Below are 223,881 nucleotides of genomic sequence, written 5' to 3' on the forward strand. Positions count from 1 at the left end.
CTCAGTCGCGTGATCAGCTCGTTCATGTCGCCCCCGGCGCTTCTCGTTTCGGGTCGGGCACCGCGCGCGATACGCGCGGAATCCGGCCCCGGGATCCTTTGCTCTAGGCAAGAATTTCCCGGTTTCTGCTGAAGAAGTTCTTAACGGGAGACGGATATTTGCCGGTGCCGTGTGGGGCGCGGGCGTTGCTCACGGGCTCGCGCCAACCCCTGAAAATGATAAGCCGGCTCAAAAAACGATAATTTCCGGGGGATGGAGTCCAAAAACGATAACTCTTTCCCGCCGGCACCGGCCAGGAAGGACGAAAAAGGCCGGGGCGTCGCCGCCCCGGCCTCGGTCTTGGATGCCTGCGTGATCAGGCGGCCAGGAGGCCGCGCAGGACGTAGTGCAGGATGCCGCCGTTCTTGAAGTATTCGACCTCGTCCACCGTGTCGATGCGGAGCAGGAGGGGGATTTCCTTCACGGTGCCGTCCGCCTTGGTGATGCGGCAGGTGACGTCCATGCCCGGCGTCAGCTTGTCGGCGAAGCCCACCAGATCGATGGTGTCGGTGCCCTCGAAGCCGATCGACTTGCGATCCGCGCCGTCCTTGAACATCAGGGGCAGCACGCCCATGCCGACCAGATTCGAGCGGTGGATGCGCTCGAAGCTCTCGGCGATGACGGCCTTGACGCCGAGGAGGTTGGTGCCCTTCGCCGCCCAGTCGCGCGACGAGCCGGTGCCATATTCCTTGCCGGCGACGACCACCAGCGGCACGCCCGCCTTCTGGTACTTCATCGAGGCGTCGTAGATGGATTCCGGCTTGGTCGACTTCGGCGTCTCGCCCGGCTTGCCGTAATACATGGTCACGCCGCCCTCGGTCCCCGGCACCAGTTCGTTCTTGATGCGGATGTTGGCGAAGGTGCCGCGCATCATGACCTCGTGGTTGCCGCGACGGGCGCCGTACTGGTTGAAGTCGGCGACGTCGACCTTGTTCTTGGTCAGGTACTTACCGGCCGGGCTGTCCTTCTTGATGTTGCCGGCGGGCGAGATGTGGTCGGTCGTGATCGAGTCGGCGAACATCGCCAGGATGCGCGCGCCAACGACTTCCGACACCGCCTTCGGCTGGGCCGGCATCTTGTCGAAATAGGGCGGGTTCTGGATATAGGTCGACGTGTTGTCCCACGAGTAGGTCTGGGACGGGGTGGTCTTCACCTTCCTCCAGTTGGTGTCGCCGCCGAACACGTCCTTGTACTGGGTGCGGAACTGCGAGGCGGTCACGCATTTACGGACGGTGTCGGTGATCTCCTGGTTCGAGGGCCAGATGTCCTTCAGGTAGACCGGCTTGCCGCCCTTGCCCGTGCCGATCGGCTCCTTGGTAAGGTCGATCTTCAGCGAACCGGCGATGGCATAGGCGACCACCAGCATGGGCGAGGCGAGATAGTTCGCCTTCACGAGCGGATTGACGCGGCCCTCGAAGTTGCGGTTGCCGGAGATGACGGCGCCCGCGACCAGGTCACCCTTGGTCACCGCCTCGGCCACTTCCTCCGGCAGCGGGCCGGAGTTGCCGATGCAGGTGGTGCAGCCATAGCCGACCAGATTGAAGCCCAGCTTGTTCAGCGCCTTGTCGACGCCCGCCTTCGCCAGATAGTCGGTCACGACCTTGGAGCCCGGCGCCAGGGACGTCTTCACCCAGGGCTTCACCTTCAGGCCCATCTCCACCGCCTTGGCGGCGAGCAGGCCGGCGCCCAGCATCACGCTGGGGTTCGAGGTGTTGGTGCACGAGGTGATGGCGGCGATGGTGACATGGCCGTGGTCGACCTCGTATTTCCCGCTCTTCACCTTCACCGGCTCGCTCTCCTTGCCGGCCTTGTCGAAGCCGGGCTTCGGCTTCACCAGTTCCGACATGAAGTTCTCGGCCACGCCCGACAGGGGCACGCGGTCCTGCGGACGGCGCGGGCCGGCCAGCGAGGGCTCGACCGTGGAGATGTCGAGTTCGAGGGTCGCGGTGAACACCGGGTCCTTCGAGCGCGCGGTGCGCCACATGCCGTTCGCCTTGGCATAGGCTTCGACCAGGGCGACGCGGCTGGCCTTGCGGCCCGTCGACTTCAGGTAGTTGATGGTCTCCTGGTCGATCGGGAAGAAGCCGCAGGTGGCGCCATATTCGGGCGCCATGTTGGCGATGGTCGCGCGGTCGGCGAGGGAGAGTTGGTCGAGGCCCGGGCCGTAGAATTCGACGAACTTGCCGACCACGCCCTGCTTCCTGAGCATCTGGGTGACGGTCAGCACGAGGTCGGTCGCGGTGGTGCCTTCCTTCAGCTTGCCCTTCAGCTTGAAGCCGACGACCTCCGGAATCAGCATGGAGATCGGCTGGCCCAGCATGGCCGCCTCGGCCTCGATGCCGCCGACGCCCCAGCCGAGCACGGCGAGACCGTTCACCATGGTGGTGTGGCTGTCGGTGCCGACCAGCGTGTCGGGATAGGCGACGGTGGCGCGGCCTTCCTTGGCGGTCCAGACGGTCTGGGCCAGATATTCCAGGTTCACCTGGTGGCAGATGCCGGTGCCCGGCGGCACGACGCGGAAATTGTCGAAGGCCTGCTGGCCCCAGCGCAGGAAGCCGTAACGCTCCGCGTTGCGCTCGTATTCGAACTTCACGTTGTCCTTGAAGGCGGCCCGGCTGCCGAACTCGTCGACGATGACCGAATGGTCGATGACGAGATCGACGGGCGACAGCGGATTGATCTTGTTCGGGTCGCCGCCCATGTTGGCCATGGCGTCGCGCATCGCGGCCAGATCGACCACGGCGGGCACGCCGGTGAAGTCCTGCATCAGCACGCGGGCGGGGCGGAAGGCGATCTCACGATCCGACTTCTTGTTCTTCAGCCATTTGGCGACGGCCTTGATGTCGTCGACGGTGACCGTGGTGCCGTTCTCGTTGCGCAGCAGGTTCTCGAGCAGAACCTTGAGCGAGACCGGGAGGAGCGACAGGTCCCCCAATTCCTTCTCGGCGGCCTTCAGGCTGAAGTAGTCGTAGGACGACTTGCCGACGGTCAGTTTCTTGCGGGTCTTCAAACTGTCGAGAGAGGGCACGGAGCGACTCCATGAATGAGCAAATCTCGGGGCGAGCGGCTCGCCGGCGGTTCGATGAAAACCTGGGCCGGCGAACGTTACGGGCGACGACACGAAGGGACGTCACGGATGGGCGCGGCGATCAGCCTCGTGGATCGGTTGCGAGCATAGTGAGCCGCGCCCCGCTCGTGAAGTCCCGACGATGGTCGCGGTCCGCGCTTTCGCGCGATTTTTCTGGTTCGCGCGCCGTGCTTGCCTATGATGCGGCCAAAATTCGGAGCCAAGGAGGTGCGTCGTGGCGGTGCATGTCGAGACCAAGGGGCCGGTGACCACCATCATTCTGTCGCGGCCGCACGCCCGCAACGCGGTCGACCGGCCGACGGCGGAAGCCCTCGCCGACGCCTTCCGCGCCTTCGACGCCGACGACGACGCGCATGTCGCCGTGCTCTGGGGCGACCACGGAAATTTCTGCGCCGGCGCCGACCTGAAGGCCATCGCGTCGGGCGAGAACGTCAATCGGACAGAGCCCGACGGCGACGGCCCCATGGGCCCGACGCGCCTCGAACTCTCCAAGCCGGTGATCGCCGCGATCGCCGGCCATGCCGTTGCCGGCGGTCTCGAACTCGCGATCTGGGCCGACATGCGCGTCGCCGAGGAAGACGCGATCCTCGGCGTCTTCTGCCGGCGCTTCGGCGTGCCGCTGATCGACGGCGGCACCGTGCGCCTGCCGCGCATCATCGGCCAGGGCCGTGCCCTCGACCTGATCATCACCGGGCGCGCCGTCTCCGCCGCCGAGGCGCTTTCCATGGGTCTCGTCAATCGCGTCGTGCCCAAGGGCGAGGCGCGGGCGGCGGCCGAGGCGTTGGCGGCGGAGATCGCGGCCCTGCCGCAGGCGTGCCTGCGCTTCGATCGCCGCTCCGCCTACGAGCAATGGAACCTCTCCCTCGACAGCGCCCTGCAGAACGAATTCTACCTCGGCATCCAGTCGCTCGAAGTGGCGGCCGAAGGCGTCGGGCGTTTCATCGAGGGCGCGGGCCGGGGCGGCGCCAAGGTCGAATGATCCCTCCATGCTGGCGGCATCCGGTCTCGGCATCATCCGTGGCGAGCGGCCCGTCTTCACCGATCTCGACCTGACGGTCGGGCTCGGCGAGGCGGTGGTGCTGCGCGGCCCGAACGGCGCCGGCAAATCGACCCTGCTGCGGCTCTTCGCCGGACTGCTCGCGCCCAGCATCGGCCGCGTCACCTGGGACGGCGCCGCCATTGCCGACGACCGCGAGGCACATGGCCGGCGCCTGCGCTATGCCGGTCATGGCGACGCCCTGAAATTCGCCCTGACCGCCCGTCAGAATCTCGCCTTCTGGGCCCGCTTCGAGGGCACGCCCGTCGGTGCCGTCGACGGCGCGCTCGATCGTTTCGGCCTCGGCGCGCTCGCCGACCTGCCGGCCGGCATTCTCTCCGCCGGGCAGAAGCGCCGTCTCGGGCTGGCCCGGCTGGCGCTCGCGCCGCGCGCGCTCTGGCTTCTCGACGAGCCGACGGTCAGTCTCGATGCCGCCTCGATCGAGATCCTGGGAGGGCTGATCTGGGATCATCGCGCCGCCGGCGGCATGGTCGTGCTCGCCACCCACGACGGCCTCGATCTGCCCGGCGCCCGGGTGTTCACGCTGGAGCCGGCGGCATGATCGCGCGCGGCATCGACACTCTCCTCACCCCAACCCTCTCCCCCCTGGCGGGGGGCGAGGGGGGGTGGGGCACCATCCCATCCACGATCGTCATCCCGGCCTTCGCCGGGATGACGCGTATGGGTGAGGGGCAGGGGGCGTCGTCATGAACGCCTTTCTCGCCGTGCTGCGCCGGGACCTTCGCCTCGCCTTCGCGCAGGGCGGATCGGTCGGGCTCGTGGTCGGCTTCTTCGTCATTGCCGCGACCCTCTTCCCTCTCGCCTCGGGGCCGGAGCGGGCGGAACTGGCGCGCGTGGCGCCGGCGGTGATCTGGATCGGGGCGCTGCTGGCGACCCTGCTCTCCCTCGACCGGATGTTCCAGGCGGATCTCGAGGACGGCAGCCTCGACCTGCTGCTGGCCGGGGGGGCGCCGTCCTCCCTCGTGGTGCTGGCGAAATGTCTGGCGCATTGGCTGTCGACCGGCCTGCCGCTGGTCATCGTGTCGCCGCTTTTGTCGCTTCTCCTCGGGCTCGACGGGGCGGGCACGATCATGCTGGGCAAGACCCTGCTGCTCGGCACGCCCACCCTATCGCTGATCGGCGCGGTGGGCGCCGGGCTCACGGTCGGGGTGCGGCGCGCGGGCATCCTGATCGCGGTCCTGGTGCTGCCGCTCTATGTGCCGGTGCTGATCTTCGGGGCAGGCGCCGTCGATCTCGCCATGCTGGGGCTCGATACCGGGCCCAGTCTGGCGCTGCTCGGGGCCGTGCTGCTGGTCAGCCTGCCGGTCGGAACCCTCGGCGCGGCTGCGGCACTTCGCCTTGCGGCACTCTAGAATGATTTCGATCATATTGTTCCGCGCGATGCTGAGCGATAAACCTTCATGATGCTGACGCGCCTCGCGAACCCGACCCGCTTCATGCGCCTTGCCGACCGGCTTCTGCCGTGGCTCGCGGCGGCGACCGTGCTCGCCTTTGCCGCCGGCCTCGTCTGGGGGCTGGGCTTCGCGCCGCCCGACTATCAGCAGGGCGATACGGTGCGCATCATGTTCGTCCATGTGCCGGCCGCCTGGCTCGCCATGTTCGGCTATTCCTTCATGGCGGTGGCGAGTTTCGTCGCATTGGTCTGGAAACATCCGCTGGCCGATGTCGCGGCCAAGGCGGCGGCGCCGCTGGGCGCCGGCTTCTGCCTGATCGCGCTGATCACCGGCTCCCTCTGGGGCGAACCGATGTGGGGGACCTGGTGGGTGTGGGACGCACGGCTCACCTCCATGCTCGTCCTGTTCTTCCTCTATGTCGGCTATATCGCGCTCTGGTCCGCGATCGACGAGCCGGAGCGCGCGGCCCGGGCCGCCGCCATCCTCGCCCTGGTCGGCGCGGTCAATGTGCCGATCGTGAAATTCTCGGTCGACTGGTGGTCCACCCTGCATCAGCCGGCCTCGGTGATCCGCATGGACGGGCCGACCATCGATGCCTCTATCCTGTGGCCGCTGGCGATCAACGCGCTCGCCTTCCAGCTCTATTTCGTCACCGTGCTGCTGTGGCGCATGAAGGCGGAATTGATCGGCCGGCGCATCCGGGCGCTGACGCTCGGCATCGCCGCGCGGGAAGCCTGAGCCATGGACGACCTCGCGCAGTTCCTCGCCATGGGCGGTTATGCCGCATACGTCTGGCCCGCCTTCGGCACCACCTTCCTCGTCGTGATCGGGCTTGCCGTCGCATCCTGGCGCCGTCTGAAGAGCGCGGAAGCGCGGCTCGCCCTTCTGGAACATTCGCGGCCGGCGCGCCGCGCCCGGCCGAGGACCGCCGCATGACACCCAGAAAGCGCCGCCGCCTGATGATCGGCATCGCCGGGCTCGCCTGCCTCGGGGCCGCCGCCGGGCTCGTGCTGTCGTCGCTCGGCGATCAGCTCGTGTTCTTCCTGTCGCCGACCGAGATCGTCGAAAAGGCGCCGCCGCCGACCCAGCGCATCAGGATCGGCGGTCTGGTGGAGCAGGGCTCCGTCGTGCGCAGCGACGACGGCACCACCGTCGCCTTCAACATCACCGACCTCGCGACCAGCGTCCATGTCACCTATCGCGGCATATTGCCGGCGCTGTTCCGCGAAGGTCAGGGCGTGGTCGCCGAAGGCCACCGCCAGCCCGACGGCACGGTGAAGGCCGCCGAAGTGCTGGCCAAGCACGACGAGACCTATATGCCGAAGGAAGTGGTCGAGTCCCTGAAGGCATCCGGCCGCTGGCAGGAGGGCGATCCCCTGCCGAGCGCGCCGCATCCCGGCACCGAAGCCGCGGTCACCCGATGAGCGGCAGCCCCGGCATCGCCGAATTCGGCCATTTCGCCCTGATCCTCGCCTTCTGCGTGGCGCTGGTGCAGGGCATCGTGCCGCTGGCCGGCGCGGCCCGGGGCCATGTCCCGTCGATCCGCCTGGGCGATCATGCCGCCGTCCTCCAGTTCCTTCTGGTGGCGGCCGCCTTCGCCGCCCTGGTCCATGCCTATGTGACCTCGGACTTCTCGGTCCTCAACGTCTTCGAGAATTCCCATTCGAAGAAGCCGATGCTCTACAAGGTGACCGGCGTCTGGGGCAATCACGAGGGATCGCTCCTGCTCTGGGCCCTGATGCTGACGATGTTCGGCGCCATGGTCGCCGTCTTCGGGCGCAATCTGCCCGAGACGTTCCGCGCCCGCGTGCTGTCGGTGCAGGGGCTGGTCGGCGTCGGCTTCATCGCCTTCATGCTCTTCACCTCCAATCCCTTCGCGCGCATCGATCCGGCACCGCTGGAAGGCAACGGCCTGAACCCGATCCTCCAGGATCCCGGCCTCGCCTTTCATCCGCCCTTCCTCTATGCCGGTTATGTCGGCATTTCGATCGCCTTCTCCTTCGCCGTCGCCGCCCTGATCGAGGGGCGCGTGCCGCCCTCCTGGGCGCGCTGGGTGCGGCCCTGGACGCTCGCCGCCTGGGCCATGCTGACCATCGGCATCACCGGCGGTTCCTATTGGGCCTATTACGAACTCGGCTGGGGCGGCTTCTGGTTCTGGGACCCGGTCGAGAATGCCTCGCTCATGCCCTGGCTGGCGGCGACCGCGCTGCTCCATTCCGCCATCGTGGTCGAGAAGCGCGACACCTTGAAGAGCTGGACCATCCTGCTCGCCATCATCGCCTTCTCGCTCTCGCTGCTCGGCACCTTCCTGGTCCGTTCCGGCGTGCTGACCTCGGTCCATGCCTTCGCTTCCGATCCGACGCGGGGCTTCTTCATCCTGATCTTCCTGCTGGCGGTGACCGGCGGCGCCCTGGCGCTCTATGCCGTCCGCGCGCCCGCCCTGAAGCCCGGCGGCATGTTCCAGACCGTCAGCCGCGAAGGCGCGCTGGTCCTGAACAATCTCCTCCTGGCCACCGCGACGGCGACCGTGCTCCTCGGCACGCTCTATCCCCTGATCCTCGATGCCCTCGGCGGGGCCAAGGTCTCGGTCGGGCCGCCCTATTACAATTCGACCTTCATGCCCCTGATGGTGCCGCTGATGGTGGCGCTCGCCATCGGGCCGCTGCTGCCGTGGAAGCGGGGCGACCTGTTGGGCGTGCTCGGCCGGCTGAAATTCATCGCGCTCGCCTCGGCCGTCGGGGGCCTGCTCGTCTTCTGGCTGACCGTCGATGCCCCGCTGCTGCCGGTGCTCGCCTTCATCGTCGCCTTCTTCCTGGCGGGTTCGGTGGTGGTCGAGGTGCTGGAACGCGTGCAGTTCAGAAAGCGCGGCGTCCCGGGCGCGTTGCGCCGTCTGGTCGCGCTGCCGCGCGGCGCCGTCGGCATGTCGCTGGCCCATATGGGGCTTGCCGTCTCGATCTTCGGCATCGCGGCGGCGAGCGGCTTCGCCGAGGAACATCTCGGCATCATGAAAGAGGGCGACACGGTCGAGATCGCGGGCTGGTCCCTGACCTTCGAGGGGGTCGAGGACGTGCCGGGTCCCAACTATACGGCGACGCGCGGGCGCTTCGAGGTCGCGGGCCTTGGCCCCATGTTCCCCGAGACGCGGCGTTTCGAGAGCCCGCCAATGGAGACGACGGAGGCGGCGATCCACCCCACGATCCTCGGCGATCTCTATGTCGTCGTCGGCGAGAAGACGGGGCCGGGCCATGCCGTCCGCATCTATTGGAAGCCCTTCGTCATGTGGATCTGGGCCGGCGGCCTGATGATGGCGGCGGGCGGCTTCTTCTCCCTCTCCGACCGGCGGCTGCGGGTCGGCGCGCCGGTGCGCCGCGCGGCGCCACGCCCCCAGGCGGCCGAATAGGGACGTCATGCGCAACTATCGCTTCCTCATCGCGGCCCTGCCGCTGGCGGTCATGATCGGTCTCGGCAGCATGTTCTACGAGCGGCTGGGCAAGGATCCGTCCGAACTGCCCTCCGCCCTGATCGGCAAGCCGGTGCCCGCGTTCGAACTGCCGGGTCTCGACGACGGCAAGGGGCTGTCCGCCGACGATCTGCGCAACGGCCCGGTGACGGTGGTCAATGTCTTCGCCTCCTGGTGCGCGCCCTGCCGGATCGAGCATCCGCTGCTGACGGCGCTGACCAAGGTGCCGGGCATCCGCATCGTCGGCATGGCCTATAAGGACGAGCCGGCGGCCACGCGTGGCTTTCTCGAGCAATTGGGTAACCCTTATGAGCGCATCGGCGTCGATCAGGCGGGCCGGGTGGCGATCGACTGGGGCGTCTACGGCGTGCCCGAGACCTATCTCGTCTCCACCGACGGCCAGATCATGTGGAAGCACGTCGGCCCCCTGACCGAGGACGTGATCCGCAACGACATGCTGCCGCTGGCCGAGAGGCTGATGAAATGATGCGCCTGGCGGGCTTCCTCCTCGCGCTCATGCTCGGCATGGGCCCGGCGCTGGCGATCGGTGTCGACGAGCCCATGGCCGATCCGGCGATGGAAGCGAAGGCGCGGGAGATTTCGCGCGGGCTTCGCTGTCTCGTCTGCCAGAACCAGTCGATCGAGGATTCCAACGCGCCCTTGGCCGCCGATCTTCGCCGCATCGTGCGCGAACGCCTGGCGGCCGGCGACGACGAGGCGGCGATCCAGGCCTATCTGGTCGATCGCTACGGCGAATGGGTATTGCTGCGCCCGCCGTTCGAGCCGTCGACCTGGGCGCTCTGGCTCGGGCCCTTCGTGGTGCTGGGCGCGGGCCTCGCCATCGTCCTGTGGCGCCGCCGCGGGCCGGCCCCGGCGGAAGCCGTGGCACGACCCCTCGACGCCGACGAGAAGAAACGCCTCGACGAATTGCTGCGGGAGGACCGGGGGTGACCTTTGCCCTCTTCGCCCTGCTCGCGGCCGCCGTCGCGATCGTCCTGCTGCGCCCCCTGCTCAAGGCGGGTCCGGCGCGGGATCAGGCCGCCGCCGAACGCGCCGTCTATCGCGCGCAGTTGCAGGAACTGGCGGCTGAACAGGAAAGCGGCGCCATCGCCCCCGCCGAGGCCGAGGGCGCGCGCCTGGAGATTCAGCGCCGTCTCCTGAAGGTGGGGGAGGGGGCGGCAACCCGTGCCAAGCCGTCCCTGGTGCTGGCGCTCGCGGTCGCGCTGGGCGTGCCCGCCGCCGCCGCGCTGATCTATGACCGCATGGGTGCCGGCGGCCTGCCGGACCAGCCCCTGGCCGAGCGGGTGACCGATGCCGGCAGTGCCGCCGAGACCGACAAGCTGGTCGATGCCCTCGAAAAGCGCCTGGCCGAGGCGCCGGACGATCCGCGCGGCTGGGCCCTCATGGCGCGCGTCCGCGCCTCGGAAGGCCGCCTGATCGACGCGGCCGAGGCTTACGAGAAAGTGGCGGCCCTGGTGCCCCAATCGGTCGAGGCCCGCCTGGGCGCCGCCGAACTGCGCATCGCGGCGGCCCAGGGGCAGGTCACGCCCGAAGTGCGAAAACTGGTGACCGAGGCCCAGGGCCTTCAGCCCGACGATCCGGGGGTTCGCCATTTCGCCGCCTATGTCCGCTTCGCCGATGGCGACAAGGCGGGGGCGGCGGCGGCGTGGCGCGCCGTCCTGGCCGACCTGAAAACCGACGATCCCTTGCGCCCGGCGGTCGAGGCCGGCTTGAAGGCGGCGGGCGAACCCGTGCCCGAAGCGCCCGGCCCCAGCGCCGCCGACATCGAGGCGGCGGGCGAGATGAGCGCCGACGACCGGAAAGCCATGATCGAGGGCATGGTGGCGCGTCTCGCGGAGCGGCTGGAACGCGAGCCGGGGGATGTCGATGGCTGGTTGCGTCTCGCCCGCGCTTATGAGGTGATGGGGCGCGGGCCGGACGCGGTCGCGGCCTGGGAGAAGGCCGCCGCGCTCCGCCCCGACGATGCCGCCATCGCCGAAGGCCTGGCGGCCGCCCGTGCCCGCTTTCCCGCGCCGTGATTCTGCCTGTTAAGCGATCCTTAAGGGAGGGGGCGTAAAGCTCCACCACCATGGACATCAAGCCGAGCCCCGCCATCCTCTCCGCGCTCGCCTCCCTCCAGCAGGGCGGCACGGGGCCGCGTCCGCCCGTCGGCGCACAGCAGGGCACGGCTGTCCAGACGGTGGAGGCGGTGCCGCCGGTCACGCGCGGCGGCGTCGATATCCGCATCGGCGGCGACAGCGGCGCCCAGGCCGCGCCCCGGCGCGAGGCGCCGGGCACGGCACCCCGCCCGCTCCAGCCCGGTCTCGGCCGCCTGATCGACCTCTCGGTCTGACGGGCGCGCCCGACAGGGCTTGCCACGGCGCCCAACCGGCGCCGACAATCCCCGCCATGAACGACAGCGCGAAGCCGCCGCCGGCGGACGATCCCCATCATTTCCACCGTCATTTCCAAATGGCGGTGCCGGACGGCGACGACCGCGAACGCCGCGTGTGCCGCACCTGCGGCTTCGTCGACTATGTGAATCCCAAGATCGTCGTCGGCTCGGTCATCAGCCACGAGGGGCGCATCCTGCTGGCCCGGCGTGCCATCCCGCCGCGCCTCGGCTTCTGGACCATTCCCGCCGGCTTCATGGAGGAAGGCGAATCCGTCGCCGAGGGGGCGGCCCGTGAAGCGCGGGAGGAAGCCTGCGTCGAAATCACCATCGACGCCCTGCTGGCGGTCTATTCGATCCCGCGCATCTCCCAGGTGCAGTTGATCCATCGCGCCACCCTGGCGCGTCCCGGCTTCGCCGCCGGGCCCGAGAGCCTCGAGGTACGGCTGTTCGATTGGGACGAAATCCCCTGGGCCGATCTCGCCTTTCCCTCGGTCCATTGGGCGCTGAAGGACTGGCTACGGGTTCGTGGCCAGCACGGTTTCGCGCCCTTCCTGAATCCGCCCGGGGAAGACGGCCGCAGCCCGCCGCCGCTCTGACGGCGCAGGCTCGATCCCCGACATTTCGATGATCAGCTTGTCGAGAAGGGCACGGGTGAAATCGTCCCGCCCCTCGGCCGCCATGACGAAGGCACCGGCGCCGCCGATCACATTCGCCTCGTAGTCGCGCACCAGCCAATGGGCCATGCCTTCGGGCGGCGGCGAATTCAGGATCGCGAGTCCGTTCACCGTGATCCCGGCGGCGACGGCGGCATCCCGCGCCAGGGGCGCCGCGACATGGCTGCGGTTGTCCGGATTGTCGCCCGAAATGTCGATCACCCGGCGCAGCGGCGAACAGGGACAGGCGGCAAGCAGCGCGGTGCCATGGGTGATGGCGTCGCCGATGGCGTTATAGCTCTGGGCCGAGCGCGGCGCCGCCAGCACGGCAGCGGCGAAGGCCTCCGCCCCCGCGGCATCGACCACCACCATCCAGTCGACCATGGTGGCGGCCATGCCCGGCCCGCCCCATTCGACATAGGCGAAGGCGACCCGCCCGATCGGACCATTGGCGATGACGTCGATCACGCGAGGGTGGGTGACGGCGCTGGCGATGCCCTGGCGCTGCAAGGCGAATTCCGCCGCGTCGATACTGCCCGAGGCATCGACCGCCAGCACCAGCGCGACATCGACCGCCGGACCATCGACCAGGGGCCCATCGGCGGCTTTCGCCACGGGCGCCAGCATCAGGAGGACGAACAGGAGACGCAACATCACGATCCCTCCCTTCAAAGGACCATGGTAACGCGGAATTCCACCGTCCAGGGCCGGTTTTTGCCGCCCGACGTGTCATCCAACCGTCACCGAAGCGTCGCGGGACGGACGCCCGGCGGGCGCATAAACCGTCACGAGTTTTCTCGACGGGGGATTCCCATGCGCCACTTCCTGTCGCGCGGTGCCTATGCCGCCATCGCCCTTCTCGCCGGCCTGCCGCCGGCCTTCGGCGCTTCCGCCGAATACGGCAGCGCCCATGTCGCGACCGCCACCGGCCCGGTCACCCTGGAGATGGGCGGCGTGGCCTATGTCGACCAGGGCCTGCTGGGCGTCGGCCGGGTACCGGCCTCGAGCCTCGATTTCATGGGCACGACGCTCGGTTCCTTCTCGGGCATGGCGATCGATCCGGCGAGCTGGCGGAAGGACGGCGATGCCTATGTCGCCACCCTCTATTCCCTGCCGGACCGGGGTTACAACACGGCCGACCGCTATTCCGACTATCCGGGCCGCCTGGTGCAGTTCGACCTGCGCTTCACGCCCTATGCCGGCGCGGACCTGCCCGCCGAGGTCGCATCCCAGAGCCAGATCGTGCTGACGCCGACGGGCAAGGGCGTGACCCTGGTCGATTTCGCCGGCACGGCCACCACCGGCTTCGATCCCGATGCCGGCATCACCGTGCAGGACGGCCACAGCCTGCCGAGCCCCGAAGGCGAAGGCCCGCGCCAGGTCGCCCTCGACGCCGAGGCCGTGGCCTTCACCGCCGATGGCGGCTTCTACGTCGGTGACGAATATACCGCCGGCATCTATCTGTTCGATGCGGACGGCAAGATGGCGGGCTTCATCCCGCCGGTGCCGGCGCTGGCGCCCATGACCGGGGGCAAGCTGAACTATAATTCGAAGAAGGCGCCCGATACCGGCCGGCGCAACAATCAGGGCATGGAAGCGGCGGCGCTGACCCCCGACGGCAAGACCCTGATCGCCGTGCTGCAGAGCGCCACCATGCAGGACAGCGCCGGCAAGGGCGGCGAGCGCGGCAATACCCGCGTCCTCGTCTACGACGTGTCGAGCGATCCGACGCCCCAGGCGCCGGTCGGCCACTACGTCCTGCAACTGCCCCTGGTCGACACCAAGGGCGACGGCAAGATGGACAAGACGGCGGCGCAGAGCGAAGTGGTCGCCCTGAACGATCACCAGTTCCTGGTGCTGGCGCGCGACAGTGCCGGTTACGGCACCGAGAAGGCCACGCCGATCATGTACAAGTCGATCCTGCTGGCCGATACCACGGGCGCCACCAATCTCGCCGGCACCGAATACGAGACCGGGACCAAGCCGATCTCGGAGGGCCGCAAGCTCGATCCCGCCATCACCCCGGTCGCCACGGGCGAGTTGATCAATCTGCTGAACAGCGCCCAATTGGCGCGCTTCGGCATGAATCTCGACACGGCGGCGCCGAAGGGCGGCACCACCCTGACCCTGTCGGAGAAATGGGAGGCGATGTCCCTGATGCCGGCTCTCGATCCCGCGCATCCGGACGACTACATCCTCTTCGTCGCCAACGACAACGACTTCCTGGCCACGAAGGGCGTGATGCCCGGCTATACCTATGACGCCGGTCTCGACAACGACACCACGATCCTCGCCTTCCGGGTCACCATTCCGGGCGTGCAGAAGCCGTAAACCTCGGTTCCCGTCGTCCCGGCGAAGGCCGGGACCTCGTGGGGCAGGGGCGCCACTTCCGGTGAAAGGTCCCGGCCTTCGCCGGGATGACGGGAAAAAAATACGGGGGCGTTACTCCGCCGCCTGTTCCTCGGCCTGTTCCTCGGGAAGCTGGTGCTTCAGGATCAGGGGCATCTGGGCGAGGGTGAAGAGGATGGTGATCGGCATGATGCCGAAGACCTTGAAGTCCACCCAGGTGTCGGTCGAGAAATTGCGCCACACCACTTCGTTCAGGACCGCGAGCACGACGAAGAACGAGGCCCAGCGCACGGTCAGCACGCGCCAGCCCGCCTCGGTCAGCTGGAAGGCGGCGCCGAACATCGGTTTCAGCAGGGCGCGCCCGAAGGCGAGGCCGCCGAACAGCGCGATCGCGAACAGGCTGTTCACGATGGTCGGCTTCATCTTGATGAAGAGTTCGTCCTGAAGGATCAGGGTCAGGCCGCCGAAGACGAGCACGAAACCGCCCGAGACCAGGGGCATGATCGGCAGGCGCCGCTCCAGCGTCCAGTCGACCGCCAGCGCCACCACGGTCGCGACCATGAAGACGCCGGTCGCGGTGAAGAGACCGAATTTGGTGTTGCAATAGAAGAAGACGGCGAGCGGCCCCGCCTCGAGGACGAAGCGGAGCAGGGGGTGGACCTTGGGCCTGCCGCTCTTTTCAGCACTCACGAGACCACTCCCTCGGCGACGCCGGCGAGAGCCTTGGCGAAGGCTTCGGCGTTGAAGTCCTGGAAATCCTCGATCCCCTCGCCGACGCCGATGGCGTGGATCGGCATCCAGTATTTCTTGGCGACGGCGACCAGCACGCCGCCGCGCGCGGTGCCGTCCAGCTTGGTCATGATGACGCCGGTGATCTTGGCCACGCGCTCGAAGACGTCGACCTGATTGACCGCGTTCTGACCCGTCGTGGCGTCGAGCACGATCACCGTGTCGTGCGGCGCCTCCGGATCCAGCTTCTTCATGACGCGGATGATCTTGGTCAGTTCCGACATCAGCCCCTCCTTGTTCTGGAGGCGGCCGGCGGTGTCGATCAGGAGGACGTCATAGCCTTCGCGCTTCGCCTGATCGAGGGCGTCGAAGGCGAGGCCGGCGGCGTCCGAGCCTTGCGGCCGCGTGATCACGGGCACGCCCGAGCGTTCGCCCCAGACCGCGAGCTGTTCGATCGCGGCGGCGCGGAAGGTATCGCCCGCCGCCAGCATGACCTTCAGGCCCTGCGCCTTGAAGCGGCTGGCCAGCTTGCCGATGGTGGTGGTCTTGCCGGTGCCGTTCACGCCCACCATCAGGATCACATGGGGCTTGCGGCTGGCATCGACCACCAGGGGCTTTTCGGAATATTTCAGGATCTTGGCGACTTCCTCCGCCAGGACCGATTTCACTTCCTCGTCGGTCACTTCCTTGCCGAAGCGGCCCTTGGTCAGGGCTTCGCGCACATGGACCGCGACGTCGACGCCGAGGTCGGCCCGGATCAGCGCCTCTTCCAGCTCGTCCAGGGTCTCGTCGTCCAGCTTGCGCTTCTTGAACAGGCCCGAGATCGACTGGCCGAGGGAGGAGGAAGAGCGCGACAGGCCCTTCTTCAGGCGGCCGAGCCAGCCCGACTTCTTCTCGCCGGTCTCGTCGGTCGGGGCCTCGAGGGCGGGATCGAAATCACTCATGCGGCAATCAACTCCCCGCCCTCGCGGGCGGCAATGGTCACGGGCACGATCTCGCCCGCCACCGCCGGCCGGGCCAGCCGCACGGGGGCGAAATGTTCGGTGCGGGCCACATCCGCCGTCTCGGCGATGGCGCTTTCGGTCCGGCCGATGCGGCCGTCGAGGAAGCGGGCGAGGGCCTCCGCCCCCTTGGCGCGCAGCCGCTCCGCGCGCGCCTTGGCGGTGGCGCGGCCGACCTGCGGCATCTTCGCGGCCGGCGTGTCCGGGCGGGGCGAGAAGGGAAAGACGTGGAGATAGGTGAGCCCGGCCTCGTCCACGAGGCGCATCGTATCCTCGAACGCCTCTTCGCTCTCGGTCGGGAAGCCGGCGATGAAATCGGCCCCCAGCACGATGTCGGGCCGGGCCTGGCGCAGGCGCGCGGCGAAGCGGATGGCATCGTCGCGCAGGTGGCGGCGCTTCATCCGCTTCAGGATCAGATCGTTGCCGGCCTGGAGCGAGAGATGCAGATGGGGCATCAGGCGCTCTTCCTCGGCCAGGGCCGCGATCAGGTCGTCGTCCGCCTCCGCCGCGTCGATCGAGGAAATGCGCAGGCGCGGCAGTTCGGGCACGGCCTTGAGGAGGCGCCGGGTGAGCTGGCCGAGGCTGGGCCGGCCCGGCAGATCCTCGCCATAGGACGTCAGATCGACCCCGGTCAGCACCACCTCGTTGTGGCCGGCGGCGGCGAGGCGGCGCACCTCATCGACGATGGCGCCCATGGGGACGGAGCGGGACGGGCCACGGCCATAGGGAATGATGCAGAAGGTGCAGCGGTGATCGCAGCCGTTCTGGACCTGGACGAAAGCCCGCGCGCGGCCCTCGAAACCCTCCACCAGATGGCCGGCGGTCTCGGTCACCGCCATGATGTCGGCGACGCGGATCTTCTCGGCGGCATCGATGCCGAAGTCGGGCCCGAATGCGGGGCGGAAACCTTCCGCCACCATCTTCTCCATATTGCCGATGACCTGATCGACCTCGTCCATCTCGGCGAAGCGTTCGGGCTCGATCTGGGCGGCGCAGCCGGTGACGATGAGGCGGGCACCGGGATTGTCGCGCCTTGCCTTCCGGATCGCCTGGCGCGCCTGGCGCACCGCCTCGCCGGTGACGGCGCAGGTGTTGACGATCACCGCATGGTCCAGGCCGGCATCCTCGGCGTTCCGCTTCATCACCTCGGATTCATAGGCGTTGAGGCGGCAGCCGAAGGTGATGACCTCGATCCCTGATGCGGGGGGCGGGGCGGACATCGGATCTCAGGCCGCCTGCACGCGCGGCGGCAGGGCAATGACACCCGAAAAGGCGACGGCGACGGGGCCGGTCATGATCACGTGATCGTCCTCGGCCCGCCATTCCATGTCGAGCCGGCCGCCGTCCATCCAGATCGCGGCCTTGCGCTCGATCAGGCCCCGGCGGGTGGCCGCGACGACGACGGCGCAGGCGGCGGACCCGCAGGCGGGCGTGCGCCCGGCGCCGCGCTCCCAGACGACGACGCGCAAGGAGCCGTCGGCATTCTTCGAGACGAAGGAGACATTGGCCCGCTCGGGGAACAGGGAATCCTTCTCGACCACCGGGCCCAGCGCCTCCACCTTCACGCTTTCGGCATCATCGACGAAGAAGATCACATGGGGATTGCCCATGGAGACGGCGCCGGGGCTGGCGATGCCCGGTGCCACGGCATAGTCGAGGCGGGCGGTATCCATTGCGCGCGCCAGCGGGATCTGGTCCCAGCCCAGGCGCGGCGGGCCCATGTCGACGGTGATATAGCCGTCGGGTGCGGAGGATGCCTTGAGGATGCCGGCGACGGTCTCGATGCTGACGTCGTTCCGCCGCGCGCCCGCGATCATCAGCGCGCCCACGCAGCGCGTGGCATTGCCACAGGCGCCCGCCTGGCTGCCGTCCGCGTTCCAGATGCGCATGAAGACGTCGGCGTCGGCCGAGGGTTCCAGCACGATCAACTGGTCGCAGCCGACCCCCGTGCGCCGGTCGGCGATCGCCTGCGCCAGCGTCTCGTTGATCTCCACGGGGGAGTTGCGGCTGTCGACGATGACGAAGTCATTGCCGAGGCCATGCATCTTGAGGAATTGAATGCCGTCCATGGCCCGCTATATAGGCGTTTCCGGGCCATTTCGAAAGCCTGTCCTTCCCCGCCGACCATGCGCCGACGGGGAAGCGCCTTGCGTCAGGCGGCCAGCTTGTCGAGGGCGCGGACGATCGACTCGCCCATGACGCCGGTCGAAACCTTGGCCATGCCGGGCTGCATGATGTCGCCGGTGCGCAAGCCCCCGCCCAGCACGTTCTCGACCGCCTTCTCCAGAAGATCGGCCTCGGCGCCGAGATCGAAGGAATAGCGCAGCGCCATGGCGAAGGAGAGCAGGGTGGCGATCGGGTTCGCCAGGTCCTTGCCGGCGATGTCGGGCGCCGAACCGTGGACCGGCTCGTACATCGCCTTCCGCTTGCCGTTGGCATCCGCCGCGCCCAGCGAGGCGGAGGGCAGCATGCCGAGCGAGCCGGTGAGCATGGCGGCGGCATCGGAGAGCAGGTCGCCGAACAGGTTGTCGGTCACTATGACGTCGAACTGCTTCGGATTGCGGACGAGTTGCATGGCGCAATTGTCGGCGTACATATGCGACAGCTCGACGCCGGGGAATTCCTTGTCGTGGACGAAGGTCACTTCCTCGCGCCACAGAATGCCGGATTCCATGACGTTGGCCTTCTCGGACGAGGTAACCTTGTTGTTGCGCTTGGTCGCGATGTCGAAGGCGACGCGGGCGACGCGGCGGATCTCCTCGGTCGTATAGACCTGAGTGTTTACGCCCCGGCGGCTGCCGTCGGGCAGGGTCTCGATACCGCGCGGGGTGCCGAAATAGACGCCGCCGGTGAGTTCCCGCACGATCATGATGTCGAGGCCGCGCACGATCTCGGGCTTCAGGGTCGAGGCATCGACCAGGGCGTCGAAGCACATGGCGGGGCGCAGGTTGGCGAACAGGCCGAGGTCCTTGCGCAGGCGCAGCAGGCCGCGCTCCGGCTTCACCTCGAAGGGCAGATCGTCCCACTTGGGACCGCCCACGGCGCCCAGCAGCACGGCATCGGCGGCCAGGGCGATGTCCATGGTCTCGTCGGTGACGGGCTTGCCGTAGGCGTCGATCGAGGCGCCGCCGACCAGGGCTTCCTCGACCTCGAAGGTGATGCCGCGCTTCTTCGCCATCCAGTCGATGACGCGGCGAACCTCGCGCATCACTTCGGGACCGATGCCGTCGCCCGGCAGGATCAGGAGCTTGCCCTTGTTGGCCATTATTTTTTCCTCAAATCTATTTCAGGCGTCATCCCGGCGAAGGCCGGGATCTTCATCCGCGTAGGGCCCGTGCCCCTTCCGTCGAAAGGTCCCGGCCTGCGCCGGGACGACGAGTTTTTGGACGACGAGCGTGTGGCCTCAGGCGTAGAGCCAGGGCTGGGACAGCTTCTGCCGGTCCTCGAAGGTGTCGATCGACGGCTTCTTCACCAGCGTCAGGCCGATGTCGTCCAGGCCGTTGATCAGGCAATGCTTGCGGAAGGGATCGACGTCGAACTTGATCTTGCCGCCGTCCGGCCCCGTGATTTCCTGGCTTTCCAGGTCGACGGTGACGATGGCATTGGCGCCGCGCTTGGCGTCGTCCATCAGGAGGTCGACCTGTTCCTGCGGCAGGATGATCGGCAGGATGCCGTTCTTGAAGCAATTGTTGTAGAAGATGTCGGCGAAGCTCGGCGCGATGACGCAGCGGATGCCGAAGTCGAGGATCGCCCAGGGCGCATGCTCGCGGCTGGAGCCGCAGCCGAAATTGGCGCCGGCGACCAGGATCTGCGCCTTCCGCCAGGCCGGCTGGTTCAGCACGAAATCCGGGTTTTCCTTGCCGTCGTCGTCATAGCGCATCTCGGCGAAGAGGTTCACGCCGAGACCGGTGCGCTTGATCGTCTTCAGGAATTGCTTCGGGATGATCATATCGGTGTCGATATTGATCAGGTCCAGGGGGGCGGCGACGCCGGTCAGTTTCTTGAAGGGTTCCATCGTAACCTCCCGGGATCAAATCTTGCGGATGTCGGCCAGATGGCCGGTGACCGCCGCCGCGACCGCCATGGCCGGGCTGACCAGATGGGTGCGGCCGCCACGGCCCTGACGGCCCTCGAAATTGCGGTTCGAGGTCGAGGCGCAGCGCTCGCCCGGCTCCAGCCGGTCGGCGTTCATGGCAAGGCACATGGAACAGCCCGGCTCGCGCCATTCGAAACCGGCCTCGAGGAAGATCTTGTCCAGCCCCTCGGCTTCCGCCTGCTCCTTCACCAGACCCGAGCCCGGCACGACCATGGCGCCGACATGGGCGGCGACCTTGCGGCCCTTGGCGACGGCGGCGGCGGCGCGCAGATCCTCGATCCGACCATTGGTGCAGGAACCGATGAAGACCCGGTCGATCTTCACCTCTTCCAGCGGCGTGCCCGGCGTCAGGCCCATATAGGCGAGCGCACGGGTGATCGCGGTGCGCTTGCCCTCGTCCGCCACGTCGGCCGGGTCCGGCACCTTGGCGGTGATGGGCAGGACGTCCTCGGGGCTGGTGCCCCAGGTCACCTGGGGCACGATCTCGGCGGCGTCGAGGAAGATCTCCTTGTCGAACACCGCGCCCTCGTCGGTCGTCAGCGTCTTCCAGTAGGAAACCGCCTGCTCGAAACCGCCGGCCTTCGGCGCGCGCGGCTTGCCGGCGACATAGGCGAAGGTGGTCTCGTCCGGCGCGATCAGGCCGGCGCGGCCACCCGCCTCGATCGTCATGTTGCAGACGGTCATGCGCCCTTCCATCGAAAGGCCGCGGATCGCCGAGCCGGCGAATTCGACCACGTAACCCGTGGCGCCCGCCGTGCCGATCTTGCCGATGATGGCCAGCACGATGTCCTTCGCGGTCACCGCCGGGCTCAGCTCGCCGTCGACCGTGATGCGCATGTTCTTGGAGCGCTTCTGGATCAGGGTCTGGGTGGCCAGCACATGCTCGACCTCGGAGGTGCCGATGCCGAAGGCCAGCGAGCCGAAGGCGCCATGGGTCGCCGTGTGGCTGTCGCCGCAGACGATGGTCATGCCCGGCAGGGTCAGGCCCTGTTCCGGGCCGACGATGTGCACGATGCCCTGGCGGATGTCTTCCATGCCCAGATATTCGACGCCGAACTCCTTGCAGTTCGCCTCGAGGGTCGAGACCTGCAGGGCGGATTCGGGATCGGAAATCCCTTTCGAACGATCCGTCGTCGGTACGTTATGATCGGGCACGGCCAGAGTCGCCTCGGGGCGGTGGACCCTGCGGCCGGTCATGCGCAGGCCCTCGAACGCCTGGGGGCTCGTCACTTCATGGACGAGGTGCCGGTCGATGTAGAGGAGGCCGGTGCCGTCCTCGGCCATGTCGACCAAATGGCTGTCCCAGATCTTGTCGTAGAGCGTGCGCGGACCTGACATCTTCTTCTTTTCCCTGACAAAGCACTCGTCGCCCCGGCGCGGGCCGGGGCCTTTCGACGCCAATCCCCACGAGATCCCGGCCTGCGCCGGGATGACGCGGGAAGATGGACGTTACGCGCCCTTGGACGCGCCCTTGGCGCCTTCGCGGCGGTCGACCTTCTCGACGATGCGGGCCGCCTTGCCGCGCAGCGCGCGCAGGTAATAGAGCTTCGCGCGACGCACCTTGCCGCGACGGATCACCTGGATCGAGTCGAGACGCGGGGAGTACAGCGGGAACACGCGCTCCACGCCCTCGCCGTAGGAGATCTTGCGCACGGTGAAGGAAGCGTTGGCGCCCTTGTTGTTGCGGGCGATCACCAGGCCTTCGAAAGCCTGGATACGCTCGCGGGTGCCTTCGACGACCTTCACGTTCACCTTCACGGTGTCGCCCGGGCGGAAGGCCGGAATGGTCTTGCCTTCGGTGACCGCGGCGATCTGCTCGGCTTCGAGCTGGTCGATGATGTTGGTCATGGGTTCAGTCCTTTCGAGAAACGGCAATGGGTTGCATGTCGGTCGGTCGCGGCCCCCGGCCGTCGCGGGCCAGATAGCGCGACCAGAGGTCGGGACGGCGTTCGCGCGTCAGGCTTTCGGCCTGCTCGCGGCGCCAGGAAGAGATGCGGCCGTGGTGTCCGGACAGGAGGACGTCGGGCACGCGCCGTCCCTCCCATTCCTGCGGCCTGGTGTAATGCGGATATTCGAGGAGATCGCCGGTGAAGCTCTCCTCCGCCAGGGTCTCGGCGGCACCCATCACCCCGGGGATCAGGCGCACGACGGCGTCGATCAGGCAGATCGCCGCCGGCTCCCCGCCGGAGAGGACGAAGTCGCCGATCGAAACCTCTTCCAGGGCGCGGCCGTCGATCACCCGCTGGTCGACGCCCTCGAAGCGACCGCACAGGAGGACGACGCCCGGCCCCTCGGACAGGGCGCGCACCCGATCCTGATGGAGCGGCTTGCCGCGCGGCGAGAGATAGAGCACCGGCGCCGCCGCGAAATCCGCGCGCGCCGCGTCGATGGCGCGGGCCACCACGTCCGGCTTCATCACCATGCCCGGGCCGCCGCCGGCCGGGGTGTCGTCCACCATGTGGTGGCGGTCGGTGGCGTAGGCCCGGATGTCGCTGGCCTCCAGGCGCCAGAGATCGTCCGCCAGGGCGCGGCCGGCCAGGGAATGGCCGAGCGTGCCGGGGAACATCTCCGGATAGAGGGTCAGCACTTTCGCGGTCCAGGGGGCGTTCAGGGGGGCGTTCATCGGTCGTCCCCTTCCTTGGCCTCGGGCACCGCCAGCCAGCCTTCGGGCGGCACGGCGGTCAGACGCCCGGCCTTCAGGTCGACGGTCGGCACGGTCTCGCGCGTGAAGGGCAGGAAGGCGGTGCCGCCCGCCGCCAGCGCGATTTCCAGCATGTCGCCGGCGCCGAAATCCTGGATCGTGCGCACCGTGCCGATGGTCTCGCCCGCCGCGTCGACGACGGGCAGGCCGAGGAGGTCGGCATGGTAGAATTCGTCCTCGTCGTCCGTCTCGGGCAGGGCGTCGCGCGGGACGTAGAGGCGCAGGCCCTTCAGGGCCTCGGCCGCGTTACGGTCCGCGATGCCTTCGATCCGTGCGACCACCACCTGGCCCTGGACCCGCAGGGGTTCGAGGTCGAGGCTGGTGCCGCGCGCCGTGAGCACCGGGCCATAGGATCCGACATCCAGGGGATCGGCGGTGAAGGGCTTCACCTTCACCTCGCCCCTGATGCCATGGGCCCCCGCGATGGCGCCGACGCAGACAAAGCCGGGCCCGTCCACCGCGACCTGGGTCGCGGTGCCGGCGGGCGGCGATGTCTTCGTCGAGACGGCCATGACGATGGAACCCTGTCAGATACGGCGTGCGGCTCAGGCCTCGGCGGCGGCGGCCGCAGCGGCTTCGGCAGCCTCGGCGGCGGCCTTCGCGCGCTCCTGGGCCTTGGCCTTCGGGGCGGACTTCTTCGGCTGCTCGGAGATCGCCGGGGCGGCGGCAATGCCCTTGTAGCCGAGGAACTTGGCGACGCGGTCGGTGGGCTGGGCGCCTTGCGACAGCCAGTACTTCACGCGTTCCTCGTTCAGGGTCAGGCGCTGCTCGTGGTCCTGCGGCAGCAGGGGATTATAGGTGCCGAGGCGCTCGATGAAGCGGCCGTCACGCGGCGAACGGCTGTTGGCCACCACGATGCGGTAGTAGGGGCGCTTCTTGGCACCGCCGCGCGACAGGCGAATGGAAACGGACATCTAAGGTTCCTTCTCTCGTCAATTCCGTATTGGGTTGGGTTCGAATGGATGGGATGGGGTTGATCACTTGAGGCCGCCGGGCGGGAAACCGCCACCGGGACCGCCGAGGCCACCGGGCGGAAATCCGCCGCCGGGGCCGCCGAAACCGCCGGGGGGCATGCCGCCGCCACCGCCGAAGAGGGCGCCGAGACCGCCGCGCATCATGCCCTTCTTCCCGAGCTTGGCCATGCGCTTCATCATGTCGGCCATCTGCTGATGCTGTTTCAGCAACTTGTTCACGTCCTGCACCGTGGTGCCGGAGCCCTTGGCGATGCGGATCTTGCGCTTCGCCTGGATGATCTGGGGGTTCTTGCGCTCCTTCGGCGTCATCGAGGAGATGATCGCCTCCTGGCGCTTGATCGCCTTGTCGTCGATATTGGCCTTGGCCAACTGGTCCTTCATCTTGGCGACGCCGGGCAGCATGGCCAGCATGCCCTGCATGCCGCCCATCTTGCGCATCTGCTTCAGCTGCTGGGACAGGTCGTCCAGGTCGAACTTCCCCTTCGCCAGCTTGGCCGCCATCTTCTCGGCTTCCTGCTGGTCGATGGTCTCCGCCGCCTTTTCGACCAGGGAGACGATGTCGCCCATGCCGAGGATGCGGTTGGCGATACGGTCGGCGTGGAAGACTTCGAGGGCTTCCAGCTTCTCGCCGAGACCCATCAGCTTCAGGGGCACGCCGGTGACCGCGCGCATCGAGAGCGCGGCGCCGCCGCGGCCGTCGCCGTCGACACGGGTCAGCGCGATGCCGGTCAGGCCGATGCGCTCGTGGAACTGCTGCGCCACCGTGACCGCGTCCTGGCCGGTCAGGCTGTCGGCGACCAGCATTACTTCATGCGGGTTCGCCTCGCGCTTGACCGCCTCGATCTCCTGCATCAGGGCTTCGTCGACGTGCAGGCGGCCGGCGGTGTCGAGGATGACGACGTCATAACCCTGGAGCTTCGCCGCGGTCATGGCGCGGCGGGCGATGTCGACCGGGCCCTGGCCGGCGATGATCGGCAGGGTCGGCACGTTCGCCTGCTCGCCCAGCACCTTCAGCTGCTCCTGGGCGGCCGGACGGCGGGTGTCGAGCGACGCCATCAGGACCTTCTTCTTGTCCCGATGGGTCAGGCGATAGGCGATCTTGCCGGTGGTGGTGGTCTTGCCCGAGCCCTGCAGGCCGACCATCATGATCGGCACGGGCGCCGGCGCGTTCAGGTCGATGTCGGTATTGCCGCCCCCGCCCAGCACCTCGACCAGATGGTCGTGGACGATCTTGACCACCATCTGGCCCGGGGTGACCGAGCGCACGACGTCCTGGCCGATCGCCTTCTCCTTGACGGCGGCGACGAACTCCTTGACCACGGGCAGGGCGACATCGGCCTCGAGAAGGGCGAGGCGGACTTCGCGCATCGCCTCCGCGACGTCGGAATCCGTCAGCGCGCCCTTCTTGGTCAGGCGGCCGAAGACGTCGGACAGACGATCGGAAAGACTCTCGAACATCAGCTCTAACCGGTTCCCCCTAGGCCCGAAGGCGATCAGGTTTGCACAAACACCAAGGGCGCCGGTGGGCGAAACCTCGCTGACCGGCGGACGCCCGTAGGCGCGGCGGATACACAAATCCGTCGAAGATGCGGGAACATGATCGAAACGCCGTGGTTTGTCAATTCACATGGGGGCAGGGCTGCTGTCTGCCCCCCGCCGCCACGCGTGCCAAGTCACCTCCCGAAGTGATAGCGTAAAATCGCCCATTCGGCCCGCCGAATTCCCGATGAAATTTCCTGGAATTTTTCTCGGAACAAATCCAACGGGGTGTCGTTGGTTCAGCGTGATCGACGTGTGATCACGTATCGTCATCAAACCTGGTCACGATTTCACCGCATTTCGCCAAGTTTCGAACACGAATACATCGATATTCGGACTGGCTTCATTGTCTTGCGGAAGATGACCTAGAGAGGAGACGAAGATGAACAAGACCATGACCGCCGCCGTGCTGACCACCCTTCTGGCCGGCGCCACCGTTCCCGCCATTGCCGCCGAGACCATGTCGCCGGCCACCGCGCCCGAGGCCACCGTGCCGCCCGCCGGTGCCGAAGCCTCGGTGACGGCCGATCCGGTGCATATCGGCGCGGCGCTCCGCGCCGGCGACCTGATCGGCACCGAAGTAACCAATGTCGCGGGCGACGAGGTGGGTGAAGTCACCGATCTCGTGATCGGCGAGAACAATACCTTCAGCGCCGCCATCGTCTCGGTCGGCGGTTTTCTGGGCGTCGGCGACAAGGAAGTCGCGATCGCCCTGGCCGATCTGACCGTCACTCCGGTCGAGGACGGCGAATATCGCGTCGTCGTCGCGGCGACCCGCGATCAGCTCGAAGCGATGCCCGAGGTGGAACTGAACTGAGGAGCCCCGCCATGAACTGGGACATCGTGAAAGGCAATTGGAAGCAGATCCGCGGCCAGGTGAAGGAGCGGTGGGGCGATCTCACCGACGACGACCTGAAGTCCCTCGAGGGCCAGCAGGAACGCCTGATCGGCCGGATCCAGGAACGCTACGGCAAGACCATGCGGGAAGCCGAGCACGAAGTCGCCGAGTGGATGGGCAAGCTCCACTGACGGCGATAGCCACCGCCGGGGGACCATACCCGGCGGTGGCGCCCCGTTTCGACGGGGGTGTCAGGCAGCCCGGCTCTTCCCCTCGAGCGGGCTGCCTTCGCCCGTCTCGAACGGCGGTTTGCGGTCGCGGAACGCCTTGCGGATCTGGGCCTGCAGCATGACGAGGCGCAGACGGGCCGCGCCGGCCCGGACCATGGGCACCCGCCGCGCGCCGTTGAAGGCCGCGATCGCCGGGCGCGCCGCCCGGGGCAACAGCCGCCAACCACTGTCCGGAATACCCAGCGTGTCGGCCGCCGCCTTGCCGATGATATGGCGCGAGAAACCGGCGTAGGACGCGGCATCAAGATCGGCCAGGGCCCGCCCCAACCGGCCGGGCACATCCTTCAAGGCCTCCCGACCCGCCCCCAGGAGGGCATTGGAAAGCGCCCGGCTGTCGTCGTCGGCATCCGGCTGCGAGCGGACGAGCAGGCTGAACAGGCTCGAGGCCTGGGCGAAACTGTCCGGCAGCAGGGCTTCCTCCACCCCCATGATGTAACCGACATAGCGCCACAGGTGGACCACCCCCTCCTTCTCCGAAGGGGACAGGGTCAGGCCGATGTCGATCAGAGGCCCGATCATGCCCAGCGAGAAGGCGAGCGCCGTGGCCGACATGTCGGCCTGGTTGATGGGCGTGCCCCAGTCGGCGGCGCGCCAGCGCGGATCGCCGGTCAGGGCGCGGCGCACCATGGCATGCATCACCCGCACCCGGACGGCGGCGGCGAAACCGTCCGAGAAGCGCCCGACGGTGCCGGAGGCGAAAATGTCGACGGCGAATTTTCCTGTCTCTTCCAGGCGCTTGTAGGTGCGCCCGCTGAGTGCCCCGGTCATCACCAGGACGCGGGCGATCGCGCTCGAGCAATAGCCGACCATCAGGGTGCCGGAGCCGAGCGCATAGCGAAGCAGGGGCCCGGTCGACAGCGCCACCTGACAGCCGAGACGCAGGAGATCGTCCCGCACCCAGTCGGGCCGCCGGTCGATCTGGGCGAAGAAGGCGGCGAGCGCCGGGGCCGGGGCGTCGATCGCCCCGATCCCTTCGCGCAGCGCCTTGTCGAACAGGCGCCAGCCCTTGCCCTTGGCCCCATCGTCGCCCTTGCCCGCCATCCATGCGACCAGAGCGTCCGCCAGGGGATCGCCCTTCGCGAGGCCGGCGCGCACCGCCGCGCGGCGCGCGGGATCGGCCGAGGGTGGGCCGAAATGCCGGGTCAGATGCAGGGTCCAGGGCGCCGGGTCATGGTCCGGATCGCGCCAGCGCGCCGGCACCGTCCGGGAATCCGCCAATCCGTCGATCGTCACCGTGTCCTCCGCTTTCCTGTTGTTTCCCGAATTGTATATGAGCAATTATTCACATCTACTTACATGGCTCCGCGTTGGCAGAAGAGGGCGCCGCCTATGACCCAAGCCTTTGATCTGAACATGAAAAAGCGTCCCGGCCAGGGCCGCTCCCGGGCCACGGTGGAAGCGGTTCTCGAAGCCACCGCTCAACTTCTCGCCGAGACCGGCTATGGCGCGCTGACCACCAATCACATCGCCGAGCGGGCAGGGGTCAGCATCGGTTCGGTCTACCAATATTTCCCGGGCAAGGAGGCGGTGGTGGCCCAGGTGGTGGAGCGGGTGGTCGACGACGTGCTGGCGGATTTCAGCACGGGCCTGCTGGCGGGACCCACCGACAACCGGCGCATCGCGGCCGTGGTCTACGACGCCATCGACCGCCGCGCCGCCCTGGTGCGCGCCCTGACCTACGAGATCCCCTTCCTGCGCGACCTGCCGGCGATCGCCAATCTGCGCGGGCGCCTGCTGCTGCTCGCCAGCCAGATCTACATGCGCACCCTGGCGGAGAAGCCGTTCACCCACCCCCATGTCGCCAGTTTCATACTGACCGCCATGGTCCGCTCGGCGGTGCTGGACAGCATCCTGAATCCCCTGCCCGGCATGACCCGCGAACAGGCGATCGACACCCTGGCGGAAATCATCGCGCGCATCGCCGGGCCCGGCTGATCTGGGGGGCTGACCGCCGGTCGCGTCGGCGGATTGTGTCGATTCAATCCGCTGGCACGTTGCGGCGCCCTGCGATGGAGGCTAACGTTTTCGCGAAACGCGGCCCGGCGAGTCCTTCGGGCCAGCGAATCCATCGGGCTGGGGGTTGGAATTTGAGGTCTTGCAAGACGTCGGGCCGGCGACGGCCCCCCATTCGCTCCCATGGTCCCGACTGTATCCGGGGTCGCGGGGCCCGCATCGTGTCAGTGGCGGAGGGCTGAGCCTTGGAATACCTGGTTCAGCAGGTGATCAACGGCGTCACCCTCGGATCCGTCTATGCCCTCATCGCCATCGGCTACACGATGGTCTACGGCATCATCGGCATGATCAACTTCGCCCATGGCGAGGTCTATATGATCGGTGCCTTCACCTCGCTCATCGGCATCATCGTCATGGGGCTGCTCGGCGTCACCTGGGTGCCGCTGGCGCTGTTCATGGTGCTGCTGGCGTCGATGGCGATCACCGCGCTCTACGGCTGGTCGGTGGAACGCGTCGCCTATCGCCCGCTGCGCGGCTCGTTCCGGCTGGCGCCGCTGATCTCGGCCATCGGCGTCTCGATCTTCCTGCAGAACTACGTGCAGATTTCGCAAGGCGCGCGCCCGAAGCCGATCCCGCCGGTGATCCGCGGCGGCTTCGAACTGATGACCAGTTCCTCGGGCTTCACGGTCACCCTGTCCTATCTCCAGCTCTTCATCATCGTGCTGACCATCGTCCTGATGGTGGGCTTCACCTATCTCATCACCCAGACCAGCCTCGGCCGGGCCCAGCGCGCCTGCGAACAGGACCGCACCATGGCCTCGCTCATCGGGATCGACGTCGACCGCACCATCTCCATGACCTTCGTCATGGGCGCCGCGCTCGCCGCCGTCGCGGGCATGATGGTCACTCTCTATTACGGCGTGATCGACTTCTACATCGGCTTCCTCGCCGGCATCAAAGCCTTCACGGCGGCGGTGCTGGGCGGCATCGGCTCCCTGCCCGGGGCGGTGCTCGGGGGCTTGCTGATCGGCCTGATCGAAGCGCTGTGGTCGGCCTATTTCTCCGTCGAATACAAGGACGTGGCGGCCTTCACCATTCTCGTCCTGGTGCTCCTGTTCCGGCCCAGCGGCCTTCTCGGCCGCCCCGAGATCGAGAAGGTGTGACCATGGCCGTTGCGAATAGCGTCGTCGCGCCGGCCGCCCCGCTGCCGCCGGTCCTCGCCGCGCTCAAGGACGCGGTGCTCGTCGCCCTGGTCGCCATGGCGCTGACCGGGCCCATCGTCGGCCTGCAGACGGTCGATGCCGGCGGCCGGCTGACGGTCGACATGCGTTTCACCGAAGTGGCGCTGGGCATCGTCATCGTCTTCTTCGGGCGCTTCGGCCTCGCGCTCGGCGAACGGGGCCTGGCGCTGCCCGCCTATGGCGTCGGCGCGCTTCTCATGGTCGCCGGCTTCCTGCTGCCCTGGCCGGCGGAACTCCTGAAGGTACTGGCGGTCGCGGCCGGCATCGCCCTGGTCGTCCGGGGTATCGCCGGCCAGTTGAAGGAGCGCCGGACCCAGGCCGTCCTCCGCGCCCCGGACGAGGAGGACGCCAAGGCGGAACGCCTGCGCCGCCTCGTCACCCGGGGCCTCGGCTTCGCCATGCTGGCGGCCGCCGTGCTGCTGCCCATGATGCCCTTCGCCAATTCCTACATCATGGATACGGCGATCCGGGTCATGACCTACATGATGCTGGCCTGGGGGCTCAACATCGTGGTCGGCCTCGCCGGGCTGCTCGATCTCGGCTACGTCGCCTTCTACGCGGTCGGCGCCTATACCTATTCGATCCTGTCCAAGGATTTCGGCTTCGGCTTCTGGGGCGCGCTGCCCATCGCCGGCGCGCTGGCGGCGAGTTTCGGCATCCTGCTGGGCTTTCCGGTGCTGCGCTTGCGCGGCGACTATCTCGCCATCGTGACCCTCGGCTTCGGCGAGATCATTCGCATCGTATTGCTGAACTGGACCAGTTTCTCGGGGGGGCCGAACGGCATCGGCTCGATCCCGCGGCTCACCTTCTTCGGCTATCCCTTCGCGCGCCGCGCGCCGGAGGGCGAGGTGACGTTCCACCAGCTCTTCGGGCTCGACTTCTCGCCGCTGCACCGGGCGGTGTTCTTCTTCTATCTGATCCTGGTGCTGGCGCTGGTCGTGAACTTCTTCACCATCCGCATCCGCCGCCTGCCGGTCGGACGGGCCTGGGAGGCGCTGCGCGAGGACGAGATCGCGTGCCGCGCGCTCGGCATCAATCCGACCAACACCAAGCTGACGGCCTTCGCCATCGGCGCCATGTTCGCGGGCTTCGCCGGCTCCTTCTTCGCGACGACCCAGAGCTTCGTCTCGCCCGAGAGCTTCACCTTCCTCGAGTCCGCGATGATCCTGGCGATCGTCGTGCTCGGCGGCATGGGCAGCCAATTGGGCGTGGCGCTGGCCGCGATCCTGATCATCGGCCTGACCGAGGCCTTCCGGGGCCTGGCGGAATACCGCATGCTGGTCTTCGGTCTCGGCATGGTCATGATCATGGTCTGGCGCCCGCGCGGGCTCCTGGCCCATCGCGACCCGACGGTGCTGCTCCACGGTCGCAAGAGCGTGCTGAAGAAGGGGGCCGCCGCATGACCGCGCCGCTCCTCAAGGTCGAACATCTGACCATGCGCTTCGGCGGCCTCGTCGCCATCAACGACGTCTCCTTCGAGGCGGAGGCGGGCCGCATCACGGCGGTGATCGGACCGAATGGCGCCGGCAAGACCACGGTCTTCAACTGCCTGACCGGCTTCTACAAGCCAACCGTCGGCCGCCTGACCCTGACCGACGCCAAATCCGGCCACAGCTACCTCCTCGAACGGCTCGACGATTTCCGCATCACCAAATCGGCCGGCGTCGCGCGCACCTTCCAGAACATCCGGCTGTTCGCCGGCATGTCGGTGCTGGAGAACCTGCTGGTCGCCCAGCACAACAAGCTGATGCTGGCCAGCGGCTACAGCCTGCTCGGCCTCGTCGGCTGGCCGTCCTATCGCGCGGCGGAACGCGACGCGGTCGAAAAGGCGCGCTTCTGGCTGGACCGCACCGGCCTCCTGCCCCGGTCGGACGAGCCGGCGGGCTCGCTGCCCTATGGCGATCAGCGCCGGCTGGAGATCGCGCGCGCCATGTGCACCGACCCGGCGCTGCTCTGCCTCGACGAGCCGGCGGCGGGCCTGAACCCGCGTGAATCGGCGGAGCTGAACACCCTGCTGCTGATGATCCGCAACGACTACGGCGCCGGCATCCTGCTGATCGAGCACGACATGAGCGTGGTCATGGGCATCTCCGACCACATCGTCGTGCTCGACTACGGCAAGAAGATCGCCGAAGGCTCGCCGGCGGAGATCAAGGCGAACCCGGACGTCATCCGCGCCTACCTGGGCGAGGACGACACGACCGAGGCCCTGGCCGAAGGAGTCGTCGAATGACCGCCCCCATGCTGAAGATCGAGGGGCTGCGCGCGTCCTATGGCGCGATCGAGGCCCTGAAGGGCGTCGACGTCGAGATCCACGAGGGCGAGATCGTCACCCTGATCGGCGCCAACGGCGCCGGCAAGTCGACACTCTTGATGTCCATGTGCGGCAAGCCGAAGCCGAGCGCGGGGCGCGTGATCTTCGAGGGCCGCGACATCACCGGCATGACCACGCACCACATCATGCGTCTCGGCATCGCGCAAAGCCCGGAGGGGCGGCGCATCTTCCCGCGCATGACCGTGCTCGAAAACCTGCGCATGGGCGCGGTGGTCACCGACCCCGCCCACTTCGACCAGGATCTGGAGCGCGCCTTCACCATGTTCCCGCGCCTGAAGGAGCGCCAGAACCAGCGCGGCGGCACGCTGTCGGGCGGCGAACAGCAGATGCTGGCGATCGCCCGCGCCCTGATGAGCCGGCCCCGGCTGCTGCTTCTCGACGAGCCGTCGCTCGGCCTCGCCCCGATCATCGTGCGCCAGATCTTCCAGGTGATCCGCGAGATCAACGCCGAACAGGGCATGACCGTGTTCCTGGTCGAACAGAACGCCTTCCACGCCCTGAAGCTCGCCCACCGGGCCTATGTGCTGGCCGGCGGCAAGGTGCAGATGAGCGGAACCTCGGCCGAACTCCTTGGCAACGAGGAAGTGCGCGCCGCCTATCTCGAAGGGGGGCATTGAGCGATGGAAGCGGTCTTCGACACCACCCTCGGCCCCTTCATCGGCCTGACCCTGGTCATCTTCGGCGGCTGCAGCTTCCTTGCCGGTCAGGCCGTCGCCGAGGGCTGGCGTCCGGCCTGGATGGCGGTCGCGGCCGGCTTCGGCGTCGCCCTGTTCGACCGTTTCCTGCATTGGGGTCTGTTCTCGGGGCACCTCTGGTCACTCCAGGGTTACGTGCTCGACGGGCTGATCCTGTCCGCCTATGCGCTGCTCGGCCACCGGCTGACCCTGGCGGCCAAGATGGTGCGGCAATATCCCTGGCTCTACGAAGCGGCGGGCCCCCTCGCCTGGCGCGAGAGGGCCCCGGAATAGCGTTCGAATCCGGCATCGGCCCGTTGCCGGGCCGTGCCGTTGTGTCTAGGCTCTTGCCCTGCCACACGTCACTTGGCCGCCATTCCGGCGGCGGGACCGTGGGGGGAGAATATCGGAGGATCGCATGAAGCAGCTGAAATCCGGGCTCGCCGCCGTTGCCCTGCTTGCCGGCCTCGGCGTCGCGGGTGCCGCGCACGCCGACATCACCATCGCGACCGCGGGTCCGATGACCGGCCAATACGCGGCTTTCGGCGAACAGATGAAGCGTGGCGCCGAACAGGCGATCAAGGACATCAACGCCGCCGGCGGCGTGAACGGCGAAATGCTGAAGCTCGAGGTGGGTGACGATGCCTGCGACCCGAAGCAGGCGGTCGCGGTCGCCAATGACCTCGTCAACAAGGGCGTCGTATTCGTCGCCGGCCACTTCTGCTCGTCGTCGTCGATCCCGGCCTCGGCGGTCTATGCCGACAGCGACGTGCTGATGATGTCGCCGGCCTCGACCAATCCGGCGCTGACCGACGAAGCGGCGGAAAAGGGCTGGATCAACGTCTTCCGCACCTGCGGCCGCGACGATTACCAGGGCGCCACCGCGTCCAAGTACATCATGGACAAGTTCCCCGGCAAGAAGGTCGCGATCCTTCACGACAAGTCGGCCTACGGCAAGGGCCTGGCCGACGAGACCATGAAGGGCCTCGAGGCCGGCGGCGCCGCGCCCGCCATGTATGAAGCCTATACCCAGGGCGACAAGGACTTCTCGGCCCTCGTCTCCAAGATGAAGTCGGAAGGCATCGAAGTCGTCTATATCGGCGGCTATCACACCGAGGCCGGCCTGATCATCCGCCAGGCGGCGGAACAGGGCCTCGAGGCGACCTTCATCTCGGGCGATGCCCAGAACACCGCCGAACTGTGGTCGATCACCGGCGAGGCCGGCGAAGGCTTCCTCTTCACCTTCGCCCCCGATCCGCGCAACAAGGCGGAAGCAGCCAGCGTGGTCGAGGAATTCAAGGCCGGCGGCTATGACCCCGAGGGCTACACCCTCTACACCTATGCCGCGATCCAGGTCTGGGCCGAGGCGGTGAAGACGGCCGGCGGCACCGACACCGAAAAGGTGGCCGAAGCGGTTCGCGCCGGTTCCTTCCCGACCGTGCTCGGCACCCTCGGCTTCGACGCCAAGGGCGACGTGAAGGATCCGGAATACGTCATGTACGAATGGTCGAACGGCAATTACGCCGAACAGAAGTAATCCCTGCCATCCGCGCGATCGGAGGCCCGGCCGGTAACGGCCGGGCCTCTTTCGTTTCGGCGCCGGTGTTTCGGCCCTTGCCCCATCCCCGCGCTCGCGGGAAGAAGGGCGAAAGGGCCGCCGTCGCGTCCGGTAAACCAGGTTCGCCGCGCTCTTGGGGGCAGTGGCGGTTGCGCCGAATCGTGACGCCCCTTAGCGTCGGCGGGTGGAATGCTCGGGAAGGGGCAGGGGTATGCGCAAGCTGTTGCTGGGACTGGTGGCCATCATCGCGTTCGGTGCCGCCGTCGCCTGGTTCTGGACCCGGGGCGACCGGGCCCCGGATCCGACCGCGGCCGGCGAGACGGCCAGTGCCCTGCCCGAAATCGTGCTCGGCCTCGCCGCCCCCCTGACCGGGTCGCAGGCGGCCTTCGGCCAGCAGATGAAGACCGGCACGGAATTCGCCATCAAGGTGATCAACACCAACGGCGGCATCGAAGGCCGTCCGGTCAGGCTGGTCACCGCCGACGATGGCTGCACGGCCGGCGGTGCGGCCAAGGCGGCGGCGGATCTGGTCGACGCGGGCGTCACCGCCGTGATCGGCCATTTCTGTTCCGCCGCCAGCCGCGCGGCCGCCGCCGTCTATGGCCCGGCCGATGTCGTCATGATCACGCCCGGCTCCACCGATCCGCGCCTGACAGCCGATGCGCCGCCCGGCGGCGGCATGGTGTTCCGCACGGTCTGGCGCGACGACTATCAGGGCATCATCACCGCCGCCCTCGTGAAGCAGAGCATGGCGGGCAAGAAGGTCGCGGTGGTGCGCGACGCCTCGGTCTACGGCCAGCAATTGGTCCATGCCTTCACCGCCGCCCTCGCCAAGCTCGAACTGCCGGCACCGGCGGTCGACCTCACGCTCGGCTCGGACCTCTCGGCCAAGTCGGCGGCGGCCAAGGTGAAGGCCTCGGGCGCCGGCGTGGTCTTCGTCGTCGCGGCCCCCGCCGCCGCCGGTCAGGTGGTGAAGGCGCTCCGCCAGGGCGGGGTCACGGCTTCGATCGTCGGTCCGGACGCGCTCGCCAGCGCCGATTTCGCCGAGGCCGCGGGCAAGGCGGCGGATGGCGCCATCATCACCTTCGCGCGCAATCCCCTGACCTATCCGGGCGCCGCCAAGGCGGTCGAGAAGATGACCGCTCTCGGCCTGGACCCGTCGGGTTACGCCATGAACGCCTTCGCGGCGGCCGAGGTCCTGTCGGCGGCGCTGCGCCCCGTGGTGAAGCCCAACCCGACGGCCGCGATCGACGGCAAGCGCCTTGCCGCCACCATCCGCGTCAACCGCTTCACCACGGTGCTCGGCGAAATCGCCTTCGACGCCAACGGCGACCTCGCCCGTCCGGGCGTCGTCTACTACGTCTGGAAGGGCGGCGAACTCACGGCGATGTGAGGGGGAATCAATGCTGGCTGGCCTCGAGAACGGAGACCGCTGCTGGCAGAATCCAAAGCGCGGCGATGGTTTCGCCCATCCTCTGCGCCATGATCAATTCCGGGGGATCCGCGCTATCCGCAAGACGAAAAGCCGCGACCACCTCGATTGACCAGCCTCCAACCATTGTCGTTGATAGGATCGTCTTTATATCGCCGTCGTCGCGCGGCAATATGAAGGCCGCTACCTCGACGGGGCCTAGGCGATTATTGTTCAAAGATTGATATTCGACAGGCTTGATGCCTGTGTAGCTTTCCAGGATATCCTTTTTCATGTCCGCGATTATTTTTGCCGAATCTTGCCCCGGTTTCCGGCTGACTTCGATGGCCAGATTCACGATGTCCAAAATCTTGTAATAGCAGCTGACGCCGTCGCCGATTGGCATATCCCGTGAAATTTCCAGTCGTGTCAGAGCCGATCTCGGTGGTGCCTTAGCAAAAGAACAGATCATGCCGCTTTGAATATGCCGCACCGAGTCTTTGCCGCTGATTTCGAAAACGAGATTCCCATTCTCGATCTTGTCGATCATGGCTTGGGCGAATGCGGCCGCGGAGGTTTCATTCTTCGAATTGTTGGTTGGCGCGCCAGATGTCGACTGACCATTGGCGGCGCAGGAGGCCAGCGCCATTGCGGCGGCGATCGCGACCATACGGCCTCGGAGAATCTTCATTTGCCCCACTCCATGCGTAGTTATTCAGCGAGTATCATGAGCGCGAAACAGCCATGCTAGGCACCGTCACCGGCGGCTGAGTCCGGCCAGCGGCGATCAATCTTGCGCGGCTTTCTGGATCGAAAATGCAGGCTGCACGATCCACATCGCAGCAATGACGTCCGCACGGATCGCCATTGCCGGGTTGTCGGCGCTGTCTATCAGCGGATAGGTCGCACGGATTTTCACCAGCCAATCGCCGACGACCGTGACCCAGACACCGCTTTTCATGCGCTGGCCATTCATGGCGATGACAAAGCCCTGGCCCTCGATCGGACCCAGGCCCTTGACCGTGAGAACCGGGACCTTGCTCGATTGCGCGGTACCGTGGAACGCGACGATCTGTCCGACCGAGGCTGCCAGATAGTCGGCCGCAGACATGCCTCGGTTTCGAGTGGCGTAAAGGGAGACCCGGCCACCCGGCAAGTCCTCGGTCGGTGCCATCACATAGTCGCAACCGACGTCATCACCGGGCGGGCTGTTCGGGAAGATGAAGAGCCTTTCCAGCGCGACGTTGCCTGCGGCATTCGTCGGTGGGCACGTCATGCCGCTCTGGATATGGACGACGTTGCCATTCTCGTCGCTGCGGAATGCCGCCGTGCCGCCGGCGGTGGCGGCGATCAGATTGTCGGCGAGGGGCGCGCTGGCCGGTGCCTTGTTGGTGGCTGTGTCGCCCGGGGGAGCCGCCGATGGCGAGGTTTCCGTGGCGCAGGAGGCAAGGCCGAGGACGGCCAGCATCAAGACCACGAACCGATTGCAGTTACGCATCCCATCACCATTGCCTTCATCCAATGGGTGAAGGGTGGTATTTCGTGCAACTTAGTCAAGCGCGAACTGGCCGATCAAGCCTTGCTGCCGTCGCCCACAGCATCCGCCACGCTGGCGAAACCGTCCCTGGCCAGCAGATCGGCCAATTCGCGCTTGATGGCGCGGGCGATGGCGGGGCCTCGAAACACCATGCCGGTATAGAGCTGGATCAGATTGGCGCCGGCGCGGATCTTGGCGTAGGCGTCCGCCCCGGTGAAGACGCCGCCGACCCCGACGAGCACCGCCTCCGGCCCCGATTCGCGGCGGATCGCGGCCAGCAGCGCGGTCGAGGCGGGAAAGACCGGCCGGCCCGACAGGCCGCCGCGTTCGATCTGCTTCAGGTCGGTCAGGCTGGTCGGGCGCGCCGCGCTCGTGTTGGCGACGACGAGGCCGGCGAGACCGTGGCGCAGCGTCACCGCCGCGATCGCCAGCGCCTCCGCCTCCGTCAGGTCGGAGGCCAGCTTGACCAGCATCGGCGTCCTGCAGCCGCCCCGCACGTCGAGCAGGCGGCGCAGCAGATCGTCGAGCCGCCCGGGATCCTGGAACATGCGCCCGTTCTTCGTGTTCGGACAGGAGACATCCACGGTGAGGTAGTCGGCGATGGGCGCGAAAGTCTGCACGAGGCGCACGAAATCCTCGGCCGGGGCGTCGGACGACGTATTGCTGGCGAGGTTGACCCCCAGCGGAAAGCCCGGCCGCCGCGCCGCGCGCACCCGCGCGGCGACCGCGATTTCGCCTTCGTTGTTGAAGCCCATGCGGTTGATCGCCGCGAAATCGCCATCAAGCCGAAACAGCCTTGGGCGAGGATTGCCCGGCTGGGGCTTGGGCGTGACGCCGCCCACTTCCGCGAAGCCGAAGCCGAGGCGGCGGAGATGGCGCGCGGCGACGGCGTTCTTGTCGAAGCCCGCGGCCAGACCGATCGGATTGGCGAAGGCGATCCCCATGGCCGCGACCGCGAGGGATTGAGGATCTTTTTCGCCGCATGAGGGAAAAAGACCGCGCCGGAGCATGCCGAGGGCGAGACCATGGGCGGTTTCCGGGTCAAGATGGCGAAGGAACGGCCACGCCAGCCGGTAGAGGCCGATGGGGGTCGGGGAGTCCGGGGCGCGGGGCTCCGAATGGGTGTCTGAATTCATGATGGTGGGACGCTAGCGGAATGCGGGTCGGCTTTGAAGTGCGGGAACGGCGGAACTTGCGGTCAGGGGGGAATGTGCGGGGTCGATGGAATTGGGGAATGCTCGTCGGGCTGGTGCTTCTGCTGCTCGGCCAGCCCGGCATCGCGCTGGCGCGGACGCCCTATGCCTTCTCCCTGACCGGCATGCCGGACGAGACCACCCGCAACCTGTTCGAGGAGACGAGCGAGCTGATCGCCCGCAAGGACGAGCCGCCGCCCAGCCGCACGGCGCTGCGCAACCGCATCCGGGGCGATCTCGAACGGATCCGCCAGGTCCTGAACGCCTATGGCTATTTCGATGCCAGGATCGAGGTCGAGACCGACGAGGAGGCGGAGCCCGTGCCCGTCGCCGTCAAGGTGACGGCCGGTCCGCGCTATGACGTCGGCACCATCCGCATGACCGATCCGGGCGGCGTCGCCCTCGGCCCCGGGCTGTCGCCGCCGCCCCTCCTCATGGCGCTGAAGGAAGGCCAGCCCTACGAGGCGCAGCCCGTGCTGGACAGCGAAGGCACGATCCTCTCCTATCTCGGCCGCCAGGGCCGGCCCTTCGCCCGGGTCGATCACCGCGATGTCGTGCTGGACCGCGACGCCGGCGTGGTGAACGTGACCTGGGCCATCGACTACGGTCCCCGCGTCACCTTCGGCCCGGTCCGCTTCGAGGGGCTGGAGCGCCTGAAGGACAAGCCGGCGCGCGCCCTGATCCGCTGGGAGGAGGGCGAGATCGTCGACATCGACAAGGTCGAGGAGACGCGCCAGGCCTTCGTCGCCACCGGCCTGCTGCGCGGCGTGAACATCGACCTCGAACGCCCGCCGGCGGGCGGGACGGTGGCCCCGGTCCTGATCCGCCTGACGGAATCGCCGCCGCGCACCATCGGCGGCGGCATCCGCTATTCGACCAGCGAGGGCGCGGGCGTGCGCGCCTTCTGGGAACACCGCAACCTGCTGGGCGGGCGCGAATCGCTGCGCGTGACCGCCGATGTGGCGATGACCGGCTATTCCCTGGCGGCCAAGGCGAAGAAGCCGGATTTCGAATGGAACGGCGTCGATCTCGTGTTCCAGGCCGAGGCGGCGCAGGAGGAACTCGACGCCTACGACCGCGACAGCCTTCTGATCGGCGGCGGCCTCGAATGGCGCTATTCGCCGCAATGGTTCTTTTCGGGCGGCCTGACCTTCGAGCAGAGCGCGATCGACGACAACGGCAAGACCGAGAACTACACCCTGTTCGGACTGCCCGTGGTGGCGCGCAACGATACCTCCAACGATGCCCTGGATCCGACCAACGGCCATCGCCTGACCTTCGCCCTGACACCCTATTACGACCTCGCGGGGACGGCGGGCACCTTCATCGTCGGCCAGGCCAGCGGTTCCACCTATCTGCCCCTCGACGATGCCGAGGATTACGTGCTGGCACTGCGTGCGGCCCTCGGCGCCACCTTCGGCGGCTCCACCCTGTCGCTGCCGGCGGACAAGCGATTCTATGCCGGCGGCGGCAATTCGGTGCGGGGCTTCGCCTATCAGGCGGCCGGCCCGCTCGGCGTCGACGGCGATCCCCAGGGCGGCAAATCGATGCTGACCGGCGCCGTGGAATTGCGCTGGCGCGTGACCGAAAGCATCGGCGTCGTACCCTTCGTCGACGTCGGCAGCGTCTATGACGACAGCCTGCCCGACTTCGGTGCCGATCTCTTCATCGGCGCCGGCCTTGGGCTGCGCTATCGCTCGCCCATCGGGCCGCTGCGCCTCGACGTGGCGACGCCGGTCTCGGGCAAGCGCGACAGCGACGATATCGTGCAGATCTATATTTCCATCGGCCAGGCGTTCTGAGGGAGGCGACGGCATGACCACCCCGAACCCTGCCCCGAACCCCACGCCCAATCCGAACCCCAGGCCCGATCCCGCGCGGAAGCGGCGCCTGCCCCGCGCCCTGAAATGGACCGGGATCACGCTGGCCGTGCCCCTCGTCCTGATCGGCGCGGTCCTCGGCGCGCTGCAGGTGCCGGCGGTGAAGACCATGATCGCCGAACAGGTTTCGGACATGGTCTCCGGCCCCGATTTCGCCCTGAAGCTGGACGGGCTTTCGGGCGGCATGCCTTTCGGCCCGCGTCTCGCCCGGGTCGAACTGGGCGACGGGGACGGCACATGGCTGGTGCTGGAGCAGGCCGCCGTCTCCCTAGATCCCTGGGCCCTGATCGGCGGGCGCATCCATGTCGAAAAGGTCGAGGCGGAACGCCTCACGCTCCACCGCCTGCCCGCCGGCGGTGCCGAGGAAACGCCGCCCAGCGACGAGCCGATGGATCTTTCGGTGCCGAGCCTGCCCAAGGGGCTCGCCGTCGACCGGCTCGCGGTCGCGGAGATCGTGCTCGATCCCGCCGTGGCGGGGGAGGCGACGCGCCTCGCCCTGAACGGGCGTCTCGGCGTCGACGACGCGGGGGCGGCCGGGCTGACCCTGGCCCTCTCCCCCCTCGAAGGGGAGCACGCGCCGCGCCTCGACGTCGAAGCCCTGCACCGGCCGGCGGACGACGTGCTGACCCTCAACCTCGTGCTGGACGAACCGGCGGGGGGGCCGATCTCGCGCATCGCCGGCCTGCCCGGCGACCGCCCCATCCATCTCGCCGTCGAAGGCGAAGGCCCTCTCACCGCCTTCGATGCCAGGATCGAGGCCGCCGCGGCCGGTGCCGGCCTCGACGGGCGTCTGCAGCTGGCGCGGACGGCGGAAGGCATCGCCCTCGCCCTGGTGGCCAAGGCCGATCCCGGCCCCTTCGCCCCGCCCGAGATCGCGCCCCTGCTGGCGGGCGAGGCGCCGGGGCTCGACATCGGCCTCGAGGCCGAAATGGCCGGATCGCGCCTTCTCCTGCGCGGCCTGACGCTGGCGGCAAACGGCCTCGCCCTCAAGGCCGACGGTCTGTTGGAGGATGGGCGCGACGCCTCCCTCAACGCGACCATCGATCTGGCGCCCGACGCCGATCTGCCGGCCCTGGCCGCCGTGCCGCCGGCGCTCCGCCCCGGCCGGGTGACGCTGGCCGCCGTCGCCGCCCTCGATACCGGCCATGTCGAGGTCTCGCGCCTCGGGGTCGAGGCACCGGGGGCGGCGATCGCCGGCACCTTGGCATTGGCCGAGCATTTCGACGGCCTGACCGGCACTTTCGACGTCGCCCTGCCCAGGCTGGCGGATCTGCCGGCGGGCGGGCTCACCGGGGGGGCGACGGCGCGCCTCTCGGTCGATGGCATGCTGGCGGACCCGGATCTCGGCTTCTCGGTCGCGATCGCGGGCAAGGACATCGGCGGCGCGGACGAGGATCCGCTGCCGCGGCTTCTGGGCGCCGCGCCCGACGTCACCCTGGCCGGGCGCTACGCGACGGCCGGCATCACGGTCGAGACGCTGGCGCTGCGCACCGCCGCCGCCACGCTCGACGCTTCCGGCCGTTTCGATCCGGCCGACGGCGCGATCGAGGCCAAGCTCGCCCTGGTGGCGGAGGATCTGGCCCGGCTCGAGGCGGGCGGCATATCGGGCAGCGCCCATGTCGACGGTACCGTCGGCGGCACCATCGACCTGCCGGTGATCGATCTCACCGTCGACGGCAAGGCTCTGTCCGTCGGCGGCACCGAAGTCGGCGACCCCAGCCTGGTCATGAAGGCGACACCCGATCCCGCCGCCGGCACCTCGAGCGGGCGTTTCGATCTGGCGCTGGGCGGGGCATGGCCGGTCGCTCTCGGCGCCGATCTCCTGTTCGACGGCGAAAGGGCGGTGGTCAGCGCCATCGACGGCACCGCCCTCGGTGCCAGGATCGGCGGCGACGTCGCCTATGGCCTGGAGACGGGGGAGATTACGGGCGGCCTGAAGATCGCGGCCGCGCGGCTCGACGGCTTTTCCGCCCTCGCCGGGCAGAAGCTGGCCGGGGCCTTGAACATCGATCTCGCGCTGGCGCCCCGGAACGGTGGCCAGGGCGCCGACCTGACCCTGGACGGGCGCGACATCGCCGCCTCGGGCGTCACCGTGGGCCGGCTTTCGGCCAAGGCGGCGCTGGACGATCTGCTGGGCGCCGGGCGCGGCCGGGCCGAGGTGACGGCGAGCGCCGTCGCCAGCGGCAAGGCCGTGATCGACCGCCTCGCCGCCAAGGCGGATCTCGCGTCCTTCGACAATGTCGCCTTTACCGTGGATCTTGCGGGCGGCGTGCCGGCGCCGCTCGGCCTTTCGGGCAAGGGCAGTTTCGATGCCCGGGGGGCCGTACCGCAACTGACCGTCGCGAAGCTCGACGGGCAATTGGCCGAGACGCCCTTCGGGCTGCGCAAGCCGCTCACGGTCGCGCTCGGCCCCCAGACGGCGGTGAGGGACATCGCGCTCGCCTTCGGCAAGGCCCGGGCGGAGGGTGGCGTCACGCTCGGTCGGGCGATGGCCGGCAAGCTGTCGGTCACCGGCTTCGATTTCGCCGATCTCGCCGGCCTGATGCCGGCGGCGGATCTGCCCGGGGGCACGGTCGACCTGACCCTCAGCCTCGACGGTGCCGCGGGCGAACTGACGCTGGCGGGGCGCGGGCTGCGCCCGCCGGCCTCGGTGGTCGACGTCGCCGTGGCCGACATGCCGCGCCCCGATCTGGATGCCACCATCAAGTGGCGGCGTAATCAGGCGGATCTCGATCTCGCCGTCACCGGCATCCGCGAGGCCGAGATCAGGGCAACCGGCACCATTCCCGTGCGCATCGACGGCGGCATCCCCATGCCGGACGAAAAGGGCGCGATGGACGTCGCGCTCCAGGTGAACGCCAATCTGCGCCGGCTGGCGCCCCTGCTCCCCCTCGGCGACAACGAGATCCGGGGCCGGCTGGCCGTGGACGCCCGTGTCGGCGGCAGCGTCGGCGCGCCGGAGCCGACCGGGCGCCTGACCCTGAGCAAGGGACGCTTCACCAACGGTCTGTCCGGCTTCGAACTGCGCGACATGGAGATGGCGCTGGCCTTCACCGGGGAAAGCGCCACCATCGAAAGCCTGACCGCGACCGACGGCGAGGGCGGCACGCTAACCGGCACCGGCTCCGCCCGGCAGACGGCGGACGGCGATTTCGCCCTCGACGCGGCGATCAAGGCCGTGGGCCTGCGCTTCACCCGACTCGATCTCGCCACCACCTCGGGCGACATCGACATGACGGTCAAGGGCACCGCGACCGCGCCCGAGGTGACGGGCAAGGTGGTGATCCAGCGCGGCAACGTCGAAATCTCGGCCAGGGTCCCGGTCTCCGTGCCGGTGGTCGAGGTGCGCGATGCCGGCGGCGGCCAGGCGCCGACGGATCTGTCGGTGCCCGGCGGCGACGCGAAGGGCAAGCCTCCGGCGGTCGGCCATATCGACCTCACGGTCGAGGCGCCGGGGCAATTCTTCGTCCGGGGCCGGGGCCTCGATTCCGAATGGCGCGGCAACCTGAAACTGGCGGGGCCGATCACCGCGCCGGATGCGCGCGGCGGCTTCGAGGTGGTGCGCGGCACCTATACGCTGGCGGGCCGGCCCTTCGCCATTTCCGAGGGATCGCTGACCTTCCCTTCGGGCCTCGGGGCGCCGCCGCAGATCACGGTGATCGCCTCCGCCCCGGCGGACGACGTCGAGGCCAAGATCGCCATCACCGGCCCGGTGACCGCCCTGAAGATCGACCTGTCGTCGGAACCGGCGCTACCCAACGACGAAGTGCTGAGCCGGGTGCTGTTCGGGCGTTCCGTCGCCAATCTGACCACCAGCCAGGCGATCCGTCTCGGCCAGACGGCGCTGGAGCTGAGCGGCAAGGGCGGCGGCGACGTCCTGGGCGGGGTGCGCGACGCGCTCGGCCTCGATCGGCTGGACATCGGCTCGGACGACAGCGCCGACACCAGCGGTTCGGGCGGCGCCCTGGCGGGCACCAGCCTGTCGGCCGGGCGCTATATCGCCGACGGCGTCTATCTCGGGTTCGAGCAGGGGCTGACACCCAATTCGGGCTCGGTCAACATCGAGGTCGAGGTCTATCCCCGGGTCACCGTCGAGGGCAGCATCGGCCAGGCCGACAGTTCCGCCGTCGGCCTCAACTACAAGTTCGACTATTAGAGGCGGCTAGTCGAACAGGGCCGATGCGCGCTTGGCGAAATGGCGGCGATAGCAGCTCTCGACCGCGCCGGCCGTCGTCGACGTGCCCTTCAGGTCGATGCTCCAGGCGCGGCCGTCGGCCAGGGTGAGACGCATGGTGTTGCCGGCGCGGAACGCCTTCCAGAACGCCTTGTCGAAGCCGAAGCCCGCGCGCAGTTCCCGGTTCGAGACCACGGTCATGCTGGTGAAACGGTCGTAGGCGCCGGCGATCACCACCTCGACCGCCGAGCGGCCGTCGGTGTCCATCTGCCAGTCGTCGTTCTCGAGATGCAGGTTGAAGCCGCCGTCATAGGCCCGCAGGCCCAGCGTCATGCCGTCCTTGAACCTGGTCTCGACGCTGCAATGGCTGAAGGCGCCGTCGTCGTTTTCATAGGCATAGGCGGTCCAGAAGCCCTCGACCACCTTGTCCAGCCGCTTGCCGGCCAGCGCCTGGGTCGCGGCAGCGGTCAGCACCAGGGCCAAGAGGCAGGAAAGGATGGATCGCATGGCTGTGCTCCCCTTTATTTGAACATGCCCTTGCGGCCTTCGGGCGAATAGAGGTCGTAGCAGAGGGTGAGCGCCTGGGTCGCCTTGTTGGAACCCTTCAGGCTGACGTTCCAGGACCGCCCGTCCGCCAGTTCCAGCCGCATTTCGAGACCGGCCTTGAAGGCGCTCCAGAACTCGGGATCGAAGCCGATGCCGGCGATCATGGCGTCGTCGCCCGCGAAACCGACGGGCAGGGCGTTGCTGTAGCGCCGGTCGATCCGGACGGTCATCGACGAGCGTCCGCCCGGCTTCAACCGCCAGGCATCGTTCAGCATGACGATGTTGACGCCGTTCGTCGCCAGCAGGATGGCGAGCATCAGGCCGTCGTCGAAGCGCGTTTCCATGCCGCAATGGCCGAAGCTGCCGTCGTCGTTCTGATAGGCGTAGGTGGTCCAGAAACCGGACGAGAATTCATCGACCCGGCGCCCGGCATGGGCAGGCACCGCGCCGAGGGACAGCGCCAGGACCAGTGCCGCGGCGGCGCGCGCGGCTCGGCTGAAGATCGCGGAAAATGTCATCGAACCCCCATCCCCCCGGATGTCGTCCGGCAGAATAGCAGCGCCGCCCCCGAAAGACGAGACGGGGGCGGCGCGAAGGGGGCGGGACTCCGGGGATCGGGACCCCGGGGATCAGGCCGCCTGGTCGGGCGTCGCCGAATGGCCGAAGAACGACATGCCGAGATCGTCGGTGATGGAGATCAGCTGCAACTGCACCCAGTCCAGGAATTCGTGCAGCCCGCCGCCCAGCACCATCTCGATCGAGCGGTTGGCGAGGGTGCCGCGAATGCCGTCGAGGATTTCCAGGGTGCGGTTGCCCGCCCGCAGGCCGTAGCGCTGGCGCAGGCGCATGACGATCTCGTCGATCTGGGCGACGCAGACCGCCAGCGAGCGCGGGAAGGCCGGGTTGAAGATCAGGAAGCCGGCGACCGAGGCCGGGCTCATGCCGCGCGGCTGGACCCGGCGATAGGCGTGATAGCCGGCGGCGGAGCGCAGAAGCGCGTTCCACTGCGACACATCGAGGGGGGAGCCCACCTCGGCGGCGCTCGGCAGCAGCATGTGATACTTGATGTCGAGCATGCGGGTACTTTGGTCCGCGCGTTCCAGAAGCTTGCCGAGCTGATAGAAATACCAGCCCTCGTCGCGGTACAGCGTGCCTTCCAGGATGCCGGTGTGGGTCTGGCAGCCTTCCTTGATCTTGCTGCACACCCGCGAGAGATCGGCGCGGCCGACCTCGACCGGGCTCAGACCCTTCATCCAGGCATGGAACATGTTGATCTGCGTCCACAGCTCGGTCGAGATCAGCGGGCGCAGCGTGCGGGCGTTGTCCCGGGCCATCTTCAGGCACGACAGGATCGAGCTCGGGTTCTCGGCATCCAGCATATAGTAGTGGATCACCGTGTTCGCGGTCGCGGCCTGGTGCTTCTTGAAGAAGGGTTCGGCATCGGCGTGCAGATGCACGATCGACAGCCAGTTCTGCGAGCCGCGCGCGTCGCGGCTGAAGGTCTCGTTGACGTCGAGAATACGCGCCAGGTTCTCGGCCCGCTCCATATTGCGGGCGAGCCAGAACATGTCTTCGGCGAAACGGGCAAGAAGTCTAGCCAAGCACCCACGTGTCTTTCGACCCGCCTCCCTGGCTGGAGTTGACGACGAGCGAGCCGCGACGCATCGCGACCCGGGTGAGACCGCCGGGCAGGACCCAGGTGGATTTGCCGGTGATGGCGAAGGGGCGGAGATCGACGTGGCGGGGTTCGACCTCGCCCTCGACCAGGGTCGGGCAGACCGAGAGCTGGATCGTCGGCTGGCTGATGTAGTTCGCCGGATCCTTCAGGAGATTGGCGCGGCAGGCCTCCAACTCCTCCTGACTCGCCTTCGGGCCGACCGTGATGCCATAGCCGCCGGATTCGGCCACCGGCTTGACGACGAGCTTGTCGAGATTATCGAGCGTATAGGCCAGCGCGTCGGGTTCGCGGCAGATGAAGGTCTCGACATTGTCGAGGATCGGATCCTGCTGCAGATAGTATTTGATCAGGCGCGGCATATAGGCATAGACCGCCTTGTCGTCGGCGACGCCGGTGCCGACCGAATTGGCCAGCGCCACATTGCCGGCCCGGAGCGCCCGCATCAGGCCCGGCACGCCCAGGGTCGATTCGGGGCGGAACACCTCGGGATCGAGAAAATCGTCGTTCAGGCGCCGGTAGATCGTGTGCACCGGCTCCAGCCCGCCGGTGGTCTTCATGTAGACGCGGTCGTTCTCGACGACGAGGTCGCGGCCCTCGACCAGGGGCACGCCCATCTCGCGGGCGAGGAAGATGTGCTCGAAATAGGCGGAATTGTAGGTGCCCGGCGAGAGCAGCACGACCTGCGGGTCGGTGATCTCCTCCGGCGCGATCTCGACCATGGCCTCCTGCAGCTTGGGGCCATAGTTGTCGACCGGGCGGATCGAGATGTCGGTGGTCATGTCCGGGAAGGCCCGCAACATCATGTTGCGGTTCTCGAGCACGTAGGACACGCCCGACGGGGTCCTGGCATTGTCCTCGAGCACCATGAAGCGGCCGTTGTCGTCCCTGACGAGGTCGATGCCGCAGATGCTGGCATAGGCGTTGTGGGGCACCTTCACGCCGATCATGGCGGGCTGGAAGTTGCTGTTCTGCAGCACCAGTTCCGGCGGGATCAGGCCGTCCTTCAGGACGTGCTGGGGCCCGTAGATATCGGCCAGGAACAGGTTTATGGCGGTAACCCGCTGAATTACCCCGGCCTCCAGCCAGGCCCAGTCCTCCTTGCTGATCACCCGGGGGATCACGTCGAACGGCAGGATGCGGTCGATCGCGTCCTTTTCCGAATAGACGGTGAAGGTGATGCCGAGGTTGTAGAGTTCGCGTTCAGCATCCTCGGCGCGGCGCTGGAGGGCATCCAGATCCAGTTCGGCGAGGCGCTCGCGGATGGCTGCCGTGTGTTCTGCGGGCGGGGTTCCCGAACTCCCCATGATCTCGCAAAAGAAAGGTCCGTGATCGTATCGGGAGAGAATGCCGCTCATCCAAGTCCTCTCTTCATCCCGATGTCGAGCCTAGCAAACTCGATCGATGCACCGCATCAAAAATCGGCAGATCCGGCGCTAGACCTTCGGTGCTGCCTCATTCTTGACCGGCACCACGTCGACCCCGACCTGAAGCCGGTGCGGGCCGCCGCCGACGATGATGCCGCGCAAGGGCGCGACATCGTCGTAGTCGCGGCCGTGGGCGACGGTGATGTGGTCGAGGGAGGGGATGCAGTCGTTGGTCGGGTCGAATTCCAGCCAGCGGTCGCCGCCGATCCAGACCGCAACCCAGGCGTGGGACTGGTCGGCGCCGACGAGGCGCGGCCGGCCCGGCGGCGGCGTCGTCCGCAGGTAACCGCTGACATAGCGGGCCGGCAGCCCGACCGAGCGCAGGCAGGCGATCATCAGATGGGCGAAATCCTGACACACGCCGCGTTTCACCTCCAGGACCTCGCTCGGCGGCGTGGTCACCGTGGTCGCCTGCGGGTCGAAGGCGAATTCCTCGTGAATGCGGCTGGTCAGGGCGCGGACGGCGGCCACGATCGGACGCCCCGGCGTGAAATCGGGCGCCGCATAGTCGGCGAATTCGGCCGCCGCCTCGACCAGGGTCGAATCCTGGCGGAAGGTATGGATGGACAAAGTGTCGGGCGCCGCCTCGTCGAGACGGGCGCGGAGCAGGTCCCAGGCCGGGCAATCCTCGTCGGCGGGCGGTTTCGCCGCCTTGATCTCGATCTCGATCACGGATTCGACGATCAGGCGCTGATGCGGCTCCTCCATGGCGAACTGGACGATGGGATTGCCGAAGCCGTCCGTCCGTTCGTTCCAGGTCGAAGGTTCCGGCACCACCCGCAACTCGTGCTTCAGCAATCTCTGGCGCGCGCTGTCGCGCGGCTTCAGATGCGCCAGATGGTGGGACAGGGTGACCGGATCGCCATAGTCGTAGACCGTGTTGTGGCGGGCCTGATAGCGGATCATGGCGTGCTCACCGTGCGGATCGGGCCGCCCGGCCGGACCGCCAGGGCATGGCTGAAATAGGTCTGGGAAATGATGTCGGACAGTTCGGGCAGGGTGACGCTGACCGCTTCGAGAAGGGCTTCGAGCTCGCTGTTGCGGCCGTCGGCGCCGGCCCCGGCCAGGCGCTGGATCTCCGCCGCGCGCAATTCGGCGAGCGCGGTCTGGGCCAGCAGGCGGGCGGCGCCCGAGCCGAAGGCGCCGCGTTCGCGCGGCAGATTCTCGACGTGGTCGGCCAGCGCCCACATCTGGCGCGCCAGCGAGCGCGGATTGGCCTCGTCCAGCAGCAGGAGGTCGAGCACCGGGGCGAATTGCGCGCCGGTGAAATAGCGCGCGCGATAGGTCATGAAGCTGTCGGCCACCTCGAGCGCGAGGTCGAGGGCGCGATTCTCCCCGTCCTCGCCGCCGATGATGAGGTCGCGGGTCAGCGAGATGGCGCAGACCGCCCTCTCGATGCGCCGGCCGAGATCCATGAAGCGCCAGGCCTGGCCCCGGGTCATGTTCTCCATGCCGAGGCCGGACAGCGCCGCCATGGAGGCGACGATCGAATCGAAGCAGTCGAGCAGGCCGACGTAATCGCCCGGCGTCGCCTTGCCCACTTCCTCGATCTGGCCGTGCAGATGCAGGAGGACGCGGGTCATGTCGACCGACAGGCGGTCGCGCACCATGCCGGTGTTCATGTTCAGGCGCCGGACCGCCGAGGCGAAGCCGCCGGCGCGGAATTCGTCGATCAGCATGGGCAGGAGCTCGGCGTCGAAAGCCTCCCGGTCCGTGGTCGCCAGTTCCGCCAGTTCGGGCGTGATTTCGCCGATCGAGGCAAGGAAGGCGACGCCCGGCCCGATCTCGACATTGCCCTGGGGGCCGCCGCCGTCGGTCAGGCGCTGGATGACGGCACGAAGGGCGCGGACGCCGAATTCGGCACGCTCGGCATAGCGCCCGACCCAATAGAGATCGTCGGCCACGCGGCTCGGCAGATTGTTGCCCTGGCGCCGGACCTCGACCGCGGTATCGGGCGGGCGCAGCAGGCTGAATTGTTCGACCGGGCCCGACGACAGCACCCAGGCATCCTTCGAAAGCCCGCTCTGCTGCAGGTGCAGGATGGGGCGGTCGGTGGTCGGCGCGATCCGCACCAGGCCGCCGGGCATGACCGAAAAGCCCTTCTCCGTCGCGGTCAGGAAGGCGCGCAGCACCACGGGGCGCGGGCGCACCCCTTCCGGCGTGAAGCAGGGCGCGGTCGACAGCCGGACCGGCGCCTGGCCGACGGCGTCATAGGGCCGGTAGTCCAGGTGCCGGCCCCAGGCCTCGCCGTCCCCGGGCGCGGGCACGCCGATGCGCGGAAAGGCCGGGCGCAGCGCGTAATTGCCGCCGGTCGCGGTCAGCCGCGCGCGGCCCTGGGCCTCGCCCGCCCAGACCGTGTCCAGATTGGGCAGCGCCAGTTCCTCGCCCAGCAGATGCCGCGACAGGGCGGGCAGATAGGGGATGATGGCCGGCGTCTCGGCGAGGCCCGAACCCAGCGCATTGGCGACCACGACATGGCCGGCCAGCACCGCCTGCACCAAGCCGGCGACGCCGAAGGGCGAATCGCCGCGCAGTTCCAGGGGGTCGCAGAAATCGTCGTCGACCCGGCGCAGGATGACGTCGACCGGCTCCAGCCCGCCCAGCGTCTTCAGGAAGACGCGGTCGCCGCGCACCGTCAGGTCGTTGCCCTCGACCAGCGTATAGCCGAGATAGCGCGCCAGATAGGCGTGTTCGAAATAGGTCTCGTTGTAGGGGCCGGGCGTCAGAAGGACGATGCGGGGATAGCGCGTCCAGGGCGCCAGCGCGCGCAGCGTCTGGCGCAGGCGGTCGAACCAGGCGGCGAGGCGCTTCACCTTGATGGCGCGGTAGGCCTCCGCCAGGGAGCGCGAGGTGATGATGCGGTTCTCGAGGGCGTAGCCGGGGCCGGCCGGGGTCCGCGTCCGGTCGCCGACGACCAGCCAGCGCCCATCCGGCCCGCGCACCAGATCGACGGCATAGACATGCAGCCAGATGTCGCCCGGGGCGCGAAAACCCCGCAGGGCCCGCAGATAGTCGGGATTGCCCTCGACCACGCCGGGATGCAGCACGCCGTCCTTCAGGCTGCGCTGCTCGCCGTAGAGATCGGCCAGCAGGCTGTTCATCAGGCGCGCGCGCTGGATCAGGCCGGCCTCGACCTCCGCCCATTCGGCTTCGGAAATGACGAGCGGCACGAGATCCAGCTCGATCGCGCGGGCGGCGTTGCGGGGATCGCCATAGACATTGTAGGTGACGCCATTGTCGTGCAGGAGCTGGCGCGCGCGTTCCGTCCGCTCGCCGAATTCGCCCGGACCGAAAGCCGAGAGATTCTCGAACAGCTCGCGCCAGTGCGGGCGCAGATGGGCATCGGCGTCGACGCATTCGTCGAAGACGCCGGGCTGGGGCAGATAGCGGCCCACGGCCTGCGGTTCGCCGGCGGCGGCACCGCCGGGCAGGGGCAGGGGGATTTGCGCCCCGTCCTCGGGGCCTTGGGGTTCGATCGCCAGACTCACGCGGGCCATCGTATCAGGCAGGTCGGGCGCCGCCATGAAAATCCCGATCATTCCTAGAGCGAATTGTTGCAGTCAATTCGCCGATCACGATGCAGTCAATTTCGCGAGTCCTCCCCGAAAGCGTCGGCTTCCGGGGAAGAGGTGCCGCCTATTGCCGGCGCAGGTCCAGCGTCAGCGGGAATTCCTTCGAGATTTCGACCGGCCCCAGGGTCATCGGACCCGGGGTGTGGCCGAAGCTGAAGAAGCGCGACAGGCGCCGGCCTTCCGCCTCATAGGCGTTGACCGGTGCCGTTACATAGTTGCGCCCGCCGGGATGCGAGACGTGATAGGTGCAGCCGCCGATCGCGCGGTTCGACCATTCGTCGACGATGTCGAACACCAGCGGTCCATGGGGCGGAATCGTCGGATGCAGGGCGGAGGCCGGCTGCCACGCGCGGAAGCGCACGGCGGCGACATATTCGCCCTCCCGCCCGGTCGAGGTCAGGGGCACGCGCATGCCGTTGACGGCAACCGCGTGGCGGCCGTCGGTCATGCCGTTCACCTTCACCTGGATGCGTTCGACCGAACTGTCGACGAAACGCACCGTGCCGCCGGCGAAGCCTTCCTCGCCCAGCACGTGCCAGGGCTCCAGCGCCTGACGCAGCTCGAGGGTCAGGCCGCGCTGATGGATGGTGCCGTAGTGCGGGAAGCGGAACTCGAAATGGGGATCCAGCCATTCGCGCTCGAAGGTGAAGCCCCATTGCTGGAGATCCGCCACCACGTCGTCCAGGTCTTCCGCGACGAAATGGGGCAGCAGGAAGCGGTCGTGCAGTTCCGTGCCCCAGCGCACCAGGCGCGCCGGATAGGGATGGTCCCAGAAATGCGCGATCAGGGCCCGCAGGATCAATTGCTGCACGCAGGACATGCGGGCGTGCGGCGGCATTTCGAAGGCGCGCAGTTCGAGAAGGCCGAGCCGGCCGGACGAGGAATCGGGCGAGAACAGCTTGTCGATGCAGAACTCGGAGCGATGGGTGTTGCCGGTCACATCCGCCAGCAGGTGGCGGAACAGGCGATCGACCAGCCAGGACGGCACGTCCGTATGGTCGGGCACCTGACGGAAGGCGATCTCGAGCTCGTAGAGCGAATCATGGCGCGCCTCGTCGATGCGCGGCGCCTGACTGGTCGGGCCGAGGAACATGCCCGAGAACAGATAGGAGAGGCTCGGGTGGTTCTGCCAGTAGCACAGCAGGCTGCGCAGCAGGTGCGGCCGGCGCAGGAACGGGCTGTCCTCCGGCCGGGCGCCGCCGACCACGATGTGGTTGCCGCCGCCGGTGCCGACATGGCGCCCGTCGATCATGAATTTCTCGGAGGCGAGGCGGGTCTCGCGCGCGTCGTCGTAGAGGGTGGTGGTGATGTCCACCAGCTCGCGCCACGACCGCGACGGGTGGATGTTCACCTCGATCACGCCCGGATCCGGCGTCACCATGATGTTCTTCAGGCGCCAGTCCTTGGGCGGGCCGTAACCTTCCAGGATCACCGGCATGTCGAGGGCGATCGCCGTCTCCTCGATCTTCTCGATCAGGTCGACCCAGGCTTCGAGATAGGATTGCGGCGGCATGAAGATATAGAGCCGCCCGTTCCGGATCTCGACCGAGAGCGCGGTGCGGATGACGCCGGGCATGGAGACGCCGACGAAATTGCCCTGGGGCGCGAAGGGTTGCATCGGGTCCGGCGGCGGCAGCGGCCGCACCGGCAGGCGCCCGGGCACCTGGGCGACGGGGCCGGAGGCGGTGGTCGGCAGGGGCGGGCGCGGGGCGAAGGGATCTTCCTCGAAGTGGTAGGGATAATCCTCCTTCTTCACCCAGGGCAGGCTCTGCAGCGGCAGGCGATAGCCGACCGGCGAATCGCCCGGGGTCAGGAAGACGCGCTTCGAACGGAACTTCCAGGGTTTCGCCTGCCACAGCGGGCCGTCGACGGTCATCCAGCATTCGAGCGGCAGGACGAAGCCGGTGGGCGTGTCGAGGCCCTGGTCGAAGACGCGGCTCATGCGCTCGCGCTCCTCCTTGTCCTCGATGTGGTTCTCCAGGGGATCGACGTTGACCGGCAGGCGCCGCTCGCGCCACATCCAGTACCAGGGGTCCTCGAAGGCGGCGATCGTATTCTCGGGCGAGACCTTCAGCTTGTCGGCGAGGGTCATGAGAAAGGTTTCGCCCTGTTCCAGGGTGAAGCCGTAGTTCACGTTCTCGTCGCCCAGATATTTCGGGTTCTGCCATAGCGGCTCGCCGTCGGCGCGCCAGAAGCAGCCGAGCGCCCAGCGCGGCAGGCTTTCGCCCGGATACCACTTGCCCTGGCCATAATGCAGCACGCCGCCCGGGGCGTAGCGATTCTTGAGCTTGTGGACGAGGGTATTGGCGAGGCCGCGCTTGGTCGGGCCGAGTGCCTCGGTATTCCACTCGCCACCGTCGAAATCGTCGATCGAGACGAAGGTCGGCTCGCCGCCCATGGTCAGGCGCACGTCGCCCGCCACCAGCTTCTCCTCGACCGCGTCGCCGGAGGCGACGATCCGCTCCCATTGCTCCTCGGTATAGGGCTTGGTGACGCGGGCCGCCTCGACGATGCGGGTGATCGACATGGAGAAGTCGAATTCGACTCCGGCCTCGTCGACGGCGCCGGTGATGGGCGCGGCGCTGCCCGGCTCGGGCGAGCAGGCGAGCGGCAGATGGCCCTCGCCCGCGAAGAGGCCCGAGGTCGGATCGAGGCCGACCCAGCCGGCCCCCGGCAGATAGACTTCGGTCCAGGCGTGGAGATCGGTGAAGTCGACCTCGGTGCCGGAGGGGCCGTCCAGCGACTTCACGTCGGGCGCGAGCTGGATCAGGTAACCCGAGACGAAACGCGCGGCCAGCTTCAGGTGGCGCAGCAGATGCACCAGCAGCCAGGCCGAATCGCGGCACGAGCCCTTCTGCAGGGTCAGGGTCTCTTCCGGGGTCTGCACGCCCGGTTCCATGCGGATCACGTAGGACACATGGCGATGCACGAGGCGGTTCAGATCGACCAGGAAGTCGACCGTACCGCGCTGGCGCCGGTCCACCTTGGCCAGAAGGGCGGTGAGTTCGGGGCCCGGCGGCGGCACCTCCAGATAGGGCTTCAACTCGTGCGCCAGATGCGGCTCATAGGCGAAGGGCGCGCGTTCCGCGGCCTTTTCCAGGAAGAAGTCGAAGGGGTTGATGATCGCCATCTCGGCGACCAGATCGACCTCGACCTCGAATTCCCGGGTCTTTTCGGGAAAGACGACGCGGGCGAGATAGTTCGACTGCGGATCCTGCTGCCAGTTCAGGAAATGGACGGTCGGGGTGATTCGCAGCGAGTATCCGGTTACCGGGGTCCGGCAATGCGGCGCGGGGCGCAGCCGGATGGTCTGTGGACCGAGGTTGACCAGACGGTCGTATTTGTAGGTCGTCTTGTGATTGAGGGCCACCCTGATGGTCATGCTCGCTCCGAAGTCACCGCGCTCGGGTTCACCGGCTTTAAAAACATGGGCACGCAACGCAGGTCGACCGCCCGCGTCGATTGAACCCGAAGACGGCGCCGCCGTCGAGAGGGTGAACGCATCTTGTGCAGGCTTCGGGCACTGCCCGAAACTTGATCACCCGGGGCGGGGTCAGAGGAGTTGCTTGTAGACCGGGCGCCACATGCGCGAGCGGATGTAGAGTTCCAGGTCCTCGGGCTCGGGCACGCGGGCCTGGCCTTCCTTGAAGATCTGTTCCGCGACCTTCACCGCGACCTGGACCGAGGCTTCGAGGATGCCCGACAGGGGCGGATAGATCAGCCCGGCCTCGAGATCGGCGTCGGTCACCTGTTCGGCGACGGCGCGCGCCGCCGTGATGAACATGCCGTCGGTCACCCGGCTCGCCTCGGTGGCATAGACCGCGAGGCCGATGGCCGGGAAGATGTAGACATTGTTGCCCTGGCCGGGGACCAGGGTCTTGTCGCCGATGCGGACCGGTGGGAATGGGCTGCCGGAGGCGAAGATGGCCCGCCCTTCGGACCATTTGTAGGCTTCCTCCGCCGTGCATTCGGCGTGGCTGGTCGGATTCGAATAGGGGAAGACGATGGGGCGCTCGTTGATCCGCGCCATCGCCTCGATCACCTCCTGGGTGAAGGCCTTGGCGACGGCGGAGACGCCGATGATGCCGGTCGGCTTCAGGGCCTCGACCGCCTCGACGAAGCTGCGCAGTTGCTCGCCCTTGTGGGCGAAGGGGCGCTGGAAGCTGGCGAGGTCGTTGCGGCTGTCGACCACAAGGCCCTCGATGTCGAAGAGATGGCAGCGCGCCCGCGCCTCCTCGATCGACAGGCCGGCCTGATGCATCACCTGGGACAGCAGGTTGGCGATGCCGGTGCCGGCCGAACCCGCGCCGAGGAACAGGAAACGCTGGTCCTTCAGGGATTTCCCGGTGATGCGCAGCGCCGCCAGCACGCCGGCGACCGCGACTCCGGCGGTGCCCTGGATGTCGTCGTTGAAGCAGGACACGCGATCGCGGTAGCGCTCCAGCAGGGGCACGGCGTTGACGTTGGCGAAATCCTCGAACTGGATGCAGCAGCGCGGGAAGACTTCCTGCACCGCCATCACGAATTCCTCCAGGAACTCGTCATATTCCTTGCCGCGCACCCGCGCCTGCTTGAGGCCCAGATAGAGCGGATCGCGCAGCAGATCCTCGTTGTTGGTGCCGACGTCGATCATGACCGGCAGGGTCAGGCGCGGCGGCACGCCGGCGCAGGCGGTATAGAGGTTCAGCTTGCCGATCGGGATGCCCATGCCGTTGGTGCCGAGATCGCCGAGGCCGAGGATGCGCTCGCCGTCGGTCACGACGATGAAGCGGATGTCCTCCTCCGGCCAGTGGCGCAGGATCTCGGCGATGCGGCCCTTGCGGTTGATGCCGAGATAGATGCCCTTCGGCCGGCGCATGATGTGGCCGTAGGTCTGGCAGGCGGCGCCGACGGTCGGGGTATAGACGATGGGCATGAAGCGCACCGGGTCCGACATGATCGTCTTGTAGAACAGCGTGCGGTCGTTGTCGTAGAGCGACTGCAGGAAGATGTAGCGCCCCATGTCGGTCGACTTCTTGGAGAGCTGGAGCATGACCCGCTTCAGGCGGTTCTCGACATTGTCGATGCCCTCGGGCAGCAGGCCGATCAGGCCGAAGGCCTCGCGCTCTTCCTCGGTGAAGGCGGTGCCCTTGTTCAGGCGGGGGTTCTGCGTCAGATCCATGCCGTGGGGGATCTCGATGCGCGGTGCCTTGGTCATTGCCCGTTTCTCTCGCTTTGCCGAACGTTTCCACCGGCCGTGGCCGCGGCCCGAAGTCTAGCGTCTTTTCGCGACGCTTTTCCGTACTTCGTCGGCCGGACCCGGCGCGCCGGCGGGCCCCCTCGCGCGGCGTTTCGCGGCCAGAGGTAGAGGGGGCGGCTGCACCATGCAACAGCGCATCTGGGGGGAGGGCGGCATCGTCATGCAAAAACGAATACGGGCCCGATTTAAGGGCCCGTATCCATGCGAAATCGCGCTGAAAGGTAAACGGCGCGGCTTTATTTCGCCCGTTCGATCGCTTCCAGGATCAGTTTCTTCGAGTCCTCGGGCCCGACCCATTTCACGATGGTCACCCATTTGCCCTTCTCCAGGTCCTTGTAGTGCTGGAAGAAGTGGGCGATCTGCTCGCACAGGATCGAGGGCAGATCCTCATAGGACTTCACGTCCTTGTAGAAGGGATGCAGCTTGTCGACCGGCACGGCGATGATCTTCTCGTCCTCGCCGCTCTCGTCCTCCATGAGGAGGGCGCCGATCGGGCGCGCCCGGATGATCGAGGCGGCGGCGACCGGCGACTGGCCGATCACGATCACGTCCGCCGGATCGCCGTCGCCCGACTTGGTGTGCGGGATGAAGCCGTAGTTGCCCGGGTAGTACATGGCCGTGTGCAGGAAGCGGTCGACGAAGAGCGCGCCCGATTCCTTGTCCAGCTCGTATTTGACCGGCACGCCGCCCTGCGGGATCTCGATGACGACATTGATGTCCTCGGGCGGGTTCTTGCCGATCGCAACCTTGCTGATGTCCATTCTGGTCCCCCGGATAGAGAATCTGCGAAATCGGCGCGGACCATAGCGCCCTTGGCCACGGAAATCACCTAGCCAATAGCAGTATCAGCACGCTTGCGACGATCAGCCCGACGCCGGCGTAGTCTCGCGGGCTGGGTCTCTCGTGGAACACCAGCACGGTCATGGCGATGGTGAAGACGATCTCGATCTGGGCCAGCGCCCGGACATGGGCCACAGGCTCCAGGGTCATCGCCAGGAACCAGCCGAAGGACCCGACCACCGACATGATGCCGACGGTGGCCGCCGGGCGCCGCGCCCGGCCCAGCGCGCCGGCGAGCGCCTTCCGGTCGGCCAGGACCAGCCAGGTCCCCATGACCAGGGTCTGGAACGCCGTGGTCGCCGCCAGGGTGGTCGCGGCGCGGATCAGCGCGTCGCCCTCGGGCAGGGCCAGGGCGGCGGAGCGCACGCCGACGCTCGACAGGGCGAAGAAGAAGCCGGAGGCGAGACCATAGACGGTCGCCGGCGCGCGAAAGGCCACGGCCAGGCTGGCCAGCCCGTCGCCGCGCCGCGTGGTCAGCAGGACGAGACCGGCGAAGCCGACGGCGATGGCCAGCCAGCCGCCGCCGCTCAAGCCTTCGCCCAGCACGATCAGGGAGAGCAGGGCGGCCTGGATCGTCTCGGTCTTCGAGAACACGGTGGCGACGGTGAAATTGCGCAGCGTGAAGGCGTGGATCAGGCAGCCGGTGGCGATGATCTGCGCCAGGCTGCCCAATATGCCGTAGAGGGCGAAACCGGTGCCCGGCAGCGGGATCGACCGGCCCGACAGGCCGAGTGCCAGCAGGAGCGCGGCGGCCAGCGGCGCGCCATAGAAATAGCGCGCGAAATGGGCGCCGTTCTGCCCGATCACGCCCGTCAGATGCTTCTGCTGGGCGGTGCGCAGGGTCTGCAGCCCGGCCGCCGCCAGGGTCACCGGAACCCATAAGCCGATCATCATGATCTCCTTCGCTGATGATCGGTTTTCCCTTGATATCGTACCGCCGTCCATTCGCGACTTGTGACATGGGCATAAGAAATTCTAAAGTTTCGCCATGAACCGGCGCCTGCCTTCCCTGAACGCCATGCGCGCCGCCGAGGCGGTGTTCCGCCTGGGCGGCGTGGCGGCCGCCGCGCGCGATCTCAACGTCTCCCAGCCGGCGGTGAGCCAGCAGCTGCGCCTGCTCGAGGCCGATCTCGGCACCGCGCTGTTCCGGCGCGACAAGGGCCGCCTGACCCCGACCGCGACCGGCGCCCTGCTGCTGCCGCGCCTGACCGATGCCTTCGGCCTGATCGCCGAAGCGGTGGCCCGGGTCGACGATGCCGGCGGCGACAGCCTGACCGTCGCCGTGCTGCCGACCTTCGCCATGCGCTGGCTGATCCCGCGCCTCGGCGATTTCGAGGCCCGCCACCCGGCCATGGACCTGCGCCTCGCGACCGCCAGCGCCCCCCTCGACAAGCTGCGCGACGGCACCGCCGATCTCGGCATCCTGCTGGGCCGGTCGGCCGGGGACTGGCCGGGGCTCGAAGCGCGGCTTCTGATGCCGGACGACATGTTCCCGGTCGCCGCCCCCGCCGTCGCCGCCGCCCTGCACCGGCCGGCGGATCTGGCCGGCGTGCCGCGCCTCGCGGTCGAGGCGCCGGTGCGCGCCGGGGATTGGGCACGCTGGCTCGACGCCGCAGGTGTCGCCGATTTGGCGCCCGTGTCGCTGCGGCTGTTCGATTCCTCGGCCCAGGCGCTGTCGGCGGCAGTCGCCGGGCTCGGTGTGGCGCTCGGCCACCGGTCCTTCGTCGGCGACGATCTGGCGGCGGGGCGCCTGGTGCAGCCCTTCGCGCTGACCGTGCCGGCGCCCGAAACCTATTGGCTGGCCTGGCGCCCCGGCCGCGACCGGACCGGGGCCGCCCGCATGTTCACGTCCTGGCTGGCCGAAATCTGTTGAGGGGGAAGGCGACATGAGGGTTCTGCCACTGGCCGACGTCTATCGCCTGCTGGAGCCCGGGCCTGTAACGCTGCTGATCACGGCCGACGAAGGCCGGGCCAACGTCATGGCCATGTCCTGGCACATGATGCTGGAATTCGAGCCGCCGGGCATCGCCTGCATCGTCTCCGCCAACGGCCACAGCTTCGCGGCGTTGGAGCGGACCGGCGAATGCGTGATCGCGGTGCCGCCGGCGACCATGGCGGACCGGGTGGTCGGGATCGGCAATTGCTCCGGCCGGTCGGTGGACAAGTTCGATCGCTTCGACCTGCGCCGCCGCAAGGCCGATCTGGTGGCGCCGCCGCTGCTGCCCGAATGTATCGCCAATATCGAATGCCGGGTGACCGACCGGAAGATGATCCGCGCCTACAACATGTTCATCCTGGAGGCGGTGAAGGCCTGGCACGATCCGGCCAAGGCCGGGGCGGCGACGATGCACCATCGGGGATGGGGCGAATTCGCCTTCGACGGCGAGATCGTCCGCATCCCCTCCAACATGCGCTGAGCGGGGGCGCTCAGCCCGCGGCGGGGGCCGCCTGCCCCGCCGCGCGTGCCGCGATCCATCGTTCCAGTTCGGCGACGTGGCCCGCCTCTTCCTCGGCGAATTCACGGGCGAAGGCGATGATCTCGGGATCGCTGGCCGAAGCGAGGACGGCGGCGTAATAGCCGTGGCCCGCCGTCTCGGCCGCAAGCGCGGTCCGCAACGCCTCGTCGACGCCGATCAGCGGATCGACGGCCCAGATCGCCGCCGATTCCGGGCTCTCGGCATCGGGCCAGACGAAATCGCCGGGCGCGAGTTCGGGGATCGTGCGAAAGCCCGCCCGCTCTCGCGCGTCGGCGAGATGGAGGCGCGAGTAATCCGCCAGTTGGCGAAACAGTTTCCCCACGGCGTGATTGCCGCTGGAGACCATGGCGTCGGCCAGGAGGCCGAAACGCTCCGCCGCCTCGCGCTCCAACTGGATGGCGTGGGCCAGAAATTCCTCGACGGTCTGCATGGCGGCGCCTTCAGGCCACCGGCTCGGCGTGGGGATGGGCGATCGCCCATTCCTCGCGCGTGATCCAGGCTTCCAGGATCTTCACGTGTTCCGCCTCTTCCTTGACGAAGAGCCGGGCCATGCGGGCGATCTCCGGATCCTTCGCCTTCGCCTTGACCGACAGATAGAATTCATAGCCCCGCGTCTCGCCCTGGAGCGCCGCCTTCAGCGCGTCGAGCCGGGTCAGCGCCGGATCGCCCGCCATCAGCGAAGTCCGCTCCGGCGTCGCATGGTCGGGCCAGACGTAGTCGGGCGGCACTTCGAGGTCGTCGGCGATCTCGCCGGCCCGGGCCTTGGCCTCGCCAAGGTGCAGGCGCGAGAAGGCGGCGAGCTGGCGGAACAGGCGCGCCACTTCGCCGTTGCCGCATTCCTCCATCTTTTCCGCGAGGCCGTCGAAATGGATGGCGGCGTCCTGCTCGACCTTGACGGCATAGCCGAGGAAGGTCTCGACCGAGCCAATCTCTATTCCGCCCTTGAAGTGCTTGGCGGCGGGTGTGATGTGGGGCGCCTGCGCCGGCAGCGTCTCGTCGCCCTCGAATTTCACCAGGATGTTCTCGTTGCGGACGAAATATTGGCAGGCCAGGCGAAAGCGCGGCGGCATGTCGTTCACTTCCGCCTCGAACAGCTCTTCCTTGGTGATCCTGCCGAGCTGCTTCAGGGCTTCCTTTTCCTTCTCGGTCAGGGCGATGCCGTATTTGCTGTATTTGGTCGGCGCCTCGAGGTGGCTGACCTCGATCAGGCACGAGCCGCATTCGCCGTCCTGACAGTCGAAGGGAATGGGGATCCTGTGCTGCTTGGCGACGCCGAGAACGGTCGCGCGGTCGCCGGCGACGGCATAGACGGTGACGTCCCGGCTCATGCGCGGCGACGAGAATGTGATGTTGGCCATGAGAATGCTCCTGTGACCTGAAGTTCGCTTTCCTCGGCCCCCGGGCAGCAAGAGCCGTACCAATGGCGGAATGGCGGAGATCGGCGCTTTCCGGCCCGACACGAGAGGCGCGCTTCCGACCCCCCTGTCGGCTTTCGGACAGCGGTGTCGCGGTATCGCGGCGGCGGCGGCCGCGTTTTTCGGACCATTGAGGGTGGCGCCCGTCCCCCCATCCGTTCGGGTGGTGTTGACGTCGGGTCGCACAGCACTTAAGTGCTGTTGGTTATCCAGCCCAGGGCAATAATAAGGGGGAGAGCATGCGTGGATTGATGCAGGAGCGGCCGCTCCTGATTTCCTCGTTCCTGACGTTCGCCGCGACCTATCACAAGGACCGGGAAATCGTGACCCGCACGGTGGAAGGACCGATCCACCGTTACACCTATGCCGATTGCGAGCGCCGCGCCCGCAAGCTCGCCAACGGCCTGAAGGGCCTCGGGCTCGGCTTCGGCGACGTGGTCGGCACGCTGGCGTGGAACACCTATCGCCACCTGGAAGTCTGGTACGGCGTCTCCGGCCAGGGCATGGTGTGCCACACCATCAACCCGCGCCTGTTCCCTGACCAGATCGCCTATATCGCCAATCACGCCGAGGACAAGGCGCTTCTGGTCGACCTGACCTTCGTGCCGCTGATCGAGAAGCTGCTGCCGCATCTTTCGGGCGTGAAGCATTTCATCATCATGACCGACCGGGCCCATATGCCCGAGACCAAGATCCCCGGCGCCCTCTGCTATGAGGAACTGGTCGAAGGCGCGTCGGAGGACTTCGAATGGCCGGAGTTCGACGAGAACACCGCCTCGTCGCTCTGCTATACCTCGGGCACCACGGGCAATCCGAAGGGCGTGCTCTATTCCCATCGCTCCACCGCGCTGCATTCCATGGTGGCGAACGGCAAGGACGCGCTGGGCATGGGCTCGGCCGATACCATCCTGCCGGTGGTGCCGATGTTCCACGCCAACGCCTGGTCCATCCCCTACGGCGCGCCGATGGCCGGCGCCAAGCTGGTGATGCCGGGCGCCGCCATGGACGGGGCCAGCATCTATGAACTGCTGGAGACCGAAGGCGTTACCATGACGGCGGCGGTGCCGACCGTGTGGCTGATGCTGCTGCAGTATCTCGAGAAGGACAATCGCCCGCTCACCACCCTGAAGCGGGTGGTCATCGGCGGTTCGGCGGCGCCGCGCAGCATGATCGAGACCTTCGAGACCAAATACGGCGTCACCGTCTGCCACGCCTGGGGCATGACCGAGATGAGCCCGCTCGGCACCCTCGGCGCGCTCAAGGCCGGCATGGAGACCCTGCCCCTCGAGAAGCGTCTCGACATCCAGTGCAAGCAGGGCCGTGCCGTCTATCTGGTCGACATGAAGATCACCGACGACGACGGCAACGAGCTGCCGCGCGACGGCGTCGCCTTCGGCCATCTCATGGTGCGCGGGCCCTGGATCGCCGGCTCCTACATCAAGGGCGACGGCGGCGACATCCTGGACAAGGACGGCTATTTCGACACCGGCGACGTGGCGACCCTCGACCCCGAGGGCTTCATGCAGATCACCGACCGCGCCAAGGACGTGATCAAGTCGGGCGGCGAATGGATCTCGTCCATCGATCTCGAGAATGCCGCGGTCGGCCATCCGGCCGTCGCCGAGGCGGCGGTGATCGGCGTCTATCACCCGAAGTGGGACGAGCGTCCGCTGCTGATCGTGGTGAAGAAGCCCGGCCAGGACCTCACCAAGGACGAGATGGTCGCCTATCTGGGCGGCAAGATCGCCAAATGGTGGATGCCCGACGACGTCGTCTTCGTCGACGAACTGCCGCATACCGCGACCGGCAAGCTCCTGAAGACCAAGCTGCGCGAGGACTTCAAGGACTACAAGCTGCCGACCATCGTCGCGGCGGAGTAAGACCCTCGGTACCGCCCCGGTCTTTCCGGGGCGGTGTCAGAGCAATTCCTCGACCGCGATCCCGCGCGGCGCCGCATCCGCCTCGGCGTTCAGCAATTGCTGCAGCTTGGCGGCGACCACGGTCGCGGGGGCACCGGATTCGCGCAATGTGCGGGCCAGCCGGGCGAAATGCGTTTCATGGATCCGGGGCACGGGCACATCGGCCGGAACCGCCGCCTCGAACCAGACCGCCAGATGGGGCGGCAGGTAGAAGCGGCCCGTCCGCTCGTCATAGCGAACACCCATCTCGCGATAGGCGACACGGTCGCCGCGCCTGCTGCTGCCCATACGCACTCTCCTCGTTCACGCCATCAGTCTACGGGATATGGCACCAGGATGACGCTGTTGCAGTGCAGCATGAAATTCTCGCGATGTCATCCCTCTCCCTTGGGGGGAGCGTGATCAGACGAGATCGTCGATCGTGATGCCGAGGGCATCGGCGATCGCCTTCATGGCGCGGACGGAACCGTCGCGCTTTCCGCCCTCGATCTGGCTGACATGGGCCTGGGACAGGCCCGCCGCTTCCGCGAGCGCGCGGGCGGCCATGCCACGATGCTCGCGCCAGACCTTGACCGGGTTCTCGCCCCCGATCAGGCGCGCGACCATGGCGGCGGGCACCAATTCTTCCTCCCCGGCGGCGAGACGCTCACGGAAGCGGGCGACGGCGGCGATGTCTTCTGCGTCCATGTGGCGTTTCGCGTCTGCGGCCATGTCCGTGGGAACTTGGCCGAACTTCGGAGCCCTGAATATTGGGGATCTCGTCGCCCAATGTCATCCCGTCGTTTGACGCTGCCGGGCAAAAGGGCTAGTGGATGCGCATGCGTGTGATCCAGGCTATCGCCGGCGCGCCCCGGGGCGGGGCCGAGGCTTTCTATGCCCGTCTCGTGCCGGCGCTGACCCGGGCCGGGCTGGACCAGATGGCCGTTACGCGCCCGGTCGCCGAACGCCGCCGCGCCCTCGACGGCGCCGGCGTGCCGACCCTGGAGACGGGTTTCGGCAGTCCCTATCTCGACCTCCTCAGCCGCTGGCGGTTTCGCCGGGCGATCGCCGAATTCGGGCCCGACATCGTCGTCACCTGGGCCAATCGCGCCAGTGCCATCTGCCCGTCGAGCCCGGTCGCCGGCCGGAACTTCCTGAAGGTCGGGCGCCTCGGCGGCTATTACGATCCGAAGTATTACCGCGACTGCCATCATCTGGTCGGCAATACGCCAGGTATCTGCGCCTATCTGCGCGACAAGGGCTGGCCGGCGGAGCGGGTTCATCACGTGCCAAACTTCGTCGATCCGCCCAGGGGGCCGGCGGTCGCCCGCGCGACCATCGGCACGCCGTCCAATGTGACCCTGGTGGTGGCGCTGGGCAGGCTCCACGTGAACAAGGCGTTCGATACCCTGTTGAAGGCCTTGGCCCTGGTTCCCGGCGTCCATCTCTGGCTCGCCGGTTCGGGGCCGGAGGAGGCGGCGCTGAAGGCGCTGGCGGGGGAACTGGGCGTGACCGACCGGGTCTCCTTCCTCGGCTGGCGCGAGGATGCGGCCAATCTGGTGGCCGCCGCCGACATCTTCTGCTGCCCCTCGCGCCACGAGCCCTTCGGCAATGTCGTCGCCGAAGCCTGGGCCGCCGGGCGGCCGGTGGTGGCTGCCGCCGCTTCCGGCCCGAAGACCCTGCTGCGTCACGAGGAGGACGGCCTTCTGGTGCCGGTGGACGACGTGCCGGCACTGGCGACCGCGATCGCCAGGATCGACGCCGACCGCCTGCTGGGCGCGCGCCTCGCCGCTGCCGGCAAGACCCGTTACGAGGCCGAATTCTCGGAAGTCTCCGTCGTTCGCCAATGGCTCGACTTCTTCGAGCGCATTTCGGGCAAGCCCGCCGTCCCCGCCAAGGCCGATGGAGAGACGCCATGTGCGGCATCGCCGGCCTGATGACCCTGGACGGCGGCGCGCCCGATGCCGCCGTGCTCGACCGGATGGATGCCGCGCTCGCCCATCGCGGGCCGGACGGCATGGGCCGCCATGTTTCGGGCGATACCGCACTCCTTCAGCAGCGCCTCGCCATCATCGATCTCGCGACCGGCGACCAGCCCTTCGTACGGGCGAACGGCATTTCCCTGGTCGGCAATGGCGAGATTTACAATTACCGCGAATTGAAGCGCGACCTGCGGGGTTTCGCCTTCGTCTCGCAATCCGACTGCGAGGTGCCGATCCCGCTCTACGAGGATCACGGCCTCGGCTTCCAGGCGCCGCTGCGCGGCATGTATGCGCTGGCCATTCACGACATGGCGGCGGCGCGGCTGGTGCTGGCGCGCGACCGCTTCGGCATCAAGCCGCTCTATGTCGCCGAGACTTCGGCCGGTCTCGTCTTCGCCTCGGAGCCGCAGGCGATCGTCGCCTCCGGTCTCGTCCCGCCCGTGCTGCGGCGTGAATCGGTCGAGGAATTGCTGCAGTTGCAGTTCCAGATCGGCGCCGATACCGCCTTCGAAGGCATCCACCGCTTGCTGCCGGGCCAGCAGGTCGTGGTGGAACGCGGCCGGATCACCGCGACCCGGCGCCTGCCGGCGCTGGAGCCGGGGCCCGAGATCCGCAGTGAAGACGAGGCGCTGACGGCCTTCGATACCGCCTTCGCCGACAGTGTCGACGTGCACCGGCGATCGGACGTGCCCTATGGCATGTTCCTGTCGGGCGGGATCGACAGCAGTGCCGTGCTCGCCATGATGAAGCGCCAGATGGATCGTCCGGTCGAAGCCTTCACCGCCTGGTTCCCCGGTACGGCGGCGGCGGACGAGCGGGCGAAGGCGAAAGCGGTCGCCGATTGGGCGGGCGCGCGGCACCACGAGGTCGAATTCACTGAAGCCGATTTTCTGACCCTGCTGCCCCTTGTGGCGGCGGCGCTGGACGATCCGGCGGCGGATTACGCGGCCCTGCCCACCTTCAAGCTGGCGGCGGCGGCGCGCGCGGCGGGGATCAAGGTCGTGCTGTCGGGCGAGGGCGGCGACGAACTCTTCGCCGGTTACGGTCGTTACCGCCGCCTGCTGCGCCCGCGCCTGTTCGGTGGTCGCGCCATGCGCGCCAAGGGGCCCTTCGATGCCCTGCCGGGCCTGTTGCGCCAGGGCGGTGACGGCTGGCGCAGGCGCTTCGAGGCGGTCGGCGACGAGGTCGGGGCATTGGCCGGCGGCGATCGCCTGCGCCATGCCCAGGCGATCGATTGCGCCGACTGGCTGCCCAACGACCTTCTCATCAAACTCGACCGCTGCCTGATGCATCATGGCGTCGAGGGGCGGACGCCGATGCTGGACCCGGCGGTCGCGGCCGTCGCCTGGCGCCTGCCCGCGAAACTGAAGATCCGGGGCCGCATGGGCAAATATCTGCTGCGCCGCTGGGTCGAACGGAACGTGCCGGCGGCGGAACCCTTCGCCAGGAAGCAGGGCTTCACCGTGCCGGTCGAAAAATGGATCGCGGATCATGGCGCCCGGCTGGCGCCGCTTCTGGGGCGCGATCCCGGCATCGCGGAAATCGCGCATCCCGACCGTATCGAAGCCCTGTTCCGCGACGGCGCCAAGGAACATGGCGCGGCGCGCTGGCGGCTTCTCTTCTTCGCCCTCTGGCATCGCCGGCACATGCGTGGCCTGATGCCCGAAGGCGACATCTTCGATTGTCTTTCCGCAGGCTGAGGACCCGATCATGACCGGCACCTACGACCTCGTCGTCACCGGCGGCACCATCGTCAACCAGAACGGACGGGGCGTCGGCGACGTCGGCGTGATCGGCGGGTGCATCGCCGCCATCGGCGATCTGTCGCGGGCCGACGCGGGCGAACGCTTCGATGCCACCGGGCTTCACGTCCTGCCTGGCGTGATCGACAGCCAGGTGCATTTCCGCGAACCCGGCCTCGATCACAAGGAAGACCTGGCCACGGGTTCCCTGGCGGCGGTGAAGGGCGGGGTTACGGCCGTCTTCGAAATGCCGAACACCAACCCCTCGACCACCACGCCCGACGCCCTGGACGAGAAGCTGCGCCGGGCCAAGGGCCGCATGTTCTGCGACCACGCCTTCTATGCCGGTGCGACCGAGGACAATATGGGTGCGCTGGCGGCCATGGAGGCGATGGCGGGCTGTGCCGGGATCAAGGTCTTCATGGGGGCTTCCACCGGCTCCCTTCTGGTGGCCGAGGACGAGGCGCTGGAGAAGGTGCTGACCACCGGCCGGCGCCGCATCGCCATTCACGCCGAGGACGAATATCGCCTGAAGGAGCGCCGTCCCATCGCCGACAGCGGCGATGTCGCCGATCATTGCAACTGGCGCGATCCCGTCTCCGCCATGATGGCGACCAGGCGCGCCGTCGCCATCGCGCGGCGCCACGGCAGGCGTATCCATATCCTCCACGTGACGACGAAGGAGGAGATGGAATTCCTGGGCACCCACAAGGATCTGGTGACGGTGGAGACGACGCCCCAGCACCTGACCCTCTCCGCGCCCGACGCCTATCGCCGCCTCGGCACCCATGCCCAGATGAACCCGCCGATCCGCGAGGAACATCACCGCCTCGGCCTCTGGGAGGCGGTGCGGGCCGGTATCGTCGACGTCATCGGTTCCGACCATGCGCCCCATACGGCGGCGGAAAAGGCGAAGCCCTATCCCAATTCGCCCTCCGGCATGCCCGGCGTGCAGACCCTGCTGCCCCTGCTGCTCGATCACGCCTCGAAAGGCGCGCTGACCCTGGAGCGGGTGGTGGATCTGACCAGTGCCGGCGCCCAGCGCATCTTCGGCCTGGCGGCCAAGGGCCGCATCGCCGTCGGTTACGACGCCGACTTGACCCTGGTCGACCTGGCGGCGACGCGGGAGATCACGGGTGACTGGCTCGCCAGCCGCTGCGGCTGGAGCCCGTTCGAGGGTATGAGCGTGACCGGCTGGCCCATGGCCACGATCATCCGCGGCCATATCGTGATGCGCGACGGCGAAGTGCCGGGGCCGGCCCTCGGCGAACCGCTGCGTTTCTCGGAAGTGCCGGCAGCCTTCGTCTGAGGCTTCCCCCTCACCCCAACCCTCTCCCCGCAAGCGGGGCGAGGGAGTTCGTTTGGGGCTCGGTCCAGGCCCTCGCCCCTTTGGGGAGAGGGGTGGGTGAGGGGCGAAACACCAATCGTTTCAGGAAGAGCGTCACACCGGCGGATGCGGGATCGCCGAGATCAGCTCCCTGGTGTAATCCGCCTGGGGCGCTTCCAGCACCTGTTCGGCCGTGCCTTCCTCGACGATGCGGCCCTGGCGCATGACGATCACCCGGTCGCACAGCAGGCGCACGACGTGAAGATCGTGGCTGACGAAGAGATAGCTCATGCCGAGCGTTTCCTTCAGATGCTGCAACAGGTTCAGCACCACCGCCTGCACCGAGACGTCGAGGGCGGCGGTCGGCTCGTCCAGGATCACCAGATCGGGGTTGAGCGCGATCGCCCGGGCGATGCCCACGCGCGCCTTCTGCCCGCCCGAAAGCTGATGCGGGAAGCGATCCAACAGATCCAGGGGAAAGCCGACCATGGTGGCGAGTTCGGCGACCTTGTCGCGCAGGCGCGCGCCCCCCTTGTAACCGCCCATGCGCAGCAGCGGATCGGCGATGGCGCGTGAGACGGTATAGCGCGGGTTCAGGCTTTCGGTCGGATCCTGGAACACCATCTGGATCCGCTTGCGCATCGGGTGGGAGGCGAAGCCCCGGGCCGGCAGGGCGCCGATGTCTTCCCCGTCGAAGGTGATGCGCCCGCCGCTGGCGTCGATCAGGCGCATGACGATGGTGGAGGTGGTCGACTTGCCACAGCCGCTCTCCCCGACGAGGCCGACGCTTTCGCCCCGGTTCACGGTGAAGGAAATGCCGTCGACCGCGCGGAAGGGCGGCGGCGGTTCCACTTTCTTGCCGAACATCGTGGCAAGCCGCGCGGGCGGGGCCTGGCGCTTGTATTCCTTCACCAGATCCTCGACCACCAGCAGCGGTTCGCCGATCCGATGGGGGGCGATCGGTGCCGGTGCCGGCGTCTCCTCGGGCAGGAGATCGTGGAGCGTGATGCCGGGGCGCGGCGTGGCGCGCATCAGTTTCCGGGTATAGGCGGCCTCGGGGGCGCGGAAAATGTCGATCGAGGTCGCGGTCTCGACCACGCGGCCCTTCTCCATGACGACGACCTTGTCGCAATAGGCGGCGGCGAGGCCGAGGTCGTGGGTGATCAGGATCGCCGACATGCCGCGTGCCCGGACCAGATCGACCACCAGATCCATCACCGCCTTCTGGGTGGTGACGTCGAGGCCGGTGGTCGGCTCGTCCGCGATGAGCAATTGGGGTTTGCAGGCGAGTGCAAGCGCGATGACGATGCGCTGGCACATGCCGCCCGACAGTTCGAAGGGATAGGCGTGGTAACGCTCCTCCGGCCGGGCGATACGGACCTGTTCCAGAAGCTCGATCGCCTTCTGGGTCACGTCGCGGGCATCGGCCTGGGCGTGTTGCAGAAGAACGTCCTCGAGCTGCTTGCCGACCTTGCGGATCGGGTTGAGCGCGAGGCGCGGGTTCTGGAAGATCATCGACATCTCGCGCCCGCGCAGGTCGCGCATCTCGGGTTCCGACGCGCCGACGAGGTCGAGGCTGGTATAGGTGATGGTGCCCCGGGCGATCCGTCCCACCCGGTCCAGGATGCGCATGACGGCATAGGAGGTGACGGATTTGCCCGAGCCCGATTCGCCGACGACGCCGACGATCTCGCCCTTGGGCACCGTGAGGTTCACCTCCTTGACCGCCTGCACGATGCCGCGCCGGGTGGAGAATTCGACCGTGAGGTCCTTGACCTCGAGCAGGGGGACGGCAGTCATGGGCGTCTCCTCAGGTGCGGCGCTGCGGGTCGATGATGTCGCGCAGACCATCGCCCATCAGGTTGAAGCAGAACACGGCGAGCATGAGGGCGAGGCCGGGGAAGAGCGCGATCCACCATTCGCCGGAGACGATGAAGGCGGCGCCTTCCGCGACCATGATGCCCCATTCCGGCGTCGGCGGCCGGACGCCGAGACCGATGAAGGAGAGGCCGGCGGCGTTCAGGATGGCGTAGCCCATGGTGAGCGACATCTGCACCATCATGATCGGCAGGATGTTGGGCACGATCTGGGTCAGCACCGTGCGCATCTCGGAATTGCCGGTCAGGCGCGCGGCCTGCACGAAGCCCGCCTCGCGCCGGATATTCGCCTCCGACCGCGCGATACGGGCATAGAGCGGGAAATTCACGATGGCGGTGGCGATGACGATGTTTGTCACCGTATTGCCCAGCGCCGCGACGATGCCCATGGCCAGCACGAACAGCGGGAACGCCATGATGGTGTCGGCCAGGCGCCCGACGATGCGGTCGGTCCAGCCGCCGAAGTAACCGGCGGCGACACCCGCGAGCCCGCCCACGACGAAGACCAGGGCCACCGAGAAGATGGCGATCGCCATGTCGAGGCGGGTGGCGGCGACGACGCGGCTGAAGATGTCGCGCCCGACCTGGTCGGTGCCGAACCAATGGGCCGCCGACGGCGCCTGAAGGGCGGCGGCGGTATCGGATTCGAAGGGATCATAGGGCACGATCCAGGGCCCGATCACGGCGGCCACCAGGAACAGGGCGAAGAGCCCGAAGGACAGCCCGGTGACCGGGTTCTCCCCGATCACGTGGCGGGCGTGGCGCAGCGTCGCCATCAGGCCGGAGGCGGGCGGCGCGGTGGGGGCGGTATCGGTCACGGCGGTCATCCCTCGATCCTCACGCGCGGGTCGATCACCCCGTAGAGGAGGTCGATCAACAGGTTGAGCACGACATACATGATCGCCATGGCGAGCACGAAACCCTGCACCGGCGCGTAATCGGACGCGATCAGCGCCTCGACGGCATAGGAGCCGATGCCGGGCCAGGCGAAGACCTTCTCGACGAGCACGTTCGCGCCGAGCAGGAAGGAGAACACCATGCCCAGCGTGGTGATCACCGGCAGCATGGCGTTTCGAAAGGCATAGCCGACGATCACCTTGAAGGGCGACAGGCCGGAGGCCCTGGCCGTGCGGACGAATTCCGACGACAGCACCGACAGCATGGAAGCCCTGGTGATACGGGTGATCGGGGCCAGCGCGAAGATCGCCAGCGTCGCCGAAGGCACCGCCAGTTGGGCGAGCGCGGAGCCCAGCGTCTCCCAATCGCCGACCAGCACGCAGTCGATCAGCAGGAAGCCGGTGATCGGATCGGGCGGAAAGGCGAAGACGTCGAGCCGGCCGAGCGGCGCCGGCGCCCAGCCGAGGATGTAGTAGAAGACATAGACCAGCAGCAGGCCGGTGAAGAACACCGGCAGCGAGACGCCGGCGGTGGCGACGATGCGGCACAGGTGATCGATCCACGAGCCCTGGCGCACGGCCGCCAGAATGCCCAGCGGCACGGCGACGGCGATGGCGATGAAGAGGCCGAACAGGGTGAGTTCGGCGGACGCCGGCAGGCGGTCGATGATGTCCTGGATCACCGGCTGGCCGGTGGTCAGCGACGAACCGAGATCGCCCTGCACGAGGGCGCCGACATAGTCGACGAATTGCTCCGGAATCGACTTGTCGAGGCCGAGCTTGACGCGGATTTCCTCGATCGCCTCGGGCGTCGCGGCGGGGCCGGCGAAATAGGCGGCGGTGTCGCCCGGCAGCACGCGGGTCAGCAGGAAAGTGACGATGATCACGCCGATCAGGCTTGGAATGGCGGTGGCCAGCCGGCGCAGGAACGAACTCAACATGTTACGCCTCCGTCAATGGACATCCACGAAGTGCCGCCCCGGCGGAACCGGGGCGGCGGGCGGGATCAAGCCTTCGCGAGGCTGCGGTAGTCGAGGCGGCGGTGGAACCAGTACTGGTAACCGCTGACGTTCGGCTGCATCGCGACGTTGACATAGGGCTGATAGAGCGGGATGCGCGGCACTTCCTCGAAGGCGAGGTCGACGAAGTCCTTCACGTCCTTCTCGTAGGCCATGGTGTCGCCATTGGCCGCGGCGGCGCGGGCGCCGTCGATCATGGCGTCCATTTCGGGCGACTGATAGCTCATCGTGTTGAAGACCGCGTTCTGGCCGTGATAGCACCAGAAGAAGAAATATTCCGGATAGTCCAGCCAGCCCGAGAAGACGTTGGTGATCAGGGGCATCTCCTTCTTGATCAACTCCGTTCGCCAGTTGGCGCCCGGAATCTTGTTGATCGTGGTCTTGATGCCGATCTGGGCCAGGCTTTCCTGCACCAGGATGCAGAGGGGTTCGTTCACCCCGGCGAAGCCGAGGTTGAAGGACAGCGTGGTCTCGAAACCGTTCGGGTAACCGGCCTCGGCCAGCAGGGCGCGGGCCTTGTCGAGGTCGGTGAAATACTTGTGGGGCTGCGGCCAGGCGACTTCGGTCGGCGTGTCGGCGGCGGCCCCGAACATGGGCTTGGCCAGGCCGAACATCACGGCGTCGATGATCTTCTGATAGGGCAGGGCATAGGCGACGGCCTGCCGGACCTTCACATTGTCGAAGGGCGGCTGGGTCACGTTCATGCCGATGTATTGGATACCGTTGGAATAGGGCGTCGAGACCAGGGACAGCTTGCCGTCCTGCTTCATCTCGGCGAAATCCTTGGACGGCAGATCGAAGGACAGATCGGCGTCGCCGCGCTCGAGGAGGGCGCGGCGGTTGCCGGCCGAGGGCACGATGCGCCAGATGATGCGCTTCAGCGCGGGCTTCGGACCGCCCTTCCAATCCTCGTGGCGTTCGAGCACGACTTCGGTGCCGGAACGCCAGCGCACCACCTTGTAGGCGCCGGAACCGGCGGTGTTCTGCTTCGTGTATTCGAGACCCCAGGGGTCATCGGCCGTGGCGTGCTTCTTCACCAGTTGGGAATTGACGATGCAGGGCACGATCACCGCGAGATCGGGAATGGTCAGACGGTCCTTGCGCAGGAAATCCACGCGCACCGTGTGGTCGTCGACGACGACGAACTGGTCGGTCTGTTCCAGGGAACCGGCCTTCATCTGGAAGGTCGGGAAGCCGCCGACCGAAACCGCGCGGTCGAGCGACCATTTGACGTCGGCGGCGGTCACCGGCGTGCCGTCCTGGAACACGGCATCCTTGCGCAGCTTGAAGGTCGCCGACATGTCGCCGACGTTCATGTCCTCCGCCAATTCCGGTTTGAACTTGTCGCGGTCGTAATAGGGCACGCCGTTCGGGCCGGACTTCATCTCGTGGCTGATCAGCCGGTCGTAGCAGTTCCAGCTCACCTCATAGCCGGGCACATTGGTGCCGACGCCGTGGATGTCCAGGTTGTTCGGGCCGTTCTCGGAAACGATCAGCAGGGACTCCTGCCGGGCGTCGGCCCTGGCGGGCGAGATGATCGACGGCGCGGCGACCCCCGTTCCGGCGACCACGGCGGCGGTCGAAGCTGTCTTCAGAAAATCGCGACGGTTCATGGCAACGCCCCCTCAACATTTGGACGCGTCTTGCATTTCAAGCATCGTGCCAAATTGCATACATTTCGCGCCGCGACGTTAACCATGTGGATTCATTGGGAAAAGCATTAGCGAGAGGGTTGCCTGTTTTTCGCGCTGACGTGATATAGTGATTAAAAAATGTGCTATTGCTGAAAATTGCATACATAAAAATCGGGCAGAGTCATCCATCCGCCGTTCCGGCGAAGGCCGGAACCCGATGACCGGAAGGCGCCTTTCCGTCGAAGGGACCCGGCCTGCGCCGGGGCGACGGATCGGGATCAGTCGGCGAAATGGCAGGCGGTCAGGCTGTCGCCCACGGGGCGCAGTGCCGGGCGTTCCGCCGCGCAGCGGTCCGTCGCCAGGGGGCAGCGGGTGCGGAAGACGCAGCCGCTCGGCGGATTCAGGGGGGAGGGCAGTTCGCCGCTGAGGGGCGCCGGGCGGCCGGCGCGTTCGTCCGGGTCGATCTGGGGCCGGGCCGCCAGCAGGGCCTTGGTATAGGGATGGCGCGGGGCCCCGAACAGGGTCGCGGCGGGCGCCTGTTCGACCGGCAGGCCGAGATACATCACCAGAACCTCGTCGGCGACGAAGCGGACGACGCCGAGATCATGGCTGATGAAGACCATGGCGAGGCCCATTTCCTCCTGCAGGTCCATCAGCAGATTGAGCACCTGGGCCTGAACCGAGACGTCGAGGGCCGAGACCGGCTCGTCCGCCACCAGGATGCGGGGGCGCAGCATCAGGGCGCGGGCGATGGCGATGCGCTGGCGCTGGCCGCCGGAAAACATATGCGGATAGCGGTCGGCGTGCTCGGGGCGCAGGCCGACCTTGGTCAGCATGGCCTCCACCGCTTCGCCGCGCGCCTTCGCATCCAGATCGGTATTGATGATCAGCGGTTCCGCCAGGGCGGCGCCGATGGTGCGGCGCGGGTTCAGGGAACCATAGGGGTTCTGGAACACCATCTGCACCGAGCGGCGCAGTGCCTTGCGCTCGTCCTTCGATGGCGCGCCGGCATCCTTGCCGTCGATCAGCAGGCGGCCGCCGCTCGGGCTTTCGATCAGGGTGAGCTGGCGCGCGAGCGTGGACTTGCCGCAGCCGCTCTCGCCGACGATGGCGAGCGTGCGGCCCGGCGTCAGGGCGAAGGAGACGCCGTTGACGGCGTGAAGGTCGCGCGGCTTGCGGAAGGGGCCGCGCGGGATCTGATAGGTCTTGCGCAGGTCGACGGCTTCGAGAACGGTTTCGGCGCTCATGCCGGCACCTCCATTCGATCGGGGCCGGGCTGGCCGTCGGGCATCAGGGGCCGGTGGCAGCGCACGGCGCCATTCCCGCCCGGCAGAAGGTCCGGGTGTACCGCCACGCAGCGTTCGTCGGCGAAGGCGCAGCGCGGTTGCAGCAGGCAGCCGGCCGGCCGGTCGAAGGGGCCGGGCACGACGCCCGGGATCGCCGGCAGGCGGCCGCGCCAGCCCGTCACTTTCGCTTCGACGACGGCGCGGTCGGGCAGGGCGTTCAACAGGGCGGCGGTATAGGGATGGGCAGGCCGGGCGAAGAGGTCGGCGGTGGTCGCCATTTCGACCACTTCGCCGGCATACATGACGATGACCCGGTCGGCGATTTCGGCCAGCACGCCGAGGTCATGGGTGATGAAGACGAGACCCATGCCCTTCTGACGCTGGAGATCGACGAGGAGGCGCAGGATCTGCGCCTGGATGGTGACGTCGAGGGCGGTCGTCGGCTCGTCGGCGATCAGCAGGCGGGGATCGAGGGCGACGCTCATGGCGATCATCACGCGCTGGTTCATGCCGCCCGAAAGCTGGTGCGGGAAAGACGACAGGCGCCGGCCGGCATCGGGGATGCCGACCATTTCCAGGAGTTCGACGGCGCGTTCGCGGCGCTTCCGGCGATCCTTCAGGCCGTGAATGGCCAGCACTTCCTCGATCTGGAAACCGACGGTATAGGACGGGTTCAGGCTGGTCATCGGCTCCTGGAAGATCATGGCGATGTCGCGGCCCAGGAGGCGGCGGCGCGCCTTGGCCGACAGCGCCAGAAGATCCCGTCCGTCGAAGGCCATGGATTTCGCCGTCACCTTGCCCGGCGCATCGATGAGGCCCATGACCGCCAGCGAAGTGACGGATTTGCCCGAGCCGCTCTCGCCGACGACGCCGACGATCTCGCCGGCCTCGACCGTCATGTCGACGCCGGAGACCGCCTGGAAGCGGCCGAAGCGCACCGAAAGATCGCGGATTTCAAGGAGCGCCATCTCACCGCTCCTTCAGCTTGGGATCGAGGGCGTCGCGCAGACCGTCGCCCAGCAGATTGAAGGCGAGCACGGTCAGCAGGATGGCGAGGCCCGGGAAGGTGACGACCCACCAATGGCCCGACTGCACGAATTTCTTGGCGTCCGCCAGCATGGTGCCCCATTCGGGCGTCGGCGGCTGGGCGCCGAGGCCGAGGAAGCCGAGCGCGGCGGCATCGAGAATGGCGGAGGAAAAGCCCAGTGTCGCCTGCACGATCAGCGGCGCCAGGCAATTGGGCAGGACCACGATCATCATCATGCGCAGGATGCCGGCACCGGCGATGCGGCTGGCGGTGACGTAATCCTTGGCCAGTTCGCCGATCACGGTCGCCCGCGTCAGGCGCACGTAATGGGGCAGCACGACGATGGCGATGGCGATCATGGCATTGGTCAGGGACGGGCCGAGCACGGCGACGATGGCGACCGCGAGAAGCAGGCTCGGGATCGCCATCAGGACGTCCATCAGGCGCATGATGAACTGGTCCAGCAGCCCGCGCGAGAAGCCGGCGACGAGGCCCAGCAGCACGCCGACGCCCAGCGACAGGGTGACCACGATCGCCCCGATGAAGAGCGAGAGCTGCGAGCCCCACATGATGCGCGAAAGGATGTCGCGTCCGACGTCGTCGGTGCCGAGCAGGAAACGCCAGTCGTCGCCGCCGGCCCAGGGCGGGGCGGTGAGGAAATTGTCGCGGTACTGGGTATCGGCGGCATGGGGCGCCACGATCGGCGCGAAGACGGCGCAGAAGACGACCAGCAGGATGAACAGAAGCCCGGCGAGGGCGCCCCGGTTGCGGCTGAAATCGCGCCAGAAGGCGAGCAGCGGCGCCGGAGGGGCGGGGGTGGTTTCGCTGACCGTGCTCATTTCTGCAACCGGATCCTCGGATTGATCAGGCCATAGAGCAGGTCTACGACCAGATTGACGGCGATGATGGTCATGGCGATCAGCAGGATGCCGCCCTGCACGGCCGGGAAGTCGCGCCGGCCGATGGCGTCGATCAGCCATTTGCCCACCCCCGGCCATGAAAAGATCGTCTCGGTCAGAACGGCGCCGGCGAGCAGGGTGCCGGTCTGCAGCCCGATCACCGTGACCACGGGAATGAGTGCGTTACGAAGCGCGTGGACCCAGATCACGCGCCTGGGCGACAGGCCCTTGGCCCTGGCGGTCCGGATGTAGTCCTCCCCCAGCACTTCCAGCATGGCGGAGCGCGTCATGCGCGCGATCACGGCGAGCGGAATGGTGCCGAGCACGATGGAAGGCAGGATCAGGTGATGCAGGGCGGACCAGAAGGCGCCCGCCTCGTCCGACAGCAGGGTGTCGATCAGCATGAAGCCGGTCGTCGGCTCGATGTAATAGAGGATGTCCAGCCGGCCCGAGACCGGGGTCAGGCCGAGAGTGTTGGAGAACAGTACGATCAGCAGGATCGCCCACCAGAAGATCGGCATGGAATAGCCGGTCAGGGCCGCCCCCATCACCCCGTGATCGAGGAAACTGCCCCGTGTCAGCGCCGCCAAAATGCCGGCGGGCAGGCCGATGACGATGGCGAAGATCATGGCCACCACGGAAAGCTCGATGGTGGCGGGGAACAGTTCGGCGAATTCGTCCAGCACCGGGCGCTGGGTGACATAGGACTTGCCGAGATCGCCCTGCACCACGTCGCCCAGATAGGAAAGGAATTGTTCGTGCAGCGGCCGGTCGAGACCGAGGGCGTGGCGCCGTTCCGCCAATTGCTCCTCGGTGATGCCGCGCTCCCCGGCCCGGACCTCGACGGCATCGCCGTGCAGCTGCCGCACCAGGAAGAAGGCGAGAAGGATGACGCCCAGCAGGGTGGGGACGAGGACGATCAGTCGAGAGGCCAGGAAACGGAGCATTCAGGCCCTTTGCTTTATGTCCGGGCGTCATCCCGGCGAAGGCCGGGATCCCGCGGGGAAGGAACTCCCTCCCCGAAAGGCCCCGGCCTTCGCCGGGGCGACGCGCGAAAGAGACGAGGTGGAAAGCGAGGGGTTACCCCCTCACTTCATGTCGACTTCCTTGAACTCGTGGCTGCCCAGCGGGCTGATCTTGTAGTTCACCACCTTGTCGCTGATCGGCTCGGAGACGATCGAATGGGCGATCACGAACCAGGGGGCCTCCCTGTGGAAGACGACCTGGGCTTCCTCGTAGAGCTTGGTGCGTTCCGCGGTGTCGGGGACGGTCTGGGCCTTGCGCACCAGATCGTCGAATTCCTTGTCGCACCACTTGGCGATGTTGGAGCCGCCGGGACGCGCGGCATCGCAACCGAGCAGATTGTAGAGGAAATTGTCGGGATCGCCGTTGTCGCCGGTCCAGCCCAGCTGACACATGTCGTGCTCGCCGGCCTGGCAGCGCTTGCGATATTCGCCCCATTCGTAGGTGACGACCTTCGCATTCAGGCCGACCTTGGCCAGATCCGCCTGGATCAGCTCGGCGATCTTCTTGGCGTCCGGGTTGTAGGGGCGCTGCACCGGCATGGCCCAGACGTCGGTCTCCATCGGCGTGGTCACGCCGGCTTCCGCCAGCATCGCCTTCGCCTTCTCGGGATCATAGGGGTAATCCTCGATACTGTCGTTATAGGACCAGATGGTGGGCGGGATCGGGTTCTTGGCCGGCTGGCCGGCGGCGCCATAGACCGCCTTGATGATCGCTTCCTTGTCGATCGCCATCGACAGCGCCTGCCGCACCTCCGCCTTGTCGAAGGGCGGCTTCTGGGTGTTGAAGGCCATGTAGCCGACATTGAGGCCCGGCTGCTGCAGCAGGGTGACGCCGGCCGTGCCCTTCATGGTCTCCAGGTCCTGCGGATTGGGATAGGGCATGACCTGGCATTCGTCCGCCTTCAGCTTGGCCCAGCGGGTCGAGGCGTCGGGCGTGATGGCGAAGATCAGATTGTCGAGCTTCGGCTTGCCGGCCCAATAGTCGTCGAACGCCGTGTAGCGGATGACCGCGTCCTTCTGATAGGCGACGAAGGTGAAGGGGCCGGTGCCGACCGGCTCCTGGTCGACCTTCTCGGGCGTGCCGGCCTTCAGCATGGCATCGGCATATTCGGCCGACAGGATGGCGGCGAAATCCATGGCCAGATTGGCGATGAAGGGAGCGTTCGGCTTGGTCAGGACGAAGCGGACGGTATAGTCGTCGACCTTCTCGATCGAGCCGATCAGATCGGCCATGCCCATGTCGCCGAAGTAGTCGTAAGAGCCGCCGGAGACGCCGTGATAGGGGTTGTCCGCCTTCCACATGCGCTCGAACGAGAACAGCACGTCGTCGGCGTTGAAGTCGCGCGTCGGGGTGAAGGTCTTGCTGGCATGGATCTTCACGCCCTGGCGCAGCTTGAATTCATAGGTCAGGCCGTCCTCGGAAACGGTCCAGGATTCGGCAAGGCCCGGGCGGGTCTGGGTGGTGCCCGGAATGAAGTCGATCAGCCGGTCGTAGACCGGACGCGCGGCATCGAAGGAGGTGCCGGTGGTGTTGAGCTGCGGGTTGAAATTCTCGGGGCTGCCTTCCGAGCAGTAGACGAGGGTCTTCGCCGCCTGGGCCTGGCCGGCGAAACCGAAGCCCAGCGCCGCGGCCGTCACGGCGGCGGTCGCCAGCGTCCGCATGGCTCCCGACGACTGCATACCCGACCGCGTGCCCGATCGCATTGTTGCCGTCCGCCCCATTTTCGACCGTCGAGTCATGATTCCCTCCGTGATGCCATCCCGGGGCAGGCGCCCTTCGCGCCGCCCGCGGGACAAAGACTAGATCCGTTCCGTTGATCGTGACGAGCGCATTTTTCCTCGCAATGCGCGATTTCACGCGATCATCGCGGGTATCGGCCCCACCGCCGCGGCCCCCGGCCGGTCCCCGAGGCACCGGTCGGGGCACTGGTCGGGGCACTGGTCAAGGCGGCGGCGAATGGGCATGATGTCGCCCCTGTTCCGGTTCTGCGGTTTCGCCTTCTCATGCCTTCCTTCCTCGCTTCCGCCCGCCGTCTTCCGGTATTCGCCCTGGCCGCCGCGCTGCTCGTGCCGGGGGCCGGGGCGCAGGCGGCGGTTGCCGCCGTCAACCTGATCGAAACCGCCCTCGCCAGCGCGACCCAGATCCCCGATGTGAACGAACGCGGCCTGGTGGTTTCGACCATCGCCGAGGAACGGGCCAAGGCGGGTGACTGGGCGGCGGTCGACGACATCATCGGCCGGATCGAGGACGCGCCGGTGCGCGACGACGCCCTGACCCAGGGGGCGCTGATCGCCGCCGGCAAGGGCGAGGCGGAGCGCGCCGCCGCCCTGGTCGGGCGGATCGTCGACAGCGACGGGCGGGGCGATGCCAGCGCCGCCGTCGCCTCGGCCCTGGTGCGCCAGGGCTCGGTCTCCGTCGGGATCGCGCTGGCCCGCGCCGTGGAGGATCCGGAACAGCGTTTCCGGGCCCTGGTGGAGGTCGCCCGCGCCATGGCCGGGCGGCGCGATCCGGCGGCCGGCCGCGTGCTGGACGATGCCGTGCGCCTGCTCGCCGTGATCGGCGATCCGGGCCTTCTCGGGCGGCTGCGCCAGACGGCGGCGGCGGCGGCGATCGACATGGCGGACGTGCCCCGCGCGCTCGCCATCGCCGACAGTCTCGAGGAGGCGCAGCGCCGGCTCCAGGTCCTGCGCCGGGCGGCATTGCGCTTCGGCCAGAAGGGCCTGAGGCAGGGCGCGCTCACCGCCGCCGACCTCGTGCTCGATCATCTGGGAGAGGCGCCGGACGCGCGCGAGCAGGCCTTCATTCTCCTCGACATGGGGACCGCGCTCGGCCTCGCGGGGGACGACGGCAGGGCCCGCCAGGCCTTTGCCGGCGCGGTCGAGGCGGTGCGCGGCCAGACCCCCGAGACCCTGGACGAAATCGAGAGCATGGTGCCCGCCGCCGCCATTGCCGGCGGTCTCGTCGGCTATGGCATCGAGGCGGCGCGGGGCCGGTCCGACCCCATGGTGCGCGACATCGCGCTCCGCGGTGCCGTCGCCGCGCTGGCCGACCGCCACCGCCTGGCCGAGGCCCGCGCCGTGGTCGAGGAGATCACCGACGTCCAGACCCGCGATGCCGCCCTTCAGGCCGTGGTCGGCGGCGCCGCCGATGCGGGCGACCTGCCCATGGCGCTCGAGGCCTGCGAGGCGATCACGGGCCAGCAGGCGCGCCAGTCGGCGATCGGCGCGCTGGCCGAACTGCTCGCCCGCTCGGGGGATGCCGAGGGGGCTTTCCGCTCGCTGCAGCGCATGGCCGAATCGCCGGAGCGCGAGGATGTCGCTCTCGAACTCGCCAGCATCTTCGCCGAACGCGGCAGGGTCGACGCGGTGACCACCGCCGTCGCCGAACTCCAGAGCACGGGCAACCGCGACATCGGCGCCGCCAATCTGGCGCTCGCCCAATTGGCGGCGGGCGATCTCGATGCCGCCTATGAGATCGGCCGCAATCTCGGCGAACCGACCCTGCGCGCCCTGGTCCTGGCGCGGATCGCCACGGCGCTCGGCACCGGTACGCTGGAGGCCCCGCCGACGGAGACCGGCGCCAGCGAATGAGGCCGGGGCCGGCGAATGAAACCGGCGCTCAGGGAACCTGTTCTTCTTCCGTTTCGTCCTCGGGCCTGGACGGCAGGGCATAGAGATCGACGGGCGGGGGCGGCGTGACCGCCACCGAGGGCGGCACGAAACTGTCGACGCAGAACAGGATGTTGCCGCCGCCGACGATGCCGTCGACCTTGCCGCCCGGGCCGACCAGGGCGGTGACGTCGCATTGCTGATCGACGGCCTCGCCCTTGACCATCACTTCGCCCTTGCGGCGCCAGACCGCGATCTTGCCGCCGTCGCTGCTGTCGCGCTGCTGGGTCGGCGGGCCCAATTCGTCGATCATGCGGGTCAGGGGGCCGCCGTGATAGCGTTCCATGTGGTCACCGAAAGCGGCGCGGGCGGGCGCCGTCACGTCCGGCGCGGGTTGCGGTGCCGGCGCCGGGCGAGGCTTGGCGCAGGCTCCGGTCATCAGGGCGGCGCAAAGGACGGCGAAGGACAGGACGGGGAACGAATGCAAGGCGGCCTCGAGCGGGAATGACGGAACCTAGCCGCTCGCCGCCCGTCCCGGAAGGCCTCTTGTCGCGAAGGAACGGTGCCGCGACAATGCGGGCCGTGCAATGGAGACCGCGGGAACCGAGGGAAGCGGTGGGGCCAGGGGGATTTCGGGCCGGTGATCGCGCAAATCGTCGATGAACTCGCCGCGCAGCCGGCGGGCCCGGTCCTGGTGGCACTGATGATCGACCGCCTGTGGCCGCGCCGCCGCGCGCTGGCCCCCCGGCCGGTGACGCGGGCGGTCGAGGACCTGACGCGCCGGTTGAACCGGCCCGAACGGCCGGTGGAGACGCGGCAGTCCCGGGGCTTCCTGTTGTGGGCCGTGGTGGCGCTGGCGGCGCTCGCCTGCGGGCGGGTGCTGGCGGAAGGCCTGTCCCATTGGGCGGGGCGCGACATCGCGCTGGGTGTCGAGATCCTGCTGCTGGCCGCTGGCATCGGCTTTCAGGGCGCGCGGGCGGCGGCACGGCGCGCCGTCGCCGGGGTCGAGGGCATGGCGCCCGGCCGCGCGGTTCAGGTCGGCCGGGTCGCCTGCGACCGGCTGGCGCTGCGTTTTTCCGACGGCGTGGTGGGGATCACGCTCGGCTACATGCTGCTGGGCCTGCCCGGCGCCTTCCTGGTGAAGGCGGGGCAATGGCTGGTCGAAGGGCTCGAAACCGTGCCGGAGGATCGCTTCGTCCTGGCCGTCCGGGCGGCCCATGGCATCGTCACGGCCCCGGCGTCCTTCCTCGCCGCCCTGCTGATCGGCTTCGGCCGCTGGCCGGGGCCGGCGTTGCTGCCGCCGCCGGCGGTGCGGGCCCTCGGTGCCTCGCTCGACGCCGCCGGGCTGGTGGCGACGGTGCCCGCCGCCCGATTGGCGGGGGCCCGGACCCTGGTGGACCGGGCCCACGCGCTCTGGTTCGTGCTGCTGCTCGCGGGCAGCGTCGCGGCCGCCCTGCTCTAGGTCAGGCGCGGGCGGCCCGGACCAGGGCGGCCTTCAGGGCATTGGCGCCCGCATTGTCGACCAGGCGGTTGACCACGATGTCGCGCGGGTTCACCGCCTTGCCGTAATAGGCCCGGTTCCAGCTCTCGGCCGAGAGGATGCCGGCGCCCTCGAGCGAAGCCCCCGCGAAGAGACCCTTCGAGCGGGCATAGGAATAGATGTCGGCGCGGAAATTGGTGGTGGTCGCCGCCTCGACGCCGGTGCCGACCGGGCCGACCGCGACCGAGGCGTCGGCGCCCAGCTTCATCTCGTTCTTCAGGATGGCTTCGAGGCCGCGCGCATTGTTGATGACCAGCACGACTTCCGACGATTGGGCGCCGACCTGCAGGCCGACGGACCCGGCGGCCAGCGTGTAGAAGGCGGGCGCCGACCAGCTGCCGTTCGAGGCGCTGCGGCCCAGCAGCAGGCCGTCGCCGCCAGAACCGCCGATGATGAAACCGGCCTTCAGGAGCTGCGGCACCACGAGACAGCCGTGAGAGCGGGCCAGGAAGGCACGCATGTCGCCGTAGGAAGGTTCCTGACCGAGGCTGTCGATGGTGATGCGCGCCCGGTCCACCAGTTCCTGCTGTTCGCTGGCGGCGAAGGCGGGGGCGGCGGCGACGCCTGCGATGGTGATGGCGGTGATCGCGCCGCCCATCAGGTCGCGCCGCGAGATCGTCTGCATGTCGGTATTCCTTCCGTTTCCTCGATATGATTAGAAAACCGGCGATCGCATCCGGTTCCCGTCATTCTCCCATCTGCAACAGGCGGCCGTTCCGGCGCGCGGCGCCATGAAAGCCGAGAAACGCGGCAATCCCAAGGCCGAGATAAACCAGATCGAGGAGCGCCCCCATCACCAGGTGATGCGGATCCAGGGTGCCGTCCAGCAGCAGGGCGCGCATGCCCTCGAAGACATGGGTCGACGGCAGGGCCAGCGCGATCGGATGCAGGAATTCGGGCAGCACCGCGACCGGATAGAACACCGCCGACAGCGGCGCGATGGCGAAGACGAGGCCCCAGGCCAGCGCCTCCGCCCCGAGGCCGACGCGCATGATCAGCCCGGCGATGAAGAAGGACACGGCCCAGCCCATGGCCATCAGGATGGCGAAGAATGCGGCCAGCGCCAGACCCATGCCGTAGACGGAATAGCCGAAGAACCAGATCGCCAGCAGGCTGGTCGGGATCATGCCGACCAGGGTGCGGAGCAGGCCGACGAAGGCCAGCGCCAGCATCATCTCGACCGGGCGCAGCGGACTCGCCAGCAGATGGCCGAGGTTGCGGGAATACATTTCCTCGAGAAAGGACATGGTGGTGCCCAATTGGGCGCGCAGCAGCACGTCCCACAGGATCGCGGCGCCGAGAAGCGCGGCCACGCCCTGCAGCGCGGGGCCGTTCACGGGGGTGAGGAACAGGGTGATGAAGCCCCAGGTCAGCATCTGCACGGTCGGCCAGTAGACGAGATCGATCAGCCGCGGCCAGGACGAGCGCAACAGATACCAGTGACGGAGCGCAAGGGCGCCGATCCGGCCCATCACGGCGAAATCCCTCCGTCCTGCCGGCCCGGGCCGCCGCCGATGTCGCGTCCACGGGCGATGTCGAGGAAGACCGCCTCCAGATCGTCGCGGCCATAGCGGGCCAGCAGGCCGGCCGGCGTGTCGTGGTCGACCACCTTGCCCTGGCGCATCATGAGGACGTCGGCGCACAGCCGCTCCACCTCGGCCATATTGTGGGAGGCGAGCAGGATGGCGGCCCCGCTCTCGCGCTGATAGTCGAGGAGATAGCGCCGCACCCAGTCCGCCGTGTCGGGATCGAGGGAGGCGGTCGGCTCGTCGAGGAGGAGAAGGCGCGGCCGGTTGATCAGGGCCTTGGCCAGCGCGACGCGCGTGCGCTGGCCGGCCGACAGCCGCCCGGTCGGCCGGCGCAGCAGATCGCTCAGGTCCAGCCGCTCCGCCATTTCGGCGACCCGGCGGCGCGGCTCGGCCACGCCATAGAGGCGGGCGAAGACCGTCAGGTTCTCCGCCACCGTCAGGCGGTGCGGCAGATCGACGTAGGGGGAGGAGAAATTCATCGCCGCGCGCGCCTTCGACGGCGCCGCGGCCATGTCCGCGCCTTCGAGCCGGATGGTGCCGGCGGTCGGCGCGACGAGGCCCAGGATCATGGCGATCAGGGTGGTCTTGCCGGCGCCATTGCCGCCCAGAAGCCCGGTGACGGTGCCGGGCGCGATGCCGAAACTGACGCCGTCCACCGCCTTCACGGGCCCGAAATGCTTCACCAGGCCGTCGACCGCAAGGACCGGGGACGCCAAAGCGGTGGGCGATGCGGAATCGGGTATGGGCTCGGGGGCGGCGTCGGACACGCCTGCATGATGCCAAAGGGCGCATACCGTGCAAGGCCGGATACCCCGCCAAGGTCGACGTCCGGCGGGATTGGCGGGAACGCCCGGATTGGATATGGTGCGCGAAAGCTGATCGCGTTTGCAGGGGTGTATCCATGGCCGACAGGCTGGTGACGGTATTCGGTGGTTCCGGTTTCGTCGGGCGCTACGTCGTCAAACGGCTGGCCAAGAAGGGCTGGCGCGTGCGGGTCGCGGTACGCCGCCCGCAGGAAGCGGGCTTCCTGCGCCCCATGGGCGACGTCGGGCAGGTCGTCCTGGTCCAGGCCAACGTGCGCCACGGGCCGTCCATCAAGGCGGCGGTCGAGGGCGCGGACGCGGTCATCAATCTGGTCGGCATCCTGTCGGAGACCAGCAGCCAGAGCTTCCACATGGTCCAGGCCGAAGGCGCGAAGCGCGTCGCCCTGGCGGCCCGGGAAGCCGGCGTCGCGCGCTTCGTCCAGATGTCGGCGATCGGTGCCGATCCCCAGTCCGAATCCGAATACGCCCGCACCAAGGCCATGGGCGAGACGGCGGTGAAGGAAGCCTTCCCCGGCGCCGCCATCGTGCGCGCCTCGCTGATCTTCGGGCCGGAGGACAAGTTCTTCAACCGCTTCGCCAATATGGTGCGCTACGTCCCCGCGCTGCCCCTGATCGGCGGCGGCGAGACCAGGTTCCAGCCCGTCTATGTCGGCGACGTCGCGGATGCCGTCGTGGCCCTGGCCGAGGGCGAGGTCGCCCCGGCCGAAACGCCCTTCGAACTGGGCGGGCCCACGGTCTACAGCTTCCGCGAACTGATGGAAGTGATCCTGAAGGCGACCGAGCGCAAGGCCGCGCTGATCTCCGTGCCCTGGGCCATCGCGCGCATGCAGGCCGCCGCCATCGGCTGGCTGCCCGGCGCCCCGATCACGACCGACCAGGTGAAGCTGCTCGAGACGGACAATGTGGTGGCGGAGGGCGCGCCCGGGTTCGAGGCTTTCGGCATCACTCCGGATTCCGTCGAGGCGATCGTGCCGGCCTATCTGATCCGTTTCCGCAAGACCGGGCAGTACAGCACGCCGAGCGCGGCCGAAGGCTGACCCGGCGCCGTTCGCCGATCGGGCCGCCCGAAGCCAGCCGCTTCGGGCGGCCTTTTCGTTTTGGCGGCAGGAATTTTGCGTCTGCGAATGATGTCGCGCGAAACAGGCTCGACGGTTTCCGAAAAATCGTTTCAAATCAAGGCTGTCGGGCCCGCCGGCCGGGGTGGGGCCGGTTCTGCCGCGCCGCGATATAGTTCTCATTTCGGTACTATTTTTGCCTAAAATCTGATCGCTGCAGCCGATAACCTGTGCGTTCTTCGGAAAATAGGTCAGTAAAGTTTCCCTAAAGCTGATTTTTTGCTTTGCGATCGGAAAAATTGCGCGTATCTACGAACCATATCCGGCGGCCCGCCCCCGGGAAGCCGTGACGTGCGCGCCGCGCCGACGGCGCTTCCCGATGGTGCAGGGGCCGCGCAGACAGGGCCGGCAAACAGCGCCGGCGAACAGGGCCGATCGACACTTTGGGCCGTGAGGAGTGCGCCATGGCTGAGAACAAGATGCTGAAATTCGTCTCGCGCGAGCAGGAGATGCCCGCGAAGCGCGCCGCCGACGACCGGGTGAAGGACTTCGGCGAGATCTACGCGAATTTCGTCCAGCCCTCGGCCCAGGATCAAGCCGGGCGCTGCTCGCAATGCGGCATTCCCTTCTGCCAGGTCCATTGTCCGCTCTCGAACAATATCCCCGACTGGCTGAAGCTGACCGCCGAAGGCCGTCTGCAGGAAGCCTATGAACTGTCCCAGGCGACCAATTCCATGCCGGAAGTCTGCGGCCGCATCTGCCCGCAGGATCGCCTGTGCGAAGGCAATTGCGTGATCGAGAAGGATTTCAACTCGGTCACCATCGGCTCGGTCGAGAAATTCCTGACCGACACCGCCTGGGAGAAGGGCTGGGTTAAGCCGCGCCTGCCGCGCAAGGAGATCGGCCTTTCGGTCGGCGTCATCGGTGCCGGGCCCGCCGGCCTCGCCGCCGCCGAGATGCTGCGCGCCAAGGGCTACGAGGTCCATGTCTACGACCGCTACGACCGCGTCGGCGGCCTGCTGATCTACGGCATCCCGGGCTTCAAGCTGGAAAAGACGGTGGTCAACCGCCGTGCCGAGCTGCTCGAGGCCCAGGGCGTCAAGTTCCACCTGAACTTCGCCGTCGGCACCGACGCCAGCCTCGATGATCTCCGCGAGAAGCACGACGCGATCCTGATCTCGACCGGCGTCTACAAGGCGCGCGACGTCGCCCTGCCGGGGGCCGGGCTCGACGGCGTGCTGCCGGCCATGACCTATCTGACCGCCTCCAACAAGGTCTCCATGGGCGACAAGGTGCCGGAATACGAAAGCGGTGAATTGAACGCCAACGGAAAGCACGTCGTCGTCATCGGCGGCGGCGACACCGCCATGGACTGTGTCCGCACCGCCGTCCGCCAGGGCGCCAAATCGGTGAAATGCCTCTATCGCCGGGACAAGGAGAACATGCCGGGTTCCCAGCGCGAGGTGAAGAACGCCGAGGAGGAAGGCGTCGAATTCGTCTGGCTGTCGGCGCCGCAGGCGTTTCTCGGCGACGGCAAGGTGACGGCGGTGAAGGCGAACCGCATGCGTCTCGGCCTGCCGGATTCGAGCGGCCGCCAGACGCCCGAGGTGATCGAGGGTTCGTCGGTCAATCACCCGGCCGATCTCGTCATCAAGGCGCTGGGCTTCGATCCCGAGGAACTGCCGCTGATGTTCGGCGCGCCGGAACTCGCCGTGTCGCGCTGGGGCACCCTGAAGGTCGACTTCCGCACCCAGATGACCAGCCTCGACGGCGTCTTCGCCGCGGGCGACATCGTCCGTGGCGCCTCACTCGTGGTCTGGGCGATCCGCGACGGCCGCGACGTCGCCGACCAGATGCACCTTTACTTGAAGGCAAAGGCCGAAGCCGGCCTCGCCAAGGCCTCCTGAGCGTCGGAGGGACGGATATGAGCAAGAAGATCGAGAGCGGTTCGGAATTCGTCGCCCATTGGCTGGCGGAAACGGCGCGCCTGGACGCCCAGGGCATGTATGCCCATGAGGACGAGAAGGACAGTTGCGGCGTCGGCCTCGTCGCGGCCATCGACGGCAGCCCGCGCCGCGAAGTGGTGCGCGCCGGCATCGACGCCCTGAAGGCGGTCTGGCACCGCGGCGCGGTCGATGCCGACGGCAAGACCGGCGACGGCGCCGGCATCCACATCGAGATCCCGCAGGACTTCTTCACGGACCATGTCCGCGCCACCGGCCATGCGCCGTCCGACCGCGGGCTCGCCGTCGGCATGGTGTTCCTGCCGCGCACCGATTTCGGCCAGCAGGAAGCCTGCCGGACCGTGGTCGAGCAGGAGATCCTGAACTTCGGCTTCTACATCTACGGCTGGCGCCAGGTGCCGGTCGACATTTCGGTCATCGGCGAGAAGGCGAACGCCACCCGCCCCGAGATCGAGCAGATCATGATCGAACACCCGGCGGACCTCTCCGCCGACGAATTCGAGCGCAAGCTGTTCATCATCCGCCGCCGGATCGAGCGCCGCGCGCTCGAGGCCAATCTGTCGACGGATTTCTATCTGTGCTCGCTGTCGTGCCGCTCGCTGATCTACAAGGGCATGTTCCTCGCGGCCGATCTCGAGAATTTCTATCCCGACCTGACGGACGAGCGTTTCGTCTCCTCCTTCGCGATCTATCACCAGCGCTATTCGACCAACACCTTCCCCAAGTGGAAGCTGGCGCAGCCCTTCCGCATGCTCGCCCACAACGGCGAGATCAACACCTGGAAGGGCAACGTCAACTGGATGAAGAGCCATGAGATCCGCATGGTCTCGGAAGCCTTCGGCGAATATTCCGACGACATCAAGCCGGTGATCCAGCCGGGCGGCTCCGACTCGTCCTCCCTCGACAATGTCTTCGAGGTGCTGGTGCGCGCCGGGCGTTCCGCGCCGCTGGCCAAGACCTTCCTGGTGCCGGAAGCCTGGTCGAAGAAGTCGACCATGCCGGACGCGCATCGCGCCATGTATGCATATGTCAATTCGGTGATGGAGCCCTGGGACGGTCCGGCGGCGCTGGCCATGACCGACGGGCGCTGGATCGTCGGCGGTCTCGACCGGAACGGCCTTCGTCCCATGCGCTACACGATCACGCGCGACGGCCTCCTCGTCATGGGGTCCGAGACCGGCATGGTGCTGCTGTCCGAAGCCGACATCGTCGAGAAGGGCGCGCTCGGCCCCGGCCAGATGATCGCTGTCGACCTCGGCGAGGGGCGCCTCTATCACGACCGCGAGATGAAGGACAAGCTGGCGGCGGCGCATCCCTACGTCGAATGGACAAAGTCGATCGTCGAACTGGACGAGAAGATCAGGCCGGCCAAGGAACCCGTGCCCTACGAGCGCGCCGAACTGCGCATGCGCCAACTCGCCGCCGGCATGTCGCACGAGGACATGGAACTGATCCTCCAGCCCATGGTGGAGGACGGCAAGGAAGCCATCGGTTCCATGGGCGACGACGCGCCGCTGGCCGTCCTGTCCGAGAAGTACCGGCCCCTGCACCATTACTTCCGCCAGAACTTCAGCCAGGTCACCAACCCGCCCATCGACCCCCTGCGCGAGCATCGGGTGATGAGCCTGAAGACGCGCTTCGGCAACCTGAAGAACGTGCTGGCCCAGGATTCCAGCCAGGCCAACGTCCTGGTGCTGGAAAGCCCCGTCGTCTCCTCCGGCGAGCTTCTGGAGTTGAGGAAATACATGGGCGACTCGCTCGCCGAGATCGACTGCACCTTCCCGGCCAAGGGTGGGCCCGACGCGCTGAAGGGCGCGGTCGCGCGAATCCGCCAGGAGGCGGAGGATGCGGTGCGCCAGGGCTATGGCCATCTGATCCTGAGCGACGAGGCGATTTCCGACGACCGCGCGGCGATCCCCATGGTGCTGGCCGTCGGCGGCATCCACAGCCATCTCGTGCGGCGCGGGTTGCGCACCTTCACCTCGTTGAACGTGCGCTCGGGCGAATGTCTCGACACCCATATGTTCGCCGTGCTGATCGGCTGCGGTGCGACCACGGTGAACGCCTATCTGGCCGAAGCCTGCATCGCCGACCGGCTGGAACGGGGCCTGTTCCCCGGTCTCAGCCACGCCGACTGCATCGCCCGCTTCAAGGAGTCCATCAATCAGGGACTTCTGAAGATCATGTCGAAGATGGGGATCTCGGTGGTCTCCTCCTATCGCGGCGGCTACAACTTCGAGGCCGTCGGGCTGTCGCGCGCCCTGGTCGCCGAATTCTTTCCCGGCATGCAGTCGCGCATCTCCGGCATCGGCCTGCCCGGCATCCAGAAGAAGGTGCTGGAACTCCATGCCCGCGCCTTCGACGCCGAAGTGGCGTCGCTGCCAGTCGGCGGTCTCTACCGCTTCCGCAAGAGCGGCGAGCTGCACGCCTGGGAAGGCGGGCTGGTCCACCTGCTGCAGCAGGCGGTCTCCAGCGACAGCTATACGCTCTACAAGAAGTACTCCCAGGGTATTCACGCAAGGGCGCCGATCTCGCTGCGCGATCTCCTGGAGTTCAAGCCGGCGGGCGTGCCGATCCCGATCGAGGACGTCGAATCGATCACCTCGATCCGCAAGCGCTTCGTAACCCCCGGCATGTCGCTGGGCGCGCTTTCGGCCGAGGCCCACGAGACCCTGACCATCGCCATGAACCGGATCGGCGCCAAGGCCGATTCCGGCGAGGGCGGCGAGGGCCGGGAACGCTTCACGCCGCGCGCCAATGGCGACAATGCCAATTCGCCCATCAAGCAGGTGGCGTCGGGCCGTTTCGGCGTCACGGCGGAATATCTGAACCAGGCCCGCGAGCTGGAGATCAAGGTCGCCCAGGGCGCCAAGCCCGGCGAGGGCGGCCAGCTCCCCGGCTTCAAGGCGACGGTCGAGATCGCGCGCCTGCGCCATTCGACGCCGGGCGTCACCCTGATCTCGCCGCCGCCGCACCACGACATCTATTCGATCGAGGATCTGGCGCAGCTCATCTACGACCTGAAGCAGATCAACCCGACGGCCAGGGTCTGCGTGAAGCTGGTCGCGGGCTCGGGCATCGGCACCATCGCCGCCGGCGTCGCCAAGGCGAAGGCCGACGTGATCCTGATCTCCGGCCATGTCGGCGGCACGGGCGCCTCGCCCCAGACGTCGATCAAATATGCCGGCCTGCCGTGGGAAATGGGCCTGACCGAAGCCAATCAGGTGCTGACCCTGAACCGGCTGCGCCATTCGGTGACGCTGCGTACCGACGGCGGCATCAAGACCGGCCGCGACGTCGTCATGGCCGCCCTCATGGGGGCGGAGGAATATGGCGTCGGCACCGCCAGCCTGGTCGCGCTCGGCTGCATCATGGTCCGCCAGTGCCAGTCGAACACCTGCCCGGTCGGTGTCTGCACCCAGGACCCGGCGATGCGCGAGAAGTTCGACGGTTCGGCCGAAAAGGTCGTGAACCTGTTCTCCTTCATCGCGGAGGAGGTGCGCGAGGTTCTGGCTTCGCTGGGCCTGCGTTCGCTGGACGAGGCGATCGGCCGGGTCGACCTGCTGCGTCAGGTCAGTCGCGGTCATCACCACCTCGACGATCTCGACCTCAACCCCCTGCTGGTCACGCCGGATTCGGGTCCCTATGCCCGCCATTCGGTGATCGAGGGCCGGAACGAAGTGCCCGAGACCCTGGACGCCCAGATGGTCAAGGATGCGGCGGCGGTCTTCGAGCGCGGCGAGAAGATGCAGCTGACCTATTCCATCCGCAACACGCAGCGCGCCATCGGCACGCGCCTGTCGTCCCATGTCGTCCGCAAGTTCGGCATGGACGGGCTGGACCACGGCCATATCGAGGTCTCGCTGCGCGGCTCCGGCGGCCAGTCCCTGGGCGCCTTCGCGGTGAAGGGCGTGAAGCTGAAGGTTTACGGCGACGCCAACGACTATGTCGGCAAGGGCCTCTCCGGCGGCACCATCGTGGTCCGCACCACCACCTCCTCGCCGCTCGTCCCGCAGGAGAACACGATCATCGGCAATACGGTGCTCTATGGCGCCACCGCCGGCTATCTGTTCGCCGGCGGCAAGGCGGGCGAGCGCTTCGCCGTCCGCAACTCGGGTGCGACGACGGTGATCGAGGGCTGCGGCTCCAACGGCTGCGAATACATGACCGGCGGCACGGCGGTCATCCTCGGCCCGGTGGGCGACAACTTCGGTGCCGGCATGTCGGGCGGCATGGCCTTCCTCTACGACCCGCACGACGATTTCCCGATGCGGGTGAACGACGAGACCGTGGTCTTCCAGCGCCTCGCCTCCGCCCATTGGGAAGGCGTGCTGAAGGAACTGGTCGAGCGCCACATGGCGGAGACAGGCTCGCCGCTGGCGACCCGCCTGCTCTCGGACTGGGAGCGCGAGATCGATCGTTTCTGGCAGGTCTGCCCGAAGGAGATGATCAAGCGTCTGGCGCATCCGCTGTCGGACGAATCGGCGCTGAAGACCGCCTGACGCGACGCGGGCTCGAACGAACGGCCGGGGATTCCCCGGCCGTTTTTCGTTCAGCCGCCGGATGCGGCATTCAGGGAAAATTGATCCAGCGCATATTTGCGCCGCCCGTCCCGCCCTATGGTTCTCCATGTCGAGATCGTGAAATAAGGGCTGAAGACATGCGGAAACGACTGGGGTTGAGCGCGGCCTTGGGGGCGGCACTCATCATCGCGGGGGTGCCGGCATCGGCATCGTTCGCAGCCGAAAAGCCGATCCTGGGCGACATGACGGTGGACAATGAGGCGCCCGTGCAATGGGTGCGCGACGCTCTCGTGCGCTATCAGCGCGCCACGGGCCGTTGGCCCGCCGATCTCGGCACCCTGGTGGCGTCGGCCGAGAAAGATCCACAGCCGATCGACATGACCGCCTTCGCCGACGCGCGCTATTCGGTCGAGACGCGGGACGGCGCCGCCGTCGCCCTGTTCGAATTCACCATGGCCGGCACCGGTGCCAAGGGCGCCTTCGCCGTGTCCTTCTTCGAAGTCCGTTGAGGGGGCGTGCCATGACCATGAAGACCATCCATCGCATCGTGCTTGCGTCCTGTCTCGTCGGCGGTCTCGGCGGCTGCGGGGCGTTGATGGACTATGCCGACGCCATCAACGAATACGGCGCGAATCAGCCGCAGCCCGAAAAGCCGCTCGACATCGACAAGGTCGACGCGGCGGTCCGCAAGGCGTCCAGCGAGACGGCGGGCACCACGATCTACAGCAATGTCTTCAACCTGTCGGGCGGCAGTTGCGTCGATGCCTCGAAGACGCGCGGCCAGGCGATCGCCAGTTCCCTTCAGGACATGAAGGACAAGGGCGACATCCCGTCCGACCATACGGTCAAGGTCTATACCTACAGCGGCTATCGCGTGCCCGGCATCGAATACGGCAGCCTGCACACCTATACGGTGACGCAGCTTTCGGACGGCACGGGCAAGCCCGTCGCCACCTGGACCTCGGACAATTACCTGGGGCCGAGTTCGGTCACCAAGCTTCCCGGCGACGGTGGCTACGGCAATTGGAGCGATCCGCTGACCGAGGAGGTCAAGCCGCCGAAGCCGACGTCCGACGATGGCGGCCCCGGCGAGCGGAAGGGCGGTGGCGGTGGCCACTGACGGTGGCGCTTCCGGCCGGTCGCCGATCACCCGGCGCCGGCTGCTGACGGTGGCGATGGCGGTGCTCGGCGCCGCCACCGCCGAAGCCGGCCCCCTCGCCGGAATGGCCGGGGCGGCGACATCGCCCGGCCGTCTCCTCGTACCGGGGTATCGCAGCCTGGAAGCCCTGGGGCGTGGCGGCCTGCTCGTCGACCAACCGGGCGTCGCCCGGCTGCCGGCGGGATGGGACGGTCCCCGGACGCTGCTCTCCGTCCTCGATCTGGCGGCGCCGGACGCGCCGCCGCGCCGGGCGGCCTATCCGCTGCGTGGCCATGGCACGGCGCTGGTGCCGGCGGCGGGCATCGGGATCTTCGCCGGGATGGAGGGGCGGACCATGGTGGCCTTCGATGCCGCCAGCCTCGACCTCGTCGCCATGGCCGAAACCCTGCGGCCGGGCTGGCATTTCGGCGGTCACGCCGTCGCCCTGCCGGACGGGCGCCACATCGCCGTCACCGAACGCGCGCCGGCGGTGCCTGCGGGCCCCGACCGCGCGGGCGATCTCGCCCGGATGGCCGGCCGCGTCGTCATCCGCGAGGCGGCGAGCCTGCGTCCCGTCGCCGATTTCTCCAGTCATGGCCTGCGCCCCCACGACATCCGGCTGACGGCGGACGGGCGCCATCTGGTGGTCGCCAATTACGGCAGCACGGTGGTCGCGGACGGCGATTTCGCCCTCACCACCATTCCCCACATCCTGGCGCCCTGCGCCGCGATCATCGAACTGGCCAGCGGCAAGCTGGTGGCGCGTTTCGCCCCCGCCGATCTGCGCGCCGAATTGCGCCATCTGGCGGCGCCCGCCCTCGACCGGGTCTTCGCCGTCCTGGCGCGGCTGGAGGCGGCGGCATCGGGCGGTTCGGCCGGCGGCGATCCGGTGGCGGGACCCGGCCTGACCTACGCCCCGGCGGCACCGGTCCGCCGCGACGGCGCAGAGGCGGTCCCGCTGATGAAGGGCACCGAGGACCGCGCCCGCCAGGCCCTGTCGATCGCTCACGACCCCGCGACCGACCGCGTCTGGATCACCTTTCCGTCCAGCCATCTCGTCGCCGTCTTCGACGGCGCCGGCGGGCGCACCTTGCGGCTGATCGAAACCGACCGGCTCGGCCTTCACTGGCCCTGCGGCATCGCGCCTTCAGCGGACGGGCGGCACTGGCTGGTCACCGGCTATTGGGGCGGCATGCTGTCCCTCGATGGCACGACGTTGCAGCCGGGCCCCGTCAACGCGGCACCGCTCTGGTGGGGCCACAGCCATACGGTGACCGGCTAGGGCCGCGTGACGATCGGTTCCGGTCTATGATGTCCGGGTTTACGCGAGTCGCTCATGCCCTCACTCAAGATCTATCTCGCCGGGCCCGAGGTCTTTCATGCCGAGGCGGTGGCGCTCGGGCGGGCGAAACAGGCGCTTTGTGCCGCTTTCGGTTTCGAGGGGCTCTATCCCCTGGATGGCGCGGCGCCCGGGGACGGGCTTTCGCCGCAGGAGGCGGGCGTGGCCATCTTCCGCGCCAATATCGCGCTGATTCGCGAGGCGGATGCGGTGATCGCCAACCTCAGCCCGTTTCGCGGGCCCGGTGCCGATGCCGGCACCGTGTTCGAGGTCGGCTTCGCCCTCGGCCGGGGCAAGCCCGTCCTTGGCTATCGCAATGTGATCGACGGCTATCGCGATCGGGTGGCGGCCTGGAACGGCGCCCCCCTCGGCAAGGATGCCGAGGGCCGGCCCGTCGATCGCGACGGTCTGCTGGTCGAGGAATTCGGCTTCGGCGACAATCTGATGATCGATGCCGCACTCATCGAGGGCCGGGTGCCGGTCGTCACCCATGCAGCCCCGGCGGGTGCGGCGATGACCGATCTCTCCGCCTTTTCGGCCTGCCTGCTGCGGCTGCGCGATCTCCTCGCGCCCGGATGACGGACGATCTTGCCCGCCGCCCGGACGGCCCCTAAAGTCGCGGCCATGCGCATCCTTCACCACATGCCCCTGTCGCCATTCAGCCGCAAGGTCCGGCTCGCCCTCAAGGAAAAGGGGCTCGACTTCGAACTGAGCCAGGAGAGGGTCTGGGAGCGACGTCCCGAGTTCCTGGCGCTCAATCCCGCGGGACAGGTTCCCGTGCTCGAGGACGAGGGCGGGCAGGTGGTCGCCGATTCGAGCGCCATCGTCGAATATCTCGACGAAGTCTATCCCGAACGCCCGATGCTCGGCCGGAACGCCGCGGAACGCGCGGAGACCCGGCGCATCGTCGCCTGGTTCGACGGCAAGTTCCACGCCGAGGTCGGCCTCAACCTGGTGTTCGAGAAGGTGACCAAGCGCTTCTTCGGCCTGGGCAATCCGGATTCGGCGGCGCTGCGGATCGGCAAGCAGTTCATCGGCCCGCATCTCGATTATATCGCCGAATTGTCGGAGCGCCGGCGCTGGCTGGCGGGCAGCGAATTCGGTCTCGCCGACATCGCCGCCGCCGCCCATCTGTCGTGCATCGACTATCTGGGCGACGTGCCGTGGGAGGATTTCCCGCGCGCCAAGGATTGGTACGCCCGGGTGAAGTCGCGGCCCAGTTTCCGGCCCCTGCTGGCCGACAGTGTCGCCGGCATGCGGGCGCCGCCCCATTACGCCGACCTCGACTTCTGACCATGGCGGGCGCCGCCGATCCCCGCATCGCCCTCGGCGCGGAAGCTCGGCGGCTCGGCTTCGACCAGGTGGGCTTCGCCGCCCCCGATGCGATCGCCCATCTCGGCCGCGACGGGCTGTTCCGCCATTGGCTGGCGGAAGGCCGCCACGGCGACATGGAGTGGATGGCGGAAACCGCCGGGCGCCGCGCCGATCCCCGCCGGCTCTGGCCCGAGGTCCGCTCGATCGTCATGGTCGCCTCGAACTACGGGCCCGAAAGCGTCAACGACGATCTGCTGGCCCGGCGCGACCGGGGCGTGATCGCCGCCTATGCCCGCATGCGCGACTATCACGACGTCATGAAGGGCCGGCTCAAGATGCTGGCGCAATGGGCGGCCCGGAAACTCCCGGCCGAAGTGAAGGTCTTCGTCGATACGGCGCCCGTCATGGAAAAGCCCCTGGCCCAGGCCGCGGGCATCGGCTGGCAGGGCAAGCACAGCAATCTGGTCAGCCGCGAGCATGGCTCCTGGCTCTTCCTCGGCGCGCTCTTCACCACGGCGGACCTTTCGCCCGACGTGCCGGAAGCGGATCATTGCGGCACCTGCCGGCGCTGTCTCGACGTCTGCCCGACCGATGCCTTCCCCGCGCCCTATCAACTCGACGCGCGGCGCTGCATCGCCTATCTGACCATCGAATACGCGGGCGTGATCCCGGCCGAATTCCGCGCCGCCATCGGCAATCGCATCTATGGCTGCGACGATTGCCTGGCGGTCTGCCCCTGGAACAAATGGGCCGAAGCCTCGCATGACGCCAAACTGTCGGAGCGGGCCGACCTGGCGGCGCCCCGACTGGCCGAAATGGCGATGCTGGACGATGCCGGCTTCCGGCAATTCTTCGCGACGACGCCGGCGAAGCGCATCGGGCGCGACCGTTTCCTGCGCAACGTCATGATCGCCATCGGCAATACGGGGGATCCGGGCTTCCTGCCCGTCGTCCGCGCCCGGCTGGATGACGACAGCCCGCTGGTCCGGGGCATGGCGGTCTGGGCCCTGGGCCGGCTGGCGGGGGCGCGGGCGGGGATCGAGGCGGCGGGACGGGACGAGCCCGATCCGTCGGTACGCGCCGAATGGGCGGCGCTTACTGGCCCTTCGTCTTCTCCAGGGCCTTGAGGCTGGCGTCGGCGGCGTCGCGGATCGGGCCGGCGGGGGCATTCGCCTTGACCGCCTGCCAATCCTGGCCCGCGCCCTTGCGGTCGCCCCGGATCAGGCGGATGCGGCCCCGCTCGAGGAGGATCGCCGGCTCGTCCGGGGCAAGGCGCAGCGCGCGTTCGACGGCCCCCAGCGCCTCGTCCGGCTTGCCCGCCTCGCGCAGCGCCGTCGCAAAGAGGAGATAGAGTTCGGGGTCGCCGTCGTCGATCTGCACCGCCGCGTCGAGGTCGCGCACGGCGCGCGGCCAATGGCCGAGGGCGGCATAGGCCCGCGCCCGGTCCGCCAGGGTCTCCGGATCGTTCGGCGTATTGTTCAGGGCGCGGGTGAAGGCGGCGACGGCGAGATCCGGCTTGCCGTCCAGCATGCGGATATTGCCGAGCTGGCCGAGCAGGGCGGCCGCCTCGTAGGGATTGGCGGTCTGGTCGATCAGCCGGCTCAGGCGCTCGGCCCCCGCCGCATAGCGTTGCAGCGCCACTTCGGCGAGGACGGCGCAATGCTGGGCGCCGGGATCGTCGGTGCGGGCGGCCCAATTGATCGCGGCCTTATAGCCTTCGCCCGGCGACTGTTCGACCAGGGCCGTGCATTCGCCATAGGTGATGGCCCGCGCCCCGCCGGTGGCGAGCAGCGCCAGCGAAAAGGCGAGAAGGGGGGCGACTTGTCTGATCGGCGGCATGGTGCCTAAAGTCCTTCGTCCTCTATCGCGATGCAAGGCCGCGCATGCCCCGCCTGTTCTGTTTCGGTCTCGGTTACACGGCGCTCGCGCTGGCGGAGATAGTGCGGGCCCGTGGCTTTTCCGTGGCCGGCACGGTCAGAAGCCCGGAAAAGGCCGATCGCCTGCGCGCCCGGGGGCTGGAGGTTCATCTGATGGACCGCGACCGCCCGCTGGCGGATTTCGGCGCCGCGCTCGCGGGGGCCAGCCACATCCTTTCGACGGTGCCGCCGGATGCGGCGGGGGATCCGGTGCTCGATCTCCATGGCGCGGATCTGGCGCGCCTTCGCGGCATCGAATGGGCCGGTTATCTCTCGACCACCGGGGTCTACGGCGATCGGGGCGGCGATTGGGTGGACGAGGAATCGCCGCTGGCCCCGGTCTCGGACCGGGGCCAGCGGCGGGTCGCGGCGGAAGCTGGCTGGGCCGCGACCGGCCTGCCGCTCCATGTTTTTCGCCTGCCGGGGATCTATGGTCCCGGCCGGAATGCCATCGCCCAGCTCCGCGCCGGCACGGCAAGGGCCATCGTGAAGGAAGGCCAGGTGTTCAGCCGCATTCATGTCGACGACATCGCGGCGGCGCTGGCGGCCTCGATCGCGGCACCGAACCCGGGGCGCGCCTATAATATCTGCGATGACGAGCCCGCGCCGCCCTGGGCGGTGATCGAGCATGCCGCCGATCTGGCCGGCCTGCCCCGGCCGCCGCGTGTCGATTTCGAGGCGGCGGACCTGAGCCCCATGGCCCGCAGTTTCTGGGGCGAATCGAAACGGGTTTCGAATCGGCGCATGCGCGCGGAATTGGGCGTCACCCTCGCCTATCCGACCTATCGCGAAGGCCTCGCCGCGCTGCTGGCCGCCGGCGCGTGAAATGCCGGCACCCGCGTGGAGGCTGTGGCTGGCGGCATATTTCGCCTGACGTCGGGGCGGCAAGGGTTTCGCCGTATCGCCGTCGAATCCCCGGGGGCGAGCGTGAAGGTTCGCTTTCCGGCTGCGCCGAGTGCTGCTATCTCTCCGCTGTTGCGCATAACAACTAGGGGGGAGACCCTATGTCCATCGCAGTGATCTGTATCCTGATCGCAATCCTCATGCCGGCGCTGACCAACATCGTCGGCAAGGTTTCGGCGGGTAAGGACTACGACAATAATTCGCCGCGCATCTGGCTGGAGAAGCAGACCGGCTGGCGCCAGCGCGCCTATTGGGCCCACAACAACCACAACGAGGCGGTCGCGCCCTTCGTCGGCGCGGTCATCCTGTGCTTCGTCGCCGGCATCGACAAGGCGTGGCTGGACCAATGGGCGATGATCTATATCGCCGTCCGTCTGGTCTATACCGCGATCTATCTCGCCAATATCGGTGCGCTGCGCACCCTGGTCTGGATGGGCGGTGCCGCCATTGTCGTCTGGATGCTGATCAAGTCGGGCATGGCGCTCGCCGCCTGATCCGATGAAATAACGCGTCGTCCAGGCAGAAGGCCGGGACCACGTGAAAGAGAAGGCGCCCTTCGAGCGAGGGGCGCCTTTTTTGTTGAAAGGCCCCGGCCTACGCCGGGGCGACGTAAATAGGGCGAGGGGATCAGCCGATCCGTAGCAGCTTCGCCGTCGCCGAGGCGCGGACGAGAAGGCTGTCGTCCGGGCCCAGCAGATCGCCTTCGAGGAAGGTGATGGAGCGGCCGAGGCGCAGCACGCGGCCCTTGGCGCGGACGGTGCCGGGCATGACCGGCTCGAAATAGGAGAGTTTCAGTTCCAGGGTCGGGGGCACGAAGCGCCCCTCGGTCGAGAGAATCAGCGCGACCGCCATGACGTCGTCCAGCATGGCGGCCTGAAAGCCGCCCTGGACGACACCACGGGGATTGCAGAATTCCGGCTTGCCCTCGAAGGTCGCCTCCAGTTCGCGCGCGGCGGCATCGAAACGGACCAGGGAAAAGCCCAGATGGGCGGAACAGGCGGGCAGGGCCTGCGCGCCGAAGCGCGCCGCCACATCCACCGCATCCATGATCAGTTGCCGCCTTCCAGCAGGCGGCGGGCGATGACGTTGGCCTGGATCTCGGCCGCGCCCTCGAAGACGTTGAGGATGCGGGCGTCGCACAGCACGCGGGAGATCGGATATTCCTCGGCATAGCCGTTGCCGCCGTGGATCTGCATGGCGTTGTCGGCGGTCGCCCAGGCGACGCGCGCCCCCAGCAGCTTGGCCATGCCGGCCTCGAGGTCGCAGCGCCGTTCCGCATCCTTCTCGCGCGCGGCGAAGAAGGTGATCTGGCGCGCGATCATGACCTCGACCGCGGCCCAGGCCAGCTTGCCGTAGACGCGCGGGAAGGCATAGATCGGCTTGCCGAACTGGACGCGTTCCTGGGCATAGCGCAGCCCGAGTTCCAGGGCGCATTGGGCGACGCCGACGGCGCGCGCGGCGGTCTGGATACGGGCCGATTCGAAGGTGGTCATGAGCTGCTTGAAGCCCTGGCCTTCCTTCTGGCCCAGCAGGTTCTCCGCCTTCACCTCGAAGCCGTCGAAGCCGATCTCATATTCCTTCATGCCGCGATAGCCGAGCACCTTGATCTCGCCGCCGGTCATGCCGGGGGTGGGGAAGGGCTTGTCATCGTCGCCGCGCTGCTTTTCGGCGAGGAACATCGAGAGGCCCTTGTAGCCCGGCTCGGCCGGATTGGTGCGGGCCAGCAGGGTCATCACGTCGGCGCGGGCCGCATGGGTGATCCAGGTCTTGTTGCCGGTCACCTTGTAGACGTCGCCGTCCAGCACCGCCCGGGTGCGCAGCGAGCCGAGGTCGGAGCCCGTGTTGGGTTCGGTGAAGACGGCGGTCGGCAGCAGTTCGCCGCCGGCGATCAGGGGCAGCCACTTCTGCTTCTGATCCTCGGTGCCGCCGGCCATGACCAGTTCGCAGAAGATCTCGGCGCGGGTGCCGAGGGAGCCGACGCCGATATAGCCGCGCGACAATTCCTCGGTCACCACGCACATGGCGGTCTTGCCCATGCCGTGGCCGCCGTATTCCTCCGGCAGGGTCAGGCCGAAGACGCCCAGTTCCGCCAGTTCCGAAATGATCTCCAGCGGAATGAATTCATCCTTCAGGTGCCATTCGTGGGCAAACGGGATGACCTTGTCCTCGGCGAAGCGGCGGAAGCTGTCGCTGACCATGGCCATGGTCTCGTCCAGGCCCATGTCGCCGAAGCCGGACGAAAGGCCGTCGGCGATGCCATCGGCGATCGCCGCGCGGACGGCGGCGGTATTGCCGGCATGGAGCAGGGCGGAGACGCCGGGCACCGCCATATAGGCCTCGACCTGTTCCTCGGTCAGGCCGTAGTCGGCAGGGCGGACGACCTCGCCCTGGCTCATCGGGATGCCGCCCTCGATCTGGGCCAGATATTCGCCGAAGCCCGCCTGCAGCATCAGGGTTTCGAGACGGCCCAGCTTGCCCTCGGCCTTCAGGTTCTCGGCCCAGTGCAGGAGCTGGCGCAGGCTCTCGACATAGGTCGCGAGCCAGGCGAGGCCGTGGGCGGCGAACTGCTCGGTCTCGAGCTTGGCGCCCGAGACCTTGCCGTCGATGGCGACCTTGGCGAAGACGGCCGCCTTCGCCTGACCGAGGAGCTTGTCCGCCGCGTCTACCGCTTCCGCCGCCTTGCCGAAGAGATCGGCCAGGACGATGTCGGTAGCGGCTTCGGTGGATGTGGCGGCAAGGCTCATGGCGCGCTCCTCGGGTACTTCTCTACGTGTTGCTCTGTCTTGTTCTTCAGCGGCCGGCGTAACCGGCTTCGATGGTGTCTTCCATCGTGCGCAGGCCCGGATATTTGGCCGAGACCATCACCGCCATGTTGCCGGGCTTGTGCTGGTTCTTCCACATCTTGGTATGCGCGCGCGGAATATCCTCGAAGGAGAAGACTTCCGACATGCAGGGATCGAGGCGGCGCTCGATCACGAGCTGGTTCGCCTGGGACGCCTGCATCAGGTTGGCGAAGTGGCTGCCCTGGATACGCTTCTGGCGCATCCAGACGAAGCGGGCGTCGAAGGTGATGTTGAAGCCCGAGGTGCCGGCGCAGAACACCACCATGCCGCCGCGCTTCACGACGAAGGTGGAGACCGGGAAGGTCGCCTCGCCCGGGTGCTCGAACACGAAGTCGACGTCGTTGCCCTTGCCGGTGATGTCCCAGATCGCCTTGCCGAACTTGCGCGCTTCCTTCATGAAGGCGTCGAATTCCGGCGAATTGACCTTGGGCAGCTGGCCCCAGCACTTGAAGTCGTTGCGGTTGATCACGCCCTTGGCACCCAGCGACATGACGAAGTCGCGCTTCGTCTCGTCCGAGATGATGCCGATCGGGTTGGCGCCCGAGATCGAGATGAGCTGGATCGCCATGGAGCCGAGGCCGCCCGAGGCACCCCAGACCAGGACGTTGTGACCCGGCCGCAGGATGTGCGGGCGATGGCCGAACAGCATGCGATAGGCGGTCGCCAGCGTCAGGGTGTAGCAGGCGCTCTCTTCCCAGGTCAGGTGCTGCGGGCGCTTCATGAGTTGGCGCGCCTGCACGACCGTGAACTGGGCGAAGGAACCGTCGGCGGTCTCATAGCCGTAGATGCGCTGGGACGGCGAGAACATCGGGTCGCCGCCGTTGCACTCTTCGTCGTCACCGTCGTCCTGATTGCAATGGACCACGACTTCGTCGCCGACCTTCCAGCGCTTCACCTTGGCGCCGACCTTCCACACCACGCCCGACGCGTCGGACCCGGTGATGTGATAATCCTTCTTGTGGACGTCGAAGGTGGAAACCGGGATGCCCAGGCTGGCCCAGACACCATTGTAGTTGACGCCGGCGGCCATCACGAGCAGCAGGACCTCGTCCTCGCCGATCTCGGGCACGGGCATCTTCTCGAGCTGCATGCCTTCCTCGGGCGGGCCGTGGCGCTCGCGGCGGATCACCCAGGCGTACATTTCCTTCGGCACATGGCCAAGCGGCGGAATCTCGCCAATTTCATAAAGATCCTTGATCGGCAGGCCCGTCGTGGTCACGGTCATCTCAGTCCCTCGCGCTCCGTCGTTCGTCCGTCGGGTCGTTGATCGCCCCGTTTGCCGGTTCCACCCAGATCATATTGCATCGTGGTGCACCGGATAGGGGCGGAGTTTTGGATGCAGTGGCGTCGAGTTGCAAGTTTATTTTGCGTCGCACAACATGCTATTTGAATAATATGGCATCGGATATGCTGCAAAAGAGTAATGCCAGCACGTTTAAAGGCCCGTTTAGAGCCAGAAAGTTGCGATACGTGGGGAATATGCAATGAGTGACAGCAAGCGTGAGAGCATGGCGCCGGACGGGGCAACGCCCCCCAGGGACAAGCCCTGGTTGATCCGGACCTATTCCGGCCATTCGTCGGCCGCAGCCTCGAATGCTCTCTATCGCACGAATCTGGCGCGCGGACAAACAGGCTTGTCAGTAGCCTTCGACCTGCCGACCCAGACCGGCTATGACGCCGATCATGTGCTGTCGCGGGGCGAGGTGGGCAAGGTCGGCGTGCCGATCTCCCATATGGGCGACATGCGCACCCTGTTCGACGGCATCCCGCTGGGGCGCATGAACACGTCGATGACGATCAATGCGACGGCGGCCTGGCTGCTCTCGCTCTATATCGCCACGGCGGAGGACCAGGGAGCGGCGCGCGCCGATCTCCAGGGCACCACGCAGAACGACATCATCAAGGAATATCTGTCGCGCGGGACCTATATCTTCCCGCCCCAGCCCTCGATGCGCCTGATCGCCGACGTCATTTCCTTCACCTATAAGGAAGTGCCGAAGTGGAACCCGATGAACGTCTGCTCCTACCATCTGCAGGAAGCGGGCGCGACGCCGGTCCAGGAACTGGCCTATGCGCTGGCGACCGCCCAGGCGGTGCTGGACGAGGTGAAGAAGGCGGGCCAGGTGCCGGCCGCCGACTTGCCCAAGGTGGTGGGCCGCATCTCCTTCTTCGTCAACGCGGGCATCCGCTTCCTGACCGAAATCTGCAAGATGCGCGCCTTCACCGAGCTCTGGGACGAGATCACCCTGAACCGCTATGGCGTTCAGGAAGAACGCTTCCGGCGCTTCCGCTACGGCGTGCAGGTGAACAGCCTGGGCCTGACCGAGCAGCAGCCCGAAAACAACGTCTACCGCATCCTCCTCGAAATGCTGGCGGTGACGCTCTCCAAGGACGCCCGCGCCCGTTCGGTCCAGCTTCCGGCCTGGAACGAGGCGCTGGGCTTGCCGCGGCCCTGGGACCAGCAATGGTCGCTGCGCTGCCAGCAGATCCTGGCGTTCGAGACCGATCTCCTCGAATTCGGCGACATCTTCAACGGCTCCACGGAAGTGGGCCGCAAGGTCGCAGAACTGAAGGCGGCGGCGATGGAGGAACTGGCCCGTATCGAGGCCATGGGCGGCGCCATCGCGGCGGTCGAATCCTCCTACATGAAGCAGCGCCTGGTCGAGAGTAATGCGGCGCGTCTCGCCTCCATCGAATCGGGCGAGATGACCGTGGTCGGCGTGAACAAGTTCACGGAATCGGCGCCGAGCCCGCTCGCCACCGGCGACGAGGGTTCGATCCTGGTGGTCGACGACGCCGCCGAGACCGAACAGGTGGAACGCCTGAAGGCGTGGCGTGCCGCGCGCGACGACAAGAAGGTGGCGGCCGCGATCGAGGGCCTGCGCAGCGCCGCGGTCGAAGGCCGCAACATCATGGAACCCTCCATCGCCGCCGCCCATGCGGGTGTCACCACCGGCGAATGGGGCCAGGTGCTGCGCGAGGTCTTCGGCGAATATCGCGCGCCCACGGGTGTCGCCCGTGCCGCCTCGTCGCCCGCCGGCGACATGGCAGCGGTGCGCCAGAAGGTCGACGCGGTCTCGGCCAAGCTCGGTCGCCGGCTGAAGTTCCTGGTCGGCAAGCCCGGCCTCGACGGCCATTCCAACGGCGCCGAACAGATCGCCGTCCGTGCCCGCGACGCCGGCATGGAAGTGGTCTACGAGGGCATCCGCCTGACGCCCGCGCAGATCGTCAACGCCGCCCTCGAGGAAGGCGTTCACGTCGTCGGCCTCTCCATCCTCTCGGGCAGCCATGTCGCGCTGGTCACCGACGTCATGGAGAAGATGCGCGAGGCGGGCATCGCCGACGTGCCGGTCATCGTCGGCGGCATCATCCCGCCGGAGGACGAGGCCAAGCTGAAGGCGTCGGGCGTCGCCCGCGTCTATACGCCGAAGGACTATCAGCTCACCGACATCATGGCCGACATCGTCGCCATGATCGACGAACTGCCGGTCGCCGCCTGAGGCGACGGCAAGGGGCGCCGCGCGATCACGAGTTCGCGCGGCGCTGCTCGGCGAAATCCGCGATTGGCCGTAGGCTTTTCGTGAGGAGACCGGCATGGCGGACGATCCCGAAAACCTGACCCCGCGCTACCTGCGCCGGCTGGATGAAAAGCTGGACAGGCTCATCGACGATATCGGTGACCTGAAGGCGCGGGCGACCGCCGTCGAGGAGGGGCTGGCCGGCGTCAACCGGCGGATCGATCGGCTCGAAAACCGCATGGATCGGATCGAGCGTCGCCTCAATCTTCAAGAAGCGTGAAAGAGCCGGGCGCCATGTGACGGCGCCCGACCAATTCAATTCGTGCTGTCGCCCTCGCTGGGGCCGGTCGGCACCAGGGCGCGGACCAGGTCCTGGACCGAGAGGATGCCGACCTGCTTGCCGCGCTTGGTGACGCGATAGGACAGATTGGTGTCGCCGCCCGACAGCGCGATGACGGATTCGAGGTTGTCGTTGTAGTCGACATCGCCCGCCAGATCGGCATGCACCGCCACCGTTGGCTCCATGACCGAGCGCACGCGCAGCACGCGGGCGCGATTGATGTCGGAAATGAAGTCGACGATATAGGGATCGGCCGGTTCCAGCAGGATGCGCTGGGGCTCGCCTTGCTGGACGACCTGGCCGTCCTTCAGGATCACCAGATGGTCCGCCAGCTTCAGCGCCTCGTCGAGGTCATGGGTGATGAAGACGATGGTCTTCTGCAACTCGTCCTGAAGTTCGAGGAGCAGGTTCTGCATGTCGGTCCGGATCAGCGGATCGAGGGCGGAGAAGGCTTCGTCCATCAGCATGACGTCGGCATTGGAGGTCAGCGCCCGGGCGATGCCGACGCGCTGCTGCATGCCGCCCGAAAGCTGGTGGGGATATTGCTCCTCCTGGCCTTCGAGGCCGACCCGGGCAAGCCACTTGCGGGCTTCGTCTTCCCGCGCCTTCCGCCCGACGCCCTGGACCTCCAGCGCCGTGCCGGCATTGTCGAGCACGGTGCGGTGGGGCAGCAGGGCGAACTTCTGGAACACCATGGACATCTTCCGGCGCCGCAGGCCGCGCAGCTTGCGCTCGTCGTAGGCGAGCACGTCCTCGCCGTCGACCACGACCTCCCCCGCCGTCGGTTCGATGAGACGGTTGAGGTGGCGGATCAGGGTCGATTTGCCCGAGCCGGACAGGCCCATGATGACGGTGATCTTGCCCGCCCGCATGTCGACGTTGATGTCCTTCAGGCCGAGCACGTGCTTGTGGCTGTCCCACAGTTCCGCCTTGCCCATGCCGTCGAGGACCTGGGGCAGCACGCTCTTCGGATCGGCGCCGAAGATCTTGTAGAGGTGACGGATCGAAATCTTGATGTCGCTGTCGTTGCTCATGCCGCGCCCCTCACTGCTTCTGCGAGGCGTTGACGCGCGCCAGCGCCGCCTTCGTCACCCGGTCCAGGATGACGGCGAGCAGCACGATGCCGAAGCCCGAGACCAGGCCGACGCCGAGTTCCAGGTTGCGGATGCCGCGCAGCACCAGGACGCCGAGACCCGGTGCCGAGACCAGCGACGCGATGACGACCATGGAGAGGCTCATCATGATGGTCTGGTTGACGCCGGCCATGATGGTCGGCAGCGCCAGCGGGATCTGCACCCCGGTCAGCTTCTGCCAGGAGGTCATGCCGAAGGCATTCGCCGCCTCGATCACTTCCTCGTTGACGAGGCGGATGCCGAGGTTGGTCAGGCGGATCACCGGCACGATGGCATAGGGGATGATGGCGACGCCGTAGAGCTTCGGCTCGGTCACCGAGAACAGGAAGATCAGCGGGATCAGATAGACGAAGGGCGGCAGGGTCTGCAGCATGTCCAGGATCGGAATGGTGAAGCGCTGGACCGTGTCGCTGCGCGACATGGCGATGCCGATGGGAACGCCGATCAGCACACAGAGAAACGCGCAGACGAAGATGATCGCGAGGGTCTGCATCGCATAGTCGTAATAGCCGATGAAGGCCAGGAAGACGATGCAGGCCGCCACGAACACCGTAAGCTTCGTGGTACGCGAGACGAGCTGGACGACGATGAGCAGGATCGGGATCACGACCCACCACGGCGTCGACTGGAACAGCCACAGCGCCCCGTTGAGGAACCAGTTCAGCGGCTCGGTGATCGGGTCGAGCACCAGGCTCAACTGGTCCTTGATCGCCAGGAAGCCTTCTTCGAGGCCCTTGGTCAGTTCGCGCGCCTGGGGAAAGTTCGAGCAGGCGTCGTTGAAGGCATCCATCGAGGGAAAGGGGAGGTCCCAGACCGAAGCGGCGGGTGCCTCGGTTCCCTTGGAGCGGGCGATGAGGTCGGCCATGGACATGGGCGCCGACGAATGGCCGGCGTCGCACCAGTCGCGAAGGCCGAGGCCATCGAACAGAAAGTCATAGGTTGCCATACAGGGGTCTCCTGATGAGGGCAGCGAAAACGGCGGGGCGGCATCGCTGCCACCCCACCGGTCTCGACGCGGTCAGTTCAGGGCGATCCGTCAGTTCAGGACGGCGGTGAGCTTTTCGCGCGCGGCGTCGCTCAGCCAGTCCTTCCAGACGTCCTTGTAGGTCGTCAGGTAGTAGACGGCGGCTTCCTCGCCCGAGGCATTGTTCTCGTCCATCCAGGCGACCACGCCGTTCATGTGGTCGACCGAGAAGGTCATCTTGCTCATCAGCTCGGCGATCTCCGGCTTGCGCTCGGCGAAATCGGTGGTCACCGAGGTCAGCACGGGGGCTGCCGGGAAGGACGAGACGCCCGGATTCGGGTTGTCGGGGCTCTGGTTGGCGGTGTGGACGTCGGCCTTGTATTCGCCGAGGTCGACCGAAACCATGTCGTATTTGCCAAGCAGCGCGGTCGGCGCCCAGTAGTAGCCGAACCAGGGCTCCTTCTTCTCATAGGCCGACGCCATGGAGGTGGCCAGCGTCTCGCCCGAGCCGTGGTTGAACACCTTCACGCCGTGACCTTCGAGGTCCAGCGCCTTGATCAGATTGTCGTTGACGATGCGGCAGCCCCAGCCGTCGGGGCAGTTGTTGAACGTGCCGCCGACCAGTTCGGGATGGGCCAGCACGCCGTCGATGGTCTTCAGCTCGGGATGGGCCTCGGCCAGATAGGCGGGGATCCACCAGCCTTCGACGCCGCCGGGCTCCAGCACCTTGCCGAGGCGCTTCACCTTGCCCTGGTCCTCGAGCTTGGTATAGGCCTCGCCGGCGGAATTCAGCCACAGTTCGGTGACGATGTCGGGCTGGCCGTTTTCGGCGACGGATGTCACCGCGGGCACCGTGTCGGACGGTACCACCGTCACTTCGCAACCATAGCCTTGTTCCATCAGAAACTTCGCGACATTGGTTACGACGGAACCCGAGGCCCAGTTCATCTCGGTGATCGACACCTTGCCGCAATCGGCCGCCTGCGCCAGCGCAGGGAACGCGAAAGCGGCGACGGCCGCCATGATGATGGTCTTCAGTCTCATCGTTTCCTCCTTCGGGGTAGTGAGAAGAATGAGGTCCCCAAGGCCACGAGCGCCCGGACGCAAGGTCACGAGGCCCGCACGCTCACGAGAGGGGACCGAGGGAGTTCACACAGGCCGCGCTGAAAGGTGGTGTCGCTGCGTCACGGCTGCCGACGGGCAACTGACAGGACACCTGGAAGCACCGTTCAACCCGTTTGCGGCAGGGTGAATGGGAGGGCGTCGCACATCCTATAGCACGATTATGGCGGCGAAGCCCAACCGCTATGCGTCCTCAGGGGCATTTTGGTAATATGATACCGTTTCGGGCGCCCGAGAGGGCGCCCGTTTCCCGATTGTCCTGGCGCCCGAGAGGGCGCCCGTTTTTCGACATGCGGAAGGGCCGGGGCCGGTTCAGCGCGCGGTATAGCCGCCGTCGATCACCAGTTCGCTGCCGGTCATGAAGGCGGACTCGTCGGAGGCGAGATAGAGGATGCCGTTGGCGATGTCGGCGGCGACGCCGAGATGGCCGATGGGGTGCAGCGCGATCAGGCCTTCCTTGCCGGCGGCCGGATCCTCGGTGCCGTCCAGATAGCCCTCGACCATGGGCGTCCAGATGTAACCCGGATGGACCGAATTGACGCGGATGCCGTAACCCGCCTGGGCGCAATGCAGCGCGGCCGATTTGGTGAAGATGCGGACACCGCCCTTGCTGGCGTTATAGGCGGCCAGATTGGCGTCGCCGATGATGCCCTCGATCGACGACAGGTTGACGATGGAGCCGCCGCCCCGCGCCTTCATCGCCTTGATGGCGTGCTTGGTGCCGAGGAAGACGCCATCCAGATTGATCGACATCAGCCAGCGCCAATCCTCCAGGCTGGTGTCCTCGACGCTGCCGGCCAGCGCGACGCCGGCGTTGTTCACCAGGATGTCGAGCCCGCCGAAGGCCGCGACCAGGGCGGCGATCGTGGCTTCCCATGCCGCCTCGTCGGCGACGTCCTGACGCCGGAACAGGGCCTTGCCCCCGGCGGCGGTGATCTCCGCCACGACCTTGCGGCCGGCTTCCTCGTCGAGGTCGGTCACCGCGACCGCGGCGCCTTCCCGTGCGAGGACGAGTGCCGCTTCCCGCCCGATGCCCTTGGCGGCACCGGTGACCAACGCGATTTTTCCCGCAACGCGACCCATGATTTCGCTCCCTCATCCGCCGGTCGAAACGCCGGCACCTTGGCCGGACGCGTGTCCGGCGCCGCGAGCATAGCAAGCGGCGGCGCGACGGGCGGCGAAATCCGGCATTGTGACGCAGGGAGATGTCTCATAATATAACCCCCTATACTATAAGGGCGGCGCCATGGCACATACCATCCGTGACAAGGACAGGCTGGTCGCGCGGGTTCGACGCCTGAAGGGGCAGCTCGAAGGGATCGAGCGCGCGCTGGAGGCGGAGAAGCCCTGCGGCGAGATCCTGCGCCAGCTCGCCTCGGTTCGGGGCGCCATGGGCGGCCTGACGGCGGAAGTGATGGAAGGCCATCTGCTGGAGCATGTCGTCGAGGCCGAAACCGAGGCCGAGCGCCGGCAGGGCGGCGCGGCGCTGATCGACATCATCCGCACCTACATGAAATAGCCAGGAGCGACGGCACATGGCGGCGCAAGACATCTCGTCCCATACCCACGGGCATAATTTCCTCGGCACCGACCATCGCCGCAACGAGCGCCGGGTCCGGCTGGTCATCGCCCTGACGGCGACGACCATGGTGGTCGAGATCGCGGCGGGCACGGTCTATGGCTCGATGGCGCTGGTCGCCGACGGCTGGCACATGTCGACCCATGCCGCCGCCATGCTGATCGCGGCGCTGACCTATCTCTATGCCCGCTGGCACGCGAACGATCGCCGTTTCAGCTTCGGCACCGGCAAGCTCGGCGATCTCGGCGCTTTCGCCAGCGCGGTGATCTTGGCGCTGGTCGCGCTGCTGATCGGGTGGGAAAGCGTGATGCGGCTGGCGCAGCCGGTGGCGATCGGCTTCGAGCAGGCGATCGCCGTCGCCGTCATCGGCCTTGCCGTCAATCTGGCCTGCGCCTGGCTGCTCCGCGACGATCATGGTCACCACCACGGCCATCACCACCATGATCATGATCACGGCGACGATCACCATCACCATGGCCGCGACAACAACCTGCGCGCCGCCTATCTGCATGTCCTGGCGGATGCGCTGACCTCGATCCTCGCCATCGTGGCGCTCCTCCTGGGGCGGGCCTATGGCTGGCTCTGGGCGGATCCGCTGATGGGCGTGGTGGGGGCGCTGGTGATTGCGCGCTGGTCCTGGGGCCTGATCCGGGAGTCCGGGGCGGTCCTCCTCGACCGCGTGCCCGAGGGCGAGGATCTGGCCGGCGATATCCGCAAGGCGATCGAGACCGAGGCGGACCGGATCACCGATCTCCATGTCTGGCAGATCGGGCCGGGCCACCATGCGGCCATCGTCGCGCTGGTTTCGAGCGCGCCGCGGGAGCCGTCGGACTACAAGGCCCGGCTTTCGGCGCTAAGCGCACTCTCCCATGTCACGATCGAGGTCGAGCCGGCGGGGGCGGCCGGATAGACGGGCCGCCCGTCGCCTCAGTCGGGCTTCTTCGGCGGCTTCCCGGTCTCGTCCGCCACCGCCGAGGGGCCGCCGGCATGGGCAGGCGTGAAGGCGGGGGCATCGCTGGCGGGGAAGGACTCGTCGCTCGCTTCGTCGATGGGATCGATGAGGGGCTTCTCGACGGCAAGATCTTTGCCCCTGTCCTTGGTCATGATCATGCTCCACGTTCAGGGTCTCACTTCCAATAGTATGGGGACGCCGGGGCCGCATGTCAGCCCCGGCGCCGGTTTTCACCGCTCGCTGTCGAGATGCCGCATCAAGGGAGCGGGATAGCGCTCGCCCCGGGCGGCGCCCTTCGGCACCGCCTGTTCGAGGGCGGCGAGATCCTCGGCCGTCAGCGAGACCTCGAGCGCGCCGAGGCTCTCGGCCAGGCGGTCGCGGCGGCGCGCGCCGATCAGGGGCACGATGTCCGGGCCCTGGGCCAGCACCCAGGCGATGGCGATTTGGGCGACGGACACCCCCTTCGTCTCGGCCAGGGCGCGGATCGCATCGACCAGGGCCAGATTGTGGTCCAGGTTCTCCGCCGAAAAGCGCGGGGAGAAGGCGCGGAAGTCGCCGCTTCGCTGCTCGCCCGCCTGCCAATGGCCGGAGATCAGGCCGCGCGACAGCACGCCATAGGCGGTGACGGCGATGCCGTGTTCGCGGCAGACCGGCAGGATCCTGTCCTCGATACCGCGCGAGATCAGGGAATATTCGATCTGCAGGTCGGTGATCGGGTGGACGGCGGCGGCCCGGCGGATCGTCTCCGCGCCCATTTCGGAAAGGCCGATGTGGCGCACCCAGCCCGCCTTCGCCATGTCGGCGATGGCGCCGACCGTATCCTCGATCGGCACGTCGGGGTCCAGGCGCGACAGGCGGTAGACGTCGATATGGTCGGTCCGCAGGCGCTTCAGGCTCATGGCCAGGAAGTTGCGCACCGCCGCCGGCCTGCCGTCATAGCCGATGAAGGCGCCGCCCGGATCGCGCAGCGCGCCGAATTTCACCGACAGGCGATAACGCTCGCGCGGCACCGCCGCCAGGGCCTCGCCGATCAGCATCTCATTGTCGCCGGAGGCGTAGAAATCGCCGGTATCCAGCAGGTCGATGCCGGCATCCAGCGCGGCATGAATGGTGGCGATCGCCTCCGCCCGGTCGGCGGGGCCGTAGAAGTCGTCGGACATGCCCATGCAGCCGAGGCCCAGGGCCGAGACCATGGGGCCCGTGGTGCCTAGTTTCCGCTGTTCCATCGCTCGCTCCTTCGCGTTTGATGGCCAGACCATGCGCCCTTCCTCGGCGTTCGATAATCGGGCATTATCTGAACACCTCGTGCGAAATATCGAACAATGCGGCCGCCCGATCTGTCCGACCTGGAAATCCTGATGCTGGTGGCGCAAGAGCGCAGTTTCCGCCGTGCGGCGCGTTTGCGCGGCCTTTCCGCCTCGGGCCTGTCGGAAGCCGTGCGCCGGCTGGAGGAAAGCCTGGGCGTGCGCCTGCTCAACCGCACGACCCGCAGCGTCACCCCGACGGAGGCGGGACAGCGCCTTCTGGAGCGCCTGCAGCCGGCCCTGGGTGAAGTGCGCGCCGCCCTCGACGTGGTGAACGGCTTTCGCGACAGCCCGACCGGCACGCTGCGCCTCAATGTGCCGGGCATCGTGGCGCGGACCATGCTGCCGCCGATCGTCGCCGGTTTTCTGGCGCGCCATCCCGGCGTCACGGTCGAGGTGATGGCGGAGGACAGTTTCATCGACGTGCTGGCGGCCGGCTATGACGCCGGTGTGCGCTATGGCGAACGCCTGGAACAGGACATGATCGCCGTGCCCATCGGCCCCCGGGTGCAGCGCTATGCGATCGCCGCCGCGCCTTCCTATCTCGCGGCGCATGGCACGCCCCGGCATCCGCGCGACCTGTTGGACCACCGCTGCCTGCGTCACCGCTTCCTCAATGGCGTGAGCCCGGCCTGGGAATTCGAGAAGGCGGGGGAATCGGTGCGGGTCGATCCGGCCGGGCCACTGATCGGCAATGCGATCGAAGTGCTGCTGGCCGCGGCCGAGGCGGGGCAGGGCGTGATCTCGGGCTTCGAGGAACAATTGGCGCCGTCGATCGCGGCGGGGCGCCTGGTGCCGATCATGCGGGACTGGTGGGAGGAATTTCCCGGTCCCTTCCTCTATTGCCCCAGCCGGCACCTGATGCCCGCGCCCTTGCGGGCCTTCATCGATTATCTGAAGGCGGAACAGGCCCTGACGATGGAACAGGCGTGAGGGCGGCGTCGGTCAGGGCCCTGTCGATCAAGGCTTGGCCGGCCGCGACCAGATGGATCGCCGGGCCGTCGCCGTCGAACAATTGCGCACTGGCATAGGATCCTTCGATCAGCAGGAGCAGGGCGTCGCCCAGCATGGCGGGGTCGGGGGCGCCGGCCCGGGCGGCCAGAGCGCGCAGGCGGCGGCGGTATTCCCTCTTGTTGGCGACGGCGGCCCGGCGCGCCGGATGGCCGCGGTCCGGATATTCGACCGCCGCATTGGTCATGCCGCAGCCCCGATAGAGCGTCGTCCGGGTCCGGTCCTCGACCGATTGCAGCCAGGCCAGGATCGCGGCGCGGCCGTCGTCGGCGAAGGGCGCGGTGACACGCTCGAAACGCGCCCAGAATTCGGCGTCATAGTCGCGGATATAGGCGGCGGCCAATTCGTCCTTGGAGGCGAAGGCGCGATAGAGGCTGGGCTTGGTGACACCCGCCGTGGTCACGATCTCCTCCACCCCGACGTCGCGTATGCCCCGGCGGTAGAAGAGTTCGCGCGCGGCCTCGCGGATACGGTCCACGGCGCGCTTGGGGCGGTCCATGGGAGTCTGGGATACGGTCATGCGAAAACTGCAGGTTGACGATGTTACCGATCGGTACGTATGAAGGGCGAGCCTGAAACGTACCGGTCAGTCACATGAAGATAATCCGTCCCGGGTCTCTTGGCCAGAAATATGCGTTCGTCGTCGCGGGCGTGGTCTTCCTCGCCCTGCTGGTCTCGGCCGGGCAACGCTCAGCGCCGGGTGTCCTGATCCTCCCGCTCGAGGCCGGTTTCGGCTGGAGCCGGGACACGATCTCGCTCTCCGCCGCCGTCGGAATCTTCCTCTACGGGCTGGTCGGGCCCTTCGCCGCGACCCTGATGGTCGGTCTCGGCGTGCGTCGGGTCATGCTCGGCGCCCTTGCCCTGATGGCGTTTTCCGCCGCCGCGTCCTCGTTCATGGACAGCGCCTGGCAATTGCTCGCCACCTGGGGCGTGATGTCGGGCCTGGCGTCGGGTAGCGTCGCCCTCGTCCTCGGGGCGACGGTGGTGAACCGCTGGTTCGCCACCAACCGGGGCCTGATGATGGGGCTGCTGACCGCCAGCGCCGCCACCGGCACCCTGCTGTTCCTGCCCGCCCTGGCGGCGCTGGCGGACGCTTTCGGCTGGCAGGCGGTCGTGCTCGCCTGCGCCGCCGCCGCCGCCGCGCTGATCCCCCTCGTCTGGTGGCTGGTGCCGGAGGATCCGGCCGCCATCGGACAATTGCCCTATGGCGCGACCGAGGCGGCGGCGGGCGCCGTCGCGCCCGCCCCGCCGGCCAACGTCGGCCGCATGGTGGGCGCCACTTTCGCCACCCTCGGCCGTGCCATGCGGGCGAAGGCGTTCTGGTATCTCTTCGCCACGTTCTTCATCTGCGGCTTCACCACCAACGGGCTGGTCGGCACCCATCTGATCGCGCTCTGCGGCGATCGCGGCATTCCCGAAGTGCAGGCGGCCGGCCTGCTGGCGGCCATGGGGCTGTTCGACCTTGCCGGCACCACGCTGTCCGGCTGGCTGACCGATCGCTTCGACCCCCGGAAACTGCTCTTCGTCTATTACGGCATTCGGGGGCTGTCGCTGATCTTCCTGATCCATTCGGATTTCGATCTGTTCAGCCTGGCGATCTTCTCGATCTTCTTCGGGCTGGACTGGATCGCCACCGTGCCGCCGACGCTGCGCCTGACCACCGATCATTTCGGCGAGCGCGACGCGCCGGTGATCTTCGGCTGGATCGTCGCCGGCCATCAGGTCGGCGCCGCCGCCGCCGCCTTTTTCGCCGGCTACATGCGGACCGTGCAGGGGAATTACCTGGAAGCCTTCGTCATCGCGGGCGCGACCGGGCTTCTCGCCGCCTTGCTGTCGCTCATGATGGCACGGCGGGCGGTGCCCGCCGCCGCCACCTGAGGGATCACGCTGTCAGCACGGTACGGCCGACCACCTTGCCCGCCTTCAGGTCGTGCAGGGCGTCGGTCGCCTCGGCCATGGGGCGCAGCGTGACAGGAATGGGCGCCACCTTGCCGGCCTTCACGAGGTCCAGCAGTTCCGCCAGTTCGGGCAGGCTGCCGACATAGGAGCCGACGACCGAGATGCCGTTCCACGGGAACAGGGGAATGGGCATCGACAGCGCGCCGCCGAACAGACCGACGACGACCGCCGTGCCGCCCCGGCGCAGGCCCCGGATGGCGAGTTGCAGGGTCTGTTCCGCGCCGACGAAGTCGAAGGCGGCGTGGACGCCGCCGAGGCCCTTCTGCAGGCGGGCCAGGCTTTCCTTCTCCCGGGGGTCGATCACCTCCGAGGCGCCGGCGGCCTTGGCCGCCTCGGCCTTGGCCGGATCGATCTCGGCGACGACGATCGGGGCGGCGGGGTAGAGCGCCTTGGCGACCTGGATCGCCATCAGGCCGACGCCGCCCGCGCCGACGATCAGCAGCGGATCGCTGGCGCCCGCCGGCGGGATCTTCTTCATCGCGGAATAGGCGGTCAGGCCCGAGCAGGCGAGCGGACCGGCGCGATCCTCGTCGATGCCGGTGTAATCGAGGAGATAACGGGCGTGCGGGATCTTCACCGTATCGCTGTAACCGCCATCGACATTGACGCCCAGATGGCGGCCCTTGGGGCACAGATGCTCGAGGCCGCGCGCGCAGGTCGGGCAGGCGCCGCAGCCGATCCAGGGAAAGACCACCCGGCGATCGCCGACGGCGACGCCCCCGGCCTCCGGCCCGACGGCGATCACGGTGCCGACGATCTCGTGGCCCAGGACGAAGGGCAGCTTGCGGCCGCCGCGCACGTCCAGGCGGTTGCCGCCGCCCATCTCGAAATAGCCCTCGTAGATGTGGAGATCGGAATGGCAGACGCCGCAGCGCGAGATCCGCACCACCACCTCGCCGCCTTCGGGGATGGGATCGGGCTCCACCAATTCGCAAAGCGGCGCCGCATATTCGACCATCTTCTGGCTTTTCATCGTCACTCTTCCTCCACCTGACCGGCGCAAGGTAAGGGAGCCGCCGCGCCCGGGCAAGGCGGCAGGCCGAGGCGCCGGCGCAGCGCCGCCGGGCTCTCGCCGGCCGCGCGCATGGCGGCGAGCGCGAGCGCCCTGTCGCGCTTGGCGAGGCGCAGGCCGTCCTCTCCCATCACGAGACCGTGGTGGTGATAGAGAGGCACGGGCAGGTCCAGCAGCGCCTGCAGCAGCCGGTGGACATGGGTCGCTGAAAAGAGATCGATGGCGCGCGTCACCAGGGTAACGCCCTGCAGGGCATCGTCGACCGTGACCGCCAGGTGATAGGAGGTCGGGGTCTCCTTCCGGGCCAGCACCACGTCGCCCAGCATCTCGGGACGGGCCGTCTGCCGGCCCGCCTTCTCGTCGACCCAGGTGAGCGGGCCGCCGGCGAGAGCAGTCGCCCGCGCGACGTCGAGGCGCAGCGCATGATCGCGGCCCTCGGCCATGCGGGCGGCGCGGGCGTCGTCGCTCAGGTGGCGGCAGGTGCCGGGATAGAGCGGGCCGGCCGGTCCCTGGGGCGCGCCGGGCGCGGCGGCGACCTCCGCCGCGATCTCCGCCCTGGTGCAGAAGCAGGGATAGATCACGCCCATCGCCTCGAGCCGGGCAAGAGCCTCGGCATAGTCGGCGAAATGCGCCGACTGGCGGCGCACCGGCCCGTCCCAGGCGATGCCCAGCCAGGCCAGGTCCGCCAGGATGCCGGCCTCGAATTCGGGACGGCAGCGGGTGTGGTCGATATCCTCCAGCCGCAGCAGGAAACGGCCGCCGGCGGCGCGGGCGCGATCATGGGCGATCCAGGCGGCATAGGCATGGCCCAGGTGCAATGCACCCGTCGGGCTCGGCGCGAAACGTGTGATCATGGGGGGGATTGGGACCAATTCGGACTTTCTTTTCGTGACGCGATTCGTCTTCATGATGAAGCCAGACGTCTCGAGGTGCAGGAGTTTTCGCATGAGCCGGATCGATGGGCCGCGGCTTGCCCCGATGCAGGACCGCCCCGCGCGCCAGTTGATCGTGCTCATCCACGGCTTCGGTGCCGATGGCGAGGATCTGATCGGCCTCGCGCCCTATTGGCGGCGCCTGCTGCCGGATGCCTATTTCGTGGCGCCGGACGGGCCGGAGCCCTGCGACATGGCGGGCTTCGGCCGGCAATGGTTCCCGCTCACCGATTTTTCCGAGGAAGAGCGTCTTTCGGGCGCTCGCGCGGCGGCGCCCGTGCTCGATGCCTTCATCGACGCGGAACTGGAACGCCTCGGGCTCGGCGACGACAATCTGGCCCTGGTCGGTTTCAGCCAGGGCTGCATGATGGCGCTGCATGTCGGCCTGAGGCGGGCCCGGCCGCCCGCCGCCGTCGTCGGCTTCTCCGGGGCGCTGGCCGGCGCCGGCGCCGTGCTCGAGGCCGAGATGACGTCGCGTCCGCCGATCCTCCTCGTCCACGGCGATCAGGATCCCATCGTGCCGGTCGCCGCGCTGCATCGCGCGGTCGAGGCCCTGACCGAGGCCGGGCTGTCCCTGCAATCCCATGTGGAACGCGGGCTGGGCCACGGCATCGGGCCCGAAGGTCTGGCGCTGGGCGGCGAATTCCTGTGCCGGATGCTGCTCGATCCCGAAGGCGCGCTCGGCGCCTGAGTGCGCCTCTTGCTGAGTGCGCCTTTCGACACTTCTTTCACGAAATGACGTGGACGTCACGATGGCGTCACACTGCATGTTGTATTTTGCTGGCGTCGAACCGCAAGCATTGTCACAATTCAGGTCACGGAATTGTCGGTTCGGCGATTTCAAGTGCAACGCGAAACGGGTCAGAGGCGGAATAGCGGGCTTAGGTGCGAATCGTCGCGAAGTGAGGCGGTCAATAAGGGCGAGGCGGTAGATGAACGCGATGTCCCATCCGGTGGAGGCCTGTCCGGCGCTGGTCCTCAACGCTGATTACCGGCCGCTATCCTATTTCCCTCTCAGCCTATGGTCCTGGCAGGACGCCATCAAGGCGGTCTTCCTCGGGCGCGTGAACATCCTCTCCGAATACGAGCGGACGGTGCGCAGCCCCAGCGCCGAGATCCGGCTGCCCTCGGTGGTCTGTCTGAAGACCTATGTGAAGCCGGCGCGCCATCCCGCCTTCACCCGGTTCAACGTCTTCCTGCGCGACCGCTTCTCGTGCCAGTACTGCGGCCGGACGGAGGATCTGACCTTCGACCACGTGCTGCCGCGCAGCCTGGGCGGGCGCACGACCTGGGACAACATCATCACCGCCTGCTCGCCCTGCAACCTGCGCAAGGGCGGCCGCATGCTGCGTGAGAGCGGGATGCACCTGCGCTCCCGGCCTTATGTGCCGACGGTCGGCCAGTTGCAGGAAGTCGGGCGCAGTTTCCCGCCCAATTACCTGCATCATTCCTGGAACGACTATCTCTACTGGGACGCCGAACTGGAAGCCTGATCCGGCGACAGGCCGAGGCGCGCCGCCATGGCCGCGCCGAGGGCCCGGCCCGAGACGAAGGCGCCCTCGATCCGCGCTCCCAGGCACCAGTCGCCGCAGGCGCCGATCGGCCGGCGCGGATCCAGGATGAAGGGCCGGCCCAACGGTCGCGTGGTCATGGCGTGGCGCCAGCGATGGGCGAAAGCGGCGATCGGCGGCATCGACCGATCGGTGGCGGCGACGAAGGCCGCGGTCATCAGGGCCGCCACCACCTCCGGCGGATCCTCGAGATGGGTGCGGCTCCAGTCCGGGCCGGCATGGGCGACCCAGGTTTCGGCCCCCGCCGGATCGCGGCCGGGTTTCGCGCTGTCCCGCGCGATCCACGCCAATGTGCCGCCCGTCGTCTCCGGCGCGACGAAGGCACCGTCGAAGCCGAGGTCCAGGGGCTTGTCGAAGGCCAGCATCAAGGCCCAGCAGGGGGCCGTCTCGACCTCCGCGACGGCGGCTGCAAGTGCCGGTTCGAGGGCGAGAAGGGGCACGGCCTGAGGGGCCGGCGTCGCTACGACGACGGCGTCATAGGGGCCGAAATGTTCCCCCTGGCGGTCGGTCACGGTCAGGCGCGGACCACGCGGCGCGATCTCGCGCAGTTCGACGCCGTAAACCGTGGCGCCGCTGCCCAATGCCCCGACCAGGGCACTCATGCGCGGGTGGCCGACGAATCGGGGTTCGGTCCGGTCCTCCGGCACGAAGCCGTTGGGGCCGAGGGTGCCGATCACGCCGTTCCAGGAAGCGATCGTGCCGTTGGCGCTCAGCTGCGCCACGCGGGCCTTCAGCGCCGGGTCGCGGACGGTGAAATATTGCGCGCCGTGATCCCATTGCAGGCCGGCGTCGCGCCGGGTGGACAGGCGCCCGCCGGCGCCCCGCGCCTTGTCGAACACGGTGACGAGCGCGCCGGCCGCGGCCAGTACCGCGGCGGCGCTCTGCCCGGCGATGCCGCCGCCGATGACGGCGACGAGCGGTCCGTTCCTCATGGCCGTTCCCCGTTCGAGCGGCCCCATCTCCGCCATTCCTCGCGAATGGGGGCGGGACTCTTCTGGTACGATGGCGCTAGTCGGTCGGATCTTATACCGAAGCGGGGGCGAAGGCGACTCGGGCGTTGCGCCGAGGACAGGCCTGCCCCGATGCCTCTAGATTTGCCGCCTCTTGATTTTGCCACCTCTTGATTTTGTCGACCTGCTCGCCAGATCATAGAAGCGCGGGGGTGCCTTCGGGGCCCCCGCCGACGTCCCGTCGCGGATCGCCTGGGTTTCGGGGGCCGCAGATCAATGGGTGCAAGGCTTATGACGCGCTTGTCGGTATTCAATTCTCCGCTCCTCCTGGGTTTCGACCATATGGAGCGGGTGCTCGACCGGGTGGCCAAATCGGCGACCGACGGCTATCCGCCGTACAACATCGAGCAGACGGGCAGCAATGCGCTGCGCATCACCCTCGCCGTCGCGGGTTTCTCGCGCGAGGACCTGTCGGTCACGATCGAGGACAATCAGCTGATCGTGCGCGGCCGGCAGGTGGCCGAGGACGACAAGAAGGTCTATCTGCACCGCGGCATCGCCGCGCGCCAGTTTCAGAAGGCCTTCGTCCTGGCGGAAGGGATCGAAATCGTGCGCGCCGGCCTCGACAACGGCCTGCTGCACATCGATCTGCGCCGGCCGGTGCCGGCCAGCGTGGTCCGTTCGATTCCCATCGACGGTGGTTCGCGGGGCGTGGCGGACGCGCTCGACAACGAGGATTCGGGTGCCGGGAAGATTTCGGGCCCGAACGGCGAGGCCTGATACGGCCCGTTAAGCTTGATGCGCTCAAGATGAGGCATCCAGCGGAGGATATGACCATGACCGCTATCAACGAAAATCCCGATATCCGGCACATCACGCCGGAAGCCCTGGCCGCGCTCGGCGACGGCTCCCTGGTCTACGTCAAGCCCGTGCATGTCGAGGGCAAGGACGTGGTCGCCGTCCATGGCGCCGATGGTGCCCTGCTCGCCCTGCTCGCGGACCGGGACCAGGCCTTCGCCGCCGCCCGCCAGTACGAGATGATGCCGCTCAGCGTGCACTGACCTGCTTGGACCGCCCGGCCTGATTGGACCGCCCGGTCGTGCCAATCGGCCGGGCGCCCGATCGCCGGAAGCCGCAAAATGCCGGAAGTCGTGGGGTAAAGGGATCAGGGGGTAAAGGGATCAGGCGGCGTGCGGGCGCGCGTTGTCGGTCAGCAGGGCGTAGATCGCCTCGACCGAATCGCAGTGGCGCAGCTTCTCGCAGACGTCCTTGTCCCGCAGCAGGCGGGAAACGCGGGCCAGCGCCTTCAGATGGTCCGCCCCGGCGCCCTGGGGCGCCAGCAGCAGGAATACGAGATCCACGGGCTGTTCGTCGATCGACTCGAATTCGATCGGATCGGCAAGACGCGCGAACAGGCCGAACAGCCGGTCGATTTCCCCCAGCTTGCCGTGGGGAATGGCGATGCCCTGGCCGACACCCGTGGTGCCGAGGCGTTCGCGCTCGAGCAGCGTGTCGAGAATGGTCCGGTCGGACACGCCGGTGATGCCGGCGGCCCGAACGGACAATTCCTGCAAGGCTTGCTTCTTGCTGTTCGCCTTGAGGTCGGCAATCACGCCCTCAGGGCTGATGATGGTGTTAAGCTCCAAGACAAATGCCTCACACCGCGACGCCACTCGAAGGCTTGTTCGGCTCGATCCATCCGATGTTGCCGTCGGGGCGCCGGTAGACAACGTTCAGACCGCCGTTGGCGCTATTCCGGAACATCATGGCGGGATGCGCCCCGAGATCAAGGCGGAACACGGCTTCCGAGACCGTCAGGGTCTCGATTTCCGACTCGTTTTCCGCGATCACGAGGGGCGCGCCGTCGACATGGGCGTCGCTCTCGTCCTCGTCGTCCTCGCGCGGGGAGATGACATAGGAGAGGGCTGGTTCCAGGGTCCGCGTCGCGCCGTGGTGGTGGTTCTTCAGCCGCCGCTTGTAGCGCCGCAGCCGCTTTTCGGCGCGGTCGGAGGCGACGTCGAAGCTCCCGTAGATTTCGGTGCCTTCGCCCTGGGCGTTGACCGTCAGGCCCGCGCCGAAATGGACGGTGATGTCCGTATGGAAGAGATGTGCCTCGCGCGAGAAGGTGACCGTCGCGTCGATCGGGCTGTCGTAGTATTTGCCGACGAGGGCGGCCAGACGCTCCGTCACATGGGTGCGGAGAGCGTCGCCGACGTCGATCTGTTTGCCGGAAATGATCAGCTTCATGATGTGCCTGCGCTTGAAGTTGGGGCGCTTGGACGGACACCCGATGTCCCGTGGCCCCTGCCGTCGGGTTTTGAACGCCTTCCGGCTTCGGCCGCACCCGGCGGCCGTTCCCCTGGGCCGCCATCGGACATCGAGCCCGTCAATTCATACTTACGAGCTAACGTGCCCGGATTCCAGAGCAGAGCGACCGGAACCAGCATTTTCCGCAGGCCGGAACGGCGGCCGGCCGCGCTCAGCCGAGGCGCGACGCCTTCTGTCGGCGCCTTTCGGTCGACGAGCCGATGCCCATGGCCTCGCGGTACTTGGCGACCGTGCGCCGGGCGATGTCGATGCCGTCCTGTTTCAGCAGTTCGACCAGCTTGTCGTCCGACAGGATCGCCTTCGGCGCCTCGCCGTCGATGAGCTGGCGGATGCGGTGGCGCACCGATTCGGCGGAATGGGCGGCCGTGCCGTCGGTCGAGCCGATGGCGGCGGTGAAGAAGAACTTCATCTCGAACAGGCCGCGTGGCGTCCATACCCATTTGTTGGCGGTGACGCGCGAGACGGTCGATTCATGCATGCCGATCTCTTCCGCGATCGACTTCAGGTTCATCGGCCGCAGATGGGAAATGCCGTGGCGCAGGAAGCTGTCCTGTTGCCGCACAAGGGAGGTCGCGACCTTCAGGATGGTGCGCGCGCGCTGATCCAGCGCCTTCACCAGCCAGTTGGCGGAAGCGAGGCATTCCGACAGATAGGCCTTGTCGTCCTTGCGCGCCGCTTCCGATCCCGAGATGCGCGTCATGTAGCGCCGGTCGATGAGCACGCGGGGCATGGTCTCGGCATTCAGCTCGATCAGCCAGTCCTCGTCGGGGCCCCGGCGGATGTAGACGTCCGGCACCACCGCCTGCACCGGCGATGAATCGAAGGCGTGACCGGGCTTCGGGTTGAGGGTGCGGATCTCCTTGATGATCTCCACCACCTCCTCGTCGTCGACGCCGGCGAAACGCGCGAGGGCGGCGAGGTCGCGCCGCGCGACGAGGTCGAGATGGGCGAGCACCGCCGCCATCGAGGGATCGAGGCGGTCCGCCTCGCGGCATTGTATCTCCAGGCATTCCTGGAGCGAACGGGCGAACACGCCGGGCGGATCGAGCGACTGCAGGGTGGCGAGAAGATCTTCGAGCGCCTCGATCTCGATGCCGAGCCGTTCCGCGATATCCGCCGTCTCCTCGGTCAGATAGCCGGCCTCGTCCAGGGAATCGACCAGATTGGCGGCCATCAGGCGCGAGACGTCGTCGAGCGCCAGTTCCGAAAGCTGGGCCATCAGGTGGTCGCGCAGCGAAACGGCGGAAACCAGGCGATCGTCGCCCGAGAAATCGCCGTCGTCGAAATCGGCCCTGCCGCCGGCGCCGATGCCGCCCCAGGAGGTTTCGGTCAGATCGTCGGGGCCGTGGGCCTGGATGTCGGCGCGGTCGCTCACGGCGTCGTCGCCGAAGACGTTGTCATAGCCGTCCTGCAGGCTCGACGCGGGCTCGCCCATGTCGCGCCCGTCGCGGATGTCGCGGTCGATGCCCGTCGGGCCGTCGCCGGCCGGCCTGGTCTCGGCGGCGGCGGCATCCGCCGCCTCCGGCCGTTCCGGCTCGCCGTCGTCCTGGGTGAGCAGGGGGTTGCGCTCCAGCTCCTGCTCGACGAAGGCGGCCAGTTCCATCTGGCTCAGCTGCAACAGTTTGATCGCCTGCTGAAGCTGCGGGGTCATCACCAGCGACTGGCCCTGCTTCAGCTCCAGCCGTTGCGTGATCGCCATTTCCCTATTCCGTCAGGGCACCGGCCAACGGATGGGCCGGGCCGGTCAAAGACTGAACCTGTCACCGAGATAGACGCGGCGCACGCCCTCGTGGACGACCACCTCGTCGGGCGATCCTTCCATCAGAACCTGCCCCTCGTGAATAATGTAGGCCCTGTCGATCATGTCCAGCGTTTCGCGGACATTGTGGTCCGTGATCAGCACGCCGATGCCGCGATCCTTGAGGTGGGAGATCAGGTTGCGGATGTCGTCGACCGCGATCGGGTCGATGCCGGCCAGCGGCTCGTCGAGGAGGATGAAGCTGGGCCCGGTGGCCAGCGCCCGCGCGATCTCGACGCGGCGCCGCTCCCCGCCCGAGAGGGCGACGGACGAGGTCTTGCGCAGATGGGCGATGTGGAATTCGGCCAGCAGGTCGTCGAGGATCGCCTCGCGGCGGTCGCGCTCGGTCTCCACGATCTCCAGGACGGCGCGAATGTTGTCCTCGACCGAGAGGCCGCGGAAGATCGACGCTTCCTGGGGCAGGTAACCGATGCCGAGGCGCGCGCGGCGATACATCGGCAGGCCCGTGACGTCGCGCCCGTCATAGAGGATCTTGCCGTAGTCGGGCGCGATCAGGCCCGAGATCATGTAGAAGCAGGTGGTCTTGCCCGCGCCGTTCGGGCCGAGCAGGCCGACCACCTCGCCGCGCTGCAGATTCAGGCTGACGCCGCGCACCACGGGGCGCTTGTTGTAGATCTTGCCGATGGAATGGGCGACCAGCCCGGTCTCGACCAGCGGCGCCTCGGCATCGGCGATGGGGGAGCTCTCGTTCATTGTCCCTGGGCTTGTCCTGGAGCCTGTCCGGGTACGATCAGGCCCTTGACGCGATCGTCCCCGGTGCCGCCGCCGCCCGACATGACGCTGCGGCCGGTGTTCAGGTCGACCACCAGGCGGCTGCCCTTCAGGACGTTCTCGCCCCGGGTCAGGATGACCGCGCCGGTCATGGTCACCGTGCCCTTGCCGGGCTCGTAGACGGCAAGCGAGCCCTGGGCCGTATCCTCGCCCGAGGTGACGAAGACATTGCCCCGGGCCGTGATCCGCTCGATGCCCGAGGGGCCTTCGGCGCCGTCGGCGACGCTGCCGCCGGCATAGATCACTTCCAGCCGGTCGGCGCGCAGGATCATGTTCGCCTGGGTCACCTTCACATTGCCGGCGAAGACGGCGGAAGAGGCGCTGTCCTGCACTTCGAGACTGTCGGCGACGATCTCGATCGGCGCGCTCGAATTGAAGTTCAGGCGCGGCGGTCCGTTCTGGGCGATCGCGGGGCCCGTCCCGACCAGGCCGATCCCGACCAGACCGATCCCGACCAGACCGATAAGGAGGCCGGCGGCGGCCATCCGGCGCGGAATCCCGACTGCCGTCGTCCCGAATGTCGTCTTCATCGAGCGATCTCCAAAACCCTGCACCGCGTCACGGTTCGCCGCGTGTGATCACGGCCCTGACGTTACCCTCAAAACGGAGCACATGGCCACCATCGCTGGCGTTCATACCGTCCGCCTCGATCCGGCCGGACGGCCCCGAACCGACGACCCGCTTGTCGCTCGAAGCGGTGCCCTTGGCAAGATCGATCAGCACGCTGTCCAGATCGACGGTGTGTCCGTCCGACAGGCTGACGGTGACGCCGCCGTCGAGCCGCAGCGTCTCTTCCTTGATGCGGTAGAGGCCGGTGGCGGCGACCACCTTCACCGGCTTGTCGTCCTCCATGGCGAGATCGGCCTCGATGTCGCGCAGCGTCACCTGGGTCGGCTCCAGCCCGTCGGCGGTGGCGCCCTTGGCGGCGATGACATAGGGCCGGCCGCGGTCGTCGACGCCGGTCAGGATGGGCTCGACCATCTCGAGCCCGTCCGCCCTGATCTCCATGTCCTCGTAGGACAGGCCGAGGTCGCGGCGGCTGTCGATCGACGGCCAGATCAGTACCGCCGCCAGCAACGCCAGGGCGACCAGCGGCAGCACCACCTTCATCAGGCCGACGAAGCGGCTGTAGACCCGTCCGGTCGTGGGCGCGGCGGCGCGGGCCCGGTCCGGAAAGGGTGACCGGCGCGCCATCTCAGACGATTCCCGCGCGCAGCAGATCGTGGACGTGCAGGATGCCGACCGGCCGGTTGGCGTCGTCGACCACGAACAGCGCGGTGATCGCGCTGGCGTTCATGACATAGAGCGCCTCGGCGCAGAGGGCGCCGGCCCGGGTGACCCGGGGCGACCTCGTCATGACCTCGGACGCCGGCAGGGACAGGAGGCTCGGCCCCATCTTGCGGCGAAGGTCACCGTCGGTGATCACGCCCAGCAGGTGGCCCGCGCTGTCGACCACGCCGGCGCAGCCGAAACGGCCGGAGGTCATGGTCAGGATCACCCGTTCCATCCGCTCGCCCGGCTCGGTCAGGGGGATCTCGTCGCCGGTGTGCATCAGGTCGCCGACATAGGCGAGACGGTTGCCCAGCTTGCCGCCCGGATGAAACGACTTGAACTCTTCCGCCGTGAAGCCGCGCCGCGCCATCAGCGCCACCGCCAGCGCATCGCCGAGGGCGAGCTGCATGGTGGTCGAAGTGGTCGGGGCCAGGCCGAGGGGGCAGGCCTCCGGCGCCGCCGGCAGCACCAGGGTGATGTCGCTCGCCTTGGCGAGGGTGCTTTCCCCGCCCGAGGTGATGGAGACGACGGGAATGTGGTGGCGCCTGGTGTAGCCGATGATGTCGGCCAGTTCCTGGGTCTCGCCGGAATTGGACAGGCACAGCACCACGTCGTCCGGGCTGATCATGCCGAGGTCGCCGTGGCTCGCCTCCGCCGGGTGGACGAAATAGGCGGGCGTGCCGGTGGACGACAGGGTGGCGGCGATCTTCCGCCCGACGAGGCCCGACTTGCCCATGCCCGAGACGATGACCCGGCCGCGCGCGCCGTCGATCAGTCCGACCGCGTCGCGGAACGGCTGGCCCAGGGATGCGGCCAGCAGGGCGAGGCCATCGGCCTCCACCGCCAGGACGCGGCGGGCTTCGGTCAGGTCGTCGGCGGACGGATGGGCGGCGGGACTGGACAAGGGGCGGCTCTTCGTTCGTTGCACAGGGCTGCACCGGCCTTAGGGCTGCACCGGCCTATGGGCTGCATCGGCCAATGGGCGGCACCAGCGGGACCGCGACAGTCGATCAGCGCCGGCCCGGCCGGCCCCGGGGCGCGGTCAATGCGCGAATATGTCTACGTCAGGCCAGCCGCCGAGGTCCAGCAGGGCGCGGCTCGGCAGGAAATCATAGCAGGCCTGCGCCAGACCCGTGCGCCCCTCGCGCGCCAGAAGGTCGTCGAACTTCGCCTTCAGATCGTGCAGATGGAGGACGTCCGAGGCGGCATAGGCGAGCTGGGCCTCGGTCAGGGTTTCGGCGCCCCAGTCCGAGGACTGTTGCTGTTTCGAAAGCTCGACGCCGAGAAGGTCGCGGCACAGATAGCTGAGGCCGTGGCGGTCGGTGAAGGTGCGGACCAGCTTCGAGGCGATCTTGGTGCAATAGACAGGCGCGGTGACGACGCCCAGCCCGTTCTTCAGGGCGGCGATGTCGAAGCGCGCGAAATGGAACAGCTTGAGGACCGCGGGATCGGTCAGCATGCGGGCGAGATTCGGCGCCTCGGTCTGGCCGAGGGCGATCTGCACCAGATGGGCGGTGCCGTCACCGGAGGAAAGCTGGACGAGGCAGAGACGGTCGCGGTGGGGGTTCAGCCCCATGGTCTCGGTGTCGATCGCGACGACGGGGCCGAGATCGAGATCGGCCGGCAGGTCGCCCTTGTGGAGCGTCACGGTCATGGCGCGGCCTCAAAATCCGATGGTGCCCAGGAGAAGACTCGAACTTCCACGCCCTTACGGGCACTAGCACCTGAAGCTAGCGCGTCTACCAATTCCGCCACCTGGGCAGGTGCGAGGCCGGGTTGATACCCTTCCGTTCGGGGCTTGTCAACGCCGTCGTGAAAAATTCCGCATACGTCGCCGATTGCCAAGGCAGGGCGCCCCCGGCTAACGTCCGGGCCCGAGTTTTCCCTGCCCATAGAGAGGTTCCCATGGCCGAAGTCGTCGGCATCGCAGGCGAGCAGTTGCGCCAGTTCGTCGCCCGTATCGAGCGGCTCGAAGAAGAGAAGGCGGCGCTGGCCGCCGACATCCGCGAAGTCTATGCCGAGGCCAAGGGCAACGGCTTCGACACCAAGGTGCTGCGCCAGGTGATCCGGCTCCGCAAGATCGACAAGGCCGAGCGTCAGGAGATGGACGCCATCCTCGAACTCTATCTCGAGGCGCTGGGCATGCACGAGGGGGCGATCGGCGGCTGACCGCCGGCCCTCTTCAAAGGGCGCGAAGGGCGCCCCATATCGCTATGATCGGGAAATCTCCGACGGTTCGCGGTGAGGAACGGCCATGAGTGAAGCCATCAGGAAAGACGAATTGGACACCGGCACGCTGGGCGTGCTGCCGGAATGGGACCTGACCGACCTTTTCCCGGGCACCGATTCGCCGGAACTGGCGGCCGCCTTCGACGAGGCCGAGGCCGCCGTCAAAGCCTTCGCCGCGGACTATGAGGGCAAGCTGGCGGACCTGCCGGGCGCCACCCTCGGCGAAGCCATGGCGCGCTACGAAAGGATCCAGGATCTGATGGGGCGGATCGGCTCCTACGCCGGTCTCGTCTATGCCGGCAATATGGCCGATCCCAAGATCGCCCAGTTCAGCCAGTCGACCCAGGAACGCCTGACCGACATCTCCAGCGCCCTGCTGTTCTTCACCCTCGAGCTGAACAAGCTGGACGACGCGGTGCTCGAGGCGAAGCTGGCCGAGGCGCCGGGCTTCGCCCATTACCGGCCCTGGCTGCGCGATCTTCGCGCCTATCGCCCTCATCAGCTCTCGGACGAGATCGAGAAGCTGCTGCACGAGAAATATGTCGCCGGCCGGGCCGCCTGGACCCGCCTGTTCGACGAGACTTTCGCCGGCCTGCGCTTCCCGATCGACGGCAAGGATCTGACCAGCGCGGAAGCCCTGCACCTCCTGTCCGACCGCGATCCGAAGGTGCGCGAAAAGGCGGCCACGGCCCTGACCGGCGTCTTTCAGAAGAACATCCGGCTCTTCGCGCTGATCACCAATACGCTCGCCAAGGACAAGGAGATCGAGGACCGCTGGCGTCACTATCCCCAGCCCGCCTCGGCCCGCCACCTCTCGAACGCCGTCGAGGCCGAGGTGGTCGATGCCCTGGTGGCGGCGGTGCGCGACGCCTATCCCAAGCTCTCCCACCGCTATTACGCCCTGAAGGCCAAGTGGTTCGGCATGGACGCGCTGAACTTCTGGGACCGCAACGCGCCGCTGCCCAGCGGCGACGATCGCGACATTCCCTGGAACGAGGCGCGTGACACGGTGCTGGGCGCCTATGGCGACTTCTCGCCCGAGATGGCGGCGATCGGCCGGCGCTTCTTCGATGCCGCCTGGATCGACGCGCCGGTGCGCCCCGGCAAGTCCCCCGGCGCCTTCGCCCATCCGACCGTGCCCTCGGCCCATCCCTATCTGCTGCTGAACTATCAGGGCAAGACGCGGGACGTGATGACGCTGGCCCACGAATTGGGCCACGGCGTCCACCAGATCCTGGCGGCCGACCAGGGCACCTTGATGGCCGATACGCCGCTGACCCTGGCCGAGACGGCTTCGGTCTTCGGCGAGATGCTGACCTTCCAGGCGCTGCTGCGCAAGGAGACGGACCCGGCGAGGCGCAAGATCCTGCTCGCCACCAAGGTGGAGGACATGATCAACACCGTGGTGCGCCAGACCGCCTTCTATCAGTTCGAATGCCGCGTCCACGACGAACGCCGCAAGTCGGAACTGACGGCGGAGCGCCTGGGCGAGATCTGGCTGGAGATCCAGAGCGAGAGCCTGGGCCCGGCAATCACCATGAATGCGGGTTACGAAGCCTATTGGTGCTACATCCCGCATTTCATCCATTCACCGTTCTACGTCTATGCCTATGCCTTCGGCGACTGCCTGGTGAATTCGCTCTACGCCGTCTACGAGGGCGCCGAGGCGGGCTTCCAGCAGAAGTATTTCGAGATGCTGAAGGCCGGCGGCACGCTGCGCCACAAGGAACTGCTGGCGCCCTTCGGGCTCGACGCTTCGGATCCCGCCTTCTGGTCCAAGGGCCTGAACGTGGTCTCCGGCTTCATCGACCAGCTCGAGGCGATGTAACACCATGGATGACGAGCGGGACGCGGAAGGCAATCGTTTCACCAGCCGCGCCCGCCGTTACGCCAAGGTAACGGGCGCCATGGGCGGTCTCGCCATGCGCGAGGCCGGGCGCCGCATCACCGGCACCGAGGCGGATTACGCCAAGATCGCCGGCGAATTGCGCAGCGCCCTGGGGGGCCTGAAGGGGCCCTTGATGAAGGTCGCCCAGATCCTGGCGACCGTGCCCGACGCGGTGCCGGAGGAATTCGCCAAGGAACTGGCGACCCTGCAGTCCCAGGCCCCGTCCATGGGCTGGCCCTTCGTGCGAAGGCGGATGAGCGCCGAACTCGGCCCCGACTGGCGCGGCCGTTTCGCCGACTTCGGGCAGGAGGCGGTGGGTGCCGCCTCCCTCGGCCAGGTGCATCGCGCGACGACGCATGACGGCACCGCGCTGGCCGTGAAGCTGCAATATCCCGACATGCTCTCGGCCGTCGAAGCCGATCTGAAGCAATTGAAGCTCGCTCTCTCCATCCACAAGCGCATGTCGAGCGTGATCGACACGGCGGAAATCTACGAGGAAATCTCGGACCGCCTGCGGGAAGAGCTGGATTACAAGCGCGAGGCGGCGCACATGCGCCTCTACGGCGCCGTCCTCGCGGAGGAGACGGCGATCCGCGTGCCGGTGCCCATGGCCGAACTCTCCACCCGCCGCCTGCTGACCATGACGTGGCTGGACGGCACCCCGATCCTGGATTGGAAGGGCGCCGCCGAGGAGATGCGCAACCATCTGGCACAGGTGCTGTTCCGCGCCTGGTGGCTGCCCTTCGCCCGGGTCGGCATCATCCACGGCGATCCGCACCTCGGCAATTACACGGTCCGGGACGGGGGCGAGGGCATCAACCTTCTCGACTACGGCTGCATCCGGATCTTCCCCAATCGTTTCGTCGCCGGCGTGGTCGATCTCTACCGCGCCCTCGAAACGGGGGACGAGGCCCGCGCCGTCCATGCCTATGAAACCTGGGGCTTCGGCAATCTGACCAACGAGATGATCGAGACCCTGAACATATGGGCCCGCTTCATCTATGGTCCGCTGCTGGACGACCGGGTGCGCAGCATCGCCGACGGCGTCTCTCCCGCCCAATACGGACGGCGCGAGATGATGGAGGTGCACCGCCGCCTCAAGGATCTCGGGCCGCTGCGCCCGCCGCGCGAATTCGTCTTCATGGACCGCGCGGCCATCGGCCTCGGCTCCGTCTTCCTGCATCTCGATGCCCACCACAATTGGTACCGCCTGTTCAACGACGCGCTGGACGGCTTCGATGCCGGGGTGGTCGCGGATCGCCAGGCGGCGGCGCTGGCGGCCGCGGGCGTGGAAGCCTGAGCCTCAGCCCTCGACGATCCGGCCGCCCAGACGCGCGCGCACCTCGGGCCGGGCGACGAAGAGGAAGTTGTTGATATAGGTGGTGCCGGGACGCTTCAGGGTGCCGGCGGCATTCAGCGCCCCGATATTCTGATGGCGCGGCGGATCGAAGCCGGCGATCGGGTGGAGACGCCCCTGATCGAAATAGAAACCCTCGAAGCCGAAAGGCGCGAGTGCGGTACGCAGCGAGGCGACGGCACCGGGGCGATGGCGTTCCTCCGCCTCGATCAGCAGGGTCGGCAGATCGCGGCCGATGATGGTTCGCGCGCCCTCGACCACCGCCAGTTCGTGACCCTCGACGTCGATCTTCACGAAATCGACGGTCTCCTCCCGGACGAGATCGTCCAGGCGGGCGCGCGGCACGTTCATGTCTTCCGCCGTCGTCCCGTCCATCCGGGCGATCGCCGCATTCTCGACCGTGGCGAGGGCGGAAGCCTCCGACGGGACGTGGAGCACGGCGTCACCGGCCCGATCGCTCGCGGCGCAGGCGGTGACCGTCAGGCGCCCCTCGGCCAGCGCCCGGCGAAAACGCAGGCGCATGATCCGGACCAGGCGCGGATTGGGCTCGAAGGCGAAGACCCGCGCCCCGAGGCGCAGCAGCCAGAAACTGTAGAGGCCGCGGTTGGCGCCGACGTCGCACGCCGTCTCCCCGGCCGAGACGATCTCGCGCAGAAGGCACATCTCCGCTTCGCCGTCCTTCATCGCCCGGCCGTCGCGCAGATCGGCGAGCAGGGCGAAGGCGCGGGGAAAGCGGGTCTCGATCAGCGACTTCAGATGCGCGAGCACGACGCCTCCTGGCTGGCACGCAGGCCGGCTACAGAATGCCATGGAATCGGCGGTGGCCGCCACGACGGCCCCGATCCGGAATGCGAGGGCGTGGGAATGCTCCGGCCCCCACAGGTCCGGCTTCTCGCAACCCGCGCCTGCATCCCCTATGGTCGAACCCCGCCGGCGTTGGAAACGGTGCATCCGCCACAGCGCAATTTTTGCTTTTCTCGCCGGTTCGTTGCGGTATTTTGACGACTGACAATTTGTCGGTTCTCGCGGAACGTCGGGGAACCGGCCAAGAGATAAGGCCCGGGGAGAGGGAACATGTACGACTACATCATCGTCGGTGCGGGGTCGGCGGGTTGCGTGATGGCCAATCGGCTGTCGGCCAATCCGAACACCAAGGTCCTGCTGCTCGAGGCCGGGCCGACGGACAGGCACTGGTCGGTGCAGATGCCCTTCGGCGTCGTCGCGCTCATGCGCTCGAAGACCCGCAACTGGGGTTTCCACACCGTCGCCCAGAAGCATATGGACGGGCGCGAGATGTTCTGGCCGCGCGGCAAGACGCTCGGCGGTTCCTCCTCCATCAATGCGATGATCTATACCCGCGGCCACCGGGGCGACTACGACGACTGGGCGGCCCTCGGGCTCGAGGACTGGTCCTACGACCGTTGCCTGCCCTATTTCCGGAAGTCGGAGCACAACGAGCGCATCACGGACCAGTATCACGGCAACCACGGGCCGCTGAACGTCACCGATCCGCGCCATCCCAATCCCCTGTGCAACCTCTATATCGAGGCCGGCAAGCGCTGGGGCCTGAGCGAGACGACGGATTTCAACGGCGCCGAACAGGAAGGCATCGGCTATTACCAGCTCACCCAGAAGGAAGGGCAGCGCTATTCCGCCGCCCGCGCCTATCTGTGGGAGATCATGGAGCGCCCGAACCTGACCATCGAGACCGCCGCCCATGTCATGAGCATCGAACTCGACGGCAAGCGGGCGCGCGGCGTGCGCTTCCGTCAGAAGGGGGCCGTGCGCTACGAGGAAGCGGCGGAGAGCGTGGTGCTGTGCGGCGGCGCCATCAATTCGCCCCAGGTGCTCCAGCTTTCGGGCATCGGCGATCCGGCCGACCTGAAGGCCGCCGGCGTCACCGTCCGCCACGAATTGCCGGGGGTGGGCAAGAACCTGCGCGACCATCTCGACATCACCCTCCAGCAGCGCACGAAGACCGCAGAGTCCTATGGCTTCTCGTGGCGCATGGCGTGGCGCGGCCCCATGGGGCTGATCGACTACTGGACCCGCAAGCGCGGCATCTACACCACCAATGTCGCCGAGGCGGGCTGTTTCGCGCGCACCAATCCGGACGATCCGCGCCCCGACGTGCAGATGCATTTCATTCCGGCGATCCTCGAGAACCACGGTCTGAACACCAAGTTCGGCCACGGCTTCTCGACCCATGCCTGCCAGTTGCGGCCGCAGTCGATCGGGCGCCTGTGGATCAAGTCGGCCGATCCCTTCGCCGATCCCGCGATCGACCCCAATTACCTGGCCGAGCGCGAGGACGTCGAATGCCTGATCCGGGCCTTCAAGCTCTCGCGCGACGTCATCAAGGACCAGGCCTTCGCCGACAAGGTGGCGCCCAACCACGACTTCACCTGGGAACAGGCGCAGACCGACGCCGAGATCGAAGCCTATCTGCGCCGCAACGCCGAGACGGTCTATCACCCGGTCGGCACCTGCAAGATGGGCCATGACGACATGGCGGTGGTGGACGACAAATGCCGTGTCCACGGGCTGGAAGGCCTGTCGGTGGTCGATGCCTCGATCCATCCGACGCTGATCGGCGGCAATACCAATGCCCCGACCATCATGACGGCGGAAAAGGCGGCCGAATACATGCTCGCCCCCGGCGCCACCCAGTCGAAGGCGGCCTGAGGCTTCGTCTCTCAGCGCCTCCTGGGCTTCAGGCCGAAGAGGAAGCGGGTCGGGCCGAAGGGCCGGACGATCAGGTGATAGGCGGCGAAGGTGACGGTGATCGAGCCGAGGCAGATCACCGCCGCCTTCAGCCACAGGGCCATCTCCAGCGGCACCACGATGAAGGCCAGCGCCACCACCGGCAGGTGGTGCAGCACGTAGAGCGGCAGGGTCGCCTCCGTCATATAGCGGTCGAAGGCGCCATGCGGGCGCTGCCAGCGCCGCCCGAGGCCCAGCAGCCCGGCGACGAAGCACCAGGCGGCGATCCCCCGCGCGCCGAGCGCCCAGAACGGCGGCGCGACGTCGTGGGGCAGGCCGGCCTGCCCGGCGTAATAGACCGCGAACGACAGGAAACCGAGGGCCAGCAGGCTCAGCGGCCTTGCCGTCACCACGGCCTCGATCCGGGGCTGGCGCGAGACGATCGCGCCCATCAGGAAACAGGTGACCTCGATCGTCAGATTGGCGAAATCGCTCGACAGATTGGGCAGGTCGCCGAAGCGCGGACGCAGCAGGATCTCGGCCGCCGCCGCGATCAGGGCCGGCGCCAGCAGCCAGCCGACATGACCCCGCCAGCGGTCGTAGGACAGCGCGATCCGGCGCATCAGCCCGGTGAACAGCAGGGTGAACAGCAGCAGATAGACCAGGAACCAGAGGTGCGACCAGGTGAACTGGTTCAGATGGGTGAAGAAGCCGTAGTAGAAGTCGAGATAATTCTCGTGAAAGGGACCGGGCGGGTGGCGCAGCCCGCTGGGGCGCAGATCGATGCCGCCCAGCCGCTCCAGATATTTGATCGCCGGCGCGAACAGCAGCAGTCCGACGAGGAGCGGCGGCAGCAGGCGCTTGAAGCGATCGAAGACGAAGAAGCCGGTGGTGCGCGACGACAGCGCGGTCGCCGCCGCGAAGCCCGCGATGAAGAAGAACAGCGGCATCCGCCAGACATGCGAGAAGGCGGCGAAGAGATCCAGCGCGCCGGAGGCGACGGCGTTCTTCACGTGATAGGCCGGGTCGAAATCGAAGACCTTGGCGGTATGGAACGGGAACTGGATGAAGCAGGCGAAGATTCGCAGCAGGTCCAGCTCGCGGCGCCGTCGGCCCGCGTCGGGTGACACGGACATGGTGTCAGCCCCGGCGTGTCAGGCGCGGCAGGAACATGCCGGTGCGGGCGCGATAGGCGTCATAGGCCCCGGCCAGGGTACTGGCGGCGAATTTGCCCTCCTCGCGCCGGGCGGCGGCGGCGAAGCCGATGGCCATGACCGCGACGGCGAGCAGCAGCAAGGGCTCCCGCGCGGCGCAGACACCGCCCAGCCAATAGAGCAGATAGGCGGTATAGAACGGGTGGCGGACCAGGCGATAGGGCCCGTCCTGCAGCAGGAAATCGGGCTGGTCGCCGGAAAAGGCGACCGACAGGCGCTGGCGCCGCGTGGTCAGGATGGTCCAGGCGTAGAGCGCGCCGGCGGCGCCCATCAGCGCGAGGCCGGCGGCGAAGCTGGTCCAGGTGGCGCGGGTGTCGGTGATCTCGGCGATGATACCGCCCGTCGTGGCCCCCGACAGCACGGCCAGCAGGCGCATGGGCCAGGGCGTGCCTTCCGGCCGGCGGAAATGCAGCAGATAGCCGATGGTGAAGGCGAGAAACACGAGACTCGCGATGATCAGCAGAATGTCCTGGGGAACGCGCATCGTTTTCGGTCTTGGGGGCGGCACCGTCCGGCGCGGACTATAGGCCGCGGGGCGGGGCTTGCAAAGCAAAGGTCGAGCCCGCAAGGTGCGCCGAGGCCGATCGTCGGCCGGAGACACAGTAAGACACCCAAAACATTGGGATTTCGGGGAAGTCGCCCTTGCTTCGCATCCTGTTCGTCATCCTGGCGGTCATGGCGGCCTCCGGTTGCGCGCTCCAACGGCCCGTCGACGTCAGTCGCGCCACCGACTACGAGGAATTCGGGCCCAACCCCGCCGGCCTTTCCATGAAGGCCTATGTGCCGGCCGGCCTCGCCCCCGGCGCGCCCCTGGTGGTGGCCCTGCATCATTGCTTCCAGCACGCCGAGGAATATGCCGACGAGACCGGCTGGCTCACCCTGGCCGACCAATATGGTTTCGCCGTCCTGATGCCGGGGCAGAACGTCTTCAACGACATCAACTATTGCTTCCAGTGGTTCAACGCCTGGGAGCAGGGACCGGACGGCGACGAGCCGGTCTCCATCCATTCGATGATCACCGCCATGGTGCGCACCTTCGACCTCGATCCGGCACGGATCTTCGTCACCGGCCATTCGGCGGGCGGCAGCATGGCGCTGATCCTCATGGCCAGCTACCCGGACCTGATCGCCGGCGGCGGCACCTTCGGCAGCCTGCCGGTGGGCCAGAGCCGGGCGATGGTGGTGGCGCCCTACGCCATGGCCGGCTTCGGCACCGAGGACGCGGCGGATCTCGCCGCCCGCATCACCGAGCGGATCGACTGGAAGGGCCCCTGGCCGCGCCTCTCGGTCTGGCACGGCAGCGACGACCTGATGATCGGGCCGTCCAACGGACCGCGCGTGCGCAACCAGTGGCTGGGCCTGATGGGCCTGCAGAACGACGCGCCGGTCATCGACACGGTCGGCCCCTACCGGCGCGAGACATGGACCGGCCCGGATGGTCGCCCGGCGGTGCAATATGTCGATCTCCAGGGTATCGGCCATTCGGTGCCGGTCGATGCCGCCCACGGCTGCGGCGTCGAACCGCAAGGCCTCTCCCAACTGGTCAGCGACGTCGGCGTCTGTTCCTCGCTCGAACTGCTGAAGTTCTGGGGCGTGGCGGCGCCATGACGCGCGGTGCCGCCCTTCTTCTCCTTCTGCTGGCCCTCGCCATGCCGGGGACGGGGCGGGCGGCGCCGGCCGAATTCGACCTGACGACGGCGGACGGACGCCAGCGCCACTATCTGCTGGACGTGCCGCGCGCGCCGGCGGGCGGGCCGCTGCCCCTGGTCATCGTGCTGCACGGGACCTATGGCACCGGGGAGAAGATGGCCCGCCATCTCGGCTTCGGCGCCTATGTGGAGCGCATGGGGATCGCCGTCGCCTATCCGGACGCCTATCGCGAGCCCGGCCGCCGCCAGACCCTGCGCTGGAACGACGGGCGTGGCACGCTCGCCTCGTCCGAGGCCGGCATCGACGATGTCGCCTTCATGCGCGCCCTGGTGGACGACATCGCCCGCCGCGTGCCTCTGGACCGCCGCCGGGTCTTCGTCACCGGGGCGTCCAACGGCGGCATGATGGCCTGGCGCGTCGGCTGCGAGGCGGCGGATCTGGTCGCCGCCATCGCCCCCGTGATCGGCGCCGTGCCGAAGCCGATTGCCGGCGCCTGCCGGCCGTCGCGGCCGATCTCGGTCCTTGCCGTCAACGGTGTGGAGGATCCGATCGTGCCCTTCGCCGGCGGCCTCGTCTGCGCCCATGTCGCCAAGGTCTTCTGCGAGCGGGGCGAGGTGATCGCGGCCCCCGATTCGCTGGCGCGCTTCGCCGCCGCGGCCGGCTGCGCCGCGACGCCCCGCGATACGCCGCTGCCCGCGACGGTCGACGACGGCACACGGGTCCGCCGGTCCGATTATGGCGGCTGCGCGGGCGGTGTCCGGCTGCGCGGCCTCTGGATCGAGGGCGGGGGCCATGCCTGGCCGCCGCTGTCGAGCCAGTTGGGCGAACGGAAGAGCGGGCGCAGCAGCGGCAATCTGAACGCGACCGAAGCGATCCTGCGTTTCTTCCTGGACCTCTAGTCCCGCGCCGCGCGGAAACGGCGGCGGTAGTCGCCGGGGGAAAGGCCGGTCAGGCGCTGGAACAGGCGGCGGAAGCTGGCGGGATCGTCGTAGCCGACGTCATGGGCAACGGCATCGATCGGCAGATTGCCGAGTTCCAGCATCTCGCGCGCCTTCTCGATCCGGATCTGCTGGCAATATTCGGTTGGGCGCAGGCCCGTCGCCTTGCGGAAACGGCGCAGGAAGGTGCGTTCCTCCAGCCTCGCCCTCGCTGTCATGGCGGCGAGATCGGCACCTTTCGCCCCAGTCGCCGCCAGCCAGTGCTGGACCGCCAGGATCGCCGCGTCGCCATGGTCGAGGCGCGGGCGAAAGCGTTCATAGGGCCGCTGCTCGCGTCCCGGCGGATCGATCAGCAGGAAGCGCGCGGTCTCCAGCATCAGGGTCGGGCCCATCAGGCGCTCGACCAGCACCAGGCCGAGATCGGTCCAGGCCATGACGCCGCCGGCGGTGACGATGTCGCCCTCGTCGATGACCAGGGGGCCGGCATCGACCCTGATCGCCGGGTGCGCGCGCGCCAGACGCTCGGCATAGCCCCAATGGGTGGTGGCGCGGCGCCCGTCCAGCAGCCCGGTTTCGGCCAGCACGAAAGCCCCGGCGCAGACCGAGCCGAGCACTGCGCCGCCGGCATGGGCCGCGCGCATCCAGTCGGCGAAGGGGCGGAAGGAATCGCCCGTCGGCAGGGGCGCCAGGGACGGCGGCGCGATCACGAAGCGCGGCGCATGGGGCATGCCCGGCGCATTGTCGAAAGTGCAGGCCAGGACGCCGTCCGGCCCGGCCGACCAATGGCAGACCCGCGGCGCCAATGCCTCCGGCCCCAGCCGGTCCCGCGCCAGCCGCCCGGCTACGGCGAAAATGTCGGTCAGGCCGTGGATCGCGGCCATCTGAGCACCGGGATAGAGCAGCAGGGCGATCTCGGTCATCGCTTTGTCGGTTTTGCCCCGTTCATTGTCGGTCCCGCCAATCCAAACCCGAAAGCCGCCGCGCTATCAAGATGCGTCTTCGAGACCAGGAGGAAAGACGATGAGCAAGCATGCGGTGATCGTGGTCGACATCCAGAAGGATTACTTCCCCGGCGGCAAATGGCCCCTGGTCGGGGTCGAGGCGGCGGCGGACAAGGCGGCGCAGGTGATCGCGGCGGCCCGCGCCAAGGGCGACAAGGTGATCCACATCCGCCATGAATTCCCGATGGAGGCGGCGCCCTTCTTCGCGCCCGGCAGCGAGGGCGCGGCGATCCACCCCAAGGCGGCCCCCCTGGCCGGCGAGCCGGTGATCGTGAAGAATGCGGTGAATGCCTTCCTGAACACGCCCCTCGACGCCACCCTGAAGGAAGCCGGCGTCGAAGCCGTCACCATCGTCGGCAGCATGAGCCATATGTGCGTCGACGCGGCGACGCGGGCGGCGGCCGATCTCGGCTATCAGGTGACGGTGGTGGAGGATGCCTGCGCCACCCTCGACATCGAGGCCGGCGGACGCAAGGTGCCGGCGGCGGACGTCCATGCCGCCTTCATGTCGGCGCTGGGCTTTGCCTATGCCCAGGTGACCGATACGGAAAGCTGGCTGGCGCGCTGAGGCGTCGTCAGCCCACCTGGGCCCTATCCTACTTGGGCCCTATCCTACTTGGGCCCTGTGGCGCATCAGGTGGTCGGCCAGGACGCAGGCCATCATCGCCTCGCCCACGGGCACGGCGCGGATGCCGACGCAGGGGTCGTGACGGCCCTTGGTGACGACTTCCGTATTCTCGCCCGAGACGGTGACCGAATCGCGCGGGGTCAGGATGGAGGAGGTGGGCTTCACCGCGAAGCGCGCCACCACCTCCTGCCCCGTCGAGATGCCGCCCAGGATGCCGCCCGCCTTGTTGGAGCGAAAGGCGACGCGGCCGTTGGCCATTTCCATCTCGTCCGCATTCTCTTCGCCCTGAAGGGCGGCGGCGGCGAAACCGGCGCCGATCTCGACGCCCTTCACCGCATTGATCGACATCAGCGCGGCGGCGAGATCCGAATCGAGCTTGCCGTAGAGCGGCGCGCCGAGGCCGGCGGGCACGCCCGAAGCGACGACTTCGATCACTGCCCCGACCGATGACCCGGCCTTGCGGACGGCGTCGAGATCCGCTTCCCAGAGTTTCGCGGTCTCGGCGTCCGGGCAGAAGAAGGGATTATTGTCCACTTCCGCCCAGTCCCAGCGCGCGCGGTCGATCAGACGGGCGCCCACCTGGATCAGGGCGCCGCGAATGGTGACGTCCGGGCCCAGCACCTTGCGGGCGATGGCGCCGGCGGCGACCCTTGCCGCCGTCTCGCGGGCCGAGGAGCGCCCGCCGCCGCGCGGATCGCGGATACCGTATTTGACCTGATAGGTGAAATCGGCGTGGCCGGGGCGGAAGGTCTTGGCGATCTCGGAATAATCCTTCGAACGCTGGTCCGTGTTCTCGATCATCAGGCTGATCGGGGTGCCCGTGGTCAGGCCCTCGTAGGTGCCGGACAGGATCTTCACCTCGTCCGGCTCGCGGCGCTGGGTGGTGAAGCGGTTCTGGCCGGGCTTGCGCTTGTCGAGAAAGCCCTGGATGTCCGCCTCGGTCAGGGGCAGGCGCGGCGGCACGCCGTCGACCACGCAGCCGAGCGCCGGCCCGTGGCTCTCGCCCCAGGTGGTGACACGGAAGAGGTGACCGAAACTGTTGTGGGACATGCCTTTGCTCGACCTCGGGACACTTGCATCAAAAACGCGTCGTCCCGGCGCAGGCCGGGACCTTTCGACGGGGAGGGCGTTTTTGGCGCCTTTGCTCCCCAAAGATCCCGGCCTTCTGCCTGGATGACGACTTTCCTTTGTATTAGATCACCGACAGATCCGGCGCGTCGGCGGCCTTCATGCCGACGACGTGATAGCCCGAATCGACGTGATGCACCTCGCCCGAGACGCCGCGCGACAGGTCCGACACCAGATAGAGGCCGGCACCGCCGACATCGTCGATGGTGACGTTGCGCTTCAGGGGCGAGTTGTATTCGTTCCACTTCAGGATCAGGCGGAAATCGCCGATCGCGGAAGCCGCCAGGGTCTTGATCGGGCCGGCCGAAAGCGCGTTCACCCGGATCCCGTTCTTGCCGAGATCGACCGCGAGATAGCGCACCGAAGCCTCGAGCGCGGCCTTGGCGACACCCATCACGTTGTAATGCGGCATCACCTTTTCAGCGCCGTAATAGGTCAGCGTGATCAGGGAGCCGCCGTTCGGCATCAACGCTTCCGCGCGCTGGGCCACCGCCGTGAAGGAGAAGCACGAGATATACATGCTCTGCTTGAAGTTCTCCGGCGTCGTATCGACGTAGCGGCCCTTCAGCTCTTCCTTGTCGGAATAGGCGATGGCGTGGACCACGAAGTCGATCGTGCCCCATTTCTCCTTCAGGATCGCGAAGGTGGTGTCGATCGACTCCAACTCGGCGACGTCACAGGGGATCACCAGATCATCCGGCGTGCCGACCTCGGCCGCCAGCGGACGGACGCGGCGCTCCAGCGCCTCGCCCAGATAGGTGAAGGCGAGCTGACCACCCTGGGCGTGGATCGCCTTGGCGATACCCCAGGCAATGGAACGGTCGTTGGCGACCCCCATCACAAGTCCGCGTTTTCCAGCCATCAGGCCGGCGCCGTTCGACATAGGCTGATCTCCCTCAAGGCGGCACCTAAAGCGCGCGGATTATAGACGTCTCCCGCGCCCCCTCAAGCGCGGCATGCCGCCATGCGAAAATGGCGCTCTTGCCCGGCTTGTGCTCGGCGCGGCGCCATGTTCCGTTGTCCGACCCGACTGGAGTGCCTGCCCATGTCCGCCACGTCCGATCTTCTGTCGTCCCTGGACGACGCCGCGCTGGCCGAGCGCGGCCCCTTCGCCCTCTTCGCCACGTGGTTCGACGAGGCGGGCGCGACGGAAACCAACGATCCGAACGCCATGGCGCTGGCGACCGTCGATGGCGAAGGCCAGCCCTCGGTGCGGGTCGTCCTGATGAAGGGTTACGACGCGCGGGGCTTCGTCTTCTACACCAATTTCGAGAGCGACAAGGGCCGCGCCCTCCTGGGCCAGCCCAGGGCCGGGCTGAATTTCCACTGGAAGGGCCTGCGCCGCCAGGTGCGGATCACCGGTCCGGTGGCCCCGGTCGAGGATGCCGAGGCGGACGAATATTTCGCCTCGCGTCCCCGTGATTCCCAGATCGGCGCCTGGGCCAGCGACCAGTCCCGCCCGCTCGCCGCCCGCGCCGACTTCGAGGCCCGCATCGCCGAGGTCGCGGCGCGCTACGAGGGGCGCGACGTGCCGCGCCCGCCCCATTGGTCCGGCTTTCGGGTGACGCCCGCGCGGATCGAATTCTGGCAGGACCGGCCGTTCCGCCTGCACGACCGGGTGGTCTTCACCCCCGATGGCCAGGGCTGGCGCGTCCATCGCCTTTATCCCTGAGACCGGTATCCCCGAGATCGGCGGCATCCGCCGCGCTTGAGGCGGCGCGGCGGATGGGTGATCATCGGGCATGAGCGGAAATCACACCATGACGGCCGGCGCGATGGCCGATGTCGCCGACGCCGCCCGGTCCATGCGCCGGGCGACCATGGTTTCGGTCGGCGTCGCCGTGGTGCTCATCGTCATCAAGACCGTCGCCTATGCCCTGTCGGGTTCGGTCGCCATCATGTCCAGCCTGGTCGATTCGGCGCTCGATGCGGCGGCATCGCTGGCGACGCTCTATGCCGTCCATCAGGCGACCACGCCGGCCGACCGCGAGCACCGCTTCGGCCACGGCAAGGCGGAGGCGCTGGCCGGCCTCCTTCAATCCGCCATCGTCACCGGCTCCGGCGTCTTCCTGCTGTTCAAGGCGATCGACCGCATCGTGACGCCCGAGACGGTGGATCACGGCGCGCTCGGCATCGTGGTGATGGTGGTCTCCATCGTGCTCACCCTCGGCCTCGTCACCTATCAGCAGCGGGTGGCGGCGCGCACCGGCTCCATCGCCGTGGCGGGCGACCGGCTGCACTACCTGGGCGATCTCCTGTCCAATGCCGGGGTCATCCTGGCCCTGGTGCTGGCCGGCGAATTCGGTTTCCTGCGGGCGGACGGCATCATCGCGCTCGCCATCGCGGGCGTTCTGTTGCATGGCGCCTGGGGCATCGGGCGCGGTGCCCTCGACATGCTGATGGACCGCGAACTGCCGGACGAGGAGCGGGCGCATATCATCGCCATCGTGAAAGGCCACGACCGCGTGCTGGCCTTCCACGACCTGCGCACGCGGCGTTCCGGCCTTTCGACCTTCATCCAGCTCCATCTCGTGCTCGATGCCGACATGGCGCTGCGCGAGGCCCATGAGGTCGCGGAGGCAGTGGAACGATCGCTGATCGAAGCCTATCCGGGGGCGGAGGTCATCATTCACGAAGACCCCGAGGGCGTCGATGAGCACGACGGCCATGCGGAGCGCATCGGCGTCTGATATGGTCGCGCCGAAGCCCCCGCGTTCCCCGGGGCACAGACGAAGCCCAGGCCCATGCCCGTGATCGAAAACGACCGCCGTACCCTGATTCTGACCGGTGCCAGCCGGGGGATCGGCCACGCCACCGTGAAGCGCTTCTCCTCCGCCGGCTGGCGGGTGATCACCCTGTCGCGCCAGCCCTTTCCCGAGAATTGCCCCTGGGCGGCCGGGCCGGAGGATCACGTCCAGATCGATCTCGCCGATATCGACGCCATGCCCCATGTGATCGAGGAGATGCGCAGCCGCCTGATCGACGGAAGGCTCGACGCCCTGGTCAACAACGCCGGCATCTCGCCCAAGGGCGCGGGCGGCAGCCGGCTCGGCACCATCGCCACGGACTACGAGACCTGGGACCAGGTGTTCCGAGTGAATTTCTTCGCCCCCGTCCTGCTGGCGCGCGGCCTGATGCAGGAACTCCAGGCCGCCCAGGGCGCGATCGTCAACGTGACCTCCATCGCCGGCTCCCGGGTCCATCCCTTCGCCGGTTCCGCCTATGCGACGTCCAAGGCGGCGCTGGCCGCCCTGACCCGCGAAATGGCGGCGGACTTCGGGCCCCTGGGCGTTCGCGTCAACGCCATCTCGCCGGGCGAGATCGAAACCGCGATTCTCTCGCCGGGCACGGAAAAACTGGTCGAGCAGATCCCGCTGCGGCGTCTCGGCTCCACCGCCGAAGTGGCCAAGGCGATCTATTTCCTCTGCACCGAACAATCCTCCTACGTCACCGGCGCCGAACTCCACATCAACGGCGGCCAGCACGTCTGAGGGGGCGAAAGCGCCTTCTCGTCGCAAGATCCCGGCCTTCGCCGGGATGACGCTTGGGGGCGCCTCACCAATGTCTCGTCGCCCCGGCGAAGGCCGGGGCCTTCATCCGGAGAGGGCGGTGCTTCGCCCCTCACCCGACCCTCTCCCCTGAGGGGCGAGGGCTTGGAGCGGGCTCGGACCGGACTCCCTCGCCCCGCTTGCGGGGAGAGGGTGGGGGTGAGGGGTGGAGCCTCAGGCTTTGCCGTCGACGCCGGCTTCGGTGAAGCTCGCCATTTCGCCGTGGGTGCGGGCGGCGGCGCGGAGGAGGCTGGCGGCGACGGCGGCGCCCGAAGCCTCGCCAAGACGCATGCCGAGGTCGAGAAGGGGCAGGAGGCCGAGGCGGTCGAGCAGGCGGCGGTGCGCCGGCTCGGCGGAGCAATGGCCGGCAATGGCATGGTCCAGGCCGCCATCGCGGAGCAGTGCCAGGGGGGCGACGGCGGCCGTCGCGACATAACCGTCGAGGATCACGGGCACGCGGGCGTGGCGCGCGGCGATGCAGGCGCCCAGCATGGCGGCCAATTCGCGTCCGCCGAGCCGCCGGGCGAGGTCGAGGGGATCGTCGCTCTCCGTGCGGTGGAAGGCGGCGGCGCCGGCGACGGCGGCGATCTTGGTGGCGAGCACGGCGCCCGAGGCACCGGTACCGGGGCCTACCCATTCCTCCGCCGTGCCGCCGAAGAGACCGGCCGCGAGCGCCGCCGCCACCGTCGTATTGCCGATGCCCATCTCGCCGAGGCAGATGAGGTCGAGGCCCGGTTCGACCGTGGCGAAGCCGGCGGCGACGGCGGCGATGAATTCATCTTCGGACAGGGCAGGGGCGCTACGGAAATCGGCCGTCGGGCGGTCGAGGTCGAGGGGCGTCACCACCAGATCGGCACCGATGGCGCGGGCGAGCGCATTGATGGCGGCGCCACCGTTGTCGAAATTCGCCACCATCTGCGCCGTCACGCTGGCCGGATAGGGCGAGACCCCGGCGCCGGCGATGCCGTGGTTGCCGGCGAAGACCGCGATCCGAATCGATTCGGCGCCCGGCCGTGCCCGGCCCTGCCAGCGCGCCAGATGGATCGCCAGATCCTCCAGCCGGCCGAGGGCACCGGGCGGCTTGGTCAGAACGGCGTCGCGGGCGGCGGCGGCACTGGCCGCGATTTCGTCGCCTTCGGGCATGGCCTGGATCAGCCGGCGGAGGCCGGCGAGATCGACGGGCGGTTTGATCGTCATGGCTAAAGCTGGCACGTTCTTGCAAAAGGGCCCCATGCTGTACCCCTTCGGGGCCGAGACAAGAAGCGACAAATGCACGCCGACCAGCCCGCGCCGCCCACGCCACTCGATGAATTCAAATTCGTGCTCGGCCTGTTCACCCGCCTGCCGGTGGGCAGGCCGCGCGAGATACCGGCCGCCCGTCTCGGCCGCACGGTCTGGTGCTTTCCCCTGGTCGGTGCCCTCGTGGGCGGGCTCGCCGCCCTCGGCGCCCTGATCGGGGCGGGCTTCGGGCTCGGCCCGTGGTCGGTGGCGATCGTCGCCATCGCCGTCGAACTGCTGGTCACCGGCGCCCTGCACGAGGATGGCTTCGCCGATGTCGCCGACAGTTTCGGCGGCCGTGACCGCGAGACGCGGCTTGCCATCATGCGCGACAGCCGGATCGGGGCCTTCGGCGCCGTCGCCTTGTGGCTGCTGCTGTCGGCGCGGCTCGTGCTGCTCGCCGGCCTTGCGGGGGCGGGTATCGGGGCGGGGGCGAGTATCGGGGCGGGGGCGGGCATCTGGACCCTGGTCTTCGCCCTGATCGGCGCCAATGCGGCGGCGCGCATCGCTTTGCTGATCCCCCTCGTACTGCTGCCGCCGGCCCGCGCCGACGGCCTCGGCGCCGGGCTGGGCGAGCCGCCGCGCGAGGCCGGCGGGGCGGCCCTGGTCTATGGCATCGGTATCGGCGTGGTCTGTTTCGGCTGGGGCGTCTTCGCCGTCGCGGTCGCGGTTCTGTTCGCCGGTGTGGTCATGGCCATGGTCGGGCGCCAGAACCTCGGCGGGCAGACCGGCGATCTCCTCGGGGCGACGGCGGCGCTGAGCCTGCCGCTGGTCCTGCTCGCCGTGGGCGGAAATGGCTGAGGGGGGCATGGATATGGCCGTGGCGGCGCCGGCCGCCGGCGTCGTGCTCGGTCTGCTGGCGGGGCATGTCGCGCTCAGGGTGAACCGGCTGCTGGCGGCCCATCGCGCATTGGCCGTGCCCGGCCTCGGCTGGCTGTGGTGGGGGCTGTCCGGGCTCTATGGCGGCCTCGCGCTCTGGCGCTTCGGGATCTCGCCCCACGGCGCCCTGCTCGCGGTGCTCGGCGCCATCGCCTTTGCCACCGCCGCCTTCGATTTCGCCCATCGCCGCATCCCGAACGACTGGTCGCTGGCGGTCGCCGCGCTCGGCCTTCTCGATGCGGCGCTTTCGGGGCGCGTGGTCGAGGCGCTGGCGGCGGGGATCGGCGGGGCGGCACTGCTCTGGGCCTTCGGGCGGCTTTACGGCATGATCCGGGGGCGGGATGGGCTCGGCCTCGGCGACGTGAAACTGGTTGTCGGGCTCGGCTTCTGGCTCGGGCCGATCGCGCTGATCTGGTGCTTCATGGCGGCCAGTCTGGTCACCGCGATCCTCGGGGCGGCGGCCCTCGTGATGCGGCGCCTGTCCGACGATCCGCCCTTCGGGCCCGGCCTGCTGGCGGCCGCGCTCGCGCTCGCGATCGCCGGCCCGCCGCCCTATTGATGAAAGAAGAGGGAAGGAACCGTCATGGCCGTCCAGATCCCCTATCGCCGCGACATGGCGTTCGAATACGGCCGCTTGGAGCCGGTGGCCCCCGGGCTTCGCCGCATCGTCGCGCAAAATCCGTCCGCCTTCACCTTCCATGGCACCGGGACCTATGTGGTGGGGGAGGGACGGGTGGCGGTGATCGACCCCGGCCCCGACGATCCCGCCCATATCGACGCCCTGCTGGCGGGCCTGGGTGGGGAACGGGTCAGCCATATCCTGGTCACCCACACCCATCACGATCATTCGCCGGGCGCCGCCCCCCTTCGCCAGGCAACGGGGGCGCCCACCTTCGGCTTCGGCCCCCATGGCGCCGGCAGGCCCGAGGCGGCGGGCCAGCAGGCGGTGGAGGGCGGCGACCTCGACTTCGTGCCCGACCGCCGGCTGGTCGATGGCGACGTGGTCGCCGGCCCCGGCTGGACCATCGAGGCGGTGCACACCCCCGGTCACACTTCCAACCACCTGTGCTTTTCCTGGCGCGAGCCCAAGGTGTTGTTCACCGGCGATCACGTCATGGGTTGGTCGACCAGTGTCATCACCCCGCCCGACGGCGACATGGGCGATTACATGGAAAGCCTGCGCCGCCTGCTTTCGCGTGACGAGGAAACCTATTGGCCGACCCACGGCCCCGCCATCATCGACCCGCGCACCCATGTCGAAGCCTTCATCGCCCATCGCGGCGAGCGCGAGGCCCAGCTTCTCGGCCAATTGGCGGCAGGACCGGCGACGATCATGGACATGGTGCCCACGATCTATGCCGGGGTCGATCCCGCGCTCTATCCGGCGGCGGCGCGCTCCAGCTTCGCCCATCTGCTGCATCTGCACGACCAGGGCAGGGTGCGGGCCGAACCGGGGCCCGGCCTCGACGCCCGCTGGTCCCTGGCCTGAAACCCCCGGCCCGAGACCGTGGACACGACCGCCGGGGCGCCCTGCCTGATCGACGGTATCGCCCTCTTCGCCGATCTCGATGCCGATGCAAGGCGGGACGTGGTCGATCACGCCGCCTGGTACAGCCTGCCGGGCGGCAGCCTGCTGTTCGCCCAGGGCGAGCCGGGCGACGCGCTCTACGTCCTGCTGCGCGGCAGTATCGCGGTCATGCGCGAGGCCCCGGACGGGGCGCGCCGGCGCATCGCCCGGGTCCGCGCCGGCGAAGTGGTGGGCGAAATGGCGCTGGTCAGCGGGCGCCCGCGTTCCGCCCATGCGGTGGCGGAACGCGACTGCGAGGTGCTGCGCCTCGACCGCCTGGCCTTCGAGCAATTGGTCACCCGCCATCCCAAATCCATGCTGCGCCTGACCCGGCAGATCGTCGCCCGGCTGGAGTTGCTGCACGAACATCCGGCCGGCGCGCCGCCCGATGGACCGCATTCGATCGTGCTGCTGCCGCTGGGCGGCGTGCGTGACTGCACGGGGCTTAGGCGCGACCTCGCCCGGGCGCTCCGCCTCTACGGCAAGGTCGCGGAGATCACCGAGGCGGAGGGCGCCGGCCATCAGACCGACTGGTTCCACGACATCGAGAGCGCCCATGATTTCGTGCTCTATCAGGCCGACGAAAGCGCCGGACCATGGAGCCTGCTGTGCCTGCGCCAGGCCGACCGCTGTCTGATCGTCGCCGGCGCCGACGATCCCGAACCGCGCCGCCGCCACCCGCTGGAAGATGTCGCCCATGAACGCGGCGTCGCCCTCGAACTCGTCCTTCTGCACCCGCCCGACCGGCTTCAGCCCGACGGCAGCGCCGCCTTCCTGGGCGGGCGGCCGCTCGCCCTGCATCATCATGTGCGCTCGGGCGTCTGGGGCGATGCCGCGCGTCTCGCCCGCCAGATGGCGGGCAAGGCGATCGGCCTCGTGCTGTCGGGCGGCGGCGCCAGGGGCTTCGCCCATCTCGGCGTGTTGCGGGCACTCGCCGAGGCGGGGATCGCCATCGACATGGTGGGCGGCAGTTCCATGGGCGCGATCGTCGGCGTCGGCGCGGCGCTTCATTGGGACGCCCATGACGCCGAGGCCCGGTTTCGCCGGGCCTTCGTCGACAGCGATCCGATGCGCGACTTCACACTGCCCCTGGTCGCGCTCACCGCCGGCCGGCGGGTCACCCGGCGCCTGCGCGAAGCCTTCGGCGAGCGCCGGATCGAGGATCTGTGGCTGCCCTTCTTCTGCACCTCGACCAATCTGACCCGGGGCACGCTGGCGGTGCATCGCCGGGGCCCGCTGTGGCGCTGGCTGCGCGCCGGTGTCGCCATTCCCGGCGTCATGCCGCCCTGGGTGAACCCCGACGGCGAGATCTTCGCGGACGGCGGCGTCTTGGACAATCTGCCGGTCGGGCCCATGCGCGAGATGGGCCGGGGCCCGGTGATCGCGGTCGACGTGGGCGAGGCGGTCGCCTTCTCGGCGCCGGGCGCGCGGCCGGAGGAAACCTGGTTCGAGCGCCTGATCCTGCGCCGGCGCCCGCGCATGCCCGGCATCTTCGAGACTCTGCTGCGGGCCGGCACGGTGAAGACCCCGGCGGAGCGCCTGGCCGACCTCTGCCTGAAGCCGCCGGTCGAGGAGATCGACTTCCTGAACTGGCGCGCCTTCGAGCGCGCGATCGCCATCGGGCGCGACCATGCACGGGCGGAATTGCACCATGCGCCGGCAAGCATAACGGGCGCGCCACGCCCTTGACAGCATGCCCGCCCGGGCCGAACTCTGATGCCATGACGACAGACGATCGACCGGCCGCCACGCGGCTGACCCGCCGGGGCGTGCTCGCGCTCGAAGGCGCCGAAGTGACGGATTTCCTGCAGGGGCTGGTGTCCAACGACACCAAGCTGCTGACCCCCGAACACGCGCTCTTCGCCGCGCTGCTGACGCCCCAGGGCAAGTTCCTGCACGAGCTGATCATGGCCCGCGCGGGCGACAGGGTGCTGATCGACAGCGAGGCGGAGCGCCTGCCCGATCTTCAGCGCCGGCTGACCATGTATCGTCTGCGCGCCAAGATCGACATCGCCCCGGCGGCCGACGCGGCGGTGATCGCCGTCTTCGGGCCCGGCGCGGCGGATGCTTTCGGCCTGGCGGCGACGGCCGGCGCCGCCCGTCCCCTCGACGGCGGTGCCAGCGCCTTCGTCGATCCCCGCGTCGCCGATCTCGGCGTCCGCCTGATCGGGCCGCAAGGGGCGGTCGAGGCGGCGCTGGCCGCCGCCGGCATCACCCCCGACGCGCCGGAGGAGGCTTACGACCGCCTGCGCATCGGTCTCGGCGTGCCCGACGGTTCGCGCGACATCGCCGTCGACCGGGGCTTCCTGCTCGAGAATAATTTCGAGGAACTGCACGGCGTCTCCTTCACCAAGGGCTGCTATGTCGGCCAGGAGCTGACGGCGCGCACCAAGCACCGCGCGACGATCCGCAAGCGGCTCTATCGGGTCGAATTCGATCCCGCGGCCGAGGTGCCGGCGCCCGATACGCCGATTCTGCTGGGCGGGCGCGAGGCGGGGGCGATGCGCAGCGCCGTCGCCGGCGTCGGCCTTGCGGTCATGCGCCTCGAATATATGGATCCGGGGGCCGACGAGGGGCAGGTCTTCGTCGCGGGCGATACGGTCGTCCGGCCCAGCGCGCCGCCCTATCTGGCGGGGCCGGCGTCGTGACTGGCGGCCTGATCCTGCATGAGGACGGCAGGCAACGCTGCCCCTGGTGCGGCACGGCGCCCGATTACATGGCCTATCACGACGAGGAATGGGGCGTGCCCGAACGGGACGGCCGAGCCCTGTTCGAGAAGCTGATGCTGGATGGTTTCCAGGCCGGCCTCGCCTGGATCACGATCCTCAGGAAGCGCGACGGCTTCCGCCGCCGCTTCGAGGGGTTCGAGCCCAAACGCCTCGCCGAATGGGGCGAGGCGGAGGTGGCGGCGGCGCTGGCCGATGCCGGCATCGTGCGCCATCGCGGCAAGATCGAGGCAACCATCGGCAATGCCCGGGGTTATCTGGAGATCGAGGCGCGCGAGGGCGATTTCTCGCGCTTCCTCTGGTCGTTCGTCGGCGGTGCGCCGATCGTGAATGCCTGGGAGACCATCGGCCAGGCCCCGACGGAGAGCGCGGAGGCCAAGGCGATGTCCAAGGCGCTGAAGCAATACGGCTTCCGCTTCGTCGGGCCGACCATCGTCTATGCCTTCATGCAGGCGGTCGGCATGGTCGACGACCATCTGGTCGGCTGTCACGCGAAGCGGGCCACGGCATAGGGACCTGCCGGATACGGCAGGAGGGGGGACAGCATGGCGGAGGATGCCTTACTCCGCGCGAGGACGGTCGAAGCGGGCGATATCTGGGCCTGCGCCGAAATCTTTCTCGACGCGCGGCGGCGCGCCAAGCCGCATGTTCCGGCCGACCGTTTCGCCTTCGAGGACTTCTCGCTGGCGACGGCCGATCTCGATCTGATCGTGGCGGAACGGGGCGGCGACATCGTCGGCTTCGCCGGCTTCGACCCGCCGGCCAACGAGATCGACCTGCTCTTCGTCGCGCCCGCGGCGCAGGGTCGGGGTGTCGGCGCCCTGCTGCTGGCGGAAGCGACGCGGCGCCTGCGCCCCGGCGCCCATCTGCGCTGCGAGGCCAGCAACGGCGCGGTGCGCGCCTTCTATCGCGCCCAGGGCTGGGTGGAACTGGGCGAATCCTGGGGCGAGGTCGAATTCATCCGCCCGAACCCCAGCCTGCTGCCGTTCCGCGCCATCCTCGCCGCGCCGCTTCTGGTGCGCTGAACCTCGCGGCTTGACAGGCGGCGGAGCCCCCGGCCCGAATGCTGCCATGGACACACAGAACGACATCGACGCGGCGGAGGCGATTCCCGAGGGATTTCGCCGTCTGCCCTGGCGCAGCGGCTACGGCCTCGCCGTCGGTCCCCTCTACGAGCGCGCCGAGCCGGACGGCGGCTTCACCCGGGCGTTTCGGGTGGGGACGCATCACCTGAACACCCTGAACAACTGCCACGGAGGCATGCTGATGGGGTTCGCCGACGTCTCCTTCGGCCATGCCATCTCCCACCGCACGGGGCGGAACTGGATCACCGTCCGCCTGGTGCTGGACTTCATCGCGGGCGCGCCCTTCGGCGCCTGGGTCGAAGGGACCGGCAAGGTGGTGGCGGAGGACGGTGCCTTTCGCACCATCCAGGGAAGGCTCTGGACCGGCGATACGCTGATCGCGACCGGCACCGGGATCTTCAAGGTCATCACGCTCCGCGACAAGAATTAGAGCGCAAGAACAGGGCAGCCTGTCGCCCCGCCATCGCCGATGCTGGCCTTGTCGCGAACAGACCCTCGAGAGAAGCCCGCCATGCCGACCGCCCTTTCCATCGCCCCCGCCCTCGACGAAGACGCCTGCTGGGCGCGCCTGACCGGCGAGGCGGCGGCCGGGCCGGACTTCCTCTACGGCGTGGTCACCACCGGCGTGGTGTGCCGGCCCGGTTGCGCCTCGCGCCGGCCGAAGCGCGAGAACACGCGATTCTTCGCCGACCTGGCCTCGGCCGAGGCGGCGGGCTTTCGCCCCTGCAAGCGCTGCCGGCCGGACCAGGCGGCGCCGGCCGCCGCCGCCCGCGCCGGGCAAGCGGTGGAGACCGCCTGCCGCCTGATCCGCGAGACCCTGGAAGCGGGGGAAGCGGCGCCGACCCTGGGGGCACTGGCCGAAGCCGTCCATCTCTCCCCCTTTCATTTCCAGCGCCTGTTCAAGCGCCTGACCGGCATGTCGCCCCGCGATTACGCCGCCGGCTGCAAGCAGGGCCGGCTGGTTGCCGCGCTGGCCAAGGGCGATCAGGTCGCGAGCGCCCTCTATGAAGCCGGCTATGGTGCGGTCTCGGACGCCTATCGCGCCGTGAAGCAGGCGACCGGGACGACCCCGGCCAAGCTCCGCGCAGGCGGTTTCGATCTCTACTGGGGCATCGTGCCCACGGTCTTCGGCCTGACCCTGGTGGCGGCGACCGAACGGGGCATCGCCGCCCTCTTCATGGGCGAGGACGAGGCGCTTCTGGCCGCCGATCTCGCCATGCGCTTCCCGAACGCCCGCCTGATCCGGGACGAAGGCCATATCGAACCCCTGCTGGCGGCGGTGGCGGCGCGGGCGGCGGAGCCGGATGCCGGCGGCGACCTGCCCCTCGACCTGCGCGGCACGGCTTTCGAGATTTCGGTCTGGCAGGCGCTGCGCGCCATTCCGATCGGCGAGACCAGAACCTATGGCGCATTGGCGGCGGCGATCGGCAAGCCCGGCGCGGCACGGGCGGTGGGCCGGGCCTGCGGCGCCAATCCGGTCTCGATCCTGGTCCCCTGTCACCGTGCCGTCGGGGCCGACGGTTCCCTCACCGGCTATCGCTGGGGCACGGCGAGGAAGCGCCGGCTTCTGGAGATGGAGCGCGAGGCGGCATCCTGAGGATCGCTCGCGCGGCCTCGATGTCGCGGCGTCATTCCGCCCCGCAACAAGAATGCTTGTTTGCTCTGGCCCCTTTTGTAATAGTGCGCGCCTGAAAAAGGGGTCTGTCCGGGCCGGTGGCGCCGTCCATCGGCGGGGGCGGACAAACGAGAACATATTTGATCTGCACTCGGCGCCGGATTTTGGGTTGCGCCAAAATCTCGGATCGCTGGGGAACCTCGGGAACCACGCCATGAACATGGACATCACCGAACATCGGAAGACCTACACGCTGTTCATGAGCCTGACCAAATGGGGGATCATCGGGACGATCGCCCTGCTGGTGCTCATGGCGATCTTCCTGCTCTGATGCCGCACGGGCGGGGGACCGGTCGTGTGCGGCCGGCCTCTCCGCCCCTTTCATTTCTTCCGCTCTAATCTGGGGGCCAGATGAGGATTGCCATTCCAAGGGAGCGGCGGCCGAACGAAAAGCGTGTCGCCGCCTCTCCCGAATCCGTCAAGAAACTGATCGCGCTCGGCGCCGAGGTGGTGATCGAGGCCGGTGCCGGTCTCGATTCCGCGGTCACGGACGACGCCTTTTCCGCCGCCGGCGCCAAGATCGCGCCGGATGCGGCCTCGACCATCGCCGACGCCGACGTGGTGTTCCACGTCCAGCGCCCGATGCCCGAGGAACTGGCCTACTACAAGCGCGGTGCCATCCTCATCGCCGGCCTCAACCCCTATGCCGACCGCGACAGCGTGAAGGCCTATGCCGATGCCGGCATCGACGCCTTCGCCATGGAATTCGTGCCGCGCATCACCCGTGCGCAGTCGATGGACATCCTGTCGTCCCAGGCGAACCTCGCGGGTTACCGCGCGGTCATCGACGCGGCCTATGAATATTCCCGCGCCATCCCGATGATGATGACGGCGGCGGGCACCGTCGCCCCCGCGCGCGCCCTGATCATGGGTGTCGGCGTCGCCGGCCTGCAGGCCATCGCGACGGCGAAGCGCCTCGGCGCCATCGTCTCCGCGACCGACGTCCGCCCGGCCACCAAGGAGCAGGTGGAATCGCTTGGCGGTACCTTCGTCGCGGTCATGGACGACGAGTTCAAGAACGCCCAGACCGCCGGCGGCTACGCCAAGGAAATGTCCAAGGAATATCAGGAAAAGCAGGCGGCCCTGATCGCGGACACCATCAAGAAGCAGGACATCGTGATCACCACCGCGCTGATCCCGGGCCGGCCCGCGCCGGTTCTGGTCTCGCCGGAAATGGTCGCCACGATGAAGCCGGGCTCGGTGATCGTCGATCTGGCGGTGGAGCAGGGCGGCAACTGCCCGCTGTCGCGCCCGGGCGAGATCGTCGTGACCGACAATGGCGTGAAGATCATCGGCCACCTGAACGTGCCGAGCCGGACCTGCGTCGATTCCTCGCAGCTCTTCGCCAAGAACCTGCTGAACTTCATCACGCCGCTGGTCTCCAAGGAGACCCGGCAGCTTGCGATCGACTGGGAAGACGAGATCATCAAGGCTTCCATCCTGACCAAGGATGGCGCCGTGGTGCACCCCGCCTTCGCTTCGGCCTGAGGAGAGCTGGACCATGGTCGATGATTTCATTTTCTTCCTCTCCATCTTCGTGCTGGCCGTCTTCGTCGGCTATTACGTCGTCTGGAGCGTGACCCCCGCCCTGCACACGCCGCTGATGGCGGTGACCAACGCGATCTCCTCGGTGATCATCGTCGGCGCCGTGATCGCGATCGCGGTGCCCGGCATTTCCAGTGCCAACTGGTTCTCGAAGATCCTCGGCTTCATCGCCGTGGTCTTCGCGGCGGTGAACATCTTCGGCGGGTTCATGGTGACCAGCCGAATGCTCGCCATGTACAAGAAGAAAGAGAAGTGAGGGGCTGACGATGAATCCCAATCTCGCGGCCTTCCTCTACCTGGTCTCCGGCGTCCTGTTCATTCTGGCGCTGCGCGGCCTCTCGTCTCCGGCGACGTCCCGTGCGGGTAACCGCTACGGCATGATCGGCATGACCATCGCGGTCGTGACCACGCTGGTCTCCTCCCAGGTCTGGCCCGGTCTCGACATCATCACGGTGTTCCTGATCGTGCTCGCGCTCGGCATCGGCGGCGGCATCGGCGGCGTCGTCGCCAAGCGCGTGCCCATGACCTCCATGCCCCAGCTCGTCGCGGCCTTCCACAGCCTCGTCGGCATGGCGGCGGTGCTGGTCGCCTTCGCGGCGCTCTATTCGCCGGACAATTACGGCATCGGCACCCCGGGTCATCTGCATGCGCAGAGCCTGATCGAGATGGGTCTCGGCGTCATCATCGGCGCGATCACCTTCTCGGGCTCGATCATCGCCTTCGCCAAGCTGAACGGCAACATGTCGGGTTCCCCGATCCTGCTGCCGGCGCGCCACCTGATCAACATCGCCATCGCCTCGGTGATCGTCCTCCTGCTGGTGATCTTCATCGCCTCGGGCGGCGATGCGCTCTGGGCGTTCTGGCTGGCGACCCTGCTGTCCTTCGGCATCGGCATCACCCTGATCATTCCGATCGGCGGCGCCGACATGCCGGTGGTGGTCTCCATGCTCAACTCCTATTCGGGTTGGGCGGCGGCCGGCATCGGCTTCACGCTGCAGAACACGGCGCTGATCATCACCGGTTCGCTGGTGGGTTCGTCGGGCGCGATCCTGTCCTACATCATGTGCAAGGGCATGAACCGCTCCTTCATCAGCGTCATCCTCGGCGGCTTCGGTGCCGACGCGGGCGACGCGGCGGCGGCGGGCGGTGCCCGCGAGGCGCGCCCGGTGAAGCAGGGTTCGGCGGACGATGCGGCCTTCATCATGAAGAACGCGGGGTCCGTGATCATCGTGCCGGGCTATGGCATGGCGGTGTCCCAGGCCCAGCATGCGCTGCGTGAAATGGCCGACTTCCTGAAGGAAGAGGGCGTGAAGGTCTCCTATGCCATCCATCCGGTGGCGGGCCGCATGCCGGGTCACATGAACGTGCTGCTGGCGGAAGCCTCGGTCCCCTACGACGAAGTGTTCGAGCTGGAAGACATCAACTCGGCCTTCTCGCAGACCGACGTGGTCTTCGTCATCGGCGCCAACGACGTGACCAACCCGGCGGCCAAGACCGACAAGGCCTCGCCGATCTACGGCATGCCCATCCTCGAGGTGGACAAGGCGAAGACGGTTCTGTTCGTGAAGCGCGGCATGTCCTCGGGCTATGCCGGCGTCGACAACGAACTGTTCTTCCGCGACAACACCATGATGCTCTTCGGTGACGCCAAGAAGGTGACCGAGGAAATCGTGAAGGCTTTCGGCCACTAAGCCGAACGCTCGAAGACAAGGGGCCGCGCTGGCGACAGCGCGGCCCTTTTTCTTTGGCGAAAGGGCGGGCAGGCGATAGGCTTTGCCCATGACTTTCACCGTTCACGGCGCATCGCCCCGCGCGGGCCTTCGAATTAGCCACCCGGCCTGATCCGTCGGGCCGGGTTCCGCTCGCCCTGAATCCCTGAACTGCGCCCGTTGAAAGTCCACCCATGTCCGAAGACCCCCGCCGCGGGGCGATGCTGCACCTTCTGTGCGGCCGGGTCGCCGCCGGCAAATCGACCCTCGCCGCCCGCCTCGCCGCCACCGATCGGGCCATCGTCATCGCCGAGGATACCTGGCTGTCCCGGCTCTATGCCGGTGAAATCACCACGGTCGCCGCCTATGTGGAGCGCGCGGCGAGGCTTCGGGCCCTCATGGGGCCCCATGTCGCGGATCTGCTGCGGGGCGGGCTCTCCGTCGTGCTCGACTTTCCGGCCAATACGCCGGCCACGCGCGTCTGGATGCGCGAGATCGTCGAACGATCGGGCGCCAATCACCGGATGCATGTCCTCGATACGCCGATCGAGGTCTGCAGGGCCCGGATGCATGCGCGGAACGCCGCCGGGGCCCATGAATACGCCCCGACCGATGCCGAATTCGACCATATATCGAGCTTCTTCGTGCCCCCCGGAGCGGACGAAGGTTTCGACATCGTGATCCATCGGCCTTAGCGGCGTTCCCCCGCGCCCCGCCATGAATTATGGTCGCAGCCCCGAAAGAACAGGGTCCGATTCATGAGCGCCGACACCCTTCGCATCGCCCGTACCATCGCCGCCGAGATCCTGGCGAAACCCGATCAGGTCAATGCCGCGATCGAGCTGTTGGACGGCGGGTCAACCGTGCCCTTCATCGCGCGCTACCGGAAGGAGGTGACCGGCGGGCTGGACGACACCCAGCTCCGCACGCTGGAGGAACGTCTCTCCTATCTGCGCGAACTGGCGGCCCGGCGGAAGACGGTGCTCGAGACGATCGAGGGCCAGGGCAAGCTGACGGATGAATTGCGCCGGAAGATCGAGACGGTGGAGACCAAGGCGGAGCTCGAGGACATCTATCTGCCCTTCAAGCCGAAGCGCCGCACCAAGGCGGAGATCGCCCGCGAGCGCGGCCTCGGCCCCCTGGCGGAGGCGATCCTGGCCGACCGCTCCATCGTGCCGCAGGAGGCCGCCACGGCCTATCTGGGCGAGGAGGTGCCGGACGTGAAGGCGGCGCTGGACGGGGCGCGCGACATCGTCATGGAGAAGATGGCGGAAGACGCCGATCTGGTCGGCAACCTTCGTGCCTACATGAAGGAGAACGCGACCATCCATGCCCGCCTGATCGAGGGCAAGGCGGAGGCGGGCGCCAAGTTCAGCGATTATTTCGACCACGAGGAACGCTGGACGAACGTGCCGAGCCACCGTGCGCTCGCCATGCTGCGCGGCCGTAACGAGGAGGTTCTCACCCTCGACATCGAGATCGACAAGGATCTGGACACGCCGGTGAAGCCTGTGGAGGCGCGCATCATGGGCGCCTTCGGCATCGACCCCAAAGCCCCCAATGCGGCGGAGAAATGGCTGGGCGACGTGGCGCGCTGGTGCTGGCGGGTGAAACTGTCGCTGCATCTCTCCATCGACCTGATGAACGACATGTGCGAGCGGGCGGAGGAAGAGGCGATCCAGGTTTTCGCCCGGAACCTCAAGGATATCCTGCTGGCGGCGCCCGCCGGCTCCCGCGCCACCATGGGACTTGACCCCGGCATCCGCACCGGGGTCAAGGTCGCGGTGGTGGATGGCACCGGCAAGCTGCTGGATACGGCGACCGTCTATCCCTTCCAGCCCAGGAACGATCTGCGCGGGGCCCAGGCGACGCTGGGCCATCTGATCCTGAAGCATGGCGTCGAACTGGTCGCCATCGGCAATGGCACGGCGAGCCGCGAGACCGACCGCATGGCGGCCGACCTGATCGCGGACCTGCCGGCGGAAAAGCGCCCGATCAAGGTCGTTGTGTCCGAGGCCGGCGCCTCGGTCTATTCCGCCTCGGCGCTGGCGGCGGCCGAATTTCCCGATCTCGACGTCTCGCTGCGCGGCGCCGTCTCGATCGCGCGGCGCCTGCAGGATCCCCTGGCGGAACTGGTGAAGATCGAGCCGAAGTCGATCGGCGTCGGGCAATATCAGCACGACGTCGACCAGCACCGCCTGGCCCGGGCGCTGGATGCCGTGGTCGAGGATGCGGTGAACGCGGTCGGCGTCGACCTCAACACCGCTTCCGCTTCCCTGCTGTCGCGGGTCTCGGGTCTCGGCGCCTCGCTGGCGGAAGCGGTGGTTGCGCATCGCAACGCCCATGGTCCCTTCGGCACGCGGAAGGACCTGCTGTCGGTCGCGCGCCTTGGCCCCCGGACCTTCGAGCAATGCGCCGGTTTCCTGCGCATTCCGAACGGTGCCGAGCCGCTGGACGCATCGTCGGTGCATCCCGAAGCCTATGGTGTCGCCAAGCGGATCGTCGCTGCCTGCGGCCGCGATCTGCGCAGCCTGATGGGCGATGCGCGCCAGTTGAAGGCGCTCGATCCCGCCGATTTCGTGGACGAGCGTTTCGGCCTGCCGACCGTGAAGGACATTCTCGCCGAACTGGAAAAGCCGGGCCGCGACCCCCGCCCGGAATTCAGGACCGCCAGCTTCGCCGACGGCGTCGAGGAACTCACGGACCTGAAGCCGGGCATGATGCTGGAAGGCACGGTGACCAATGTCGCCGCCTTCGGCGCCTTCGTCGACATCGGCGTCCATCAGGACGGTCTGGTTCACGTCAGCCAATTGGCCGACCGCTTCGTCAAGGACCCGTCGGAAGTGGTGAAGGCGGGCGACGTGGTGAAGGTGAAGGTGCTGGAAGTCGACGTGAAGCGAAAGCGCATCTCGCTCTCCATGCGGAAGGGCGAGGCGCCGCCCCGGCCCCAGGGACCGCGGGATCGCAACGACGGGCCGCGCCGCAACGCCATGCCGCCGAAGCGCGAGGAGCGCAGCCAGCAAGGCAGCCTGGGGGCCGCCCTGCTCGACGCCATGCGCCGGAAATAGGTTCCTTCGCCGCCATTGCACTGCAACAGCTTTGGGCTAGGCTGCGGCTTTCTCGCAGGAAGCCGCAGCCATGACCGAAACGCCCTTCACCCACCTCAAGGCCGTCGTCTTCGACTGGGCGGGCACCATGGTCGATTTCGGTTCGCGCGCCCCCATGGGCGCCTTCGTCGAAGCCTATGGGCGGCTCGGCGTCGAGATTTCGATCGACGAGGCGCGGGGCCCCATGGGCCTGCCCAAACGTGCCCATATCGCCGCCCTGATGGCCGATCCCGCCATCGCCGCGCGCTGGCGGGCGGCTCATGGCCATGCCCCGGGGGAGGCGGATATCGATGCCGTCTACGACGTCTTCGTCCCCCTCAACGAGGCGGTGGTGACCGACTACGCCGACATGATCCCGGGCGCGGTGGAAACCGTTGCCACGTGTCGCGCGCGCGGTCTCAGGATCGGCTCCACCACCGGCTATGTCCGCAGCATCATGGAACGCCTGACGCCCATCGCGGCCGCGGCCGGTTACGTGCCCGACAATCTGGTCTGCGCCGGCGATCTGGCGGACGGCCGTCCCGGCCCCCTGATGATGTATCGCACCTTCGCCGACATCGGCGTCTTCCCGCCGGCGGCGGTGGTGAAGGTGGACGACACCGAACCCGGCATCCTGGAAGGCAAGGCCGCCGGCACCTGGACCGTCGGCCTGTCGGTCTCCGGCAACATGGTCGGTCTCTCGCTCGCCGAATGGCAGGCGCTGGGCGCGGACGAACAGGCGGCGCGGCGCGCGGAAGCGGAGGCGAAGCACCGCGCACTCGGCGTCGACTATGTCATCGATTCGGTCGCCGATCTGATGCCGGTGCTGGACGCGATCGAGGCCCGCATGGCGAAAGGCGACGGGCCGTCGGCCTGACGCCTCACGATATCTCGTCGCCCCGGCGAAGGCCGGGGCCTTGTCCAGGAAAGTTACCTTCTTCGTTACGATACCCCGGCCTGCGCCGGGATGACGCGCTTCCGTTCGGGGGAAATCAGGCGGCGATGCCGTGGAGGATGGAGTCGATCGAGAGGGTGATCAGCGCGTCGGTCGCGGTCCACTGGAAGTCGCCATGGGTGATCAGCAGGGACACGATGCCATGGCCGGCCGCCCAGACGATCTCGGCCAGGGTGCCGGCCTCCGCCGGCTTCAGGGCGCCGGCCTCGATCAGGCGGCGGATCTCGTCCTCCAGCAGGGCGAAGGCGCGCATGCCGAAGCTTTCTTCCTCCGGCGGCGGGGTGTCGCCGGGGCGCGCACGATGACTGTGGTGAGACAATTTCTCGCGCTTCAGGCCGGCCAGCGGCGTCATGAAGACCAGGCGATAGACATCCGGATTGGCCAGGCCGAAATCGACATAGCCTCGCATCAGGTGGCGCAGGCGCGCGAAAGGCTCGTCCGTTGCCAGTGTCGCGGCCAGGGACGCCTCACTCGCCTCGATCAGGCCCAGGAAGAAGTCCTCGCAGACGGCGAGCAGCAGGGATTCCTTGTCGGCGAAGTGATGATAGATCAGCGTCGGCGTCACCCCCGCGCGGGCCGCGATGCGCCGCATGGAGACCTTCACCACCCCCTCCTCGATGAAGAGCTGGCGCGCCGCCTCCAGGATCTGGCTGCGCCGCTGGTCGGCGGTCAGGCGCCGCCGGGGAGGGGAGTCGTGATCGTTCAACATGGCTTGACCCTACAGCGGAATGGAGTAATTTAACACTGTAAAGTTATCACCGTTAACCGGAGGCGACCATGCTCCCGCTCCAGAGCGCCGCGCGCCAGAGCGATACCGCCGACCGCAGGTCGGGCGCTGTCGGCCGTTCCCGCATCGGCCGCTCGGCGGTCCGCGTCGTGGCCGTGCTGGCGCTCACGGCGCTGGCCGCCTGCGGCGACGGCAAGGCCCAGTCCGCCGAAGGCACCGAGACGCCGCCCCGGCCCGTGGCCGTCGCCCCCGCGGTGCTGGCGCCCCATGCCGACGACATCCGCGGCAGCGGCTTCGTCGCCTACAAGCGCGAGCTGGCGATGTCGTTCAAGATCGGCGGCGTGGCCAAGGATTTCTCGGTCGACGTCGGCGACATCGTCGCCGCCGACCAGTCCCTCGCCGTGCTCGACACGGCGGAGATCGATGCCCAATGGCGCGAAGCGGTCGCCAATGTCGAGAAGGCGCAGCGCGACGTCGCCCGCGTCGCCCCCCTGGTCGAGAACGGCTATGCCTCCAAGGCGCGGCTGGATGATGCCCGCACCATGCTGAAGCTGGCCATCGCCGGGCGCGACAGCGTCGCCTTCAACCGCAGTCTGGCGGAAATCCGCGCCCCCGCCGCCGGCGTCATCCTGTCCCGCATGATCGAGCCGGGCCAGATCGTGCCCGCCGGTCAGCCCGTGCTCACCCTGGGCGACCGGGATTCGGGCCAGGTGGTCAAGGTCGGCATCGCCGACCGCGAAGTCGTGAAGATCGCCCTCGGCGACGTCGCCGAAGTGCGCCTGCCGGGGATCGAGACCCCCGCCGCCGCGCGCGTCAGCCGCATCGCGCCCAAGGGCGACATGCGCACCGGCGCCTTCATGGTCGAACTGTCGCTGGACGACGAAAGCCTCGTGGTGCCCTCCGGCCTCGTCGCCGAGGTGGCGATCCGCCCGAAGGCGGCCGGCGCCGCGCGCGTGGTGATGATCCCGGCCTCCGCCATCCTCGAAGGTTTCGGCGCCGAGGGCAGTGTCTATGTCGTCGACCCCGAAACCTCGTCCGTCGTGCGCCGCCGCGTCCTCTTCGGTTCGCTGTCCGGCGAGGACGTGATCATCCGCGACGGCCTCGCGCCCGGCGAACAGGTGGTCTCGGCCGGCGCCGGCTATCTGCGCGACGGCGATCCGGTCACCGTGACCGACCAGGTGGCGCTGCGCGAAGGCGGCGCGGCCGCGGCGCGCTGAACGGGCACAGGGGGGCAGGGGCATGGGCAAGATCGGCGCCTTTTCCGTTCGTCAGTGGCAATTCACCCTGATCGTCTTCGCCATGCTGGCGGCCATGGGGGTCTCGGCCCTGTTCTCGATCCCGCGGGCGGAGGATCCGAGCTTTCCCATGCCCATCGTCTCGATCGTGGCGGTGCTGCCGGGGGCCGATCCCCTGGACATGGAGAAACTGGTCACCGACCCGATCGAGGACGCGGTCGCCGGCCTCGACGAGTTGAAGAAGATCGAATCCAAGTCGCGCGACGGTGTCGCCAGCATCGTCGTCGAATTCGACTGGAGCAGCGATCCCGAGCGGAAGTTCGACCAGGTCGTGCGCGAGGTGAATGCGATCCGCGGCACCCTGCCCGATGGTCTCGTCCGTCTGGAAATGAAGAAGATCAAGATCAACCTGACCAACTTCGTCCAGATCGCTCTGGTCTCCGACACCGCGCCCGCGCGCGAGCTGGAGGAGCGGGGCCGCACCCTGAAGGATCTGCTGGCCAGGGTCGACGGCGTGCTCGACACCGAAATGTGGGGCGAGCCGCGCACCGAAGTGCGGGTGGCGGCCGATCTCGGCCGGCTCGCCAGCCTCGGCATTCCCGTGTCCGCCGTCGCCGACGCCCTGAAGGCGGAAGGGGCGAGCGTGCCGATCGGTGCCGTCCATGCCGGCGCGCGCCGCTTCAACGTGAAGGCGACGGGTGATTTCGACACGCTGGACGATGTCGGCAATACGGTGATCGCGGCCCATGAAGGCACCGTCGTCAAGGTCCGCGACGTCGCCGAGGTGAGCTGGGCGGCGGATGAAGCCAACCACGTCGCGCGTTACAACGGCCATCCGGCGGTCTTCATCACGGCGAACCAGAAGGACGGCCAGAACGTCTTCAAGATCCGGGACGAGATCTACGCCCTTCTCGACGAATTCGAAGCCGAGTTGCCGCCCAACATCCACCTGGAACGCGGCTTCGATCAGTCGGTCTCGGTCCATCACCGCCTGTCCAATCTGTTCCGCGATTTCGCCATCGCGCTCGGCCTCGTGCTCATCACCCTGCTGCCGCTGGGTTTTCGGGCCTCGATCGTGGTCATGATGTCGATCCCGCTGTCGCTGGCGATCGGCGTCACCGTGCTGCAGTTCTCGGGCTTCTCCCTGAATCAGCTTTCGATCGCGGGTTTCGTGCTGGCGCTCGGGCTTCTGGTCGACGATTCGATCGTGGTGACCGAGAATATCGCCCGGCATCTGCGCGAGGGCATGAACCGGACCCAGGCGGCGATCGCCGGCATGGACCAGATCGCCGTCGCCGTGCTCGGCTGCACCGCGACCCTGATGCTGGCCTTCGTGCCGCTGCTGTTCCTGCCCGAGGGCTCGGGCAAATTCATCCGCTCCCTGCCGGTCTCGGTGCTCTATACCGTCGGCGCCTCGCTCTTCGTCTCGCTGACCATCATCCCCTTCCTCGCCAGCCGCATTCTCTCGCGCCACGAGGATCCGGAAGGCAATGCCCTGCTGCGCGCGATCATGAAGGGCATCCACACCATCTATCGCCCGCTGCTGCATGTCGCGCTGGGGCGGCCGCTGATCACCTGCCTGATCGCGCTGGCGCTCTTCGCCGGCTCGATCATGCTGGTGCCGCGCATCGGCTTCTCCCTGTTCCCGCCGGCGGATTCGCGCTGGTTCCTGGTCGACGTCGACCTGCCCGACGGCGCCCCCATGGCCGAGACCGACGCCGCCGTCCGCTATGTCGAGGGCGAGGTGCAGAAGATCGACGGCCTGAAGTGGGTGATGACCAACACCGGCCACGGCAACCCGCGCATCTTCTACAACATCATCCCGCGCGAGGAAGACCCGACCCATGGTGCCGTCTTCGCCGAACTGGATCATTGGGACAGCCGCACCAGCCCCGCCATCATCGACGATCTGCGCGCCCGCCTCGACCTCTATCCCGGCGCCCAGATCGTGGTGCGCATCTTCCAGAACGGCCCGCCGATCGAGGCACCGGTCGCCTTCCGCATCACCGGGCCGCAGCTCGATGTGCTGAAGGATCTCGCCGGCCGCGTCACGCGCCTGGTCGAAGCGACCCCGGGCACCCGCGACGTGGTCAATCCGCTGCGCCTCGACCGCACCGATCTCGACCTCGGGGTCGACAGTGCCAAGGCGGCGGTGCTGGGCGTGCCGGCCGGGGCCATCGACCGGGTCGTGCGTCTTGCGCTGTCCGGCGAACAGGTCGCCAATTTCCGCGAGGCGGATGGCGACGACTATCCCGTCACCGTGCGCGCGCCCATGGCGACGCGGCATGATCTCACCGCCCTCGGCGCCATCTATGTCCCGACCGCGACGGGCTCCACCCCGCTCGCCAGCGTGACCGATCCGCGCTTCGAGGCGGGGCCGGCGCGCATCGACCGCTACGACCGCCAACGCTCGGTCACCGTCACCGCCCATGTGAAGACCGAGTACAATACGGAACGGGTGACCGGCGAGGTTCTGAAACAGGTGCGCGCGCTCGATCTGCCGCCGGGCTATCGCATCGCCGTCGGCGGCGAGACGGAGGCGCGCAAGAACAGCTTCGCCGGTCTCTCGGACGCCATCCTGGTCGCCGTTTTCGGCATTCTCGCCGTGCTGATCCTGGAGTTTCGCAGCTTCTCTTCCTCGGCGGTGGTCGCGGGCGTCATTCCGCTCGGCATCGTCGGCGGCCTGACCGCGCTTTACCTGACGGGTTACACCCTCAGCTTCACGGCGGTCGTCGGCTTCATCGCCCTGATCGGCATCGAGATCAAGAATTCGATCCTGCTGGTCGACTTCACGACCCAGCTCCGGCGCCAGGGCGTCGGCCTGAAGGAGGCGATCGAACGCGCGGGCGAGATCCGCTTCCTGCCGGTCCTGCTGACCTCCATGACCGCGATCGGCGGCCTGACGCCGCTGGCGGTCGAGGGGTCGGGGCTCTATTCCCCGCTCGCCATCGTCATCATCGGCGGCCTCGTCACCTCGACCTTCCTGTCGCGGCTGGTGACGCCCGCCATGTATCTCCTGCTCGCGCCGAAGAAACTGCCGGACGACGAGATGGAAGCCGGCGCGGTCAGCCCGGCGCCGGGGGAATGATTTCAAGAGACTCGTCGCCCCGGCGCAGGCCGGGGCCCTTGTCCGAAGAGGGTGCCTTCTCGTTGTGAGATCCCGGCCCGCGCCGGGATGGCGGATGTTTTTTTGAGTGCGGCGTTTCGCCCCTCACCCAACCCTCTCCCCAAAGGGGCGAGGGCCTTTATGTCGCGCGCGGCGGACTCCCCCGCCCCGCTTGCGGGGAGAGGGTGGGGGTGAGGGGAATGCTCACGCAGGGGGCAGGGGGATGAATTCGGTCTCGCCGGGGACGGCGGGGAATTTGCCGTCCCGCCATTCCTGGCGCGCCCGCTCGATCATGGCCTTGTCGGAGGCGACGAAATTCCAGTGGATGTGACGTTCCCCATCCAGGGGGGCGCCGCCCAGCAGCATGGCGCGGGCACCGGTCTCGGCCCTGATGGTCACCGGCTGGCCCGGCGCGAAGACCGCCAGGGTGCCGGCGCCGACCTCGCCGTCGGGTGTCGTCACGCAGCCTTCGGCGACATAGGCCGCACGCTCCGCGTATTCGTCGGGCAGGGTGATGACGCCGCCCGGATCGAGCTTCGCCTCGACATAGAACAGCGGCGACGGCGTCTCGAGCGGGGATTCGACGTCGAAGGCGCGGCCCGCGATCACGGTCAGGCGCGCGCCCTGCTCGTAGACCACGGGCAGCACGTCCTGGCCGACATGGGTGAAGAAGGGTTCGCTCTCCTCCATCGCCCGGGGCAGGGCGACCCAGGCCTGGACGCCGTGCAGATGGACGGTGCCGCCCGGCGGATCCTCGGGCATGCGTTCGGAATGGGTGATGGCGCGACCCGCGCTCATCCAGTTCAATTCGCCCGGGCGGATCGGCTGGACGTAACCCAGGCTGTCGCGGTGGACGATCTCGCCCGAGAACAGCCAGGTGACGGTGGCGAGGCCGATGTGGGGATGGGGCCGGACGTCGGCGATGCCGCGCGGTCCTGCGTCCACCGGCCCCATGTGGTCGAGGAAGACGAAGGGGCCGACATGGCGCCGGTCCGGCGCCGGCAGAATGCGCCGGACTTCGAAGCCCGGCGCCAGTTCCCGTCCGCGCCCCTCGATCAGCAGTTCGGTGACGGCCATGCGCTTCCCCCTGACTTGCGCCCTCAGCCGCCGAGGAATGTGGCGAATTCCTCGAGCGGCGCACGTTCGCTGCGGAACCGGTTGATCGCGGCTTCGGGATCGCGATGGCCGAGCGCCATGCCCGCGAAGAGCATCAGATGGTCCGGGATCCGCAGATGTTCGCCCAGGCTCTTATACCATATCGCCCAGGCTTCCTGCGCGCAGGTATCGAGACCGTATTCCCGGGCCAGCAGCATGATCGACTGCATGAACATGCCGAGATCGGCCCATTGGCCCTGCTGCATCTGGCGGTCGATGCAGAAGAAGAGGGCGGCGGGCGCGCCGAAGAATTCGAAATTCTGGGCGAATTGCACCAGGCGGCCGATCTTGTTCTCCCGTTCGACCCCGATCGAGGCGTAGAGCTGCTCGCCGACGCGCCAGCGCCTCGTGCGATAGGGCTCGGTCAGATCCGGGGGATAGATGTGATATTCCGTGCCCTCGCCCTTCGGCGCGTCGGGCAGGCGATCGCGGATCAGGGTCTTGATCGCCTCCAGCGCGTCGCCGGTCGCGACATAGACGTGCCAGGGCTGGAGGTTGCCGCCGGACGGCGCGCGCTTCGCGGTTTCCAGAATGGTGCGGATGGTCTCGGGCGCGACCGGCGTCGGCAGGAAACGGCGCACGGACAGACGGCTGTCCAGGGCCTCGGATACCTTCATGCTCAACCTCCCCTTACGTTGACGTCAACGTAAGTGACGGCACCGCCCGCGTCCACTCAGTCCAGGATCTTGCCTTCGATGATGGACCAGACGCGGTCCGGCAGGGCGTCCTCGCCGGCGAGCGTGGTCTCGTGGCTGGTGCCGTCGCTCATGGTGACGCGGAAACGATGGTGGCCGAGGTCCTCGACCTCCGTCGGCGAGGGGCGGCCGTGGCTGCGCAGAATGGTGCGGTCCAGGCGCTTGCCGTTCACCGAGAGGGAGACGGTGACGTCATGGGTGAGGGCGTCGGGGTCGCCGCAGTCGACGACATGGATCGCCATGATGCGCGTCCGGTCGGCATTGGAGTGCTCGGTCACCGTGCTCTCGTTGCAGGTGGCGTAGGAATAGATCGTCAGCCCGAGACCGAGGGCGAGGAGCCCGAAGGCCGGCACCCCCAGCACCAGGAAGACCACGCGGTTCCAAGGCGCCGGCAGCATGCCGCGGCCGATGAAGGCGACCAGCAGCGCAAGGCCGACAGCGAAGAGCAGGGCCATCAACATGGGAAGGGGCGGGGATCAGGCGGCGGGCTGATAGGCAAGGGCGCGCTGGCGGTTGCGCTCGACCTGTTCGGCGCAGGTGCGGAACACGGCGGCAACGTCGGCGTCCTGGATATGGGGCAGGGCTTCCTGCAGGGTGGCGTGCAGCCAGGCCTGACCGCGCACGAAGAAGGCGATGCGATCGGCGCGTTCGGGCAGTTCCATGGCCCGGTCGAAGAAGCCGTTGGTGGCATCCGAAGGCTCGATCCCGCGCGCTTTCAGCACACGCGAGAGCTCCTGGATCCCGCGCGAGCAATCGGCCTGGATGTCCAGATACATGCCGCGCTTGTCCTGGCACGAGGCCCGGCAGGCGAAGACGGCGGCGACCTTGGCGCCGGCGCGGATCGATTCGATCAGCAGGTTGATCAGTTCGTCCAGCTCGGAATCGCTCAGCGGGCCATCGAAACAGGGGGACTTCAGACCGTCGGCATCGGCGGTCGGTTCGGAGTCGAGGCAAGGCCGTTCGCGTTCTGCTGAAGTCACTTTGGCTGAAATCCCGTTTCTATGCGTTGCGCGGTGGCGGTCCTGCGGCGACGGCCCATCGCATTCGGCCGGCCCATCCCGAGGGCTCGCCCGTCGGACATGATGCACCGGTCGGCTTGGGCGCGGCAGCATGTCCCGGCTGCAATTTCGAGCAATAAAGCACGAACCCTTCCGCGATCGTAGCCCACAAGCCATGCCCTGACCGAAGACCGCATATGCATACATCCGGGCCGGACCTGCCGGCCGGGCCGCATCCGGCCACGTTCGCCGGGGTGGCCCCCGGCCAATCGGGGGGTGGTCGGGCGTCTCGTTCCGGCGACAGTTGGGCTTCATGCCCCGGTCCGCGACCCGCGGGCCCACCCCAACGACAAACAGCACCGCGGCCGTCGGGACCGCCGGGAGGTGATGGTGAGGAGAGAGATCGTGACACTCGCGGTCGCCGCGTCGATGTCGGCCGTGGTCGCAAGGGCCAACGCCACGGAGATGGGCGGCGGCATCTATCCGAACGGCGCCGAGGGCCTCTATGCCAGCGCGCTGCCGCCCCCCGGCACCTATTGGCTCAATTACGTGATGTATTACGAGGCCGGCCGCTTCAACGACGGTGACGGAGACGAACTGATCCCGGATTTCGAGCTTTCGGGAACCATCGAGGCCCTGCGCTTCGTCCACGTCACCGATCGAACACTCCTCGGCGCCACCTGGGCCTTTCAGGTCATCGTGCCGATCGTCCAGCTTTCGGTCGAGGCCGGCGGCGTGTCGGACAGCGCGGCGGGCCTCGGCGATCTCAACATCGATCCCATCGTTCTCGGCTGGCACGGCGAACGCATGCACTATGTCTTCGGGATCGATTTCAACATTCCGACCGCCGCCTATGATCCCCTGGCGCTCGCCAACATCGGCCGCAACCATTTCAACATCGAGCCGATACTGGCCGTCGGCTATCTCGACCCGACGGGCCTCGAGCTCACCGCCAAATTCATGTACGACTTCAATTTCAGGAACGACGAAGGCGCCGTGACGCCCTTCAATCCGACCGGCGCCGGCTATCGCTCCGGTCAGGAATTCCATGTCGACTTCGGCGCGGGCTGGAACTTCGGAAGCTGGGAGGCCGGCGTCGCGGGCTATTACTACGTGCAGACCACGGGCGACGAAATCGACGATCCGGTCGCCGATGCCGCGCTCGATGCCTTGTTCGACGGCTTCAGGGGCGAGGTGCTGGCGATCGGACCCTCGGCCCGCCTGGCGGTCGACGGCTTCCAGATGATCGCGACCTGGCAGCACGAAGTGTTCAGCGCCTACAAGCCGGAAGGCGACCGCTTCTGGTTCAAGACGGTGCTGCGCTTCTAGCCGGGGCGGCCCGCCGGCGCGACATGCGGAGGACTTGACGCGGCGCCCGCGAGGGGGTCACTTGGCGGCCATGCGATACCAGAAGCCCATCCTCATCGTCGCCGGCCTCGTCGTGATCGCCGTGCTCACCCTGATCAGCCTGAACACGATCGACCGGCGCCTGGCGGGCGACGGCACGACCGTCGAGGGGGGGCCGCCGGACCACGAACTGGCCGGCGCCGTGGGCGGTCCCTTCAGCCTGATCGACGGCGACGGCAAGCCGGTCACCGAGAAGAGCTGGCCGGGGAAATATCTGCTGGTGTTCTTCGGCTTCACCTTCTGCCCGGACGTCTGTCCGACGACGCTGGCCGACATGTCGGAGACGCTGCGCCTGCTGGGGCCGGCGGCGGACCGGATCCAGCCCCTCTTCGTCACCGTCGATCCGGAGCGCGACGGCGCGGCCGAGATGAAGGAATATACGTCCTCCTTCGATCCGCGCATCACGGGCCTGACCGGTTCGCGCGCGCAGATCGACGCGGTGCTCAAGACCTATCGGGTCGTCGCGGTACGCCGGGGCGAAGGCGACGACTACACGATGGATCATTCCGCCCTGCTCTATCTGATGGGGCCGGACGGCCATCTGAAGCAGGTCTATGCTCACGACATGGAGCCGAAGGCGATGGCGGATTCGCTCCGCGATCTGGTGGGCGGCTGACGCCTCAGCCGTTCGCCGCCAGCACCCGCCCGGCGAGATAGAGCGAACCGCAGATCAGCACCCGGGCACCGGATCCCGCCAGCGCGGCCGCACGCACGACGGCGGCCGTCAGACCGTCGGCCGGCTCGGCGACGAGGCCCGCCCGTGTCGCCGCCTCCGCCACCTCGGCGGCGGGGCGCGACGCCGCTTCCCCCTCGATGGTCACCGCGACGACGGGCGGCAGCAGCCCCACGTAAGCACCGAAGAAACCGGCCGCATCCTTGGTCGACAGCAGCCCGGCGACGAGGGCCAGGGGCCTTTCGTCCGCCTCGGCCATGGCGCCGAGGGTCGCGGCCAGGGCGCGCGCGGCATGGGGATTATGACCCCCGTCCAGCCAGAGTTCGGCGCCCGCCGGCAGCGCGTCCACCAGGGGGCCGTGGGTCAGACGTTGCAGGCGGGCCGGCCATTCGGCCCGGGTCAGGCCATCGGCGATCGCCGTTTCCGGCAGGTCGAGGAGGAGGGCGGCGGCGACCGCACCCGCCGCATTCTCGATCTGATGCCGGCCCGACAGGGCGGGGCGGGGCAGGTGCCAGTCCGCATGACCGGCCCCCGAAAAGAAGAAACCGCCGTCGGGCGCTTCCCGCACGGTGAAATCGGCGCCGGCGACGATCAGCGGCGCGTCCAGAATATCGGCGCGCTCGCAGAAGACGGTCAGGGCTTCCATCGGCTGGGGGCCGATCACGGTGGGCACGTCGGGCTTCATGATGCCCGCCTTTTCCCCCGCAATGGTTTCGATCGACGAGCCGAGGAATTCCTTGTGGTCGAGATCGACGGGGGTGATCACCACGACCTGCGGCCGCGCCACCACATTGGTCGCGTCCAGCCGCCCGCCCAGCCCGACCTCGAGCAGCAGGAGATCGGCCGGCACGCGGGAGAAGGCGAGCAGGGCCGCCGCCGTCGTCACCTCGAAGAAGGTGATCGGGGAATCGCCGTTGGCGCGCTCGCATTCCTCCAGAAGCGCGGTCAGGTCGGCTTCGGGGATCAGGTCGCCGGCAAGGCGGATGCGTTCGTTGAAGCGCACCAGATGAGGCGAGGTATAGGCATGGACGCGCAGCCCCGCCGCCTCGGCCATGGCGCGCAGATAGGCGACGGTCGAGCCCTTGCCGTTGGTGCCGGCGACATGGACCACCGGCGGCAGCGAACGCTCGGGATGGCCGAGCCGGGCGAGCAGGCGCTCCATCCGGCCGAGGGACAGGTCGATCTTCTTCGGGTGCAGCCGGGTCAGGCGGTCGAGGACGGCGTCGCTGGTGGTCATGATGGACTATTCGTCGAAAGGCCCCGGCCTTCGCCGGGGCGACGCTCCAGGAATGCCGTCATCCCGGCGAAGGCCGGGATCGCGTCGAAGCCGGGGCTCAGACCGTCGGCTGTTCAGCTTCCGGCGCCGGCAGGGCGACGGGCACGGGCACCGGCTTCTGGTTGGTCATCAGGCCGATGATCCGGGCAAGCTTGGCCTTCAGGTCCTTGCGCGGCACGACCATGTCGATGATGCCGTGTTCCAGCAGATATTCGGCGCGCTGGAAGCCTTCGGGCAGTTTCTCGCGGATCGTCTGTTCGATCACGCGCTGGCCGGCAAAGCCGATCAGGGCGCCCGGCTCGGCGATCTGGATGTCGCCCAGCATGGCGAAGGAGGCGGTGACGCCGCCGGTGGTGGGATCGGTCAGGACGACGATATAGGGCAGCCCGGCGTCCCGCACCATTTCGACCGCGACGGTCGAGCGCGGCATCTGCATCAGCGACAGGATGCCTTCCTGCATGCGCGCACCGCCCGCCGCCGTGACGACGATCAGCGGCACGCCGTGGTCCACGGCGCGTTCCGCCGCCGTCACCAGCGCCTCGCCGACCGCAAGGCCCATGGAGCCGCCCATGAAGGCGAAATTCTGCACCGCGATGACGACGCCCAGGCTGTCCATCGTGCCATAGGCGACGGCCATGGCGTCGCTCTGACCGGTCTTGGCGCGGGCATCCTTCATGCGCGCGACGTAACTCTTCTCGTCCTTGAACTTCAGGGGGTCCGCCGGCACCTCGGGGATCGGCACCAGGGTGAAGCCGGGGTCCATCAGCAGGGCGATACGGTCATCGAGGCCGAGACGCATGTGGTAACCGCAATGGTGGCAGACCTGATGGTTCTCGGTCAGCTCGCGGTGGAACAGCATCTGGTCGCAGCCGGGGCATTTGGCCCACAGGTTGTCGGGCGTTTCGCGGCGGACGAAGGCGGCGCGGATCTTGGGCCGGACGACGTCGTTCAACCAATTGGCCATGGGCTTGCTCCGGACGCTTTCTGCGGACTGTCGTTCAGGCGGCGCTGCGCCGCGCGCCGCGAACGCCTTCCGCCAGGGTGGCGACGAAGGCATTGACGCGGGCGGCGAGGTCGGGGCCGGAAAGCCCCTCGGCGGCGGCCGTGCCGATCATGGAGACGACGGCGCTGCCGACCACGGCGGCATCGGCGGTGGCGCCGATGGCGGCGGCCTGTTCCGGCGTGCGGATGCCGAAGCCGACGGCGACGGGCAGGTCGGTATGGCCCTTCAGCCGGGTCACGGCGGCGCTGACGGCCGCCGTGTCGGGCGCGGCCGAGCCGGTGATGCCGTTGATCGAGACGTAATAGACGAAACCCGATGTGTTGCGCAGCACGGTCGGCAGGCGCGCCTCGTCGGTGGTCGGCGTCGCCAGGCGGATGAAGGCCAGATCCTCGGCCATCGCCGGCAGGCAGAGTTCGGGATCTTCCTCGGTCGGCAGGTCGACGACGATCAGGCCGTCGATGCCGGCCATCTTGGCATCGGTCAGGAAGGCCGCTACGCCATAGGAATAGATCGGGTTGAAGTAACCCATCAGGATGATCGGCGCCGTCGCGTCATCCTCGCGGAAGCGGCGCACGAGGTCGAGCGTCTTCCGCAGCGTCTGGCCGCCGTTCAGGGCGCGCAGCCCGGCGGCCTGGATCGCAGGGCCATCGGCCATGGGATCGGTGAAGGGCATGCCCAGTTCGATGAGGTCGGCGCCCGCCGCCGGCAGGCCCTTGATCACTTCCAGCGAGGTTTCGAGATCGGGATCGCCGGCGGTGACGAAGACCACGAGGCCGGGCCTGCCCTCTTCCTTCAGGGCGGCGAAACGGGCTTCGATACGGGCGACGGTCACAGTTCGGCTCCCAGCGCTTTGGCGACGGTGAAGATGTCCTTGTCGCCCCGGCCCGACAGATTGACCAGGATGACGTGATCCTTCGGCAGGTCGCCGGCGATGCGCGCGACATGGGCGAGGGCGTGGGAGGATTCGAGGGCGGGGATGATGCCTTCGAGCCTGGCGCAGAGCTGGAAGGCGTCCAGCGCCTCCTGGTCGGTCGCCGAGACGAAGTTCACCCGGCCGATGTCATGCAGCCAGGAATGTTCCGGCCCGATGCCGGGATAGTCGAGGCCGGCGGAAATCGAATGGGCCTCGATGATCTGGCCGTCGTCGTCCTGCAGCAGATAGGTGCGGTTGCCGTGCAGCACGCCGGGCCGGCCCTTGGCCAGCGAGGCGGCATGCTTGCCCGTCTCGAGGCCAAGACCGGCGGCCTCGACCGCGTCCATGCGCACGTCCGGCTCGTCCAGGAAGGGGTGGAACAGGCCGAGGGCATTGGAGCCGCCGCCGACGCAGGCGACCAGCGTATCCGGCAGGCGGCCTTCCGCCTTCATCATCTGGGCCTTGGCCTCGTGGCCGATGACGGCCTGGAAATCGCGCACCATGGCCGGATAGGGGTGCGGGCCCGCCACCGTGCCGATGATGTAGAACGTGTCCTCGACCGTGGTCACCCAGTCGCGCAGGGCCTCGTTCATGGCGTCCTTCAGGGTGCGCGAGCCCGACGTGACCGACTTCACCTCGGCGCCCAGCAGCTTCATGCGGAAGACGTTGGGGGATTGGCGCTCGATGTCGGTCTCGCCCATGTAGATGGTGCAGGGCAGGCCGAAGCGCGCCGCCACGGTCGCCGTCGCCACGCCATGCTGGCCGGCGCCGGTCTCGGCGATGATGCGCTTCTTGCCCATGCGCTTGGCCAGCAGGATCTGGCCGATGCAATTGTTGATCTTATGGGCGCCGGTGTGGTTCAGCTCCTCGCGCTTCAGATAGATCTTGGCGCCGCCGAAATGATCCGTCAGCCGCTCGGCGAAATAGAGCGGGCTGGGCCGACCCACATAGTGAGTCAGGAAATAGGTCAGTTCGGCGCGGAAGGCCGGATCCTTGCGCGCCGTCTCATAGGCTTTCTCGAGGTCGAGGATCAGGGGCATCAGGGTCTCGGCGACGAAACGCCCGCCGTGAATGCCGAAATGGCCGTGCTCGTCCGGGCCAGTACGGAAAGAATTGGGCGTCGCCGAAGCCGCCTGGACCATGATCAACCCTCGAACTGCGCCCGTGCCGCCGACAGAAAGGCGGCGATCAGGCCGATATCCTTCACCCCCGGCGCGCTTTCGACGCCGCTCGACACGTCGACCGCCGAGGCACCGGATGTACGGATCGCGTCGGCGACAGTGTCGGGCCTCAAGCCTCCCGCCAGAAACCAGGGCCGCGACCACCGTTCCCCGGCGATCAGGCCCCAGTCGAAGGCAAGTCCGTTGCCACCGGGAAGGCCCTTCTTAGGCGCTTTGGCGTCGAGGAGCAACAGGTCGGCGGCGGCTTCGTAGCCATGGGCCCGGGCGACATCGCCCGTTTCGGCGATACCGACCGCCTTCATGACGGGCAGGCCGAAGCGCGCACGGATCGCCGCCACCCGTTCCGGGCTCTCCCTGCCGTGGGCCTGGAGGATGCGCACCGGCGCCTCGGCCAGGATCGCGGCGATCGTGTCGTCGTCCGCATCGACCATCAGGGCGACGGGGGTGACGCTGTCCGGCAGGCGCGCGATCAGGCGGCCCGCCACGGCCGGCGCGACGTTGCGGGGCGAACGGGGGAAGAACACGAAGCCGACATGGCTCGCGCCATGGGCGACGGCGGCATCCACCGTCTCCGGCGTGCTCAGCCCGCAGATTTTCACGAAACCCGTCATGGCGCGGACTATAGCATCCCGCCGGCGGCCCAGCGTTGCAGGCTGGCGATATCTCCGTCGCCGTCGAGATGGGCCGCCACCCGCTCGCCCACCAGGGGACCGAACTTGAAGCCGTGGCCGGAACAGCAGGACAGCACCAGCGCCCGCTCCACGGGCCGGATCGCGAAACGCTCCCCTTCCGTCACGGTATAGAGGCAGGTCTTGGCTTCGAGGATGCGGTAGTCGTCGAAATCGCGCAGCCGGCGGCGGGCGGCCTGCCAGATCGTGCGGGCTTCCTCGGCGCTCGCGCCGCGCCGGGCTTCCGGATCGTCGGGACCGCCGGCCATGCGATGATCGCCGACCTTCAAGCCATAGCCGTCGACCGGCGGCACGGCATAGAAACTCTCGTCCGGCTGGAGTTCCAGCAGCATGGGCCCGGCGGCCCAGGCGGCGCGCCATTTTTCGGGCACCTTCGCATAGGTCACGACCTGGCGGACGGGGCGCAGCGTCGCGGCCAGATCGGGGATCAGCCGGGGCGTCCAGACCCCGGCCGCGACGACCAGGCGGTCGCCCTCGATGCGGCGGCCGTCGGCAAGTAAGGCGGCGGCGCGGGCGGGATCGAGATCGGTGACCGCCACGCCTTCGATCAATTCGCCTCTGGCCCGCACGAGATCGCCGAGACCGCCGACGATGCGGTCCGCCAGCAGGGCACCGCCGCTCGGCAGCCACAGGGCGTCGATCGCGGCCTCGGCCGACAGCATGGGAAAGCGCCGATCCAGTTCGGCCGGCGACAGGCGCTCGTAGCCGATGCCGAGCCGGTCGAGGGAGGCGGCGGACAGATCGGCCCAGTCGCCCGGCGCGAAATGATGGGCCAGGGTTCCGGTCTCGACGTAATGGCGGCGGCCGAGATCGCGCCAGACCCCGTCCCAGGCGGTAAAGGCGTCGCCGATCATGGCGGCATAGCCGTCCAACTCGCCGTAGGGGTAACGGATCAGCCGGTGGCGATCGACGGAGGAGGCCAATGGGTCGGGCACCCGGCCCTGTTCGATCACGGTGACCGCGTGGCCCCGGGCGATGGCGGCGCGGGCGACCGAAAGGCCGTAGAGCCCGCCGCCGACGATGACGAGTTTCATGAGGTCACGCTGCGATGAAGGAAGGCGGCGCCGGCGAGGTCTTCGAGCGCGGTGCCGACGGATTTGAACAGGGTGATCTCCCCGGCGTCACGCCGGCCGGGGTGCCGCCCGGCGGCGAGTTCGGCGAGGTCGGCGGCGATGTCGCCCGGCCCGATCACCCCGCGCCCGATGGGATCGGCCAGGTCGCCCGCCTCGTGCAGGGCGCCTTCGCGGGTATCGACGAAGAGCGTGGCGCGGGCCACCGCATCGTCGTCCGCCTCGCGCATCTCGGGCGTGAAGCCGCCGATCAGGTCGACATGGGTGCCCGGTTGCAGCCAGGCACCCCGGATCAGCGGCGTCCGGCTCATGGTGACGGCACAGACGATATCGGCCGCGCGCACGGCGGCCTCCAGATCCGCGATGGCCTCGCCGCCCGGCGTGGCGGCGGCGAGCGCGCGGGCCTTGTCCGGGTTCCGGTTCCAGACGAGCACGCGGGCGAGGCCCGGCCGGACGGCGCGGTGGGCTTCGATCGCATGGGGCGCCAGATTGCCGGCACCGACCATCAGCAGGGTCGCCGCGTCCGGCCGCGCCAGATGGCGGGCGGCCAGGGCCGAGGCGGCGGCGGTGCGCCGGACCGTCAGGGCGGAGCCGTCGACGGTCAGCAGGGGGCGGCCGGTCACGGCATCGAACAGGACATAGAGACCGATCACCGAATCGAGACCGCGCGCGCCATTGCCCGGGGCCACCGTGACCAGCTTCACGCCGCTGTAGCCGCCGGCCTCGAAGGCCGGCATGACCAGAAAGATATTGGTCGCGCCCGCACCGTCGTTCATGGGGTAGTGACCGCGCAGCGGCGCCTCGATCCGGCTGGCGGCGAAAGCATCGCCCAGCGCGTCGATCAGGGCCGGATAGGCAAGCGCGGCGCGTGCCGCCGCCGCGCCCAGATGGCGCGGTCCCGCTTCGTCCTCGGGTCCGGCCGGGGCGGCCGATGCGGTCATGGCAGGGTGGCGGGCACTTGGGTGGCCGGTAACGGGGCGGCTGCCGGCGCGGTGGCGAGGCCGGCGCCGCCGTGAACCGTGATGGCGGTGCCCGGCGCGGGCGCAGCTTCGGCCGGCGCCGTCTTCTGGGCGGTGGCGAGGTCGCGCTCGACGATCTTCACCCGGCGCTTCAGGACGCGGCGGCGCTTCAGGCCGGCACCCCAGGCGACGGTGCCGCCGATCAGGATGCCGATGATCAGGGCGCCGAACAGGGCGATGAACAGGGGAACCTCGACGCCGTTGCCGGCCGTCGCCGTGTTGAACGGGTCGAACGACAGCACGACCGGGCGCCGGTTGGCCAGCGCCAGGGCGACGACGACGATGATCACGGGCAGGGTGATCAGCAGGTTGCGGAGTTTCATATCTCGATCCTTGCTTCCGGTCGATCCAGGTCGTGCTCGGTCCTGGTCTCTATCGATCGGGCGGCCGGCGGTCAGCCCTCGGCGCGCTTGCCTTCGCTGGCGGGGGTATCGTCTTCCTGATCCTCGCCGTCGACGTTGAGCCGTTCGCGGAGTTCCTTGCCGGTCTTGAAGAAGGGCACGAATTTCTCCGCCACCTCGACCGCTTCGCCGGTGCGCGGGTTGCGTCCGGTGCGGGCCGGCCGGCTCTTCACCGAGAAGGCACCGAAGCCCCGGATCTCCACCCGGTCGCCGCGCGCCAGGGCGTCCGCCACCTCCTGAAAGATGGTGGAGACGATCCTCTCGACATCGCGTTGGTACAGATGGGGGTTGGCGGCGGCGAGGCGCAGGATCAGTTCAGACTTGATCATGGCCCGGAAATCCCCCGCATTCAGCCGTCAATCGAGCCGAGGGTGCCAAACCGAGGTCAGCCCGTCAAGGGTAAGCCATTTAGGAACAAAGGCTTTTCCGCTCAGGATGGTGTCCAGATCGAAATCCTCGGCCTCGACGTCGATCACCGGCGTGCCCGCCGGCAGGCCCTTTTCGTCCCGCAGCCAGGCGAGGATTTCCGTCTCGGCCCCGAGGGCGTCGACGAGTTTGAGGTCGAGCGCCTGGCGGCCGGTGAAGATGCGCCCGTCGGTCACCCGGGCGAGCGATTCGCCCGAAAGCCCGCGGCGTTCCGCCACCAGGCCCTTGAACCAGGTGAAACTGTCGTCGATCACGCCCTGCAGGGCCGCTTCCGCCGCTGGCGACATGGTCTCGAAGGGGGAGGGGGCGGCCTTCAGGGGCGCGGACTTGATCTCGTTCATGGCGATGCCGACCTGATCCATCAGCTTCGAGAAGTCGGGCGCCTGGATCAGCACGCCGATGGATCCGGTCAGCGACGTCTCATAGGCATAGATCCGGTCCGCCGCCGTCGCGATCAGATAGGCGGCGGAGGTGCCGAGAGTGCCGATCGAAGCCACCACGGGCTTCTTGTCCGCGAGCTGGCGGATCGCCTTGAAAAGCGCCTCGCCGCCGACGGTGGTGCCCCCGGGGCTGTCGATCTCCAGAATGACGGCGCTGACCAGATCGTCCTCGGCCAGGCGCCTCAACAGTTTCACCTGGTCGTCGTCGGCGACGATGACGCCGGCAATCGTCACCCGCGCGACATGGGGGCGCAGGCTGCCGTCGAAGGCGGCGGGCACCAGCACGACCGCCAGCGCCACCAGTGCGAGCAGGGCCAGGAGGCGCCACCGGCCGAGGCGCCGGCGCAGCATGCGGCGGTCGAGCAGAAGGTCGTCGGTGCCGCTCATGTCCAGAACTCCGATGGCGTCCATCCCCTGGCGAGGCGCCGAGGTTAGCCGCAAGTCCCCATCCGGCAAACGATTTTTCCAACCCGCCGCGCCTCGGGCGCGACAAATCGTCCGGTCCTCCCAATATTCGCATCGTCTTTCGGGCGTGGGGGCAATTGTCGCGCCCGAAGCCCGCGCAACTCATGACTCTTTGTCACATTGGGGTATGTTGTCTCCAAAATGAATGCAACTTCCGGCGGGGCTTTCAGGCGCCGGACGTTGCGAGACAAGAGGAGAGTTGTGCGATGCTTGCTTATCTGCCGGCCTCGTCCGTCAGCCTGTCGGGCTATGTCCATCAGGTCGTCCAGTTCATCGACACGGGCCCCGGCTATGTCGTCACCGTGACCGCGGTTTTCCTGATCTGGCTGGCGTGGCGCAGTTTCATGTGACGGCCGGGCGATCCGCCGCCGTGTCGTGTAGTAGGCGCCTAATACCCGTCGCCGTTCGCGCCGTCCTACCATCGGTCCGGGCCGGAACAACGAGAACCGGCCGTGACGGGAGGACAAGATGAGCGGCCAGAAGATCCTGATGATCGTCGGCGATTTCGTCGAGGACTACGAGACCATGGTGCCCTTCCAGGCGCTTCAGGCCTGCGGCCACCGGGTGGACGCGGTGTGCCCGGGCAAGGCGGCGGGTGACACGGTGGCGACCGCGATCCATGATTTCGAGGGCGACCAGACCTATTCCGAAAAGCCCGGCCACAAGTTCGCCCTGAACGCGACATTCGCCGAGGTCGATCCCGCGGCCTATGACGCCCTGGTGGTGCCGGGCGGCCGGGCGCCCGAATATCTGCGCCTGAACGGCGACGTGCTCGCCCTCGTCCGCCATTTCTTCTCGGCCGGCAAGCCGGTCGCCGCCATCTGCCACGGGCCGCAGCTCCTGGCCGCCGCCGGTGTCCTGAAGGGGTGCCGCGTCTCGGCCTATCCCGCCTGCGCGCCCGAGGTGGAGCTGGCCGGCGGCGCCTTCGCCGAAATCCCGGTCGACGGCGCGATCACCGACGGCAATCTGGTGACGGCCCCGGCCTGGCCCGCCCATCCCGCCTGGCTCGCCCAGTTCATGGCCGTGCTCGGCAAGGGCGCGGCCGCCCAGGCGGCGGAGTAGGCCGGAAGGACTTGGCGCCGGGCGCTTCGCGGGCGTAGCCTCGCGGAAAGGCAAAAGGGGAGGAAGACGATGTGCAGACTCTTCATCGGCGCCGATCCGTCGCTCTGGGCCAGCCGGGCCAAATCGCTCCGCCTCGGCGGCATGGTCACCAGCATCCGGCTGGAAGATTATTTCTGGCGTATCCTGGAAGAGATCGCCGCCCGCGACGGCCTGACCGTGAACCGCCTGATCGCGCGCCTGCACGACGAGGCGGTCGATGCGGGCCACGACCCGGGCAATTTCACCTCGTTCCTCCGGGTCTGCTGCGCCCGTTATCTCGGCCTGCTCGCCGCCGGCGAACTGCCGGCGGGCCGGCCGATCCGCAGTCTCGACGCGGCCGGCATCCTGGCGCGGGAAGAGGCGGGGCTTCTGTCCGCCTGATCCGCGCCGTTCTTTCCGTTTGGTGAAGACGGGGGCTTGCGCGTAGACATGCCCTCGTTTCGAGAAACGGGAGATGTCCATGGCCCAGGACGACGACGAATACGTCTATGACGAGGCGACCGGCGAATGGCGCCCGGCGTCGGAGATGGCGGCCGAGGCCGCCGCGACGGCCGGTCCGGTCGAGGTGCGCGACGCCGCCGGCAACATTCTGGCCGATGGCGATTCGGTCGCCCTGGTCAAGGATCTGAAGGTGAAGGGCACCAGCCAGACCCTGAAGCAGGGCACGGTGATCAAGTCGATCCGCCTGACCGCCGACCCCGAAGAGATCGACTGCCGCTTCGAAGGCATCAAGGGCCTCGTGCTGCGCACGGAATTCGTGCGCAAGCGCTGAGCGCCGATTTCCCCGCGCGGCCCGGCCGGGGCTCCGCTAGACTGCCCTCCGGGGACGGGTGGAAAGCCCGGGCGAGGGGGGGAAGGACATGGCGGCAAGACCGGCCGACAACCTGGCGATCGTCATCGCCTACGGGCTGTGCGTGGCGGCGGGGGCCGCCGTCCTCTACGGTGCCGGCCTCCATGGTGTAGGCCTGCCGGCGCCCTGGGATGCCCTGGCGGCGGATGTCGTCGCCACCCTGGTGATCTTCGGTTTCAGCCGGGCCTATGGCAATTCCAGCTTCTACGACGCCTATTGGAGTGTGATTCCGCCCCTGCTGGCGGTCCATTGGTACGCGACGGGGGGCGACGCGATCGACGGTCTGCGCGCGCTGGCGGTGATCGTGCTGGTCGTCCTGTGGGGCATCCGGCTGACGGCGAATTGGGCCATCCATTGGGGCGGCCTGGGCCATGAGGACTGGCGCTATCCGCTGGTGCGCCAGCGCGCGGGCAAGGCCGCCATCCTCGCCGATCTCTTCGGCATCCATCTGTTCCCGACCGTGCAGGTCTTCCTCGGATGCCTGCCGGTCTACGCCGTCATGAATTTCGGCCGGGCGCCCTTCGGCCTTCTCGACGCGGTGGCGGTCGCCGTCACCCTGGGCGCCATCGCGATCGAGACCGTCGCCGATCGCCAGCTTCACGCCTTCGTCGCGAGGAAGCAGCCGGGCAGCTTCATCCAGAGCGGGCTCTGGGCCTGGTCGCGCCACCCCAATTATTTCGGCGAGATGAGCTTCTGGTGGGGCCTCATGCTCTTCGGCCTTGCCGCCGCGCCGCAATTCTGGTGGTGGATCGCACCCGGCGCCCTGGCCATGACCGCCATGTTCCTTTTCGCCAGCATTCCCTTCATGGACCAGCGCAGCCTGGAGCGCCGCCCCGGCTTTGCCGACTACATGCGCCGCACCTCCGCCCTCGTCCCGCTGCCACCGAAGCGATAGGATCGTGACGTCGCGTCCGCCTGTCTCACGTGACGAAACCGGCGGATCTTGTTTCGCCGGATAAAAGCCTTAAATGATAAGAAGTTTGCATTCTGACGAATGCATACGGCTTATCCCATTGCACCGAGCGACGGGCGCCGGCGAAACGGCGGTACAAGCCGATGCGGCGTCCGAGGTCCCCATCCACCAGGCATAAGGGCTCACTGAAAACTTGGGGGTCGGGGCGGGCGCGGACCGGGATCGACGATCCCGGTCCGCGTTCCATTTTCGCCGCTCAGATCCGTCGCGCGAGATGGGTGCCGTCGTCCTGCGCGGCGAAGGTCCAGCGCTGGCCCGTAAAGCGGGCGATCACATCCGCCGCCGTCAGGCTGTGCCGGCTCGGCTTCACCGTGGTAAAGGCGCCGCCGCCGGCGAGCGCGAAGGGCAGCAGCAGTTGGTCCGCCAGATAGGGGCCGGCGAAAGCCGCCGAGCCGATGAAGCCCGCCATGCGTTGGGCCGCCGTCTTGGCCAGCGACTGGGCCGAGGTGCCGATCTTGCCGAAACCCGTCACAATCTCCGTTCCCCGTTCGAAAGCGGCCTCCAGCAGCAGCACGTTGCCCGGTCCGCGATCCGCGGGCAGTTCATGCGTGGCGAAGGCCTCTTCCGGCCAATCCAGGAACCGCCGCGCCGTCTCGATCTCGCGCGTGACGATGTCGAACGGCAGGCCGGCGATCAGCGCCGTCGCCGATACGGAGAGGGGCGCGCCGCGATCGAGGCAATCGACCGGGGACAGCGGCGCGGGCGCGATCTCGATCTCCACCCGGCCGCCGCCGCGCGGATAGAAGCCGTGGCGTATCAGCCGGGCCGTGACGCGGGGACCCAAGCGATTCAGCACCGGCAGGAAACAGCGATCGATGAAATCGAAGGGCGGCGCCTGCATATTGTGGGTGCCGCCCTCGAGCACGAGGCGCGACGGCGCGCCCGCCATCACCAGCGGCATCAGCACCGTCTGCAGCACGAGGCTGGTCGAGCCCGCGGTGCCGACCGCGAAATGATAGTCGCCCGCGCGGACGGTGCCGGGGTGGAAGGTGATTTCGGACGCCCCGACGGCCGCGCCGTCACAGGTCGCATCGGCGATGGCGCAGGCAGCCTCCACCGCGGTCAGATGCTGGCGCATCAGGCCCGGCTTTTCGCGGCCGCCCCGAATATTGGTGATCCGGAAGGGCTGGCCGGTCGCGAGCGACAGGGCGAGCGCATTGCGCACCACCTGCCCGCCGCCTTCGCCTTCGGCCCCGTCGATCGTGATCATGATGTCCTCTAAATGGGCGGCGTGAAGGGCCTCAGCCCTTCACGCACACCACCTGCTTCAGGGTGTGGACGATCTCCACCAGATCGGCCTGGGCGGCCATCACGGCTTCGATCGGCTTGTAGGCCTTGGGCGTTTCGTCGATCACGCCCGCGTCCTTGCGGCATTCGACGCCTTCGGTGTCGTGGATGTGTTCCTCCAGCGTCACCTGGCGCTTGGCCTCGTGGCGGGACATGACGCGTCCCGCGCCATGGCTGCAGCTGTCGAACGCCTCGGCGTTGCCGAGACCACGCACGATGAAGGACTTCGCCCCCATCGAGCCCGGAATGATGCCCATCGCCCCCTTGGCCGCGCGCACCGCGCCCTTCCGGGTCACGAGCACGTTGGCGCCGAAGTGGTTTTCCCGCGCCACGTAATTGTGGTGGCAGTTCACCGCCTCCAGCTCGGCGTCGAAGGGCTTGGCGATCCGGCCGCGCAGCGCCCGGATCACATTGGTCATCATCGTCCGCCGGTTCAGCGCGGCGAAATCCTGGGCCCATTCGACCGCCTCGACGTAATCGTCGAAATGGTCGGTCCCTTCCGGGAAATAGGCCAGATTCTCGTCGGGCAGATTGACGAACCACTTCCGCATATCCTGCTTCGCCAGCTCGATGAAGAAGCTGCCGATGGCATTGCCCACCCCGCGCGAGCCGGAGTGGAGCATGATCCACACCCGCTGCTCGGTATCGAGGCAGATCTCGATGAAGTGATTGCCGGTGCCCAGCGTCCCCAGATGCACGAGGCTGTTCGCCTTCTTCAGCCGGGGATACTTGGCCGCGATCCGGTCGAAACGATCGGCCAGCGTCGCCCAGGCGGCGACGATCTCGGGGCCGGGATCGCCCCAGCTTCCGTTGTCGCGCTTGCCCCGGCCGACGGCGCGGCCATGGGGCACGGCCTGCTCGATCGCCGAACGGATGCCTTCCAGACTGTCGGGCAGATCCATCGCCGTCAGCGAGGTCCGCGCCGCCATCATGCCGCAGCCGATGTCGACGCCGACCGCCGCCGGAATCACCGCGCCCTTGGTCGGGATCACCGAACCCACGGTGGCGCCGATGCCGACATGGACGTCGGGCATGGCCGCCATGTGGCGGTAGATGAAGGGCATCCGCGCCGCATTGGCGAGCTGTACCCGCGCCTTGTCGTCGACCGGCACGCCCTTCGTCCACATCTTGATCGGCACGCCGCCTTCGACGTGCTGGATGTCGTAAGTCTTCTCGGTCATGGCTGACCTCACTTGTCCTTCTCTGTCGTGCCTCCACGCGACGACCAGCGATTGGCGAGACATTTCTCCCATGGCTCTCGCCATGAGGGGAGGATTCGAACCTCCTGACTGCCTAAATGTAGTCCCGCCGGCATTCGCCGCGCTTCGGCTCGGACTGGCGACGACGGAGGGCGAGACGGTGCCTGAGCTATCCGGTTGCCCGGAGGTGGAGTTGAACCACCGCCTCCCACACGGATGTGGGCGCTCTGTCCAAGTAGTCCCGCCGGCATTCGCCAGCATCGAAATGGTCCATGGCGACCAGGCATATGGCGGACATGCCTCACTCTAGCGCGAAGCTAGCGACCGTTTTGCCGGCCCGACAGGCGTCGAACCCGCGACCCGGGGAGTGACAGTCCATGTAGTCCGCCAGGCATTCGCCATGGGGTTAGGGGGGGGGATCGTGGCGACGAGAGACGGCGAGACGCGGCCCTTAAGCTACGTGTCGGCGGCGGGGTTCGAACCCGCATCTCCCCATGCCCTTGCGGGCGTCGGGGCGCTTTACTCGTCGGGCCTCGCGGTTGTGACGTGTAGTCCCGCCAGCATTCGCCACGATCCCTGTTCTCAAACCTCCGTCTGTTCGACGATCCCGACCCAGTCGCGCGTCTCGCCCGAGACGAAGCGCGCGATCACGTCGAAGACCGCGTCGGAGAACCCTCCGACATTCAGAATTTCCGGCCGTCCGGTCGCCTGGGCGGTGCCATAGGGCTGGATATCGATGCAGACGAGTTTCGCCTGCGGGTTCCGTTTCACGATCCGTTGCCATTCCAGCATCGTCGCCGTGGCGCCGTACCGCGTGGCATCGACCCAGGACTGATTGTCCGAGACGATGACCACCAGATCGACCTCCGCCTTCTCGTCGGCCAGCAGGGCGAGCGGCGCCGAGACATTGGTCCCGCCACCATTCAACGCCGCCAGACGCGCCGTATTGACCGCAAGACGGTCATCCGGGGGCAGGGCGACCGGATATACCGTGGTGCCGAAGGGCAGCACGCGGGCCTGCCGGTTGGTGCGCAGCATGGCCGCCGCGAACAGCGCGGCGACATCGATGCAGGTAACCTTGGACGTGGCGCCCTTGCGGTAACCCGTCGCCGGCGAATGCATCGACCCCGAAACATCGGGGCAGACCACCACGCGGCCCGGCACTTTCGGCACGGCACGCAGCGAGAACTCCAACGCCTCCTCCAGCGCCGCCTGAACCGCCAGCGGCACACCGTTCGAGACCTGACCCAGCGCCATCATGAGCTGATAGGGCAGGGGCCGGACCTTGTGCAGCGTGTCTTGATCCGCGAGCCTTTCGGCCACGCGTTCCAGTACCCGCTTCTCCTCCAGCACGCCATTGCGCGCCAGGGTGTTCAGATTCATGCGCAGCGCCTGCCACCCCATCCGCTCCGAAAGCTCGCACCATTGCGCCGTGGTCAGCGGGAAGCTGGTCAGCCATTCGAAGGGCACGGGCGGCAGCGGCAGCGTGCCGTCGCGCTTCCAGGCCTCGAAGGCGGCGATCTCCGCCGGCAGGGCGGCGACGTCGTAGGGACGGTCCAGCAGCCAGCCGTAGAAAGCCTTCCGCACGGCGTCCGCCGGCTTGGGGTGGACCATCTTCACGATGTCCGCCAGGCTCGGATCGCCACCGGTCGCGGCGGCCATCAGGTCGCGCATCGAGGCCCGCTCCAGCCAGTTCTGCACCAGGCGCTTCGGCCGCGTGCCCAGCGACTTCCTCCCGACCTGACCCGACCGCATGATCTGCACGAAATTGCGCAGCATGCGGCCATTGTCGATCACCCGGCCGAAGACGCGAACCGCGAGGTCGGGATCGGCGACGGTCAGATAGGCGGTCAGCAGGGTCGGCATATCCTTCATCGCGCCCGACGTCCGCGCATAGACCGCCGCCTTGGCGACGAACAGCGGGTCGAGCTTGCGGGCGGCCTCCAGCACGTCGGCAAGCTGCGTCTCGGCGCCGGCATAGAACGTCTCGGACAGGGTGCCGGTCGCCGCCAGTTGGGCGAGCTTGGCGGCCGGCGCATAGTCATAGGCCTGCGCCCCCGCGCGGTTCCGCGTGTCGGTGCTCGGCAGCAGCATGGCCACGGCGCTCGCGAACAATCCCTTGTTGGCCATCGTCCAACTCCTTCATCCCGGGGGCGACCGGCTCGATCCGGCCGCCCCCCATTCCGTCCGCCGGCGGCGCCTTCGCCTGACCGACGCTGGATGATCTGCAGAAGGCATGCCAATCCCGATGATGATCGGTGAGTTTTCTATAAGTTATTGAAATTGAACGGATAATAATTTTCCAGGCGAGATGATGGCATTTGGCCGAATGGAAAAATAATATCGATTAAGATCGGATTTTATCCTATTATCTAAATTATGAAACCGCTGACCGTGATCGGATTCCTGGGCTCCACCCTCGATGCCAGCAAGTTCGGGCCGTCGCGCTGGAACAAGTGGCGGCCGACGGTCGGCCTTGCCATGCATGACGATCTGCGGGTCGACCGGCTGATCCTGCTGCATGGCAAGGCGCACGACCGGCTGGCGGCCTATGTGACGGAAGACGTGCGTGCTGTCTCACCCGAGACGTCGGTCGATCTGCGCCGCCTCGACTTCAAGGATCCTTGGGATTTCGAGGAGGTTTACGGCACCTTGCTCGACTTCGCGCGGGGCCAGGCCTTCGATCCCGAGGCGGAGGACTATCTGATCCACATCACCACCGGCACCCATGTGATGCAGATCTGCCTGTTCCTCCTGACCGAGGCGCGCGACCTGCCCGGGCGCCTGCTCCAGACCCAGCCGTCGCGCGGGGAGATCAGGCCGGCCGGCAGCTACAGCATCATCGACCTGGACCTGTCGCGTTACGACAGTATCGCCACCCGTTTCGCCGCCGCCAGCGCCGAGAGCGCGTCCTTCCTCAAGTCCGGCATCGAGACCCGGAATGGCGCCTTCAACCGCATGATCGACGAGATCGAGCGCGTGGCGCTGCGCTCCCGCGCGCCGGTTCTGCTGATGGGCCCGACCGGCGCGGGCAAGAGCCAGCTCGCTCGACGCATTCACGAATTGAAGCGCCTGAAGCATCAGGTCGCCGGCAGCTTCATCGAGGTGAATTGCGCGACCCTGAAGGGCGACAATGCCATGTCCGCCCTGTTCGGCCACCGGAAAGGGGCCTTTACCGGCGCCGTCTCGGATCGGCCCGGGCTGTTGCGCGCGGCCGACCGGGGCATGCTGTTTCTCGACGAGATCGGCGAACTCGGCCTCGACGAACAGGCGATGATTCTTCGCGCGATCGAGGACAAGCGTTTCCTCCCCGTCGGCTCCGACAGGGAGGCGGCATCGGATTTTCAACTGATCGCCGGCACCAACCGTGACCTGGGCGAAGCGGTTTCGGCCGGCGCCTTCCGCGAGGATCTCTATGCCCGCCTGAACCTGTGGACCTTCCGCCTTCCCGGCCTCGCCGCCCGGCGCGAGGACATCGAGCCCAATCTCGACTACGAGCTCGACCGTTTCGCCGAACGGGAAGGAGACCGCGTCAGCTTCAACAAGGAAGCCCGCCAGCGCTATCTCGCCTTCGCCACCGCCCCCGATGCCTCCTGGCCCGGCAATTTCCGCGATCTCGCCGCCAGCATCACGCGCATGGCGACCCTCGCGCCCCGGGGCCGCATCGATACCGAGACGGTCGACGTCGAAATCGCCCGCCTGCGCCGGCTCTGGTCCGGCCAGGCGCGGGCGGACGAAGCGGGCGCGGGCGACCTCCTGTCCGAATTCCTCACCGCGGATGCCCTTGCCGCGATCGACCGCTTCGACCGCGTTCAACTCGCCGATGTCATCCGCGTCTGCCGCGCCAGTCGTACCCTTTCCGACGCCGGCCGCACTCTCTTCAACGCCTCGCGCACCCGCCGCAGCACCGCCAACGACGCCGATCGCCTGCGGAAATATCTGGCGCGCTTCGGCTTGGAATGGCGTGCGGTGGCCGGGTGACGCCCGACGGTCGGCGATCGGCGGCGGGAAACACTCCTCTCATTCCGTCGCGAAAAATATATTCTGGGTTGTGTCATTCCCGGAAAAAAATCGAAAACATGTGGGGTAATCACCTTCTTCAACGATCGAGAACGTCGGGGGTATCTCTTCAATCGACATGCTGATGGGAGGAAGGCATGGCAGACTCGGATACCCCTCAAGCGCGCCTGCCGCGCGGCGCCATTCCGTCGCCGCGCTGGGCGCTCGCCGCGGCCAGGCCGTTCGTGCGCGACACGGCGCTGGCGGTGCCGCCGAACTTCCTGATGTGGCCCGGCCAGCTGCTCGCCGCCACGGAGGAAGCCTGGGTTCGCGACCCGACCACCATCGTCCGGGACGCCGACCGCTAGCGCGGCCGCGGCACCCGTCGCGGGCGGGTGCCGATCCGGTTCAGGCCGCGGCCGGCCCGGACCGGCCCGCGTGCCGCTCCGCCATATAGCGTCCCGGCGAGGTGCCGAGGACTTTCCGGAACATCGTCGCGAAACTCGGCACGCTCTCGTAGCCGAGATCGGCGGCGACCTGCTGGATCGTGGCGCCGCCGGCCAGCCGGTTCACGGCCAGCATGACACCGAACTGCTGGCGCCAGCGCCCGAAACTCATGCCGGTTTCCCGGCGCACGCGCCTCGCCAGGGTTCGCCCGCTCATGCCGGCACGCTTCGCCCAGGCCGCCAGCGGCTCGCGGTCCGCCGGCGCGGCCAGCATTTCGTCGAGGATCGCGCGCAGGCGGGCGTCCGCCGGCATCGGCAGGTGCAGATCCTCGACCTTCGCCGCCGCGAGCTCGTCGAGCAGCACCGCCACCAGCCGCGAATTGGCGCCGCCCTCCTCGTAGAGCGCGGGCAGATGCGCGGCGCGGACGAGAAGTTCGCGGAGCAATGGCGTCACCGAGACGGCACGGCAGGCGTCGGGCAGGGCCGCGTTCACCGTCGGATCGACGAAGGCGTTGTAGCCTTCGAGCGGGCCCTCGATCCTGATCGCATGGAGCGCGCCGCCGGGAATCCAGAGAGCGCTGCGCGGCGGCACGCTCCACAGGCCGCCCTCGACCTCGCATCGAAGGGCGCCCTGCTGCACCAGGATGATCTGCCCCTTCGCGTGGCGGTGGGGGGCCAGTTCGACGCCGCGAAAATCGGCCGAGGCGAAACCGAAGGTCACGACTGAGCGGGGCAGTTCGTCGGGGTCGACCCATTCGGCTTCGTCGGGCGGTGACGTCAGGATCGGCATGCTGCGCCTTCGAAAGGATCATGATATTGGCCGGATTGAATAATATTATGTCATGCTTTCGAAATGACGCCAAGTTCCGGCCCGCCTATCCTCGCCCTGCACCTGTCGGGGGCTTCGGTGGCTTTCGCGTCTTTGGAAGGATGTGGCGTGAACACGTTGGACAGCGGACCGGTGACCCGGGTTCTGGATCGGCTCCATCGGGAGGGCGAGGTCGCGGACGGCCGCTATTTCGCGGAGGTCGGGGCCGCGATGGCGGCGTCCGGCGCCACGCTGGAACAGACGGCGGCGGGCCTGATCGCGGCGGAGCGGCTGGACTATCGGGCGGTCTGCAGTGACCATGCCGATCATTTCCTCAACGTCACGCGGGCCTGCGGCCGTTTCCTCTACATGATCGCCCGGGCCTGCCGGGCTGTCCGGATCGTCGAATTCGGCACGTCGATGGGCGTCTCGACGATCTATCTCGCGGCGGCGCTGCGCGACAATGGCGGCGGCCACCTCGTCGGTTCCGAGTTCGAGCCCGCCAAGGCCTCGCGGGCGCGCGCCAATCTGGACGCGGCGGGGCTTGCCGATCTGGTCGACATCCGTGAAGGCGACGCCCTCGATACGCTCGAAGACGTCGGCGGGCCGGTCGATCTCCTGCTGCTCGACGGTGCCTTCGCGCTCTATCTGCCGGTCCTCAGAATGATCGAGCCCGGGTTGCGGCGCGGCGCCGTGATCCTCGGCGAAAACGCCTTCGATCCCGGCTATCTGGACTATGTCCGCGACGGCGCGAATGGCTACGCTTCGCGGCCGCTGCCGATCGATGAGGGCCGCGGCAACGAATTCACCGTCAGGACCCTGTGAGGCTCGCGATGGCATCGACCGAAACCCCCGCCGCCAGGGCTCCCGGCCGGCTGAACCAGGCGCTCCTGCGGCTCCTGATGAAGCGCGCGACGATCGCCGCGATCGAAGACCTGGCCCCGGATTTCCGCCTGATCACCCTCGAGGGCCCGGCCCTTCGGGACGTTGCCTGGATCCCCGGCCAGAAGGCACAGATCGCCATGGGCTCCGCCTTCGTCACGCGGACCTATACGCCGATGGACTGGGACGCGGGACGCGGCCGCAGCCGCCTCCTCGGCTTCATGCATGGCGACGGGCCGGGCGCCGCCTGGGTCCGCGGGCTCGCGCCCGGTGCGGCCTGCGATGTCTTCGGCCCGCGCCGCTCCCTGGACGTCGGGGCCGTTGCGGGGCCGCTCGCCGTCTTCGGCGACGAAACCTCGATCGGCCTCGGCCACGCGCTGTCGCGCCAGGACGAGTCCCGTCGGGTGTCCTGCCATTTCGAGGTCGGGGATGTCGAAGCCTGCCGCGCCGTCGCGGCCCATCTCGGTCTCGGCGATGCCCGGCTGTTCGCCCGCACGGCCGGCGACGGCCATCTGGCCGGGATGGAAGCCGCCCTGCCGGCCCTCGCCGCCACCGGCGCCGCCTTCGTCCTGACCGGCAAGGCCGGCACCATACAGCGCCTGCGCCGGGCCCTGAAACGCCACGCCGTCCCCGCCGCCCGCATTTCCACCAAGGCCTATTGGGCCCCGGGCAAGACCGGGCTCGACTGACGGCGGCCCGCCACCTCCGAAAGCGATCCGGGCACGCCATTGTCGGCGCGCGCGGACCTCGAAACAGTCGGGGCGCGCCATCGCTGGCGCGCCCCGTGTCCTTCCGCCTGAGCGGACAGATGTTCGAGGATTACTCCTCGTCGGCTTCCGCCTCCGCCTTGGCGCGGGCCTTGGACATGGCCGCACCCAGGATGTCGCCGAGGGAGGCGCCGCTGTCGGACGAACCGTACTGGGCGACCGCTTCCTTCTCTTCCTCGATCTCGCGCGCCTTGATGGAGAGCGAGAGCTTGCGGGTGGCACGATCGACGTTGGTGATCTTGGCGTCGATCTTGTCGCCCACGGCGAAGCGTTCCGGACGCTGGTCCTGACGGTCGCGCGCCAGGTCGGCACGGCGGATGAAGCCGCGCAGGCCATCCTCGCCCACCTCGACCTCGACGCCGCCGTCGTTCACTTCGACCACGGTGCCGGTGACGACCGAGCCCTTGCGCATTTCGTTGGCATTGGCCAGCGGGTCGCGCGCGAGCTGCTTAACGCCGAGCGAGATGCGCTCCTTCTCGACATCGACGTCGAGAACCACGGCACGCACCATGTCGCCCTTCTTGTAGTCCTGGATCGCCTGTTCGCCAGGACGGTTCCAGTCGAGGTCGGAGAGGTGGACCATGCCGTCCACACCGCCGTCGAGACCGATGAACAGACCGAATTCGGTGATGTTCTTGACCTCGCCCTCGATCTCGGTGCCCTGGGGATGCATGGCGGCGAAGGCCGACCACGGGTTCTCCAGGCACTGCTTCAGGCCGAGCGAGATGCGGCGCTTGTTGGCGTCGACCTCGAGCACCATCACTTCCACTTCCTGCGAGGTGGAGACGATCTTGCCCGGGTGGACGTTCTTCTTGGTCCAGCTCATCTCGGAGACGTGGACCAGACCCTCGACGCCCGGCTCCAGCTCCACGAAGGCGCCGTAGTCGGTGATGTTGGTCACGCGGCCGAGGAACTTCACGCCCATCGGATACTTGGCGGCGACACCATCCCACGGATCCGCGAGAAGCTGCTTCATGCCGAGCGAGATGCGCTGGGTTTCCGGGTTCACGCGGATGACCTGGACCTTCACGGTCTGGCCGATGGTCAGCGCCTCGGACGGGTGGTTGACGCGGCGCCACGCGATGTCGGTCACGTGCAGCAGGCCGTCCACACCGCCCAGGTCGACGAACGCACCATAGTCGGTGATGTTCTTGACCACGCCTTCCAGGATCTGGCCTTCCTTGAGGTTGGCGACCAGTTCCGAGCGGGCCTCGGCGCGGGTCTCCTCGAGGACGGCGCGGCGCGACACGACGATATTGCCGCGGCGACGGTCCATCTTCAGGATCTGGAAGGGTTGGGGCACGCCCATCAGCGGGGTGATGTCGCGCACCGGGCGGACATCGACCTGGCTGCCGGGCAGGAAGGCCACGGCGCCCGAAAGGTCGACGGTGAAACCGCCCTTGACGCGGCCGAAGATCACACCCTCGACGCGCTGGCCGTTCTCGAACGCGCGCTCCAGGATGGTCCAGGCTTCCTCGCGGCGGGCCTTCTCGCGGCTGATCACCGCTTCGCCCATCGCGTTTTCCATGCGCTCCAGATAGACCTCGACGATGTCGCCGGGCTTCAGTTCGGCCTTCTGGCCGGGAGCAGCGAATTCCTTCAGCGCGACCCGACCCTCGGCCTTCAGGCCGACGTCGATCACCGCGAAATCATTCTCGATCGAAACGACACGCCCTTCGATCACGGTACCTTCGAGAGAATTGGCGGTCCCGAAGGACTCTTCCAGCATCTCCGCGAAATTCTCTTTGAACTCGGTCATTCTCAGCAGTCTCCTAACAATTCTTACCGGCCTGCCGGTTGTCTCCGGCGGTCTTCCCCCTACCCGAATACGGGTTTTCTCCCCGGGGGCACGCATGACAAAAAGCACGGGAACCACGGACTTCCCGCCCAGGCCCCCCGCGTTTCGGGATCACGCCTGTTCAGGTCCGCGATTGCCGCGCCCTCTCGATGATGGCCTTCGCCTTGGCGAAGACCTCTTCAATAGCCAAATCCGAGGTGTCCAGCAAGTGGGCATCGTCGGCCGCCTTCAGGGGGGCGGTGGCGCGGCCGGCGTCGCGGGCGTCGCGGGCCTCGATCTCGGCCCTGATGCGGGCCATGTCGGCCGGCTGGTCCTTCGCCGTAAGCTCGCGGAAACGGCGCAGCGCGCGGGCTTCGGTGCTGGCGGTCAGGAACAGTTTCACGGGCGCGTCCGGGCAGATCACGGTACCGATGTCGCGGCCGTCGATGACGGCGCCGGGCTTGCCGCCGGGCGGCCTGGCGCCGAACTGGCGCTGGGCATCCACGAGGGCGGCGCGCACGGCGGGCATGGCCGCGACGACGGAGGCCAGATTGCCCGTCTCCTCGCGCCGAAGGTCGGGCGAGGCGAGCAGGGCGAAATCGAGGGCGCGGGCGGCCGCCTCCGCCTCCGCCTCGTCCGGTGCGGGCAGGCCGGCGCGGATCAGGGCGAGCGCCACGGCGCGATAGAGCGAGCCGGTATCGAGGTAGGCGAAGCCGAACTCGTCCGCGAGCCGCCTTGCCAACGTACCCTTGCCGGCGGCGGCCGGTCCGTCGATGGCGACGACGAAGGCGCCGTGCTCGGACCCGGCACCACTCATGAGAAGACGGCTCCGAGGCCGGTCATCATGGCCGCGAATCCCGGGAAGGAAGTGTCGATCATGCGCACGTCGTCCACCGTCACCGGGGCCCCGGCGGCCAGCCCCATGACCAGGAAGGACATGGCGATGCGATGATCGAGATGGGTGGCGACCGTGCCGCCGCCCGCGACCGCGCCGCCCTTGACGTGGAGGTAGTCCGGCCCCGCCTCATGGGCGATGCCGTTGGCGGCGAGGCCGGCGGCGACGGCGGCCAGGCGGTCGCTCTCCTTCACCCGAAGCTCCGCGAGGCCGTTCATGCGCGTGGTGCCCTCGGCGAAGGCGGCGGCGACGGCCAGCACGGGATATTCGTCGATCATGGCGGGGGCGCGGCTGGCGGGCACGGTCACGCCCTTCAGGGCGGAATGGCGCACGCGCAGGTCGGCGACCGGCTCGCCCCCTTCGACGCGGCGGTTCAGATAGGCGATGTCGGCGCCCATTTCGATCAGCGTGTCGAACAGGCCGGCGCGCAGCGGGTTGAGGCCGACGTTCTCCACGGTGACGTCCGAGCCCGGCACGATCAGGGCGGCGACCACGGGAAAGGCGGCGGAGGAGGGATCGCCGGGCACCACCACGGGGGCGGCGGTCAGCTCCGGCTGGCCGCGCAGGGTGACCCGGCGCTCGCCGTCGGCGCCGTCGACCACCCTGACCTCGGCGCCGAAATGGCCGAGCAGGCGTTCGGAATGATCGCGCGTCGGCTCGGGCTCGATCACCGTGGTCTCGCCCGGGGCGCACAGCCCGGCCAGCAGGATCGCCGATTTCACCTGGGCCGAGGCGACGGGCAGGCGGTATTCGATCGGCATCGGCGCCCGCGCGCCGACCACCGCCAGCGGCAGCCGCCCGCCGGCCCGGCCGACGAAGCGCGCGCCCATGCGCGACAGCGGATCGGTGACCCGCGCCATGGGACGGCGGTTCAGGGAAGCATCGCCGGTGAAGATCGCGGTCACCGGATGGCCGGCGACGAGACCCATCAGCAGGCGGGCGCCGGTGCCGGAATTGCCCATGTCCAGAATGTCGGCGGGCTCGATCAGGCCGCCCACGCCGACGCCGTCGACCTGCCAATGTCCGGGGCCGAGGCGTTCCACCGTCGCCCCCAGGCGGCGCATGCATTCGGCCGTGTGCAGCACGTCCTCGCCTTCGAGGAGGCCGGTCACCTCGGTCCGGCCGACGGCGACACCGCCGAGAATCAGGGCGCGATGGGAAATCGACTTGTCCCCGGGGACCGTCACGTTTCCGGTCAGGGCGGGGCTCGTTTTGGCGCTCAGGGCAGGCACGGTACCGTCTCGAACTGCAGAATCGACAGGCCTGCGCTTACCACGTCGCCAATCGCTTTGACAGACCGTACACTTCATGGCAAAGCCACGCCCTGATTTTCGCTTGCCTGATCTTCACTGGGAGGACGACCTTGGCCAAACCGGAATGGGGCGTGAAGCGGCATTGCCTGTCCTGCGGTGCACGCTTTTACGACATGGGCCGCGACCCGATCGTGTGTCCGAAGTGTGAAGCGGTGTTCGAGCCCGAAGCCGCCCTGAAGGTCCGTCGCTCGCGGCCCGACACCAAGGCCGCCAAGGCGAAGGCCGCCGCCGCAGCCGCCGCCGCAGTCGTCGAGGACGAGGATTCGGAGGACGAGGACGTCGACGACGAGGATGCGGACGGCGATTCCGACGACGAAGAAGATGATGACGACGGCATCGACGAGCTGGACGGCGACGAGGAGGACATCATCGCCGACGGCGGTGACGACGACGAGGATGGCGACGGCGACGATATCGACGTCGAGGACGCCATGGACGACGACGATGACGATGATTCGATTCTCGACGACGACGATGACGACGACGAGAATCTGGAGGACGTGGTCGACGCCGATCTGGACCTCGACGACGACGACAAGGACCGCTAAAAAACTCTTGACCGGATCGCGGACTGCCCATAATGTCCGCGCTCCGCAGGGGACGCGCCCTCGCGAAAGCGAAAAGGTAGTGGAATCAGCGGGTTAGACGGTATGGGGCCATAGCTCAGTTGGGAGAGCGCTTGAATGGCATTCAAGAGGTCAGGGGTTCGACTCCCCTTGGCTCCACCAACCGTCTGATGCAGAAGAAAGGGCGACCCCGACGGGTCGCCCTTCTTGCTTTTGGGGTGAGGCGCGATGAGCGAGGCGAGCGGCCAAAAGGCCTTTCCGGTTTCCTGGGAACAGTTCCACCGTGACGCCCGCGCCCTGACCTGGCGCCTGACCGCGGGCGAGCGGACCTACAAGGCGATCGCCTGCATCACGCGCGGCGGCCTGGTGCCGGCGCTGATCGTCGCCCGCGAATTGAACATCCGCCTGATCGACACGATCTGCATCGCCTCCTACCACGACTACAAGGAACAGGGCGATACGCTGGTGATGAAGGGCCTGGCGCCCGAACTGGCCGAACTCGCCGCCGACGGCGGCAGCGAGATCCTGCTGATCGACGATCTGGTCGACACCGGCAAGACGGCGCGCATCGTCCGCGACATGCTGCCCAAGGCCCATTTCGCCACGGTCTATGCCAAGCCCATGGGCCGCCCCCTGGTCGATACTTTCGTGACAGAGGTCAGCCAGGACACCTGGATCTATTTCCCCTGGGACATGGGCCTCAGCTTCCAGCCCCCCATCGCGGGCTGATCAGCCTTCCGCCGCCAGGATCGCCGCCGCCGTCTGGTGCAGGATGGCGTGGCGGTCCGCCAGGGCTTCGACATCGTTCATATAGCCGCCGCCGATGACGGAAGCGACCGGCAGGCCGGCATGGCGCAGGCGGGCGATCACATGGCGGTCGCGGGCGGCGATGCCGGCGTCGGTCAGGGCGAGGCGGCCCAGGCGGTCCTCGGCGTGGACGTCGACGCCCGCATTGTAGAAGGCGATGTCGAAGGGGCCGGCGGCCAGCGCGGTTTCGAGGGCGGGGGCCAGGGCCGCCAGATAGGCGTCGTCGCCGGTGCCGGGGGCGAGGTCGACGTCGAGGTCGCTCGGTTCCTTCCGGACCGGGAAATTGGCGCCGCAATGGACGGATAGGGTGAAGACGTCGCCGTCGTCCGCGAAGATCGCCGCCGTGCCGTCGCCCTGATGGACATCGAGATCGACGATCAGGGCACGCTTGATCTTCCCCGCCGCCTGAAGCGCGCGGACCGCCACCGCGACATCGTTGAAGACGCAGAAGCCGGCCCCGGTCTCGGGCCTGGCGTGATGGCTGCCGCCCGCCGTGTTGCAGGCGACGCCGGCCCGAAGCGCCAGCCGCGCCGTCGCCAATGTGCCGCCGGAGGCGAGGAGGGCGCGGCGCGCGACCCCGGCATCGACCGGCAGGCCGATTCGCCGCGCGATCGCCGGCGGCACGCTCAGGGTCAGCACGGCATCGACATAGGCGGCATCGTGGACGCGGAGCAGGGCGTCCCGCGCAATCGGCGCCGGGACGTGCAGATGGCCGGGCCCGGCGAGGCCCAGGGCCTGCAGGCGCGCGAACAGGGCGGCGAATTTGCCCATGGGGAAGCGGTGACCTTCGGGCAGGGGCGGGGCATAGGCTTCATGGTGGACGACGGGCAATGGAATGCGCTTTTCTTGCGCCGGGGCCCGTTCGTCGGCTTCCTGTTCCCTGGAGATCGTCATGAAGCTCGTCTCGTTCCTCGATGGTCAGCGTCTCGGCTATGGGGCGGTGAAGGATGGCGGGATCGTCGACCTCGGCGCCCGGCTCGGCGCCGACGCGCCGACGGTCAAGGATTGCATCGCCAACACCCTGGGCAAGGCCGGCGTCATGGTGGCGCGTTTCGCGCCCGATTTCGCGCTCGATCACGTCAGGCTGCTGCCGCCGGTGCCGACGCCTCAGAAAATTCTCTGCATCGGCGTCAATTACGCCGACCACGCCAAGGAGATGGGGCGCCAGCCGCCGCCCTACCCGACCGTCTTCACCCGCTTCGCCGATACGCTGGTCGCCCATGGCGACAGTCTGATCCTGCCCGTCAATTCGACGCATTTCGACTACGAGGGCGAATTGGCGGTGATCATCGGGCGCCCGGCGCGCCATGTCCGCGCCGCCGACGCCATGGCCCATGTCGCGGGCTATGCCTGTTTCCAGGATGCTTCCGTGCGCGATTTCCAGCGCCACACAAGCCAGTTCACGCCGGGCAAGAATTTTCCGGGCACCGGCGGTTTCGGCCCCTTCATGGTGACGGCCGACGAAGTGCCGGACCCCCACGCCCTGTCCCTGACGACACGGGTCGACGGCGTCCTCCGCCAGGAAGGCAATACCGGCGACATGATCTTCCGCATCCCGGAGATCATCGCCTATCTCTCGTCCTTCACCACGCTGCATCCGGGCGACGTGATCGCGACCGGCACGCCGTCGGGCGTCGCCGCCGGGCAGGAGCCGCCGCCGTGGCTGAAAGCGGGCCAAAACGTGGAAGTTGAAATCGGACTGATCGGAACGCTCCGCAATTCCGTATCAGAAGAAGGATGAGGCCAAAGGTCGGACCTCGTCCCTCTTCTTGGAGGCACTGGGATGAGCAGTCTCGATCGGATGTTGCGGATACTGGAACTCTTCGCGGCGGAGCGGCCGCGCTGGACGGTGGAACAGGCCATCGCCCGCACCGGCTATTCCCGTTCGACCATCTATCGCTATTTCAAGAGCCTGAGCGGCGCGGGCCTGGTTTCCGCCGGTGCCGACGGTGCCTACAGCCTCGGCCCGGCGGTGATCGGGCTCGACCGGCTGATCCGTCTCTACGACCCGCTGCTGGTGGCGGGCGGTCCGCAGATCACCGAACTGGCGCGGGCGACCGGCCTCGTCGCGGTGGTTGAATCCTTTCGTGACCAGGTGGTGGTGACCCATGTCGAGACGGCCCCCGATACAATAGCCCCCGATACGGCGGCCCCCGACAGGGCAGCCGCGGCCGGGCTTCAGCGCGGGCTTTCGGCCGGCATGCTGGACAGCGCGGCCGCCCGCGTCCTTCTCGCCTGCGAGAATGCGCGCCGGCTCCGCCGCTTCTACGACGTCTCGGCGCCCGCCGTGGCGCGGGCCGGCCTCGGTGCCGACTGGGGGGCTTTCCGCCAGTCGCTGCGCGTGCAGCGCCGGGTCGGCTTCGCCGTCCATGCGGGCGAGGGGCCGCTCGGCCATCTCCGGGTGGCGGTGCCAGTGTTCGGCGAGGGTGAACGCGTGGTCGCCGCCCTGGCCGCCCCCGCCGCCGAACGCGACGAAGCCCGCATCGGCGAGATCCTGCTGCGCGCCGCGCGCCGCATCTCGACCCGGATCCGGGATTACGTTCCGCCCGAGGACGACGAGGAGACGGCCGAGGCCGCATCGTGGCGCCCGTCCGCCCCTGTCGGCAGTGGCGCGGCGCCGATCACCGCCGAAAGATTCAGGCTGGCGTAGAGATGGGGGAAGAGGTCGCCCCCGCGCGACACTTCCCATTTCAGCGCGGGGCCGAGGCGGGCCGTATCGACGGCGACCAGCCACAGATCCGTGGCCCCCGCGAAATGCTTGTCCAGCGTGCCCCGGACCTGATGCGCGGCCGAGAAATGGATGAAGCCGTCGGCGACATCGACCGCCGCGCCCGCGAAGGTGCCGGCGGCCTGGAACGTGTTCCAGGCCGTCTGGTCCATCACCTTGTAGACAATGGCGTCAGTCATCGCCCGCTCCTGAATTAAAACGCGTCCTGGCAGTAGGATTACCCCTCACCCCCACCCTCTCCCCGCAAGCGGGGCGAGGGAGCCTGCTCCGCGCTCGGTCAAAGCCCTTGCCCCTTTGGGGAGAGGGTTGGGTGAGGGGCGAAACGCCGCTGCCGGGCGCTTTACCCCTCAGGCCGCGTCCTTGCCCGCCGCCAGGTCGCCGGCCAGGGCCTTGCGGATCAGGGCCGCCGAATTGGCGACGCCGAACAGCGCGATGAAGGAGCCCATGCGCGGGCCCTGGGCTTCGCCGAACAGCACTTCGTAGCAGCATTTGAACCAGTCGCGCAGGCTGGCGAATTCGTAACGCTTGCCGATCTCGAAGACCTCGGTCTGGAGCGCCTCCGCGCTCTTGTCCGCGGGGTCGGCCTCGAGATGGGCGGCGAGGTCGGTCAGGGCCTTGGCCTCCATCTCGCTCGGCAGGCGGAACCGGCGGTGCGGCTTCTCGTAGTCGCGGAAATAGGCGATGGCATGGCCGACCATGGCATCCAGCGCCGGCAGGTTCTCCGGCGTCGCCCCCGGGGCATAGCGCTGGATGAAGCCCCACAGCACCGCCTTGTCCTCGGAGGCGACGACACCGGCGAGGTTCAGCAGCAGGCCGAAGGTGATCGGCAGATCCACGACGGGCGGCGCGCCCGAATGGATGTGATAGACGGGGTTTTCGAGTTGCTTGGCCGCATCCTGACCCGGATAGGCGGCGAGATGGGCGAAGTAATCGTCCACCTGGCGCGGGATCACGTCGAAATAGAGCCGCTTCGCCGTCTTCGGCTGATTGTACATGAACAGCGACAGGCTTTCCGGGCTGGCATAGGTCAGCCATTCCTCGATGGTCAGGCCGTTGCCCTTGGACTTCGAGATCTTCTGGCCGTTCTCGTCGAGGAAGAGTTCGTAGTTGAAGCCGTCGGGCGGCAGGGCGCCCAGCGCGCGGCAGATCTTGCTCGACGTCTTCACATTGTCGATATGGTCCTTGCCCGACATCTCGTAGTCGACGCCGAGCGCCGCCCAGCGCAGCGCCCAGTCGGGCTTCCACTGCGCCTTGCAGCCGCCGCCGGTGACCGGGGTCTCGAATGTCTCGCCGGTCTCCGGATCGGTCCAGCGGATCAGGCCCTTGGCCGCGTCATGGCCCTCGATCGGCACCTGCATGACGATGCCGGTCTTCGGGTGGACGGGCAGGAAGGGGGCATAGGTCTGGCGCCGCTCGTCCCGAAGCGTCGGCAGCATGATCGCCATCACCTTGTCGTAGACTTCGAGCATGCGGATCAGCATGTCGTCCAGCCTGCCCTCGGCGTAATAATCCGAGGCCGAGGCGAACTCGTATTCGAAGCCGAAATGATCGAGGAACGAGCGCAGCATCGCATTGTTGTGATGGCCGAAGCTCTCGAACTTGCCGAAGGGATCCGGCACCTTGGTCAGCGGCTTGCCCAGGTTCGCCTGAAGCAGTTCGCGCTGGGGCACATTGTCGGGCACCTTGCGCATGCCGTCCATATCATCCGAGAAGCACAGCAGGCGCGTCGGCACCTTGCCGTCCGTCAGTACGTGGAAGGCATGGCGCACCATGGTCGTGCGCGACACTTCGCCGAAGGTGCCGATATGCGGCAGGCCCGACGGACCATAGCCGGTCTCGAACAGGATGTAGCCCTTGTCGAGAACCGCCGGGTGTTTCTCCATCCGCGCCAGCAGTTTCCGGGCCTCCTCGAAGGGCCAGGCACGGGCCTTCATCGCCAGCTCACGGATCTCGCTCGACATTTCGCAGAACTCCTTGTTGCAGGCGTGTTCGTAAGGCGCGCGGACGGGAGCGTCAATGGGGCGGCGGTCCGACGATGCGCCTTGGTCGGGTTCGCGGAGCAGTGCCGATGTCGAGCCGTCAGATCTGTCCGCGCATTGGGTTGACCATTTCCAGCCCCTCGAAGTCCCGCTCGTTATCTGTCACCACTACACAACCGTTCGCTTCCGCCGTCGCGGCGATGATCATGTCGAGGGCGCTGCGGGGGCGGCCGGCGGCTTTTCCGTCCGCCATCAGTTGGGCCCAAATCAGCGCGGCATCAGCGTCGAAGGGAAGGATACGGCCGGCGAAGAGGGACTGCGGGCCTTCGGGGCCGGAGAACCAGGCTTCGAGCGCATCGCGCTTTCTGCCACGCGGCTTTTCCAGAATGCCACGCCTGAGTTCGGCGATGGTCAAGCTCGAGACGAATAGGGTTTCGTCATGCTGTACGGCCATCCAGGCGAGCAGCGCGTCGGACGGCTGAGGCTTGACGACATTGCTGATGATATTGGTGTCGATGAGATAGCGGGTCACAGGTCGACCTCGCGGCCTTCGTTACGGTCGCGCTCGATATGAAGGTCGGCTCCCACCAGCGGCGAGCGGCGAAGGGCCGCCAGGATACCGCCGGCCTGTGGCGGTTCACCGGCGATCGCCTGACCGACCACGGCGCGTAGGCGCGCCGCGTCGCGATCGTCTTCCGCCAGGCGGCGGGCAAAAGCGCGGATCAGGTCGCGGTCCGCGTCGCGGCCCAGGACTTCGAAACGGGCGAGCCCACGTGCACTGAGACGGGCACGATAGGCGTCGATGGCGCGCTTTTGCGACTTGCTCACAGCGTACTCCTGAATTTCTAACCTGTAATATATCTGGGAATAGCCAACTGAACAAGCAATGGCCTCCGCCCGCGGCCTTCGCGTCAATCGTTTCCTCCCGCTATCATCCCTCGATGTCCGAATCGTTTCCCGTGCCCGCCACAGACGTACTCGACATCCCCGCCCTGGTCGTGGGGGTGGGGCAGGCGGTCGTGGTGCATGGGGATGGGGAGGTCGAGGAACTCGGCCTCGGTGAAGCGGCACGGCGGGCGGCGCGGGCGCCCGTGCTGCTGGCCCATGGGCCGCTGACGGCGCGACGGCTCGATGTCGCGCGGTTCCGCTGTTTCGACATTCTCGAACTCTTCGCCTTCGTGCGGCCGGCGCAATTCTGCCTGCCGAGCCCGGCGGGGCTGGCGCTCGTCTTCGGCTTCGATGCGCCGCGCGATCTGGTGGAGGAGGCGATGGTGCTGCCGGCGGTCGCGGCGCGCCTGCTCGGCGAATTGCGCGAGGCGCGGGACGGGGCGGAGGCTGCCCGCGTGGCCTTCACCATGGGCCGGGCCGGGTGGCCCTGGGCGCCGCTGGTGTTGGCGGCGCTGGGGCGGGCCGACGGCGGCGAGGGGCGGGGGACCGGGCTCGACGTCTGGAACCGCCTGCCGGAATGGGAGGAGCCGCCGCCGGTGCCGCCGCCCCTCGGCGTGCCCGTGACGGGCGACGAGGCGCGTGCGGCGCTGGAGACCCTGAAGGGGCCGGGGGCGGAGGCGCGGCCGGCCCAGGGCGATTATGCCGCTTGCGTGGCGGAAGCTTTCGCGCTCCGTGACGTCGCCGGGGTGCCGCGCGTGGTGCTGGCCGAGGCCGGCACGGGCATCGGCAAGACGCTGGGCTATATCGCGCCGGCGGCGGTCTGGGCGCGGAAGAACCGGGCGGCGGTCTGGCTCTCCACCTATACCAAGAACCTGCAGCGGCAGTTGGACCGGGAACTGTCGCGTCTCTATCCCGATCCGGCGGAAAAGGCGCGGAAGGCGGTGATCCGCAAGGGGCGGGAGAACTATCTCTGCCTGCTCAATCTCGAGGAAGTGGCGGGGCCGGGCGGCGTGGCGCCGGGCACCGATGCGGTCGCGGTGGGCCTCGTCGCGCGCTGGGCGCGGGCGACACGGGACGGCGACATGGTGGGCGGCGATTTCCCGACCTGGGCGATCGAACTGCTGCACGGCGCCCGCCTCGGTGCGCTGACCGACCGGCGCGGCGAATGCATCCATTCGGCCTGCGCCCATTTCCGCAAATGCTTCATCGAACGCGCCCGGGCCAAGGCCAAGACGGCGGAAATCGTCATTGCCAATCATGCCCTGGTGATGATCCAGGCGGCGCTGGCGACCGAGGCCAAGGATCTGCCCACCCGCTATGTCTTCGACGAGGGCCATCAGGTCTTCGATGCTGCCGACAATGCCTTCTCCGCCCATCTGACCGGGGCCGAGGCGGCGGAACTGCGGCGCTGGGTGCGCGGCGCCGAGGCGGGGCACCGCCGCGCCGGCCGGGGCCGGGGCATCGACAAGCGGATCGGCGATCTGGTGGTGGGCGACGAGGGCGCCGAACAGGCGCTGGAGGCGCTGCGCCTCGCCGCCGCCGGCCTGCCGGGGGAGGGCTGGCAGGCGCGGGTCGCGGGCAAGGCGCCGGTCGGTTTCGCCGAGCAGTTCATGTGCGAGGTCCGGCGCTGCGTCGCCGCAAGGGCGATCGATGCGCGCGGCGGCTTCGCCCTGGAAGCCCCGGTGATCGAACTGCCGTCCAGCCTGATGGATGCGGCGATCACCCTCGACGGCCTGCTGCGCCGCCTGCTGGAGCCGGCGGCGGCGCTGAAGACGCGCCTCGCCAAACGTCTCGACGAGGAGGCGGAGGATCTCGACACGCCGACGCGCCTTCGCATGGAAGCGGGCATCCGCAGCCTCGACCGCCGCCTGGTGCAGCCGGTCACCGCCTGGCGCGCCATGCTGCGCAGCCTGGGCGAGGAACCGGCGGAGCAATTCGTCGACTGGCTGGCGATCGAGCGCGACCGGGGGCGCGAGACCGACATCGGCCTGCACCGCCATTGGCTGGACCCGACCCTGCCCCTGACCGGCGCCCTGCTGGAACGCACCCACGGCGTGCTCGTCACCTCGGCGACGCTGCGCGACAGCGGGCCACAACAGGTCGACGACTGGCAGGCGGCGGAGGCGCGCACCGGTGCCGGCCATCTGATCCTGCCGGCGAAACGCGCCAGCTTCGCCTCCCCCTTCGATTACGGCGAGCAGGCCCGCGTGCTGATCGTGAACGATGTCCGCCGCGACGAGGCGGACGAAGTCGCGGCTGCCTATCGCAGCCTGTTTCTGGCGGCGGGGGGCGGCGGTCTCGGGCTGTTCACGGCGGTCGATCGCCTGCGCCGGGTTCATGCCCGGATCGAGAAACCGCTGGACGAAGCGGGCATCCGGCTGTTCGCCCAACATGTCGATCCCATGGACGCGGGCACCCTGGTCGATCTGTTCCGGGCGGAAGAAAACGCCTGCCTGCTGGGGACCGACGCGGTGCGCGACGGTGTCGACGTGCCGGGCCGGGCGCTCCGCCTCATCGTCTTCGACCGGGTGCCCTGGCCGCGCCCCAGCCTGCTGCATCGGGCACGGCGCGATGCCTTCGGGGGTGCCGCCTATGACGACATGCTGGTGCGCTTTCGCCTGCGCCAGGCCTTCGGCCGGCTGATCCGCCAGGGCGGCGACCGGGGCGTCTTCGTCCTCCTCGACGCCATGACGCCAACCCGTCTGCTGCCGGCCTTTCCCGAAGCGGTCGAGGTCCGGCGTCTCGGCCTCGCCGAAGCGGTGGCGGCGGTGCGGGCTTTCCTCGGTTGAGCTTGCTCCTTCGGTGGCGATCCTCTATTCCTGCCGGCCGACACTGCATGAGGGACGGAACGGCAATGACCGAACGCATCAGCCATCACGACGCATTGATCTGGGTGATGGTCTGCGTGGCCGCCGCGGACGGCGACATGACCAACGCTGAACTGCATTCGATCGGCGAGATCGTGAAGACCCTGCCGGTATTCCGCGACTACGATCCCGACAAGCTGCCGGATTCGGCCCGCGCCTGCGGCGCCATGCTCCATGCCCCGAACGGCATGGACGAAGTGATGAGCATGATCCGGGTCAGCCTGCCGGCGGAACTGCGCGACACCGCCTATGTGCTCGCCTGCGAACTGGCGGCGGTCGACAGCCATATCGAATTGTTCGAGGTCCGCCTGTTGCAGATCATCCGCCACGGCCTGAAGCTTTCCCGTCTCGACGCCGTCGCTATCGAGCATGCGGTGCAGGCCCGCTACCGCCGCCTCTGATCCCGAAGCGCCCCGCCCGCCCCCGGGGGCGCGGCAAATCGCGCCTGTCGTTGTGCCACATTGCGGATTGCACCACCTAGCCACGATCGCGATCGGGCGGCTATGTTCGACGCGCAGACTGCAGATTGTCGCCGTTCCGTGACCGGGAAAAAGATGAAGACCGTGATCCTCCTGCGCCACGCCAAGTCGAGTTGGGACGATGCCACGCTCGACGACCACGACCGTCCGCTGGCGCCGCGCGGGGAGAGGGCGGCCGGGCTGGTCGCCGCCTTCCTGCATCAAAAGGCCCTGCTGCCCGACGTCATCCTGTGTTCGACCGCGCGGCGCACGCGCGAAACCCTGGCCCGGATCCAGGCCGTGGTCGGCGACGACGCGCCGGCCCTGATCGAGCGCGACCTCTATCTCGCCCCCGCCGCCAGCCTGCTCGACCGTCTGCGCCGGCTCGGCGACGATGCATCGAGCGTCATGCTCGTCGGGCATAATCCCGGGCTGGAGGATCTGGCGGGCGCCCTGGTGGCACCCACGGGCAGCACGGCGGAAGCCCGCATGGCCGAGAAGTTTCCGACGGCCGGGCTTGCCGTCATCCGCAGCGACATCGGGGTGTGGTCGGCGCTGAGCCGGCGCAAGGCCGCCCTCGATCTGTTCGTGATACCGAAGGACCTGGTCTGATGTCATCGGAAGTCGAACTGAAACTGGCGGTCGATCCCGACGATCTGCCCCGATTGCGGCGCCTGCCGCTGCTGACGCGGGGCAATATCTCGCCGGCGCGCAACCGAAGCCTCAAGACGATCTATTTCGACACCGCCGAGCGCAGCCTCGCCAAGGGCAAGGTCACGCTCCGCGTGCGCGAGGACGGGCGCAAGCGCATCCACGGCGTGAAGGTCCCGGTGAAGAGCCTGGCCGGCCTCGCCACCCGCCGGGAATGGGAGATCGAGAGCCGCGACACGGTGCCCGATCTCGATGCCTTTCCGCCCGGCACGGTCGACAGCGTGCTCGACACCAGGGCCCTCGGCGCCGACGCCCTCGAAGCCGTGTTCGAGACCGAGTTCAAGCGCAACCTGCGCCATCTGGCCCTCGGCACCGGGGGCGAGGTCGAGGTCGCTGTGGACGAGGGCGCGATCCGCGCCGCCGGCAAGGGCGAGGCGGTGATCTCCGAAATCGAATTCGAGCTGAAGGCGGGCGATCCCGCCGATCTCTTCGCGCTGGCGCTCGCCGTCGCCGAACAGGTGCCGGTGCGCGTGCTGGTCGAATCCAAGGCGGAGCGCGGCTCCCGCCTCGCCACCGGGCGCGTCGCCAAGCCCGTGAAGGCCGAGAAGCTGAGCCTGCACGAGGATATGAGCGCCTGCGACGCCTTCGCCGCCATCGTCCAGGACTGCACAAGCCATTGGCTGGCCAATGTCGAGGCGGTGCTGGACGGCACCGACGTCGAAGGCGTGCACCAGATGCGCGTCGCGCTGCGCCGGCTGCGTTCCGGCTTCAAGGTGTTCCGCCGCATCCTGGGGCCCGAACCGTCGAACGCCCTCTCGGACGAGGTGAAATGGCTGGCCAACAGCCTGGGCCCGGCGCGGGACTGGGACGTCTTCATCGGCGATGTCGCGGGCCCCGTGTTCAAGGCGCTGGGGCCCGATGCCCGCTTCGACCGCATCATGCTCCAGGCCGACAGCGAGCGGCGCATCGGCTACGGCCTGGCGCGCGGCGCGATCGAGGACGAGCGCCACACCCGCCTCGCCCTCACCCTGGGGCGCTTCGTCGCCGCGCGCGAATGGCGCGAGGGCGGCGAGACGGGCAAGCTGGACGGGCCGGTGAAGAAATTCGCCGCCGACGTGCTGGACGCCCATTTCAAGCGCGTGCGCCAGCGCGGCCGGCGCATCATGCAGTTGGAGGCCGAGGCCCTGCATGGCCTGCGCATCGAGATCAAGCGCCTGCGCTATGCGCTCGAATTCTTCGGGTCCCTGTTCGACGCGCGCGAGGTGCGCCGTTTCCTCGACGGGCTCGCGGGCCTGCAGGATTTCCTGGGCGAATTGAACGACATGGCGGTCTCCCAGCGCCTGATCGTCACCCTGGGCCGTTCGGATTCCAGCCGTGCCTTCGCCGAGGGCGTGCTGACCGGCTTCTACGGCGCCGCCCTGGAGCGCAAGCGCAAGAACCTGCGCAGCCAATGGGGCGAGGTTCTGGTCCAGGACCGCTTCTGGCGGGATTGAGGCCATAAGTTTCGTCGTCGTCCCGGCGAAGGCCGGGACCTTTCCCAGGAAAAGGCGCCTTCTCGTCATGAGGTCCCGGCCTTCGCCGGGACGACGAGCAGGGGATGGACGACGAGTTGTATTTGAACGACGGGATAGACCTTACTTCCCCGCCAGATGCGCGGGCGGGCGGCGCTGGGGGTTCATCCAGTCCTCCAGCCGTTTCCACGCCCGGCTGAGCACCCAGGTCAGCATCAGATAGAGCACGGCGGCATAGAGATAGACCTCGAACGAGAAGGTCTGGGCATAGGCGCGCTTGGTCTGGCCCATGAGATCCAGGATGGTCACCACCATGGCGACCGCGCTCGCCTTGATCATCAGGATGATCTCGTTGCCATAGGCGGGAAGGGCGATCCGATAGGCGCCGGGCAGGATGACGCGGCGCAGGATCATGAAACGGCTCATGCCCAGGGCCTTGGCCGCCTCGATCTCGCCCGCCGGCACGCCCTGGATGCCGCCGCGCAGGATCTCGCCGGTATAGGCCGCCGTGTTCAGGCTGAAGGCGAGCAGCGCGCACCAATAGGCTTCGCGGAACATGCCCCACAGCCCGAGATCCTCGAAGAACGGCCGGAACTGGCCCGAGCCGTAGTAGATGAGGAAGATCTGCGCCAGCAGCGGCGTGCCCCGGAAGAAGAAGATGTAACCCGTGGCCATCCAGCGCAGCGGCAGGAAGCGCGACAGCAGCGACAGCGCCACCGGAACGGCCAGGATGCCGCCGATGAGCAGCGACAGCGAGACCAGTTCGAAGGTGGTCCACAGGCCGTCCAGCAGCTTCGGCCCGTATTTGCCGAGGATCGGCAGATGCTCGGTAATGACCGCGCCGATCGGATCGAGCACGGGCGCCAGAATGTCGCCCAGGAAGAGCCATATCTGGCGGAGCGCGTATTTGAACTGGCCACCGGCCCATACGAAGGCGCCGACGACATGTTCGAGGAGCCACAGCAGCCCGGAGAAGACGCCGCCGACCGCATCCCAGACGAAGTCGAAGGTGCCGCCGTCCGGCTCGGCCGCGGGGGGAAGGGTTTCCGGTTCCATCGCGTCCTCCCCCTCAGGCCCGGCGCACGCCGCGCGAGGCCCAGCGTTCGGCGCGCGCGAAGACGGTCATGGAAACGCCGGTGACCGCCAGATAGAGGAGACAGGTGGCGCCGTAGAACAGGAAGGGTTCCTTGGTGACGCCGACCGCGATGCTGGTCTTGCGCATCAATTCGTCGAGCGCGATCACCGAGACCAGGGAGGTGTCCTTCACGAGGTTGAGCCACAGGTTGCCGAGGCCGGGCAGGGCGAAGCGCCAGACCTGGGGCACGAGAATGCGGCGGATCACGAGGGGGCGCGACATGCCGATGGCCCGTGCCGCCTCGAGCTGCCCCCTGGGCACGGCCAGGATGGCGCCGCGCAGCACTTCGGTCGCGAAGGCGCCGAAGACGAGGGAAAGGGCGACGACGCCGGCGGCGAAACTGGAGACGTCCACCGTCTCGGTGGCGCAGAAGGATCGCGCGCCGTCGCCGAGATCGATCAGGTCGAGCTTGTCGGGCAGGCCGAGGCCGGCGCAGAGGTCGGGCAGGCGCACCGCCTCGATCAGGGCCTGGATGCCGAACTGGATGCCGTAGTAGATCAGCAGCAGGGTGAGCAGTTCGGGCAGGCCGCGGATCAGCACGGTATAGAGATTGCCGATCCGGTTCAGCGCCTTCGAGGGCGCGAGCTTGGCGCCGGCGCCCATGAAGCCGATGGCAAGACCGATCGCGAGCGAGATGACCGCAAGCTGCATGGTCAGTTGCAGCCCTTCCCACAGATCGTCGCCCCAGCCGCCCTGGCCGAAGCCGATCAGGTCGATATAGGGCAGGGTGCCGGGGAATTCGGCGCCGAGAAAATCATAGAGCGCGCTGCCGATGCCGCCGAAGACCCAGCCGAGGGCATCGACGGCGAGGCCGAGCACACGACCGACGGGCCACCAGATGAGGCCGAGCAGGCGGAACAGCAGATCGAGGCCGAGGCCGACGAGGTGGAAGAGGCCGACGATCGCGGCGATCACCCAGCCCAGAAGGTCGCCGAGGAAGGAGAGGAAGCCGCCGGCGACGACCGGTTCGGCGACCATTTCGGGGACAGATGTCGCCGTCATGCGGACATCCGGCTCAGAGGTGCTTGGCCAGGAACTGGCGGCATCGTTCCGACGCCGGGTCGCGGAAGACCTGCGAGGGCGGGCCCTCCTCCTCGACCTTGCCCTGGTGCAGGAACATGACGGTGGAGGAGACATCGCGGGCGAAGGCCATCTCGTGGGTGACCACCAGCATGGTCCGTCCCTCTTCGGCGAGGTCGCGCATGACCTTCAGCACTTCGCCCACCAGTTCGGGATCGAGGGCCGAGGTCGGTTCGTCGAACAGCATGACGGCCGGATTCATGGCCAGCGCCCGCGCGATGGCGACGCGCTGCTGCTGGCCGCCGGAGAGATGGGCGGGGTAATAGCTGCGCCGTTCGGCCAGGCCGACCTTGGCGAGCAGCGCCTCGGCCTCCGCGATCGCCTCCGCCTTCGGCTTCTTCAGGACATGGACCGGGGCCTCGATCACATTCTGCAGCACGGTCATGTGGGACCAGAGATTGAAGCTCTGGAACACCATGCCGAGCTTGGCGCGGATACGGTCGACCTGACGCAGATCGGCGGGGACGGAGCGGCCGTCGCGATCCGGCTTCATGCGGATCAATTCGCCTTCCACGCGAATGTCGCCGGCGTCGGGCGTCTCCAGGAGATTGATGCAGCGCAGGAAGGTGCTCTTGCCCGAGCCCGATGCCCCGATCAGGGAAATGACGTCGCCCTTGCTGGCGGAGAGCGAGATGCCCTTCAGAACCTCGAGGTTGCCGAAGCGCTTGTGAATACCGTCGACCTTGAGGGTGGCATCGCCCGCAACGGTCCCGTCATCCGTGATTGTCGCATCATTCATGCGCCGATAGTCCGCCCCCTCGCAGACGCGGCGCCGCCCCGGCACCCCGTCTCGCCCGTCATTACGGTTTCAAGGCTAAGGCGGTTCGCCGCCGAGCGAAAGCCTTTCGTGTGCACTGCGGCAAGGCGGGCGCCCGGAAAGGCCCCCGGGAAAGGACTTGGGGCGAACGCCTTTGGGGCGGCACCCTCAGGCGATGTCGAAATTGTCGCCCGCGCCCTGGCCCTCGTTCGAGACCTTGGACAGCGCGTTCATCATGACGGCGCGCAATTCGCTGACGGAATTGGGATTCTCGATGATGCCGATGACCCGGCGGCGCGACGAGCGCGACGCGGTGTTCTGGCCCTGCTCGGTCAACATGATCACCGGCGCCCGCGAACCGAGGCGGACCGCCCCGTCGATCACGACCGAGGACGACCACCCCTTCAATTCGGCGTCGACGACGATCAGTTCCGGCCAGGTGCTCATGATGTGGCGCAGCCCCGAATAGCCGTCGTGGGCGACGGTCACGGCGAAGCCCCAGGACGCCAGATGCTCCCGGAGATGGCGGCTGCGCTCGATATTGCTGTCGACCAGCAAGACCTGCGGTCCTGTTTGCGGGCTGCTCGTCAAGGCGTGTCCCATCATAGCCACTCGTTCACCTCGGCTCCCGTGGTTTCGGGAGCATCCCCTTTATTCGGCGGACCATGCCCCCTGCCGCCCGACCGGCGCCGAACCCGGCGCCCTTCGTGCCGCCGCCGATCCTTCCCCCGAAGACCGGCCCCCAGAGACTGGAGCGCGTCACATCCTTCGATGCCGGAACCTGGGTGTTTTTCGACCCGGTCGCGTTTCAGCGCCGTCGAACCCGTTCGAAAGCCTCACGCCGTCCCTGGGGCGAGCCTCGATCCGGCGGGCCGAGCCTCGCTCGGGCACCGGCACCCGTCCTGCATATCCTTGACGCAACTTTGAAGGACCATGGGTCGGGGTCAAGGAACAAAGGCGCCATTTTCCTCCCGTTTTGCGGCGAGCCGTTACATCCGATTTGGAGCAATTTCCCTCATTATACCCGGATTGAGGAACAATCATATTCGATGCGGGGACTAATGCTGTGTAAGACGGGAGGGACGATTTCAGTACGGCGGCTTCTCATTTCCGGTCTCGATTGTCGAGCCTCGGGTCATGGGCCGGGCACCTGAATCGTGGTTTCGATCCGGTATTGGGCAAGGGGCCGTTTCCGGACTCGTGCACAGGGGCTTGCAAGAAATGAAGATGAATCCTTCGCCTAAATTGGCTCTCTTCGCGACGACGGCCATGGCCGTACTGTTCGGAACCGCCTTCGCGACCGCGCAGGAAAGCTATCCGATCTCCGGCGACCAGTTCGGTTACGGCGAACGCGCCGTCGCCGAAACCAGCTTCAATCTCGAGTTGTTCGGCGGTGGCGACGAGAACGGCGGCACCTACGGCGGCGCGCCCACCATCACCATCCCCCTCGGCGACAGCCTGGGGCTGCAGGTGGACGGCGTGGCCGGCTTCGCGGCGGACGAGGCGGGCTTTGCCGGCGGCGCGGCCCAACTCTTCTTCCGTGATCCCCAGAGCGGCCTGATCGGCGTCGCCGGCGGCGGCTACTACGTCGAGGGCACGGCGCAATACGCGGTCGCGGGCATCGCCGAATATTATCTCGACTCGGTCACCCTCGAGGCTCTCGTGGGCTATCAGACGGGCGACGTGATGGACGGCGCCTATGGCCGCGCCGGCATCTCGATCTACGCCAACCCGAACCTGCGCATCGGCGGCGGTGTCTCCTATTCCGAGGAGACCGAGATCGGCGGCGACATCCAGCTCGAGGCCCTGCTCACCGACATTCCGGGCATGGCCCTGTTCGCCACCGGCGTCTTCGACCAGCAGGGCTCCATGGGTTACGGCGGCGTGAAGTTCTACTTCAACAGCGCCACCAACCTGCTCGCGACCGACCGCACCAAGCAGGCGGGCGGCCCGACCCTGATCGACATGCACCGCAACCTGGGACGTCCCAATTTCTTCACCTCGGGCGGTGCCGGCTTCGGTCTGCGCCAGATCAGCCTCGTCGGCAGCGCGCTGAACGGCGGTGACCCGTTCGGTGACATCGATCCCGATCCCGAGACCCCCGACGGCGACACGGCGAATTGCGGCGACGGCGCCATCTGCGCGGTCCAGGATCTCGTCGACAATCTGACCGAAGGCACCGTGCTCGAACCGCTGAACGATCTGATCGTCGGCCTGCTCGACCCGAACGACGGCGCGCTCTCGGCGCTGACCGGCGCGCTCGAGGATCTGACCTCGTCGGACGACGGTGCGCTCGGCGCGGTCACCGATCTGGTGAACGCCCTGGTCAATACCCAGGACCAGGCGCTGGAGCCCCTGATCTCGGGCCTGAACGACATCCTGGCCGGTCTCACCGGCGGGCTGACGGGCGGTCTGTCGAGCAATGCGCTCGGCGACTTCATGGCCGCCGACGGCACGACCGACGAAGGCCTGATCGACGTCGTCCAGGATACGGTCGCCAACCTGCTGGACGGGACGCCGCTCGAGGGCGTCGGCGATCTGGTCGATGGTCTCGTCGACCCGGATACCGGCGCGCTGGCCGCCCTCACCGGGCAGCTGAACGAGCTGACGTCCGAGGACGCGGGCGCCCTCGGTCCGGTGACCGGCCTGGTCGACGCGCTGGTCGATCCCGACGTCGGTGCCCTCGACCCGGTGCTCGACGGCGTGAACGACCTGCTCGAAGGCCTCCTCGGCGGACTCGCCGGCGGCCTTTCGGGCGACGGCGCCAGCCTGAGCGGCCTGACCGGCCTGCTCGGCGGCCTCGGTGCCTGATCCGTTTCGGCCTGATCCGTTTCGGCCTGATCCGGCTCCGGAGGGGGCGGCCCGTTTGCAGCGCGGCCGCCTCTCCGCTATGGTCCTTGGCTCCTGCATCCCTTCGGGAACGGAAGCGACATGAAACCAATCCTTCGCCGGGCGAACCTGCGCAAGATCGTCGCCATGGCGCTGGTCGTGGGCATGGTCTCCGCGCTCGGCGCCTGCGGTGCCCGGCTCAAGGGCGGCGCCAGTGGCGGTACCGGCCGCGGCAGCTCGGCCGGCGGCGGCATCTCCATCCCCTTCCCCTGAGCGGCGCGCTCCCGAACGGTGGTTCCGGGAGGCGGCGCCGGCGGTCCGGACAGGGCGCTCCGGACAGGGCGTTCCGGACAGGGCGTTCCGGGTTACGGAACCGTGACCGATTCGGGCCGCGACCGGTTTCAGCGCGGTCTCGCGGCGCGGGTCTCGCGGGCGTCCCGACCCGCTTGCGGTGGCATGGGCAGGCTTCCTACCGCAATGCGGTAGGTCGGCCCGAATTCTCCACAAACTTACACCTGTTTGGCCGTTATTCGGTTCTGTCTGCGGCCAGTTCGATTATAGTTACCGCGGTGGATGTGCGGAAGGCGGGGGATCGCGCACCGGGGGGGAATGCCCATGTGCGTCCAGAACGCAAACGAAGCCTTTACCAAATTGCGCCAGATTGGCGTGGTGTTAACGGTTGAGTCGGTGGCCGGTCCTCGGTCGCGGGTGAGGCCTGGTCTTTGGACAACCTTGTCAGGGGCGCGGTCCGATGGGGCGATCTAAGTTTCGGTTGATCTTGGGGGTGGTGCTCGTGGCGATTGCCGTGGGCCTCATCGTCTACGGTATAAACTCCATGCGGCGGCCACCGCCGCCACCGCCGGCCAGCGACGGCCGGCCCGTCGCGGCGGCCCCGCGCGAGGATCTGGTGCCCGTCGTCGTCGCGCTGAAGAACATCGGCCGCGGTGCCAAGATCACGGCCGAACAGGTCACCACCCTTCGCGTCCAGGGGCCGGCGCCCGTCGGCTCGCTGTCGGAGCCGAAGCTGGCGGTCGACGCGATCGCGCTGACGGCGCTGCCGGCCGGCCAGATCCTCCTCCAGAGCACGATCCTCGCCCCCGGCGACGATGCCAAGCCCGGGCTTTCGGTCCTGGTGCCGGAAGGCATGCGGGCGGTGGCGATCCGTGTGAACGACGAGGTCGCGGTCGGCAACTTCCTGCGTGCCGACGACATCGTCGACATCCAGCTCGTGCTCGCCAACAACGCCCTCGGCCCGCCCGAGGAGGGCGGCAACCCGGAACGCCGCGAAAGCCGCGTGGTGCTCCAGGCGCTGAAGGTTCTCTCGGTCGGCGAGGCACTGACCATCGAGAACGATCAGCAGGCCGTGCGCATGCAGAACATCACGGTGGCCGTCACCCCGGAACAGGCGCTGGTGCTCGCCGTCGCCAAGCAGTCGGGCAGTTTCTACCTGGCGCTGCGCAATCCGGCCGACGAGGAGAAGGACGAGGTCAAGCCGGTTCGCCTGGAAGACCTGCTGGGCGCCGCGCGCCAGCAGCCGGTCTCCGACAGCGGCGAAGCCCTGCCGGCGCCGGCCGTGGTCGCGCCCCGTCAGGTGGAAGTCATCCTTGGGACCAACACGGGTAAGCAGGCGGTGCCATGAGTGAGATGAAGATGCTTCGGGTTCCCGAGAATCCGGTGGCGCCGCGAGGCCTTGCCGCGATGTCCGCAACGAATCCCCCGTCCGGTCTTCGGCGCCTCGCGCTGTCGGCCGTCGCCGCCACCGCTCTCGCCCTGGTGGCGCCCTGTGTCGACGGCATCGGCGTCCCTGAGGCCCGGGCGGCGGACTACGTCAACCGGCCGACCCTGGTGATCCAGCCCGGCGTGCAGACGCCGCTGAGCCTCGGCACCCCGATCGAGCGGGTGGCGATCGGCGATCCGGCCACGGTGACCGGCCGCGTGGTCGGGCCGCAGGACATCCTGCTGCTCGGCCTGAAGCCGGGCCGCACCAATCTGATCGTCTGGGAAGTGGGCGGCGAGACCGCCTATGTCTACCCGGTGGTGGTGCCGCTGAGCGTGGGCGACCTCGCGCGCGACCTGCGCGAGGATCCCGAGCTGGGCACCGTGCGGGTCGATACGGCGGGCGGCACGGTCGCGCTCAAGGGTTCGGTCTCGTCGAACGAGGCCCATGCCCGGGCGCTCCGCCTCGCCGCGCGCTATTTCCCGGACGGTGTGACCGACCAGATCCAGGTCATGCAGCAGCAGATGGTCAGCGTGGAGATCAAGTTCGCCGCGCTTTCGACCACAACGCTGAAGCGCCTCGGCTTCGATTTCCGCTCGGGCTCTTCCAACAGCTTCGAATTCGCGGTGGCGTCGCCGAGCGGCTCTATCACCGGCGATCTCAGCGGCGTCTCGCCGGTGGCGGACGCCCTGAACGTGCTGCTGCGCCTGCCGGGGTCCGACCTCTCGGCCGTGCTCGGCGTGCTCTCGGGCGCCAAGCTCGCGCAGATCCTGGCCGAGCCGACGCTGCTGGTCCGCTCCGGCGAGACCGCGGAATTCATCGTCGGCGGCGAAGTGCCGATCCCGGTGCCGCAGGACAATTCCGACACGATCACCGTCGACTACAAGGAATTCGGCATCCGCCTCAAGGTCTCGGCCACGGTGCTCAGTTCCAGCCGCATCCTGCTGAACCTGGCGCCCGAGGTTTCCGAACTCGACTACGGCAACGGCGTGACCATCCAGGGCACGCAGGTTCCGGGCCTCACCCGGCGCGGCGCGTCCTCGACCCTCGAACTCGGCGACGGCCAGAGCTTCGTGCTCGCCGGCCTCATGTCGTCGACCTCGGCGGATGCGGACGACGCCATTCCGATCCTCGGCGACCTGCCGGTCATCGGCGCCTTCTTCCGGCGCCAGCAGACCACGCGCGAGCGTCAGGAACTGATCATCGTGGCGACGCCGCGGCTGGTCTCGCCCATCGATCCGCGCAGCCTGCCGCCCATGCCCGGCACCGACCTGCAGAACTATGATCCCTCACTCGGCGACATGCTGATGGGCCGCAACCGCCTGCGCGATGTCCTGCCGCAATACGGGCTGATGCCATGACTTCGGAACGTCGCGCCATTCTCGTCGTCTCGAGCGACGAAGACTTCGCCGAACGTGTCACCTCGGCACTGTTCTCCCGCTGCAGCGTCGTGCGCGGCCTGCCGCAGCTCGAAACCCTGCGCGGCCTGATCGAATCGACGGGCGTCGAGGCGATCATCGTCGATCTCGACGACGTCGCCTGGGACGGCCGCAACATCACCGAGCTGATCGTCAGCCTGAAGGCGGAACAGCCGACGATCCCGCTCGTGGTCGCCAGCTACAACATCAGCGCCAATGCGCTGATCCCCGCCATGCGGGCCGGCGCCAACGACGTCATCGACAAGGATTTCGCCTCCGACGACCTGATCGCCCAGATGGATTGGCTGCTGCAGTCGCGGCCGGCGAAGCGCGGCGGCCATTCCGCCCGCATCGTCGCCGTGATGGGCCCGAAGCCCGGCGTCGGCTCGACCTCGATCGCGGTCGCCATGGCCGCCGAACTGGCGCGCCGCGCGGGGCCCAACGAGCGCGTGCTGCTGCTCGATTTCGGCTTTCCGCCGTCCGAGTCGGTGGACCTTCTGGGGATCAAGGCATCCTATTTCATGACCGATGCCCTGGGTGACATCGGGCGTCTCGATTCGACCCTGATCGAAGGCGCCTTCGCCCAGACCAAGGCGCCGCGCCTGTTCGTCCTGCCGCTCGCGGTCGATGACGAGAACGCCCAGATCGCGGGCGAGGGGGATCTGTCCCAGCTCGTCGACGTGCTGCGCTCCTATTTCACGGCGATCGTGATCGATGTGAACCGGCCGCTGGCGCCGCGCGTGGCGGACCGCATCTTCGTCGATGCCAATGCCGCGATCCTCGTCGTCGACCAGTCGATGACCTCGATCCACGGCGCCTCCATGGTGCTCGACCGCATGCGCCGCTCGATCAACAAGGATCCGGATTTCACCCTGGTGGTGTCGCGCCATGTCGCGCGGATGCCGCCGGCGCCGGAGGAGATCGCGACGGCGCTCAGGGCCAAGGGGCGGCCCTTCGTCGTGCCCGAGGACCGTCAGTTCATGGACGGCCAGCGCAACCTCGGCACCATGCTGGTGGCGGACGGCAGTTCGGCCGTCTCGAAGGCCGTGCGCACGGTGGTCGATGCCGTCGTGGCGAGCCAGATGCCGGCATCGGGGGGCAAGGCCCCGGCCGCGCCGGCGGCGCCCTCCCAGGTCGCGGCGACCCAGTCCCGCATCGCGGCGGGAGGCATTCTCTCGCGGTTCGGCATCGGCCGTTCCGGTTCCCGTTGAGGTCAGGAGTAGGCGATGCGTGAAGCAGGCGGTTCCGGCGGCAATGTTCCCCTCGGCGTTCCGGCCTTCCCGACCAATGTGCCGGGCGGGCGCGGCGACGGCGACATCTACACGTCGCCGCTCTATCAGGAGCTGAAGTTCCGCGCCCTCACCATCGTCCACGACTATCTCGAGAAGCGCGGCTTCACGCCCGACAAGGCGAACGGCGAAGTGGTGCGCAGCGAGATCAGCCGCGCCATCTCGGTGGTCGTCGCCGGCGCCGGCGTCGCCCTCAACGCCGCCGAGCGCGAGCGCCTGCTGGACGACGTCTTCTTCGAGATCGTCGGCCTCGGCCCGCTCGAACCCCTGCTGGCCGACACCACGGTGGACGACATCATCGTCAACGGCCCGAACCGGGTCTATGTCGAGCGCAGCGGCGTCCTGGAGAAGGTCACCACGCGCTTTCGCGACGACGCCCATCTGATGAACATCATCCAGCGCATCGTCAGCCCCATCGGGCGCCGGGTCGACGAGGCTTCGCCCTTCGTGGATGCCCGTCTGAAGGACGGCAGCCGCGTGAACATCGTGATCCCGCCGATCGCCCTCGACGGCGCCACGGTCTCGATCCGCAAGTTCAAGCGCATCCCCCTCAAGATCCACGACCTGATCCGCACCGGCACCATCAGCCAGGAAATGGTCGACTATCTGGCCGCCGCCGTGCGCTCGCGCCTGAACGTCCTGATCTCGGGCCGGACAGGCTCGGGCAAGACGACGATGCTGAACATCCTGTCGGGCTTCATCTCGGCGACGGAACGCATCGTCACCATCGAGGACGCGGCGGAGCTGCAGCTTCGCCAGTCCCATGTGGTGCGCCTCGAGACCCGGCCGCCGTCGGCCGACGGCACGCCCGAGATTACGGCGCGCGATCTCGTGAAGAATGCCCTTCGCATGCGTCCCGACCGCATCATCCTCGGCGAAATCCGCGGCGGCGAGGCGGTCGAAATGGTGCAGGCCATGACCACGGGCCACGACGGCTCGATGGCGACGGTCCACGCCAATTCGCCCCAGGACGCCATGAGCCGCCTCGAACTGCTGCTCTCCTTCGGCGGCATGAAGGCGGATGTCGCCACGGTGCGCAAGCAGATCACCTCGGCGGTCCAGGTCGTCGTCCAGGTCCAGCGCCTGTCCTCCGGCGCCCGCAAGGTGATCTCCATCGCCGAGGTGGTGGGCATGGAGGGGGAGACCATCGTCCAGAACGAACGCTTCCGCTACCGCGAGAATCCGGGCGCGCCGGGCCAGGGCTCCTTCGTCATGGTCACGCGCCATTCCGCGTTCCAGGAACGTCTGGCCACGGTCGCCGGCACCGGCTTCGGCGGCGGCGTCGGCCGCTTCGACGGGCGGCCCTGAGGCCCGGGAGAGAGATCATGATCCAGATCGGTCTCGCCATTCTGATCATCGTCGCGGCGGGTTACCTGGTCGACGCCTATCTCCACGACAGGAACGTCGACAAGCGTTACCGCGCCCGTCTCGCAAGCCTCAGCCGCTCGGTCGGCGGCGGCTTCGAGGGCGACGAGGAGATGATGGAGACGGAACGCCTGATGGCGCGCCTGATGATGTCGTCCTCCGGCATCACCCGGCGTCTGATGCAGGCCGACTGGAAGGTGACGCCGGAACGTTTCGTCGCCTTCATCGCGGGGCTCTTCGTCGTCGCCGCGGTGGCCATCTGGTTCCTCGGCCTGCTCGGCGGCCTGGCGGCCGGCCTCGCCTATGTGGGCCTCGCCTACATGCTGCTGTCGAATGCGGCCGACAAGCAGGTGAACGCCTTCCTCGAGGAATTGCCCAATTTCCTCGAGCGGCTGCGCCAGCTCGTCTCCACCGGCAACAGCCAGGTTCAGGCCTTCGACAAGGCGCTCGCCTATTCGGGGGACGCGACGCGGTGCTATCTCGATCCCGTGGCACTGCGCCTCAAGATCGGCGTGCCGCTGCCGGACGCGCTGCGGGTGCAGGCCCAGCGCCTGGGGATCGCGGAACTGGCGATGCTGGCCATGATCGTGCGCACCAACCTGCGCTACGGCGGCAATCTCGGCTATATCCTGGAGCATCTGGCCCGGGTGCTGCGCGATCGGACAAGGGTGCGCAGCGAATTCAAGTCGCTGTCGTCGGAACTTCGCTCGACCGCCATCGTCATGGTGGCGATCCCGCCCCTGGTCGCGGTCGCCATCATGGTGATGAACCCCTCCTATCTCGACTATTTCGTCGAGGAAGGGCAGACCGCGCTGTGGCTCGCGATCGGGCTCGAAGTCGTCGGCATTCTCATCATGCGCCGCATGATGAAGGTCGAATATTGAGAGGGGCGCGATGATGTCGGCGATCTTCTTCGTCTCCATAGCCTTCGTGCTCTCCGGGCTGCTGCTCCTCTTCGTCGGCAGCAACGTGGTTCTGGACGAGATGCGCGGCATGAGCAACGACCGCCGCCTGCGCGGCCGTCTGGCGGATGTCGGCCGGACCGACGCCATCGTCGAGGAGGATCGCGACGAGGGCGGTTTCTTCGAGACGATCGGCCGCGCGACCACGAGCAGCGCCAGCACCATCGCCGAATTCGAACAGATCATGCGGTCCGTCGGGCGCTACGACGCGGGCGCGCCCTATTGGCTGGCGGGCCTGCGGCTGGTCGCGGCGATCGCCCTCGCCCTGATCGGCTTCGGCGTCGGTCTCGGGTTCTGGAGCATGACGACGGCGCTGTTCCTCTGTCTCACCGGTTTCGCCGTCGGCTATCTGGTGCCGCGCTACTTCCTCTCCAGCATGGCGGCGGCGCGGCGGCGGCGCATCGAGCGCGAACTGCCGTTCATGATCGACATGCTGCTACTTCTCGTGCGCTCCGGCGCCTCGATCGAACAGGCGTTCCGCCACCTGACCCAGGAAGAGGCGGACGGCCTCGGCACCATCAAGGCCACCCTCGACCGGCTCGTGAACGACATCGACCAGGGCAAGGGCTACGAGGTCTCGCTGCAGCGCTGGGGCGCGCGCCTCGCGATCGACGAAGGCCGCGAATTCTCGGCCCTGCTGATCCAGTCGCTGGCCCATGGCACCGAACTGACCCAGGCCCTGAAGGTGTTTTCCGACACGCTGATCGAACGGCGCATGAACAATGCCCGGTCCACCATCGGCAAGCGCATGACGCAGATGACGGTGATCATGATGCTGTTCATGATGCCGCCGCTGCTGATCGTGATCGGCGCGCCGGCGGTCACCCGTCTGATCGACGGCTTCGCCCGGGTGAACGGATGACCATCCGGCGTTCCTGTTCGGCCGCCTGTCGCGCCCTCGGCATCGTCTTGGCGGCGGCCGTGCTGACGACCGGTTGCGCCCGCTCGGCGCCGACCCGGTCCGTCGACGGCGTGGCGTCGAACGCGCCGACGCCAGAGGAGGACCAGCTCTATATCGCGCTGATCCGGGGCATGAACGAACGCGGCCAGTCCCAGGCGGCGCTGGCCTTCCTCGACGATTACCTGGGGCGCCACCCGGGCGATGTCGAAGCCCTGTCCCTGAAGGGCGAGGCGCTGCTGCGCACCGGCCAGACCGACGAGGCGGACCAGATCTACATCCAGCTCGACCGGCGGCGCATCCAGCCCGTCGCGGCGTTCGGGCTCGGCCAGGTGCGCGCCAAGGTCGGCGACTGGAAGGGAGCGGTGCCGCAATATGCCCGCGCCGCGAAGGCCGCGCCGACGGATTCGCGCGTCCTGAACAATTACGGCTTCGCCCTCATGAAGATCGAGGACTACGCTGAGGCCTATGACGTGCTGGCTCGCGCCAGCCAGTTGAGTCCCGAGAGCACACAGATCAGGACCAATTTCGCCATCGCGGCGATGAAGAGCGGCCGCGAGGCCGAAGTGCCCAAGATTCTGGCCCGCATCCCCGAAGAGGAACGCGGCGCCACCC

At 68.0% G+C, this 223,881-nt stretch carries 215 protein-coding genes, 2 tRNA genes and 1 pseudogene (2 of these 218 only partly in view); 111 read left to right on the forward strand and 107 right to left on the reverse strand.

The features are described from left to right. Both fliF and acnA read right to left on the reverse strand, forming a co-directional pair. Nucleotides 1–26 carry the 5' portion of a flagellar basal-body MS-ring/collar protein FliF gene (fliF, locus tag L2U69_RS09665; RefSeq protein ID WP_236106601.1) on the reverse strand. It extends 1,642 nt beyond the left edge of the window, so 26 of the gene's 1,668 nt are visible here — the first part of the coding sequence; the start codon lies at nucleotides 24–26; its stop codon lies off the left edge, out of view. 329 nt (nucleotides 27–355) lie between these two features. After that, a complete protein-coding gene (gene acnA / locus L2U69_RS09670; RefSeq protein WP_329605387.1) occupies nucleotides 356–3,067 on the reverse strand; it encodes an aconitate hydratase AcnA in 2,712 nt (903 codons plus the stop codon). A gap of 274 nt (nucleotides 3,068–3,341) precedes the next feature. Here acnA and L2U69_RS09675 point away from each other — a divergent pair, with 274 nt between their 5' ends. From L2U69_RS09675 to L2U69_RS09730, 12 genes are all read left to right on the forward strand, one after another. Further along, nucleotides 3,342–4,106: a crotonase/enoyl-CoA hydratase family protein gene (locus L2U69_RS09675; protein ID WP_236106602.1), complete on the forward strand. Its 765-nt coding sequence runs from the start codon at nucleotides 3,342–3,344 to the stop codon at nucleotides 4,104–4,106. Nucleotides 4,107–4,113: 7 nt separating this feature from the next. Then, nucleotides 4,114–4,725 carry a heme ABC exporter ATP-binding protein CcmA gene (ccmA, locus tag L2U69_RS09680; RefSeq protein WP_236106603.1) on the forward strand — a complete coding sequence of 204 codons (612 nt, stop codon included), beginning with the start codon at nucleotides 4,114–4,116 and terminating at the stop codon, nucleotides 4,723–4,725. Nucleotides 4,726–4,870: 145 nt separating this feature from the next. Then, nucleotides 4,871–5,536: a heme exporter protein CcmB gene (gene ccmB, locus L2U69_RS09685; RefSeq protein WP_236106604.1), complete on the forward strand. Its 666-nt coding sequence runs from the start codon at nucleotides 4,871–4,873 to the stop codon at nucleotides 5,534–5,536. Nucleotides 5,537–5,590: 54 nt separating this feature from the next. Continuing rightward, entirely contained in the window at nucleotides 5,591–6,316 is a 726-nt protein-coding gene (locus tag L2U69_RS09690; protein WP_236106889.1) for a heme ABC transporter permease, read from the forward strand. Nucleotides 6,317–6,319: 3 nt separating this feature from the next. Beyond that, nucleotides 6,320–6,514 carry a heme exporter protein CcmD gene (ccmD, locus tag L2U69_RS09695; RefSeq protein WP_236106605.1) on the forward strand — a complete coding sequence of 65 codons (195 nt, stop codon included), beginning with the start codon at nucleotides 6,320–6,322 and terminating at the stop codon, nucleotides 6,512–6,514. After that, nucleotides 6,511–7,002, forward strand: a complete 492-nt coding sequence (gene ccmE / locus L2U69_RS09700) for a cytochrome c maturation protein CcmE (RefSeq protein ID WP_236106606.1) — start codon at nucleotides 6,511–6,513, stop codon at nucleotides 7,000–7,002. Before ccmD ends, ccmE begins: the two co-directional genes overlap by 4 nt. After that, nucleotides 6,999–8,978 (forward strand): heme lyase CcmF/NrfE family subunit, encoded by a 1,980-nt coding sequence (locus L2U69_RS09705; RefSeq protein WP_236106607.1) that lies wholly within the window; start codon nucleotides 6,999–7,001, stop codon nucleotides 8,976–8,978. The genes ccmE and L2U69_RS09705 overlap by 4 nt, the downstream gene beginning before the upstream one ends. 7 nt (nucleotides 8,979–8,985) lie before the next feature. Next, a complete protein-coding gene (locus L2U69_RS09710; protein WP_236106608.1) occupies nucleotides 8,986–9,525 on the forward strand; it encodes a DsbE family thiol:disulfide interchange protein in 540 nt (179 codons plus the stop codon). Beyond that, nucleotides 9,522–9,989 (forward strand): cytochrome c-type biogenesis protein, encoded by a 468-nt coding sequence (locus tag L2U69_RS09715; protein ID WP_236106609.1) that lies wholly within the window; start codon nucleotides 9,522–9,524, stop codon nucleotides 9,987–9,989. Before L2U69_RS09710 ends, L2U69_RS09715 begins: the two co-directional genes overlap by 4 nt. Then, a complete protein-coding gene (gene ccmI / locus L2U69_RS09720) occupies nucleotides 9,986–11,077 on the forward strand; it encodes a c-type cytochrome biogenesis protein CcmI (protein ID WP_236106610.1) in 1,092 nt (363 codons plus the stop codon). Before L2U69_RS09715 ends, ccmI begins: the two co-directional genes overlap by 4 nt. Before the next feature lie 50 nt (nucleotides 11,078–11,127). Continuing rightward, entirely contained in the window at nucleotides 11,128–11,391 is a 264-nt protein-coding gene (locus L2U69_RS09725; RefSeq protein WP_236106611.1) for a hypothetical protein, read from the forward strand. A 56-nt stretch (nucleotides 11,392–11,447) separates the two neighbouring features. Further along, on the forward strand, nucleotides 11,448–12,029 hold the full coding sequence (locus L2U69_RS09730; RefSeq protein WP_408065809.1) for an NUDIX hydrolase: 582 nt from the start codon (nucleotides 11,448–11,450) through the stop codon (nucleotides 12,027–12,029). Here the strand turns inward: L2U69_RS09730 and L2U69_RS09735 are convergent. Further along, nucleotides 11,949–12,740 carry a DUF1194 domain-containing protein gene (locus L2U69_RS09735; protein ID WP_236106612.1) on the reverse strand — a complete coding sequence of 264 codons (792 nt, stop codon included), beginning with the start codon at nucleotides 12,738–12,740 and terminating at the stop codon, nucleotides 11,949–11,951. The genes L2U69_RS09730 and L2U69_RS09735 overlap by 81 nt on opposite strands. Nucleotides 12,741–12,899: 159 nt before the next feature. Between L2U69_RS09735 and L2U69_RS09740 the strand changes: the two genes are divergently transcribed. Then, complete coding sequence (locus L2U69_RS09740) at nucleotides 12,900–14,417, forward strand: esterase-like activity of phytase family protein (RefSeq protein WP_236106613.1); 1,518 nt, start codon at nucleotides 12,900–12,902, stop codon at nucleotides 14,415–14,417. 111 nt (nucleotides 14,418–14,528) lie between these two features. Here the strand turns inward: L2U69_RS09740 and L2U69_RS09745 are convergent, their stop codons facing one another. The 12 genes from L2U69_RS09745 to ffh form a co-directional block, all read right to left on the reverse strand. Next, nucleotides 14,529–15,125 (reverse strand): septation protein A, encoded by a 597-nt coding sequence (locus tag L2U69_RS09745; protein ID WP_236106614.1) that lies wholly within the window; start codon nucleotides 15,123–15,125, stop codon nucleotides 14,529–14,531. Next, nucleotides 15,122–16,108, reverse strand: a complete 987-nt coding sequence (ftsY, locus tag L2U69_RS09750; RefSeq protein ID WP_236106615.1) for a signal recognition particle-docking protein FtsY — start codon at nucleotides 16,106–16,108, stop codon at nucleotides 15,122–15,124. Before ftsY ends, L2U69_RS09745 begins: the two co-directional genes overlap by 4 nt. Continuing rightward, complete coding sequence (gene mtaB, locus L2U69_RS09755; RefSeq protein WP_236106616.1) at nucleotides 16,105–17,385, reverse strand: tRNA (N(6)-L-threonylcarbamoyladenosine(37)-C(2))-methylthiotransferase MtaB; 1,281 nt, start codon at nucleotides 17,383–17,385, stop codon at nucleotides 16,105–16,107. The genes ftsY and mtaB overlap by 4 nt, the downstream gene beginning before the upstream one ends. A gap of 6 nt (nucleotides 17,386–17,391) precedes the next feature. Continuing rightward, nucleotides 17,392–18,234, reverse strand: coding sequence for a diaminopimelate epimerase (gene dapF, locus L2U69_RS09760; protein ID WP_236106617.1), 843 nt, complete (start codon nucleotides 18,232–18,234; stop codon nucleotides 17,392–17,394). An 83-nt stretch (nucleotides 18,235–18,317) separates the two neighbouring features. Continuing rightward, a complete protein-coding gene (gene leuB, locus L2U69_RS09765; protein WP_236106618.1) occupies nucleotides 18,318–19,430 on the reverse strand; it encodes a 3-isopropylmalate dehydrogenase in 1,113 nt (370 codons plus the stop codon). A gap of 138 nt (nucleotides 19,431–19,568) precedes the next feature. Continuing rightward, entirely contained in the window at nucleotides 19,569–20,180 is a 612-nt protein-coding gene (gene leuD / locus L2U69_RS09770; protein ID WP_236106619.1) for a 3-isopropylmalate dehydratase small subunit, read from the reverse strand. A gap of 15 nt (nucleotides 20,181–20,195) precedes the next feature. After that, nucleotides 20,196–21,599, reverse strand: coding sequence for a 3-isopropylmalate dehydratase large subunit (gene leuC, locus L2U69_RS09775; RefSeq protein ID WP_236106620.1), 1,404 nt, complete (start codon nucleotides 21,597–21,599; stop codon nucleotides 20,196–20,198). 111 nt (nucleotides 21,600–21,710) lie between these two features. Continuing rightward, entirely contained in the window at nucleotides 21,711–22,109 is a 399-nt protein-coding gene (gene rplS, locus L2U69_RS09780) for a 50S ribosomal protein L19 (protein WP_236106621.1), read from the reverse strand. Between the two features lie 4 nt (nucleotides 22,110–22,113). Further along, complete coding sequence (trmD, locus tag L2U69_RS09785; protein ID WP_236106622.1) at nucleotides 22,114–22,884, reverse strand: tRNA (guanosine(37)-N1)-methyltransferase TrmD; 771 nt, start codon at nucleotides 22,882–22,884, stop codon at nucleotides 22,114–22,116. Then, complete coding sequence (gene rimM, locus L2U69_RS09790) at nucleotides 22,881–23,474, reverse strand: ribosome maturation factor RimM (RefSeq protein ID WP_236106623.1); 594 nt, start codon at nucleotides 23,472–23,474, stop codon at nucleotides 22,881–22,883. Before rimM ends, trmD begins: the two co-directional genes overlap by 4 nt. 33 nt (nucleotides 23,475–23,507) lie before the next feature. Continuing rightward, nucleotides 23,508–23,876 carry a 30S ribosomal protein S16 gene (gene rpsP / locus L2U69_RS09795; protein WP_236106624.1) on the reverse strand — a complete coding sequence of 123 codons (369 nt, stop codon included), beginning with the start codon at nucleotides 23,874–23,876 and terminating at the stop codon, nucleotides 23,508–23,510. 63 nt (nucleotides 23,877–23,939) lie between these two features. Beyond that, nucleotides 23,940–25,394: a signal recognition particle protein gene (gene ffh, locus L2U69_RS09800; protein ID WP_236106625.1), complete on the reverse strand. Its 1,455-nt coding sequence runs from the start codon at nucleotides 25,392–25,394 to the stop codon at nucleotides 23,940–23,942. Between the two features lie 463 nt (nucleotides 25,395–25,857). Between ffh and L2U69_RS09805 the strand changes: the two genes are divergently transcribed. Both L2U69_RS09805 and L2U69_RS09810 read left to right on the forward strand, forming a co-directional pair. Next, nucleotides 25,858–26,292 carry a PRC-barrel domain-containing protein gene (locus tag L2U69_RS09805; RefSeq protein WP_236106626.1) on the forward strand — a complete coding sequence of 145 codons (435 nt, stop codon included), beginning with the start codon at nucleotides 25,858–25,860 and terminating at the stop codon, nucleotides 26,290–26,292. An 11-nt stretch (nucleotides 26,293–26,303) separates the two neighbouring features. Continuing rightward, nucleotides 26,304–26,504: a CsbD family protein gene (locus L2U69_RS09810; RefSeq protein ID WP_236106627.1), complete on the forward strand. Its 201-nt coding sequence runs from the start codon at nucleotides 26,304–26,306 to the stop codon at nucleotides 26,502–26,504. A 60-nt stretch (nucleotides 26,505–26,564) separates the two neighbouring features. On the opposite strand, the gene L2U69_RS09815 is transcribed toward L2U69_RS09810, so the two are convergent. Next, a complete protein-coding gene (locus L2U69_RS09815) occupies nucleotides 26,565–27,836 on the reverse strand; it encodes an oxygenase MpaB family protein (protein WP_236106628.1) in 1,272 nt (423 codons plus the stop codon). 120 nt (nucleotides 27,837–27,956) lie between these two features. Here L2U69_RS09815 and L2U69_RS09820 point away from each other — a divergent pair, with 120 nt between their 5' ends. The 8 genes from L2U69_RS09820 to L2U69_RS09855 all read left to right on the forward strand — a co-directional run bounded on the left by L2U69_RS09820 (nucleotide 27,957) and on the right by L2U69_RS09855 (nucleotide 35,757). Then, on the forward strand, nucleotides 27,957–28,538 hold the full coding sequence (locus L2U69_RS09820) for a TetR/AcrR family transcriptional regulator (RefSeq protein ID WP_236106629.1): 582 nt from the start codon (nucleotides 27,957–27,959) through the stop codon (nucleotides 28,536–28,538). A gap of 263 nt (nucleotides 28,539–28,801) precedes the next feature. Further along, nucleotides 28,802–29,719, forward strand: a complete 918-nt coding sequence (locus tag L2U69_RS09825) for an ABC transporter permease subunit (protein WP_236106630.1) — start codon at nucleotides 28,802–28,804, stop codon at nucleotides 29,717–29,719. Nucleotides 29,720–29,721: 2 nt separating this feature from the next. After that, a complete protein-coding gene (gene livM / locus L2U69_RS09830; RefSeq protein WP_236106631.1) occupies nucleotides 29,722–31,200 on the forward strand; it encodes a high-affinity branched-chain amino acid ABC transporter permease LivM in 1,479 nt (492 codons plus the stop codon). Then, entirely contained in the window at nucleotides 31,197–32,030 is an 834-nt protein-coding gene (locus tag L2U69_RS09835) for an ABC transporter ATP-binding protein (protein ID WP_236106632.1), read from the forward strand. The genes livM and L2U69_RS09835 overlap by 4 nt, the downstream gene beginning before the upstream one ends. An 8-nt stretch (nucleotides 32,031–32,038) precedes the next feature. Beyond that, nucleotides 32,039–32,749 carry an ABC transporter ATP-binding protein gene (locus L2U69_RS09840; protein ID WP_236106891.1) on the forward strand — a complete coding sequence of 237 codons (711 nt, stop codon included), beginning with the start codon at nucleotides 32,039–32,041 and terminating at the stop codon, nucleotides 32,747–32,749. 3 nt (nucleotides 32,750–32,752) lie between these two features. Next, nucleotides 32,753–33,100 carry a DUF6867 family protein gene (locus tag L2U69_RS09845; protein WP_236106633.1) on the forward strand — a complete coding sequence of 116 codons (348 nt, stop codon included), beginning with the start codon at nucleotides 32,753–32,755 and terminating at the stop codon, nucleotides 33,098–33,100. 124 nt (nucleotides 33,101–33,224) lie between these two features. Then, the gene (locus L2U69_RS09850; RefSeq protein ID WP_236106634.1) at nucleotides 33,225–34,343 is read left to right on the forward strand and encodes a branched-chain amino acid ABC transporter substrate-binding protein; all 1,119 of its coding nucleotides are present in this window, start codon (nucleotides 33,225–33,227) and stop codon (nucleotides 34,341–34,343) included. 232 nt (nucleotides 34,344–34,575) lie between these two features. After that, on the forward strand, nucleotides 34,576–35,757 hold the full coding sequence (locus L2U69_RS09855; protein WP_236106635.1) for a branched-chain amino acid ABC transporter substrate-binding protein: 1,182 nt from the start codon (nucleotides 34,576–34,578) through the stop codon (nucleotides 35,755–35,757). A gap of 7 nt (nucleotides 35,758–35,764) precedes the next feature. Here L2U69_RS09855 and L2U69_RS09860 read toward each other — a convergent pair whose 3' ends face one another. The 3 genes from L2U69_RS09860 to L2U69_RS09870 form a co-directional block, all read right to left on the reverse strand. After that, a complete protein-coding gene (locus tag L2U69_RS09860; protein ID WP_236106636.1) occupies nucleotides 35,765–36,445 on the reverse strand; it encodes a hypothetical protein in 681 nt (226 codons plus the stop codon). Between the two features lie 117 nt (nucleotides 36,446–36,562). After that, nucleotides 36,563–37,243, reverse strand: a complete 681-nt coding sequence (locus tag L2U69_RS09865) for a hypothetical protein (RefSeq protein ID WP_236106637.1) — start codon at nucleotides 37,241–37,243, stop codon at nucleotides 36,563–36,565. Nucleotides 37,244–37,347: 104 nt separating this feature from the next. After that, on the reverse strand, nucleotides 37,348–38,448 hold the full coding sequence (locus tag L2U69_RS09870; RefSeq protein WP_236106638.1) for a quinone-dependent dihydroorotate dehydrogenase: 1,101 nt from the start codon (nucleotides 38,446–38,448) through the stop codon (nucleotides 37,348–37,350). A 98-nt stretch (nucleotides 38,449–38,546) separates the two neighbouring features. On the opposite strand from L2U69_RS09870, the gene L2U69_RS09875 reads away from it, so the two are divergent. Both L2U69_RS09875 and L2U69_RS09880 read left to right on the forward strand, forming a co-directional pair. Further along, nucleotides 38,547–40,307 (forward strand): autotransporter assembly complex protein TamA, encoded by a 1,761-nt coding sequence (locus tag L2U69_RS09875; RefSeq protein WP_236106639.1) that lies wholly within the window; start codon nucleotides 38,547–38,549, stop codon nucleotides 40,305–40,307. Between the two features lie 13 nt (nucleotides 40,308–40,320). Further along, nucleotides 40,321–44,541, forward strand: a complete 4,221-nt coding sequence (locus L2U69_RS09880; RefSeq protein ID WP_236106640.1) for a translocation/assembly module TamB domain-containing protein — start codon at nucleotides 40,321–40,323, stop codon at nucleotides 44,539–44,541. Between the two features lie 6 nt (nucleotides 44,542–44,547). Here L2U69_RS09880 and L2U69_RS09885 read toward each other — a convergent pair whose 3' ends face one another. The 10 genes from L2U69_RS09885 to L2U69_RS09930 all read right to left on the reverse strand — a co-directional run bounded on the left by L2U69_RS09885 (nucleotide 44,548) and on the right by L2U69_RS09930 (nucleotide 58,752). Beyond that, on the reverse strand, nucleotides 44,548–45,066 hold the full coding sequence (locus L2U69_RS09885) for a hypothetical protein (protein ID WP_236106641.1): 519 nt from the start codon (nucleotides 45,064–45,066) through the stop codon (nucleotides 44,548–44,550). A gap of 14 nt (nucleotides 45,067–45,080) precedes the next feature. Then, nucleotides 45,081–45,623, reverse strand: a complete 543-nt coding sequence (locus tag L2U69_RS09890; RefSeq protein WP_236106642.1) for an invasion associated locus B family protein — start codon at nucleotides 45,621–45,623, stop codon at nucleotides 45,081–45,083. 111 nt (nucleotides 45,624–45,734) lie between these two features. Then, nucleotides 45,735–46,706, reverse strand: coding sequence for an alpha-E domain-containing protein (locus tag L2U69_RS09895; RefSeq protein ID WP_236106643.1), 972 nt, complete (start codon nucleotides 46,704–46,706; stop codon nucleotides 45,735–45,737). After that, nucleotides 46,699–48,087, reverse strand: coding sequence for a circularly permuted type 2 ATP-grasp protein (locus L2U69_RS09900; RefSeq protein WP_408065810.1), 1,389 nt, complete (start codon nucleotides 48,085–48,087; stop codon nucleotides 46,699–46,701). Before L2U69_RS09900 ends, L2U69_RS09895 begins: the two co-directional genes overlap by 8 nt. 129 nt (nucleotides 48,088–48,216) lie before the next feature. Beyond that, on the reverse strand, nucleotides 48,217–49,113 hold the full coding sequence (locus tag L2U69_RS09905; RefSeq protein WP_236106645.1) for a transglutaminase family protein: 897 nt from the start codon (nucleotides 49,111–49,113) through the stop codon (nucleotides 48,217–48,219). Further along, the gene (locus L2U69_RS09910) at nucleotides 49,110–51,731 is read right to left on the reverse strand and encodes a circularly permuted type 2 ATP-grasp protein (RefSeq protein WP_236106646.1); all 2,622 of its coding nucleotides are present in this window, start codon (nucleotides 51,729–51,731) and stop codon (nucleotides 49,110–49,112) included. Before L2U69_RS09910 ends, L2U69_RS09905 begins: the two co-directional genes overlap by 4 nt. 112 nt (nucleotides 51,732–51,843) lie before the next feature. Continuing rightward, on the reverse strand, nucleotides 51,844–55,161 hold the full coding sequence (locus tag L2U69_RS09915; protein ID WP_236106647.1) for a transglutaminase family protein: 3,318 nt from the start codon (nucleotides 55,159–55,161) through the stop codon (nucleotides 51,844–51,846). A 171-nt stretch (nucleotides 55,162–55,332) separates the two neighbouring features. Further along, entirely contained in the window at nucleotides 55,333–56,976 is a 1,644-nt protein-coding gene (locus L2U69_RS09920; protein WP_236106648.1) for an NAD-dependent malic enzyme, read from the reverse strand. A 278-nt stretch (nucleotides 56,977–57,254) separates the two neighbouring features. Next, a complete protein-coding gene (ppa, locus tag L2U69_RS09925) occupies nucleotides 57,255–57,779 on the reverse strand; it encodes an inorganic diphosphatase (protein WP_236106649.1) in 525 nt (174 codons plus the stop codon). A gap of 64 nt (nucleotides 57,780–57,843) precedes the next feature. Further along, a complete protein-coding gene (locus tag L2U69_RS09930; RefSeq protein WP_236106650.1) occupies nucleotides 57,844–58,752 on the reverse strand; it encodes a DMT family transporter in 909 nt (302 codons plus the stop codon). A 94-nt stretch (nucleotides 58,753–58,846) separates the two neighbouring features. Here L2U69_RS09930 and L2U69_RS09935 point away from each other — a divergent pair, with 94 nt between their 5' ends. Together L2U69_RS09935 and L2U69_RS09940 are read left to right on the forward strand one after the other, a co-directional pair. After that, complete coding sequence (locus tag L2U69_RS09935; RefSeq protein ID WP_236106651.1) at nucleotides 58,847–59,731, forward strand: LysR substrate-binding domain-containing protein; 885 nt, start codon at nucleotides 58,847–58,849, stop codon at nucleotides 59,729–59,731. 13 nt (nucleotides 59,732–59,744) lie between these two features. After that, on the forward strand, nucleotides 59,745–60,275 hold the full coding sequence (locus tag L2U69_RS09940) for a flavin reductase family protein (protein WP_236106652.1): 531 nt from the start codon (nucleotides 59,745–59,747) through the stop codon (nucleotides 60,273–60,275). A gap of 10 nt (nucleotides 60,276–60,285) precedes the next feature. On the opposite strand, the gene L2U69_RS09945 is transcribed toward L2U69_RS09940, so the two are convergent. Beyond that, nucleotides 60,286–60,765, reverse strand: coding sequence for a ferritin-like domain-containing protein (locus tag L2U69_RS09945; RefSeq protein WP_236106653.1), 480 nt, complete (start codon nucleotides 60,763–60,765; stop codon nucleotides 60,286–60,288). Between the two features lie 10 nt (nucleotides 60,766–60,775). Then, complete coding sequence (locus L2U69_RS19260) at nucleotides 60,776–61,693, reverse strand: ferritin family protein (RefSeq protein WP_329605388.1); 918 nt, start codon at nucleotides 61,691–61,693, stop codon at nucleotides 60,776–60,778. Nucleotides 61,694–61,989: 296 nt separating this feature from the next. On the opposite strand from L2U69_RS19260, the gene L2U69_RS09960 reads away from it, so the two are divergent. After that, the gene (locus tag L2U69_RS09960) at nucleotides 61,990–63,630 is read left to right on the forward strand and encodes a 3-(methylthio)propionyl-CoA ligase (protein ID WP_236106654.1); all 1,641 of its coding nucleotides are present in this window, start codon (nucleotides 61,990–61,992) and stop codon (nucleotides 63,628–63,630) included. Between the two features lie 36 nt (nucleotides 63,631–63,666). Here the strand turns inward: L2U69_RS09960 and L2U69_RS09965 are convergent, their stop codons facing one another. Together L2U69_RS09965 and L2U69_RS09970 are read right to left on the reverse strand one after the other, a co-directional pair. Then, nucleotides 63,667–63,957 carry a hypothetical protein gene (locus L2U69_RS09965; RefSeq protein ID WP_236106655.1) on the reverse strand — a complete coding sequence of 97 codons (291 nt, stop codon included), beginning with the start codon at nucleotides 63,955–63,957 and terminating at the stop codon, nucleotides 63,667–63,669. Nucleotides 63,958–64,071: 114 nt separating this feature from the next. Continuing rightward, nucleotides 64,072–64,356, reverse strand: a complete 285-nt coding sequence (locus L2U69_RS09970) for a helix-turn-helix domain-containing protein (RefSeq protein WP_236106656.1) — start codon at nucleotides 64,354–64,356, stop codon at nucleotides 64,072–64,074. 125 nt (nucleotides 64,357–64,481) lie between these two features. Between L2U69_RS09970 and L2U69_RS09975 the strand changes: the two genes are divergently transcribed. Genes L2U69_RS09975 through L2U69_RS09985 form a run of 3 tightly spaced genes read left to right on the forward strand, consistent with a single transcriptional unit; the run spans nucleotide 64,482 to nucleotide 68,681 of the window. Beyond that, complete coding sequence (locus L2U69_RS09975; protein ID WP_236106657.1) at nucleotides 64,482–65,585, forward strand: glycosyltransferase; 1,104 nt, start codon at nucleotides 64,482–64,484, stop codon at nucleotides 65,583–65,585. Further along, on the forward strand, nucleotides 65,564–67,330 hold the full coding sequence (asnB, locus tag L2U69_RS09980; RefSeq protein WP_236106658.1) for an asparagine synthase (glutamine-hydrolyzing): 1,767 nt from the start codon (nucleotides 65,564–65,566) through the stop codon (nucleotides 67,328–67,330). Before L2U69_RS09975 ends, asnB begins: the two co-directional genes overlap by 22 nt. 10 nt (nucleotides 67,331–67,340) lie before the next feature. Continuing rightward, on the forward strand, nucleotides 67,341–68,681 hold the full coding sequence (locus L2U69_RS09985) for a dihydroorotase (RefSeq protein WP_236106659.1): 1,341 nt from the start codon (nucleotides 67,341–67,343) through the stop codon (nucleotides 68,679–68,681). 132 nt (nucleotides 68,682–68,813) lie between these two features. Here the strand turns inward: L2U69_RS09985 and L2U69_RS09990 are convergent, their stop codons facing one another. The 9 genes from L2U69_RS09990 to L2U69_RS10030 form a co-directional block, all read right to left on the reverse strand. After that, the gene (locus L2U69_RS09990; RefSeq protein ID WP_236106660.1) at nucleotides 68,814–70,499 is read right to left on the reverse strand and encodes a dipeptide ABC transporter ATP-binding protein; all 1,686 of its coding nucleotides are present in this window, start codon (nucleotides 70,497–70,499) and stop codon (nucleotides 68,814–68,816) included. Between the two features lie 10 nt (nucleotides 70,500–70,509). Continuing rightward, a complete protein-coding gene (locus tag L2U69_RS09995) occupies nucleotides 70,510–71,403 on the reverse strand; it encodes an ABC transporter permease (protein WP_236106661.1) in 894 nt (297 codons plus the stop codon). After that, nucleotides 71,400–72,413, reverse strand: coding sequence for an ABC transporter permease (locus L2U69_RS10000; protein WP_236106662.1), 1,014 nt, complete (start codon nucleotides 72,411–72,413; stop codon nucleotides 71,400–71,402). The genes L2U69_RS09995 and L2U69_RS10000 overlap by 4 nt, the downstream gene beginning before the upstream one ends. 65 nt (nucleotides 72,414–72,478) lie before the next feature. Next, nucleotides 72,479–74,104, reverse strand: a complete 1,626-nt coding sequence (locus L2U69_RS10005; RefSeq protein ID WP_236106663.1) for an ABC transporter substrate-binding protein — start codon at nucleotides 74,102–74,104, stop codon at nucleotides 72,479–72,481. A 299-nt stretch (nucleotides 74,105–74,403) separates the two neighbouring features. Then, nucleotides 74,404–75,372 (reverse strand): dipeptide ABC transporter ATP-binding protein, encoded by a 969-nt coding sequence (locus L2U69_RS10010; RefSeq protein WP_236106664.1) that lies wholly within the window; start codon nucleotides 75,370–75,372, stop codon nucleotides 74,404–74,406. Next, nucleotides 75,369–76,379 (reverse strand): ABC transporter ATP-binding protein, encoded by a 1,011-nt coding sequence (locus L2U69_RS10015; RefSeq protein WP_236106665.1) that lies wholly within the window; start codon nucleotides 76,377–76,379, stop codon nucleotides 75,369–75,371. Before L2U69_RS10015 ends, L2U69_RS10010 begins: the two co-directional genes overlap by 4 nt. 1 nt (nucleotide 76,380) lies before the next feature. Beyond that, nucleotides 76,381–77,277 carry an ABC transporter permease subunit gene (locus L2U69_RS10020; RefSeq protein ID WP_236106666.1) on the reverse strand — a complete coding sequence of 299 codons (897 nt, stop codon included), beginning with the start codon at nucleotides 77,275–77,277 and terminating at the stop codon, nucleotides 76,381–76,383. After that, complete coding sequence (locus L2U69_RS10025) at nucleotides 77,274–78,284, reverse strand: ABC transporter permease subunit (RefSeq protein WP_236106667.1); 1,011 nt, start codon at nucleotides 78,282–78,284, stop codon at nucleotides 77,274–77,276. The genes L2U69_RS10020 and L2U69_RS10025 overlap by 4 nt, the downstream gene beginning before the upstream one ends. 141 nt (nucleotides 78,285–78,425) lie before the next feature. Further along, on the reverse strand, nucleotides 78,426–80,024 hold the full coding sequence (locus tag L2U69_RS10030; protein ID WP_329605389.1) for an ABC transporter substrate-binding protein: 1,599 nt from the start codon (nucleotides 80,022–80,024) through the stop codon (nucleotides 78,426–78,428). Between the two features lie 342 nt (nucleotides 80,025–80,366). Here L2U69_RS10030 and L2U69_RS10035 point away from each other — a divergent pair, with 342 nt between their 5' ends. Next, nucleotides 80,367–81,953, forward strand: coding sequence for a hypothetical protein (locus L2U69_RS10035; RefSeq protein ID WP_236106669.1), 1,587 nt, complete (start codon nucleotides 80,367–80,369; stop codon nucleotides 81,951–81,953). Between the two features lie 28 nt (nucleotides 81,954–81,981). Here the strand turns inward: L2U69_RS10035 and L2U69_RS10040 are convergent, their stop codons facing one another. Next, complete coding sequence (locus tag L2U69_RS10040) at nucleotides 81,982–82,458, reverse strand: hypothetical protein (RefSeq protein ID WP_236106670.1); 477 nt, start codon at nucleotides 82,456–82,458, stop codon at nucleotides 81,982–81,984. A gap of 153 nt (nucleotides 82,459–82,611) precedes the next feature. Here L2U69_RS10040 and L2U69_RS10045 point away from each other — a divergent pair, with 153 nt between their 5' ends. Continuing rightward, nucleotides 82,612–83,433 carry a hypothetical protein gene (locus tag L2U69_RS10045; protein WP_236106671.1) on the forward strand — a complete coding sequence of 274 codons (822 nt, stop codon included), beginning with the start codon at nucleotides 82,612–82,614 and terminating at the stop codon, nucleotides 83,431–83,433. A gap of 1 nt (nucleotide 83,434) precedes the next feature. Here L2U69_RS10045 and L2U69_RS10050 read toward each other — a convergent pair whose 3' ends face one another. The 3 genes from L2U69_RS10050 to L2U69_RS10060 form a co-directional block, all read right to left on the reverse strand. Then, nucleotides 83,435–84,136 (reverse strand): lipid-binding SYLF domain-containing protein, encoded by a 702-nt coding sequence (locus L2U69_RS10050; RefSeq protein ID WP_236106672.1) that lies wholly within the window; start codon nucleotides 84,134–84,136, stop codon nucleotides 83,435–83,437. Between the two features lie 61 nt (nucleotides 84,137–84,197). Next, nucleotides 84,198–84,983, reverse strand: coding sequence for an ABC transporter permease (locus L2U69_RS10055; protein WP_236106673.1), 786 nt, complete (start codon nucleotides 84,981–84,983; stop codon nucleotides 84,198–84,200). Beyond that, nucleotides 84,983–85,756, reverse strand: coding sequence for an ABC transporter ATP-binding protein (locus tag L2U69_RS10060; protein WP_236106674.1), 774 nt, complete (start codon nucleotides 85,754–85,756; stop codon nucleotides 84,983–84,985). The genes L2U69_RS10055 and L2U69_RS10060 overlap by 1 nt, the downstream gene beginning before the upstream one ends. Before the next feature lie 185 nt (nucleotides 85,757–85,941). Here L2U69_RS10060 and L2U69_RS10065 point away from each other — a divergent pair, with 185 nt between their 5' ends. The 9 genes from L2U69_RS10065 (at nucleotide 85,942) to queG (ending at nucleotide 98,324) form a co-directional block, all read left to right on the forward strand. Then, nucleotides 85,942–86,901 carry a complex I NDUFA9 subunit family protein gene (locus tag L2U69_RS10065; RefSeq protein ID WP_236106675.1) on the forward strand — a complete coding sequence of 320 codons (960 nt, stop codon included), beginning with the start codon at nucleotides 85,942–85,944 and terminating at the stop codon, nucleotides 86,899–86,901. Between the two features lie 482 nt (nucleotides 86,902–87,383). Beyond that, nucleotides 87,384–88,826 (forward strand): NAD(P)-dependent oxidoreductase, encoded by a 1,443-nt coding sequence (locus tag L2U69_RS10070; RefSeq protein ID WP_236106676.1) that lies wholly within the window; start codon nucleotides 87,384–87,386, stop codon nucleotides 88,824–88,826. A gap of 17 nt (nucleotides 88,827–88,843) precedes the next feature. After that, complete coding sequence (gltB, locus tag L2U69_RS10075; RefSeq protein ID WP_236106677.1) at nucleotides 88,844–93,385, forward strand: glutamate synthase large subunit; 4,542 nt, start codon at nucleotides 88,844–88,846, stop codon at nucleotides 93,383–93,385. Between the two features lie 176 nt (nucleotides 93,386–93,561). Then, nucleotides 93,562–93,915, forward strand: a complete 354-nt coding sequence (locus L2U69_RS10080; protein WP_236106678.1) for a hypothetical protein — start codon at nucleotides 93,562–93,564, stop codon at nucleotides 93,913–93,915. A gap of 11 nt (nucleotides 93,916–93,926) precedes the next feature. After that, nucleotides 93,927–94,526, forward strand: a complete 600-nt coding sequence (locus L2U69_RS10085; protein WP_236106679.1) for a hypothetical protein — start codon at nucleotides 93,927–93,929, stop codon at nucleotides 94,524–94,526. Further along, nucleotides 94,510–95,826 carry a DUF1513 domain-containing protein gene (locus tag L2U69_RS10090; protein WP_236106680.1) on the forward strand — a complete coding sequence of 439 codons (1,317 nt, stop codon included), beginning with the start codon at nucleotides 94,510–94,512 and terminating at the stop codon, nucleotides 95,824–95,826. The genes L2U69_RS10085 and L2U69_RS10090 overlap by 17 nt, the downstream gene beginning before the upstream one ends. 54 nt (nucleotides 95,827–95,880) lie before the next feature. Further along, nucleotides 95,881–96,462, forward strand: coding sequence for a nucleoside 2-deoxyribosyltransferase (locus tag L2U69_RS10095; RefSeq protein ID WP_236106681.1), 582 nt, complete (start codon nucleotides 95,881–95,883; stop codon nucleotides 96,460–96,462). Nucleotides 96,463–96,507: 45 nt separating this feature from the next. Further along, on the forward strand, nucleotides 96,508–97,176 hold the full coding sequence (fzlA, locus tag L2U69_RS10100; protein WP_236106682.1) for an FtsZ-binding protein FzlA: 669 nt from the start codon (nucleotides 96,508–96,510) through the stop codon (nucleotides 97,174–97,176). 2 nt (nucleotides 97,177–97,178) lie between these two features. Next, on the forward strand, nucleotides 97,179–98,324 hold the full coding sequence (gene queG / locus L2U69_RS10105; RefSeq protein WP_236106683.1) for a tRNA epoxyqueuosine(34) reductase QueG: 1,146 nt from the start codon (nucleotides 97,179–97,181) through the stop codon (nucleotides 98,322–98,324). Here the strand turns inward: queG and L2U69_RS10110 are convergent. Next, the gene (locus tag L2U69_RS10110) at nucleotides 98,293–99,036 is read right to left on the reverse strand and encodes a tetratricopeptide repeat protein (RefSeq protein ID WP_236106684.1); all 744 of its coding nucleotides are present in this window, start codon (nucleotides 99,034–99,036) and stop codon (nucleotides 98,293–98,295) included. The genes queG and L2U69_RS10110 overlap by 32 nt on opposite strands. Nucleotides 99,037–99,080: 44 nt before the next feature. Here L2U69_RS10110 and L2U69_RS10115 point away from each other — a divergent pair, with 44 nt between their 5' ends. Both L2U69_RS10115 and L2U69_RS10120 read left to right on the forward strand, forming a co-directional pair. Next, nucleotides 99,081–99,938: an SDR family oxidoreductase gene (locus L2U69_RS10115; protein ID WP_236106685.1), complete on the forward strand. Its 858-nt coding sequence runs from the start codon at nucleotides 99,081–99,083 to the stop codon at nucleotides 99,936–99,938. 179 nt (nucleotides 99,939–100,117) lie between these two features. Then, the gene (locus L2U69_RS10120) at nucleotides 100,118–100,510 is read left to right on the forward strand and encodes an MAPEG family protein (protein ID WP_236106686.1); all 393 of its coding nucleotides are present in this window, start codon (nucleotides 100,118–100,120) and stop codon (nucleotides 100,508–100,510) included. A gap of 133 nt (nucleotides 100,511–100,643) precedes the next feature. Here L2U69_RS10120 and L2U69_RS10125 read toward each other — a convergent pair whose 3' ends face one another. From L2U69_RS10125 to ccrA, 3 genes are read right to left on the reverse strand one after another with little or no spacing between them, the layout of a single operon-like run. Further along, nucleotides 100,644–101,063, reverse strand: coding sequence for a PaaI family thioesterase (locus L2U69_RS10125; RefSeq protein ID WP_236106687.1), 420 nt, complete (start codon nucleotides 101,061–101,063; stop codon nucleotides 100,644–100,646). A gap of 2 nt (nucleotides 101,064–101,065) precedes the next feature. After that, nucleotides 101,066–102,760, reverse strand: coding sequence for an acyl-CoA dehydrogenase family protein (locus L2U69_RS10130; protein WP_236106688.1), 1,695 nt, complete (start codon nucleotides 102,758–102,760; stop codon nucleotides 101,066–101,068). A 46-nt stretch (nucleotides 102,761–102,806) separates the two neighbouring features. Then, complete coding sequence (ccrA, locus tag L2U69_RS10135; protein WP_236106689.1) at nucleotides 102,807–104,084, reverse strand: crotonyl-CoA carboxylase/reductase; 1,278 nt, start codon at nucleotides 104,082–104,084, stop codon at nucleotides 102,807–102,809. 259 nt (nucleotides 104,085–104,343) lie between these two features. Between ccrA and L2U69_RS10140 the strand changes: the two genes are divergently transcribed. Together L2U69_RS10140 and L2U69_RS10145 are read left to right on the forward strand one after the other, a co-directional pair. Next, nucleotides 104,344–106,359, forward strand: a complete 2,016-nt coding sequence (locus L2U69_RS10140) for a methylmalonyl-CoA mutase family protein (RefSeq protein WP_236106690.1) — start codon at nucleotides 104,344–104,346, stop codon at nucleotides 106,357–106,359. Nucleotides 106,360–106,453: 94 nt separating this feature from the next. Then, nucleotides 106,454–106,657, forward strand: coding sequence for a hypothetical protein (locus tag L2U69_RS10145; protein ID WP_236106691.1), 204 nt, complete (start codon nucleotides 106,454–106,456; stop codon nucleotides 106,655–106,657). Nucleotides 106,658–106,692: 35 nt separating this feature from the next. On the opposite strand, the gene L2U69_RS10150 is transcribed toward L2U69_RS10145, so the two are convergent. The 4 genes from L2U69_RS10150 to L2U69_RS10165 form a co-directional block, all read right to left on the reverse strand. After that, nucleotides 106,693–107,751 (reverse strand): betaine/proline/choline family ABC transporter ATP-binding protein, encoded by a 1,059-nt coding sequence (locus tag L2U69_RS10150; protein ID WP_236106692.1) that lies wholly within the window; start codon nucleotides 107,749–107,751, stop codon nucleotides 106,693–106,695. Between the two features lie 10 nt (nucleotides 107,752–107,761). Further along, nucleotides 107,762–108,796, reverse strand: a complete 1,035-nt coding sequence (locus tag L2U69_RS10155) for an ABC transporter permease (RefSeq protein ID WP_236106693.1) — start codon at nucleotides 108,794–108,796, stop codon at nucleotides 107,762–107,764. Nucleotides 108,797–108,886: 90 nt separating this feature from the next. After that, the gene (locus L2U69_RS10160; protein WP_236106694.1) at nucleotides 108,887–109,858 is read right to left on the reverse strand and encodes an ABC transporter substrate-binding protein; all 972 of its coding nucleotides are present in this window, start codon (nucleotides 109,856–109,858) and stop codon (nucleotides 108,887–108,889) included. A gap of 390 nt (nucleotides 109,859–110,248) precedes the next feature. Then, the gene (locus tag L2U69_RS10165) at nucleotides 110,249–111,019 is read right to left on the reverse strand and encodes a glucose 1-dehydrogenase (protein WP_236106695.1); all 771 of its coding nucleotides are present in this window, start codon (nucleotides 111,017–111,019) and stop codon (nucleotides 110,249–110,251) included. A 163-nt stretch (nucleotides 111,020–111,182) separates the two neighbouring features. Between L2U69_RS10165 and L2U69_RS10170 the strand changes: the two genes are divergently transcribed. Together L2U69_RS10170 and dmeF are read left to right on the forward strand one after the other, a co-directional pair. Continuing rightward, the gene (locus tag L2U69_RS10170; RefSeq protein WP_236106696.1) at nucleotides 111,183–111,455 is read left to right on the forward strand and encodes a metal/formaldehyde-sensitive transcriptional repressor; all 273 of its coding nucleotides are present in this window, start codon (nucleotides 111,183–111,185) and stop codon (nucleotides 111,453–111,455) included. A 16-nt stretch (nucleotides 111,456–111,471) separates the two neighbouring features. After that, nucleotides 111,472–112,425, forward strand: coding sequence for a CDF family Co(II)/Ni(II) efflux transporter DmeF (dmeF, locus tag L2U69_RS10175; protein ID WP_236106697.1), 954 nt, complete (start codon nucleotides 111,472–111,474; stop codon nucleotides 112,423–112,425). Between the two features lie 17 nt (nucleotides 112,426–112,442). Here dmeF and L2U69_RS10180 read toward each other — a convergent pair whose 3' ends face one another. Further along, entirely contained in the window at nucleotides 112,443–112,619 is a 177-nt protein-coding gene (locus tag L2U69_RS10180) for a hypothetical protein (protein ID WP_236106698.1), read from the reverse strand. Between the two features lie 78 nt (nucleotides 112,620–112,697). Further along, a complete protein-coding gene (locus tag L2U69_RS10185; RefSeq protein ID WP_236106699.1) occupies nucleotides 112,698–113,693 on the reverse strand; it encodes an aldo/keto reductase in 996 nt (331 codons plus the stop codon). Between the two features lie 96 nt (nucleotides 113,694–113,789). On the opposite strand from L2U69_RS10185, the gene L2U69_RS10190 reads away from it, so the two are divergent. Further along, complete coding sequence (locus L2U69_RS10190) at nucleotides 113,790–114,704, forward strand: LysR family transcriptional regulator (protein ID WP_236106700.1); 915 nt, start codon at nucleotides 113,790–113,792, stop codon at nucleotides 114,702–114,704. On the opposite strand, the gene L2U69_RS10195 is transcribed toward L2U69_RS10190, so the two are convergent. Next, the gene (locus L2U69_RS10195) at nucleotides 114,655–115,302 is read right to left on the reverse strand and encodes a TetR/AcrR family transcriptional regulator (protein WP_236106701.1); all 648 of its coding nucleotides are present in this window, start codon (nucleotides 115,300–115,302) and stop codon (nucleotides 114,655–114,657) included. The genes L2U69_RS10190 and L2U69_RS10195 overlap by 50 nt on opposite strands. A 74-nt stretch (nucleotides 115,303–115,376) precedes the next feature. On the opposite strand from L2U69_RS10195, the gene L2U69_RS10200 reads away from it, so the two are divergent. After that, nucleotides 115,377–116,660 carry an MFS transporter gene (locus L2U69_RS10200; protein ID WP_236106702.1) on the forward strand — a complete coding sequence of 428 codons (1,284 nt, stop codon included), beginning with the start codon at nucleotides 115,377–115,379 and terminating at the stop codon, nucleotides 116,658–116,660. 4 nt (nucleotides 116,661–116,664) lie between these two features. Here the strand turns inward: L2U69_RS10200 and L2U69_RS10205 are convergent, their stop codons facing one another. Together L2U69_RS10205 and gluQRS are read right to left on the reverse strand one after the other, a co-directional pair. Further along, entirely contained in the window at nucleotides 116,665–117,714 is a 1,050-nt protein-coding gene (locus L2U69_RS10205; RefSeq protein WP_236106703.1) for an alcohol dehydrogenase, read from the reverse strand. A gap of 2 nt (nucleotides 117,715–117,716) precedes the next feature. Continuing rightward, on the reverse strand, nucleotides 117,717–118,607 hold the full coding sequence (gene gluQRS / locus L2U69_RS10210) for a tRNA glutamyl-Q(34) synthetase GluQRS (protein ID WP_236106704.1): 891 nt from the start codon (nucleotides 118,605–118,607) through the stop codon (nucleotides 117,717–117,719). 91 nt (nucleotides 118,608–118,698) lie between these two features. Here gluQRS and L2U69_RS10215 point away from each other — a divergent pair, with 91 nt between their 5' ends. After that, on the forward strand, nucleotides 118,699–119,376 hold the full coding sequence (locus L2U69_RS10215; protein WP_236106705.1) for an alpha/beta hydrolase: 678 nt from the start codon (nucleotides 118,699–118,701) through the stop codon (nucleotides 119,374–119,376). Nucleotides 119,377–119,626: 250 nt separating this feature from the next. After that, nucleotides 119,627–120,178 (forward strand): HNH endonuclease, encoded by a 552-nt coding sequence (locus L2U69_RS10220; RefSeq protein WP_236106893.1) that lies wholly within the window; start codon nucleotides 119,627–119,629, stop codon nucleotides 120,176–120,178. On the opposite strand, the gene L2U69_RS10225 is transcribed toward L2U69_RS10220, so the two are convergent. After that, nucleotides 120,151–121,188, reverse strand: a complete 1,038-nt coding sequence (locus L2U69_RS10225; RefSeq protein ID WP_236106706.1) for an NAD(P)/FAD-dependent oxidoreductase — start codon at nucleotides 121,186–121,188, stop codon at nucleotides 120,151–120,153. The genes L2U69_RS10220 and L2U69_RS10225 overlap by 28 nt on opposite strands. A 309-nt stretch (nucleotides 121,189–121,497) precedes the next feature. On the opposite strand from L2U69_RS10225, the gene L2U69_RS10230 reads away from it, so the two are divergent. After that, on the forward strand, nucleotides 121,498–121,986 hold the full coding sequence (locus tag L2U69_RS10230) for an Hsp20 family protein (RefSeq protein WP_236106707.1): 489 nt from the start codon (nucleotides 121,498–121,500) through the stop codon (nucleotides 121,984–121,986). A 56-nt stretch (nucleotides 121,987–122,042) separates the two neighbouring features. Then, entirely contained in the window at nucleotides 122,043–122,267 is a 225-nt protein-coding gene (locus L2U69_RS10235; RefSeq protein ID WP_236106708.1) for a DUF1150 family protein, read from the forward strand. Between the two features lie 120 nt (nucleotides 122,268–122,387). Here the strand turns inward: L2U69_RS10235 and ptsN are convergent, their stop codons facing one another. The 9 genes from ptsN to L2U69_RS10280 all read right to left on the reverse strand — a co-directional run bounded on the left by ptsN (nucleotide 122,388) and on the right by L2U69_RS10280 (nucleotide 129,157). Continuing rightward, nucleotides 122,388–122,852, reverse strand: a complete 465-nt coding sequence (ptsN, locus tag L2U69_RS10240) for a PTS IIA-like nitrogen regulatory protein PtsN (RefSeq protein ID WP_236106709.1) — start codon at nucleotides 122,850–122,852, stop codon at nucleotides 122,388–122,390. A 10-nt stretch (nucleotides 122,853–122,862) separates the two neighbouring features. Continuing rightward, nucleotides 122,863–123,453: a ribosome hibernation-promoting factor, HPF/YfiA family gene (gene hpf / locus L2U69_RS10245; RefSeq protein ID WP_236106710.1), complete on the reverse strand. Its 591-nt coding sequence runs from the start codon at nucleotides 123,451–123,453 to the stop codon at nucleotides 122,863–122,865. A gap of 232 nt (nucleotides 123,454–123,685) precedes the next feature. Further along, a complete protein-coding gene (gene rpoN, locus L2U69_RS10250) occupies nucleotides 123,686–125,233 on the reverse strand; it encodes an RNA polymerase factor sigma-54 (RefSeq protein WP_236106711.1) in 1,548 nt (515 codons plus the stop codon). 45 nt (nucleotides 125,234–125,278) lie between these two features. Further along, nucleotides 125,279–126,046, reverse strand: a complete 768-nt coding sequence (gene lptB, locus L2U69_RS10255; RefSeq protein ID WP_236106712.1) for an LPS export ABC transporter ATP-binding protein — start codon at nucleotides 126,044–126,046, stop codon at nucleotides 125,279–125,281. Then, on the reverse strand, nucleotides 126,043–126,654 hold the full coding sequence (locus L2U69_RS10260) for an LptA/OstA family protein (RefSeq protein ID WP_236106713.1): 612 nt from the start codon (nucleotides 126,652–126,654) through the stop codon (nucleotides 126,043–126,045). The genes lptB and L2U69_RS10260 overlap by 4 nt, the downstream gene beginning before the upstream one ends. Before the next feature lie 28 nt (nucleotides 126,655–126,682). Next, nucleotides 126,683–127,318, reverse strand: coding sequence for an LPS export ABC transporter periplasmic protein LptC (gene lptC, locus L2U69_RS10265; RefSeq protein ID WP_236106714.1), 636 nt, complete (start codon nucleotides 127,316–127,318; stop codon nucleotides 126,683–126,685). A 1-nt stretch (nucleotide 127,319) separates the two neighbouring features. Next, a complete protein-coding gene (locus L2U69_RS10270) occupies nucleotides 127,320–128,300 on the reverse strand; it encodes a KpsF/GutQ family sugar-phosphate isomerase (RefSeq protein WP_236106715.1) in 981 nt (326 codons plus the stop codon). 138 nt (nucleotides 128,301–128,438) lie between these two features. After that, nucleotides 128,439–129,050 carry a ribonuclease D gene (locus tag L2U69_RS10275; protein WP_236106716.1) on the reverse strand — a complete coding sequence of 204 codons (612 nt, stop codon included), beginning with the start codon at nucleotides 129,048–129,050 and terminating at the stop codon, nucleotides 128,439–128,441. Between the two features lie 20 nt (nucleotides 129,051–129,070). After that, nucleotides 129,071–129,157: transfer RNA gene (locus L2U69_RS10280), tRNA-Leu, on the reverse strand. Between the two features lie 144 nt (nucleotides 129,158–129,301). Here L2U69_RS10280 and L2U69_RS10285 point away from each other — a divergent pair. The 3 genes from L2U69_RS10285 (at nucleotide 129,302) to L2U69_RS10295 (ending at nucleotide 132,813) form a co-directional block, all read left to right on the forward strand. Continuing rightward, complete coding sequence (locus tag L2U69_RS10285; RefSeq protein WP_236106717.1) at nucleotides 129,302–129,565, forward strand: DUF2312 domain-containing protein; 264 nt, start codon at nucleotides 129,302–129,304, stop codon at nucleotides 129,563–129,565. Nucleotides 129,566–129,650: 85 nt separating this feature from the next. Continuing rightward, nucleotides 129,651–131,453: a M3 family oligoendopeptidase gene (locus tag L2U69_RS10290; RefSeq protein WP_236106718.1), complete on the forward strand. Its 1,803-nt coding sequence runs from the start codon at nucleotides 129,651–129,653 to the stop codon at nucleotides 131,451–131,453. Nucleotides 131,454–131,457: 4 nt separating this feature from the next. Beyond that, a complete protein-coding gene (locus L2U69_RS10295) occupies nucleotides 131,458–132,813 on the forward strand; it encodes an ABC1 kinase family protein (protein ID WP_236106719.1) in 1,356 nt (451 codons plus the stop codon). 3 nt (nucleotides 132,814–132,816) lie between these two features. On the opposite strand, the gene L2U69_RS10300 is transcribed toward L2U69_RS10295, so the two are convergent. Continuing rightward, nucleotides 132,817–133,638, reverse strand: coding sequence for an FkbM family methyltransferase (locus L2U69_RS10300; RefSeq protein ID WP_236106720.1), 822 nt, complete (start codon nucleotides 133,636–133,638; stop codon nucleotides 132,817–132,819). A 306-nt stretch (nucleotides 133,639–133,944) separates the two neighbouring features. Between L2U69_RS10300 and L2U69_RS10305 the strand changes: the two genes are divergently transcribed. After that, nucleotides 133,945–135,555 (forward strand): GMC family oxidoreductase, encoded by a 1,611-nt coding sequence (locus L2U69_RS10305; RefSeq protein WP_236106721.1) that lies wholly within the window; start codon nucleotides 133,945–133,947, stop codon nucleotides 135,553–135,555. Nucleotides 135,556–135,566: 11 nt separating this feature from the next. On the opposite strand, the gene L2U69_RS10310 is transcribed toward L2U69_RS10305, so the two are convergent. After that, on the reverse strand, nucleotides 135,567–136,709 hold the full coding sequence (locus L2U69_RS10310) for an acyltransferase family protein (RefSeq protein WP_236106722.1): 1,143 nt from the start codon (nucleotides 136,707–136,709) through the stop codon (nucleotides 135,567–135,569). Nucleotides 136,710–136,713: 4 nt separating this feature from the next. Further along, a complete protein-coding gene (locus L2U69_RS10315; protein WP_236106723.1) occupies nucleotides 136,714–137,271 on the reverse strand; it encodes a methyltransferase family protein in 558 nt (185 codons plus the stop codon). A 158-nt stretch (nucleotides 137,272–137,429) separates the two neighbouring features. Here L2U69_RS10315 and L2U69_RS10320 point away from each other — a divergent pair, with 158 nt between their 5' ends. Both L2U69_RS10320 and L2U69_RS10325 read left to right on the forward strand, forming a co-directional pair. Further along, a complete protein-coding gene (locus tag L2U69_RS10320; protein WP_236106724.1) occupies nucleotides 137,430–138,395 on the forward strand; it encodes an extracellular catalytic domain type 1 short-chain-length polyhydroxyalkanoate depolymerase in 966 nt (321 codons plus the stop codon). Next, nucleotides 138,392–139,336 (forward strand): alpha/beta hydrolase family esterase, encoded by a 945-nt coding sequence (locus L2U69_RS10325; protein WP_236106725.1) that lies wholly within the window; start codon nucleotides 138,392–138,394, stop codon nucleotides 139,334–139,336. The genes L2U69_RS10320 and L2U69_RS10325 overlap by 4 nt, the downstream gene beginning before the upstream one ends. On the opposite strand, the gene L2U69_RS10330 is transcribed toward L2U69_RS10325, so the two are convergent. Beyond that, nucleotides 139,333–140,295, reverse strand: a complete 963-nt coding sequence (locus L2U69_RS10330) for a GlxA family transcriptional regulator (protein WP_236106726.1) — start codon at nucleotides 140,293–140,295, stop codon at nucleotides 139,333–139,335. The two genes, L2U69_RS10325 and L2U69_RS10330, sit on opposite strands and share 4 nt — an antisense overlap. Nucleotides 140,296–140,395: 100 nt before the next feature. On the opposite strand from L2U69_RS10330, the gene L2U69_RS10335 reads away from it, so the two are divergent. After that, on the forward strand, nucleotides 140,396–140,944 hold the full coding sequence (locus tag L2U69_RS10335) for a cysteine hydrolase family protein (protein ID WP_236106727.1): 549 nt from the start codon (nucleotides 140,396–140,398) through the stop codon (nucleotides 140,942–140,944). Between the two features lie 39 nt (nucleotides 140,945–140,983). Here L2U69_RS10335 and aroC read toward each other — a convergent pair whose 3' ends face one another. Then, nucleotides 140,984–142,054 carry a chorismate synthase gene (gene aroC, locus L2U69_RS10340; protein WP_236106728.1) on the reverse strand — a complete coding sequence of 357 codons (1,071 nt, stop codon included), beginning with the start codon at nucleotides 142,052–142,054 and terminating at the stop codon, nucleotides 140,984–140,986. A gap of 142 nt (nucleotides 142,055–142,196) precedes the next feature. Continuing rightward, on the reverse strand, nucleotides 142,197–143,015 hold the full coding sequence (gene fabI / locus L2U69_RS10345; RefSeq protein WP_236106729.1) for an enoyl-ACP reductase FabI: 819 nt from the start codon (nucleotides 143,013–143,015) through the stop codon (nucleotides 142,197–142,199). 183 nt (nucleotides 143,016–143,198) lie between these two features. On the opposite strand from fabI, the gene pdxH reads away from it, so the two are divergent. From pdxH to L2U69_RS10360, 3 genes are all read left to right on the forward strand, one after another. Next, nucleotides 143,199–143,804: a pyridoxamine 5'-phosphate oxidase gene (gene pdxH, locus L2U69_RS10350; protein ID WP_236106894.1), complete on the forward strand. Its 606-nt coding sequence runs from the start codon at nucleotides 143,199–143,201 to the stop codon at nucleotides 143,802–143,804. 70 nt (nucleotides 143,805–143,874) lie between these two features. Next, nucleotides 143,875–144,822, forward strand: coding sequence for a cation diffusion facilitator family transporter (locus L2U69_RS10355; RefSeq protein ID WP_236106730.1), 948 nt, complete (start codon nucleotides 143,875–143,877; stop codon nucleotides 144,820–144,822). Between the two features lie 54 nt (nucleotides 144,823–144,876). Further along, the gene (locus L2U69_RS10360; RefSeq protein WP_236106731.1) at nucleotides 144,877–145,623 is read left to right on the forward strand and encodes an SDR family NAD(P)-dependent oxidoreductase; all 747 of its coding nucleotides are present in this window, start codon (nucleotides 144,877–144,879) and stop codon (nucleotides 145,621–145,623) included. A gap of 231 nt (nucleotides 145,624–145,854) precedes the next feature. On the opposite strand, the gene cobT is transcribed toward L2U69_RS10360, so the two are convergent. Beyond that, nucleotides 145,855–146,877 carry a nicotinate-nucleotide--dimethylbenzimidazole phosphoribosyltransferase gene (cobT, locus tag L2U69_RS10365; protein ID WP_236106732.1) on the reverse strand — a complete coding sequence of 341 codons (1,023 nt, stop codon included), beginning with the start codon at nucleotides 146,875–146,877 and terminating at the stop codon, nucleotides 145,855–145,857. A 72-nt stretch (nucleotides 146,878–146,949) separates the two neighbouring features. Between cobT and L2U69_RS10370 the strand changes: the two genes are divergently transcribed. From L2U69_RS10370 to phnX, 16 genes and pseudogenes are all read left to right on the forward strand, one after another. Further along, entirely contained in the window at nucleotides 146,950–147,759 is an 810-nt protein-coding gene (locus tag L2U69_RS10370; RefSeq protein WP_236106733.1) for an adenosylcobinamide-GDP ribazoletransferase, read from the forward strand. Nucleotides 147,760–147,766: 7 nt separating this feature from the next. Beyond that, nucleotides 147,767–148,396: a prepilin peptidase gene (locus L2U69_RS10375; protein WP_236106734.1), complete on the forward strand. Its 630-nt coding sequence runs from the start codon at nucleotides 147,767–147,769 to the stop codon at nucleotides 148,394–148,396. A 24-nt stretch (nucleotides 148,397–148,420) separates the two neighbouring features. Then, entirely contained in the window at nucleotides 148,421–149,326 is a 906-nt protein-coding gene (locus L2U69_RS10380) for an MBL fold metallo-hydrolase (protein WP_236106735.1), read from the forward strand. Between the two features lie 18 nt (nucleotides 149,327–149,344). After that, nucleotides 149,345–151,093 (forward strand): patatin-like phospholipase family protein, encoded by a 1,749-nt coding sequence (locus L2U69_RS10385; RefSeq protein WP_236106736.1) that lies wholly within the window; start codon nucleotides 149,345–149,347, stop codon nucleotides 151,091–151,093. Nucleotides 151,094–151,125: 32 nt separating this feature from the next. Continuing rightward, a complete protein-coding gene (gene ygfZ / locus L2U69_RS10390; RefSeq protein WP_236106737.1) occupies nucleotides 151,126–152,052 on the forward strand; it encodes a CAF17-like 4Fe-4S cluster assembly/insertion protein YgfZ in 927 nt (308 codons plus the stop codon). Then, entirely contained in the window at nucleotides 152,049–152,642 is a 594-nt protein-coding gene (locus tag L2U69_RS10395; RefSeq protein ID WP_329605390.1) for a DNA-3-methyladenine glycosylase I, read from the forward strand. Before ygfZ ends, L2U69_RS10395 begins: the two co-directional genes overlap by 4 nt. 33 nt (nucleotides 152,643–152,675) lie before the next feature. Next, complete coding sequence (locus L2U69_RS10400) at nucleotides 152,676–153,155, forward strand: GNAT family N-acetyltransferase (RefSeq protein WP_236106738.1); 480 nt, start codon at nucleotides 152,676–152,678, stop codon at nucleotides 153,153–153,155. Nucleotides 153,156–153,201: 46 nt separating this feature from the next. Further along, nucleotides 153,202–153,645 (forward strand): PaaI family thioesterase, encoded by a 444-nt coding sequence (locus tag L2U69_RS10405; protein ID WP_236106739.1) that lies wholly within the window; start codon nucleotides 153,202–153,204, stop codon nucleotides 153,643–153,645. 81 nt (nucleotides 153,646–153,726) lie between these two features. Further along, a complete protein-coding gene (ada, locus tag L2U69_RS10410; RefSeq protein ID WP_236106740.1) occupies nucleotides 153,727–154,812 on the forward strand; it encodes a bifunctional DNA-binding transcriptional regulator/O6-methylguanine-DNA methyltransferase Ada in 1,086 nt (361 codons plus the stop codon). Between the two features lie 232 nt (nucleotides 154,813–155,044). Then, the gene (locus L2U69_RS10415; RefSeq protein ID WP_236106741.1) at nucleotides 155,045–155,161 is read left to right on the forward strand and encodes an aa3-type cytochrome c oxidase subunit IV; all 117 of its coding nucleotides are present in this window, start codon (nucleotides 155,045–155,047) and stop codon (nucleotides 155,159–155,161) included. A gap of 80 nt (nucleotides 155,162–155,241) precedes the next feature. Further along, on the forward strand, nucleotides 155,242–156,378 hold the full coding sequence (locus tag L2U69_RS10420; protein ID WP_236106742.1) for a Re/Si-specific NAD(P)(+) transhydrogenase subunit alpha: 1,137 nt from the start codon (nucleotides 155,242–155,244) through the stop codon (nucleotides 156,376–156,378). A gap of 43 nt (nucleotides 156,379–156,421) precedes the next feature. Then, nucleotides 156,422–156,691, forward strand: a pseudogene (locus tag L2U69_RS10425) (proton-translocating transhydrogenase family protein); the annotation flags it as partial. Between the two features lie 10 nt (nucleotides 156,692–156,701). Then, the gene (locus L2U69_RS10430) at nucleotides 156,702–158,126 is read left to right on the forward strand and encodes an NAD(P)(+) transhydrogenase (Re/Si-specific) subunit beta (RefSeq protein WP_236106743.1); all 1,425 of its coding nucleotides are present in this window, start codon (nucleotides 156,702–156,704) and stop codon (nucleotides 158,124–158,126) included. Nucleotides 158,127–158,338: 212 nt separating this feature from the next. After that, on the forward strand, nucleotides 158,339–158,839 hold the full coding sequence (locus L2U69_RS10435) for an AAA family ATPase (protein ID WP_236106744.1): 501 nt from the start codon (nucleotides 158,339–158,341) through the stop codon (nucleotides 158,837–158,839). Between the two features lie 63 nt (nucleotides 158,840–158,902). Next, the gene (locus L2U69_RS10440) at nucleotides 158,903–161,212 is read left to right on the forward strand and encodes a Tex family protein (RefSeq protein ID WP_236106745.1); all 2,310 of its coding nucleotides are present in this window, start codon (nucleotides 158,903–158,905) and stop codon (nucleotides 161,210–161,212) included. 70 nt (nucleotides 161,213–161,282) lie between these two features. Continuing rightward, nucleotides 161,283–162,107 (forward strand): phosphonoacetaldehyde hydrolase, encoded by an 825-nt coding sequence (gene phnX / locus L2U69_RS10445; protein ID WP_236106746.1) that lies wholly within the window; start codon nucleotides 161,283–161,285, stop codon nucleotides 162,105–162,107. 115 nt (nucleotides 162,108–162,222) lie between these two features. Here phnX and L2U69_RS10450 read toward each other — a convergent pair whose 3' ends face one another. Further along, nucleotides 162,223–162,894, reverse strand: coding sequence for a TetR/AcrR family transcriptional regulator (locus tag L2U69_RS10450; RefSeq protein ID WP_236106747.1), 672 nt, complete (start codon nucleotides 162,892–162,894; stop codon nucleotides 162,223–162,225). Nucleotides 162,895–162,962: 68 nt separating this feature from the next. Between L2U69_RS10450 and L2U69_RS10455 the strand changes: the two genes are divergently transcribed. Continuing rightward, on the forward strand, nucleotides 162,963–164,129 hold the full coding sequence (locus L2U69_RS10455) for an efflux RND transporter periplasmic adaptor subunit (RefSeq protein WP_236106748.1): 1,167 nt from the start codon (nucleotides 162,963–162,965) through the stop codon (nucleotides 164,127–164,129). Nucleotides 164,130–164,151: 22 nt separating this feature from the next. Further along, a complete protein-coding gene (locus L2U69_RS10460; protein ID WP_236106749.1) occupies nucleotides 164,152–167,235 on the forward strand; it encodes an efflux RND transporter permease subunit in 3,084 nt (1,027 codons plus the stop codon). Between the two features lie 222 nt (nucleotides 167,236–167,457). Here L2U69_RS10460 and L2U69_RS10465 read toward each other — a convergent pair whose 3' ends face one another. The 4 genes from L2U69_RS10465 to L2U69_RS10480 are packed head-to-tail and all read right to left on the reverse strand — an operon-like array spanning nucleotide 167,458 to nucleotide 170,083. Beyond that, nucleotides 167,458–168,330, reverse strand: coding sequence for a pirin family protein (locus L2U69_RS10465; protein WP_236106750.1), 873 nt, complete (start codon nucleotides 168,328–168,330; stop codon nucleotides 167,458–167,460). A gap of 23 nt (nucleotides 168,331–168,353) precedes the next feature. After that, complete coding sequence (locus tag L2U69_RS10470; protein WP_236106751.1) at nucleotides 168,354–169,025, reverse strand: nitroreductase; 672 nt, start codon at nucleotides 169,023–169,025, stop codon at nucleotides 168,354–168,356. A 56-nt stretch (nucleotides 169,026–169,081) separates the two neighbouring features. Then, complete coding sequence (locus tag L2U69_RS10475) at nucleotides 169,082–169,564, reverse strand: hypothetical protein (RefSeq protein WP_236106752.1); 483 nt, start codon at nucleotides 169,562–169,564, stop codon at nucleotides 169,082–169,084. Nucleotides 169,565–169,579: 15 nt separating this feature from the next. Next, nucleotides 169,580–170,083, reverse strand: a complete 504-nt coding sequence (locus L2U69_RS10480) for a DUF6306 domain-containing protein (RefSeq protein ID WP_236106753.1) — start codon at nucleotides 170,081–170,083, stop codon at nucleotides 169,580–169,582. Between the two features lie 423 nt (nucleotides 170,084–170,506). On the opposite strand from L2U69_RS10480, the gene L2U69_RS10485 reads away from it, so the two are divergent. Further along, a complete protein-coding gene (locus tag L2U69_RS10485; protein WP_236106754.1) occupies nucleotides 170,507–171,430 on the forward strand; it encodes a SphA family protein in 924 nt (307 codons plus the stop codon). 70 nt (nucleotides 171,431–171,500) lie between these two features. Next, nucleotides 171,501–172,124: an SCO family protein gene (locus L2U69_RS10490; protein ID WP_236106896.1), complete on the forward strand. Its 624-nt coding sequence runs from the start codon at nucleotides 171,501–171,503 to the stop codon at nucleotides 172,122–172,124. A 4-nt stretch (nucleotides 172,125–172,128) separates the two neighbouring features. Here L2U69_RS10490 and L2U69_RS10495 read toward each other — a convergent pair whose 3' ends face one another. From L2U69_RS10495 to sppA, 10 genes are all read right to left on the reverse strand, one after another. Beyond that, a complete protein-coding gene (locus L2U69_RS10495) occupies nucleotides 172,129–173,418 on the reverse strand; it encodes a bifunctional folylpolyglutamate synthase/dihydrofolate synthase (RefSeq protein ID WP_236106755.1) in 1,290 nt (429 codons plus the stop codon). Nucleotides 173,419–173,515: 97 nt separating this feature from the next. Continuing rightward, nucleotides 173,516–174,421, reverse strand: coding sequence for an acetyl-CoA carboxylase, carboxyltransferase subunit beta (gene accD / locus L2U69_RS10500; RefSeq protein WP_236106756.1), 906 nt, complete (start codon nucleotides 174,419–174,421; stop codon nucleotides 173,516–173,518). A gap of 34 nt (nucleotides 174,422–174,455) precedes the next feature. Continuing rightward, complete coding sequence (gene trpA / locus L2U69_RS10505; protein WP_236106757.1) at nucleotides 174,456–175,292, reverse strand: tryptophan synthase subunit alpha; 837 nt, start codon at nucleotides 175,290–175,292, stop codon at nucleotides 174,456–174,458. Next, on the reverse strand, nucleotides 175,289–176,515 hold the full coding sequence (gene trpB, locus L2U69_RS10510; RefSeq protein WP_236106758.1) for a tryptophan synthase subunit beta: 1,227 nt from the start codon (nucleotides 176,513–176,515) through the stop codon (nucleotides 175,289–175,291). Before trpB ends, trpA begins: the two co-directional genes overlap by 4 nt. A gap of 2 nt (nucleotides 176,516–176,517) precedes the next feature. Beyond that, the gene (locus L2U69_RS10515) at nucleotides 176,518–177,165 is read right to left on the reverse strand and encodes a phosphoribosylanthranilate isomerase (protein ID WP_236106759.1); all 648 of its coding nucleotides are present in this window, start codon (nucleotides 177,163–177,165) and stop codon (nucleotides 176,518–176,520) included. An 8-nt stretch (nucleotides 177,166–177,173) separates the two neighbouring features. Continuing rightward, nucleotides 177,174–178,277 (reverse strand): NAD(P)/FAD-dependent oxidoreductase, encoded by a 1,104-nt coding sequence (locus L2U69_RS10520; protein ID WP_236106760.1) that lies wholly within the window; start codon nucleotides 178,275–178,277, stop codon nucleotides 177,174–177,176. Continuing rightward, the gene (gene lhpI / locus L2U69_RS10525) at nucleotides 178,274–179,254 is read right to left on the reverse strand and encodes a bifunctional Delta(1)-pyrroline-2-carboxylate/Delta(1)-piperideine-2-carboxylate reductase (RefSeq protein ID WP_236106761.1); all 981 of its coding nucleotides are present in this window, start codon (nucleotides 179,252–179,254) and stop codon (nucleotides 178,274–178,276) included. Before lhpI ends, L2U69_RS10520 begins: the two co-directional genes overlap by 4 nt. After that, on the reverse strand, nucleotides 179,251–179,655 hold the full coding sequence (locus tag L2U69_RS10530; RefSeq protein WP_236106762.1) for a lipopolysaccharide assembly protein LapA domain-containing protein: 405 nt from the start codon (nucleotides 179,653–179,655) through the stop codon (nucleotides 179,251–179,253). Before L2U69_RS10530 ends, lhpI begins: the two co-directional genes overlap by 4 nt. Nucleotides 179,656–179,726: 71 nt before the next feature. Next, the gene (gene ihfB / locus L2U69_RS10535) at nucleotides 179,727–180,062 is read right to left on the reverse strand and encodes an integration host factor subunit beta (protein WP_236106763.1); all 336 of its coding nucleotides are present in this window, start codon (nucleotides 180,060–180,062) and stop codon (nucleotides 179,727–179,729) included. Nucleotides 180,063–180,089: 27 nt separating this feature from the next. Next, complete coding sequence (sppA, locus tag L2U69_RS10540) at nucleotides 180,090–180,986, reverse strand: signal peptide peptidase SppA (protein WP_236106764.1); 897 nt, start codon at nucleotides 180,984–180,986, stop codon at nucleotides 180,090–180,092. A gap of 284 nt (nucleotides 180,987–181,270) precedes the next feature. On the opposite strand from sppA, the gene L2U69_RS10545 reads away from it, so the two are divergent. The 5 genes from L2U69_RS10545 (at nucleotide 181,271) to L2U69_RS10565 (ending at nucleotide 183,910) form a co-directional block, all read left to right on the forward strand. Beyond that, nucleotides 181,271–181,414, forward strand: coding sequence for a hypothetical protein (locus L2U69_RS10545; RefSeq protein WP_236106765.1), 144 nt, complete (start codon nucleotides 181,271–181,273; stop codon nucleotides 181,412–181,414). Nucleotides 181,415–181,532: 118 nt separating this feature from the next. Further along, nucleotides 181,533–182,126 carry a DJ-1/PfpI family protein gene (locus L2U69_RS10550; RefSeq protein ID WP_236106766.1) on the forward strand — a complete coding sequence of 198 codons (594 nt, stop codon included), beginning with the start codon at nucleotides 181,533–181,535 and terminating at the stop codon, nucleotides 182,124–182,126. Between the two features lie 69 nt (nucleotides 182,127–182,195). Then, on the forward strand, nucleotides 182,196–182,546 hold the full coding sequence (locus L2U69_RS10555) for a ribbon-helix-helix domain-containing protein (protein WP_236106767.1): 351 nt from the start codon (nucleotides 182,196–182,198) through the stop codon (nucleotides 182,544–182,546). 79 nt (nucleotides 182,547–182,625) lie between these two features. After that, entirely contained in the window at nucleotides 182,626–182,937 is a 312-nt protein-coding gene (locus L2U69_RS10560) for an alkylphosphonate utilization protein (RefSeq protein ID WP_236106768.1), read from the forward strand. An 88-nt stretch (nucleotides 182,938–183,025) separates the two neighbouring features. Then, on the forward strand, nucleotides 183,026–183,910 hold the full coding sequence (locus L2U69_RS10565; RefSeq protein WP_236106769.1) for a DUF1295 domain-containing protein: 885 nt from the start codon (nucleotides 183,026–183,028) through the stop codon (nucleotides 183,908–183,910). Between the two features lie 274 nt (nucleotides 183,911–184,184). Here the strand turns inward: L2U69_RS10565 and rtcA are convergent, their stop codons facing one another. From rtcA to L2U69_RS10580, 3 genes are all read right to left on the reverse strand, one after another. Next, nucleotides 184,185–185,198, reverse strand: coding sequence for an RNA 3'-terminal phosphate cyclase (gene rtcA / locus L2U69_RS10570; protein ID WP_236106770.1), 1,014 nt, complete (start codon nucleotides 185,196–185,198; stop codon nucleotides 184,185–184,187). Nucleotides 185,199–185,229: 31 nt separating this feature from the next. Further along, nucleotides 185,230–186,456, reverse strand: a complete 1,227-nt coding sequence (locus L2U69_RS10575) for an RtcB family protein (RefSeq protein ID WP_236106771.1) — start codon at nucleotides 186,454–186,456, stop codon at nucleotides 185,230–185,232. Nucleotides 186,457–187,056: 600 nt separating this feature from the next. Continuing rightward, nucleotides 187,057–188,604: a vWA domain-containing protein gene (locus L2U69_RS10580; protein ID WP_236106772.1), complete on the reverse strand. Its 1,548-nt coding sequence runs from the start codon at nucleotides 188,602–188,604 to the stop codon at nucleotides 187,057–187,059. Between the two features lie 264 nt (nucleotides 188,605–188,868). On the opposite strand from L2U69_RS10580, the gene rtcR reads away from it, so the two are divergent. Both rtcR and L2U69_RS10590 read left to right on the forward strand, forming a co-directional pair. After that, nucleotides 188,869–190,455 carry an RNA repair transcriptional activator RtcR gene (rtcR, locus tag L2U69_RS10585; RefSeq protein WP_329605391.1) on the forward strand — a complete coding sequence of 529 codons (1,587 nt, stop codon included), beginning with the start codon at nucleotides 188,869–188,871 and terminating at the stop codon, nucleotides 190,453–190,455. Between the two features lie 176 nt (nucleotides 190,456–190,631). After that, nucleotides 190,632–190,841 carry a hypothetical protein gene (locus L2U69_RS10590; protein WP_236106774.1) on the forward strand — a complete coding sequence of 70 codons (210 nt, stop codon included), beginning with the start codon at nucleotides 190,632–190,634 and terminating at the stop codon, nucleotides 190,839–190,841. Nucleotides 190,842–190,881: 40 nt separating this feature from the next. Here L2U69_RS10590 and L2U69_RS10595 read toward each other — a convergent pair whose 3' ends face one another. Then, a complete protein-coding gene (locus L2U69_RS10595) occupies nucleotides 190,882–191,709 on the reverse strand; it encodes an AraC family transcriptional regulator (protein WP_236106775.1) in 828 nt (275 codons plus the stop codon). 147 nt (nucleotides 191,710–191,856) lie between these two features. On the opposite strand from L2U69_RS10595, the gene L2U69_RS10600 reads away from it, so the two are divergent. Both L2U69_RS10600 and L2U69_RS10605 read left to right on the forward strand, forming a co-directional pair. Then, nucleotides 191,857–192,552, forward strand: a complete 696-nt coding sequence (locus L2U69_RS10600; protein WP_236106776.1) for an O-methyltransferase — start codon at nucleotides 191,857–191,859, stop codon at nucleotides 192,550–192,552. An 8-nt stretch (nucleotides 192,553–192,560) separates the two neighbouring features. Further along, nucleotides 192,561–193,298 carry a siderophore-interacting protein gene (locus L2U69_RS10605; RefSeq protein ID WP_236106777.1) on the forward strand — a complete coding sequence of 246 codons (738 nt, stop codon included), beginning with the start codon at nucleotides 192,561–192,563 and terminating at the stop codon, nucleotides 193,296–193,298. Between the two features lie 130 nt (nucleotides 193,299–193,428). Here the strand turns inward: L2U69_RS10605 and rpsA are convergent, their stop codons facing one another. The 3 genes from rpsA to aroA all read right to left on the reverse strand — a co-directional run bounded on the left by rpsA (nucleotide 193,429) and on the right by aroA (nucleotide 197,280). After that, nucleotides 193,429–195,135, reverse strand: a complete 1,707-nt coding sequence (gene rpsA, locus L2U69_RS10610) for a 30S ribosomal protein S1 (RefSeq protein WP_236106778.1) — start codon at nucleotides 195,133–195,135, stop codon at nucleotides 193,429–193,431. A gap of 160 nt (nucleotides 195,136–195,295) precedes the next feature. Then, complete coding sequence (gene cmk, locus L2U69_RS10615; RefSeq protein WP_236106779.1) at nucleotides 195,296–195,970, reverse strand: (d)CMP kinase; 675 nt, start codon at nucleotides 195,968–195,970, stop codon at nucleotides 195,296–195,298. After that, nucleotides 195,967–197,280, reverse strand: coding sequence for a 3-phosphoshikimate 1-carboxyvinyltransferase (aroA, locus tag L2U69_RS10620; RefSeq protein ID WP_236106780.1), 1,314 nt, complete (start codon nucleotides 197,278–197,280; stop codon nucleotides 195,967–195,969). The genes cmk and aroA overlap by 4 nt, the downstream gene beginning before the upstream one ends. Before the next feature lie 131 nt (nucleotides 197,281–197,411). Between aroA and L2U69_RS10625 the strand changes: the two genes are divergently transcribed. The 3 genes from L2U69_RS10625 to gpt all read left to right on the forward strand — a co-directional run bounded on the left by L2U69_RS10625 (nucleotide 197,412) and on the right by gpt (nucleotide 198,656). Continuing rightward, the gene (locus L2U69_RS10625) at nucleotides 197,412–197,909 is read left to right on the forward strand and encodes a TIGR02300 family protein (RefSeq protein WP_268967338.1); all 498 of its coding nucleotides are present in this window, start codon (nucleotides 197,412–197,414) and stop codon (nucleotides 197,907–197,909) included. A gap of 104 nt (nucleotides 197,910–198,013) precedes the next feature. Further along, a tRNA-Ala gene (locus L2U69_RS10630) sits at nucleotides 198,014–198,089 on the forward strand. A gap of 66 nt (nucleotides 198,090–198,155) precedes the next feature. Beyond that, the gene (gene gpt / locus L2U69_RS10635; protein WP_236106781.1) at nucleotides 198,156–198,656 is read left to right on the forward strand and encodes a xanthine phosphoribosyltransferase; all 501 of its coding nucleotides are present in this window, start codon (nucleotides 198,156–198,158) and stop codon (nucleotides 198,654–198,656) included. Here gpt and L2U69_RS10640 read toward each other — a convergent pair whose 3' ends face one another. Then, entirely contained in the window at nucleotides 198,657–199,628 is a 972-nt protein-coding gene (locus L2U69_RS10640) for a histone deacetylase family protein (protein ID WP_236106782.1), read from the reverse strand. On the opposite strand from L2U69_RS10640, the gene L2U69_RS10645 reads away from it, so the two are divergent. After that, entirely contained in the window at nucleotides 199,627–200,475 is an 849-nt protein-coding gene (locus L2U69_RS10645) for a fumarylacetoacetate hydrolase family protein (RefSeq protein ID WP_236106783.1), read from the forward strand. The genes L2U69_RS10640 and L2U69_RS10645 overlap by 2 nt on opposite strands. Before the next feature lie 42 nt (nucleotides 200,476–200,517). Beyond that, nucleotides 200,518–201,384, forward strand: coding sequence for an IclR family transcriptional regulator (locus L2U69_RS10650; protein WP_236106784.1), 867 nt, complete (start codon nucleotides 200,518–200,520; stop codon nucleotides 201,382–201,384). On the opposite strand, the gene L2U69_RS10655 is transcribed toward L2U69_RS10650, so the two are convergent. The 4 genes from L2U69_RS10655 to L2U69_RS10670 form a co-directional block, all read right to left on the reverse strand. Continuing rightward, entirely contained in the window at nucleotides 201,270–201,641 is a 372-nt protein-coding gene (locus L2U69_RS10655; RefSeq protein WP_236106785.1) for a DUF952 domain-containing protein, read from the reverse strand. The genes L2U69_RS10650 and L2U69_RS10655 overlap by 115 nt on opposite strands. 168 nt (nucleotides 201,642–201,809) lie before the next feature. After that, nucleotides 201,810–203,423: a lysine--tRNA ligase gene (locus L2U69_RS10660; RefSeq protein ID WP_236106786.1), complete on the reverse strand. Its 1,614-nt coding sequence runs from the start codon at nucleotides 203,421–203,423 to the stop codon at nucleotides 201,810–201,812. A gap of 118 nt (nucleotides 203,424–203,541) precedes the next feature. Further along, the gene (locus tag L2U69_RS10665) at nucleotides 203,542–203,973 is read right to left on the reverse strand and encodes a type II toxin-antitoxin system VapC family toxin (RefSeq protein WP_236106787.1); all 432 of its coding nucleotides are present in this window, start codon (nucleotides 203,971–203,973) and stop codon (nucleotides 203,542–203,544) included. Beyond that, entirely contained in the window at nucleotides 203,970–204,269 is a 300-nt protein-coding gene (locus L2U69_RS10670; protein ID WP_236106788.1) for a hypothetical protein, read from the reverse strand. Before L2U69_RS10670 ends, L2U69_RS10665 begins: the two co-directional genes overlap by 4 nt. Before the next feature lie 131 nt (nucleotides 204,270–204,400). Between L2U69_RS10670 and L2U69_RS10675 the strand changes: the two genes are divergently transcribed. The 4 genes from L2U69_RS10675 to L2U69_RS10690 all read left to right on the forward strand — a co-directional run bounded on the left by L2U69_RS10675 (nucleotide 204,401) and on the right by L2U69_RS10690 (nucleotide 209,798). Next, the gene (locus L2U69_RS10675) at nucleotides 204,401–207,118 is read left to right on the forward strand and encodes an ATP-dependent DNA helicase (protein ID WP_236106789.1); all 2,718 of its coding nucleotides are present in this window, start codon (nucleotides 204,401–204,403) and stop codon (nucleotides 207,116–207,118) included. Between the two features lie 65 nt (nucleotides 207,119–207,183). Next, nucleotides 207,184–207,597, forward strand: a complete 414-nt coding sequence (locus tag L2U69_RS10680) for a tellurite resistance TerB family protein (protein WP_236106790.1) — start codon at nucleotides 207,184–207,186, stop codon at nucleotides 207,595–207,597. Nucleotides 207,598–207,750: 153 nt separating this feature from the next. Continuing rightward, the gene (locus L2U69_RS10685) at nucleotides 207,751–208,266 is read left to right on the forward strand and encodes a SixA phosphatase family protein (protein ID WP_236106791.1); all 516 of its coding nucleotides are present in this window, start codon (nucleotides 207,751–207,753) and stop codon (nucleotides 208,264–208,266) included. Further along, nucleotides 208,266–209,798, forward strand: coding sequence for a CYTH and CHAD domain-containing protein (locus L2U69_RS10690; protein ID WP_236106792.1), 1,533 nt, complete (start codon nucleotides 208,266–208,268; stop codon nucleotides 209,796–209,798). Before L2U69_RS10685 ends, L2U69_RS10690 begins: the two co-directional genes overlap by 1 nt. A gap of 141 nt (nucleotides 209,799–209,939) precedes the next feature. On the opposite strand, the gene L2U69_RS10695 is transcribed toward L2U69_RS10690, so the two are convergent. From L2U69_RS10695 to L2U69_RS10710, 4 genes are all read right to left on the reverse strand, one after another. Continuing rightward, a complete protein-coding gene (locus tag L2U69_RS10695; protein WP_329605392.1) occupies nucleotides 209,940–210,872 on the reverse strand; it encodes an ABC transporter permease in 933 nt (310 codons plus the stop codon). Between the two features lie 13 nt (nucleotides 210,873–210,885). Continuing rightward, complete coding sequence (locus L2U69_RS10700; protein WP_236106793.1) at nucleotides 210,886–211,953, reverse strand: ABC transporter permease; 1,068 nt, start codon at nucleotides 211,951–211,953, stop codon at nucleotides 210,886–210,888. 13 nt (nucleotides 211,954–211,966) lie between these two features. Next, nucleotides 211,967–212,770, reverse strand: a complete 804-nt coding sequence (locus L2U69_RS10705) for an ABC transporter ATP-binding protein (protein WP_236106794.1) — start codon at nucleotides 212,768–212,770, stop codon at nucleotides 211,967–211,969. Nucleotides 212,771–212,956: 186 nt separating this feature from the next. Continuing rightward, nucleotides 212,957–213,346, reverse strand: coding sequence for a DNA-binding transcriptional response regulator (locus L2U69_RS10710; protein WP_236106795.1), 390 nt, complete (start codon nucleotides 213,344–213,346; stop codon nucleotides 212,957–212,959). Between the two features lie 669 nt (nucleotides 213,347–214,015). On the opposite strand from L2U69_RS10710, the gene L2U69_RS10715 reads away from it, so the two are divergent. From L2U69_RS10715 to L2U69_RS10755, 9 genes are all read left to right on the forward strand, one after another. Further along, on the forward strand, nucleotides 214,016–215,599 hold the full coding sequence (locus L2U69_RS10715) for a hypothetical protein (protein ID WP_236106796.1): 1,584 nt from the start codon (nucleotides 214,016–214,018) through the stop codon (nucleotides 215,597–215,599). A 120-nt stretch (nucleotides 215,600–215,719) separates the two neighbouring features. Next, complete coding sequence (locus L2U69_RS10720) at nucleotides 215,720–215,890, forward strand: hypothetical protein (RefSeq protein ID WP_236106797.1); 171 nt, start codon at nucleotides 215,720–215,722, stop codon at nucleotides 215,888–215,890. Between the two features lie 520 nt (nucleotides 215,891–216,410). Further along, nucleotides 216,411–217,256 (forward strand): Flp pilus assembly protein CpaB, encoded by an 846-nt coding sequence (gene cpaB / locus L2U69_RS10725; RefSeq protein ID WP_236106798.1) that lies wholly within the window; start codon nucleotides 216,411–216,413, stop codon nucleotides 217,254–217,256. Nucleotides 217,257–217,315: 59 nt separating this feature from the next. Further along, nucleotides 217,316–218,695, forward strand: a complete 1,380-nt coding sequence (locus L2U69_RS10730; protein WP_236106799.1) for a type II and III secretion system protein family protein — start codon at nucleotides 217,316–217,318, stop codon at nucleotides 218,693–218,695. Continuing rightward, on the forward strand, nucleotides 218,692–219,963 hold the full coding sequence (locus tag L2U69_RS10735) for a response regulator (protein ID WP_236106800.1): 1,272 nt from the start codon (nucleotides 218,692–218,694) through the stop codon (nucleotides 219,961–219,963). The genes L2U69_RS10730 and L2U69_RS10735 overlap by 4 nt, the downstream gene beginning before the upstream one ends. Before the next feature lie 15 nt (nucleotides 219,964–219,978). After that, nucleotides 219,979–221,349 (forward strand): CpaF family protein, encoded by a 1,371-nt coding sequence (locus tag L2U69_RS10740; protein ID WP_236106801.1) that lies wholly within the window; start codon nucleotides 219,979–219,981, stop codon nucleotides 221,347–221,349. 17 nt (nucleotides 221,350–221,366) lie between these two features. Next, nucleotides 221,367–222,290: a type II secretion system F family protein gene (locus tag L2U69_RS10745; RefSeq protein WP_236106802.1), complete on the forward strand. Its 924-nt coding sequence runs from the start codon at nucleotides 221,367–221,369 to the stop codon at nucleotides 222,288–222,290. Nucleotides 222,291–222,300: 10 nt separating this feature from the next. After that, the gene (locus tag L2U69_RS10750) at nucleotides 222,301–223,230 is read left to right on the forward strand and encodes a type II secretion system F family protein (protein ID WP_236106803.1); all 930 of its coding nucleotides are present in this window, start codon (nucleotides 222,301–222,303) and stop codon (nucleotides 223,228–223,230) included. After that, nucleotides 223,227–223,881 carry the 5' portion of a tetratricopeptide repeat protein gene (locus L2U69_RS10755; RefSeq protein ID WP_236106804.1) on the forward strand. Its footprint extends 29 nt past the window's final position, so 655 of the gene's 684 nt are visible here — the first part of the coding sequence; its start codon is at nucleotides 223,227–223,229; its stop codon lies off the right edge, out of view. Before L2U69_RS10750 ends, L2U69_RS10755 begins: the two co-directional genes overlap by 4 nt.

Origin of the sequence: Zavarzinia marina, from assembly GCF_021568905.1 — a bacterium.
Classification (GTDB): domain Bacteria; phylum Pseudomonadota; class Alphaproteobacteria; order Zavarziniales; family Zavarziniaceae; genus Zavarzinia; species Zavarzinia marina.

Coding starts and splice junctions, on each gene's coding strand:
- L2U69_RS09885 (WP_236106641.1), bottom strand. CDS start 45,066: ATGCGATCCATCCTTTCCTGCCTCTTGGCCCTGGTGCTGACCGCTGCC.
- L2U69_RS10655 (WP_236106785.1), bottom strand. CDS start 201,641: ATGACTGACGCCATTGTCTACAAGGTGATGGACCAGACGGCCTGGAAC.
- L2U69_RS10700 (WP_236106793.1), bottom strand. CDS start 211,953: ATGACGGCGACATCTGTCCCCGAAATGGTCGCCGAACCGGTCGTCGCC.
- trmD (WP_236106622.1), bottom strand. CDS start 22,884: ATGAACGCCCCCCTGAACGCCCCCTGGACCGCGAAAGTGCTGACCCTC.
- L2U69_RS10560 (WP_236106768.1), top strand. CDS start 182,626: ATGGCCCAGGACGACGACGAATACGTCTATGACGAGGCGACCGGCGAA.
- L2U69_RS10450 (WP_236106747.1), bottom strand. CDS start 162,894: ATGTTGAACGATCACGACTCCCCTCCCCGGCGGCGCCTGACCGCCGAC.
- L2U69_RS10140 (WP_236106690.1), top strand. CDS start 104,344: ATGAGTGACAGCAAGCGTGAGAGCATGGCGCCGGACGGGGCAACGCCC.
- L2U69_RS10260 (WP_236106713.1), bottom strand. CDS start 126,654: ATGAAGACGACATTCGGGACGACGGCAGTCGGGATTCCGCGCCGGATG.
- L2U69_RS09705 (WP_236106607.1), top strand. CDS start 6,999: ATGAGCGGCAGCCCCGGCATCGCCGAATTCGGCCATTTCGCCCTGATC.
- livM (WP_236106631.1), top strand. CDS start 29,722: ATGGCCGTTGCGAATAGCGTCGTCGCGCCGGCCGCCCCGCTGCCGCCG.
- L2U69_RS10515 (WP_236106759.1), bottom strand. CDS start 177,165: ATGACGGGTTTCGTGAAAATCTGCGGGCTGAGCACGCCGGAGACGGTG.
- L2U69_RS10595 (WP_236106775.1), bottom strand. CDS start 191,709: ATGCCGATCCTGACGTCACCGCCCGACGAAGCCGAATGGGTCGACCCC.
- L2U69_RS10185 (WP_236106699.1), bottom strand. CDS start 113,693: ATGGAACAGCGGAAACTAGGCACCACGGGCCCCATGGTCTCGGCCCTG.
- L2U69_RS10180 (WP_236106698.1), bottom strand. CDS start 112,619: ATGACCAAGGACAGGGGCAAAGATCTTGCCGTCGAGAAGCCCCTCATC.
- L2U69_RS09965 (WP_236106655.1), bottom strand. CDS start 63,957: ATGGGCAGCAGCAGGCGCGGCGACCGTGTCGCCTATCGCGAGATGGGT.
- leuD (WP_236106619.1), bottom strand. CDS start 20,180: ATGGAACCCTTCAAGAAACTGACCGGCGTCGCCGCCCCCCTGGACCTG.
- L2U69_RS10415 (WP_236106741.1), top strand. CDS start 155,045: ATGAACATGGACATCACCGAACATCGGAAGACCTACACGCTGTTCATG.
- L2U69_RS10330 (WP_236106726.1), bottom strand. CDS start 140,295: ATGACCGAGATCGCCCTGCTGCTCTATCCCGGTGCTCAGATGGCCGCG.
- L2U69_RS10530 (WP_236106762.1), bottom strand. CDS start 179,655: ATGAAACTCCGCAACCTGCTGATCACCCTGCCCGTGATCATCGTCGTC.
- gluQRS (WP_236106704.1), bottom strand. CDS start 118,607: ATGATCACACGTTTCGCGCCGAGCCCGACGGGTGCATTGCACCTGGGC.
- L2U69_RS10310 (WP_236106722.1), bottom strand. CDS start 136,709: ATGTCCGTGTCACCCGACGCGGGCCGACGGCGCCGCGAGCTGGACCTG.
- L2U69_RS10650 (WP_236106784.1), top strand. CDS start 200,518: ATGAGCAGTCTCGATCGGATGTTGCGGATACTGGAACTCTTCGCGGCG.
- phnX (WP_236106746.1), top strand. CDS start 161,283: ATGACCGAAACGCCCTTCACCCACCTCAAGGCCGTCGTCTTCGACTGG.
- L2U69_RS10130 (WP_236106688.1), bottom strand. CDS start 102,760: ATGAGCCTTGCCGCCACATCCACCGAAGCCGCTACCGACATCGTCCTG.
- L2U69_RS10355 (WP_236106730.1), top strand. CDS start 143,875: ATGAGCGGAAATCACACCATGACGGCCGGCGCGATGGCCGATGTCGCC.
- ada (WP_236106740.1), top strand. CDS start 153,727: ATGCCGACCGCCCTTTCCATCGCCCCCGCCCTCGACGAAGACGCCTGC.
- L2U69_RS10730 (WP_236106799.1), top strand. CDS start 217,316: ATGTCCGCAACGAATCCCCCGTCCGGTCTTCGGCGCCTCGCGCTGTCG.
- lptC (WP_236106714.1), bottom strand. CDS start 127,318: ATGGCGCGCCGGTCACCCTTTCCGGACCGGGCCCGCGCCGCCGCGCCC.
- L2U69_RS09730 (WP_408065809.1), top strand. CDS start 11,448: ATGAACGACAGCGCGAAGCCGCCGCCGGCGGACGATCCCCATCATTTC.
- queG (WP_236106683.1), top strand. CDS start 97,179: ATGGCGGGCGCCGCCGATCCCCGCATCGCCCTCGGCGCGGAAGCTCGG.
- ftsY (WP_236106615.1), bottom strand. CDS start 16,108: ATGAGTGATTTCGATCCCGCCCTCGAGGCCCCGACCGACGAGACCGGC.
- L2U69_RS10605 (WP_236106777.1), top strand. CDS start 192,561: ATGGCATCGACCGAAACCCCCGCCGCCAGGGCTCCCGGCCGGCTGAAC.
- L2U69_RS10575 (WP_236106771.1), bottom strand. CDS start 186,456: ATGACCGAGAAGACTTACGACATCCAGCACGTCGAAGGCGGCGTGCCG.
- ccmB (WP_236106604.1), top strand. CDS start 4,871: ATGAACGCCTTTCTCGCCGTGCTGCGCCGGGACCTTCGCCTCGCCTTC.
- L2U69_RS10745 (WP_236106802.1), top strand. CDS start 221,367: ATGATCCAGATCGGTCTCGCCATTCTGATCATCGTCGCGGCGGGTTAC.
- dmeF (WP_236106697.1), top strand. CDS start 111,472: ATGGCGGCGCAAGACATCTCGTCCCATACCCACGGGCATAATTTCCTC.
- asnB (WP_236106658.1), top strand. CDS start 65,564: ATGTGCGGCATCGCCGGCCTGATGACCCTGGACGGCGGCGCGCCCGAT.
- L2U69_RS09930 (WP_236106650.1), bottom strand. CDS start 58,752: ATGATGATCGGCTTATGGGTTCCGGTGACCCTGGCGGCGGCCGGGCTG.
- L2U69_RS09870 (WP_236106638.1), bottom strand. CDS start 38,448: ATGAATTCAGACACCCATTCGGAGCCCCGCGCCCCGGACTCCCCGACC.
- L2U69_RS10405 (WP_236106739.1), top strand. CDS start 153,202: ATGGACACACAGAACGACATCGACGCGGCGGAGGCGATTCCCGAGGGA.
- L2U69_RS10005 (WP_236106663.1), bottom strand. CDS start 74,104: ATGAACCGTCGCGATTTTCTGAAGACAGCTTCGACCGCCGCCGTGGTC.
- L2U69_RS19260 (WP_329605388.1), bottom strand. CDS start 61,693: ATGGCCAACATCACATTCTCGTCGCCGCGCATGAGCCGGGACGTCACC.
- L2U69_RS10735 (WP_236106800.1), top strand. CDS start 218,692: ATGACTTCGGAACGTCGCGCCATTCTCGTCGTCTCGAGCGACGAAGAC.
- L2U69_RS09850 (WP_236106634.1), top strand. CDS start 33,225: ATGAAGCAGCTGAAATCCGGGCTCGCCGCCGTTGCCCTGCTTGCCGGC.
- mtaB (WP_236106616.1), bottom strand. CDS start 17,385: ATGTCCGCCCCGCCCCCCGCATCAGGGATCGAGGTCATCACCTTCGGC.
- L2U69_RS09940 (WP_236106652.1), top strand. CDS start 59,745: ATGAGGGTTCTGCCACTGGCCGACGTCTATCGCCTGCTGGAGCCCGGG.
- L2U69_RS10120 (WP_236106686.1), top strand. CDS start 100,118: ATGTCCATCGCAGTGATCTGTATCCTGATCGCAATCCTCATGCCGGCG.
- L2U69_RS10470 (WP_236106751.1), bottom strand. CDS start 169,025: ATGAAGGTATCCGAGGCCCTGGACAGCCGTCTGTCCGTGCGCCGTTTC.
- L2U69_RS10370 (WP_236106733.1), top strand. CDS start 146,950: ATGCACGCCGACCAGCCCGCGCCGCCCACGCCACTCGATGAATTCAAA.
- L2U69_RS10660 (WP_236106786.1), bottom strand. CDS start 203,423: ATGTCGAGCGAGATCCGTGAGCTGGCGATGAAGGCCCGTGCCTGGCCC.
- L2U69_RS09985 (WP_236106659.1), top strand. CDS start 67,341: ATGACCGGCACCTACGACCTCGTCGTCACCGGCGGCACCATCGTCAAC.
- L2U69_RS10375 (WP_236106734.1), top strand. CDS start 147,767: ATGGATATGGCCGTGGCGGCGCCGGCCGCCGGCGTCGTGCTCGGTCTG.
- ihfB (WP_236106763.1), bottom strand. CDS start 180,062: ATGATCAAGTCTGAACTGATCCTGCGCCTCGCCGCCGCCAACCCCCAT.
- L2U69_RS10110 (WP_236106684.1), bottom strand. CDS start 99,036: ATGCCGCCGATCAGACAAGTCGCCCCCCTTCTCGCCTTTTCGCTGGCG.
- L2U69_RS10295 (WP_236106719.1), top strand. CDS start 131,458: ATGGATGACGAGCGGGACGCGGAAGGCAATCGTTTCACCAGCCGCGCC.
- L2U69_RS10565 (WP_236106769.1), top strand. CDS start 183,026: ATGGCGGCAAGACCGGCCGACAACCTGGCGATCGTCATCGCCTACGGG.
- L2U69_RS09735 (WP_236106612.1), bottom strand. CDS start 12,740: ATGTTGCGTCTCCTGTTCGTCCTCCTGATGCTGGCGCCCGTGGCGAAA.
- rplS (WP_236106621.1), bottom strand. CDS start 22,109: ATGACCAACATCATCGACCAGCTCGAAGCCGAGCAGATCGCCGCGGTC.
- L2U69_RS09875 (WP_236106639.1), top strand. CDS start 38,547: ATGCTCGTCGGGCTGGTGCTTCTGCTGCTCGGCCAGCCCGGCATCGCG.
- ccmA (WP_236106603.1), top strand. CDS start 4,114: ATGCTGGCGGCATCCGGTCTCGGCATCATCCGTGGCGAGCGGCCCGTC.
- L2U69_RS10085 (WP_236106679.1), top strand. CDS start 93,927: ATGACCATGAAGACCATCCATCGCATCGTGCTTGCGTCCTGTCTCGTC.
- L2U69_RS10380 (WP_236106735.1), top strand. CDS start 148,421: ATGGCCGTCCAGATCCCCTATCGCCGCGACATGGCGTTCGAATACGGC.
- L2U69_RS10360 (WP_236106731.1), top strand. CDS start 144,877: ATGCCCGTGATCGAAAACGACCGCCGTACCCTGATTCTGACCGGTGCC.
- L2U69_RS09905 (WP_236106645.1), bottom strand. CDS start 49,113: ATGATCCGCTATCAGGCCCGCCACAACACGGTCTACGACTATGGCGAT.
- L2U69_RS09845 (WP_236106633.1), top strand. CDS start 32,753: ATGGAAGCGGTCTTCGACACCACCCTCGGCCCCTTCATCGGCCTGACC.
- L2U69_RS10000 (WP_236106662.1), bottom strand. CDS start 72,413: ATGTTGAGTTCGTTCCTGCGCCGGCTGGCCACCGCCATTCCAAGCCTG.
- L2U69_RS09805 (WP_236106626.1), top strand. CDS start 25,858: ATGAACAAGACCATGACCGCCGCCGTGCTGACCACCCTTCTGGCCGGC.
- ppa (WP_236106649.1), bottom strand. CDS start 57,779: ATGGACATCAGCAAGGTTGCGATCGGCAAGAACCCGCCCGAGGACATC.
- L2U69_RS10430 (WP_236106743.1), top strand. CDS start 156,702: ATGAATCCCAATCTCGCGGCCTTCCTCTACCTGGTCTCCGGCGTCCTG.
- L2U69_RS10690 (WP_236106792.1), top strand. CDS start 208,266: ATGTCATCGGAAGTCGAACTGAAACTGGCGGTCGATCCCGACGATCTG.
- L2U69_RS10720 (WP_236106797.1), top strand. CDS start 215,720: ATGAAACCAATCCTTCGCCGGGCGAACCTGCGCAAGATCGTCGCCATG.
- L2U69_RS10050 (WP_236106672.1), bottom strand. CDS start 84,136: ATGCAGACGATCTCGCGGCGCGACCTGATGGGCGGCGCGATCACCGCC.
- L2U69_RS10225 (WP_236106706.1), bottom strand. CDS start 121,188: ATGAGGAACGGACCGCTCGTCGCCGTCATCGGCGGCGGCATCGCCGGG.
- L2U69_RS10115 (WP_236106685.1), top strand. CDS start 99,081: ATGCCCCGCCTGTTCTGTTTCGGTCTCGGTTACACGGCGCTCGCGCTG.
- L2U69_RS10155 (WP_236106693.1), bottom strand. CDS start 108,796: ATGGCAACCTATGACTTTCTGTTCGATGGCCTCGGCCTTCGCGACTGG.
- L2U69_RS09725 (WP_236106611.1), top strand. CDS start 11,128: ATGGACATCAAGCCGAGCCCCGCCATCCTCTCCGCGCTCGCCTCCCTC.
- fzlA (WP_236106682.1), top strand. CDS start 96,508: ATGCGCATCCTTCACCACATGCCCCTGTCGCCATTCAGCCGCAAGGTC.
- L2U69_RS09855 (WP_236106635.1), top strand. CDS start 34,576: ATGCGCAAGCTGTTGCTGGGACTGGTGGCCATCATCGCGTTCGGTGCC.
- L2U69_RS10015 (WP_236106665.1), bottom strand. CDS start 76,379: ATGGCGCTCCTTGAAATCCGCGATCTTTCGGTGCGCTTCGGCCGCTTC.
- sppA (WP_236106764.1), bottom strand. CDS start 180,986: ATGAGCGGCACCGACGACCTTCTGCTCGACCGCCGCATGCTGCGCCGG.
- L2U69_RS09915 (WP_236106647.1), bottom strand. CDS start 55,161: ATGACCATCAGGGTGGCCCTCAATCACAAGACGACCTACAAATACGAC.
- L2U69_RS09990 (WP_236106660.1), bottom strand. CDS start 70,499: ATGACTGCCGTCCCCCTGCTCGAGGTCAAGGACCTCACGGTCGAATTC.
- L2U69_RS10010 (WP_236106664.1), bottom strand. CDS start 75,372: ATGAGCGCCGAAACCGTTCTCGAAGCCGTCGACCTGCGCAAGACCTAT.
- L2U69_RS10325 (WP_236106725.1), top strand. CDS start 138,392: ATGACGCGCGGTGCCGCCCTTCTTCTCCTTCTGCTGGCCCTCGCCATG.
- L2U69_RS09865 (WP_236106637.1), bottom strand. CDS start 37,243: ATGCTGGCCGTCCTCGGCCTTGCCTCCTGCGCCACGGAAACCTCGCCA.
- L2U69_RS10205 (WP_236106703.1), bottom strand. CDS start 117,714: ATGAAAAGCCAGAAGATGGTCGAATATGCGGCGCCGCTTTGCGAATTG.
- L2U69_RS10685 (WP_236106791.1), top strand. CDS start 207,751: ATGAAGACCGTGATCCTCCTGCGCCACGCCAAGTCGAGTTGGGACGAT.
- L2U69_RS10705 (WP_236106794.1), bottom strand. CDS start 212,770: ATGAATGATGCGACAATCACGGATGACGGGACCGTTGCGGGCGATGCC.
- L2U69_RS09715 (WP_236106609.1), top strand. CDS start 9,522: ATGATGCGCCTGGCGGGCTTCCTCCTCGCGCTCATGCTCGGCATGGGC.
- ccrA (WP_236106689.1), bottom strand. CDS start 104,084: ATGACCGTGACCACGACGGGCCTGCCGATCAAGGATCTTTATGAAATT.
- L2U69_RS10645 (WP_236106783.1), top strand. CDS start 199,627: ATGAAGCTCGTCTCGTTCCTCGATGGTCAGCGTCTCGGCTATGGGGCG.
- dapF (WP_236106617.1), bottom strand. CDS start 18,234: ATGGACGGCATTCAATTCCTCAAGATGCATGGCCTCGGCAATGACTTC.
- L2U69_RS10400 (WP_236106738.1), top strand. CDS start 152,676: ATGGCGGAGGATGCCTTACTCCGCGCGAGGACGGTCGAAGCGGGCGAT.
- L2U69_RS10555 (WP_236106767.1), top strand. CDS start 182,196: ATGTGCAGACTCTTCATCGGCGCCGATCCGTCGCTCTGGGCCAGCCGG.
- L2U69_RS09945 (WP_236106653.1), bottom strand. CDS start 60,765: ATGCAGACCGTCGAGGAATTTCTGGCCCACGCCATCCAGTTGGAGCGC.
- L2U69_RS10125 (WP_236106687.1), bottom strand. CDS start 101,063: ATGGATGCGGTGGATGTGGCGGCGCGCTTCGGCGCGCAGGCCCTGCCC.
- L2U69_RS09910 (WP_236106646.1), bottom strand. CDS start 51,731: ATGGCGGCGCCCGACCTGCCTGATACGATGGCCCGCGTGAGTCTGGCG.
- L2U69_RS09920 (WP_236106648.1), bottom strand. CDS start 56,976: ATGACCAAGGCACCGCGCATCGAGATCCCCCACGGCATGGATCTGACG.
- L2U69_RS10475 (WP_236106752.1), bottom strand. CDS start 169,564: ATGTTGATGGCCCTGCTCTTCGCTGTCGGCCTTGCGCTGCTGGTCGCC.
- L2U69_RS10315 (WP_236106723.1), bottom strand. CDS start 137,271: ATGCGCGTTCCCCAGGACATTCTGCTGATCATCGCGAGTCTCGTGTTT.
- aroC (WP_236106728.1), bottom strand. CDS start 142,054: ATGTCCCACAACAGTTTCGGTCACCTCTTCCGTGTCACCACCTGGGGC.
- L2U69_RS10070 (WP_236106676.1), top strand. CDS start 87,384: ATGGCTGAGAACAAGATGCTGAAATTCGTCTCGCGCGAGCAGGAGATG.
- L2U69_RS10420 (WP_236106742.1), top strand. CDS start 155,242: ATGAGGATTGCCATTCCAAGGGAGCGGCGGCCGAACGAAAAGCGTGTC.
- gpt (WP_236106781.1), top strand. CDS start 198,156: ATGAGCGAGGCGAGCGGCCAAAAGGCCTTTCCGGTTTCCTGGGAACAG.
- L2U69_RS10230 (WP_236106707.1), top strand. CDS start 121,498: ATGACGCGCTTGTCGGTATTCAATTCTCCGCTCCTCCTGGGTTTCGAC.
- L2U69_RS10095 (WP_236106681.1), top strand. CDS start 95,881: ATGCCCTCACTCAAGATCTATCTCGCCGGGCCCGAGGTCTTTCATGCC.
- lptB (WP_236106712.1), bottom strand. CDS start 126,046: ATGAACGAGAGCTCCCCCATCGCCGATGCCGAGGCGCCGCTGGTCGAG.
- L2U69_RS10435 (WP_236106744.1), top strand. CDS start 158,339: ATGTCCGAAGACCCCCGCCGCGGGGCGATGCTGCACCTTCTGTGCGGC.
- L2U69_RS10495 (WP_236106755.1), bottom strand. CDS start 173,418: ATGACCACCAGCGACGCCGTCCTCGACCGCCTGACCCGGCTGCACCCG.
- L2U69_RS10200 (WP_236106702.1), top strand. CDS start 115,377: ATGAAGATAATCCGTCCCGGGTCTCTTGGCCAGAAATATGCGTTCGTC.
- L2U69_RS10235 (WP_236106708.1), top strand. CDS start 122,043: ATGACCGCTATCAACGAAAATCCCGATATCCGGCACATCACGCCGGAA.
- cobT (WP_236106732.1), bottom strand. CDS start 146,877: ATGACGATCAAACCGCCCGTCGATCTCGCCGGCCTCCGCCGGCTGATC.
- L2U69_RS10145 (WP_236106691.1), top strand. CDS start 106,454: ATGGCGGACGATCCCGAAAACCTGACCCCGCGCTACCTGCGCCGGCTG.
- L2U69_RS10170 (WP_236106696.1), top strand. CDS start 111,183: ATGGCACATACCATCCGTGACAAGGACAGGCTGGTCGCGCGGGTTCGA.
- L2U69_RS09810 (WP_236106627.1), top strand. CDS start 26,304: ATGAACTGGGACATCGTGAAAGGCAATTGGAAGCAGATCCGCGGCCAG.
- L2U69_RS10035 (WP_236106669.1), top strand. CDS start 80,367: ATGCCTTCCTTCCTCGCTTCCGCCCGCCGTCTTCCGGTATTCGCCCTG.
- rtcA (WP_236106770.1), bottom strand. CDS start 185,198: ATGATCACGATCGACGGGGCCGAAGGCGAAGGCGGCGGGCAGGTGGTG.
- L2U69_RS09970 (WP_236106656.1), bottom strand. CDS start 64,356: ATGGACGCAGAAGACATCGCCGCCGTCGCCCGCTTCCGTGAGCGTCTC.
- L2U69_RS10150 (WP_236106692.1), bottom strand. CDS start 107,751: ATGAGCAACGACAGCGACATCAAGATTTCGATCCGTCACCTCTACAAG.
- lhpI (WP_236106761.1), bottom strand. CDS start 179,254: ATGACCGCATCGGCCGCCCCGGCCGGACCCGAGGACGAAGCGGGACCG.
- L2U69_RS09710 (WP_236106608.1), top strand. CDS start 8,986: ATGCGCAACTATCGCTTCCTCATCGCGGCCCTGCCGCTGGCGGTCATG.
- L2U69_RS10215 (WP_236106705.1), top strand. CDS start 118,699: ATGAGCCGGATCGATGGGCCGCGGCTTGCCCCGATGCAGGACCGCCCC.
- L2U69_RS10275 (WP_236106716.1), bottom strand. CDS start 129,050: ATGACCGTGACGCTCCACAAGGGCGACCTGCCGGCCGATCTCGATCTC.
- accD (WP_236106756.1), bottom strand. CDS start 174,421: ATGGCCAATTGGTTGAACGACGTCGTCCGGCCCAAGATCCGCGCCGCC.
- L2U69_RS10545 (WP_236106765.1), top strand. CDS start 181,271: ATGCTTGCTTATCTGCCGGCCTCGTCCGTCAGCCTGTCGGGCTATGTC.
- rpsP (WP_236106624.1), bottom strand. CDS start 23,876: ATGTCCGTTTCCATTCGCCTGTCGCGCGGCGGTGCCAAGAAGCGCCCC.
- L2U69_RS10680 (WP_236106790.1), top strand. CDS start 207,184: ATGACCGAACGCATCAGCCATCACGACGCATTGATCTGGGTGATGGTC.
- L2U69_RS10190 (WP_236106700.1), top strand. CDS start 113,790: ATGCGGCCGCCCGATCTGTCCGACCTGGAAATCCTGATGCTGGTGGCG.
- L2U69_RS10590 (WP_236106774.1), top strand. CDS start 190,632: ATGGCAGACTCGGATACCCCTCAAGCGCGCCTGCCGCGCGGCGCCATT.
- L2U69_RS10065 (WP_236106675.1), top strand. CDS start 85,942: ATGGCCGACAGGCTGGTGACGGTATTCGGTGGTTCCGGTTTCGTCGGG.
- ygfZ (WP_236106737.1), top strand. CDS start 151,126: ATGACGACAGACGATCGACCGGCCGCCACGCGGCTGACCCGCCGGGGC.
- L2U69_RS10285 (WP_236106717.1), top strand. CDS start 129,302: ATGGCCGAAGTCGTCGGCATCGCAGGCGAGCAGTTGCGCCAGTTCGTC.
- L2U69_RS10695 (WP_329605392.1), bottom strand. CDS start 210,872: ATGGAACCGGAAACCCTTCCCCCCGCGGCCGAGCCGGACGGCGGCACC.
- L2U69_RS10335 (WP_236106727.1), top strand. CDS start 140,396: ATGAGCAAGCATGCGGTGATCGTGGTCGACATCCAGAAGGATTACTTC.
- leuC (WP_236106620.1), bottom strand. CDS start 21,599: ATGTCAGGTCCGCGCACGCTCTACGACAAGATCTGGGACAGCCATTTG.
- L2U69_RS10465 (WP_236106750.1), bottom strand. CDS start 168,330: ATGGCCGTCACCGAACTGCTGATCGAGGGGCGCGGACGGGAACTGGCG.
- hpf (WP_236106710.1), bottom strand. CDS start 123,453: ATGAAGCTGATCATTTCCGGCAAACAGATCGACGTCGGCGACGCTCTC.
- L2U69_RS10305 (WP_236106721.1), top strand. CDS start 133,945: ATGTACGACTACATCATCGTCGGTGCGGGGTCGGCGGGTTGCGTGATG.
- ccmE (WP_236106606.1), top strand. CDS start 6,511: ATGACACCCAGAAAGCGCCGCCGCCTGATGATCGGCATCGCCGGGCTC.
- L2U69_RS09820 (WP_236106629.1), top strand. CDS start 27,957: ATGAAAAAGCGTCCCGGCCAGGGCCGCTCCCGGGCCACGGTGGAAGCG.
- L2U69_RS09975 (WP_236106657.1), top strand. CDS start 64,482: ATGCGCATGCGTGTGATCCAGGCTATCGCCGGCGCGCCCCGGGGCGGG.
- ffh (WP_236106625.1), bottom strand. CDS start 25,394: ATGTTCGAGAGTCTTTCCGATCGTCTGTCCGACGTCTTCGGCCGCCTG.
- L2U69_RS10195 (WP_236106701.1), bottom strand. CDS start 115,302: ATGACCGTATCCCAGACTCCCATGGACCGCCCCAAGCGCGCCGTGGAC.
- L2U69_RS09835 (WP_236106632.1), top strand. CDS start 31,197: ATGACCGCGCCGCTCCTCAAGGTCGAACATCTGACCATGCGCTTCGGC.
- rimM (WP_236106623.1), bottom strand. CDS start 23,474: ATGGCCGTCTCGACGAAGACATCGCCGCCCGCCGGCACCGCGACCCAG.
- L2U69_RS10220 (WP_236106893.1), top strand. CDS start 119,627: ATGTCCCATCCGGTGGAGGCCTGTCCGGCGCTGGTCCTCAACGCTGAT.
- L2U69_RS09890 (WP_236106642.1), bottom strand. CDS start 45,623: ATGACATTTTCCGCGATCTTCAGCCGAGCCGCGCGCGCCGCCGCGGCA.
- L2U69_RS09840 (WP_236106891.1), top strand. CDS start 32,039: ATGCTGAAGATCGAGGGGCTGCGCGCGTCCTATGGCGCGATCGAGGCC.
- L2U69_RS10715 (WP_236106796.1), top strand. CDS start 214,016: ATGAATCCTTCGCCTAAATTGGCTCTCTTCGCGACGACGGCCATGGCC.
- L2U69_RS09740 (WP_236106613.1), top strand. CDS start 12,900: ATGCGCCACTTCCTGTCGCGCGGTGCCTATGCCGCCATCGCCCTTCTC.
- L2U69_RS10580 (WP_236106772.1), bottom strand. CDS start 188,604: ATGGCCAACAAGGGATTGTTCGCGAGCGCCGTGGCCATGCTGCTGCCG.
- L2U69_RS10520 (WP_236106760.1), bottom strand. CDS start 178,277: ATGAAACTCGTCATCGTCGGCGGCGGGCTCTACGGCCTTTCGGTCGCC.
- L2U69_RS10740 (WP_236106801.1), top strand. CDS start 219,979: ATGCGTGAAGCAGGCGGTTCCGGCGGCAATGTTCCCCTCGGCGTTCCG.
- L2U69_RS10460 (WP_236106749.1), top strand. CDS start 164,152: ATGGGCAAGATCGGCGCCTTTTCCGTTCGTCAGTGGCAATTCACCCTG.
- fabI (WP_236106729.1), bottom strand. CDS start 143,015: ATGTCGAACGGCGCCGGCCTGATGGCTGGAAAACGCGGACTTGTGATG.
- rpoN (WP_236106711.1), bottom strand. CDS start 125,233: ATGGCGATCACGCAACGGCTGGAGCTGAAGCAGGGCCAGTCGCTGGTG.
- ccmD (WP_236106605.1), top strand. CDS start 6,320: ATGGACGACCTCGCGCAGTTCCTCGCCATGGGCGGTTATGCCGCATAC.
- L2U69_RS10490 (WP_236106896.1), top strand. CDS start 171,501: ATGCGATACCAGAAGCCCATCCTCATCGTCGCCGGCCTCGTCGTGATC.
- L2U69_RS10440 (WP_236106745.1), top strand. CDS start 158,903: ATGAGCGCCGACACCCTTCGCATCGCCCGTACCATCGCCGCCGAGATC.
- L2U69_RS10455 (WP_236106748.1), top strand. CDS start 162,963: ATGCTCCCGCTCCAGAGCGCCGCGCGCCAGAGCGATACCGCCGACCGC.
- L2U69_RS10550 (WP_236106766.1), top strand. CDS start 181,533: ATGAGCGGCCAGAAGATCCTGATGATCGTCGGCGATTTCGTCGAGGAC.
- L2U69_RS10290 (WP_236106718.1), top strand. CDS start 129,651: ATGAGTGAAGCCATCAGGAAAGACGAATTGGACACCGGCACGCTGGGC.
- L2U69_RS10055 (WP_236106673.1), bottom strand. CDS start 84,983: ATGGGCCGGATCGGCGCCCTTGCGCTCCGTCACTGGTATCTGTTGCGC.
- rpsA (WP_236106778.1), bottom strand. CDS start 195,135: ATGACCGAGTTCAAAGAGAATTTCGCGGAGATGCTGGAAGAGTCCTTC.
- L2U69_RS10025 (WP_236106667.1), bottom strand. CDS start 78,284: ATGCTCCGTTTCCTGGCCTCTCGACTGATCGTCCTCGTCCCCACCCTG.
- L2U69_RS09860 (WP_236106636.1), bottom strand. CDS start 36,445: ATGGTCGCGATCGCCGCCGCAATGGCGCTGGCCTCCTGCGCCGCCAAT.
- L2U69_RS10640 (WP_236106782.1), bottom strand. CDS start 199,628: ATGACGATCTCCAGGGAACAGGAAGCCGACGAACGGGCCCCGGCGCAA.
- trpB (WP_236106758.1), bottom strand. CDS start 176,515: ATGGTCCAGGCGGCTTCGGCGACGCCCAATTCTTTCCGTACTGGCCCG.
- L2U69_RS10160 (WP_236106694.1), bottom strand. CDS start 109,858: ATGAGACTGAAGACCATCATCATGGCGGCCGTCGCCGCTTTCGCGTTC.
- cmk (WP_236106779.1), bottom strand. CDS start 195,970: ATGAGTGGTGCCGGGTCCGAGCACGGCGCCTTCGTCGTCGCCATCGAC.
- L2U69_RS09960 (WP_236106654.1), top strand. CDS start 61,990: ATGCGTGGATTGATGCAGGAGCGGCCGCTCCTGATTTCCTCGTTCCTG.
- L2U69_RS10030 (WP_329605389.1), bottom strand. CDS start 80,024: ATGCGGACGCTGGCGACCGCCGCCGTGACGGCCGCGGCGCTGGGCTTC.
- L2U69_RS10165 (WP_236106695.1), bottom strand. CDS start 111,019: ATGGGTCGCGTTGCGGGAAAAATCGCGTTGGTCACCGGTGCCGCCAAG.
- gltB (WP_236106677.1), top strand. CDS start 88,844: ATGAGCAAGAAGATCGAGAGCGGTTCGGAATTCGTCGCCCATTGGCTG.
- leuB (WP_236106618.1), bottom strand. CDS start 19,430: ATGGCCAACAAGGGCAAGCTCCTGATCCTGCCGGGCGACGGCATCGGT.
- L2U69_RS09900 (WP_408065810.1), bottom strand. CDS start 48,087: ATGGGGAGTTCGGGAACCCCGCCCGCAGAACACACGGCAGCCATCCGC.
- L2U69_RS09880 (WP_236106640.1), top strand. CDS start 40,321: ATGACCACCCCGAACCCTGCCCCGAACCCCACGCCCAATCCGAACCCC.
- L2U69_RS09995 (WP_236106661.1), bottom strand. CDS start 71,403: ATGACCGCCGTGACCGATACCGCCCCCACCGCGCCGCCCGCCTCCGGC.
- L2U69_RS10020 (WP_236106666.1), bottom strand. CDS start 77,277: ATGAGCACGGTCAGCGAAACCACCCCCGCCCCTCCGGCGCCGCTGCTC.
- L2U69_RS10750 (WP_236106803.1), top strand. CDS start 222,301: ATGATGTCGGCGATCTTCTTCGTCTCCATAGCCTTCGTGCTCTCCGGG.
- L2U69_RS09935 (WP_236106651.1), top strand. CDS start 58,847: ATGAACCGGCGCCTGCCTTCCCTGAACGCCATGCGCGCCGCCGAGGCG.